A 177489-nucleotide genomic window follows, 5' to 3' on the forward strand; every position below is an offset into this window, starting at 1 on the left:
GAAGCGCCTTGCTGCGCCCGGAAGGGCTGAAAAATGAAGAAAATGGATCAAATTTCGACGCGGGTCGTTTTTTGAAAAGTACTGACGGCTCGATAGCCGGAGAATATCCGGCTATTTCAGACCATCCCTAGAAGGGCTCACCGAAAGGTGGGCCTTGTTTGTTGTCTGTGATTGCAAAACCTACTAGACAGAAAAGTTGCGTTGCTCGCATTCAGCGATAGCGTCCGCCTCGTCGTCATGCTCACCGTACCGTTGGCCGGTTTTTATGTGCTCTACCACAAACCAGAATTGATTGATTGGGATAGGGCGTACCACTTCCCCCGGCCTGATGCCCTGGACGACAACCTTCGGGACTCTGACTTCATATTCCACGAGCAACTTCCTGCTGGTGATTTGAGTCCTCACCAACGGCAACCAGCCACTATTTCAAGTACCAGAAAATTCCAATGACAGCCAAGCAACCCGACTGGGAGGCGATCGAGCGCGCCTATCGAAACATTTACCTGCCCCCCAGCACGGAGACGCGCCCGAGATTACCTATCGGGTGCGCACCGCGCAGTTCGGCGACGGCTACAAGCAGACCGCCAGCGATGGGCCGAACAACAAGGACGACTCCTATCAACGAGGCGGAAATGCTGAAGTCCCAGATGATCGTTTCGGCTGCTGGCGTTTCATTGCCGGCTGACTTTGGGGAAAAGGATCAGGAGAAGGCCGAGCTGCTGGAGCGTCGACTTTCAAGGCTTGAGCGGGCTCTGGGGTTAGACCCTCATTTGTGACCATCGAAGTAATCAGCTATGTTCGGATGAAGGATCATGAGAAGGGATTGATCATGCCGAACGTGGTTTACTTTGCGAGCGACGACAATTTGAACTGCGTCCCGGTGATGCGACGGCGTTTCGCCGCAGACACCTTCACCGCCGTGGCGGCCAACGCCAACCCAGCGACCCTCCTCGCAGTCCTCGCCAAGGCCCAGCCAGTCGACTTGCTGATCATTGGCACACACGGGGAACACGCGGCCTTTCTCACCATATCCGGCCACGAGGAATCAGCTCAGCCAGGCTGCGACATTTCCTACAAGACCGGCCACGCACGGCATCTTCACCCCGCCACCTTCGGAACGACGGTGAGGCCCTACCTAGCGGCCGGTGCCGTGATCTCGCTCATCTCTTGCTCCGTGGCCGGGGGCGCGCACGGGAAGACCTTTGTCATGGCCATGTCAGCGACGGCGGACGCCACGGTGCGTGCAGCCGACAACGAGGTCAAGGTTTCCACGGTGGGGACTGAGACTGTCTACGTCACTGTCAACGGAGGTGGCGTATGGGAGAGCACAAAGGGGAGCTACCCGCTGGAGGTGACAAAGCGCGGGAGTCGCTACCAGTACTGGTGAGGGCGGCCGTGCCGCCCAGCCGTGAGCGCGCGGCGCTCACGTACGGGTGAGCCGACTGTCTGGCGAAGGGGGTTACTGGCAATTCGTACAGGCGGAGACCGGTGCTAAAGTCAGCTCTTTCAGGATGAGGACGAGCCGTGAGGATTATCAACTTCGCCGTCACTGCTGTATTGGCGCTTGTGCTTTCAGGCTGCGCAGGGACGAACTTTTCGTACGATGATGCCAGGAAAGTTAAGGTCGGGATGACCGAGGACGAGGTCACTCAAATCATGGGACCTCCGTACTCTGTGGTTTCCCGAGCTGACGGTCAGATGTGGATATGGAGCCATGCGAACGGGATGAGCGGAGCAAGCCGCGTGATTTCCTTCAGGATGGTGGACGGGAAGGTCGTAGAGGTGCCTGTGATTCCGTCCAGCTTCAAGTAGTTTCCAGAGATTGAATGCTGGCCCGGCCCACCCGCTGGCTTTTTCATTTCTGACATCCAATGCAAGCAAGGATGCTTGAGTGGTGCTGTCGTAGTAGATTTCCGCCAACTGAGAGGGGTAGCCATGAAGCGCTTGGTAGTTTTCGCAATGGCAGGGATGTTGGCGAGCTGTGTCAGCTACACCGAGCCTCCTAAGGCGGCGACGCCGACCCCAGATAACCGCTTGCTTGCCTTCCAGGAAGGATCGAAAAACTCTGCAGTGATGGTGGTCACTCGAGATGACGGATATATGGCTGGGGGTGGTTGTTACACTGCTGTGTTGATTGATGGCGTTGTTGCCGGGCGTCTTGGAGTTGGCGAGAGGGCGACTTTCTTCCTTGACCCTGGTCGACACGTTTATGGACTCTCCGGTGATCCTATGGGCAGAGGATTATGCGCTCTAAAAATTACCCAGCCACAGAAGGAGTCCTCCAGCGATTTCAAGGCAGGCGAGACTCAAAAGTATCGGATATCCGGGAGCAGCTCTGAAAGCTGGCTGGATATCCGGCCGACAACTATGTGTCACTGATCTGTACTTGCTGAAGTTCGGGTTTCACTGAGGGAGCGACATACGGATTTTGATAGCTGCTGTAGGGGAAAAGGGGACGGAAAAAGGGGATTTATTTCGCCGCGCTGAAAGTCTTTTTTTGGCTGGTTTGGGAAAAAAACTGCCCTATTTTCCGTCTCCTTTCCCCACGTCCCTTCGCTGTGACTTATGAGGGTTCAAACGAGCACCGCGTGGGGCATTGACGCAAATTCCTACACAAACCTCGGAAACCAGCGCATTGCAGTATCAGGGTGGGGCGGTAACTTATTGTCTCTCTGTCGCCGAGACTGTCAGAAATTTTGTGTTCGGGCATAACATGTAGCTAGAGGTGCATGTATGCCGACCAAAAAGAAGTCCGCCAATGCAACAGCGAGGGAGTTACCCTCGATTCCCCAAGAGCTGATCGAGCAGTTTGTTAAAGGCCCGATGAGCGCCGAAGCTATTCAAGACGCGTCCATGGCGTTCAAGAAGGCTCTGATCGAGCGTGCGCTAGCCGCCGAGCTGGGTCACCACCTTGGTTACCCTCAGGGCGCGGAGCGCCCTGAGGAGTCGACCAATCAGCGCAATGGCAAAAGCAGCAAGACGGTTCTGACCGACGACGGGCCGCTTCGCCTGGATATCCCCAGAGACCGCGATGGTAGCTTCGCCCCGATCCTGATTCCCAAGCACGAACGCCGTTTTACAGGCTTCGACGACAAGATAATTGCCATGTACGCCCGGGGCATGACGGTGCGTGAGATCCGCGCTTTTCTGTCTGAGCAGTATGGAACTGACGTGTCCCATGACTTCATCAGCTCAGTCACCGATGCGGTCATGGAAGAGGTGGGCGCTTGGCAGCAACGACCCTTGGAACCGATGTATCCGGTGATCTTCTTCGATGCGTTACGGGTCAAAATCCGGGACGAGGGGTTAGTGTGCAACAAGGCTATTTATCTGGCGCTGGGGGTATTACCTGATGGCACGCGCGACATTCTGGGTATATGGATCGAGAGCACCGAGGGTGCCAAGTTTTGGATGAAGGTGTTCAACGACCTCAAGACTCGTGGCGTTGAAGATGTTCTGATCGCCGTCACGGATGGCCTCAAAGGAATACCGGAGGCGTTGGGGGCGGTTTTTCCTGCCACGACGCTGCAAACCTGCATCGTGCATCTGATCCGCAACAGCTTGGACTATGCCGCTTGGGATAAACGTCGGGCACTGGCCAAAGCACTCAAGCCGATCTACCAGGCGATCAATGCCGATGTGGCTGAGCAAGAGCTTAACGCCTTTGAAGCGGGCCCCTGGGGCAAGCAGTATCCGACTGTGGTTGCTGCATGGCGTCGCGCCTGGGATCGGGTTATACCGTTTTTTGTTTTCCCGGCGGGCATCCGCAAAGTGGTTTACACGACCAATGCCATCGAGAGCATCAATGCCCAGTTACGCAAGATCATCAAGACTCGAGGGCACTTCCCGACCGATGAGGCCGCGACGAAACTGATATGGCTTGGGTTGCGCAACATCACCGCCAACTGGGGTCATGCGGCACACGATTGGAAAGTGGCAATGAATCAATTTGCGATCCTGTACGGAGACCGATTTACCAGACCGAGCTGGTAAAACAAGGGCCTGCCTGACGGCAGGCCCTAACCAGCCCGAACACAAAAAAACTGATACTCCCCTGTCGCCCAGATGGTGATTCGGGTTTGGCGACTCGATTGAATGAAGCGCAGAAGCTCCTGCTCCTTATCAATTGGTTGAAGGTACTGCTCATGACCCGATACATGCCCATCACCGGCATCGACTGCATCCCCGCAACCCTGCTCATCGACACTGAAGCGCCTCTGGACGTCCTTTTCGAAACCGCCGATTACCGCATCCGCACGGTGACCCAAGTCTTGGAAAATATCGCTTTTCGCTCGGACATCAGCTCAGACACGGTGGTGCTGACTGATTTTTGTAAATTGCTGACCACATCGTTACGTGATGGTTGTGATGTCATGGATGTGATTGGAAGACGATTGCGGACGCAGGCGGCGGAATAATGAAGACGGGCGACTTATAAGCCGCTCGTTTCATAAGAGGAGAACGGGGGCAGACTACGATTATGAGACGGGCCGATTTTACAAGCGAACTCAAAATCGTGGTTTGTCCCGGTGTCTAATCCGTTCGTCAGGCAGGTGAATGATTAGCGGCATGCCCAGGCTGCGCATGAAGATCAATGCCTAGCGCATGAATGACCTTGAGTACGGTATCGAACCTCGGTTTTGATCCGGGTGCGAACGCCTTGTACAAGCTTTCTCGTCCCATGCCAGAGTCTTTAGCGATCTGCGCCATGCCTCGGGCCTTGGCGACATAGCCGATCGCTCGGAGAAACTCCTCGCTATCACCATCAGCCAGCACTTGGGAAAGGTATTCACTGATGGCTTCGTCGCTATCGAGTAGTGCCGCCATGTCAAATGTCGTCAGGTGTTGGCTCATGTTCAAATCTCCTTTGCCAATTTCTTCGCTCGCCGGATATCAGCACTCTGTGAAGACTTGTCACCACCCGCCAGTAGCACGATGACCACTCCACCGCGCATGGTGAAATAGACCCGGTAGCCAGCGCCTACATCCACACGCAACTCTGAAATACCATCACCGACAGGTTTCACATCGCCCAGGTTACCTGCTGCGGCGCGATCAATGCGGCGGGCGATAGCGATTTTTGCTCGCAGATCACGGACCGATGAATGCCAAGCAGTGAACGTCTGCGTTTGCTGGATGAGATAATTCATGAGTGAACCGTATCCAGTTGGATACTTGAAGTCAAGATGCTGATGCTGGTCATCCTCAGTATTTTCAATCCGGGGTGCGTAGGGAAGAAAATGGGGACAGCCCATGACCTGTGAACTCAAAACCATGGTCTGTCGCCGTCTTTGCTGACCTCGCCCTTGGCTCGTAGCAACGAAGTAATGGTGCTAAATTCTGCGCGTCCAGCGTGCGGGCCCATCTGGCTCGGCGGGATATTTAACGCCTCTCTCAACCGATTTTGTGGATATGGAAATTCAATGAACACACCCAAGCTTTCGATTGCGCTGTCCTGTGCTGTTGCAGTTTTGATGTTGAGCGGATGCGCTGCCTCTGTAAAAAGCGGTGGGACTGAAACGCTCGTCATTCAAGAGTCAGCCAAGCAGAACCTGGTCGTAAACTTTCAAGGCAATAGCAAGGTTCAACAGAACGAGGACTGGCCTCGCTTGAAGCAAGAATGGAATGAGGCCCTGCAAGTCGAAGCGACTCGCGCTGGCTACAGCCTTACGGAGGCTCAGGCATCAAGCCTCGAGGGCAAGGACGGTGTCGGTATCAAGATCAACGTAACCAATTTCCGTTACCTGACCCCTGGCGCGCGTTACGGGGCCGGGGTCATGGTGGGAAATGCGTGGGTCAATTCCAGTGCAGACTACTCGGACTTGAAATCAGGTCGTCTGATTGGAACTCGCACCTATGACACGTCGTCGGCCTGGGAAGGTGTCATGTCGGCTATGACTCAAGAGCAGGTCCAGGCTATTTCTCAGAAAATCATAAGCGACATCAAGAGCGCAAAAGCCAAATAATGCGATTCTGGCTAATGAACGTCGGTGACCGAGTGGGCGTCGATCTGATGCACGCCGCGTGAAATTTTGGAAAACGAGTGGGAGAAGATGTCTGCGAGTTGGCAGTTGGAAAAACCGGCGCGGAAAATGGGGGTAGACCACGATTCGAGTGATTTGCCGAGCGAGGTAGGAGAAAAGTCTTGATTAAGGAAGCCCTGCATGCCAGAGGGAGACCAGATGTCCGAAAAGTGCTCTTGGTAGGTCTCACAGCCGATTTCACGTAGGACATCTAGGTCGGCTGTAGTTGCTTCACGAATATTAATCACATTTCTCACCAGATTATTTGTTCAATGACCATCGCGATTGCGCTGCTGCCACTCATCGACGACCTCTCCAAGCGTTTTAGGTACGCCGTTACGTATCCAAGCCATAAAGTCTCTATCAAATTTAAAGCTCGCACCGCAGTGCTCCGCCATGAATCTGCGGACGTTCTGTGTGTTTCGGTAATTCTTGCAAACTGGCGTATCTCTTGTGAGCAGATCACTGTGCCAATTGAAACTCATGGTGTGGGCTCCATGCTTAGTGGTCTGATTTATACATTGATGGCATGGGATGCTTGGCGTCTGGCAAGCGGTATCCACACGTCCACGTAACCCTTCCCTCGGGAGGGTTCGAAATCAGGACTGTACTCTTCGAACTCAGGCGCGTCGGCAAGCTCGTATTCGGATTCAGGCAACCAGTGAGTGAAAATGGTGAAGAACGTCTGATGGATCGTCGAGATATGGCCTTGGTGTCGAAACACGGCATAGTTTTGCTGCGGCACCCTGAAATATCGAAAAGCCGGAGCAAGGCCGTCGACGCTGGACACCTCGGTGCCGGCAATGTACTCAAAACTACCATCCGGTTCAGGATTACAGCACAGGCCATAGCTCCCGTTGTTGACCTGATTGGGTACCTGTCCCAGGTAGGGGGAGAAGGCTTGCCACAGGCCGACGATGCCTTCGTTCTTATCGAAGGTAAAACGATCCCCCAGGCCCGCGATGAAAAACGCTGCTCTAGTTTCAAAGCGAGGTTCAGAGAGTGTTATGAGCTTCCTTTCTTTCATACGTAAAGGCTCCACCAGCGAGAGAGGTTCATCCTCGTGCCCACGCACCTGCTTTGGAGTGAACCCAAACAGATCGCAGAAGGCGCGTGTAAAGGCTTCATGGGAACCGTAGCCAGCATCCAGCGCTACTTGCAGGATATCCGGCGCACCTCGACGCAAGGTCAATGCCGCTTGGCTCAAACGCCGTGCGCGGATGTAACGCATCACCGACCAGCCCGTCGACAGTGCAAACAAGCGGGCCAAGGCAAAGGGAGACATGTTGCAATGGCGCGCGACACGTCCCAGATCGAGTTGGGATCCCAGCTCCAGCTCGATGTACCACAGGGCCCTTTCGATATTCAGCATGACGATCTCCATGAATGCTGAAGCGACGTTATCAAATGAATGGAGACAGCATTTGATCGCTCTTGCGGTTTCTGCTTTCTGCTGTCGTATAACTGGCTACACTGGATTTTTCACTCAGCGAAGGACATGGAATGCTCATCGTCTTCAGCGGCCTTCCCGGCACCGGAAAAACGACTATCGCCAATGATCTCGCCGCTACAACAGGCGCCGTGTACCTGCGGATCGATACGATTGAGCAGGCGATTCGAAACTCGGGCGCTCTTGCGCAAGATGTGGGACGCAGTGGTTACAGGGTGGCTAATGAGCTTGCCCTGAGCAACCTTCGTTTAGGCCGCACGGTCATCGTCGATTGTGTCAATCCCGTCCTCGAAAGCCGAATCGCGTGGAGCGAAGTCGCCTCACAGGCGGGTAGTCGATTGGCCAATATCCAAGTGATTTGTTCCGATAAACATGAACATCGGCGCCGGGTCGAAACAAGGAAGGTTGATATTCCAGGGCTGGCCCCACCCACTTGGCAGTCGGTACTGGATCATGAGTATGAGCCGTGGGATGAAGCTCTGTTTTGCATAGACACAGCCTCGACCTCTGCGGTGCAAGCGGTCTCGATGATCATCGACCGATTCCTGTTCGTTGAGTAGCGTCGCTGCGCCAGCGGCATCGACAAATGTGGGAACGCTCCAGGAGCGGAAGGGCAGGCAGGAATCCAGCGGCGTTGCACTTGACGCATAACAGCCAGGATTGGTACCGGAAAAAGGCTGGCTTCGAAATGGATTTACCGGCGCTCCGACTGTTTGGAATTGCTGCCACCCGGGGGACTCCACTCATAGAGAAATATGTATTTCTCAATGGCGGTGAACACCGCACGAGGTAAATGGAATAACGTCGTTCGAAGAATTCAGGGCCACATCCCATGAACTTCTCAAAGAGCTGGACGCTGCGACGATAAAAATGATGATGCTGGTTTCTGCGAAAGAGGTATCCGGTCCTTTTTGGGAGGATGCTGCCCAGCGGCATCATGACGCTGTAGATGCTTGGCATTCCTTTCTCAATATCCCTACGGATTTTGCGGCGAATCCACCTCTTCCCTAAGGGGGCGGAAGGGTGGCTTCTGGTCGCTGTCGGCGGCCACCGCCATGTGGCTTGTGCCGGAGGATCAGGTTCCGCAGACACTGGTTGGTGGACCTGGCTGTCGTGAACGCTGCCGGAAGATGCCGAAGCCGGCGGCGGCCTGCTGTTTGATCTGGGAGGCTATCGTGCGACCGTCGAAATCAGCGCGGTGGTGTTGGGCGTCTTTTCCGATCCGTACTGGAGCTGGGCGGATACCCGATACGCGCAAGACGTGGCTGACGAAATCGACAATGCCTTGCATAAACTCGTGGGAAGACAGCTGGAGGAACTGACGCTACCGGTACCTGGGAGCGCTCCAACCCTCGAATCAGCGCCACTGTTCTAGTGGGTTCTCCAACGAAATGGGCGACCTCAAGGGTCGCCCATTTGCGTTAAAGCCCTAGGCCTTCCTCTACCAGCGCGAGCAAGGTGTCCTCGTCCAGCATGGTGGGTCCAGGACGCGGTTGTCCGGTCAGACGCAGTACCTGGATATGCCAGAGCGATTCACCATGTTCGCCGAGTGTGCGCACGATGCAGTGTTCCTGCCCTTTCATATGGACTTCAATGCATCCCTCTCCCTTGGACGAGAAGCGCGCAATCGGGTCGAATGAAATGCGGTGATGATTGCCTTCGATCACCAGTTGATCGATGGCGTAGCTGTACGTCGAACCGCTGGTATGGCTTTCAAATACATGGGTGGGGTTGCGCCGAATATCCAGGCCCGCCTCGCACACGGGCGCCAGCCAGGTTTCGATCTGGCGATACAGTTCGTAGACCTGGGCGGGCCAGTGCTCGATCGCCAGGTCAGCGCAATTGTCGGTATCGGCGCGGGTTTGCTGGGTTTTCCTCAGTTTGGCCGCTAGCTCGTCTGCCTTGCTCATGTCGATTCCCTGTCGTGATGATAGGTTGAGCTTAGCTGATGGGCTGGGGTGTTCATTTGCGCTGGGTCATGGGGTGGCTTGTTATTGAGTGTCGCTGCGATAGCGATCAGCCGGACATTTACGGGGAGCAAATCATGCACATGAGAGCACTGAGCAATGATGACCCGGGACCGCTCGCTGGCGCCTCGTCTAGCGCAGCAAGTGCACCGCCAGCCCGGCCAGCCCGCACGCCATCAACACCTGGATCACCCCCAGCTTGTAGCGAAACAGCGCAATGGCCGCTGCGATTGCGATGAGTGCCGACCGCCAGTCCAAGGCACCTGTAAAGCTGTTGGGCCAGAGTACGTGGTAACCGAAGAAGCACGCCAGGTTGAGGATCACCCCGACCACCGCTGCGGTAATCGCAGTCAGCGGCGCGGTGAACTTCAGCGCGTTGTGGGTCGATTCCACCAGCGGGCCGCCGGCCAGGATGAACAGGAACGAGGGCAGGAACGTGAACCAGGTCACTAGCGTGGCCGCGACGGCCCCGGCGAGAAACGCCTGTTCGGGACCGAATACCTGCATCACGTAGCCTCCGACGAAACCAACGAAGGCCACGACCATGATCAGCGGCCCGGGCGTGGTTTCGCCCAGGGCCAGGCCATCGATCATTTGTGTCGGCGTCAGCCAGCCGAAGTGTCCAACGGCGCCCTGGTACACGTAGGGCAAAACCGCATAGGCGCCGCCGAACGTCAGCAATGCGGCCTTGGTGAAGAACCAGGCCATTTGCGTCAGCGTGCCTTCCCAGCCGAACACCGCGGTCAGCAGGCCCATTGGCAATGCCCACAATAGGGCACCGATGATCGCTAGCCCGGCGAGCCTGAAGGCGCTGAACCGGACGTGCTCCGGGGGCGGGGTGTCATCGTCGATCAATGCCGGGCCGAAGGATTGGTGCTTGTCATCGTGGCCGCCCAGGCTGAATTTTTCCGGCATCCAGCGACCGCCCAGGTAACCGATGAGGGCGGCACCCAGCACGATCAGTGGAAAGGGCACGTTGAAGGCGAATATCGCGGTGAACGACGCCGCAGCGATCGCCCACAGCCAATTGTTCTTGAGCGCGCGGGAGCCGATCCGGTGGGCGGCATGTACGACGATTGCCGTCACGGCCGGCTTGATGCCATAGAAAATGCCCACCACTATCGGCACCTCGCCAAAGGCGACGTACAGCCAGGACAACGCGATGAGGATGAACAACGAAGGCAGCACGAACAGCGCCCCGGCGATCACCCCGCCCCAGCTTCGGTGCATTAGCCAGCCCAGGTACGTGGCCAGTTGCTGAGCCTCGGGCCCCGGCAGCAACATGCAGTAATTTAGGGCATGCAGGAATCGTCGCTCGGAAATCCAGCGACGGCGCTCCACCAACTCCTGATGCATGATCGATATCTGCCCCGCAGGGCCGCCAAAGCTGATGAAGCCCAGTTTGAGCCAGAACCAGAAGGCCGTTCGCAGGCTGACGGCGTCGGGTCTGGTCAGGGGCTGTTCGTCATCGGTTCGGGTCGGTTTGCTCATGGGCGACGGGGCACGTAAAAGTCAAAGGCGATCTACGTTATGGGGCGTTACGCAATTTAGATAGCCCCCCGGCAAGGTTTGCTTGTAAAAAACAACCCTTCAGAGATTTGAAACACAAGGTTGAAGCAGTCATCGCCCAATCATCCCGCTTTCGCACAATCGCCCCAAGGAGTGGGTCAATGAAACAACATCTTGCCATTGTCATGCTGATCGTACTGACACTGGGTTCCACGGGCGCGGCCAATGCCCGCGAATCCGGCAATGCACGGGCGCAATCCGTGGCCGGGGTGTTCGATTACTACCTGCTGGCGCTGTCCTGGTCACCGACGTTCTGCCTGACTCACCAGAAGGATGCGCAGTGTTCCGGCAAGGGCTACGGCTTTGTGCTCCATGGTCTCTGGCCGCAATACACCCGGGGCGGCTGGCCGCAATCCTGTGTGCCCCAGGTGCCGTTGACGGCGGCGGAGCAGAAGAAGGGCCTGACTTTGTTTCCCTCCGGCAAGTTGATGGCGCATGAATGGTCCAAGCACGGCACTTGCAGTGGCCTGGGTGCCATGGGCTACCTGGAGGTTGCCGACAAAGCCTTGGGCGCGGTGAAAATCCCACCGCAGCTGCAACCGTTCAATTCCTCGTATTATTTTGAGGCTGATGAAATCGTCCGGCTGTTCCGCCAAAGCAATCCAGGCATCGCGTCCGACGGCATTGCGGTGATTTGCAACGGGCCGCAACTGTCGGAAGTGCGGGTGTGCATGGACAAGGATTTGGCGTTCGCCGCGTGTGGCAGGGGCGTCAGAACCCAATGCCGGGCCGGGGAGATCCGGGTGCCGCCGGTACGGTGAGAGCGGCAACCCTGACCCGTGGCGAAGGGAGGTTGCTCCCGGCTGTAGAAGCTGTGTAGGAACTGTCGAGTGCAACGAGGCTGCGATCTTCCCCAATACACTTGAATCCCAAGTGAAAAATCAAAATCAAAAGATCGCAGCCTTCGGCAGCTCCTACACGGGGAATTTCACCGTTCTGAAGAGGGCATTTTTATCGGCTGGCAGGCGGTTTTTTGGATCCAGTGCAGCCACCCATCGGCTCTGCTGCACGGGTAAATTGCCGCCTCACAAGCGGTAGGCTAAGCTCACGAATATTAGAAACTCTGAGCGAATTCGCTCATGTTGTGCCCCCTTCAGGAATTCGCTTGTCTATCCCTATTCTCGATCCTTTCCACCCCCCTGGCGGTGCCTTGAAGCGCCTGCCGTTGCTCAAGGCAGCGGTTACGTTTATCGCGGCGGTGTGCCTGTGCCTCTGCGGTTTGCTTTACCTGCAACTGGAGCAGTCGCGCAGCCACGACCAGGAGTCGGCCCGCGTCGCTTCTGCGACGCTTACCCGGGCCATGGCCCAACAGGCCCAGGACACCTTTCTCCAGGCTGATCTGGTGTTGGCCAGTCTGGCGGATTGGATTCAGGTCGATGGCTACGGCCGCGCCGTACAGCCACGCTTGCAGCAAACCTTTGCCCGACGTGTGCAATCGCTTGAGCAATTGCATGGCCTGTTCCTGTTCGACAAACACGGTCATTGGATCGTGACCTCCTTTGAAAACCTGCACAGGGGAGCAGGGGTGGCGGATCGGGAGTATTTTGTGTTTCACCAACAGAATGCCTCCTTGATCGCTCATATCGGCCCGGCGATCCGCAGCCGACAAAACGGCGAATGGATCATTCCCGTTTCCCGGCGTTTGAACGACCAGGATGGCAACTTCCAAGGCGTGTTGATGGCCGGCATCAAAATGTCGTACTTCGACCGATTCTTCAAAAGCTTCAGCCTGGATGAGCAAGGCGAGATGGCCCTGGCTTTGTCTGATGGGACACTCCTGGCCCGGCGCCCTTTCGATGAGGGGCGGATCGGTCAGCCGCTGGCCGAGGAACACATCTACAACCATGCTCTGGCCGGCGGGATGTCTGGCGATGCACTCATCCGTTCGGCCATCGACGGTGTCGTCAGGCTGTATGGGCACCAACATCTACAGGCTTATCCGTTGGTGGTCACTGCTGCGATGTCTGAAGAAGCGATTCTGTCGGGGTGGCATGACAGGGCTTTCCAATCCAGCCTCATTGTCGGCCTGGTGGTGCTGGGCATTTGCTTGTTCGGCTGGGTATTCGTGCGCCAGGTACGTAACAGCGAACGGATCGAAGCGGACTTGCGCAAGGCTCAGGAAGCGTTGGAGCAGATTGCCACCCATGACAGCCTCACCGGGCTGGCGAACCGGCGCCTGTTCGAACGGGCCCTGTACGTCGAGTTCGGTCGGGGCGCCCGTCAGCACAGCCCCTTGAGCCTGATCATGCTCGATATTGATTTTTTCAAGCGCTACAACGACGCCTATGGGCACGTGGCCGGGGATCATTGCCTGGCGGAAGTGGCCAAGGTGCTCAAGGACTGTTGCCATCGCAAGGCCGATCTGGCGGTGCGTTATGGCGGTGAAGAGTTCGCGGTCCTGTTGCCCGACACCAATCTTTTGGGGGCCATGGCGTTGGCCGAGCAGATCCGCCACAGCGTCATTGACAAGCACATCACCCATTCCGGCTCCCCGACCGGCCACCTCACGGTGAGCCTGGGCTGCTATGCCTTTGTGCCCAGCAGCCTGGACAGCATCGAAGTCCTCATCCAGCGGGCCGATGCGGCGCTTTACCAGGCCAAGCACAGCGGCCGCAACCGTGTGGCGGTGTTATCGACGGAAGGTGGGCTCGATACGCTGGCGCGCTCGGATCGTTGAGATCGGGTGGAATCATCGGCAACGTGTCAGGTCCATTGTTCAGACACTGCGCTGGCGACGTACACGAGGTGTGTCGGCTTTTTCGCTAAAAACCCTGGGCTCGCCAACCGATCAGGCAGTGGGCGCTAAGGTTGGGAACACGACTGGCCCCGGATCCTCGCCGTTCTCGACACCGCAGCCAGCGTTGACAGGACAGGAGCAGGCCAATGGATTCCACTGCCGATACCCCTTCGAGCATCGCGCGGCACACCCCAATTACCCGTCGCCTGGTCGTGGCAGTCGGGGGGCTGTTTGTCCTGGGCGTCCTGATGGCGATTGCCGCGCTGTTCAACATCGCGCAAAAGCTGGACGCGGAGGATGTGCGCAAGACGCATTTCTATATCGAGCGCGCCCTCGAAAATCGCGTCACCGCCTCGAAAAACTACATCGCCAGTTACGCCTACTGGACCACCGCCTACGACCACCTCAACGGCGAGGTCGACGTGCAATGGGCCTACGCCGAACAGAACATGGGCAAGACCCTGTTCACCAATGACGAATACGAAGGTCTGTTTGTCATCGATCGACAACGCACCAAATATGCCGTGGTGCGTGGGCGCAATGTCCAGGGTGACGCCTCGGTTTATATAGACACGCCGCTGGCAGAGTTGGTGGACCAACTCCAGGCACAGCTCGACCTGACGACGTCGATGATCCGCTACACATTGTTCGAGGGCTGGCCGGCCATCGTCACGGCCTCGGTGATTGTGCCCAATGACGAGCGGCCCCAGGTCGAATCCAAAGGCACCTCGGTTTTGCTGTTCGTCGACCAACTGACGCCCGTCAAGCTGCGCAAGCTGGGCAAGAGTTATGGCCTCACCGACTTGAACCTCAAGAAAGGCACCGAGCTTGAGCCCGGCCAGCCGGCCGTGCCGCTGGACAGTACCGGCTTCAGCCTGGTGTCTCGCTTGGAGCGGCCGGGCCAGCAATTGCTTTGGTCCCTGGTGCCGCCGCTGGGTGGTGCGTTGCTGATCCTGGCCCTGCTGACCGCTTACTTTTTTCGCTATGCGTTGCGCACGGCGCGGCATGTGGACGCCAGTTACGACAGCCTGGAACAGTCGGCGCATGCCCTCGAGGCCAGCGAAGAGCGCTTCCGGGCCGTGGCCGAGGCGGCTTCCGACTGGATTTGGGAAATCGACGGGCAGCAACGCATCACCTATCTGTCGGGGCGTTTCAATACGGTCACCGGGTTTTCCGAACAACAATGGCTGGGGCAGGATGTTGAGCAACTGCTGTATTGCGACACCACGCCGATTGCCCTATGGCTAGGCAAGTTGACGGAGGAACAGAACGCCAGCCACTTGCGCTGTTCCTATCGCGATTATTCCGGGCAATTGCGCTTCTGTCGTGTGTCGGCACGCCCGATCCACAGTAAGGCCGAGGTGGTGGGCTATCGCGGCACCGCCAGTGACATCACCGATGAAGTGGCGGCCCATGCCCAGGTCCAGCATCTGTCGATGCACGATGCGCTGACCGGCCTGCCGAACCGTAACAAGCTGGCGCGGCACCTTGATGATGCGCTGGTGGCCAAGGAGCATTCGACACCGCTGACGTTGCTGATGGTCGACCTGGACAACTTCAAGCCGATCAACGACTCCCTCGGCCACCCGGCCGGCGACGCGGTGTTGTTGGAAGTGGCCCAGCGACTGCGCGACAGCACCCGCGAGCATGACCTGGTGGCACGCCTGGGGGGCGATGAGTTTGTGGTGGTGCTCAATGGGATGGAACATACCACTGAGATCGATCGCTTCTGTAAGCGGCTGATCGACAGCTTGCAACAACCGATCCTTTACGAAACCCATTCGCTGCACATCGGTGCGAGCATTGGCATCGCTGTCAGCCGCCGCCAGGGTTATGTCCCCGGTGAACTGATCCGCTGTGCCGACATCGCCTTGTACCAGGCCAAGTCCGAGGGCAAGAAAACCTGGTGCTATTTCGCCACGCAAATGAACGATCAGATCCAGCATCGTCGCCAACTGGAAAGCGACCTGCGTCTGGCCGTGAAAAAAAACGAGTTCGTCCTGCATTTCCAGCCACGCTACACCGTCGATGGTCGGGAGATCGTGGCGGTCGAGGCGTTGGTTCGCTGGCAGCATCCGACCCAAGGCTTGTTGAGCCCCGACGCCTTTATTCCCTTGGCCGAGCAAACTGACCTGATTGTCCCGCTTTCGCGTTGGGTATTGCGCGAGGCCTGCGAAACCGCACTGACCTGGCCGGGGGAGCTGATGGTCTCGGTCAACCTGTCACCGGCGCAGTTCCAGCGCAGCGATGTGGTGGAGGACGTGCGACAGGTGTTGATCGAAACCCGTTTCCCGGCGAGTCGGCTGGAACTCGAGATCACTGAAAGCGTGATGCTCAACGACGTTGATGGTGCACTGCAGGTTATGAATGCCCTGAAGGAACTGGGCGTGCGCTTGAACATGGACGATTTCGGTACCGGTTATTCGTCCCTCGGTTATCTGCGCACCTATCCATTCGATGGCATCAAGATCGACAAGCGCTTCATTGCCTCCATGAGCAGCAGCAGCAATGACCGCGCCGTGGTGCAGGCGATCATCAACCTGGGCAAGGCCATGGGGCTGACTGTGACTGCCGAGGGCGTGGAAACCCTGGCCCAGCTCGGTTCATTGGGCTCGGACCAATGCCATGAGGTGCAGGGTTATTTCCTCAGCCGGCCGATCGACAAACAAGCCTTTGCGCACTTGTTGGAGAAAGGCCCGCCCTTACCGAAAACGGGTTCCTGAAAACCTGTTGCAACCATCAAGTCCGGTTGTCGGTCACAACGGTGACTTGGTATGTCGAGTTCTGGTTCTATGAAAAACCTTCGGATTGCGACCTTCAACATCAATGGTATCCGGGCCCGGCTGCCCAACCTGCTGGAATGGCTGGAGCGGGAAAACCCCGACATTGTTTGTTTGCAGGAGCTCAAGGCCGTGGACAAGGATTTCCCGGCGGCGGAGCTGGAATCGGTGGGGTACGGGGCGATCTGGCATGGGCAGGCGTCTTGGAACGGTGTCGCGATCCTGGCCCGTGACGCGCAGCCACTGGAGAGCCGCCGAGGCCTGCCCGGCGGGAATGACGACAGTCACAGTCGCTATCTGGAGGCGGCGGTGCATGGCGTGCTGGTGGGCTGCCTGTACCTGCCCAACGGCAATCCGCAACCAGGTCCGAAGTTCGACTACAAGCTGGCCTGGTTCGAACGGCTCATCGAATACGCCCAAGGGTTGCAGGCCAGCGGTCATCCCGTGGTGCTGGCCGGCGACTACAATGTGGTCCCCACGGACATGGACATCTACAACCCGCGCTCCTGGCTCAAGGATGCGCTGTTGCAGCCCGAAAGCCGGGCGTGCTACCAGCGGCTGCTGGATCAGGGCTGGACCGATTCGTTGCGCCACCTGTATCCAGGCGAGCGGATCTACACCTTCTGGGATTATTTCCGCCAGCACTGGCAGAAGAACTCTGGTCTGCGCATCGATCACCTGCTGCTCAATCCGGTGGCCAGCGCCTCCCTGAGCGAAGCCGGCGTGGACGCCTGGGTCCGGAACCAGCCCCACCCCAGCGACCATGCCCCCACCTGGATCCGCCTGGCTTCCCGCAAACGGCGGTGACCCGAGGCATCCGGTCGATTGTTGTCTCTGTGAGGGGAATGCCTTATATCTGGCGCCCAATAGCTGTGCGCTTGTTGTGAGCGCAGCGCCGACCCTGGAAAAGGACACCCCACATGAGTCACCCCCAACTGAGCGACACGGCCCGCTATCTGCGGCGCCTGGGTTTCGACGCGCCCCCTGCGCCGAGCCTCGACACGTTGCGTCGACTGCAAGGGCGCCATACAACCGAATTCCCCTTTGAAACTCTGTCGACGTTACTGCGTCAACCCGTGCCCATCGACCTTGAATCGGTCGAGCGAAAAGTGTTCGAACAAGGGCGCGGCGGCTACTGCTATGAACTCAACCAATTGTTCCTGGCGTTGTTGCTGGAACTGGGTTTCGATGCCCGCGGCATTACCGGGCGCGTGGTGATGAATGCGCCTGAAGGCACCTGGGCGGCCCGGACCCACCGGCTGAGCCTGGTGACGTTCGACGGCGTGCGCTACATCTCCGACGTCGGCTTTGGTGGCATGGTGCCCACTGCGCCGTTGCTGCTGGACAGCCATGAGGCACAAGTCACCCCCCATGAGCCGTACCGCATCGATACCCATGCGGACGGTTACCTGCTGCGCGCCAACATTGCTGACGAATGGCGGCCGATGTACCTGTTCGATCTGCAACGCCAGGAAGACATCGACTACACCCTCGGTAATTGGTACGTCAGCAGCCACCCTGAATCCCCGTTCATGGGCCGGTTGATGGTCGCCCGCACCGGTGACGGGTTGCGCAAGACCCTCAACGGCAACAGCTATGCCGTGCACCGAATAGGGCAGGAGAGCGAGCGGCGCGTGATCGTTGATGCCGATGAGTTGATCGACTTGCTGGAGCAAGAGTTTGGCCTGCGGGTGCCGCCGCGCGAGCTGTTGCGGCCGGCTGTCGTGGGGTTGCTCCAGTCATAAAAAGGCTGTTGACCGGGAAATCCTGTTCCTGCACATGGTGATAAGTTGTATACAACTCTATGGACATTTGTTCTGAGTTTTGAATACAGTGTGCCCATAACAAAAAACAGGGAATCCCCGAACCATGAAAACGCCCCATGTTTCACTCCCACGGCCCGAGGACGAAAACCTTGGCGTCGGCGCGAATATGGCTTACGGCCTGCAACATGTGTTGACCATGTACGGTGGTATCGTCGCCGTGCCGTTGATCATCGGCCAGGCGGCCGGGCTCTCGCCCGCGGACATCGGCCTGTTGATTGCCGCTTCATTGTTCGCGGGGGGCTTGGCAACGTTGCTGCAAACCCTCGGCCTGCCGTTCTTCGGCTGCCAACTGCCCTTGGTGCAGGGTGTATCGTTCTCGGGCGTGGCGACCATGGTGGCGATTGTCGGCAGCGGCGGGGAAGGCGGCTTTCAAGCCATCCTTGGCGCGGTGATCGCCGCGTCCCTAATTGGTCTGCTGATTACCCCGGTATTTTCGCGCATCACCCGGTTCTTTCCGCCACTGGTCACCGGCATCGTGATCACCACCATCGGCCTGACTCTGATGCCGGTAGCGGCACGTTGGGCCATGGGGGGAAACAGCCACGCCGCTGATTTCGGCAGCATGGCCAACATTGGCCTGGCCGCAGTGACTCTGGTGCTGGTGCTATTGCTGAGCAAAATGGGCAGTGCAACCATCTCGCGGTTGTCGATTCTGTTGGCGATGGTCATTGGTACCGTCATCGCCGTGTTCCTCGGCATGGCGGACTTTTCATCGGTCAGCCAGGGGCCGATGTTCGGCTTCCCGACACCGTTCCATTTCGGCATGCCGACTTTCCACATCGCCGCGATCCTGTCGATGTGCATTGTGATCATGGTGACCCTGGTGGAAACCTCCGCCGACATCCTGGCCGTGGGCGAGATCATCGATACCAAAGTCGACTCCAGGCGCCTGGGCAACGGCTTGCGGGCCGACATGCTGTCGAGCATGATCGCGCCGATCTTCGGCTCCTTCACCCAGAGTGCCTTTGCCCAGAACGTCGGGCTGGTGGCGGTGACCGGGATCAAGAGCCGTTTCGTGGTGGCGACCGGCGGGGTGTTCCTGGTGGTGCTCGGTTTGCTGCCGTTCATGGGCCGGGTGATCGCTGCGGTGCCGACCTCGGTACTGGGCGGTGCCGGTATCGTGCTGTTTGGCACGGTGGCTGCCAGTGGCATCCGCACGCTGTCCAAAGTCGATTACCGCAACAACGTCAACCTGATCATCGTCGCCACCTCCATTGGTTTTGGCATGATTCCTATCGCCGCTCCGAACTTCTATGACCATTTCCCGAGCTGGTTCGCGACCATCTTTCATTCGGGCATCAGTTCTTCGGCTATCATGGCGATCGCGCTGAACCTGGCGTTCAACCACTTCACTGCGGGTAACTCCGACCAGCAATCGGTTTTTGCCGCCGGCACTGAGCGGGTGTTGCGCTATCAGGACCTGGCAGCGCTACGTGAAGGTGATTACTTCTGCGATGGCAAGCTGCACGACTGCGATGGCAACGAGATTCCCGTGGTGGCGGAGCCTGTTCACGGGGCGCCGGAGCATGCGCCGATTCGTCTGAAAAGCGGTGAGCACGTCTGACGATTACCCTCTGTGCCGAGAGAGCTTGCTCCCGCAGGGCTCTGTAGGCGCTGGCGACGGCTCGGGCCGCGTTCGGACGATTTGATCCTTCGCTTGAGATTCAAGTGATTGGGGAAAGATCGCAGCCTCGTTGCACTCGACAGCTCCTACACAGTGGGAGCGGTTAACCAGCGAATATGAAAAAGCCTGTGATCATTGATCACAGGCTTTTTTGTACCACGCGGGTGGCTGGTTACCAGCGACCGTAATGACCACGAGGCGGGCCATAGTAGTGGCCCCGTGGTGGCCCGTAATGCACCGGTGCCGGGCGATAGTAGATCGGTCGCTCTACATACACCGGCTGCGGCTGGTAGTAGACCGGTGGTGGTGCCTGGTAGTAGACCGGCTGTGGCTGGAGGTAGACCGGTTGCTGCACATACACCGGCCGATCACGATTGATGAGGGCCGAGCCAACGATGGCCGAACCGACGATTGCGCCAAACACTGCGGGCCCCTCCCAACCACCACGACCGTGGGCGGATGCCTGGCCGGTGACCGCGAGTGCCCCCATGAGCAGGGCGATGATGGGAAGTTTACGATTCATGGCTATTCCTCGTTTCGGCCCCAACGCCTGTGGTCTGCAACAGACCCGATGAGGGTCGCGGGGATACTTGCTCTGACAACGATTTTCTCAGGATTTGTGACGCCGTTGGGTAAATATTGTGTAAGGTCTGTGGCGCTTTTCTTGACCGCGCGGCGTCATCCAGGAGCCTGAGACCGGGCTGGGGCTGGCGGTATCCTCATCGAATAAAACCTTTCGCAGCGGTGATTCCGTCTGTCCGAAAGTGAATGGCAAGGAGACACGCATGCAGATCAATCCCAACAAAGACACCCAGCTGTGCATGTCGCTATCGGGGCGTCCCGGAAACTTCGGCCTGCGCTTTCATAATCACCTGTATGAACAATTGGGCCTGAATTTCTATTACAAGGCGTTCAGCAGCCAGGACCTGCCTGGAGCTGTGGGCGGTATCCGTGCCCTGGGGATTCGTGGATGCGGTGTGTCGATGCCGTTCAAGGAAGCCTGCATTGCCTTGGTGGACGAGCTGGATCCTTCCGCTGCCGCGATCCAGTCCATCAACACCATCGTCAATACCAACGGTCATCTGAAGGCCTACAACACTGACTACATCGCCATCGCCCAGTTGTTGCAAAGCCACGCGGTGCCCAAGGACTCGACCTTTGCCTTGCGTGGCAGCGGCGGCATGGCCAAGGCTGTGGCCAGTGCCTTGCGGGATGGGGGGTACAAGAATGGGCTGATCGTTGCTCGCAATGAGGCCGCCGGGCGAGCCTTGGCCGAGTCCCTGGGGTATGAATGGCAAGCTGACCTGGGTACCCGACGGCCACAGATGCTGATCAATGTCACGCCGATCGGCATGACCGGCGGCCCGGAGGCCGACCAGTTGGCGTTTGAGCCCGAAACCATCGTCGCGGCCGAGACGGTGTTCGATGTCGTGGCGATCCCGTCGCAAACGCCACTGATCGTGCGCGCCCGGGCCGAAGGCAAGCGAGTCATCACGGGGCTGGAAGTCATTGCGATCCAGGCCCTGGAACAGTTCGTGCTGTACACCGGCGTGCGGCCCAATCCGGAGCAATTTGAAAAAGCCGTGGCCTTCGCCCGGTCCATGTAGGCGCGTTCGAAGGATGTGATCTTTTGATCTTTCTTTTTCACCTGAGATTCAATTTTTCGGGGAAAGATCGCAGCCTCGTTGCACTCGACAGCTCCTACACAGCGCCTGGCAATGACTCCAGTCTTGCCAGGCGTTCTTCCAGCGCCGCGATCCGCGCTTCGAGCTCTTCGATGCGCTCCAGCGAGACACCGCCGCCGGCACCACGCTCCACCGGGTGCTGGCGGGCGGCGAGAATCGCTTCGATGTCCGCCGGGTCGCCCATGGCGTGCACATAGCGGTCTTCGCGCTGGCCGGCCTGGCGTGGCACCAGCAGCGCCAACCCACGGGCAATCAGGCGTTCAAGCTGGTGCACCACTTGTTCGGCGTCTTCGAAGTCATGCATCCGTCCGCTGCGGGTCAGTAGCTCATTGACGGTTTGCGGGCCACGCAGGAACAGCAGGCCCATCAGGACCACCTGGGCCGGTACCAGCTCCAGGGCTTTGTCGACCCGATGCTCCCAGCGGTCGGCGCGGCTGCCCATTACCAGTTTGGTAAAGCCGCGGCCTTCCAGCGCCCGCAGGCTCTGGCCGACCTGACCTGGATTGAGATTCATCACCGGTTCGCGGCTGGTTTTCTGGTTGCAGGCCAGTACCAGGGCGTTGAGGGTCAGCGGGTAGGTCTCGGGGTTAGTGGCCTGCTTCTCGACCAGCGCGCCGAGGATGCGAATTTCCGTGCTATTGAGCCGTGGTTCTTCAGCCTGGCGTTGTTCTTCGATGCTCATCGCGCGTTCCCTATGCAGTGGAAGCCGCCTAGCCTAATCCTTGCGCAATAAAAGACAAGCTGTGCAACCAGCCGTGGCTATAATCGCAGCCGTTTGATTCATTCTTTCCTGTCACCTGCATGAGATCGCCATGACTATTTCCCTGTACGCCGCTTCCGTCCCGGTTTTCAAGCAGATGCTCAACGCGTTGAGCGACGTTCTGAACAAGGCCGAAGCCCACGCCACCGCGAAGAACATCGACCCGAACGCCTTTTTGCAAGCCCGCCTGTACCCGGACATGTTCCCGTTGGTGCGTCAGGTGCAGATCGCGGTGGACTTCGCCAAAGGTGTGTCTGCACGCCTGGCCGAGATCGACGTGCCGAAATATGAGGACAGCGAGATCACTTTCGCCGAGCTGCAAGCCTTGATCGCCAAAGTCTTGGCCTTTATCGACGGCATCCGCCCAGAGCAGATCGATGGCAACGAAGGCATCGAAATCGTCACCCGTCCGGGTACGCCGAAGGAAAAGCGCTTCAGCGGCCAGAATTACCTGCTGACCTACGGCCTGCCGCAGTTCTTCTTCCACGTCACCACCACTTACGCATTGCTGCGCCACAATGGCGTGGAAGTGGGCAAGCGCGACTACATGGGCGCGTTCTAACCCCGCAGGCATGAAAAAGCCCGGGACGGTGTGGGCCGTTCCCGGGCTTTTTTTGGCCTTGGGATTTGGGGTAGTTCTGATTGACCGAGGCGACTGCTTCGCGAGCAAGCCCGCTCCCACAAAGGTTATGTGGTGAATACAAACCAATGTGGGAACGGGCTTGCTCGCGACGGCAGTGGATCAGCTGTCACATAGGGTTGAGTCTGCCCCAATCCACTACGCCGTACGCGCGAGCTTCTCTTCCTCGCCCAGGCATGCCGCCGCCGTGAACAGCACATCCGTAGACGAGTTCAGCGCCGTCTCCGCCGAGTCCTGCAGGACGCCAATGATGAAACCCACCGCGACCACTTGCATGGCGATTTCGTTGGGAATGCCAAACAGGCTGCACGCCAGGGGAATCAGCAGCAGCGAACCGCCCGCCACCCCGGATGCGCCACACGCGCAAATGGCCGCGACAACACTCAGCAGCACCGCCGTAGGCATGTCCACTACGACACCCACTGTATGCACGGCCGCCAGGGCCAAAACGGTGATGGTAATGGCGGCGCCCGCCATGTTGATGGTGGCGCCCAGTGGGATCGACACCGAATAGGTGTCTTCGTGCAGGCCCAGGCGTTTGCTCAGTTCCAGGTTCACCGGAATGTTCGCCGCCGAGCTGCGCGTGAAAAACGCCGTGATGCCGCTCTCGCGCAGGCAGGTGAATACCAGCGGGTAGGGGTTGCGACGCAGTTTCCAGAACACAATGAGTGGGTTGACCACCAATGCCACGAACAGCATGCAGCCGATCAGTACGGTGAGCAGGTGCAGGTAGCCGAGCAGCGCACCGAAGCCGGAGGTGGCCAGCGTCGAGGCCACCAGTCCGAAGATACCCAGCGGGGCGAAGCGGATCACCACGCGCACGATGGCAGTCACGCCGTTGGACAGGTCTTCGAGCACGGTACGGGTGGTCTGGCCAGCATGACGAATGGCGATGCCCATGCCGATGGCCCAGGCCAGAATGCCGATGAAATTGCCGTTGAGCAGTGCTCGGACCGGGTTGTCGACCACGTTGAGCAACAGGCTCTGCAGCACCTCGCCGATGCCCCCGGGCGCAGTAACGGCCACATCATGTGTCGTCAGCACCAGGCTGGACGGAAACAGCGTACTGGCAACCACCGCGACCGCCGCTGCGGCGAAAGTGCCCAGCAGGTACAGGAACAGAATCGGCCGGATATGGGTTTGCTGGCCATGCTTGTGGTTGGCGATCGAGGCCATGACCAGCACGAACACCAGGATCGGCGCCACGGCCTTGAGCGCGGACACGAAGACCTTGCCGATGAACTCGGTGGGCTTAGCCAGGTCGGGCGCCAGCCATGCCAGGACGATACCGGCGATCAGACCGATGATGATTTGCGTCACCAGGCTGGTGCGTTTGAGGCGTTGCATAGGGGTAGCGGACGAAGCTGTCATAGCGGCATCTCTGATTTTATTGTGTACGACGGTCGACGAGTCAGGGCAACAAGCGGGCAGACCACATGAGCGGACCGAGAGAAAGTACGGCGTTTTCAGGCCGCGGACTCTATCACAGCCCGATGAAAAATCTGACGGACCTGTGACGATCCGTCATCCTTATCTGGGTCATGGCGTGCGGTTGTATGCCGCGTGCATTCTGTTAGGCTTTGTCGTTCTCACTTTCTTACCGCCAGCGGGCCTTTCGGCTAACGCTGGTGTCGTCGTTTCGCTGGAGTTCTGCATGTTGTTACCCATTTTCCTGTTGTCGGCCGCCGGTTTTACCGTGCTGACCACGGAATTCGTCATCGTTGGCCTGTTGCCCTCCATCGCCCGCGACCTGCACGTCAGCATTCCCCAGGCCGGGCTGCTGGTGACGTTGTTCGCGTTTACGGTGGCGGCGTTCGGGCCATTCCTGACGGCCTGGTTCGCCCGCTTCGAACGGCGCAAGTTGTTTATCAGCGTGTTGGTGATGTTCGGCCTGGCCAACATGCTCGCCGCCGTCGCCCCCAACATCTGGGTGATGGCCGTTGCCCGGTTGATCCCGGCCCTGGGCCTGCCGGTGTTCTGGGCGCTGGCCAGTGAAACGGCGGTGGACATTGTCGGGCCACAGTTGGCCGGGCGAGCCATTGCCCGGATCGGCTTTGGCATCGTCTGTGCCACGGTGTTCGGCATTCCCGTGGGCGCGTTGATTTCCGATGCGTTTGGCTGGCGCAGCGCATTCGCGATCCTGGCGGTCATTGCTTTTGCCAAGGCGTTGCTGCTGTTTATCTACTTGCCGAAAACCAACCTGCACCAGCATCAGGTGAGCTTTCGTTCGCAATTCAAGATCCTGCGCAGCCCGTTGATGCAAGGGCATGTGCTGTTGTCGATCCTGGTGTTCAGCGGCATGTTCACCGCCTACACCTATCTGGCGGATATCCTCGAACGCCTCGCTGGGTTCGATGGCACTCTGGTGGGCTGGTGCCTGATGGGCTTCGGCGCCGTCGGGCTGCTGGGCAATTCCCTGGGCGGTCGGGCGGTGGACCGGCATCCTTTGATCGCATCGATGGTTTTCTGCCTGTTCCTGATCGGCGGCATGGTGGCGTTGGTGCCGAGCATTCATTCGCCCCTCGCGCTGGCGGCGGCGATGGGCATCTGGGGCGTGACCCAGGCGGCCTTGTTCCTGGTCAGCCATGTGCGGCTGATGAAGGCGGCCCCGCAGGCCCCAGCCTTTGCCGCATCGTTGAACATTGCCGGGGCCAACCTGGGGATTGGCCTGGGGGCGATGGTCGGTGGCCGGGTCATCGATACCCTGGGCTTGGGCAGTGTCGGGTTTGCGGCGGCCGGGTTCATCTTCGTATCGATCCTGCTGGCGTTGCTGCTGATGACCTTCAAACCTCGTGTCACCTGCTAAGCGCTGAACAACTCGCGACGCGCGCCTTCGGCAATCGCGACAATGCCGGGGTGGCTGACCTTGCGCTCCACGGAAATGGCATAGAAGGATTCGCTCACCGCATCGGTTTGGCCGATCACTTCTACGCCGTACTGGCGCTTGACCTCTTCGGCGATCACGCTCGGGCCGATGAAAATCCCGCTGCCTGATTGGCCGAAGGCCTGCATCAATGCGCTGTCGTCGAACTCGCCGACGATACGCGGCTGGATCTGTTGCTCGGCGAACCAGCGCTGCAAGCGGCTGCGTACCACGGTTTCCGGCCCGGGAATCAGCAGCGGAGCGTCATGTAGGCCGTGGGGGAAGTCCTGCCCGTAGCGTTCGGCCAGCGCGGCGGTGGCGAAAAAGCTGATCCCGCATTCCCCCAGTTTCTGGCTGTAGCCCTTGATGTCCAGGTGGGTCGGCATCGGGCTGTCGGAAATCACCAGGTCCAGGCGCTGGATCGCTAGGTCCGCCAGCAGTCGTTCGAGCTTGTCCTCGCGACAGGTGATGCGCAGCGGCTCGTTCAACTCCATGGTCGGCGCCAGCAGCCGATAGACGATGGATTTGGGCACCACATCCGCCACCCCGACCCGAAACAGGGTTTGCTGTTCGTTGGGCTGGGCCCGCAGCATCAGTTCCAGTTCACCGCCCAACTGGAACATGTGTTCGGCGTAGGGCAAGGTCTGGCGGCCGGCCTCGGTCAGTTCCAATTGTCGCCCGACACGGCGAAACAGCTTGAGGTTATAGGTCTGCTCGAACAGGGAGATCTGCCCGCTGATGGTCTGTGGGGTCAGGTTCAACTGCTCGCACGCTCGCACGATGCTGCCGGTTTTTGCCACCACCCAGAAGTAATGCAATTGTCGGTAGTTGAGCATGGGTTCACCGATGTTCGTAAAAATCGAAGTATAACCGCTGAAAATACGAATTTTCCTGAAGTGTTCGCGTCTCTAGAATGCCTGGCCATTGGCGGGCCACTTTTGTGCGCCTTCTATTTTCTCAAGAGGTATTCATTCCATGACGTACAAATCCCTGGGGCTTGCAGCACTGTTGGTGATGTCCGCCACCACGCTGGCGGGTTGTGAACAGGCTGAAAAAAGTGCCCAGCAACTGATGGGGCAGGCTGCAGAAACCGCCAAGCAGGCCATCGACGACACCCACAAGGCCGCCGAGCAGGCGATCAGCGAAGCCACCGGCGGCTTGATCAGCCCGAAGAAAGAGCCGGCGGACGAAGCTGACGAAACCCAAATCCCTACTAAAACCATCTAACGCGTCACATCAGTCAGGACTGCCCCATGGATTATCTTTTACAGCTCGCCGCCAGCCCCACCGCGTGGATCGCCCTGGCGACTCTGGTCGTGATGGAAATCGTGCTTGGCATCGATAACCTGATCTTCATTTCGATTCTGACCAACAAGCTGCCCCAACAGCATCGTGCCAAGGCGCGGCGGATCGGTATCGGCATGGCGCTGATCCTGCGCCTGGGCTTGTTGAGCACCATTGCCTTCATTGTGCAGTTGACCGAACCCGTCATCGAAATCCTGGGCCAGGCGTTGTCCTGGAAAGACATGATCCTGATCGCCGGCGGCCTGTTCCTGCTGTGGAAAGCGACCACTGAAATCCACCACAGCATGGACCCAGCACCGGATGATCCCAAGTCGGCCACGTCCGGCGTGACCCTGGGCTTTGCCGCGGCAATCGGTCAGATCCTGATGTTGGACTTGGTGTTCTCCATCGACAGCATCATCACCGCCGTGGGCATGACCGAGCATTTGCCGATCATGATCATCGCCGTTGTCGTATCGGTATTGGTGATGCTGCTGGCGGCCGAACCGCTGGCCAAGTTCATCAATGACAACCCGACCGTGGTGATGCTGGCCCTGGGCTTCCTGATCATGATCGGCATGACGCTGATCGCTGAGGGTTTCGGTGCCCATGTGCCCAAGGGCTATATCTACGCGGCCATGGCGTTCTCGGCGGCGATCGAGGTGTTGAACATGTTGTCCCGTCGGGCCAGGGAAAGGGCGTTGGCCGACAACGCCTGATTCCAGGCAGGCAGAGGCCACCCGGGTCCAGGTCCGGGTGGCTTTTTTTGAGGGGAGTGAAAAGCGAATGCTCAGTGTGCGGTGGCGTGGCGTCGCGCGGATTTTGTGGTTTTTTCCGATTGCGCAGCTGGCGCGTGATGATGGCGCCGAGTGATCCGAAGTACGCCCCACAGCATGGCCGTGGCTACGCTCAGCCAGCCAAATATCAGCATCAGAATTGTCGTGGTCAGGCTCATCTGTGCCTCCTCTTACCCCTGGTCCGGGATAACGCACCTAGTACATGGACAGTCTAGTCGCTCAAGTGTTGCAGGTAATCGATCCGTGACGGTTGGGCCCGGATCGGTTCGTTCTATCGCGCTCGTAAAACTGCCGTTATGGCTATACCCAGGACTGTGCGCACCTTATGATCGTCGACCCAAGCCTGGCCCGGATGTCGGGTGCCTGAACAGGAGAGTCATCATGTCGCCGGTCATTTCATCTTTTCGATCACTGGTCCTGACGGTCTCCTGCCTCGTTGCCGTGGTGGGGTGTGCGGGCATTGTTTCGCCACAGATCCAGCGCCTGCCCGAACGGGTGGGGCTCAACAGCGTGCCGTTCTTTCGCGGCGAAACGTACCAGGGCGCCCCACAGTCTCTAGCGGCCCTGCTGACGTTGCAAGGCACGGTGATCACGCCGGGGCTGCTGGAGAAACCGTTGCACCTGCCGGGTGGCGAAGCCGGTTTGCAGCAGAATATGCAAACCCTGGCGCGCGAATACGGGTTGCTGGTGTATCCGCTCGACGCCAAGCTGCCCGCGTTGTTGGAGCAGGTCGCGGCAGGCTACCCGGTGCTGGTGCGCTATATCGACGGTTCGGCGTTCTGGGCCGAGCCTCGGTATGGGATTCTCGCCGGCTACAATCGTCAGAAGCAGACGGTATTGCTGCGCTCAGGCATGAGTCGGCGGCAGTTGATGAGCTTCAGTGCCTTCGAATCGGCCTTCAAGAGCGCGGGCGGCTGGGCTGTGCTGCTCCAGCGACCCACGCAGCTTCCGGCCAATGTCGACTCGCCGCGGTGGCTCAAAGCAGCGGACGAATTGGCCGGGGCAGGGCAGGAACGAGCTGCGGCACGGGCCACCAAGACCTTGGAAGCGGCGCATTGATCGTTCACCCCGTTCGTCACTTGCCGGGCACAATCTGGCAGGCCTGAGGCTCTTATCATCAGGGTTGGGCATTTCTGACCGTGATTGGAGGAGGGCAGGCATGGCACAGTCGAAAACACCTACGGGGCCACATTCGTCAGAGCATTCCAGTGGTGATGACCTGGGGTTTGATCCGGATTCGCCGGACCTTGAGGATCCTCAGGTTGATCCGATAGGGCCGGCCAAGGCGCCTCTGGACAAGAAGGATGAGCGCAAGCCCAAGCCTTATGATCCGCTGGGAGACCTGAAGGTCTAGAGATTACCGTGGGTTGGTGTGTATATCCGTTTCTGCGGTAACGGATATACACACCAAAACAAGTACCGCAAAAAAGCCAAAAAAACGGCGCTTCCCATTTCTGAAAGAAACGCCGCTTTTTCTAAGTGAACAGCATTTCGACGAGTCAGGGCTTTTAGGGTTCGCGGATTACTTGGAAGCTTCCACCACACCACTCTGGCGGCTCTTGAGATTCTTGGCAGCCTTGTATTGCAGGGCCGCCGCCGGCACTGCGGCGCTTTTTCCGGTTTCCACCCAGCTACGAATCCGGCTGGCATCGGCGAAGTGTGTGTACTTGCCGAATGCATCGAGGATCACCAGTGCCATCGGGCGATTGCCCATCTTCGTCACCAGCACCAGGCAGTGGCCGGCCTCGTTGGTGAAACCGGTCTTGGTCAACTGGATATCCCAGTTGGCCTTGTGGACCAAGTGGTCAGTGTTGCGAAAACCCAGGCTATACGCAGGCTTGCGGAAGGTAACGGTCTTTTCCTTGGTGGTGCTCAGTTCGCTCAGCAGTGGATACTTGCGAGCGGCGATCAGTAGCTTGGTCAGGTCCCTGGCGGTCGAGACGTTGTGGATCGACAGGCCCGTCGGTTCGACGTAATGCGTGCTGGTCATGCCCAGCGCCTTCGCCTTGGCGTTCATGGCGGCAATGAACGCCGCATAGCCTCCTGGATAGTGGTGGGCGAGGCTGGCGGCGGCGCGGTTTTCCGAAGACATCAGGGCGATCAGCAGCACGTCCCGGCGCGACAGCTCGCTGTTGAGCTTGACCCGGGAAAACACGCCCTTCATCTCTGGGGTGTTGGCGATGGTGATGGTGATGTACTCATCCAGGTTCTGTTTGGCATCCAGCACGATCAGCCCGGTCATCATTTTGGTCACCGATGCGATGGGGACCACCACATCCGGGTTGCTTGAATAGACGACTTTATCCGTCTGCAGGTCCAGCAACATCGCGCTACCCGACGCGACTTGCAGCTTGGCCGTATCCCGTGGGGGCGCGATGGTTTCCTGTGCAGCGACATTTTGCGTGATAAAGCTGCCTGTGAAAGCGATGAACAGGCTGATGATCGAAAGACGGATTTTCACGCGAGTAGGCTCGATAGAGTTGAAGGTGTCGTTGAGCAACGACTTTCAAAAAAAACGTCGCATTTTAGGAGTATGGGCGACAGCAGCGCTATACGCCTGTACCGCTGGGGCTTGTGAATAAATAAAGTTTCATAGAGGGGGATTTTGGCGATACGAATCTGAAAAAATCGTAATTTGACGGCTAAAGTCCGGTCGCCAGAAACGCCTGTGGGAGCGCGCTTGCTCGCGATGGCAGTGTGTCAGTCAACTTGGAGGTTGACCGGTTCACAGCGATCGCGAGCAAGCGCGCTCCCACAGGGTTTTGATTGATGCGTATCAGCTGTGCAGCGTTTCGGCCGCATACAACGTGTTTTCCAGTAGGCAGGCGCGGGTCATCGGGCCTACGCCGCCAGGTACCGGCGTGATCCAGCCAGCGCGGGGCAGGGCGGTCTCGTAGACCACATCGCCCACCAGCTTGCCATCTTCCTGGCGATTGATGCCCACGTCGATGACGATGGCACCTTCCTTGATCCACTCACCCCGTACCAGGCCGGGTTTGCCGGCGGCCACCACCACCAGGTCGGCACGGCCGACATGGCCGGCCAGGTCCTTGGTGAAGCGATGGGTCACGGTCACGGTGCAGCCGGCCAGTAGCAGTTCCATGGCCATCGGCCGGCCAACGATGTTGGACGCACCCACCACTACGGCGTCGAGGCCATAGAGATCCACGCCAGTGCTTTCCAGTAGCGTCATGATGCCTTTCGGGGTGCAGGGACGAAGCAACGGGATACGCTGGGCCAGGCGACCGACGTTATAAGGATGGAAGCCATCGACGTCTTTGTCCGGGCGGATGCGCTCCAACAGTTTGGAGGCGTCGAGGTGCTCAGGCAGTGGCAGTTGGAGCAGAACGCCGTCGATGTTCGGGTCGTCGTTCAGGCGATCGATCAGATCGGCCAACGCTTGCTGGGTGGTTTCGGAAGGCAGGTCGTAGGCCTGGGAAAGGAAGCCGACCTCTTCACAGTCTTTACGCTTGTGCGAGACATAAACCTGAGAGGCGGGATCGCTGCCGACCAGGATCACCGCAAGGCCGGGCGTGCGCAGGCCTTGCTGGCGGCGCTCGGTGACTCGTTGGGCGATCTGCTGGCGCAGGCTGGCGGCGATCGATTTGCCGTCGATAAGTTGTGCAGTCATTGCGCGTGGTTAACCATCGAGAGGGGAAAAAAAGAGAGCGCATTCTCGCATGCCGGGGCGTGAGGGCAAAGGCGCTTGGTCTGCAAATTCCCCTAACCCCTTTAATTAAATGAATTTTTTTTAAAAAAGAGTTGACGACCTATCAAGCCGTCTATAACATTCGTCGCACTTGTCGGGCACAGCCTAGCACTGGTTAAGAAGGTGGAGCAGAGTTGGTTGTTTCAATTCGGCAAAACTGAAAGCACTTAGTTTGTAATCGTCCAAGAATACAGATTAAAAAGGCGCCCGTAGCTCAGCTGGATAGAGCATCCGCCTTCTAAGCGGATGGTCGCAGGTTCGAGTCCTGCCGGGTGCGCCAATTAGGCAGCTTTGGCACAAGTAAGGCAACAAGGCAATATGGTGGGCGTAGCTCAGTTGGTAGAGCACGGGATTGTGACTCCCGTTGTCGTGGGTTCGATCCCCATCGTCCACCCCATATTCTAGAAAGGCGCCAGATCTAACAATCTGGCGCCTTTGCTTTAAAAGCTTGATACGCGGATGTGGTGGAATTGGTAGACACACTGGATTTAGGTTCCAGCGCCGCAAGGTGTGAGAGTTCGAGTCTCTCCGTCCGCACCATACAAGTCGCTATTTAAATAGCAGAAAACGGCGCAGTACCTGAAAGGGGCTGCGCCGTTTTTGTTTTCGGTGGTTCTGTGTTTGGCGTCGGTACGGTTTTGGCGCTGCGCGCGGCGGTCGGTTCGTTGCGAATATGTTTCGTGATGATGCGCGACATGTCCGTCGGTCTCCTTTTGGGGTGGGCATCGCGCGATCGGACATGACGCTTCTATATATAGAGGCGTTGGCGCAGAGCCCTGGGCTGAATCGACTGTATTTGCAATCCGGGTGGGGCATGACCGTTTGTCCCGTCCTAAATCCGGCGCCTGTTTCCAGCGCGTTTTCAGTAGGGTGACTTCTTGAGTTTGACCTACTAGAATGCATGCCCTTGATTCTGGGGTCGGAAACGCCCGGCCAACGTCTGTGCAACGAGGAATATCCATGCAAGTTTCTGTTGAAAATACTTCTGTTCTTGAGCGCCGCATGAGCATCACGGTGCCGGCTGAGCGCATCGAGACTCAGGTCAACAAGCGTCTGCAGCAGACTGCCCAAAAGGCCAAAATCCCAGGTTTCCGCCCAGGCAAAGTGCCAATGAGCGTGATCCGTCAGCGTTACGAGGCTGATGCGCGTCAGGAAGCCGTGGGCGACGTGATCCAGTCTTCGTTCTACGAAGCGGTCGTCGAGCAGAAGCTAAACCCGGCCGGCGCTCCGTCTGTCGAGCCTAAAGTGCTGGAAAAAGGCAAGGACCTGGAGTTCGTCGCCACGTTCGAAGTGTTCCCTGAGTTCACGGTTGCCGGTTTCGAATCCATCGCTGTCGAGCGCCTGAGCGCTGACGTGTCGGATGCCGACCTGGACAAGATGCTGGACATCCTGCGCAAGCAGAACACCCGTTTCGAAGTGACTGAGCGTGCTGCACAGAACGAAGACCAACTGAACATCGATTTCGTCGGCAAGGTCGACGGTGAAGTGTTCGCGGGCGGTTCCGCCAAGGCCTCCCAGTTGGTACTGGGTTCCGGTCGCATGATTCCTGGCTTCGAAGATGGCCTGGTTGGCGCCAAGGCTGGTGAAGAGCGCGTTCTGAACGTGACCTTCCCTGAGGACTATCAGAACCTGGACCTGGCTGGCAAAGCCGCCGAGTTCACCGTGACCGTCAACACTGTTTCCGAGCCAAAGCTGCCTGAGCTGAACGAAGAGTTCTTCACCCAGTTCGGCATCAAGGAAACCGGTCTGGAAGGTTTCCGCACCGAAGTTCGCAAGAACATGGAGCGTGAGCTGCGCCAGGCCATCAAGTCGAAGGTCAAGAACCAGGTCATGGATGGTCTGCTGGCCTCCAACCCGATCGAAGTGCCAAAGGCTCTGCTGGACAACGAAGTGAACCGTCTGCGCGTGCAGGCTGTTCAGCAGTTCGGCGGCAACATCAAGCCGGACCAGCTGCCTGCCGAACTGTTCGAAGAGCAAGCCAAGCGCCGCGTCGTGCTGGGCCTGATCGTTGCCGAAGTGGTTAAGCAGTTTGAGCTCAAGCCTGACGAAGCCCGTGTTCGCGAGCTGATCCAGGAAATGGCCTCGGCCTACCAAGAGCCTGAGCAAGTTGTGTCCTGGTACTACAAGAACGACCAGCAACTGAACGAAGTCCGTTCGGTTGTGCTGGAAGAACAAGTTGTGGATACTGTTCTGCAGAAAGCTAGCGTGACCGATAAAGCGGTCTCTTACGAAGAAGCGGTCAAGCCGGTGGAAGCTCCACAAGCCGATTGATGGTTCTGCGGTAAGAAATAAACACCCATAAGCCAGCCTTCGCGCTGGCTTATGCGTATTCAAGACATAACTATTTGGGAGTGACTGCGAGACATGTCCCGCAATTCTTTTTATCAGCAGAGCTCTGACATCCAGGCCGCAGGCGGCCTGGTCCCGATGGTTATCGAGCAGTCCGCCCGCGGCGAACGTGCCTATGACATCTACTCGCGTCTGCTCAAGGAACGCGTCATCTTCCTGATCGGCCCCGTTGAAGACTACATGGCCAACCTGGTCGCGGCGCAGCTGTTGTTCCTGGAAGCGGAAAACCCGGACAAGGATATCCATCTGTACATCAACTCACCTGGTGGTTCGGTGACTGCGGGCATGTCGATCTACGACACCATGCAGTTCATCAAGCCCGACGTTTCCACCATCTGCATCGGCCAGGCCTGCAGCATGGGCGCTTTCCTGCTCGCCGGCGGCGCAGCGGGCAAGCGTCACTGCCTGCCTAACTCTCGGATGATGATTCACCAGCCATTGGGCGGCTTCCAGGGCCAGGCGTCGGATATCGACATCCATGCCAAGGAAATCCTCCACATTCGTTCGCGCCTGAACTCGTTGCTGGCCCATCATACCGGCCAAAGCCTCGAAACCATTGAGCGTGACACCGAGCGTGACAACTTCATGAGCGCCGAGCGTGCAGCCGAATACGGCTTGATCGACTCCGTGATCAACAAGCGTCAAATGCCTGCTTAAGCCGCTCAAAATGCAGGTGGTTGGGATGACCGGCCGCCTGCGGGCTTGAAAAAGCCCGCAATTGCCTTCATCTTGTGTTGCAAGCCTATCGGATTTGGATCGATCGAATGACTGACACCCGCAACGGCGAGGACAACGGCAAACTGCTTTATTGCTCCTTCTGTGGCAAAAGCCAGCATGAAGTGCGCAAATTGATTGCCGGCCCCTCGGTCTTCATTTGCGACGAGTGCGTCGACCTGTGCAATGACATCATCCGCGAGGAGGTGCAGGAAGCCCAGGCCGAGAGCAGCGCGCATAAATTGCCTTCGCCTAAAGAAATCAGCGGCATCCTTGATCAGTATGTGATTGGTCAGGAACGTGCGAAAAAGGTACTGGCCGTAGCGGTGTACAACCACTACAAGCGCCTGAACCAACGTGACAAGAAGAATGACGAAGTCGAACTCGGCAAGAGCAACATCTTGCTGATCGGCCCGACAGGCTCGGGTAAGACCCTGCTTGCCGAGACGCTGGCCCGCTTGCTGAACGTTCCGTTCACCATCGCCGACGCAACCACCCTCACTGAGGCTGGTTATGTAGGTGAAGACGTCGAGAACATCATTCAGAAGTTGTTGCAGAAGTGCGACTACGATGTGGAAAAGGCCCAGATGGGCATTGTCTACATCGACGAAATCGACAAGATTTCCCGCAAGTCCGACAACCCATCCATCACTCGGGATGTTTCCGGTGAGGGTGTGCAACAGGCCTTGCTCAAGTTGATTGAAGGTACGGTCGCTTCCGTTCCACCTCAAGGTGGTCGCAAGCATCCGCAGCAGGAATTCCTGCAAGTCGATACCCGTAACATTCTGTTCATCTGCGGTGGTGCGTTCTCCGGCCTGGAAAAGGTTATTCAAAACCGTTCCACCCGTGGTGGCATTGGTTTCAACGCCGAAGTGCGCAGCAAGGAAGAAGGCAAGAAAGTCGGTGAATCCCTGCGTGAAGTCGAGCCTGACGATTTGGTCAAGTTCGGTCTGATCCCGGAATTTGTCGGTCGTCTGCCGGTCCTGGCGACGCTGGACGAGTTGGATGAAGCGGCGTTGATGCAGATCCTGACCGAGCCGAAAAACGCCCTGACCAAGCAGTATGCCAAGCTGTTCGAAATGGAAGGTGTAGACCTGGAGTTCCGTTCCGATGCGCTGAAATCGGTTGCAAAACGTGCCCTGGAGCGTAAGACCGGTGCCCGTGGACTGCGTTCGATTCTCGAAGGTGTATTGCTCGACACGATGTATGAGATCCCCTCGCAGTCCGAGGTGAGTAAAGTCGTGATCGATGAAAGCGTTATAGAAGGCAAGTCCAAGCCACTGTATATCTATGAAAACAGTGAGCCGGCTGCCAAGGCCGCACCGGACGCTTAAGCGTCCCGCTGCCGGAATAAAGAAGGGGCCTTCGGGCCCCTTTGCTTTTAGCGCATTTTAGACGTGCCTTAGCGCTTGTTTTTTTTCAAGGCTGCCCCCATCTTGGTTTCAAGCTTACTTCCATCTGTTTCCGGCCCTAGGGCCGCCGTAGAGGCGAAATCATGAAGACAACCATCGAATTGCCTCTCCTGCCATTGCGCGATGTCGTGGTGTATCCGCACATGGTTATCCCGCTGTTCGTGGGGCGCGAGAAGTCCATCGAAGCCCTTGAGGCTGCGATGACGGGTGACAAGCAGATTCTTCTGCTGGCTCAGAGAAACCCGGCCGACGATGATCCCGGCGAAGACGCACTGTATCGCGTAGGTACGATTGCAACGGTTCTGCAATTGCTCAAACTGCCCGACGGCACCGTCAAGGTTCTGGTCGAAGGCGAGCAGCGCGGTGCTATCGAGCGTTTCAGCGAAGTGGACGGCCATTGCCGGGCCGAGGTGTCGCTGATCGAAGAGGTCGATGCGCCCGAGCGTGAGTCAGAGGTGTTTGTCCGCAGTCTGCTGTCGCAGTTCGAACAATACGTGCAACTGGGCAAGAAGGTGCCTGCGGAGGTCCTGTCGTCGCTTAACAGCATCGATGAACCTGGGCGGCTGGTCGATACGATGGCGGCCCACATGGCCCTCAAGATCGAGCAGAAGCAGGAAATTCTCGAAATCATTGATTTGTCGGCCCGTGTCGAGCACGTACTGGCATTGCTCGACGGCGAAATCGATCTGCTGCAGGTCGAGAAACGCATTCGCGGTCGCGTCAAGAAGCAGATGGAGCGCAGCCAGCGCGAGTACTACCTGAATGAGCAGATGAAGGCCATTCAGAAAGAGCTGGGCGATGGTGACGAAGGTCACAACGAAATCGAAGAGCTGAAAAAGCGCATCGATGCCGCCGGCTTGCCTAAGGATGCACTGGTCAAGGCCCAGGCCGAGCTGAACAAGCTTAAGCAAATGTCACCGATGTCTGCTGAGGCCACCGTGGTGCGCACCTACATCGACTGGCTGGTCCAGGTGCCGTGGAAAGCCCAGAGCAAGGTGCGTCTGGACTTGGCGCGTGCCGAAGACATCCTCGACGCCGACCACTACGGCCTGGAAGAGGTCAAGGAACGCATCCTTGAATACCTCGCCGTGCAGAAGCGCGTGAAGAAGATTCGTGGCCCGGTCCTGTGCCTGGTCGGTCCTCCTGGGGTCGGTAAAACCTCCCTTGCGGAGTCGATTGCCCACGCCACCAACCGAAAATTCGTACGCATGGCCCTTGGCGGTGTGCGCGACGAGGCGGAAATTCGGGGCCATCGCCGGACCTACATTGGTTCGATGCCAGGAAGATTGATTCAAAAGATGACAAAGGTCGGCGTGCGTAATCCGCTGTTCCTTTTGGACGAAATAGACAAGATGGGTAGCGACATGCGCGGGGATCCCGCCTCTGCGTTGCTCGAAGTCCTTGATCCTGAGCAGAATCATAATTTCAACGATCACTACCTGGAGGTCGATTACGACCTGTCGGACGTGATGTTCCTCTGCACCTCCAACTCCATGAATATTCCGCCAGCGTTGCTGGACCGGATGGAGGTGATTCGTCTGCCGGGCTATACCGAGGACGAGAAGATCAACATCGCGGTGAAATACCTTTCGTCTAAGCAGATCCAGGCCAACGGCCTGAAAAAAGGCGAGCTGGAATTCGACGAGGAAGCGATTCGCGACATCATCCGCTACTACACCCGCGAAGCCGGTGTACGTGGCCTGGAACGGCAGATTGCCAAGGTCTGCCGCAAGGCGGTCAAGGAACATGCGCTGGAGAAGCGCTTCGCGGTCAAGGTCACTTCGGACCTGCTGGAGCACTTCCTGGGCGTGCGCAAGTTCCGCTACGGTCTCGCCGAGCAACAGGACCAGATCGGCCAGGTGACTGGCCTGGCCTGGACCCAGGTCGGTGGTGAGTTGCTGACCATCGAAGCGGCCGTGGTGCCGGGCAAGGGTCAACTGATCAAGACCGGTTCCCTGGGCGACGTAATGGTCGAATCGATCACCGCTGCGCTGACGGTGGTTCGCAGCCGCGCCCGGAGCCTGGGCATACCCCTGGACTTCCATGAGAAGCGCGACACGCATATCCACATGCCTGAAGGGGCTACGCCCAAGGACGGCCCAAGCGCTGGTGTAGGCATGTGCACGGCCCTGGTTTCGGCATTGACCGGTATTCCTGTGCGCGCCGACGTTGCCATGACGGGTGAAATCACGCTGCGCGGCCAGGTCCTGGCGATTGGCGGTCTGAAGGAAAAACTGCTGGCGGCACACCGTGGCGGGATCAAGATCGTGATCATTCCCGAAGAGAATGTCCGCGACCTGAAGGAAATTCCTGACAACATTAAGCAAGATCTTCAGATCAAACCCGTTAAATGGATTGACGAGGTCCTGCAAATTGCGCTGCAATACGCGCCGGAGCCCTTGCCGGATGTGGCTCCGGAGATTGTCGCGAAGGAAGAAAAGCGAGAGTCTGACTCTAAGGAAAGAATTAGCACGCATTAATACGCATTTGGCTGGGGGGCTTTCTTGACAGTTTTTTAGAGCCCTTGTTATAAAGCGGCTCTTAAGTGTCTGCAGGCCATTCAGCACTCGTTTTTGCTTTCACCAAAAAACTTAGAATCATCTCAAATAGATATAAGGGGACTTAGAGTGAACAAGTCGGAACTGATTGATGCTATCGCTGCATCCGCTGATATCCCGAAAGCTGCTGCTGGCCGTGCGCTGGACGCTGTAATCGAATCCGTCACTGGCGCTCTGAAGGCTGGCGACTCCGTTGTTCTGGTGGGTTTCGGCACCTTCTCCGTGACCGATCGCCCTGCTCGTATCGGTCGCAACCCGCAGACCGGTAAGACGCTGGAAATCGCTGCTGCCAAAAAGCCAGGCTTCAAAGCTGGTAAAGCACTGAAAGAAGCCGTTAACTAAGGTTTCGTTGAGTTTATCCGGGTCGGGGTCATGCCTGGCTTGGCAGCGGAGCGATAATACGGCCGGTTGCAACCGGTCTGGTACACCAGGGCTTGCAGGTTAGAGCCCGGTCCGCTCCGCCAGTTACGAGAAGGCGCATCCTCGGATGCGCCTTTCTTCTATCCGGATTCTACCCACGCTCCACGGTTGCCTAAATTTGAAGTTCAACCGTTTCTGGGGGACGCATGCTGCAGAATATCAGGGACAATTCACAAGGCTGGATTGCCAAGACCATCATCGGGGTTATCGTCGCATTGATGGCGTTGACTGGTTTCGATGCCATTTTCAATGCCACTACCAACAGCAACGAAGCGGCCAAGGTCAACGGCGAGAACATCAGCCAGAACGAGCTGAGCCAGGCGGTCGACATGCAACGTCGTCAGCTCATGCAACAGTTGGGCAAGGATTTTGACGCCTCCCTGCTGGACGAAAAGATGCTGCGCGATTCGGCGCTCAAGGGCCTGATCGACCGCAAGTTGTTGCTGCAAGGCGCACACGATGCGAAATTCGCTTTTTCCGAAGCTGCGCTTGATCAAGTGATCCTGCAAACGCCTGAGTTTCAGGTCGATGGCAAATTCAGCCCTGAGCGTTTCGATCAGGTGATCCGCCAGCTGGGTTACGGCCGTATGCAGTTCCGTCAGATGCTGGCTCAGGAAATGCTCATCGGTCAGTTGCGCGCCGGTCTGGCAGGCAGTGGTTTCGTCACTGATGCCCAAGTATTGGCATTTGCACGCCTGGAAAAACAGACTCGTGATTTCTCCACCTTGAACATCAAGGCCGACCTGGCCTCCGTCAAGCTGACTGATGATGAGGTCAAGGCTTACTACGACCAACACTCCAAGGAATTCATGACGCCTGACCAGGTGGTCATCGATTACCTCGAACTCAAGAAAACCTCTTTCTTCGATCAGGTCAGCGTCAAGGACGAAGACTTGCAGGCGGCCTATCAGAAAGAAATCGCCAACCTGTCCGAACAGCGTCGGGCAGCGCACATCTTGATCGAAGTGAACGACAAGATGACCGAAGCTCAGGCCAAGGCGAAGATCGAAGAGATCCAGGCTCGCCTGGCCAAAGGCGAGTCGTTTGAAGCGTTGGCGAAGGAGTTTTCCCAGGATCCGGGTTCGGCTAGCAACGGCGGCGACCTGGGTTACGCCGGTCCTGGCGTCTACGATCCGGAATTTGAAAAGGCCTTGTACGCCTTGAACAAGGACCAGGTCTCGGCGCCGATACGCACCGATTTCGGTCTGCACCTGATCAAGCTGCTGGGTGTCGAAGCGCCTGAAGTGCCTACGTTTGCCAGTCTCAAGGACAAGCTGACCCGCGACCTGAAGACCCAGCAGGTGGAGCAGCGTTTCGTTGAGGCGACCAAGCAACTGGAGGATGACTCGTTCGAAGCGTCCGACTTGGCGCAACCGGCCCAAGACCTGAAGCTAACCGTCCACACGTCGGCCCCGTTCGGTCGTGAAGGTGGTGAAGGGATTGCGGCCAATCGTGCCGTAGTGACTGCTGCGTTCAGCCCGGAAGTGCTGGATGAGGGTGCCAACAGCACCGCCATCGAGCTGGATCCGGAAACCGTCGTGGTGCTGCGTGCCAAGGAGCACCACAAGCCTGAGCAACTGCCGCTGGAAAGCGTGGCAGGACCGATTCGTGCTCAGTTGACCAAGGAGCACGCCAGCGCGGCAGCCAAGACCCGGGCCGACGAGCTGATCGCCAGTCTGCGCGACGGCAAGGTTGCACTGGACAAACCGGTCGACGGCCAAGGCTGGAAAGCCACCCAGGCGGCAACCCGCAACCAGGAAGGCATCGACCCGGCGGTGTTGCAAGCACTGTTCCGCATGCCCAAGCCTGAGTCCAAGGACAAGCCGACGTTCACCAGCGTGACCTTGCCTGATGGCAGCCTGATGGTCGTACGTCTGGACGGCGTGAATGAAGCGGCGGCACCGACTGACGAAGAGAAGGCGGAGTATCGCCGCTACCTAGCGTCCCGTGTTGGTCAGCAGGACTTTGCGGCGTATCGCAAGCAGTTGGAGAATCAGGCGGAAATCAAGCGTTTCTAATTGCTTGATGCTTTTTCAAACCTGGTTGTGATGCTGTTCAGTTAGAAAAAACGGCGCTTCTTTCAGAAATGGGAAGCGTCGTTTTTTTTGGCTTCTTTTTTTTGGGGGGCATATGCGTTTTTCGGTGATGGCTACTTATGGTTCCGCTCTAACAGCGGGTCACTTTCGAAAAGCCGGAATGCCGGCCCAGGCGAAAGTAACCAAAGCGCTTCTGCCCCACCACTCGGTGCCTCGTCTAGGCTCGGCATCCATGCCGGGTTGTCCTCTGCGCATACCTTCGTTCAGCCAGCGTGGTTAACGGGGCGCCGAGATCAACGTCCACCGCGAGGTGGCCTAACAGCCGGCCTGGCTCTCCCGGTCGTACACCCATTAGATCTGTGGGGGCAAAGCTTGCTCGCGAAGGCGGTGTTCCAGTCAACGATGATGTTGGCTGTGCCGACGTCATCGCGAGCAAGCTCGCCCACAGGGGGACGCGGTTCCGTCAAAATCAGGCCGGCTGTTAGGCCGCCTCGCTTTGGCTTTTGATCTGGGGCACACCGAGCCTAGGCGAGGTGCCAAGTGGTGGGGCAAAGCGCTTTTGCTTACTTTTGGCGCTCTTCCAAAAGTGAGCCGCTGTAAGCGCGGAACCGCCAGTGGCCGTTACCGCAGAAACGGATATACACACCAACCTTACGTAAAAAACTACGCCCTCGGAACGGAATATCAGAATCATGCGTGTTGCCCAGAAGCGGGTATTCGTCGATCTACCGGATTAGCGTCTTTTTCCTGCAAACAACCCCCAGTAAATTTGTAACCCCCTTGAAACAAGATTAGCCACGCTGCCAGGTCGCGTTCTGTTGCACAATACGCCCCGGACCGTTTTTCTCAGGATGTTCAATGTTCAAATCAATTCACATGCGCACCGTCGGGCTTGCATTGGTGCTGGCCGCCGCAGCCGGTTGCTCGTCGAAGAAGGCCGCCATTTACGAGCACGAGAACTTCGACGACTCCGGCACGTTCTCGCGCACTTATCCAGTGAGCGACGCGGCGACCTGCGAGGCCGGGCGCCGGGCATTGCTCAGCCAGGGCTACATCATCACCAGCAGCGATCCGAAGCTGGTCAGCGGTCATAAGAGCTTCCAGCAAACCGGCGACACCCACATGGAGATCAGTTTCAACCTGGTCTGTGCTGAAGATGGTGGGATGGGGCACCGTGCGACCATGTTCGCCAACGCCCTGCAGGACCGCTATGCGCTGAAGAAAATCAACAACTCCGCCAGCCTGGGCGTGGGCGTGCTGGGTTCGGTATCGATGCCGATCGGTTCCTCGGATGATTCGATGGTCAAAGTCGCCAGCGAAACCGTGTCGGCGGCCAAGTTCTATGAGCGTTTCTTTGCGTTGGTCGAGCTGTTCCTGCCACCCGAAGCGAAGAAGGCTGCCGAGAAGGCTGAGAATACCGACAAGCCGAAAGCTGAGCTGGGTATTCCGGAAATCAAGGCTGAATCGGCTGCGCTGATGCCGGTTCCAGTTCCAGCGCCAGAGCCTGTTGCGCCTGCTCCCGCAGCAGCCCCACCGGTAGAGGAGGCTGCGCCGGCCCCCGTCGAAACTGCCCCCACGGTGTCGGAGCCCGTCGTGCCGCCGAGCGAGCCGACGCCAATTGCGCCCGAGTCGTTCGAGTCGGAGTCTGCACCGACGACGGAAACCGTTACACCACCACCGCCCAGCTCGTTGCCGGCCCCGACCGAGCCTATTCAGCCGCTGCCGGCATCCTGAGGTCCAGTGGCAGGGAGTTACGCCCTGTCACACTTCACACGGTAATTTCCCGACCCTGTGCTACGTTTAATTCATGAAGCCTTTGCTTCATGTTTTGTTCATAAAGCAGCTTTATGCTGAAGTCAGCGCCATCAGGCATTGGTTTCAATGACAGGGGAAGGACACGTAATGGATGATTATCAGGAAGAGCTGCTGGAATACCAGGCGTACGAACTGGACCCGTTGGAACCCGCCGAAGATGCGACGGAGTTGTGAGGATCGCGACACGCTACAAGTGGTAAGCGCCAAGCTTGGCGCTTGAAGCTTAAACCCCTCGGTGACTACGACGAAACTCTCCGGGCGTCTGGTTGTTCCAGCGCTTGAAGGCTCGTTGAAATGCCTCGGCTGAGGCGAATCCCAATAGATAAGCGATTTCGCCGAACGCCAGTTCGGTATCGCGTATGTAGGTCATGGCCAGGTCGCGGCGGGTGTCGTTGAGGATGGCGCGAAACTGCGTGCCTTCCTCGGCCAACTTGCGACGCAGGGTCCAGGTCGGCAGCTTCAGGCGAGCCGCCACTTCTTCCAGGTCGGGTTCCCGGCCGCCGTTGAGCAACGGTCCCAACAGTTGGATGATGCGCTCCCGCAGGCTGCGGGTGCGGGTCAGTTGTTCCAGTTCCCGTTCACACAGCTCAAGCAGATGGTGCCAGGTGCTGGGGCAATGCTGTGGGTTGCGCTGGGCGAGGCTGTCCAGGCCCAGGCGCAGTTGATTGTGTTCGGCGCTAAATTGGATCGGGCAGTCACCGAGCGTGCGGTAGGCCTCTAGATACGTCGGCTCCTCGAATTCGATTTCGATGCGTTCGGGTCGTAGCGCGATGCCGCTGACACTGGACAGTTGCGCAAGCCAGCCGGCAATGATCGAATCCACGACGAAGCGGTTGTAGGCGTTATACGGACTGATGGAATAGAACCGTAGCCAAGCGCCTCGGGCATCTTCATGGAAACTCGATTGGCCGCGATAGTTGGAGCCATACAGCGGCTCGAAGCGGATCATGCAGCGGGCGGCCTCGCGCACGGTTGGCGCCTGGGCCGCGGTAACGCCCGCCAGCCCGGCCTGGCTCAAGCGGCCGAGCCTGCCCATGCGCAGGCCCAAGGCCGGGTCCTGGGTCTGTTGAATCGCGGCGTGGCCCAGACGCATGTAGCGTGGGATCGACAGTCGTGCCCCGGGCTCGGCCAGGCGCGCCGCATCGAGACCGTACTGCTCAAGCAAAGGTTGAGGGTCTTGCCCATGGCTGGCGACTGCGTCAGCCAGGCTATGGACGAAGCCCACAGACAGGTCGCCCAAGCGCATCGGTTGCGGTTTCATGCTCACAGCCACAGGTTCAGCAGGCGGGCGCCATGGGCCTCGCCATCGGGGAAGTGTTGGCCGTTGTGGCTGATGAAACTCTGGCCGGCGCTGCCGCTGTCCCAGAACTGGCCCCGCAGGAACACGCTGACGCCGCCCCGGGCCTGGCTGATGGGCAATTGTCCGGTCAGTGTCAGGCGATGCCAAGCTTGGCCCTCGCTTACTTCACCTGGTTTGAGGCTCACCTCGCTCGGCGTGGAAAGGCCTTTATAACCGCTCCAAGGTTTGTCCCACGTATTGCGACCGATGATGAAGGCGGGCACCGCAATCAGTTGTGCGCCCTGGTCGTTGAGTTGCCGGTAGTGGAGTGGGTACCAACTGTCGCTGCCGATCAGCACGCCCAGGCGCCCGGCGGGGGTGTCGATGACTTGCAAGGTGGTCGGTCGGTCGGCCCCAAGCACATCGCGCTGTTCAAACACCGGATGTCGTTGGCGTTGTGGCTGGCCGATTGGCCGGCCATCGCTGCCGAATACCAAGCTGCTGTTGTACAGCGCACCGCGACCGATCTTCAGTTCACCGTCGCTGACACTGGGTTCAGGCAGCACGATGGAGCCGGCCACCAAGGTGATGCCGAACTCCTTGGCCAGCCCACCGAACAGCGCTTGATAGTCACGGGCCATGCGCTTGGCTTTCATGCGCAGGTAGGCATCGTCCAGTCGGCTATCGCCTTGAGCGCTGACCAATGCCTGGATAAATGCCAGCGGATTACTGACCGCCAGCCAGTTCATGGCTTCCTTCAGGGTGGTGGCCTGGTACAACTCGTTTTTTTCGCCACCGAGCATCAACCAGGTGCCGATGTGCTCGGGCAGGACCACCACGGTCTTGGCATTGAGAAGGCCTTGGTCGCGAGCCGTCTGCAGATAGGCAGCCAGTTTGCGATGCAGGCGCTCGGGGCTCTGGTAGTCGGTGGGGAACAGTTCGGGCTGGATGCCCAGCAGGTTGCCGCGGTCGGCGGGTGTGCCCTGGTCGACCGCCAGGCTGATACGCAGGTCGGACAGGTAATGACCCACCGGACGATCCGTCGTCCACAGTGCGTAGGTGATCAGGGCGGCAATCAAGGCCAAGGAAAACATCAGGTACAGAAATTTGCGCATGGGGAAACAGTCAGCGGCCGTGTGCAGGTTCATGATTTCTCATCAAGAGCTACGAGGCAGGGTACGGTAAAACAAGGGATTAGCGAAGGGTGGGCGCTGATTTGTACTCATGGCAGGCAAGCGCAAAGGCGTCCATGGAACCCTTGGACGCCCGCTGCGTGGGCAAGGTGCACTAGTGACTTTTGGCCTTCCTGATCCGGATCAGAATCAGCAGCAGGATCAACAGCACCGGTGGCGTCATGCCTAGCAGCGCCTCGCGGGCCGAGAGGTTTGCGCCCAAGGTGTGCAGCCCGCTGTAGACCAATTTGAACAGATTGATCAGGTAGTAGGTGATGGCAATGATCGACAGACCTTCCACCGCGCGTTGGATCTTTATCTGTGCATCGGCGCGCGCATTAAGGCTACGCAGAATCTCGGCATTCTGGTCCTCCATTTCGACCTGTACGCGTGCCTGCAGCAAGTCACCCAGGTTGGCGACGCTCATGGCCAGTTGTTCGAGGCGCTGTTCGGTGGCTGCGCAATAGCGCACCGTGGGTTTGAAACGCCGTTCGATGAACACGCCCAGCCGTTGGCAATCCCCCAGGTGACTTTCGCGCAATTCCCCCAGGCGTTCGAACACCAGTTGGGCGTAGGCGTGGGTGGCGCTGAAACGGTGGCGATTCCTGACCGTACTGCTGACGACCTGGCGAGACAGCAGGGCGATGTCCTCCAGCAGGGCCTTGGCATGCACGCCGCTGGCATTGGCATTACGTTCGGACAGGCTCACCAGGGTGCGATCGAATTCGTTCAACTGCGGGTCCAGTGCCTTGGCGGTATTGAGCGACAAGGACGCCATCATGCGATAAGTCTCGATTTCCAGCAGACGCCGAATCATGCGGCCCTGACGATAAGCGTTGAGCCGTCGGTTGATGAACAGCAGGCGATTGGTGCCGTCCTCGGTCAGGCGAAAATCGCTCCAGACGACCGCATCGCCACCACCCACGCAAGAGCCGCAAGGGTCCTTGAATCCGTAGCTGGTCAGGTCGAGACCGGCTTCTGCGCGCACCACCACCTGAACGGCATTGATGAGGTGCTGGGAATGACCTTCGATACCCTGAGCAAGGCATTCGGGCAGCGTTGTCCAGTGCAGTTCATGGGTGCAGGCGGGAACGACCAGGGTCAGGGTGAAGAACTCGGCGTGGCGCTCCCACTTGAGTGGATGTCCTTCAAGGCGGGTGATGCCTTGTGCGCCCTCTGCTGCGAGGGTTTCAGGGCACAGTCGTTCGAGCAGCGCGTTGCACTGGGCATTGTCGCCAAGAAACGCCAGGTGGAAGACGTGGGCCGGCTCGTCGAAATACAGCGACGGGCGGGCGTGCAACTCGTTGTGCAGCATTTTTCGTTGGGGATGCATGCAAGGGCGACCGTGTGATTAGCGTTATTGTTGGTTTGAGCACCTGGGCCAGCGTTGATAGGACTGGTCCATCCCGTTGAGAGTCACGCACGGTTGATCGGCACGCTGCGTGCTGCACATTTGGATCATCAAGTTGTCAGTTACGGTCATTGAGCGCCCGCATCCGGACTCTTACGCTGTGGGTCATGACAGACGCAAGCCGCAGAGCTTGCGCTTCTCCCGTGATCGCCCGTTGTGGAGTTACCGATGACCGCCTCTCATTACCCGCACCTGTTGGCCCCGCTGGACCTGGGTTTCACCACCTTGCGCAACCGTACCCTGATGGGTTCGATGCACACCGGCCTGGAAGAGAAGCCCGGCGGCTTCGAACGCATGGCGGCGTATTTTGCCGAGCGGGCCCGGGGCGGCGTGGGCCTGATGGTCACCGGTGGGATCGGGCCGAACGACGAGGGCGGTGTTTACTCCGGCGCGGCCAAGCTGACCACCGAAGAAGAAGCCCTCAAGCACCAGATCGTTACCCGGGCCGTACACGAGGCCGGTGGCAAGATCTGCATGCAGATTCTCCATGCCGGGCGCTACGCCTACAGCCCCAAGCAGGTGGCACCGAGCGCGATCCAGGCGCCGATCAACCCGTTCAAGCCCAAGGAACTGGACGAGGAGGGTATCGAGAAACAGATCAGCGATTTTGTCACCTGCTCGGTACTGACCCAGAAGGCCGAATACGATGGCGTCGAGATCATGGGGTCGGAAGGTTATTTCATTAACCAGTTCCTGGCGGCCCACACCAACCACCGTATCGACCGTTGGGGCGGCAGCTATGAAAACCGCATGCGCTTGCCGGTGCAAATCGTGCGTCGGGTGCGCGAGGCGGTAGGCCCGAATTTCATCATCATCTTTCGCCTGTCGATGCTCGACCTGGTAGAAGGCGGCAGCACCTGGGACGAAATCGTCCAGTTGGCCAAGGCCATCGAGCAAGCCGGCGCGACAATGATCAACACCGGTATCGGTTGGCACGAAGCGCGAATTCCCACCATCGCCACCAAGGTTCCTCGGGCGGCGTTCAGCAAGGTCACGGCCAAGCTGCGTGGTTCAGTCAGCATCCCGCTGATCACCACCAACCGCATCAACACCCCGGAAGTGGCCGAGCAGATCCTGGCCGAAGGGGATGCCGACATGGTCTCCATGGCGCGGCCGTTCCTGGCCGATCCGGAGTTCGTCAACAAGGCCGCTGCCGGGCGCGGCGATGAAATCAACACCTGCATCGGCTGCAACCAGGCGTGCCTGGACCACACCTTTGGCGGCAAGCTCACCAGTTGCCTGGTGAACCCGCGGGCCTGCCACGAAACCGAGCTGAACTATCTGCCGGTGACCCAGGTGAAGAAAATTGCCGTGGTCGGTGCCGGCCCGGCCGGCCTGTCCGCTGCCACGGTGGCGGCCGAGCGTGGGCATCAGGTGACGCTGTTCGATTCGGCCAGCGAAATCGGTGGCCAGTTCAACGTCGCCAAGCGCGTACCAGGCAAGGAGGAGTTCTTCGAAACCCTGCGCTACTTCAAGCGCAAATTGCAGACCAGCCATGTCGAGTTGTGCCTCGACACCCGGGTGGATGTGGCGCAGTTGGTGGCCGGGGGCTACGACGAGATCATCCTCGCCACTGGCATCGCGCCGCGCGTGCCGGCGATTCCCGGGGTGGAGCATGCCAAGGTGTTGAGCTACCTGGACGTGATCCTCGAGCGCAAGCCGGTGGGCCGCAGTGTCGCGGTGATCGGTGCCGGCGGTATCGGCTTCGACGTGTCGGAGTTCCTGGTTCATCAAGGCGTTGCCACCAGCCAGGACCGCGAGGCGTTCTGGAAGGAGTGGGGCATCGACACCCACCTCGAGGCTCGCGGCGGTGTGGCCGGGATCAAGGCCGAACCTCATGCACCGGCGCGCCAGGTGTTCTTGCTGCAACGCAAGGCATCCAAGGTCGGTGATGGCCTGGGCAAGACCACTGGCTGGATTCACCGCACGGGCCTGAAGAACAAGCAGGTGCAGATGCTCAACAGCGTCGAGTACCTGAAGATCGACGACGACGGCCTGCACATTCGCCTCGGCGAAACCGGCGAGCCACACGTGCTGGCCGTGGACAACATCGTGATCTGCGCCGGCCAGGATCCGCTGCGTGAGTTGCACGAAGGCCTGGAAGCGGCGGGACAGAGCGTTCACCTCATCGGTGGCGCCGACGTGGCGGCAGAGCTGGACGCCAAGCGGGCGATCAACCAGGGTTCGCGGTTGGCGGCGCAGTTGTAAGGCACAAAACGCTGGGCGCGACCTTGCTTGCAAATAGGGAAGCCAAGGTCGCCGCCGATTCCAGGTGGGCTTGCTCGCGAAAGCGGCGGGTCAGTTTGCGGTGATGTTGGATATGCCGACGCCTTCGCGAGCAAGCCCGCGCCCACAGGTTCTTGTAGTGCCAGGACCTGCGCGACCAGCTGTTAAGATGCTGGGCATCTTTATCCCAGGCCTACTGCCATGCTGCTTCCCGCCCTCGACTGGCATCCCCAACCCCGACTCGAACTCCTTCATTTGGACTGGCTAGCCCGTGCCGGTGTTGAGGTGGCGGCGTTGCGCCTGGACCGGATCGATCCGCTGATCAGTGGCAATAAGTGGTTCAAGCTGGTGCATCACTTGCGCGTCGCCCATGAGGCCGGCGCCGAGGGGATCATGAGTCTGGGCGGCGCCTATTCCAATCATTTGCATGCGTTGGCGGCGGCGGGCAAGCGCTTCGGGTTTCCCACGGCGGGGCTGTTGCGTGGTCATCCCCAGGACACGCCGACGGTGCGTGACCTGAAAGCGTTTGGCATGGACCTGCACTGGTTGGGTTATGGCGGATACCGAGAGCGACACGCTCCGGGTTTCTGGGAGCCGTGGCAGATCCGCTATCCCTATTTGCATTCGGTACCCGAGGGCGGTTCAGGATTACCCGGCGCACAAGGCTGCCAGGTGTGGGCGGCCAGTGTCCGTGAACAACTGGCGACGTTGGGGTGGGCGGATTTTCACGGTTGGTGGCTGGCCTGCGGCACCGGAACGTCACTGGCCGGGTTGGTGCTGGCCGAAGCGGGACAGCGCCCGGTCTATGGCGTGCTGGCGGTGCCCCAGGACCATGGCGTGGCGCAGCAAGTCGAAAACATCATGGGGGAAGCGGGCCTTTGCAATCCGCTTTATGAATTGTTCGACGGCAGCCGTGGTGGTTTCGCCCGGGTCGATGCCGAACTCGCCGAGTTCATCGAAACCACGGTGGCTATCGAACTGGAGCCGTTGTACACCGGCAAAGCCTTGATGTTGCTCAAAACGCGGGTGGAGGCCGGAGGGGTTGCCCCTGGCACCCGTTTGATCTTCGTCCACACCGGCGGTTTGCAAGGCCGCCGAGGGTTCGAGTAACGGCGATCAGCCGCGTTTGGGTATCATCCGCAGCAGCGTGTTGTCCCGTACTACATAGTGGTGGTACAGCCCCGCCAAGGCATGCAAGCCAATCAACCAATAGCCGATGGTGCCGCCCAGCACATGCCAGCCTTCCAGTTGCTTGGCAAACGCCTTGTCCTGATCGATGAGCAAGGGCAGATCGAAACCGTAGAACATCACCTGATGCCCTTCGGCGCTGGTGATCAGCCAGCCCAGCAGCGGCATGGCGATCATGAACAGGTACAGCGCCCAGTGCATCAGACGAGCGAGAATGGTTTGCCACGCAGGCGACGCCGGGAAAATCGCCGGTGCCTTACCCATGCTGCGGGCGAACAGGCGTAGCCAGACCAGCAGGAACACGGTCAAGCCGAGCATGAAGTGCGCTTCCTTGATCAGGGTCCGGCCGCCACTGCCCTTGGGGAAAATTCCCCGGAATTCGATGCAGGCATAAACCACGGCCAGCAGAATCAGCATTAGCCAATGCAAGGTTACCGTGACGCTACTGTAGCGGCTTTCTGAGTTTTTCCAGGGCATTGCAGGTATCTCCAACGATCAGGGTAGAGCGCCGTCTAGAGCGGCGTTATCCGCTTACTGTAAGCCCGTTTCGCTGGGTTTGCATGAGCCAGATCAGTTTTGCCGGTATGAAGTCTTAGGGTTGCGTCAGAGCGTCAAGTCCGGCGGATTGAGCAGCCAGTCCAACAGCAGCCCCGGATCATGATTGCCTCGGGGCGGTTTCGGGGGCGTGGCGGTATGGCCTGCGTCGGTATCGACAGCCCCTGGGCACAGCACCGGTCGATCAGGGTCGCCATCGAGAAAACTCACCAGCACTTCGCTGCCGGCCATCAGGCTGGGGCTGCCGTCCAGCGTCAGCCGCGACACGGGCAGCATGATGCCCTCCTGGTCCGGTGCCCATAGGCTGACACTCACCTGGCCACGTTCATCGGGGCTGGCCGGTTGGCCGGCGCGGCCGAGTACATGGGCTAGGTGGTACCCGGGGATACAGGGCTTGGGATGCTTGAGGGTCGGCCTGAACGCGGTGGACCAGGGAATGGCGGTGAACCGGTTGCGGTAGTCACGGGCCGACGGTGCGGCGGGCAGGTCCGGTTCCAGGATCGAAAACTGCCGTCCGCGATGCTGGACCTCGGTGATCAACCATTGATCGTTGAAGCTGGAAACCGGGTGTTCGCAGATTTGCACGATGTCGCCGCCGTGCAGGGCCGGCTGGGTACTGTGGCCATGGATCTCCCGTTGCCGGCAGCGCAGCCGTTCAAGGTGGCGGCGACCGGCCTGGTATCGGTGAGCCAAGGCCGGGTTGCCGTGCATGGCCTCGTGTTCGATCTGCTCAAGGGGGTGATTCGCCGCCGAGGCCTGTGCTTCGGACGGGGCCCGGTCACTGAACCCGACGGGCAGGCCAGGCATCATCGGATGGTGACGCAAATACACGCGTTTGATGGCCGGTAGCGGGCTTTCGTTCGGGCGCAGGGGCAGCTCGACGGGGTGCAGGGGAAAGCTTCTCGGGTCTTCGGCAAACACCAGGACATGGCCCTGAGGCGCGTGTTCGAAATGGTAATGAATGCCTTCTTCCTCGCACAGTCGTTGCAGGAGGGTCAGGTCGCTTTCGTCGTATTGGATGCAGAAGGGGCGGCACGGATACTGCCCATGAGGCAGTTCGAAACGGTAGCTGTCGACGGGTAGCGCGTGTTCTTCCAGCAGGCGTTGCAGCACCTGCACCGCGCTGAGCCGATGGAAAACCCGGCGCTGCGGGCCTTGGTCCAGTTGCTGGAGGTAGGGAACCAACGTCAAGCGATAGCCGATGCGCCGCGGCGCCAGGGTACTCAGGCTAACGCTGTGGACAATTCCATGGACGCCCGCTTCGCCGTCCAGGCGCAGGAAGGCCGGATGCCTCAAGAGCAGGTCGGGGTTTATCGGTGGGGCCAGGCCGATCAGTTCGAGGTCATAGCGGTACGGCTGGTTGAGGGCTTCGCGGCCATTGAACCGCAAGACTTGCAGTTGCAAGTCGCTTTGCGTGAGCGTCAGGCAGAAGGGACTTTCCGTGTCGTTGCGCATCGCAGCTCCTACTGGTGGGGAGAGAGGCGCAGAGGGTACGAAATCGCGGGGGAAAACGGTGCTTGTGAGTCGCTATTTCAGAAACGTCCTACAATACGCTGTGAAAAAGCCGATCCGGCAGGGTGAATTTTTTGGTCGATCAGCCGGTTTAGGCCGTATAAACTTGCGCCACAGCGCCGGCCGGCAGATGTCTCGGCGCGTCAGACAAGAGAGTGAGTAATGGGCGCACAGTGGAAGGTTAAACACAAAGAAGCGGCTGCTAACGCCAAGGGCAAGATCTTCGGCAAACTGGTGAAGGAAATCACCATTGCCGCGCGCAACGGTGCTGATACCGCTACCAACGCGCACTTGCGACTGGTGGTCGAGCAGGCGAAGAAGGCCTCGATGCCCCGCGAGACCTTGGAACGTGCGATCAAGAAAGGTTCTGGCCAGCTCGGTGAAACCGTGCAATACCACCGCGTCACCTACGAAGGGTTCGCGCCGCACCAGGTGCCGTTAATCGTTGAATGCGTGACCGATAACATCAACCGCACCGTTGCCGAAATTCGCGTCGCGTTCCGCAAGGGCCAACTGGGTGCCTCGGGTTCGGTGGCCTGGGACTTCAACCATGTCGGCATGATTGAAGCCGCACCGGACAGCCCGGATGCCGATCCGGAAATGGCCGCCATCGAGGCCGGTGCCCAGGATTTCGAGCCGGGCGAAGACGGCGCGACCTTGTTCCTCACCGATCCTGCCGACCTCGATGCCGTACAGAAGGCCTTGCCGGAGCAGGGTTTCACCGTGTTGTCGGCCAAGCTGGGCTACCAGCCGAAAAACCCGGTCAGTGGCCTGACCGACGAGCAGATGGCTGAAGTCGAAGCGTTCCTCGAAGGCCTCGACAACCACGATGACGTGCAGGACATGTTTGTCGGGTTGGCGGGTTAAGCACTACCCCCTGTGGCAAGGGAGCTTGCTCCCGCTCGGCGGCGCGTAGGAGCTGTCGAGTGCAACGAGGCTGCGATCTTTTCACTGCCACTTAAATCGTGAGCGAAAGATCAAGATCAAAAGATCGCAGGCTTCGCCAGCGCCTACAGAGCCCAGCGGGAGCAAGCTCCCTCGCCACGGTTGCGCAATAAGCCTTCAATCTCATCAAACCCCGGCCGCGCCAATACATCAGGCTGACAGCAACGCACCTGCAGATCCTGCAACGCTACCAGTTCCTCTGCACCGAGCCCCGGTTCAATCCGCGCCAACAATTCCCCCAGCAGAATCCCGAAGGCCCGTACTTCGATACGTTGCAGCGCGCGGGTTTGCAGGTTGTCTGTGGTGGCGTGGAACGACGCCGCGCCAAAATCCCCCAGCAGGCAATCGCCCAAGTCATCGCACAGAATATTATGCCCGTAGAGATCCCCGTGGGTGATGCCCTGGCGGTGCAGGTGCGCCGCCACCGAGGCAATACCATGGGCGATGCGCAGGGCCACCGGAGCGCTGAGGCGCAGCGCGTCGGCATACACGTCTCGAGTGCACGAGGCCAGGCTCGGCAGCCCGGCGAGGTTACGGTAGCTGGGCTCGATCAGCGCCATCACCAGCCCGGCCTGTTGTTCGGGGTGCCCGGTAACCTGGCCCAACACCTCAATCAGGTTCGGGTGTCGACCGGCCGTGATACAGGCATGCATCTCATGCAGCGGCGAGCCGTCGCTGGTCATTTGGCCTTTGTACAGCTTCACCGCGACCTTTCGCACCACGTCGCCGGGTGCCTGCCAGCGTGCCTGATAAATCACCCCCGACGCGCCTTCGCCCAGCTGTTGTTGCAGTTCCAGATGCGACCAGTCGATAGGCGTTGTGGTATTCAGGGCCGCCGCTTCTGCCTGAGCCTCCAGCGGGTTGCCGGCGTAGGCCAGCCAACTGAGGCTTGGTAACTTGAGCAGCCATTGCGGCAGTTCGGTCAGTTGGTTGGCGGCGATGCGTAGCAGTTCGAGGCGATGACACTGGTCCAGGCTTGCCGGCAACTGCTGCAAACGGTTGCCGGCCAGCATCAGTTTTTGCAGAGAAGGGCGTTGGCCCAGTTCATCAGGCAATTGGTTGACGCAGTTGTCGGTCAGGATCAGCCAACGCAGCAGTGGCGGCAGTGCGGCGCCCGTGACGTGTGCAATGCGGTTGGCCTTGAAACCGACCATGGTCAAGGCGCTGCAACGGCCCAGGCATTCGGGCAGTTCGGTGAAACGGTTGTCCGAACAGAACAGCACGCGCAGGCGAGTCAGCCGATGCAGGTCGTTGGGCAGCGTGTCCAACTGATTGTCGCTGAGGTTGAGAATTTCGAGGGAATCGGCCAGGTCGAAGATTTCCCGGGGAAACTCCGTCAAGCCGCAGGCCAGGTCCAGCCGAGTAATGCCGGAAAGCTGGCCGGCGCGTAGTTGGGCGAGGGTGTGCATGGAGGGGTTCGCTGTTGATCAAGAAGAAAAAGCGTGGAAAAAACCTGTGGCGAGGAGCTTGCTCCTGCTCGGCGACGTCATAGGAGCTGTGTAGGAGCTGTCGAGTGAAACGAGGCTGCGATCTTCCCCAGACACTTGAGTCCCAAGCGAAAGATCAAGATCAAAAGATCGCAGGCTTCGCCAGCGCCTACAGAACCCAGTTGGAGCAAGCTCCCTCGCCACAGGTCATCTGTTCAATTCATTGTGAGATGGCCGCATGATAACCGCAAAATTTGCGCATCGCGCTCGATGCTGCGGTTCCAGCGGGCGTTCCAGGCCGGGCGTTGTGCGTTGACCCGATCCCAATCCACGGCAATCGCCGTTCCCAGGTATTGCTTCATCGCCTCCGCCTGGCCGCGGGTCTTGTCGGTGGTCGGAGTGTTGGGGTTGGACGGGATCTGGTCGCCTTCTTCCAGGGCGATGGCCTGGGCTTGCGGGGTCAGCAGGAAAGCCGCGAGTTGTTGCGCCAATTCCGGTTGGGTATTTTGGGTGATGGTGCATTCGGCGGCGTTGAGGACCACGGCGCCGTCCTTAGGCTGGGCATATTCGACCGGCATGCCTTTGAGTTTCAACGCGCTCACATGGGGCGGTGTCAGCGGGAACAGCGCAGCTTCGTCGGTCTGCAGCATTTCGGATAGCTCAAGCGTGAGGCCGCCCTGATCGGACCGCGGATCAACCCCTTCGACCCGTTGCTGCGCAGGCCTTCGCAGGTGTTTGGACAGCGTTAAACACACTCTCAAGAGCAACTGATGTTCCCTGTGGGAGCCTGCTCGCGATAGCGGTGTGACAGTCGACATCATCTCTAACTGAGCTGCCGCCATCGCGAGCAGGCTCGCCCCCACAGAGATTTTCCATCGGATAGGGGACTCAGAAGTTCAGGGTCTGCTTGAGCCGCTGCACCGTCGGCGTATCACTGGGAATGACCATCGCATAGTTGTAGCCCGGCCCGGACCAGTACTCGGCTTGCAGCTCACCCTCGCGGCGACTGCCCCGCGGCAGGAGGAAGTTTTTCGGGCCGGGCGGGCGCACGTAGAAGCTGATTTTCTGACCGTTCGGGTCCTGATAGACCACCATCGCCGCCGCGCCTTGTTCGGTGCTGAGCAAGCGCCCGCTGACAGGCTTGAAGCCCGCAGCCGACAGGTCTGGCAACCGGTCGGCCTGGGTGAAGTAGCGGTCGAGCCAGCCTTGCATGCTCTGCTCGTCGCCGGTTTGGTAATCGGCCGGAAGGATGCCCTGCTGGGCAATCAAGCGGTATGCCTGCAGGGCATCGGCCATGGGGGCGGCAGCGCTGAGCAGGGTCATTTGCCGCGCCTGCCAGCCACCGAAGCCACCGACGCTGACGGCCAACAGCAACACCGCGGCGCTGGCCAAGTGGCGGCGGGAGCGATGTTTCAGGTGCTGTCGAATCATGGCCGGGTCGAGGTCGGGGTTGGGCGGCTGTTGCAAGGCACCGCTCAGGGCCGTGCGCAGGTGCTGTGCGTCCTGTTGCCAGGCCCGGACGCGGGCGGCGACTTCCGGCTGATTGGCCAGGTAGGCCTGCACCAAGCGCTGGTCGGCTTCGTTCAGTTGGCGATCGACGTAGGCGTGCAGGTCACTTTCGCTGGGGGGCATGCTGATCATTTGAGTATCCGCAGGGTAGGGCGGGTGATTTCGCCGTCGCTGAGTTGGCGCAGGGCCTGGCGAGCACGGGACAGGCGGGACATTACCGTGCCGGTCGGCACGCCGAGGATGTCGGCGACTTGCTGGTAACTCAAGCCTTCCACGGACACCCACAACAACAGTGCGCGTTGCTCCGTCGTGAGCTGATCGAAGGCCTGCAGGGACGATTGCGCGATCACGCTGCGCTCGGCCGAAGGCTGGGCATCGTCGCGACCGGTGAAAAACTCCAGCATGCGCGCATACCGACGGGAGCGGCGATGACCGTCGAGAAACTGCCGATACAGAATCGAAAACAGCCAGGCCCGCAGATCGCCGTCTGGGCGCTTGTCGTTCCATTTGGACAACGCCCGTTCCAGGCACATCTGCACCAGGTCGTCGGCGTTGCTCGGGTTGCGCGTCAGCGACAGGGCAAAACGCCGTAGCCTGGGGATGAGTTCGCGCAACTGTTCGTCGAATGCGTTCATGGGAGTGTGGCTTCTGTGGGCAGTCACTGCGCCGGGACTGGAAAGACGACCCGAGAACGAGATTATTCCAGTGCAGGAAAAATAAATACGAGGCGTGGGAATAAACCTGTCACGTCTTCGTCTGACGGGTCCTTTCCAACGAATGGCCTCGAGCCCTGGAGCTTTCTCATGGTTGATCCTTCACCCTCGTCGAGCCGGCCACCCTTGACTGCCGCCGCCCTGACATTGCGCCTGAGCGGCATCGCCGTGATTGTTGCAGCCCTGGCCGGCGCGTTTGCCTACGTCAATGGCAGCCTCGACCCACAGCGCCTGACACCGCAGGCGTTGGTCAATGTACTGGAAAAAAACAACGGCGTTCATCCGGGGTTTCGACGCAACCACTCAAAAGGTGTCTGCGTCGCGGGTTATTTCCAAAGCACGGGCGAGGCCAGCGCCTATTCCAGCGCCCAAGTCTTCTCGCAACCGCAAACGCCAGTGGTTGGGCGTTTCGCCTTGCCCAGCGCTAACCCCTATGCACCGGACGGCAGTGTGCCGATTCGCAGCCTGGCACTGCGCTTTACCCAGGCCAACGGTCAGCAATGGCGTACCGGCATGAACAGCATGCCCGTGTTTCCGGTGGGCACGCCTGAAGCCTTCTATCAACTCCAGCAAGCCCAGTCGCCGGACCCTGCCACAGGAAAACCGAACCCTGCGGCTGTACCGGCTTTCTTTGCCGCGCACCCCGAAGCGATGCCGTTCCTGCAATGGATCAAGACCGCCAAGCCGTCGGCCAGCTACGCCACCGAAACCTACAACGGCATCAACGCGTTCTATCTGGTCAACCCCGCCGGGCAGCGCCAGGCGGTGCGCTGGGGCGTGGTGCCGATGAGCCTGGATGCTGCGGATGCGACGCCACCCCAAGGGGCCGACTTCCTCGAGCAAGACTTGGTGAAGCGTCTCGCCGCCGGGCCGTTGCGCTGGCAGTTGAACATCACCCTGGCCAACCCGGGGGACCCGGTGAACGATGCCAGCAAGGCTTGGCCCGCTGACCGCAAGGTATTCAATGCCGGCACGTTGGTGCTGGACCGCACCCAGGCGCAGGACAACGGTGAGTGCCGCGATATCAATTATGACCCGCTGATCCTGCCCCAAGGGATCGAGGGTTCCGAAGACCCGCTATTGGTCGCGCGCTCCGCCGCCTATGCCAGTTCCTATCTGCGACGTACCAGCGAAGTGAGCCAGTTGCCCGCCAAACAGGAGTCCCGCCCATGAGCGCCCCTCGTCACTTTGTACCGCTGGCCCGGCTGCTGCATTGGCTGATGGCTGTGATGATCATCGCCATGCTGTTCATCGGCGCGGGCATGGTTGCCTCGGTGTCCGAACGCCATGAATGGCTGCTGCAGTTGCATAAGCCATTGGGTATCGCGATTTTACTGCTGGTGATCGTGCGCCTAGTGGTGCGATTTACCACCCGCCAACCGCCGTTGCCGGCGGATCTACCGACCTGGCAAGTGTTGGCGGCAAACGCCTCGCATGTGCTGTTGTACGCCCTGATGCTGGTTCTGCCGCTGTTGGGCTGGGGGATGATTTCGGCGGCGGGGGACCCGGTGATGCTCGGCGATTCGTTGCAACTGCCTTCGATTCTGCCAGCGCACGCCCAGACGTTCGCACTGCTGCGCAAGGCCCACGGGTACCTGGCTTACCTGTTGTTCGTGACGGTGCTGGTGCATCTGGCGGCGGCGTTGTTTCACGCTTGGGTACGCCGGGATGAGGTGCTGGGCAGTATGTTGCGCGGCAAGGATTGATGAAGCATGGCAAGGGCGCTTGCTCCCACAGAGTGGCGTCTGTAGGAGCTGCCGAGCGAAACGAGGCTGCGATCATTCAATTGACAAAAAATCAAAAGATCAAAAGATCGCAGGCTTCGCCAGCTCCTACATCACCGGGCGGAGCAAGCTCCCTCGCCACGGTGGATCGGTTCAGGTCGCTGGATTAACGTAATTCGTCAACCATGGCCTCGATGGTGCTCAACACATCCTTGCCCAGTTGCATCGAGCGTTTGCCAGACCAGCCTGTGATCGGGTTCGGGTGATCATTGTGGTCCTTGAACGGCATTTCCAGGGTCAGGGACAGGCAGTCAAATTTCTGCCCGACAGCGTTACAGGCCAGAGTCATGTTGGCCTGGCCCGCTTCGTCGCGGGTGTAGCCATGAACGGTCTGGAAGTCTTTGGTCTGGTGCTTGAGATGGCTGCAAAAGCGCTCTTCGAGTTCGGCGATGCGTGGCGTGTAGCCCGGGTTGCCTTCGCAACCGGCGGTGAAGACGTGGGGGATTTCCTCATCGCCGTGAGCGTCGAGGAACAGGTCGACACCGTACTTTTCCATTTGCTGCTGCACGAAAAAGACCTCGGGGCTGATTTCCGGGCTGGCGTTCTGCCAGGCACGGTTGAGGTCTTGGCCCATGGCGTTGGTCCGCAGATGCCCGTGGAATGCGCCGTCCGGGTTCATGTTTGGTACCAGGTACAGATCGGCCTTGGCGAGCAACCGGTTCAGTTGCACATCATCATCCTGCTGGAGGCGTTCGATCACACCCTCCATGAACCACTCCGCCATGTGCTCGCCAGGATGCTGCTGGGCGATGATCCAGACTTTGCGCCGGCCTTCGGCACCGCTGCCCTTGCGCAGCAGTTGAATGTCACGACCTTCCACGCTTTTACCAACGGCCAATAGTTCGGTGCCGGCCTTGTGCTGCGCTTGCTCGATCAGCCAATCATGCCGGCCACGGCTGTAGGGTTCGAAGTAGGCGAACCAGGCGTTGGGTTGTTCGGTCTCCAGATAAAAGCGCAGGGCGTCGCCTTCAAATTGGGTCGGAATGCGGAACCAGTTGACGTGATCGTAGGAGGCAACGGTCTGGTAGCCCGTCCAGGCCTTGTTGTAAGACGATTGACTGGCGTTGAGCAGGCGGAAGGAATACTCCTGGCCAACGTGCAGGCCGCTGGCCTTGAAATGGAACCACTGGAAATGGGCGCTGCGGGTGTCGGGCCTGATTTTGAGCAACGACTGCAGCGGGTTGCTGATGTCGACGACCTCGATGTTGCCGCTGTCGAAATTGGCACTGATATCAAAGGAAGATTTAGCCACGGTCACGATTCCTGGAGAGGAGTTTCATGGCCATTACTTTACACGTAAGAAAAGCGAGTCGAGACGATTTACGTCACGTAAACAGAGGGGGGCGTCCTCCCTGGATGCCGAGCCAGCTTAGAAAGTCTGCAATTGATTCTCAAGTGCAGGTTTTCGATAGTTTTCGCCCGTGTGGCGGGGCGGCCCTTGTAAACAGATATTCATTTGATATCATTGCCGCCATTGAATTGGCAGCACCCAAAAGACTTCATTAGCCTGAAGCCATAAGCCGAAAATCGGCAAAAAAAAGACCCGGCAAAAAAGCCGGGTCAAAAACCGTGATTAGCCTGATGAGGAGATATTCCAGAAGTCCGACCTAAGGTCTTCTGGTCTATCGACTGATCTCGCGACCAGTTGGTGCAATAATAATCATTATCATTTGCAAGTCAAATGGTTTTATCGCATCGATCGGAAAATTTATTCGTGTCGTCCGTGTTCGCGGCGACATTCCCACGCGTTACCCTAGCGAGTCGGGTAGCCATCCAGGGATCGGTCAAGCATCACCTTGACCAGATCAATCATGTGAACCACCGAAAATGCCAGGTCGCGGCTCGGACCATTCAACTGGTTGGCAGACTCGTGGGCGGTCGCCGCGGCACAGCGCAGCAGGTCGCATGCGTGAACAAGGGCTTCTTCTGCGCTGACGCTGCGGTTGACGTCGAAGAAGCGATGTTCTGCCTGTGCCTGCGAAACACCTGGTTTCAAGTAGTAGTCGAGGGCGCGTTTGGCCGCCGGGCAATCCTGCAAGGAGGGAAATGTGCTGTCGAAAGGGTTGCTGGGCTGATCTTTATTGGGTGTATCCATGGTGATGAGAATCTCCGTGTGTGGGCTGAACTCCTGAATTCAGAATAGTACTTATTGTAATTGTGACGATAATTTAAATACTACAATTTGTGTTTTGAATGGTCGGAGTCATCCACGTATCGTGCCGCACATGGATAAATGGATAGAGTTGGTCAAGGCCAAGATGAAGGAGCTGCACATCACGCAAGTGGTGCTCGCAGAACGGTTGGGAATGTCCCAGGGCGGCGTCGGCCATTGGCTGACCAGGCGCCGGCAACCCAGTGTCGAAGACATGAACCGGGTCCTGAAGGAGCTGGGGCTGGAGTTTCTGGAAGTGGCGATGGTAATTCGCGAGCCGGACACCTCCACGGACGAAGGCATGACCCTGGCGCAGAAGTACAACCCGTACTTCCGCTACCCGGTCAGTGAATGGCACGAGGTTGGCGAGGTTCGCGAAGGTGATTCTGCTGCCTACGGTCAGGCGCGTTACGAGCTGACCGACTACCACGCCCAGGGGGCCGCGTTCTGGCTGGTGGTAGTGGGCGACGCGATGACCGCACCCAGTGGGTTGAGCATCCCCGAGGGCATGTCGATCCTGGTGGATCCGGCCATCGAGGCGGTGCCTGGCAAACTGGTGGTCGCCTGCTTGCCCGGCAGCAGTGATGCGACCTTTCGCAAATTGATCGAAGAGAGCGGGCAGCGTTACCTGGTTCCGCTCAATCCGACTTACCCGAAAAACCTGTACACCGAGCAATATCGTCTCATCGGTGTGGTGGTGCAGGCCGCCATCAGGTTCTGACTGGATCGGCCCTGGGAGCGGGCCGATTCCTATTCTTCGAACGCCACCAGGGCGCTGCCTTCGCTGACCATTTCGCCTTCCTGGCAATACAGCGCCTTGATCACACCGGCCGTGGACGCACGAATGCTGTGCTCCATTTTCATGGCCTCCAGGACCACCAGTTGAGCCCCGGCCTCCACAGATTGGCCGACACTCACCAATACCCGGACGATACTGCCGTTCATGGGCGCGACCAGGCCGCCTTGATGGCTGTGGCTGGCCTCGGCGGCGGCCAGCGGGTCGTACAGGTCGATTCGGTGCAGGTCACCCGCCCATTGCAAATACAGGCTGTCGCCCTGGCGAATGGCCCGATGACTGCGGCGCAAGCCGTGGCGCTCGATCACCAGTTGCTCGCCCCTGAGCTCCGCGCAATGGGTCGTAACGTCCAGCGTCAGTGCGCGATCCTGGCCTTCGCAGCTCAGGTGCAAGGTGGTTTCCCTTGGCAGTCCAAGACGCAGCCCGGTGGTGCTGGCCCAAGGCGAGTCGGCATCATCGCAGCGTACGCGCGGTGTCAGGCTCAAGGCGAAGCCCTGGGCGGCTGCGAACCAGAATGCATCATCCAACTCGCCAGGCTCTGGTAGCAATTGCGCCTGGTAACGTGGGATAAATCCGGTGTCCAGTTCTGCCGCCGCAAAGGCGGGGTGGGCCACGATTCGGCGCAGGAACCCGATGTTGGTTTTCAGTCCGCCAATGGCAAATTCGTCGAGCATGCTCAACAGCCGCAAGCGCGCCTGTTCACGGTCTTCACCCCAGGCAATCAGCTTGCCGAGCATCGGGTCGTAGAATGGCGAGATTTCATCGCCTTCTTCAACCCCGCTGTCGACCCGCCGGCCCGGGCCCTCGGCAGATTCGCGATACAACGCCAGGCGGCCGGTGGCCGGCAGGAAATCGTTAACCGGGTCTTCGGCATACAGCCGCACTTCGATGGCGTGACCGAGCAGCGGCACTTGCGCTTGAGTGATCGGCAAGGGTTCGCCTTGGGCGACGCGGATCTGCCAGGCGACCAGGTCCAGTCCGGTGATCGCTTCGGTGACCGGATGCTCAACCTGCAACCGGGTGTTCATTTCCATGAAGAAGAACTCGCCCCGCGCATCCAGCAGGAACTCCACCGTGCCCGCCCCGACGTAACCAATCGCCAACGCTGCGCGCACGGCGGCTTCACCCATGGCCTGGCGCAGTGGCGGGGTCAGGCTGGGGGCGGGGGCTTCTTCCACCACTTTCTGGTGGCGGCGCTGGATTGAGCAATCGCGTTCGTTGAGGTACAGGCAGTTGCCATGTCGGTCGGCAAATACCTGGATTTCCACGTGGCGTGGCTTGAGCAGGTACTTTTCCACCAGCATCCGTGAGTCGCCAAACGAAGACTGCGCTTCACGCTGGGCCGAGGCCAAGGCTTCGGCCAGTTGGTTGACGTCCTCGACGACTTTCATGCCCTTGCCGCCACCGCCGGCCGTGGCCTTGAGCAATACCGGGTAGCCGATGCGCTGGGCGGCGTCGCGAAAGGTCTCCAGGTCTTGGGCTTCGCCGTGATAACCAGGCACCAGGGGCACTCCGGCGGTTTCCATTAAAGCCTTGGCCGCCGATTTGCAGCCCATGGCGTCGATGGCCGAGGCCGGTGGACCGAGGAAGATCAGCCCGGCGTTTTCAATCGCCCGGGCGAACCCGGCGTTCTCGGAAAGAAAACCATAGCCAGGGTGGATGGCTTGGGCGCCGCTGGCTTTCGCTGCGTCGATCAGTTTGTCGATTTGCAGGTAGCTGTCGGCGGCCTTGCTGCCGCCCAAGTCGACGCGGATGTCGGCTTCACGGCTGTGGCGGGCATCGCGGTCGGTGGCGCTGTGGACGGCAACGGTGGTCAGGCCCATGGCCTTGGCGGTGCGCATCACGCGACAGGCGATTTCGCCACGGTTGGCCACCAGCAACGTGGTGAGGGCAGGGGCGCTCATCGACGCGGCTCCTTGTTATTTGATTCGGCTTGCCAATTTGGCGCACGTTTTTGCAGGAAGGCCCGCAGACCTTCCTGGCCCTCCGGGCTGACGCGGATTCGGGCGATGGCGTTTTCGGTGTAGCGCCGCAGCGCCGGAGTAAGGGCGCCGCTGCCGACTTCACGCAGCAGTTCTTTGCTGGCGCGCATCGCCGCCGGGCTGTTGAGCAACAGGTTGTCGATCCATTGTTCGATCTGCTGGTCCAGGGCCTCGGCCGGGTAACTTTCCGACAGCAAACCGATTTCTTTCGCACGTTGCCCGTCGAAGCGTTCCGCCGTCAGGGCATAACGACGCGCGGCACGCTCGCCGATGGCTTGCACCACGAACGGGCTGATCACCGCTGGCGCCAGGCCAATGCGCACTTCCGACAGGCAGAACTGTGCTTCATCGGCGCCAATGGCCATGTCACAAGCGCTGATAAGTCCCAGTGCGCCACCGAATGCCGCACCCTGGACGACAGCCAGCGTAGGCATCTTCAGCTTGGCGAGGTTGTACATCAGCTCCGCCAGTTCCCGGGCGTCATCGAGGTTGGTGTGGTAGTCGAGCTCGGCCGATTGCTGCATCCAGGCCAGGTCGGCACCGGCGCTGAAATGCTTGCCGCGACCGCGGATCAGCAGGAAGCGCAAGTTTGGATCGCTGCTGACGTGGTCCAGGGCCAGGATCAGTTCGCGGATCATTTCGGCGTTGAACGCGTTGTTTTTCGACTCGCGGCTGAGCCACAAGGTGGCAACGCCCCGTGGGTCAGTGTGCAGTTCGAGGGTGTTGAAGTTATCCATGGACATTCCCCGTTTACATCCGGAACACGCCGAAGCGGCTCGGTTCGATAGGCGCATTCAGTGACGCGGACAAGGCCAGGCCCAGCACATTGCGTGTCTGGGCCGGGTCGATGACGCCGTCGTCCCACAGCCTGGCGCTGGAATAATAGGGGTGACCCTGTTCTTCGTATTGATCGAGGATCGGTTGCTTGATCTCGGCTTCCTGTTCGGCGCTGAAGGGGTGGCCGCTGCGTTCAGCTTGTTCACGCTTGACTTGCACCAGCACGCCGGCCGCCTGTTCGGCGCCCATCACGCCAATTCGCGCATTCGGCCACATCCACAGGAACCGCGGGTCGTAGGCACGACCGCACATGCCGTAGTTGCCCGCACCGAAACTGCCGCCAATGATCACGGTGAATTTCGGCACTTTGGCACAGGCCACGGCCGTCACCAGTTTGGCCCCGTGCTTGGCGATGCCGCCAGCTTCGTACTTCTGCCCGACCATGAAACCGGTGATGTTCTGCAAGAACAGCAACGGGATCCCGCGCTGACAAGCCAATTCGATGAAGTGCGCACCTTTCTGTGCGGCCTCTGCGAAGAGAATGCCATTGTTGGCCAGGATCGCGATCGGGTAGCCGTGCAAATGAGCGAAGCCGCACACCAGCGTCGTTCCGAACAGCGCCTTGAACTCGTCGAACACCGAACCGTCCACCAGGCGCGCGATCACCTCCCGGACATCGAACGGCTGCTTGGCGTCGGCCGAAACCACGCCGTACAGCTCGTCGCCCGAGTAAAGCGGGGCAATCGGCAGGCGATGCTGCAACTGGCCCTGTTTGCGCCAGTTGAGGTTGGCCACGCTGCGCCGGGCCAGGGCCAGGGCATGTTCGTCGCTGTCGGCGTAATGGTCTGCCACGCCAGATATCTTGCAGTGCACATCGGCGCCGCCCAGGTCTTCGGCACTGACCACCTCACCGGTGGCGGCTTTCACCAGTGGCGGGCCGGCGAGGAAAATCGTCGCCTGTTGACGGACCATGATCGCTTCGTCCGCCATGGCCGGCACATAGGCGCCACCGGCGGTGCAGGACCCCATGACCACGGCGATCTGCGGGATGCCCTGGGCACTCATGTTGGCCTGGTTGAAGAAGATCCGCCCGAAGTGCTCGCGGTCCGGGAACACTTCGTCCTGGCGCGGCAGGTTGGCGCCGCCGGAGTCCACCAGGTAAATGCAGGGCAGGCGATTCTGCTGGGCGATGGTCTGGGCGCGCAGGTGTTTTTTCACCGTCAGCGGGTAGTAGGAGCCACCTTTGACTGTCGCGTCGTTGGCGACAATCATGCATTCGACGCCTTCCACGCGGCCGATGCCGGCAATCACGCCGGCCGCCGGCACGTCTTCGCCATAGACTTCGTGGGCTGCCAATGGGCTGATCTCCAAAAACGGCGAACCCAGGTCCAGCAGCCGGTTGATGCGTTCACGGGGCAGCAACTTGCCCCGCGACGTGTGCCGTTCCTGAGCCTTGGGACCGCCGCCTTGGCGAATTTGCGCGAGCAGGGTGCGCAGGGCTTCGACGTGTCCGAGCATCGCATCGCGGTTGGCGATGAATTCCGGCGAGCGCGGGTTGAGCTGAGTGTGCAGCGTGGCCATGGTCAGCTCCGTTAGCGGGTTTCGTTGAACAGTTCGCGGCCGATCAACATCCGACGAATCTCACTGGTGCCAGCACCGATTTCGTACAGCTTGGCGTCACGCAGCAGACGGCCGGCCGGGAATTCATTGATGTAGCCATTGCCGCCGAGGATCTGGATGGCGTCGAGGGCCATTTGTGTGGCGCGTTCGGCGCTGTAGAGGATCACCCCGGCGGCGTCCTTGCGGGTGGTTTCGCCGCGCTCGCAGGCCTGGGCCACGGCATACAGGTAGGCGCGGCTGGCGTTGAGCTGGGTGTACATGTCGGCGACCTTGCCCTGGATCAGTTGGAACTCTCCAATGCTCTGGCCGAACTGCTTGCGGTCGTGGATGTAGGGCACGATCAGGTCCATGCAGGCCTGCATGATCCCGGTCGGGCCGCCGGAGAGCACGACGCGCTCGTAGTCGAGGCCGCTCATCAGCACTCTCACGCCACCGTTGAGTGCGCCGAGGATATTTTCTTCCGGCACTTCGACGTCATCGAAAAACAGCTCGCAGGTGTTGGAGCCGCGCATGCCGAGCTTGTCGAATTTGTTGCTGCGGCTGAAGCCTTTCCAGTCGCGCTCGACGATGAAGGCAGTGATGCCATGGGGGCCTTTTTCCAGGTCGGTCTTGGCGTAGATCACGTAGGTATTGGCATCGGGGCCGTTGGTGATCCAGGTCTTGCTGCCATTGAGCACGTACTTGTCGCCACGCTTGTCGGCGCGCAGTTTCATCGAGACCACGTCGGAGCCGGCGTTTGGCTCGCTCATCGCCAGGGCACCGATGTGTTCGCCGCTGATCAGTTTGGGCAGGTACTTGGTTTTCTGTTCGTGATTGCCGTTGCGGTTGATCTGGTTCACGCAGAGGTTGGAGTGGGCACCGTAGGAGAGGGCGACCGAGGCCGAACCGCGGCTGATTTCTTCCATCGCCACCACGTGGGCCAGGTAGCCCAGGCCAGCGCCGCCGTATTCTTCCGGTACGGTGATGCCCAGCAGGCCCATGTCACCGAACTTGCGCCACATGTCGGCGGGAAACAGGTTATCGATATCGATCTGCGCTGCTCGCGGCGCGAGTTCGGCCTTGACGAAGGCCTGCACTTGGTCGCGCAACATGTCGATGGTTTCGCCGAGGGCAAAGTTCAGGGATGGGTAGCTCATGGGTCACCTTTGGCTTTTTTATCGGGTGCGGAGAGTGGGGGAATCGCTCTAACCTTTACGTTAACGTAAGCCTGCGACGAGAGGCTGTCAATCGCCCTTTACGTTAACGTCAAGTTGAGCCAGAGTAAGTGCGCTTGAATCGCTTTACCTAAGGTATCTGTGCATGAGATTCACCGCTACACCCACTAATAAAGACAAGAGGGGGCGTCATGGATCTGCCCGGTTCACATTCGCATTCGCAGCTCAGCTACACCCGTGGCTCCCAGGCCAAGGCTTTGCTGGCCCAAACCATTGGCGAGGTTTTCGACCAGACCGTGGCCCGCGATCCGGAGGGCGAGGCGCTGGTGGTTCGCCATCAATCGCTGCGTTATACCTGGCAACAGCTGGCCGAAGCCGTCGATCTGCACGCCCGAGCCTTGCTGGCACTGGGCTTGAAAACCGGTGATCGCCTCGGCGTGTGGGCACCCAATTGCGCCCAGTGGTGCATCATCCAGTTCGCCAGCGCCAAGATCGGCGTGATTCTGGTCAACATCAATCCGGCCTATCGCGTTTCTGAACTCGAATACGTGCTTAAACAATCCGGATGCCAATGGCTGGTGTGTGCCGGGGCGTTCAAGACCTCGGATTATCACGCCATGTTGCAAGCGCTGGCACCCGCGCTGGCGGAGCAATCGATCGGCCACTTGCAGAGCGAGCGCTTGCCGGATTTGCGCGGTGTGATCAGCCTCGAATCCCAACCGCCAGCAGGTTTCCTGCCCTGGTCGCAACTGGCCGCCCTGGGGGCGGCGGTGACGCCTGCACAACTGGCCGAACGCCAATCCAGCCTGCACTGCGATCAACCGGTGAATATCCAGTACACCTCCGGCACCACCGGTTTCCCCAAGGGCGCCACCCTCAGTCATCACAACATTCTCAATAACGGTTACATGGTTGGTGAAAGCCTGGGCCTGACGGCGGGCGACCGGCTGGTGATCCCGGTGCCGCTCTACCATTGCTTTGGCATGGTCATGGGTAACCTGGGTTGCATGACCCATGGCAGCACCATGATCTACCCCAACGATGCCTTCGACCCGTTGCTGACGCTAAAGGCCGTGGCCGAGGAAAAAGCCACGGCACTGTATGGCGTGCCCACCATGTTCATCGCCCTGCTGGACCAGCCGCAGCGGGGCGAGTTCGACGTGTCTAGCCTGCGCACTGGCATCATGGCCGGGGCCACATGCCCCATCGAAGTGATGCGACGGGTCATCAATGAAATGCACATGGCCGAAGTGCAGATTGCCTACGGCATGACGGAAACCAGCCCGGTGTCATTGCAGACCGGTCCCACTGACGAACTGGAACTGCGCGTGACCACCGTCGGGCGTACCCAGCCGCAACTGGAAAGCAAAATTATCGATGAGGCCGGCAACATCCTCCCACGTGCTGCTGTCGGCGAGTTGTGTACCCGCGGTTACAGCGTGATGCTCGGCTACTGGAACAACCCCAAGGGCACCACCGATGCCATCGACCCGGATGGCTGGATGCACACCGGCGATCTGGCAACCATGGACGAGCAGGGCTACGTGCGCATCGTTGGGCGCAACAAGGACATGATCATCCGTGGCGGGGAGAATATTTACCCGCGTGAGCTGGAGGAATTTTTCTTCACCCACCCGGCAGTGGCGGACGTGCAGGTGATCGGCATCCCGTGCTTGCGCTATGGTGAGGAAATTGTTGCCTGGATCAAGTTCCATCCCGGCCACAGTGCCTCCGAGCAAGAGCTGCAGGCCTGGTGCAAGGAGCGCATTGCCCACTTCAAGACACCGCGTCATTTCAAATTCGTCGAAGAATTTCCCATGACGGTCACCGGCAAGATCCAGAAATTCCGCATGCGCGAAATCAGCATCGAAGAACTGCGCGATGTAGAAGGCTGAGCAAGATCCCCTGTGGGAGCGGGCTTGCTCGCGAAGGCGGTGTGCCAGGCGACATAAATGTTGGCTATGCCGCCGTTTTCGAGCTCAAGCTGCAAGGGCAATAGCCCGACAGGGCCACACCGTAGGGGGGGATATCCGTTGCTGCGGTAACGGCCACTTAGGGTACCGCCCTGACATCCAAACGCCAGACAGCACAAAGGGGAGCCGAAGCTCCCCTTTAATTTTGTCGTCACGTGCTCTTTTTTTATTATTGAGGGGCGGCCTGTTGTTGTTTTTGGCAGCCGTTGCCCTTTACCGCTGTTTTTGGCGATCCCCATCCGGGATCAAGAGCAAACGTATTTTTTTGAGCGCTGATCTACTTTTTTCGCCTTGCGATCCAACCGATTCGGGAGCTACCTGAAGGTAGTTTTATTGTTCTCTGCCCGGTTGCGGGTTGCTCCTGAAAGCACCCTGAAAAGCACATCCTCTCCAAAAAAATCTGTTAGCTGCGTCTCTGCCGTGTTGTTTTTGTTATGTCAGAGTCGTTTCGTCTTGTTTTTATTGGGTTTGCTGCGTTTTTTTATTCTTGTTATGCAAGAGATATAGCAGGTGGCGTGCCAACTTTTAAAACTCTATATAAATCAATGTGTTGTATTTTTTTGCTGAAAAACCCGGCGCACCAAACCTGACAATTTGTTTCCGTGTTACTCGTTTCGCTGCTGTTACAAAGCCTGCGGTAACACCTCATTGTGCGCTGCGGGCCTTGGCGACACGCGAACCGCTAGGGCGGCCGAGTACGTCGCAGATCTGCCGACCCGCGGCGATCAGGGCGTCCAGGTCGACACCGGTTTCGATACCCAACCCATCGAGCAGGTACAGCACGTCTTCGGTGGCTACGTTACCGCTGGCGCCCTTGGCATAAGGACAGCCGCCCAGGCCGGCGATAGAGCTGTCGAACACCGCGATGCCTTCCAGCAGGCTGGCGTATACGTTGGCCATGGCCTGGCCGTAGGTATCGTGGAAGTGTCCGGCGAGCTTGTCCCGAGGCACCTCGGTGCCCACCACCTCGAACATCCGGCGGGTGGCACCGGCGGTGCCCGTGCCGATGGTATCGCCCAGGGAGACCTCGTAGCAGCCCATGGCATGCAACTCCCGAGCGACCCACGCCACCTGCTCAGGCTTGACCGCCCCTTCATACGGGCAGCCCAGCACGCAGGACACGTAACCGCGCACACTGACACCGTGCTGCCTGGCGGCTTCCATGATCGGCGCGAAGCGCTCCAGGCTGTCCTTGATGGAGCAGTTGATATTGCGCTGGGAGAACGCTTCGGACGCGGCGGCGAACACCGCCACCTCTTTTACACCCGCCGCCAGCGCATCTTCAAAACCCCGCAGGTTCGGCGCCAGGGCGCCGTAGGTCACACCGGGCTTGCGCTGGATCTGCGCGAACACCTCGGCGGAACCGGCCATTTGCGGCACCCACTTGGGCGAGACGAAACTGCCGACTTCGATGTAGCCCAGGCCGGCGGCGCTCAAGGCATCCACCAGGCGCACCTTGTCGGCGACGCTGATGGGCTGTGCTTCATTCTGCAGCCCGTCACGGGGGCCGACTTCGATCAGGCGTACAAAGGAGGGGAGGGACATGGGGGTTGACCTGTAGTGAGTTGCCAAAGTATCGAGAACGATGCTGCCCCCTGTGGGAGCGAGCCTGCTCGCGATAGCGGTATGTCAGTCGCCATTGATGTTGTCAGTTACATCGCTATCGCGAGCAGGCTCGCTCCCACAAGGGGCATGTTGTGTTACTGGACGATTTCTTCGCCCTTGATCGTCTGCTCCAGCGCCTGGATGCAGCGTTCTTCGGCGGTGTCGAGTTCCAGCTTCATCTGTTCGATGTCCAGCAATTGCTGTTCGAGCTGTTCGCGGCGCTCGGTGATCTTCGCCAGCATGCTGTGCAACTGCTTCTGATTGCCGCTGGAGGGGTCGTAGAGTTCGATCAGCTCGCGGCACTCGGCCAGGGAAAAACCAATGCGCTTGCCGCGTAGGATCAGCTTCAGGCTGACCTTGTCCCGCGGCGAGTAAATGCGCTCCTGGCCCCGTCGCTCCGGGCTCAACAGGCCTTGTTCTTCATAGAAGCGGATGGCCCGGGTGGTGATGTCCAGTTCGCGGGCGAGGTCGGAGATGCTGTAGGTCTGGCTGCTCATGGAAGCGCTCGAAACGAAAGGGGCTGACGCTAAGCTAAAGGCAGGTTGACGTTCGCGTCAAGCAGTCACAGGTGTGTTGTCCGTGCGGGGCCCTTCGCGAACAAGCCCGCTCCCACAGGTTCTGCGTCCTACACAAAATGTTGCGTGCACTGCAGGTCCAATGTCGGAGCGGGCTTGCTCGCGAAGAACGATGATGCGGTCTATCGCCTTACACCGCCTTATCAAGCTTCTTCTCATGGGCGGTCACCTGCTGGCACAGCTCGATCATTTGCTCGCGCATCCAGCGGTTGGCCGGGTCCTGGTCGGTGCTTTCGTGCCAGTAGAGATGGGTTTCCACCGGTGGCACATCGTTGACCGGTAACAGGAAGGCGTGCAGATCGTGACGACGGGCAAAGCGCTCGGGGACGGTCATGACCATGTCCGTTTGTTGCAGGACCTGGGAGGCCATCAGGTAATGCTGGGAACGCAGGGCGATCTTGCGCTGGATACCCATCTTGCCGAGGGCCAGGTCGACATAACCCAGCCCGTTGCGGCGGCTGGAAATATGCACGTGGGTCTGGGCCAGGTAATCATCGAGGCTGATCTTTTCCTTGCCCGCCAACGGATGGCCCTTGCGCATGGCGCACACGTAGCGATCTTCCATCAACTTGACGTGGCGCACCTGCGGGTCGGTATTGAGCGGTGCATCCACGGCGAAGTCGAGGCGGCCGGCGGCCAGTTCCTTGGTGGTTTCACGGCGCTTGGAGAGAAAACTCTCGATCGCCACGGTGGGTGCCAGGCGACGCAGACGCTGGAACAGCAGCGGCAGAATCACGCCTTCGGTGAGGTCGGTCATGCTGATGCGGTAGGTCTTGACGGCCTGCAACGGGTTGAAGATCCGGCTTTCCTGCACCGACACCCGCAGCAGCGACAAGGCGTTGCGCACCGGACCGATGATGTTCTGGGCCATGGGTGTCGGCACCATTCCTTGGGCGGTGCGCACGAAGAGCGGGTCGTTGAAGGTCTCCCGCAGACGCGCCAGGGCATTGGACACGGCCGGTTGGGTGATGCCGACGATTTGCCCGGCGCGGGTCAGGTTGGCTTCGGTGTAGATCGCATCGAAGACAATGAAAAGGTTGAGGTCGACCTTGCTCAGATTCATGGCGCTGCACTCTTATTCTTGGGCTTGTTGTGAGGTGCCGGGTGGCGATGAGAATCAGTGAAACATATATCGGTGATGAATGTTAATACACGCCGAGAATAGGTTAGGTAAATTTTCGTAGCTGAACTAGCATCGATTTCATGACCTAAAACAACCTCTGCCAAGAAGGTGCTGCTCATGGATTTTGCCTATTCCCCCAAGGTTCAGGAACTGCGTGAACGCGTCACAGCGTTCATGGATGCCTACGTCTACCCGGCCGAAGCAGTGTTCGAGCGGCAAGTGGCCGAAGGCGACCGCTGGCAACCCACGGCCATCATGGAAGAGCTCAAGGCCAAGGCCAAGGCAGAAGGCCTGTGGAACTTGTTTCTGCCTGAATCCGAACGGGGAGCCGGCCTGACCAATCTGGAATACGCGCCGCTGGCAGAGATCATGGGGCGCTCGTTGCTGGGGCCGGAGCCGTTCAATTGCTCGGCGCCGGACACCGGCAACATGGAAGTGCTGGTGCGCTACGCCAATGAAGAACAAAAGCAACGTTGGCTCGAGCCACTGCTGCGCGGCGAGATTCGCTCGGCTTTTGCCATGACCGAGCCGGACGTTGCCTCCTCGGACGCCACCAACATGGCCGCCCGTGCCGAGCGCGACGGCGACCAGTGGGTCATCAATGGCAAGAAGTGGTGGACCTCAGGGGCCTGCGACCCGCGCTGCAAAATCCTGATCTTCATGGGCCTGAGCAACCCTGATGCGCCACGCCATGCCCAGCACTCGATGATCCTGGTGCCGGTGGACACCCCGGGGGTCAAGATCGTCCGGCCGCTGCCGGTGTTCGGTTACGACGATGCGCCTCACGGGCATGCCGAAGTGCTGTTCGAGAACGTGCGGGTGCCGTATGAAAACGTCCTGTTGGGTGATGGACGCGGCTTTGAAATTGCCCAGGGTCGCCTCGGCCCGGGCCGGATTCATCACTGCATGCGTTCCATCGGCATGGCCGAGCGCGCATTGGAGTTGATGTGCAAGCGTGCCGTCAGCCGCACGGCCTTCGGCCAGCCGTTGGCGCGCCTGGGCGGTAATATCGACAAGATTGCCGACTCGCGGATGGAAATCGACATGGCGCGCCTGCTGACATTGAAGGCGGCGTACATGATGGACACGGTCGGCAATAAAGTGGCGAAGAGCGAAATCGCCCAGATCAAGGTCGTCGCACCGAACGTGGCCTTGAAGGTCATCGACCGGGCGATCCAGATCCACGGTGGCGCCGGGGTTTCCAACGATTTCCCACTGGCCTACATGTACGCCATGCAACGCACCCTGCGCCTGGCCGACGGCCCGGATGAAGTCCACCGCGCCGCCATTGGCAAGTTCGAGATCGGCAAGTACGTGCCAAAAGAAATGCTGCGTAGCAAGGGCTAGGATCTGGCCCACCCCTTCAAGTCTAAACATACAAGCAAGCTTTGCCCCCACAGGCTAATCCTGTGGGGGCGAGTCCGCTTACTCCTTGACGCTCATGTACTCCTCGGCCCAACGGATGTAGTCCTCGGGCTGGGTGTAGGTGTGTGTCAGTTCGGTGGCGCTCAGGTCCGAAGCCTGGGTGAAGAGCTGCCGTTGTTCGCGAAGGCTGTCGTAGGTCGCCTTGATCGCGGCGAAATAGGCGCCGTGGCCGTCGATGGTCACGCGTACGCCCAACTCGGCCAGGCGCTTGTCGTCGCGCAGCAGTGGGTTGCCATAAGTGACAAGCATCAGCGGCACCGTCAGGTTTTCGCTGATCTTCTCCAGATGATCGAAGTCTTGCACCCCCACCATGCAAATACCGTCTGCCCCGGCACGCTCATATTGGTGGGTACGGCTGATGATTTCCTGGACCGGCAAGATCCCCGCGTTGGTCCGGGCGATGATCGCCATTTCCGGATCGACTCGCGCCTCCAGTGCCGCACGAATCTTGCCGACGCCTTCGGCTACGCCGATCAGGTCGGTGGATTTACGCCCGAACTGGGCCGGCAGCAAGGTGTCCTCGATGGTCAGCGCCGCGATGCCGGCCCGTTCCAGTTCGACGATGGTGCGCATCACGTTCAGGGCATTGCCGTAGCCGTGGTCGGCGTCGGCAATGACCGGCAGTTGGGCCACACGACCGATGCGGGTGGCCTGTTCGGCAAATTCGCTGAGGGTGATCAGGGCGAAGTCCGGCGCGCCCAATACTTGCAACGACGCCACCGAGCCTCCCAGGATGCCTACTTCAAAGCCCAGGTCGGCGGCGATGCGCGCCGACATCGGGTCGAACACCGAGGCGGTGTGGTAGCAGGTATTGGAAGCCAGCAGTTGGCGAAAGCTACGACGCAAATCTTGATGGGAAAGCCTGGACATATGAGTTCCACCAATGGAATGGAAAGGCTTGAGCAAAAGTGTCAACGCCGAAAGAACCAAAGGCTATCACGTGGCAGGCGCAAAGATGATGACGAATGTGTGTGGGCGATGCGGTCACGGCATCGAAAAAAGGCTGCAAACCCGGAAGGTCTGCAGCCGGGCCAAAAAGCCCATTTCAAACTATTCAGTCTTCGGTCGGTAGGCTCCAGAATTGCTTGATCTCATGGATGTTTCCGACGTTGAAGCGCGTCGGGAATCCGGGGAGCGTGCAGTGGATTTCGTTCGTCAGTTGCATTGCGGTATCGACCACATGGGTGCCTGCCCGCAGCAATGGGGTTTCATCCCAGTCTTTCATCAGGTTGTTCAAGGTTCCTCCTTTCTTCAGTTACTGGACAGCGAATGACTACCGGCATGGAGCAGTGACAGTGTCTCTGTAAACAGCGTGATCTCTTGCGCAGCTACGCCGGGGTAAAGGGGTATGTAATCTTTATCAAAGCACCATGCTTCGTCGATCTTGTCCAAGCGTTCGGGATGGACAAGCAGGCTGAGTGAGGCAGACATTGAGTTAGGGGCTATTTGTTTATGGATTTCCCGCAAGGCTGGCATGTACAAGACTTCTCCTGGGGCAAGTTTAAGCCTACGCTCCTTGCCCAGTCGGAGTTTTTTATCTTTTTGCAGCGGTAGATCTTCAAGTAGTTCGCGTACAAGGGTGGTGTAGCCATCGCCACTGTAGCCGACTGCATAAATATCAAAGTCGTGGCTGTGGTTCAGGTCATAGATGAATGTTTCACTTTCATCATGGGTTTTTACCGGTGACCAGAACCCCAGGCGAAGGGTGAATGAATCATTCTTGTGCAGCACAAAACCATAGGCGTTATAGAGGCTGTTGCGTGTACTGAAACCGTCTCGCTGGAGGGTGGTATAAAGATGATCGCTCAATAGACAACGGTTTTTGGCCAGTTGGCGCAAGTCTGCAATGATCCTGGTGTTGTCTCGTTGCAGGTCATAAGTGTTCAGTCGCTCGACAAACGTTTCCAGGTTCATGCCGCCTGCTCCAATGAATGGAGCAAGTTGTCCAGGCGCGCACTCCCGAGTTTTTTCAGCAGTGGAGCGTAATTCAGCGCGTTTTGCGGGTCAGCCCGATAAAGCATCTGGAAGGCTTTCCACGCCACGGCAGGGTGATAGTGGTAGATCAGCTCCCCGGCAACTCTGACACCGTTCGGGTCCTGGATCGTTTCGAGTAATTCGAGGCTCACCAGGTACCGGGCGGCACTGTTGTCGTGAGGCAACCAGGCTGTTTTGCGCAATGAGACAGGATCAAATACGCTGATGTCCGCACTGCGATCGGGGAAGTTAATTCTGCCAATCAATGCAGGTTGTTTTTCGCCCCTTTGAGAATAGTCGAATAAGGTTCGATTGCCATCAATGATCAGCGGATTGCAGTTGTCGATGATCGAGGTGTCGGTTTTTTCAAGTTGATGCGCGTTGAGGGTGTATAGCTGGATTTCGAAAGGCTGATCAAGTGCGAATAGAATGCTTTGGCCGGGCACCGAGTACAGTTGCGAAGACGCAGTATTAGATGCAGGTGCCTTGATACTGATATTACCAACGCTCGTGCAATGCAGCGTGATGGTGCCGGTGTGCGGGTTGGTCATGTTCATGATGGCGGCGCGTCGAGACTGTGCCGTGGTAACGGTGTGTTGAACATCCAGATCGGCGATCAATTGTTTGATTTGCGCGGTCATGTCTAATGTCTTGATTTTCTCCGCTATGTGTTCGAGCGGTAATCGTGTAGCAATCAGATGCTTGATCATGAACAGTGTCGTTACAGTGGGTCGGTGTGCGAAAGTATGGGTCTCGAGTAGGTGGGTGGCAATTATGTAATTGTGGAGAGGTATTGCTGATCAACGACATGCTTGTGTATTGGATATATCCAAGAACGGGCGATACCGAGGCTACGCCGCCACTGCTTGTTGCCCCTGCCTGGGCAATGTCACGGCGCGCACCGTATCACCCGGTTGCACTTGCAGGCGTTTGGCAGTGAGGCGATCGACGAGCAGCTTGTGGCCATGCTGGTGCGCGCGAGCGCTGGTGACGCGGCAGTTTTCCAGACGCTGATTGTGAATCAGCCAGACCGGTGCCTGTTCGTCGGGGGTGCCAATGACCAGGGTCAGCGTCTGGCTGTCGCGTACGGTGCGGATCTTCGACACCGGCGCCTCGATCACCGGGCCGCCGTCAAAGATGTCGATGTAGCCCTTATGGCTGAAACCTTCAGCACTGAGAATCTTCAGAGCCGGCTCGGTGTTCGGGTGAGCCTTGCCGATCACCGCTTGGGCCTGCTCGGTGAGCAGGCAGGTGTACAGCGGCTGGCGTGGCATCAGTTCGGCGATGAACGACTTGTTACCCATGCTGGACAGCTGATCGGCGTAGCTGAAATCCTTCTTGAAAAAATGCCGTCCCAGGCTGTCCCAGAACGGCGAACAGCCTCGTTCGTCGGCATGGCCCCGCAGTTCGGCGATCAGTTTTTCGCCGAACAGGTGGGGGAATTCGGCCACGAACAGCAGGCGCGCCAGGGACAGCAGGCGTCCGTTGTGGCCGGACCGGTGCTTGGGGTGCAGGAACAACGAGCAAATTTCCGATTGCCCGGACATCTCGTTGTTGAGGAACAGGGTCGGGATCTGCCGCTGGATCCCCAGCTCCGGTGCCGAGCTGACCGTCAGCCCGACCCGATAGTTGTACCAGGGCTCGCGCAGCCCGACCGCGCCGGTCAGGGCACTGATGCCCACCACCTGCCGATCATCATCTTCGAGCACGAACAGGTAATCGGCGTCGGCACGTTCGACTTGCCCGGCAAAGGTCCGTTGGGCCCAGCGAATGCGGTGGGCCAGGCGTTCTTCGTTGGCCGGCAGGCTGGTGAGGCCGGGGCCTGCGCAACGGGCCAGGTCCAGCAGTGCTGGCAGATCGCTAATGGCGACCGGACGGACAATCATGATGCAGCTCCTTCATCGCATCGATCCAGGCGCCGATGGGGGCTAAGGGATCGAGTGAGGTTCATAGGGCAACTACCCGGATCCGCTCACCATCCATGACGTCCAGGGCGGCCAGCATGCCGGGCGACAGGGTCACGGGACCCTCGGCGTTGACGTCCAGCTCGGCGACGATGGCCCGGTAGTTTCCAAGGCAGTCGTTGCTCACAAGGTAACGGCCTCTCGCATCGATCTGCCGGCTTTGCCGGGCCGTGGCGCTCCGACTTTGCGTAATGGTGCGGATGTTGGCGATACGGGCATGCAAGGTCGGCCCACCGTCGAAGATGTCGACATAGCTGTTGGTCTCGAAACCCTCGCGCGCCAGGATGTCGAAGGCTTCCTGCCCGTCGGGATGCACCCGGCCGATACAGGCCTGGGCCGCTGGCGGCAGCATGGGGACGTAGATGGGGTATTGCGGCATCAGCTCGGCAAGAAAGGTCCGGCTCTGCAAGCCGCACAACCGTTCGGCTTCGGCGTAGGGCAGGTCGAAGAAATGCTGGCCGATGGCGTCCCAGAAGGGCGATTGACCGTCCTCGCTGCTAAACCCGACGATTTCGGTAATGACCGATTTGGCAAAGCGCTGGGGATGGGCGGCGATGAACATCAGCCGGGCCCGGGACAGTAGCTCCGACTCCGGCGTGCGCACCCGCTCGGCGTCGATGTGGAAGCCACGCAGCAGCGTCTGCCCGTTGAGGTCCTGGCACAGCGAGAGCGCAGGCACGCCGTGCTGGATGTTCAGCTCCCGGGATTCGCTGGAAAACGGCCGGTTGCGCAGGCTGTAGAACGGTTCGTTGCAACCGGTGCTGGAGAGAACTTCCGAACAACCGACCAGGCGCCCGGATTCCAGGTCCTCCAGGACAAAAAAATAATTCTCCGCGCCAGGGCCCTGCACATCGGCCTCGAACGAGGTGCACGAGTCGAGGATCTTTTCCTCCAGGCGCGCGGTATCGTCCGGCAGCGACGTGACACCCACCAGGCTGTCACGCGCCAGTTGTTGCAGTTGCGGCAGATCGGTTAGCTGAACTGGACGTAAGGCCAGCATGGATTGCACTCCTGTTCCAGAGAGCCCGGTGACAGGCACCGGGCTTGACGATCACTGTCGATGTCCACGCGCTGTCACCACGGTTGGCTGAATCCTTTGGCCGCCGGTCCTCACTGACCGGCCGGGTCGGGCACGGCGCTAGGGTTGCCGAATTTGTTGAGCACACACAGATAGACCACGCCCGCGGCGATCCAGATCAGGCCGAGCTTCTGCGCAGCCACGCCCATGTTGTACATGATGGCCGTGACGATCACGAAGCCGATCAGCGGGCAGATCAAGTGGCGAATCAGTTGACCGGACTGCTGGCGGCGCCAGTAGTGGTTGATGACGGTGATGTGCAGCAGCATGAAGCCGCTCAGGGCGCCGAAGTTGACCAGCGAGGTGAGGGTGTCCACGGCGTCGATGAACAGGTAGCAGATCAACAGCGACAGCACCGCCACCAGGTAGATGCTCAGGTACGGGGTGTTGTGTTTCGGGTGGACCTTGGCCAGCACCTTGGGCAACTGGCCGTCCCGGGCCATGCCGAACAACAGGCGCGACACCGCCGCCTGCGAAGTGATCGCCACGGCCACGCCCCAGGCCAGGGCCGTGGCAACCGCGGTCAAGGTGGCCAGCCAACTGCCGGCTGCCAGCTCGGCGATTTCATAGAATGCGGTGTCGGCGGACTTGAAACCCATGCCAGCGGCCAGGTCCGTGGCGATCCAGGTCTGCACCACGAAGATCGCCCCCATCACCAGCAGAGTCACCAGGGCTGCCTTGCCGACGCTGCGGCCCGGGTCGCCCTTGATCTCTTCGGCCAGGGTGGAAATGGCGTCGAAGCCCAGGAACGACAAAACCGCGATGGACACAGCTTGCATCAGCAAGGCGAAGTTGAAGTGTTCCGGGCTGTACAGTGGCGCGAGGGTCAGTTGGCCGTTACCGGCCCCACTGTGCAGGGCGTTCCAGGCGTAAAACAGGAAAATCCCCAGTACCATCAGTTGTGCCAGCAGGAAGATGATGTTCATCCGCGCGGTGAAGGTGATGCCCCGCAGGTTGACGAATGTCGCGCTCACCAGGAAGGCCAGGATGAAACCGACCTTGGGAATGTCCGGGTACAAATGGTTCAGCGCCATGGCGGCGTAGACATAGAGCAGCGGCGGGATCAGCAGGTAGTCCAGCAGCATCAGCCAGCCGGCGATGAACCCGACGTGTGGGTTAAGGCCCCGTTGCGCGTAGGAATAGACCGAACCTGCCACCGGAAAGGCCCGGGCCATGCTGCCGTAGCTCAAGGCAGTAAACAGCATCGCCACCATGCCGATGATGTACGCCAGCGGCACCATCCCCGGTGCTTCGGCGTTGACATAGCCATACACGCCGAACGGGGCGATGGGGATCATGAAAATCATCCCGTATACCACCAGGTCTGTCAGCGACAGGCCGCGTTTCAATTCCTGTTTGTAGCCAAATGCCTCAATGCTCATGCGCCGTATTCCTTTTCAGCTGTGTGGGTTGCTCTTGCTTGCTGTCTGTCGCTGGAAACTTGCCGCTGCCGCGCTACAACAGAGGCGCCAGGTAGGCGCTCCAGGTCCGCACCGCTTCGGGGCTACGAAGTTGATCGTTGCGCACTTCGATCAACACCGAATCCAGGCCGCGGCCATCGCCGTGCACCGGGACCGTCATGTCGGTCAGGGGATTGATCTTGTAGGGCTGGTTGCCCGCTGCTCGTAGCGAATGCCGGCCCAGCCCGTCGACGATGTGCTGGGCGTATTCCTTGGCTTCGCCGAACAGCACGCCCGCTTCAAGGGCGCGCGGCTGGCCGTAGAACACCGGGGTGAAACTGTGGATGCCCACCACGCGCACCGGCCGGTTGGCGGCCAGGCGCTGGTCGATCAACGCCCGCAACCGATCATGGAAGGGATGAAACAGACGCTGCTGGCGATATTCGCGAGTGGCTTCGTCCAGGGCATGGTTACCCGGAACCTGGTAGATCTCGCTCTGGGCCGGAATGCTGTCGGGGACGTGCAACGGGCGATTGAGGTCGATCAACAACCGTGAGTAATTGGCCGACAGCAAGGTTGCGCCGAGGGTTTCGGACAGGCGTTCGGCCAAGGCCAGTGCGCCGATGTCCCAGGCAATGTGTTCCTGGGAGGCCGTTTCATCCAGCCCCAGGCCGTTCAGCGCATCGGGAATGAAACGGCTGGCGTGTTCGCAGACCAGCACCACCGGGTGTTCGGACGCCTCCCGGGTCAGTTGATAGGGTGGCCTGGTGTAGAGGCCCGATTCAGCACATTCAATAGATTCGTGCATAGTGCTCACAACGCTCGGCAGGTGACAGCGCCTCGGTCAAGGCCAGCTCCTGGGCCTTCAAGGCGAAGTAGGTTTCGACCAACGGGCCGGGTAGGGTCTCGAGCAACGCCCCGCTGTGGCGCAGGCAATCCAGTGCCTGGGCCAGGGTTGTCGGCAGGGCGATAATGCCACGGGCGCGCCGTTGTGCTTCATCCAGCTCATCGGGTATTTCATCGGTGACAGCGTTCAATGCCAGCCGTTGCTGGATGCCCAGTCGCCCGGCAATCAACAGCGCCGCCATCGCCAGGTGCGCAGAGGCGGTGGCATCCATGGCGCGGAACTCCAGGTTGTACTGGTTCGCCAGCGGCTTGCCGCTCAGGCTCACGGTCGGGCAGATGCGCAGCGCCGCTTCGCGGTTGCGCTGTCCCAGGCACGCATAGGACGCGCTCCAGTGATGAGGTTGCAGGCGCTCGTAGGACACCGGCGTCGGCGCGGTCAGCGCGCACAGCGCCGGCAGATAATGCAGCACGCCCGCGGCCCAATGCTGGCCTAGGCTGGACAAACCGTTGCTGCTGGCGGCGTCATGCAGCACCGGGTCCGCGCTCAGGTCTTGCAGGCTCAGGTGCAAATGCACGCCGTTGCACACGGCATGTTCCGAGGCCTTGGGGGCGAAACTCACGTCCAGGCCCAATTGCCGGGCGATCTCGCGGGTGATTTCCCGTACGTTCACGGCCCGGTCGGCGGCGGCTACGCCCAAGGTCGGGCGGCAGGTGATTTCGTATTGATGCTGGCCATATTCCGGCAGGAACATTTCCGGCTCGACACCGCCGGCCCGCAGGGCGCTGAGCAACCATCCGGCGAATTCGGCCTGCTGGCGCTGGGCCTGGAGGCTGAAGGCCGGGCGATCAGGCTGCGCCGGCGTGGCAACCAGGTTGAATTCATGCTCGAACGCGGCGAAAACCTGCAAACCCAGATCGGCGCGATAACGCTCCACTTCGTCCTGCAACAGCGTGCGCGGACAGGCGCTCCAGGGCCGGCCGTCGGTCTCGCGCACGTCGCAATGGATGAAGTCCAGGACGGGCGCCTGGGCGTCAGGGCCATTGTTGACGGTCACTCGGCTGGACAGGTCCGGCACCAGCCGCAGGTCGCCATATGCGCCCCAAGGGTTGGCCGATGCGATGATGTCCTGGGGCGTCAGCGCGCTGTTGGCTGGCACCCAACCACAACCGGCGGTGACGTAGTGGGGCAATTCATCACTGGCAAACGAGCGCCCACGGGTCACGCCGATCAGGTCGGTGGTCACCAGGGTCGTGATGGGCAACGGGGCGAGGATGGCGGCAGGATCGAGACGGCTCACGGCTGCATCTCCTGCAAACGCGCGAGCACGGTGTCGGTATCGCTGATCCAGCAATAGCCCTTGATCGCGTTCAGGCACGCCAGGTGCCGTTGTTCGGTGTAGGTGGCGCAGGCATCTTCCACCAGCGTGACCAGGTAGCCGCGATCGGCGGCGTCGCGCACGGCCATGTCGACGCATTGGTCGGTGACGATGCCCGCGACGATCAAGTGGCGGGTCTGCAGGTTGCGCAGCACGTAGTCGATGTTGGTGGAATTGAAGACCCCTGAGGAGGTCTTGGGCAGCACGATTTCGTTTTCCAGCGGCGCCAGTTCGGCAATGATCTGCGCCTCGGGGCTGCCTTTGGGCAGGTGCATGTCCGACAGCTTGTGGTCCAGGGATCGGTCGCGGCCATCGGCGGTGAGGCTTTCGATGTGGGTGTGCAACACGTTGTGCTGCGCTTCGCGCATCGCGTTGAGCAAGCGCTGCTGGTTGGGGATGACCTGCTGGCGGGCCCGCTGGATGAAATACTCGGCCTCGCGGGTGTGCAGGTGGGCATCGAATTGCGGTTCCAGCCAGGCGCGTTGCATGTCCACCAGCAGCAAGGCGGTGTGCTGGCAGGTGAACGGCAAATCCCGGGGCGAGCAGTGGGGGAGCGAGAACATCCTTATTTTTCCTCCAACAGGTGCGTGTTGAATTCCGTGCGCAAGGCGTCGATACCTTCCAGGCGTTCGGCCAGCTCAGGGCATTGCGGGGTCAGACAGGCAATCAGCGCCTCGACTTGGGCCAGCGCCGGCACCAGGCTGTCGAAGGCCGAGATCGATTCCACCGGGGCGCTGATGATCAGGTCGGCCAGCTCGCGCAACGGCGAAGCGTAGACGTCGCTGAACAGGACGACGCGGGCGTGGCGCTCCTTGGCCGCGCTGGCCACGCGCAGGGCCTGGGCCTGGTAGCGACGGTAATCGAAGATCAGTACCACGTCCTGGCGCTGTACGTCGAACAGCCGGTCAGGCAGTTGGGCGTTGTCTTCCAGGGTAAAACAGCCGGCGCGCAACAGACGCAAGTGGTTGAGCAGGTAGTGGGCCAGGAAGCTGCTGAAGCGCCCGCCAAAGCAATGCACCTGATGGCGGCTGTCGAGCAACCACTGCACGAGAATGCGCACGTCTTCGGGTTGGGTCAGGGCCTGGGTGTTGATGAGGTTGCGTTGACTGGCGGCCAGGTACTGGCTCCAGGTATCGCCTTGCTGCAATTTGGCCCGCGGTTTCAACAGGGTGCGAGGGGAGCGCAGGCGATGGTCCATGTCACTGAGCAGTGCATCCTGGAATTCGGCGTAACCGCCAAACCCGAGTTTTTTCACCAGCCGCACGATGGTCGGATCGCTGACGCCGGCATGGTCTGCCAGGCGTGACATCGGGCCGAGGCCGTTGCGTGGATAGTGATCGAGCAGGGCACGTACGACCTTGCGTTCCGACGGCGTCAAAACCAGGCCGGGATCGGTGATCAGGTCTCTGAGAGTTGGCATCCGTGCTCCTTGCCAGGATGGGTGTTGAATTTCTTTCATAACTTCTGAAAACAGTATTTATGTAGCTGGTGCTACATGTCCAGTGGTTTTTACGTTCCGTTTAACATGCGCCAATATTGTGCGAAACCCTTGTAGGAGTTGGTCCCGGCTAGGTAGCGCTGGTATGTCAGTCGATGCTTCTAGCGATGTCGGACATAACGTCTTTTTGTCTCACTTATTTGATTTCGTATAAGGTGCTGTACAACTAAAAGCGTGAATATCCCGTCCATGCGACCCTTTCGATTGCCTGAGAATCCAGTGTGCAAGCCACTCGTCTGACCTTGATCTGCCACGCCCGCACCGCCGCCCAGAAGCAGGCGCGTTTTGGCCTGGACGAACCGCTGGACACCGACTGGCTGGCACGCCGCGCGCAGATCGACCACCACTACCGAAATGTCCGGCAACTGCTATGCGGGCCGGAACTGCGCACGCGCCAGACCGCTGCTCTGTTCGGCGACGAGCCCGAGCAGGATCTGGCCCTGGCCGATTGCGATCTGGGACGTTGGCGAGGGTTGTCCATCGATGAATTGCTCCAGGCTGAACCGCAAGCCCTGCAGAGTTGGCTCGATGATGCCGAGGCGGCTCCCCATGGTGGTGAATCTGTCGCCCAGTTGTGTCGCCGTGTCGGCGATTGGCTGTCCCGCCTGGAAACCCGGCCAGGACATCTGCTGGCCGTGACCCACCCCTTCGTGATCCGCGCAGCCCTGGTAAATGTCTTGGGTTGCCCGGCCGCCACATTCAACCGGATCGACATTGAACCGTTGTCCACCCTCCAGTTGTGTTTCAACGGCGTATGGCGATTGCGCACCCAAGGACCTGGCCAGGAGTCGCCGCGATGAAGACGTTGTCAGTCATTGGCATTGGGGCCGGCGATCCGGATCACTTGACGATGCAGGCAGTGAAAGCCTTGAACCGCTTGGACGTGGTCTTCCTCATGGACAAGGGCCCGGCCAAGGACAAACTGTTGGACCTGCGGCGTGAAATTTGTCGGCGCTACATCGTTGATCGCACCTACCGCTTCGTCGAAGCCTACAGCCCGGAGCGCCAACGCGGCGACCTGGACTACAAGGACAGCGTCGAGGCGTTGAACCGCGCTAAACAGGCCACCTTCGAACGCTTGATCAATGAAGAACTGTCCGACGGGCAGCAGGGTGGTTTTCTGGTGTGGGGCGATCCGGCGTTGTACGACAGCACCGTGCGCATCCTGCAGGCGATCCTCGACGCGGGCCGCTGCGCCTTCGAATTCGAGGTGATCCCTGGCATCACCAGCGTCCAGGCCCTGGCCGCCCGGCATAAAGTGCCGTTGAACAGCATTGGCGGTTCGTTGGAAATCACCACCGGACGCCGGTTGGCGGCGGGGCAGGTGGGCGACGCTGCGAGTGTGGTGGTGATGCTCGATGCCGAGGACGCCTATCGCCAGGTGAGTGATCCCGATACCTGCATCTACTGGGGAGCCTACGTGGGGACGCCGGATGAAATCCTTATTGCCGGCCGATTGGGGGACGTGGCCGATGACATCGAACGCACCCGCAAGGCTGCGCGAAAGGCGAATGGGTGGATCATGGATACGTATTTGTTGCGCAAGCCTTGATCAAGGTAGGTGCCAGCGAAGCCACGGGTGGAGAGAGGGTATGTGGGAGCAAGGCTTGCCCGCGATACAGGCGATGCGGTCTTTCAGCCATCGAGGCGCTCGTTTCGCGAGCAAGCTTTGCCCCCACAGAAATCCCCTCGCCACAGCAGCGTTCGACAGTCCTATGGCCTGAGGCCTGGTTTCACCCCCGCCCAAACCGCTCCCGATACACCGACGGCGCCAACCCCACGACGCTGCGAAACGCCACACGAAAGCTTTCCACCGAGCGGTAGCCACACAGTTGCGCGATGTTGTCGGTATTGTCCCCGGTGCTTTCCAGCAATTCGCGGGCCCGGGCCAGGCGTTCATGTTGCAGCCAAGTCTTGGGCGATACGCCGCAAGCCTGGGTGAAATGGCGCAGGAAGGTGCGTTCGCTCATGGCCGCCTGGCTGGCCAGTTCGCGCACGCCGAGGGGTTCGTGCAGGCGTTCGCGGGCCCATTGCATGACACTCGACAGGTCGCTACGTGGCGTACGGCTGACCGGCCAGGGAATGAACTGCGCCTGGCCGCCCGTACGTTGCGGCGACATCACCAACCGACGTGCCACGGAGTTGGCGACCTGCACGCCATAGTCTCGTGCCACCAGGTGCAGGCAGGCATCGATACCGGCGGCGCTGCCTGCCGAGGTGATGACCTGTCCTGAATCCACGTACAGCACATCCGGGTCTACCCGCACGGCGGGAAAGCTTGCGGCCAGTTCGTCGGTGTAGCGCCAATGAGTCGTGGCGCCGAGGCCATCGAGCAGACCGGCGGCGGCGAGTACGAAGGCACCGGAGCAGATCGACAACAGGCGCGCACCACGGGCGTGGGCCCTGCGCAGTGCTTTGAGTAACGCCGGGGACGGTGGCGCGCTGCGGTCGCGCCAGCCGGGCACGACAATGGTCTGGGCGGTTTCGAGCAGGTCCATGCCGCCATCGGTCAATACCTGGAAGCCGCCCATGGCACGCATCGGGCCGTCATCGACCGCGACGATCCGATGCGCGTACCAGGGAAAATCGAATTCCGGCCGCTCCAATCCGAAGATCTCGACGGCGACACCGAATTCGAAGGTGCACAGGCCGTCGTAGGCGAGGATCGCGACCAGACCAGGGTTAAGCTGCATTTGGCGGAAAAATCCCACAGAGTGTCTTGTGCGCCACTGTAGCGACAAGCACCCGGCGGATAAAGTCTCTTCACGCCTTATCTACCCTGGAGTACACGCCCATGACCAGCCCGGTTCGCGAAGTGCCTGCTGCCCCCTCCGATATCGCCCTGCAGCATTTCAGTCGACGCCTGACATTCGAAACCGATTGTTCCGACGTTCACGCCAGCCAACAGGCCGGCAACATCGATTTTGTGCTGGTGGATGTACGCGGACCGCTGGCCTACGCACGCGGGCATGTACCCGGGGCGATCAACCTGCCAACCCGCACACTCACCGCCCAGGCACTGGCCGCCTATGCCCAGAGCACCCTGTTCGTGGTGTATTGCGCCGGCCCGCATTGCAATGGCGCGAACAAGGCAGCAGTGCGCCTGGCAACGTTGGGGTACCCGGTCAAGGAAATGATCGGCGGTGTCATGGGCTGGCTCGATGAAGGTTTTCGCCTGAGCGGCACAGTGGAACGCATGGCGGACGAGGCGATCAGTTGCGACTGCTGAGACAGCTTTTTGTGAGGGCGAGCTTGCTCCCGCTGGGCGCTGTAGGAGCTGGCGAAGCCTGCGATCTTTTGATCTTTTGATCTTTCGCTTGGGGCTCAGTGGCTGGGGAGAGATCGCAGCCTCGTTGCACTCGACAGCTCCTACACAGCGCCTTGCCTAGTCATTCGGAGGTTCTATGCAACGCATCGACCATACCCTGCCATGGAGCCACCTGGGCACCGAGCGCCGGCTCAGTGTGTTTCGTTACGGCCATGGCCCGCGTAAGGCTTATATCCAGGCGAGCCTGCACGCCGACGAACTGCCGGGCATGCGTACGGCCTGGGAGCTGAAGCAGCGGCTCAACGACCTTGAGGCGCAAGGCCTGCTCAAAGGGGGGATCGAGCTGGTGCCGGTGGCCAATCCCATCGGCCTGGATCAACATCTGCAAAGCGCCCACATGGGGCGTTTCGAACTGGGCCGCGGCAAGAATTTCAACCGCTCTTTCGTGGAGCTCAGTGCGCCGGTGGCGCAACGCATCGGTGATCGTCTGGGTGACGACCCGGCTGCCAATATCACCTTGATCCGCCAGACCATGGCCCAGGTTCTCGACGACCTGCCGGCGCCGCCTTCGCAACTTGAAGCGCTGCATCGCCTGCTGCTGCGCCATGCCTGCGACGCCGACATCACTTTGGACCTGCATTGCGATTTCGAGGCTGCGATCCACTTGTATGCCTTGCCGCAACAGTGGCCGCAATGGCGCTCCCTGGCCGCACGCCTGAAGGCCGGGGTGGCGTTGCTCAGTGAAGATTCCGGTGGCAGTTCGTTCGACGAGTCCTGCTCTTCGCCCTGGTTGCGCCTGGCCAAAGCCTTTCCAGCGGCGGCGATCCCAGCGGCGAACCTGGCGACGACGCTGGAGCTGGGCAGCATGGGCGACACCCGCGTGGAACAGGCCCAGGCCAATTGTGAAGCCATACTCGGTTTTTTGGCCGAGCAGGGTTTTATCGCCGGGGACTGGCCATCCGCCCCCGCCGAGTGCTGCGAAGGCTTTCCGTTCGAAGGCACTCAATACCTGTTCGCGCCGCACCATGGCGTGGTGAGCTTTCTGCGTGAGGCTGGCGAATGGGTGGAGCGCGGCGATCCGCTGTTCGAGGTGGTTGATCCGTTGAATGATCGGGTCACCACCGTGCGGGCCGGCACCAGTGGCGTGCTGTTCGCCCTTGACCGCGGGCGCTACACCCAGCCGGGCATCTGGCAGGCAAAAGTCGCCGGGCGTGAGCCGATTCGTACGGGGAAATTGAGCAACGACTGATAAGTACTGTCTACCTCACCGCACGCTTCTTGTCGTGCGGCTACCGAACGATGGAGGAAGATTGATGTTTAAAGCGCTCGCCCTGTTTCTGTTGCTGGTCTCGTCCGGGTTGCAGGCTCAACCCTCGCTGCACACGGACTTGCCGCTCAACTACCTGGCCCAAGCCGATGAGCAAGCCAGGAACCGCCCGCTGGTGATCTTCCTGCACGGCGCCGGCAGCAACGAACAGGACCTGTTCGAGCTCAAGGACGAGCTGCCCCGGGATTACAACTACCTCTCGGTGCAGGCGCCAAAGAGCATGGAGCAGGACCGTTATCAGTGGTTCGCGAAAAAGGGCGAGGGTGCCTACGACGGTGATACCTCGGACTTGAAGGCCAGCGCTCAGGTGCTACTGGACTTCATCGACAAGGCACGGGCCAAGTACTCGACCGACGCGAGCAAGGTCTACCTGGTAGGGTTCAGTCAAGGCGCGATGATGAGCTACGAAGTTGCGTTGCGACACCCCGAAGCCGTCGGTGGTATTGCCGCGATGGGGGGACGGGTCCTGTCGGTGCTGCGGGCGGAACTGACCCCCGACGAGTCGCGCCGGACATTGGCGGTGTTCATCGGCCATGGCACGGCAGACCCGATCATTCCCTACCACGATGGCACCGATGCCAACAGCTTCCTGAAGACCCTGGCGCTGGAGCCGGAATTCCATGCCTACCCGGGCGTTGGCCACAGCATCAGCGCCTTGGAAGTACAGGACCTGCGGGCCTGGCTGGAGCGGCTCAATCCCTGACCACAATAAGTCCCTGTGGGAGCTTGCTCACGACAGTGGTGGGTCAGCTTTCATCAAAGTATTGCGGGGCGCTTATTTACCGCTGGCGATCTGTTTCACCAACGCTTCATGACCGGCCTTGTCGCTGGCCCGGGAGATGACCTGCACCACCGCCATGCGCGTGCCGGAGGCGCCCAGCAACGTGGTGTCGAGGGTTGGCCCGCCGCCCTGGGTCGCGCTGGTGTCGAGCTGACGCAGGCCCAGGCCGGTGCCTTTTTGGGTCAAGCTTTTTTCGCTGAGGATCTTGGCGTCCGGCAGGGCTTTGATGCGTTGGGCGGCGAAGTCGGCCATGGTGGTGTCGAGGAACGCACCATCGTTGTCCTTCACATTCGTACCGTTGACGATGGTGTTCTCAGCCGCAATCACCACGGTTTTGCTGGTGGCATTGCTGTACATCGTCCCTGTCACCCCAGCGGTGCCCTGGGCCACTTCACCGGCGGGTAACGGCGTCGCTGTGAAGCCCTTGGGCAAGGTGAAGGTGAACTTGCCGCCGAGCATCGACACCTTCTGCGCCAGTGCATCGCCGGCAGGTTTGGCCGGGGCCGCTTGGGCGGATACCACGACCAGGCTGGCGATGGCTCCCAGCAACAGGGAGGCGGCTTGTTTGCTCAGCAATGACATTGAAACGCTCCACAGATGGTCGTGCCTGGAGGCCGATCATCCCATGGACATCGCCCCGGACTCCAGCGCCAGTGCCGAAGAGGCTGTCATTTGGGTGAGCGGTGTGCGGCGTTGCAGGTGGTGCCCGCACCCGCAGGTGTCGGGTCAGCAGCAACATGACCATCGACACCGCGACGCCCGGTGCTGAACCTGATCAAGTTCGCCCGAGCAATTCGCCGCATACGTAAGGACACGCTCGATCACCGTAGGAGCCTGGCCGGAAGCACTCAGTCGGGTTCCACGTCCAATTGCAGGCTGTCATCGGCCAGGCGTTTGGCTCGCCGAACAATGCCGCTGATGCGTCGGCCTTCGGTATTGAATACCACGATCTGGGCCTTATCCAGATCCTTCGGCAGTGGCGGTCGCACGTGCAGCGTGAACCAGGGTGGTTCGCCGTCATCCAGGCGTTTGACGGCGTACTCGCAGTTGACACTTGTGGTATTGCGACCAAACATCGTGTCGAGAGCGTAATCAAGATGCGTGCTGTCGGCAGCAGGGTCGAGGAACATCGGCGGTCTCCTGGGTGGGTACGCACGGCTGATGTTCAAGTGATTCTTCCCGGAATGGAAAATTCCATTGGGTGATCTGTAGAGATTAGCCTCAACCTGTGGGAGCAAGACTTGCCCCCACAGATCGCTCCCTTCTCCACAAGTACCTGGGCGGCTGGTGATCAAAGGCCAGGCACGCCGTCTTTCCACGCTGACCAGTTTTTCACAATGTCCTGTACCAGCGGGTTGCCGGTGCGGAACAGGTTTTCCAGCGCAGGGACGAAGGCGCCCTGGTCGGCGTATTTGAGCAGGTTGTCCACTTCGTTGCCGCCGGGTTCGGGGCGGTCGAAGTCAGACCCGGCCCGCAGCACGGCCAGCCGGTTGATGTCTACCTGACCCTCGCGGCTGGCCCGTAGCAACGCCTCGTAGGTGGAATTGTCTTCCTGTTGAGTGGTGCAGTAGACACCTTTGTTGTCGGTGAGCAGGCGGGTCCAGACTTCGGCGCGCTCGCTCAGGCGCGTGCCGGAGAACCACGTGTTGCCGGCCACGGTGTCGCAGCGCGTCACCACCGGCGGCTGGTTGGCCGGCGCATACGGATACTTCAAGCGCCAGGCCGCCGATTCCTTGCTTTGTGCCAAGGTCACCTTCTGGCTGAGGGCAAAGGCCTTGGCTTGCAGGGCCGGGTTGAGCTCGAAGACTTCCGTTTTGTAGTCCAGCGGCGGCTTTTCATTCGGCCCTTTGGTGTTGATGCCCAGGTAGCCGGTGGGCCAATCCTTGGGCACATCCCGCGAATCTAGCTCCCATTGGGTGCCGAACTCCACCAGGTAATGGGCCCAGGCGGTTGTGCCAAGCGTGCCGTGGTGCGGGTTGATGCCGGCGATCCCGGCCACCAGGAAATAGCTTTTACGCAGGTCGACGGTGGGGGAGAGGGCCAGGGCCAATGTCGAGGCTGCGGCGTTGGTCTGGCCCATGCCGGTGATCAGCAGGCAGACCCGTTCGGCATTGCAGCGAATCGTCGGGTACTCGGCGGACAGCCCTGGTACACGGATTTCATTCTTGAGTTCGAGGCGTTCAATCCAGTTCTGCGCCTCGGGGGCGAACATCGTGATCAACATGACTTTGGGTTGAAACGCCGGCGCGGCCCCGGCGGTCGAGCAGAGCAGGGCCGTGCAGGCCAGGCCGATTGAAATAGACAGGCGATTGATCATGTATTCGTGACCTCCATGGATTCGAAGTGGTGCTTCTACTGTTTGCTCAGAATTGATAGCCAACCCCGGCGTAGTATCCCCAGCCGTCGGAGCGGGCGCGGAAGTTGCCGTCGCCAAAGTTAAGCTCACTGCCGTCCTGCCAGTTACCGCCGTTGTGGAAGTAGCGGCCCACCAACGTAAAGCGCAGGTGCGTGAACGAATACAGCAAGACGTTGGTGGCGACTGTGGCGTTGGCGGTGCGGGCCGGGTTGTCCTTGTGCAGGTCCGAACCGAAATCGAAATTGGTGAAGCCGATGTACGTCAGCGAGGCGCCATTGCCGAACTGGCTGATCGGCACGATGTATTTGAGCTGGACGCGGTAGCCGTCCCAGGAATATTCATTGCGGGCGCCATAGTTTTCCCATTGATAACGGCCATAGAAGTTGGCCGACAGGTTGACCCTTGAGTGGGTGTCGATGTCAGTGCCCAGGCCGCTGTACAAGGTGTTCGCGCGATTGGCGCTGTTGCTGCCGTGGTCGTAGATCCAGTCGAACGCCACATACCATTCCTTGAACGGACCGACGGCCAGGCTGCGGCCGGCCAGGTAGTCGATGGAAATACGCGGTTCGTGCTCCATGAACACCGGGGAACCGTGGTCCCACGCACCTTTGTCATGACTGTTGCCAATACTGAAAATCTTTGGAATGTCGACGTAGCCATAGAGCTCGAAGGGCCCTTTGCGTCCGAAATATTCATATTCCAGATAGATATCGTCGACCGGTTGTGGGCCGAAGCTGATGTCCTTGCTGCCGATGAGTGTCAGGTCCTGGTTGTACCAGTCCGATAGGTAGGCGCCCTTTTTTGAGGGGGTAGCCTCGGGACTGAGGGCTTCGCCCTGGGCGGACGCCTCGGTGGTTTGGGCTTGGGCCGTGGTGCTGAGTAGTCCGGTAACGGCGGTCAGTAGCAGGGCGACTGCCAATACGCCGGGTCTAGCGCGACACTGGGAAGTGCAGTGCATGGAAAGTCCTTGTTCGTGCGGGCCGAAGCCCGGGTTCCGTGGTTGAAAAAAACAGTCGATCCTCAGGGTATGATCGATTGCGCAAACGTTTGCAGATCCCATACCAATTTTCGCAGTGGCTTGAAATCCATGAGCTTCAGGGTTTTTTCCTGGCCTTCTGGTCAAGCTTGGTGCACCGAATATTTCACAGCGGTCTGAAGCAGCACCAAAGTGTTGCAGGGACGAATGTTCGGCACGACACTGAGTGGGTAACGTTGCTGATAGAATCGGCCATCTTGATTGACCAGAGGTATGCCCATGAGCGAGCCGATTCGTCTGACCCAGTACAGCCACGGCGCCGGCTGCGGCTGCAAGATTTCGCCCCAAGTGCTGGAAGTGATCCTGGCCGGCAGCGGTGCGCAGAACCTCGATCCCAAGCTGTGGGTTGGCAATGCTTCCCGGGACGATGCGGCGGTGTACGCCATCGACGAGGAACGCGGGGTGGTCTCGACCACCGATTTTTTCATGCCGATTGTCGATGATCCTTTCGATTTCGGTCGCATCGCCGCCACCAATGCCATCAGCGATATCTACGCCATGGGCGGTGATCCACTGATGGCCATCGCGATTCTTGGTTGGCCCGTCAACGTATTGGCCCCGGAAATTGCCCGTGACGTGATTCGCGGCGGTCGTTCCGTGTGCGATGAGGCCGGTATTCCACTGGCCGGCGGGCATTCGATCGACGCGCCTGAGCCGATTTTCGGCCTGGCGGTCACAGGCCTGGTGCAAAAGCGCCACATGAAACGCAACGATACGGCCACCGCCGGTTGCCATCTATACCTGACCAAACCCCTGGGCATCGGCATCCTCACCACGGCGGAAAAGAAGGGCAAGCTGCGCGCCGCCGACGTCGGCCTGGCCCGTGACTGGATGTGCACCCTCAACAAACCTGGCAGCCGCTTTGGCAAGCTCGACGGCGTGACAGCGATGACCGACGTCACCGGTTTCGGCCTGCTCGGGCACCTGGTGGAAATGGCCGACGGCAGCCAACTGACCGCGCGTATTCGCTATGACGCAGTGCCGCGTCTGCCGGGCGTCGAGTACTACCTCGACCTGGGGTGTGTGCCGGGCGGTACGCTGCGCAACTTCGACAGCTACGCCAGCAAGGTCGGTCGGGTCCAGGAACTGCACAAGCGCGTGCTGTGCGACCCGCAGACCAGCGGCGGGCTGCTGATTGCCGTCACCCCAGAAGGCGAGGGCGAGTTCCTGCGGGTGGCCGCTGAACTCGGGCTGGCGCTGGAACCTATCGGCGAACTGCTAGAGCGACAGAGTTACGCGGTCGAGGTGTCTTGATGAGCCATGACATCAGCGATTACCGCGGCATCTTCCTCACTGATCGGCCGATGATGGACACACGTGCCCCGGTTGAATTCATCAAGGGTGCTTTCCCCGGGGTGGTCAATTTGCCGTTGATGACCGACAGCGAACGGCAACGCGTCGGTACCTGCTACAAACAGCAGGGGCAGCAGGCCGCCATTGTCCTGGGGCATCAGCTGGTGTCAGGCGAAATCAAGGCCCAGCGCATCCAGGCCTGGGCCGAGTTCGCCAAGACTCATCCCGACGGTGTGCTGTATTGCTTTCGTGGCGGCTTGCGTTCGCAGATCGTCCAGCAATGGCTCAAGGACGAAGCGGGCATTGATTACCCCAGGGTCGGCGGTGGCTACAAGGCCATGCGCACGTTCTTGCTGGACGCTGTCGAGCAGGCGGTTGCCCAGTGCGACCTGGTGCTGCTGGGCGGCATGACCGGCACGGGCAAGACCGAAGCGCTGGGTCAACTGAGCAACAGCCTGGATTTGGAAGGTCATGCCAACCATCGCGGTTCCAGCTTCGGCAAGCGCGCCACGGGCCAGCCTTCCAATATCGATTTTGAAAACCGCCTGGCCGTGGACGTACTGAAAAAACGCGCCAGCGGCATCGAACAATTCGTGCTTGAAGATGAGAGCCGTGCGGTCGGCAGTTGTGCCTTGCCGCTGCCCTTGTACCAGCGCATGCAGCAGGTTCCGATGGTCTGGCTTGAAGACAGCCTGGAGCATCGGGTCGAGCGGATCCTGCAGGATTACGTCATCGGCCTGTGTGCGGAATTTGTCGCGGTACATGGCGACGAAGGTTTTTCACTGTTTTCCGAGCGGCTGCTGGCCAGCCTGGACAACATCCACAAGCGCCTGGGCGGTGACCGTCACCGGCGCCTGATGAGCATCCTGGAAACCGCCCTGGCCGAGCAGGCCAACAGCGGCGCCGTCGACTTGCATCGCGGTTGGATCGAAGGTTTGCTGCGTGAGTATTACGACCCGATGTACGTGTTCCAGCGGGAAAAGAAGGGGTTGCGGATCGAGTTTTCGGGGGAGCAGGCGGCAGTGTTGGAGTATCTACGTGAGCGGGCGGCCCGGGGCGGGTGACCACAGGTTTCATCTCCACTGTCAATCTCTGTGGAAGTGGGCTTGCGCGCCAAAGCGGTGGATCAGTTGGCGGGGATGTCGACTGTGCCATCGCCTTCGCACTCCCACAGGGAATACCGCCTGATCAGGTCGGACAGGTCTCCTGGCCATTATCCAAGCCTTGCTTGTAGTTCTGACTAGAGAGGCTGGCCTTGCCGTTGTGCCAGGTCAGGGTCAGCACGTACAGCGAATCAAAATCGCCTGACGCCCAGTCATCGGTAATGGTCTGCTTCTTGCCCACGGCCTCCCCGGCAACCTTGTTGATCAGTTCTGGCAGGTAGCCATGGGACCAGGCGGTATAGATGGTGGCGTTGTGGTACTTGTCGTGCAGCAGTTCGTCAGCCAGGTCGCTGGTGTCGTTGGCCGAATAATTGATGTTCACCGGCAACCCGAGCTTGATGGCACTGGGGCTGATGGTCATCAGTGGGCGAATATAGCTGTAGGAGTTGTCCAGCTCACCCTCTTCGACATTGCGGGTAGGGTCGGCCGCGAACACGTAGTCGGCCTTGCCGAATTTTTCCGGCAGCAGGGTGGCCAGTTCGATGGCGCGGTTGAGGCCCTGGCAGTTGAGCTGGCCCAGGCCTGCGGCGGGTTTCTCGGCGTGGCGCAGGAACACCAACGTCTGCACACCGTCGGCTGGCTGGGCGCGGCTGACGCTGGACTCCAGCGACAGCGCCAAGCCACAGACCACAAGCAGCGTCGGCAGCATCAGCCACGAACGGTGTTTGAGGTGTCTGGCAAATTTCAGTGGGTTCATCATCGAATAAATTGTCTTCAGCATGCTTGAGTCAGGCTGACAAACCCTGGCACCACGAAGCGGTGGGCCTCGGGTGTTTTCCCTGTCATTACGCCGCGTCGAATCCTCGAGGGCATTGCTCAGAGTCTCTTAAAGCCCTTTGGTTCGATCCTGGCTGGTCCCGGCGCACTGTAGCGACCTTCGTCAGGAGGTGGGACGAACGTTAACGACAGGATGTTGCGGATTTAAGAAGGGCCGATGTGAATTGCGTGACGGGCAGTGATGTCCTCCCGTACATCTTGGATTATCCTCGGGGTTTTCTTTATTTCCGAGCCGACCCCATGCCCAACCTGACCCCATTCCCCATCACCGAGAAATGGCCTGCCCAGTACCCGGAGTGGATCCAGCTCTACTCCCTGCCCACCCCCAACGGCGTGAAGGTCTCGATCATGCTGGAAGAGATCGGCCTGCCGTACGAGCCCCACAAAGTGGACTTCGCCAGCAACGACCAGCTATCGCCCGAGTTCCTTTCCCTGAACCCCAACAACAAGATCCCGGCGATTCTCGATCCCCATGGGCCGGGCGACCAGCCGTTGGCGTTGTTCGAGTCGGGGGCGATTCTGATTTACCTGGCGGACAAGAGCGGGCAGTTGCTGGCCCAGGAGTCGGCGGCGCGCTACGAGACGATCCAGTGGCTGATGTTCCAGATGGGCGGGATCGGGCCGATGTTCGGGCAGCTGGGGTTCTTCAACAAGTTTGCTGGCAAGGAGTACGAGGACAAGCGGCCGCGCGATCGCTACGTCGAGGAAAGCAGGCGCCTGCTTAAGGTACTCGATGGGCGTCTGCAAGGGCGCGACTGGATCATGGGTGAGCGCTACACCATTGCCGATATCGCCACGTTCCCCTGGGTGCGCAACTTGATCGGCTTTTACGAGGCCGGTGATTTGGTCGGTATTCAGAATTTCCCCAATGTGACGCGGGTACTGGAGCGTTTCCTGGCTCGACCGGCTGTGGTGCGTGGGTTGAAGATTCCGGAATGAATAACCCGACGACGCGCCGATTCGATTACAAACAACTGGATGTGTTCAGCGACGTGCCACTCAAGGGCAATCCGCTGGCGGTGGTACTGGGAGCCGATGGCATCAGCGATTCGCGCATGGCCGCTTTTGCCAACTGGACCAACCTCAGCGAAACCACTTTCCTGTTGGCGCCGCAGCACCCGGAAGCCGATTACCGGGTGCGTATTTTCACCACCTCGACCGAGTTGCCGTTTGCCGGGCATCCGACACTGGGCAGTTGTCACGCCTGGCTGGAAGCCGGAGGTGTGCCGAAAGGGCAGGAGATCGTGCAGGAATGTGGCGTCGGCCTGGTCAGGGTCCGCCGCAGCGATCATGGCTTGGCGTTCCTCGCGCCACCCTTGCTCAAGTCCGGTCCGCTGGAGGTCGACTTGCTGGAGCGGGTGCGCAAGGGGCTGGGGCTCGCAGCCGAGGCGATTGTCGAGGCGCAATGGGTCGACAATGGGGCCGGCTGGCTGGCCTTGATGCTCAAGGATCGCCAACAGGTCCTGAGGCTCGAGCCCGATTACCCTCAGTTGCTGGATCTGGCCGTGGGCGTGATCGCACCTTGGGATCGGGCCGTGGATGGCGACGAGGCACACTTTGAAGTGCGGGGTTTCATTGCCGGTGATGGCATGCCGGAGGATCCTGCCACCGGCAGCCTGAACGCTGGGCTCGCGCAATGGATGCTGGACAAGGGGCTGGCGCCTTCGTCCTACGTGGTCAGCCAGGGGCTGACGATGGGCCGCGCCGGGCGAATTCATGTCGAGCAGTTAGGAGACGAGATTTGGATTGGCGGTGCAGTGGTGACGTGTATCAATGGCTCGCTGACCTTGTGAGTAGATTATTACCCGGCTGGTAACACGCTGTTTCCCAGCTGACGTTTGTGCCCTGGCCGGCCAGGGCATAAGCTTTGCTCCTTGTGATCGAGCACCCATTTCTACCCAGGAGTCCCATGTCCAGCCAGTTCCCCGAAGCACGTCCACGCCGTCTGCGTCGCAATGCAAGCCTGCGCAGCCTGTTCCAGGAAACCGAGTTCACCTTGAACGACCTGGTGCTGCCGATTTTTGTCGAAGAAGAAATCAATGATTTTGTGCCAATCAAGAGCATGCCGGGCGTGGTGCGCATTCCTGAATCGAAGCTGGCCAGTGAGATCGAGCGCTACGCCCGGGCCGGCATCAAGTCGGTGATGACCTTTGGTGTATCCCATCACCTGGACAACGACGGCAGCGATACCTGGAGTGAGCGTGGCCTGGTGTCGCGCATGGCCGGGATCTGCAAGGATGCGGTGCCGGAGATGATCGTGATGTCCGACACCTGCTTCTGTGAATACACCGATCATGGTCACTGCGGTGTGCTTCATGGCGATGAAGTGGACAACGACCGGACCCTGGTCAACCTGGGCAAGCAAGCCGTGGCGGCGGCCCGCGCCGGTGCCGATGTGATCGCGCCATCGGCGGCCATGGACGGGCAGGTCCAGGCGATTCGCCGGGCCCTGGATGAAGCCGGTTTCAGCCAGACGGCAATCATGGCCTATTCCACCAAGTTCGCCTCGGCACTCTATGGCCCGTTCCGCGAGGCCGGCGGCAGCGCGTTGAAAGGCGACCGCAAGAGCTACCAGATGAACCCGATGAACCGCCGCGAAGCACTGCGAGAGTCCTTGCTCGATGAACAGGAAGGTGCCGATGCGCTGATGGTCAAGCCGGCCGGAGCCTACCTCGATATCATCCGCGACATTCGCCAGGCTTCGAACCTGCCGCTGTCGGCTTATCAGGTCAGTGGCGAATACGCGATGATCAAGTTCGCCGCCCAGGCTGGCGCCATCGACGAAGCCCGCGTGGTACGTGAGAGCCTTGGTGCCATCAAGCGGGCGGGGGCAGACCTGATCTTCACCTACTTTGCCATGGACCTGGCGCTGAGCGGGATCTGAAGCCGCGCTGCGCCCGGGGTTGGGTGTACGATCCATGTTCACCGCCATTCCTTGCAGGAGTGGGCTTGCTCGCGAAAGCGGTGGGTCAGTTGCTATCAATGCCGCATGTGCCGCCGTCTTCGCGAGCAAGCCCGCTCCCACATTGGGCATAGCCCGCATTTACTTTTGATCGTATGGTTGCTCCGGAATAACGAACCCGATGGAGCACCATGCAACTCAACAAATTGATGATCAGCCTTGCTGCGCTGCTGGTCTTGGCCGGTTGCGGCAGCCGTCAGACGCAGGAGCCTGAGCGTTCGCCCGCTGAGGTCAAGAAGCAGATCGTGCGGTTGTTGCCAGCCAAGACTGCGGATCGCGAAGGCTGGGCGGCTGACATCTATGTGGCCTTTGCGGCCCAGCAGATTTCGTCTACGACGCAGAACATCTGTGCGGTCCTGGCAGTGACCGAACAGGAGTCGACGTTCCAGTCTGACCCGCCAGTGCCGGGGCTGGGCAAGATCGCTCGTCAGGAGATCAACCGCCGTGCGGCGAAGGTGCACATTCCGGAACTGTTGGTCAGTGGTGCACTCCAGATGCGTTCGCCCAACGGCAAAAGCTACAGCGATCGGCTCAACGCGGCGCGTAGTGAAAAAGAACTGAGCGGAATTTTCGATGATTTCATCGGCATGGTGCCGTTGGGCAAGACACTGTTCGGCGGTTTCAATCCGGTGCACACCGGTGGGCCGATGCAGGTCAGCATCGCGTTTGCCCACGCCAATGCGCGCGATTATCCCTATACGGTGGAGGGCTCGATTCGTCGCGAAGTGTTCAGCCGTCGTGGCGGGATGTATTTCGGTATCGCGCATTTGCTGGGCTATCCGGTGAGCTACACCGAGCCGCTGTATCGTTTTGCCGATTTCAATGCCGGGTGGTACGCCAGCCGCAACGCGGCTTTCCAGCATGCGGTGAGTGTGGCGTCGGGCATTTCCCTGGCGCTGGACGGCGATCTGATTGCGCATGACTCCATCATGCCAGGCAGCACGGAACTGGCGGTGCGCACGCTGGGCAAGTCGTTGGGAATGCGCAATCCGACCATTCGCGATCAACTGGAGCAGGGTGACAGCCTGGCGTTCGAGGACAGCAAACTCTACAAGCGCGTGTTCGAACTGGCTGACAAAGCCGAGGGCAAGTCGTTGCCACGGGCGGTATTGCCGGGGATCGTGCTCAAGAGCCCGAAGATTACGCGCAAGCTGACCACGGCGTGGTTTGCCAAGCGGGTGGATGAGCGTTATCAGCGATGCATGGCGCGGGCGTCGGGGCGTTAGCCAGGCGTTGGTGCGTGAAAAAGCCCGGTGGATGAGGCCGGGCTTTTAGGGGGATGGGTTTGGTGCTGGAGCCGTCTTAAGCGGTGTGTCGGGTTGGCTGCCAGGCAACTCATGCATGGTTTTCGATCAGGCGATCAGAGCCACCTTCAGCTACACGACGTTCCAGCAAGCGATCGGCACCGCCTTCAGCGACGCGGTTTTCGATCAGGCGATCAGAACCACCTTCAGCCACGCGACGTTCCAGCAAGCGATCGGCACCGCCTTCAGCGACACGGTTTTCGATCAGGCGATCGGAGCCACCTTCAGCCACACGACGTTCCAGCAAGCGATCGGCACCGCCTTCAGCGACACGGTTTTCGATCAGGCGATCAGAGCCACCTTCGGCGACGACAGGGAGGGAGGAGGCGGCAAACACATTGGCGGCCAGTACAGAGAAAGCGAGGCTGAGGATGACTTGGCGTTTCATGATGGTGTACTCCGGGGTGCAGTGGTTTGTGTGGGGCCATTGTTGTCCCGGACGATCATCAAGAGAACTTCATTGGCATGATGATGAACATCGACGCCAGTGATGGCTCGTTGGCTTGCTACCGGTCAGCTTGATGGAACACCGATGGGTCCGCAGGCTCTACCGGCATAACGCTTATGCAGGAGGTACGTTCATGTATCAGTTATTCGGCTGCGGGCAATCCGGTTCTTCGGCGGTGGAGGTTGCCCTGTGTCTCTGTGAGGTGGCTTATCGGCGGGTCGATGCCTATTCGACGCAAGACAACGATGCGACGAAAGCACTCGAGGCACTCAATCCGCTGAAGCAGGTGCCGACCCTGCAGTTGCCGGATGGCTCGGTGCTGACCGAAGCGGCGGCGATCCTGATTCATCTGGGGTTGACCTTCCCAGCGTCGAAGCTGCTCCCGCAAGACCCGGCCCAGCGCGCGCAAGCCATACGGGGCCTGGTCTATATCGCGGCCAATTGCTACGCGGCCATCGGCATTATTGATTTTCCGGAACGCTGGTTGGACGCTGGGGACGAAGCGACTCGGCAGCGATTGATATCCGGTACGCAGCAACGGCTGTATCGCAACTGGGCGCTGTTTGCCGACCAGTTCCCGGCCCGACCTTTTCTAGGCGGTGCCGAGCCGGGTGCGCTGGATATCCTGGCGGCCGTGGTCACGAAGTGGAGAAACACGCGGGAGGCGATGCTGAGCACTCGTCCAGCGTTCTACGAGTTGTTGGAACGCATCGACCACCATCCGCGCGTTGCGCCGGTGCTGTTGCTGCATTGGCCGTTGTAGGCGCTGCGTAGGAGCTGACGAGCGAAGCGAGGCTGCGATCTTTTCCCTGACGCTTGAGTCTCAAGCGGAAGATCAAAAGATCGCAGCCTTCGGCAGCTCCTGCAGGGTCAAGGACAGGCTTTGCGTGCAGCCGCCTGTTCAACAAGGGCGACAAATTGCCGGACATTCTCCTGATGCGCCGTCACCAACTCGTTGATACTGGCGCCCGCAGGCGTTTGCAAGCTGCTGCGGCACGTGAGAGGGCGGGCGTCATTGCCCAGGTTGCGCAGTCGCCATTGCACATCCATGCGGGCATAGCGGCCCGGGATCGAGTCAAAGCGTTGCACGTCTACCCGTAGCAATGATTTCGGTGCGCCAGGGTTGCTCAGTTGTTCATCCAGGCTGCTGTGCAGTTCATCGGCCAAACTGGCGCCCCACCATTCGGTTTCCAGGATCGCCAACCCGCTGTTGCCCTGGCGAATGACCATCTGGGTGCGATCCACCTGGGGCGGAACGCTCACCTGTTCGATCTGGATGTCCACGCCGGAGCGTGACTGGCCTGCCGGTTGGGCCGGGCTCAGGGTGTGGTAGTGGATCGGATCGCTGCGGCAGGCGCCGAGCAGCAATGCCACGGCAACCAGGGTGAGTTTCAGCGTCAGTGGCATGGGGCGGGCTCCTGTGATCATTATTTCACCGGCAATGTGAGGTTCTTCGCCGGTGCGTCCTTAGGACGGCCGCGAAGCAGCGATTCGGGATGGCGGCTCAGGTAGTCCGACAGCTCGCGCAGCGAGCGCGACATACGGCCCAGGTCGTCCAGGGTCTGGGTCAGTTGTTCGCGCTGGGGTGAATCTTCGGCCAGGGTCGAGTTGGCCGATTGCAGGGTTTTGCTGACGTCCTGCAAGGTGTTTTGCACACTTGGCAGCGTCTTGCTATTGAATTGGGCCAGGCCTTTGCGCAGCTCCACCAGGTTGCTATTCAGGTTGCTGGCGACGCTTTCCAGCGGCAGTTTGTTGATTCGCTCGACCATCGCCTGCAGTTGTTCCTGCAATTGTTGGAGGCTACCGGGAATGGTCGGTATGCGCACAGGCCGGGCGGTGGGGTCGAAGGCGACTTTTTCCGCCTTGGGGTAGAAATCCAGCGAGATGTACAACTGCCCGGTCAGCAGGTTGCCGCTGCGGGCCTGGGCACGCAGCCCCCGATCGACAAAGCTGCCCATCAGGCGGGCAGAGGCGGCTTCGTCGTCTGGGTTGTGATTGAGCGACTTGAGCAGTTTTTCATGGGCCTTGCCCAAGCGTTGCGGGTAGATCACCACGCCGACGTTGACCGGAAAGCTGCGCTGTTTCTCATCGAAATCCAGATTGATGGCCACCACCCTGCCAACTTCCACTCCCAGGAACTCCACCGGCGCACCGACGCGCAAGCCGCGCAGGGCCTGGTCGAACCGCAGGGCCAGGTATTGCGCCTTGCCATCGGGTGGGGCGAGGGCGTTCTGCTGGTCGGCAAACAGCTCGTAGGTCTTGTTCTCGCTGGCGGGGACGTCGTTGGGGCTGTACTCCGGTGCCCGAAACGCGATGCCGCCCAGCAGCAGGGCCGAGAGCGATTCGGTCTTGACCGCGAACCCGTTGGCACCGACGTTCACGTCCACGCCGCTGACGTTCCAGAACCGGGTGTTTTCGGTGACGTACACATCGTTAGGGGCGTTGACGAATACGTCGATGTTGACGCCTTTGCCCTCGGCGTCCAGGGCGTAGGATACGACCTGGCCCACCGGGATCTTGCGCAGGTATACCGGCGAGCCGATGTCCAGCGAGCCGAGGTCCTGGGAGTGCAGGGTGAAGCGCTTGCCCGGTTCGCCATAGGTGATGGGGGGCGGGTTCTCCAGGCCGGTGAAGGACTTGGCGCGCACTTTCGACTGGCCGGCGTCGGCCCCAATGAAATCCCCGGACAGCAAGGTGTCGATCCCCGAGATACCGCCGGCCCCGATGCGCGGCCGAACCACCCAGAACACCGAGTCTTCGTGAGTGAAGGTGTCGGCTGTCTTGGCGAGCTTGACCGTGGCGGTGACGTTCTTCTGGTCCTCGCTCAGTTGCACGTCGGTGACTTGGCCGATGACCACGTTGCGATATTTCACCTGGGTCTTGTTGGCGGTCAGACCCTGGCCGGTTTTGAAGGTGATGGTGATGGTCGGGCCTTCCTGCAGCCAGTTGTGGACCACCAGGGAAATGCCCACCAGCACCGCGATGATCGGCACGATCCACACCAGCGACACCGTCCAGCGGCGGGTGGTGACGTGGGCGCGGCCGGGTGCCGGTTGCTGCCCGTCAGTGGTTTGCGGCTTCATCCAGGACCTCCTCGGATGGTTGAGTGTCCCAGATCAGCCGGGGGTCGAAACTCATGGCCGACAGCATGGTGAACAGCACCACAAGGCCGAAGAACAGGATGCCCGGTCGTGGTTCGATGTCGCTCAATGCCTGGAACTTGACCAGTGCTGCCACCAGGGCCACCACCAGCACATCGAGCATCGACCAGTAGCCGATGACTTCCACCAGCCGGTACAGCTTCGCCCGCTGGACCTGGGCCCAGGTGCTGCGCCGCTGTGCGGTCACCAGCAACAGTATCAGCACCACGAACTTGATGCCGGGCACCGCGATGCTGGCGATGAAGATAATCAGGGCGATGTCCCAGGCGCCGCTTTGCCAGAATTCGATGACGCCGCTGATGATGGTGCTGTCGGCACCTTCGCCGAGCATCTGGGTATTCATGACCGGCAGCAGGTTGGCCGGGATGTAGAACACCAGCGCGGCCAGCAGGTAGGCCCAGGTGCGGGTGATGGCCTCGGGTTTGCGTCGATGCAGGGCGGCGTCGCAACGGGGGCAGGTCTCGGGCTCGTCAGTCATGTCGCAGGCCAGGCCGCAACTGTGGCACAGGCATAGACCCAGGTCGCGGGCCTCTGGCGGGGCGGCCAGCGGTTTGCCGTTCACAGGTTGTCCCACAGGTCGCGGACATCGCGACCGGCAATGCGGATCATCAACAGGCTCAAGGCCGCCAGGGCGAATAAGCCAATGCCCGGCAGCACGTCCAGCAGGCCGGCGAGCTTGATCACCGCCACCAGCGCGCCCAGCAGGCACACTTCCAGCATGCTCCAGGGCCGCAGGGTTTCCAGGCTGCGCATGCACAGGTTGAACCCCGGCGCCCGTCGCTGGAGGTAGGCATGGCCCAGCACCCAAAGCAGGAGCGCCAATTGAAAGGCCGGTGCAATGATGACCGCCACCGCGGTCACCAGGGCGATGAAGGTGATCGGCCCCTGGCTCAGCGCTACGATGGAGTCCCACAACGTCGCGCTGTTACTCAGGCCCTGGAGGCGGATGCTCATGACCGGGTAGATGTTGGCGAAGGCCCACAGCACCGCGGCCGTCACGCTCAAGGCCAGGCGCTGCTCGATGGTCAGGCCGTTGTAGCGCTGGATCACCGCATGGCAGCGCACGCACGAAGCTTTCTGGTGCGCAACGAGCCCCACCGGCTCGTACACCGCATCGCAATGCTCACAAATGATCAGTCGCTCGGTGTTGGCCATTAGGATGCTCGCAGGAACAACCCTTTCAATATAGAAGTGCGTTGAGAATGAGCAACCCGGCCGAGCGGATCATTCCCCGCGGATGTATTGCTCCAGTTGTTTGATCAGGTCGGCCTGTTCGGCGATGGCTTCCTTGACCAGGTCGCCGATGGACAGCAGGCCGACCAGTTTGCCGTCCTCTACCACCGGCAAATGCCGCAGATGTTTTTCGGTCATGATGCTCAGGCAGATCTCGACATTCTGGTGCGGGTCGATGGTGATCACGGGGGAGACCATGATGTCACTCACCTTCGTGCCCACCGATGAGCGCCCGCGCAAGACCATTTTGCGGGCATAGTCACGCTCGCTGATGATCCCCAGCACCTCGTCGTTCTTCACCACCAGCAAGGCACCGACGTTCTTCTCGGCCATGCGCATCAGGGCCTGCAATACCATGTCGTCCGGTGAGATGGTGTGCACTTGCTGGTTCTTCTCATCTTTTAGCCGGAGCAACTGCGCGACGGTTTTCATGGGGGAGCCTCGGGTGTTGTTTTTGCTGGTTGTTAAAGCATCGTAGACCCAACGGCGCAGAGCAAGCGGTAAAGCGGCGGCCAATCGTCCAAAAGCGTCATTGCCCGTGAATGTCCAGCCGATGTGATGTCATCCAGCATTGCGGCCAGTGGCGTCCCTCTGTGGGGGCGCCCGTGTCGCGGGCAAGCCTTGCTCCCACAGAAGGATAAATCCCCTCGCCACAGGTAGAATCGTCGCCTACGTAGAATTCGAGGTTGCAGCGGTGGATTTACAGCAGGGCTTCGTCCTGACCCGGCATTGGCGCGATACCCCGGCCGGCACCGAAGTCGAGTTCTGGCTGGCGACCGACGCCGGCCCCCGGCGCGTGCGCCTCCCCGTGCAAACGTCGGTGGCCTTTGTGCCGCAGATCCAGCGTGGCCAGCTCGAAGCCTTGCTGCAAGGCGAGAAGGAGGTAGCGCTACGCCCCCTGGATCTGCTGGATTTCGAGCATCGTCCGGTGCTGGGGCTGTATTGCCAGCAACATGCCCAACTGATGCGCCTGGACAGCACCTTGCGCCGCGCCGGTGTCGAGGTGTTCGAAGCGGACATTCGGCCACCGGAGCGCTACTTGATGGAGCGCTTCATCACCGCTCCGGTCTGGTTTGGCGGTACGCCGGCCGCCGATGGTCTGCTGGTCGATGTCCAGATGAAACCGGCGCCCGAATACCGTCCACCGTTGCGCCTGGTGTCCCTGGACATCGAAACCACCGCCCAGGGCGAATTGTATTCCATCGCCCTGGAGGGCTGCGGCGAGCACCAGGTCTACATGCTCGGGCCAGCCAATGGCGACGACACTGGCGTGGATTTCCAGTTGGAATACTGCGAATCGCGCACGGTACTGCTGAAAAAGCTCAACGACTGGTTCGCCCGTTTCGACCCTGACGCGATCATTGGTTGGAACCTGGTGCAGTTCGACCTGCGGGTGCTGCATGAACACGCCCGGCGCCTGGCCGTGCCGTTGCGCCTGGGGCGTGGTGGCGAAGAGATGCAATGGCGCGAGCACGGCGCGCGCAAGAATCACTTCTTCGCCTCGGCCGCTGGCCGGTTGATCATCGACGGTATCGAGTCCCTGCGTTCGGCCACTTGGAGTTTCCCGTCGTTCAGCCTGGAAAACGTTGCCCAGACGCTGTTGGGGGAGGGCAAGTCCATCGATAACCCGTACCAGCGCATGGACGAGATCAATCGTATGTTCGCCGAGGACAAGCCGGCCCTGGCCCGCTACAACCTCAAGGACTGTGAGCTGGTGACGCGGATTTTCGCCAAGACCGAACTGCTCACGTTTCTTTTGGAGCGGGCCAGCGTCACCGGCCTGCCGGCGGACCGCAGCGGGGGCTCGGTGGCGGCCTTCACGCACTTGTACATGCCGTTGATGCATCGCCAAGGGTTTGTTGCACCCAACCTGGGCCAGCGCCCGCCCGAGGCCAGCCCGGGTGGATTTGTCATGGATTCCCAGCCGGGGCTCTACGAGTCGGTGCTGGTGTTGGACTACAAGAGCCTATATCCGTCGATCATCCGCACCTTCCTGATTGACCCGGTGGGCTTGATCGAAGGGCTGCGCCATCCGGATGACCAGGAGTCGGTGCCAGGCTTTCGTGGGGCGCGCTTCTCCCGTACCCGCCATTGTCTGCCGGCCATCGTGGCGCGGGTCTCTGAAGGCCGGGAAACTGCCAAGCGCGAACACAATGCGCCGCTGTCCCAAGCGTTGAAAATCATCATGAACGCCTTTTATGGGGTGCTCGGCTCCAGCGGCTGTCGCTTCTTCGATCCGCGCCTGGCCTCGTCCATTACCCTGCGCGGCCACCAGATCATGCAGCGTACCCGCCAACTGATCGAAGCCCAGGGGCATGTGGTGATCTATGGCGATACCGACTCCACGTTCGTTTGGCTGCGTCGTGCCCATGGCCAGGAGGCAGCGGCCAGGATCGGTCGAGACCTGGTGGCCCACGTCAACCAATGGTGGCGTGAGCAGGTGCGTGCTGAGTTCGGGTTGGAGAGCGCGCTGGAGCTGCAGTTCGAAACGCATTTCAAGCGCTTTCTGATGCCGACTATCCGCGGCGCCGAGGAGGGCAGCAAGAAACGCTACGCCGGGTTGGTGACCCGTGCCGACGGCAGCGACGAAATGGTCTACAAAGGCCTGGAAACCGTACGCACAGACTGGTCGCCGTTGGCCCGGCAGTTCCAGCAAGAGCTGTACGGGCGGATCTTCCACCGCAAACCCTATCAGGATTATGTGCGCGATTATGTGCAGCAGACCCTGTCCGGTGCGTTCGATGAACGGTTGGTCTACCGCAAGCGTCTGCGTCGGCCGCTGGAAGACTACGAACGCAACGTCCCGCCCCATGTGCGGGCCGCGCGGCTGGCCGATGAGTTCAACCAGCGCCAGGGCCGCCCGCGGCAATACCAGAATGGTGGCTGGATTAGCTACGTCATCACCGTCGCCGGCCCCGAACCGCTGGAAATCCGCAGCGCCTCAATCGATTACGACCACTACGTGACCAAACAGCTACAGCCGGTGGCGGATGCGATCCTGCCGTTTGTGGACGATGATTTCTCGACGTTGGTGGGCGGGCAGATGGGGTTGTTTTAGTCACCTCTGCATTGTGGGCAGGGGGATGCTCTTTTGGCCCTGTAGGAGCTGGCGAAGCCTGCGATCTTTTGATTTTGATTTTGATTTTGATTTTGATTTTGATCTTGATCTTTCGCTTGAGATTCAAGTGTCTGGGGAAAGATCGCAGCCTCGTTGCACTCGACAGCTCCTACACAGCTCCTGCACAGCTCACAGCTCCTACACAGTTCCTAGACCATCGCCAAGCGTTGCTTGGCCTGGGGCTGGGGAAATATCAGGTCGAGGGCTGTCAGGTCCTGCGGTTCAAGCTTGAGGTTGGCCGCTTCGGCATTCAAGCGCACATGCTCAGGCTTCACGGCTTTGGGAATGACAATCACATTGTCCTGGCGCAACAGCCAGGCCAGTGCGATCTGCGCCGGTGTGGCGCGATGGCGTTCGGCGATTTGTCCCAGGGTGTGATCCTTGAGCAGGTGGCCGCCCTGACCGAGCGGGCAGTAAGCCATGATGGGCATGGACTGGCGTTGGCACCAGGGCAGCAGGTCGAATTCGATGCCGCGTTCCTGCAGGTTGTACAGCACCTGGTTGGTCGCGCAGGCCGGCGAGGCCAGTTCTTCAAGGTCCGCCACGTCGAAGTTCGACACGCCCCAACGGCCGATCTTGCCTTCTTCGCGCAGACGCTCGAAGGCTTCGACGGTTTCGTCCAGCGGGTACTGTCCGCGCCAGTGCAGCAGGTAAAGGTCGATGTAATCGGTGTCGAGCCGCCGCAAACTGCGTTCGCAGGCCAGGGGAATGCCTTTGTGACTGGCGTTGTGAGGGTAGACCTTGCTCACCAGGAAAACCTGGTCGCGCAGGCCGGTGATCGCTTCGCCAACGACGGTCTCGGCACCGCCTTCGGCATACATCTCCGCCGTGTCGATCAGGGTCATGCCCAATTCGATTCCCAACCGCAGGGCGGCCACTTCTTTCTTGTGATGAGACGGTTCCTCACCCATGCGCCAGGTGCCCTGGCCAATGACCGGTACGGACACACCCGCCAATTCCAGCATCCTCATGCTTTTCTCCTGTTGTGCTGATCGATAATCCAATGGACAGCAGGATAGTCGTAGGAGCTGGCGAAGGCTCGGGCCGCATTCGGACGATCTTTTGATCTTTCGCTTGAAATTCAAGTGTCAGGGGGAAGATCGCAGCCTCGCTTCACTCGACAGCTCCTACGGGGTGGTGCTTTTTTTATTTTGCGGAGAATTTCAACACCATGGTCTGGGTGTAGGTCTGGCCCGGATCAAGCCGCGTTGAGGGGAAGTTCGGCTGGTTGGGCGAGTCGGGGTAGTGCTGGGTTTCCAGGGTAAACGCGCCCCAATGCGGATAGACCTTGCCTTGCTTGCCCTTGACGGTGCCGTCGAGGAAGTTACTGGTGTAGAACTGCACGCCAGGCTCGGTCGTGTAGAGCTGCAGGAGTCGTCCGGACTCCGTGTCATACACCTCGGCGGCCAGTTTGTTCACGTCGCCCTTGGCGTCCAGCGCCCAGTTGAAATCGAAGCCGCCTTGTTTCGGTTCGGCGAACTTGAGTTGCGGGTGATCAACCTTGATATGGGTGCCGATGGCGGTGGGTTGGGTGAAATCCATCGGTGTGTCAGCCACGGGGGCCAGTTCGCCGGTGGGAATGAGCTTGCCGGTGACCGGCGTGTAATGGGCCGCATGCAGGGTCGCGATCTGCTCGAGTATGTCGCCGTTGCCCGCCCCGGCCAGGTTGAAATAGCTGTGGTTGGTCAGGTTCAGCACCGTGGGCTTGTCGGTGGTGGCCTTGTACTCGATGCGCAACTCGTTCTGTTCGTTGAGGCTGTAGGTGACGTCGGTCTTCAGTGCACCGGGAAAGCCCATCTCGCCATCGGGTGACAGGTAGGTCAGGGTGACACCCACCGAGTCCTGGGCATTGTGGGGCTGAGCCTTCCAGACGCGCTTGTCGAACCCTTGCGGCCCGCCGTGCAAGGCGTTGCCATGGTCGTTCTGCGGCACTTGGTAACGCTTGCCGTCCAGCTCGAAGGCGCCGTCGGCCAGGCGATTGCCGAAGCGGCCGATGGTCGCGCCGAAATACACACTGCCGTTCTTCTGGTAACCCTGCACGTCGTCGAAGCCAAGCACGATGTCGGCGGGTTTGCCATTTTTGTCCGGCACGCTCAATGACTGGAGGATGCCGCCGTAGGTGATGACCGTGGCCTCCATGCCGTGACTGTTGCGCAGCACGAATTTTTCCACCGCCGTGCCGTCGTCGGTCTTGCCAAACGCAACGCGTTCGTGGGTCAGGCCGGCAGCCTGGGAAGCCGAGGTGGCGATCATCAGAGAGACTCCGAGGGCCGTGAGCAGTTGTCTGGATTCAAGCATGGTATGACCTTCCTTCCTGTTGTCTTGTTGTTGTTTTGAACGCGGGGCGAGTCCGTTACTGGTCGGACAGCGCTGAAGGTTTTTCTGTTCAGTAGTCTTTCTATTTGATGGGATAGAAGGGATTTATAGCTATCAACTGAGATTAATCAACTAAAAAGTAAGACTAATTGAGCGGTTGAGGCGTTGCTGGAGATTGAGGGTGTTCTCCAGGTATTGCACTTTTGTGATTTTTTCCGCTCTATCCATGGCCAGGAAGCGACGACCCCCATCGCTTCCCCATGCCCAGACCGAGACTCGATGGCCGGTGTTTTTTATTCTGTGACGAGATTGCGCCGCTGCTGCCTGGCATTGTTGGTCGGTGTGTCGATGCTGTTCAGCGGTGGCTGCAGTCATCAGCAGGGGCAGGACATGGTCACGCAGTTCAGCAACGCCAAGCCCCAGGAGTTCTTGCAGACCAGCGTCGATCGCATGGCCACGTTGTCGATGCATGACAACCTGCAAAGCCTCTATCTGCTGATGAGCAAGCTGTACCTGCGCAACCCCGAGGAACTGCGCAAGTCCGGTTTTCTTGACGCCCGCACCGCGGAAAAACAGGTGCGCATGGCCATTGAGCAGCAACAGCCCTTGCCGACCCTGGGCGGCAAGAAGGACTTGGCGGCCCTGAGCTATGCCATGAGCCCGGAATTTCTCGGTGATCGGGTTGGGGCGTTCATCTACGCCATCGGCAGCATGCTGGTCACCGCTCACGGCAATCGCCTGGAGTTCTACATGACCGACACCATCGACCCGCGTTTTGTCAGCAACGCGGCGCGCAATATCGAAAAAGCCACTTGGCTGCTGAGCCAGCGGCAGGACAAGGACGGCAAGCTGTTGCTGTTTTCCAATGAGATTTCGGAGGAGGGCAGCAATCTGAGTTTCGCCGTGGAGTTCGGAAAAATCGTCGCACGATTGGACCTGCTGACCCAGATGCTCGACGAGCGCTACCGGCGGATTGGCTTGAATTACGCCCAGAGCCTGCTGTTCCTCAACTTCCTGCCGGTCCAATGAAATGGCGAGGAAGGCATAAAGATAGATCATATTGATATAGGGAGGTTATAAGAAAAATCGCTATGCTCGCGGCCAGATTTTTCACGCGGTCGTACTGAGACGGGTTTAATGGATTTCGGTAATGTCGGTTTAGTCGTTGCAGGCTTGGTGGTCGGCTTCATCGTTGGGATGACCGGCGTGGGCGGTGGTTCGCTGATGACCCCGATCCTGCTGTGGTTTGGTATCAATCCTGCGACGGCGGTAGGTACGGACCTGCTGTACGCGGCCATTACCAAGTCTGGCGGTGTCCTGGTGCATGCCAAAAACCGCAACATCGACTGGGCGATCACCGGCTGGTTGACGTTGGGCAGCGTGCCGGCTGTCGGCTTGACGCTGTGGTTCCTCAGCAGCCTGCACAGCTCCCCCGACGCCATGAACGCGGTGATCAAGCAAGCCTTGGGCTTTGTGTTGTTCGTCACCGCCCTGGCGATCCTGTTCAAGAAGCGTCTGCTGCAATTCGCTCATGACCGCGCAGGCGGCCATTACAATCCCACCGGTGTGCGACTCAATGTGCTGACAGTCATCACGGGCCTCGTGCTGGGTACGATGGTCGCCTTGACCTCGATAGGCGCTGGCGCTTTGGGCACCGTCGCACTGTTCATCCTTTATCCGTTCCTGGTCACCAAGCGCCTGGTGGGCACCGAGATCGCCCACGCCGTGCCGCTGACCCTGGTGGCTGGCCTGGGTCATGCGAGCATGGGCAACATGGACTGGCACATCCTGGGCTTGCTGTTGATCGGTTCGTTGCCGGGGATCTACCTGGGCAGTCATTTGTCGGGACGCATCTCCGACGAACTGCTGCGCCCGTGCCTGGCGGTGATGCTGGCGATGATCGGGTTCAAGCTGGCGTTCTAGCACTGACACCCAGATCCATTGTGGGGCTTGCTCGCCAAAGCGCTGTGGCAGTCGATGAACATGTTGCTGTCACGCCGCCTTCGCGAGCAAGCCCGCTCCCACACTCGTTTGCGGTGATTGTACTTTTAGCGCTCAGACCCCTTCCTCCTGCATGTGTTGGCTACCATGGTTGCGCAATGACCCCCCTGGCCTAAGCTTCAAGTCAGGCTGGCGCAGTATTGAGCGACTCTCGCGGAACAATCGCCGCCCTGTGCAATCAGTACAGCGTAAATATCAAAAGGAGAGGCGCATGATCATTCGGTCGTTGACCTTCGCTACCTTGCTGGCCATCGCCGGTCCCCTGTTCGCTGCCGATGGCGACTCGCCCCTGTTGGCGGACACAGGCAAGTCACGTCCCCTTGTTGTCATCGCGCCCAGCACGGTCGACCCTGCCTGGGTGAGCCTGAAAAAGGCCTTGGATGAGCCGGCAGGCAAGCAGGGCTTTTCCGAGCGCAACATGGTGCTCTATACCGTGCTCAATACCATTGGGCAGCGCGATGGCAAAGATCTGGACCCACAAAGCACCATGGCGTTGATACGCTCGCTCAAGCTGGGAGCCGGGGCACAGACCAAGATTATCCTGGTGGGTAAGGATGGGGAGAAAAAGCTTGAGCATTCCGGGGCGATCGGCTTGAAAGACATCTTCGATACTGTCGATAAATTGCCTTCGGCAGAAAAAGAGGCGGCAGCCCCGACACCTCCTCCTGCGCCGGAGCCCGCACCGGCCAAGGATGCGAAAGGCACCAAGCCTGGCAAGGCAGTCAAGCCGGCGGCTGCGCCGAAGCCGTTGGATGATTGATTTCCAGTCACGACAAAGCCCCTGCGGCGAGGGCGCTTGCGTCCGTAGAAGCGCTGTAGGAGCGCTGTAGGAACTCTGTAGGAGCGCTGTAGGAGCTGACGAGTGCAACGAGGCTGCGATCTTGCCCCAGGCAATTGAGTCTGAAGCGAAAGATCAAAAGATCAAAAGATCGTCCGAACACGGCCCCAAGCCTTCGGCAGCTCCTACAGGCCCAGCGGGCTCGACGCCCTCGCTATTGACCATCCAACGCCATCAGGATCCGATGCGCCGCTTTCACCCGTTCCTCGATCGGGTAGTTCCTGTTGGCAAGCATGACGATCCCCATGTCCTTTCCGGGCACGAACGCCGCGTACGCGCCGAAACCGTTGGTAGATCCTGTCTTGTTGACCCAGGCACCGTCCGGCGCTGGGCGGGTAGGGTTCAGAGGTTCGACTTTTTGTGGGATCAGGGCCATTTGCGGTGTGTTGCCAGCGAGCAGGTCATCCAACGTGAACGGGGCAGGGTAGAACTCCCAACCCAGGCCCTGATTCATCCCGCCAACCCTGTAAAAACCTGTATGTGTCGTGGCAATCGCTTGCTTCAGATCCGCGTCCAGTTTTTCAGGTCGCAGGTTGGCCTCGAGGAAACGCATCAGGTCCGATGAGCTGGTTTTCACCCCATAAGCCTCGGAATCCAAGGCACCCGGCCCGACCCGGACGGGCTTGCCGTCTTTTGCATAGCCTTGGGCGTATCGGCCCAACTGATCCTGTGGCACCCGGACATAGCTGTGCTTGAGGCCCAGCCCTGGCATCAGCGTGCGCTCCATCACTTCGTCAAATGGCCGCCCCATGCTGCGGGCTGCCAGATAGCCGAACAGGCCGATGCTTGGGTTTGAATAGAGCCGCTGGGTGCCGGCCGGGTAGAGCGGCTTCCAGGTCGTGTAGTAACTGAACATCCGGTCCGGATGATCCGTCTCGGCGGGGAATTGCAACGGCAGGCCTCCGGCGGTATAGGTGGCGAGGTTGAGCAGGCTCAAGCCCTCGAAGGCGCTACCGCGTAGCTCGGGGGCGAGGCGACTGGCCGGCTCCGCCAGGGACAGCTTGCCCTGGGCCTGGGCATAGGCACCGAGGGTGGCGGTGAAAGTCTTGCTGATCGAGCCGATTTCGAAGAGAGTCTGGTCGGTGACCGGTGTTTTCGTGTCCTTGGAGGCCACGCCGTAGTTGAAGTAGTGGCGTTGACCGTTGTAGGTGATCGCCACGGCCATGCCGGCGATCTCCTGTTGCTGCATCAAGGGCAGGATCGTGCCATTGACGGCGTCTTTAATACGATCCTGGGCAAAGCCCGGAGCCGCCCCGCAGACCAGGAAAAAAGTGCCTGCAAGTATCGATTTAGCCATGTGCATGTTGGACCGTCTCCTTGGGTGGCGGTGGTTCAAGCCGCTCTGCATCCAGCAACTTTCGATGCCTGAGTGCATTTTGGGGTGGTCAATCTAGGAGATTTTCGGTTGCTCGGCAATCGGTGCGCATCCGGCTCAAGGGCGGTTCGGAGTCGTCCGACGGGGCCGCAGCAGTGTGCCGACGCAAATCTTGGGCCGCCGGCTTTCGGTGGCGTATGGCAAACCACACAAACCCGTGGCTGCCGGGTAAACTTGCGCTCTTTCTAAAGGAGTTCATATGAGTGACTACCAGCCCGGCATTCTCGCCACCCCTGTTCCACCTCAGGCCCGTCATTTGTTTTTTGCCCTGGAATCGGTCGAGGCACTGCCGGCTGCGATAGACAAACTCCTGTTGCTGGTCGATGGGCGGGCCGTGGTCGGCTTTGGTGAATCACTGGTCCAGGCGCTGGGCGCCCAGGTCGAAGGCCTGCGGGCCTTTCCTGCATTGGCCGGCGTGGGCGTGGATAACCCCTCGACCCAACACGCACTGTGGTGCTGGCTGCACGGCGAAGACCGCGGCGAGCTGATGCACCGCAGTCGCACCATCGAGGCGGCGTTGGCCCCGGCGCTGCGCCTGGTGCAGATGAACGAAGCCTTCCGCCATAGGGCCGGCCATGACCTGACCGGCTACGAAGATGGCACCGAAAACCCTCACGACGAAGCGGCCATCGCCGCCGCCCTGGTCCAGGGCGCCGACGGGGTGCGCGGTGGCAGTTTCGCCGCGATCCAGCAATGGCAGCACGATCTGGACGGCTTCGCGGCGATGCAACCCCATGAGCGCGACAACATCATGGGCCGTCGCCTGAGCGACAACGAAGAAATCGACGATGCGCCGGCGTCGGCCCACGTCAAACGCACCGCCCAGGAAAGCTTCGCCCCGGAGGCGTTCGTGGTACGTCGCTCCATGCCCTGGATCGAAGGCGACCGTGCAGGGCTGATGTTCCTGGCGTTCGGTTTCTCCCTCGATGCCTTCGAGGCACAACTGCGCCGCATGAGTGGCCTGGAAGACGGCATCACCGATGGCCTCTATCGCATGAGTCGGCCAATCACCGGCGGCTATTACTGGTGCCCGCCGCAGTTGGACGGACGCCTGGATCTGCGTGCCCTGGCCCGGTAAACGCAGCGGTTTGTGCAAAGCGTGACGTGAACGCTATTCTTGGGATGGACGTCTATCCGTGGAATGGGGGAAGCAAGCGTGGATAAAGTCATCGTCATCACCGGTGGCGGCCGCGGAATCGGGGCGGCCACCGCGCTGTTGGCTGCCGAGTTGGGCTATCGGATCTGCATCAATTTCCAGTCCGATGAGAGTGCCGCGCAGGAGGTGCTTGAACAGGTCCGGGCCAAGGGGGCGCAGGCGATTGCCGTGCGGGCCGACGTGAGCATCGAAGACGAAGTGATCGGCCTGTTCGACCGGGTGGACGCCGAGCTGGGCCGTGTCACCGCCCTGGTGAACAACGCCGGCACGGTGGCCCAGAAGTCCCGGCTCGATGAAATGTCCGAATTCCGCATTCTCAAGATCCTAAAGACCAACGTGCTGGGGCCGATTCTTTGCGCCAAGCACGCGGTGCTGCGCATGTCGCCCAGGCATGGCGGGCAGGGCGGCAGCATCGTCAACGTCTCGTCGGTGGCCGCGCGCCTGGGTGCACCGGGGGAGTACGTCGATTATGCGGCCTCCAAGGGCGCGCTGGACACCTTCACCATCGGCCTGTCCAAGGAAGTGGCCGGCGAAGGCATCCGTGTCAACGCGGTGCGCCCCGGCTACATCTACACCGATTTCCATGCCCTGAGTGGCGACCCGGGCCGGGTCAGCAAGCTGGAGTCAGCGATCCCCATGGCCCGGGGCGGTCGTCCGGATGAAGTGGCCGAAGCGATTATCTGGCTGTTGTCGGACAAGGCTTCGTATGCGACCGGGACGTTTGTGGATTTGGGGGGCGGGCGCTGAGTCCTGGAATATGGGGCGCCTGTTCTGCCGCCATTGCGAGCAGGCTCGCTCCCACATGAGATCTGCTGAGTACCTGAGATATTCGTCTCTCTGCAAACCCACTGTGGGAGCGAACCTGCTCGCGATGGGGCAATAACAGCGCACTCCCTATCAAAACGACCGAATAATCCGCCCCAACGTCTCCATGGCTTTTTCCGACACCTCGGTCCACGGGCTGCCATAGTTCAAGCGGATGCAATTCCTGAAACGCCGGGTCGGTGAAAAGATCGGTCCCGGCGCGATGCTGATGCCCTGGGCCAGAGCCATCTGGAACAGTTTCAGCGAATCCATCTGCTGCGGCAGCTCCAACCACAGGAAGTAACCGCCCGCCGGCTGGCTGACCCGGGTCTGGGCCGGAAAATAGCGGGCGATGGCGGCGAGCATCGCGCTTTGCTGTTCTTCCAGGGCATAGCGCAGTTTGCGCAGGTGACGGTCGTAGCCGCCGTGTTGCAGGTAGTCGGCGATGGCGGCTTGGGCCGGCATCGAGGCGCACAGCGAGGTCATGAGCTTGAGCCGTTCGATCTTTTGCGCGTAGCGCCCGGCGGCGACCCAGCCTATGCGATAACCCGGTGCCAGGCTCTTGGCGAACGAACCACAATGCATCACCAGACCTTCGGTGTCGAACGCCTTGGCAGGCTTGGGTGCTTGTTGGCTGTAATAGAGCTCGGCGTAGACGTCGTCCTCGATCAGTGGCACCTGATGGCGCCGCAGCAACTCTACCAGCGCCTGTTTGCGCTCCTCGGGCATGGTCGCGCCCATGGGGTTCTGGAAACTGGTCATGCACCAGCAGGCCTTGATCGGATGGCGCTCCAGTGTCTGCGCCAACACGTCCAGGTCGATGCCGTCGCGCGGGTGGACGGGAATCTCCACGGCCTTGAGCTTGAGTCGTTCCAGTACTTGCAGGCAGGCGTAGAACGCTGGTGCCTCGATCGCTACAAGATCGCCGGGCTCGGTCACGGCTTGCAGGCACAGGTTCAAGGCTTCCAGGGCGCCGTTGGTGATCAGCAGTTCCTCCATGGGCAGCATGAGCCCGCCGACCATGTAGCGCAGGGCGATCTGTCGGCGCAAGTGTGGATTGCCCGGCGACATGTCCGTGACCACCATTCGCGGGTCCATGTCCCGTGTTGCGCTGGACAGCGAACGGGACAGCCGTTGCAGTGGGAACAGCGTCGGGCTGGGGAATGCCGAGCCGAACGGTACGGTGGCTGGGTCCTTGATCGAGTCGAGGACTGAAAATACCAGCTCACTGACGTCGACTTCGGTGGACTCGTGCACCTGGCTGCTGATCGCCGGCTCGGAAAACGGGCTCGGCGCATGGCTGTTGACGAAGTAGCCGGAGCGCGGCCGGGCCCGGATCATGCCGCGTCGTTCCAGCAGGTAATAGGCTTGGAACACGGTGGACGGGCTGACACCGTAGGTCTGGCTGGCGTAGCGTACCGACGGCACGCGCTGACCTGGCCCCAGCATGCCCGAGCGGATCAGTTCAGCGATGTCGTCGGCAAATTTCTCGTAGCGTTTCATGGTGGGGCCCAGTCTTGAATGACGCGTGGTTTGCGCTTTTTTTACTGTGGGAGAGTCTGTGGGAGCAACGCTCTCCCACATGCCCGGCATCTTACGGGTTCAACGATTCATCGGTGAGACAAAACGGCTCTTGGCGACACTGTAGATGCCGGGCTCGTCACTGTCGGCGACCTTGAACGTCACTTCCTGAGAGCTTTTGCTCGGCCGTTCGCTGAGCATCGCCACTGACACCGGCACATCGACGATTTCCCCCGGGGCAAGGCTCAGTTGGGTCTTGCCTTGCAGGATGAAGCCGTTGCCGTCCACCAGCGACAGGTGATAGTCCTGGCGCTCCTGGGTCTTGTTGATGATTTTCAGGCTGTAGATGTTCTCGATCTGGCCTGCGCTGTTTTCGCGGAACAGGCCACGGTCCTTGCTGACGTCCAGCGACACCATGGGCCGTTGCATCAGTGCCACGACCAGCGTGCCGATCATCAGCAGCAGCACGGCGGTATAGCCGATCAGCCGAGGTCGTAGCAGGTGAGTTTTGCCGCCCTGCAACTGATGTTCGGAGGTGTACTTGATCAGGCCACGGGTGTAGCCCATCTTGTCCATGATCGAGTCGCAGGCATCGATGCAGGCCGCGCAGCCGATGCATTCCATTTGCAGGCCGTCGCGGATGTCGATGCCAGTGGGGCAGACCTGCACGCACATCTGGCAGTCGATGCAGTCGCCCAGGCCAATATTGGCCGGATTTGCCTCGCGTTTGCGTGGGCCGCGGATTTCACCACGGGCCGCATCGTAGGAAATAGTCAGCGTGTCCTTGTCGAACATCACGCTCTGAAAGCGTGCATAGGGGCACATATGCATGCACACCGCTTCACGCAGCCAGCCGGCGTTGAGGTAGGTGGCTGCGGTAAAGAAGAGCACCCAGAACAAGCTCACGCCGGCCATTTGCAGGGTCAGCAGCTCTTCGGCCAAGGGACGGATCGGCGTGAAGTACCCCACGAACGTCAGGCCGGTGAGCAGACTGATGGCCAACCACAAGGTGTGCTTGGCGCTGCGGCGCAAGAGTTTGTTCAGGCCCCAGGGCGCGGCCTGCAGCTTGATCCGCTGGTTGCGTTCGCCTTCGGTGATTTTCTCGCACCACATGAAGATCCAGGTCCAGGAGCTCTGCGGGCAGGTGTATCCGCACCACACGCGACCGGCAAATACGGTGATCGCGAACAGACCGAAGGCGGCGATGATCAGCAGGGCCGACAGCAGGATGAAATCCTGCGGCCAGAAGGTCGCGCCAAAGATGTGGAATTTACTTTCGGATAGGTCCCAGAGCACCGCCTGGCGGCCGCCCCAGTTCAACCACACCGTGCCGAAGAACAGCAGAAACAGAACCCCCGCACCGCTGATGCGCAGGGTACGAAACAAACCGGTGAAGCTGCGGGTGTGGATCAGGTTGTCGGTGCTCCTGGCCTTTATCTTCGTTGGCGCAGGTTCGAATGTCTGTATCAACTGGACGGGGATTCTATCGCTCATGGTCGGTCGCTCATCAGCCTCTATCTGGCCGGCGCACTATGACCATGGAACTGTTTGCATAACAGACTCAGGTGTTTCGATAAAAACCGGATCAGATGTCGCGAAGCCCAGTCGCTGCGACACTTTGATGCACCCATGGTTGAACAAACAACACTCCGTGGCGAGGGCGCTTGCTCCCGCTGGGTTGTAGGAGCTGTCGAGTGCAACGAGGCTGCGATCTGTCCACTGACAATTGAGTCGAGAGTAAAAGATCAAGATCAAAAGATCGCAGGCTTCGCCAGCTCCTACAGCGCCCTCGCCACGGGGCCGGCGGTGGGGCTCAGATCGCCGAACCGCTGTCGCTGGCCTTCAGGTGCTTGCGTCCGTCGACTGCGCCGGCCACGGTCAGTGCATCGGCCTCGGCCTCGGTGATGTAGACCCGGCCGCCATTGAGCTCCACGACTGACATGGCCTTGTTCGGGTCAGTGATGATGGTCAGCTCGTTGGCGGGGCGCTGTTCGGGGCCGTTGGGGGTTTCGAAATGGCAGGTCTGGTTGTCATCGATACGGACAGTCATGGTGTTCCTCCTTTTGGGGTCATGAACGTTAGGTCTCACGGCCAAGCCAGGGTTCGTTGCGGCTGATCAGCGGTCAGGTGCACCTCTGGCGCCGCCTGTGGTCCATCGTTTATCGACTGAAAAAGAGGACGGTCCATGGACGCCTGGTGGCATGAAGTCTGGGTAACCCTGCTGGCGGAATTCGCCGACATCACCGATGCCCAGCAGGTGACCCAGGTCACGGTGCGCCTGGTCATGGCCGCACTGCTCGGCGGTATCCTGGGTTTCGAGCGCGAACACAAGGGCAAGGCTGCCGGCGTGCGGACCCACATGCTCGTGGCCCTGGGGGCGGCGCTGTTCGTATTGGTGCCACAAATGTCCGGGTCCGAGGCTGACGCGATGAGCCGGGTGATACAAGGCGTGGTCGCTGGCATCGGTTTTCTCGGTGCCGGCACCATCCTGAAAAACAACGACGGCGACGAAGGCCACGTCAAGGGCCTGACCACGGCGGCCGGCCTCTGGATGACCGCTGCCATTGGCGTCGCCGCCGGGTTGGGGCGGGAGGCGACGGCGTTGCTCAGTACGGTGCTGGCGCTGGCGATCTTCAGTGTGATGCCGGTGATCGTCCGGGCGTTGGAGAAGGGCGACAAGCCGTGACGCAGTTATGAGCCTGCAAACACAACCTGTGGGAGCGGGCTTGCTCGCGAAGGCGGCGTGACAAGCCATATGTTCATCGAGTGACACACCGCTTTCGCGAGCAAGCCCGCACAGGTTTTTCGTCATCCAGCTTCTTTGTTACTACGCTTGAATCAAACCCGCTCCGGCGGCGCCTCGCTCGGCGGGTCACCCAGCGGCGGTTGTGGGTCGGGTGGCGGGTCTTTCTCTGGAATAGGCTCGGGATCAGGGCCGGGCGGGGGCAAGTTGGGGACGTCGATGTTCGGATCGGGTGTTTCGGCCGGGATGGGAATATTCATCGAGACAGGTCTCCGTGGCGCACATGGCTTGAGTCGTGCTTATTGTTGTTGACCGCCTCGCACCGGCTTTGATCCCCGGAATGCATCGGGGCAAATCCCTCTGAACTTTTAGCTGCTGATTCGGTTCGGAGTTTAAGTGAGTTTTTTCAGGGACCCGTTGGGCCTTTACCGCCACAAGCGCGTCCATGGGGCGTAAAAGGAGCGATGCTCGATGACTGCCGAACATTCGACTGAACTGGTCTGCAACCCGCATTTTCCGGTGTCCCAAGCCTTACTGTTGCCGCGTATTGCTATTGAAAACACCATGCCGGTGATCGACGCTGGAGAATTCGCCGCCAAGGCCGTGGCTGGGCAGGACGTGGCAGTGACCAGCAAAGTCTTCGCCGATGGTCACGACAAGCTGGCCGTGCGCATTCGCTGGCGTGCGCTGCAGGACGATGTGTGGAACAGCGAGGTCATGAGTGACTTGGGTAACAACGGCTGGCGCGGCCAGTTCAATGTGCCGGAACAAGGCCGCTATGTGTTTTGTATCGAAGCCTGGATCGATCAGTTCGCCAGTTTTTGCTACGAGCTGGAGAAGAAATTCGGTGCAGGGGTGCCGATCAGCCTGGAGTTGCAAGAAGGGCGCAACCAAGTGCAAATGGCCGTCGAGCGCAGCACGGGTGAACTGAGCGAGCAACTGGCGGCCTTGCACCATGAGCTCTCCGGCCTGTTGCCGACCGAGCAGGTGGCGCTGTTCCTGGCCGCGCGCAGTGCCGATTTGATGTCCCGGGCCGATCATCGCCCATACTTGAGCGTCAGCCCCGAGTACCCGCTGGATGTGGAGCGCAAGCTGTCCGAGTTTGCCAGCTGGTATGAGCTGTTTCCCCGCTCGATCACTGACGATCCCCAGCGCCACGGTACTTTCAACGACGTGCATTCGCGCCTGGCGGTGATCCAGGACATGGGCTTCGACGTGCTGTACTTCCCGCCGATCCACCCCATCGGTCGCAGTTTCCGCAAAGGTCCGAACAATTCCCTCACTGCCGCTCCGGACGACCCGGGCAGCCCGTATGCCATTGGCAGCGAGGAGGGTGGGCACGAGGCCATTCACTCGCAATTGGGTAGCCGCGAGGACTTCCGGCGCCTGGTGGCGGCGGCCGCTGACCACGGCCTGGAGATCGCCCTGGACTTCGCGATCCAATGTTCCCAAGACCACCCCTGGCTCAAGCAGCACCCAGGCTGGTTCAACTGGCGGCCGGACGGCACGATCAAATATGCGGAAAACCCGCCGAAGAAGTACCAGGACATCGTCAATGTTGATTTCTACGCGGCCGATGCGATTCCCAGCCTGTGGACGGAGCTGCGGGACATCGTGGTGGGCTGGGTCAAGGAGGGCGTGAAGATATTCCGCGTCGACAACCCCCACACCAAGCCACTGCCGTTCTGGCAATGGCTGATCGCCGATGTCCGGGCTCAATACCCTGAAGTGATCTTCCTGGCTGAAGCGTTCACCACGCCGGCCATGATGGCGCGACTGGGCAAGGTCGGTTATTCCCAGAGTTACACTTATTTCACCTGGCGCAACACCAAGGCTGAGTTGGCGACTTACTTCAGCGAACTCAATGAGTCGCCGTGGCGTGAATGCTACCGGCCGAATTTTTTCGTCAACACGCCAGACATCAATCCGGCCTTTCTCCATGACTCGGGGCGCCCGGGCTTCTTGATCCGTGCGGCCCTGGCAACCATGGGCTCAGGTCTGTGGGGCATGTATTCGGGCTTCGAACTGTGCGAATCGGCACCGGTGCCGGGCAAGGAGGAATACCTCGATTCGGAGAAGTACGAGATCCGCCCCCGGGACTTCACCGCGCCGGGCAACATCGTTGCCGAGATCGCCCAGCTCAACCGTATTCGCCGGCAGAACCCGGCGCTGCAAACCCACCTGGGCCTGAAAATCTACAACGCCTGGAACGACAACATTCTCTATTTCGGCAAGCGCACCGCCGACGGCAGCAATTTCATTCTGGTGGCGGTGAGCCTCGATCCGCACAACCCGCAGCAAGCCAGTTTTGAGTTGCCGCTGTGGGAGATGGGCCTGCCGGACGACGCCCAGACCCAGGGCGAGGATCTGATGAATGGACATCGTTGGAGCTGGTACGGCAAGTACCAGTTCATGCGGATTGACCCGGCGTACCAGCCGTTCGGGATTTGGCGGATCAGCGTAGCGTGATGCGCACTCCCACAGGCTCTGCGTAAGAATATGTAGGAGCTGAGTAGGAGCTGTCGAGTGCAACGAGGCTGCGATCTTTCCAAAGACACTTGAGTCTCAAGCGAAAGATCAAAAGATCAAAAGATCAAAAGATCAAAAGATCGCAGGCTTCGCCAGCTCCTACAGGGGGATAAGGCCCCGCGCCACAAAAAGACCCCACAAGCCTGAATCCCGCGGCTTTATTGAATTCATCAGGAGTTGCAAATGGCGAAGAAACCACGGTCTGCCACCTTCATCAAAGATCCGCTCTGGTACAAGGACGCGGTGATTTACCAGGTCCACGTCAAATCCTATTTCGACTCTAATAACGACGGGATCGGTGACTTTCCGGGCCTGATCGAAAAGCTCGACTATATCGCCGACCTGGGCGTCAACACCATCTGGCTACTGCCGTTCTATCCTTCGCCCAGGCGTGACGACGGTTATGACATTGCCGAATACCGTGGCGTCAGCCCCGACTACGGCACCCTGGCCGATGCGCGGCGGTTCATTGCCGAAGCCCATAAGCGCAACCTGCGGGTGATCACCGAACTGGTCATCAACCACACCTCGGACCAGCACCCCTGGTTCCAGCGCGCGCGCAAGGCCAAGCCGGGCTCGAAGGCGCGGGACTTCTATGTCTGGTCCGATGACGACCACAAGTACGACGGCACGCGAATCATTTTCCTGGACACCGAAAAGTCCAACTGGACCTGGGATCCGGTGGCAGGCCAGTACTTCTGGCACCGCTTTTACTCCCATCAGCCCGACCTCAACTTCGATAACCCACAGGTCATCAAGGCCGTGTTGTCGGTGATGCGCTACTGGTTGGACATGGGCATCGACGGCCTGCGCCTGGACGCCATCCCGTACTTGATCGAGCGCGACGGCACCAACAACGAAAACCTGCCCGAGACCCATGACGTCCTGAAGTTGATCCGTGCCGAGATCGACGCCAACTACCCCGACCGCATGTTGCTGGCCGAAGCCAACCAGTGGCCGGAAGACACCCAGTTGTACTTCGGCGATGTCGATGCCCAAGGGATGAACGGTGACGAATGCCACATGGCCTTCCACTTCCCGTTGATGCCGCGCATGTACATGGCGCTGGCCCAGGAAGATCGCTTTCCTATCACCGACATCCTGCGCCAGACCCCGGAGATTCCCGCCAATTGCCAGTGGGCGATTTTCCTGCGCAACCACGATGAGTTGACCCTGGAGATGGTCACCGATAAGGAGCGTGACTACCTGTGGAACTACTACGCGGCCGACCGTCGGGCGCGTATCAACCTGGGCATTCGTCGGCGCCTGGCGCCGTTGGTGGAGCGCGACCGTCGTCGCGTCGAGCTGCTCAACAGCCTGCTGCTGTCGATGCCCGGCACGCCGACGCTGTACTACGGCGATGAAATCGGCATGGGCGACAATATTTACCTGGGCGACCGCGATGGCGTGCGTACACCGATGCAGTGGTCCATTGACCGCAACGGCGGTTTCTCCCGCGCCGACCCGGCCAGCCTGGTGCTACCGCCGATCATGGACCCGCAGTACGGCTACCAGTCGGTCAACGTCGAGACCCAGGCCGGCGACCCACACTCGTTGCTCAACTGGACCCGACGCATGCTGGCGGTGCGTAAGCAGTCCAAGGCCTTTGGCCGTGGCACGTTGAAGATGCTCTCGCCGAGCAACCGCCGGATCCTGGCCTATACCCGCGAATACACCGGGCCCGACGGCAAGCACGAGATCATCCTGTGTGTGGCCAACGTGTCCCGCAGCGCCCAGGCCGCCGAACTGGATTTGTCGGCCTACGCCGGCATGGTCCCGGTGGAGATGTTGGGCGGCAATGCTTTCCCACCCATCGGCCAGTTGAACTTTCTGCTGACCCTGGCGCCGTACGGCTTCTATTGGTTCGTCATGGCGGCAGAAAACCAGATGCCGAGCTGGCACGTGGAGCCGGCCCAGAGCTTGCCGGACTTCACCACGCTGGTGCTGAAGAAACGCCTGGAAGAATTGCTCGAAGCGCCATCGTGCACCACGTTGGAGCAAACCATCCTGCCGAACTGGCTGCAGAACCGGCGTTGGTTCGCCGGCAAGGACAGCGCGATCGAGAAGGTTGAGATTGTCTATGGCGTGCGCTTTGGTGATCCGCAGCACCCCGTGCTGCTCAGCGAAATCGATGTCACCAGCGGCGGTCAGACCCTGCGTTATCAGCTGCCGTTCGGTCTGCTTGCCGAAGACCAGGTCGGTGCGGCGCTGCCGCAGCAACTGGCGTTGTCGCGGGTGCGTCGGGTGCGTCAGGTGGGTTTGATCACCGATGCATTCAGCCTGGAAAACTTCGTGCGCACCGTACTGCACAGCATGCAGGCCGCTACGGTGCTGTCGTTCGCCGAAGGTGAGTTGCGCTTCGAACCCACCGAAGGCCTGGCCGCGCTGAACCTGGGCGACGAGCCAGAGGTGCGTTACCTGTCCGCCGAACAGTCCAACAGTTCGGTGGTAGTGGGCAGCAGCCTGGTGCTCAAGCTGATTCGCAAGGTCGCCTCGGGTGTGCACCCGGAACTGGAAATGAGCGCTTACCTGACCGCTGCCGGTTTCAGCAACATCTCACCGCTGCTGGGTTCGGTGGTTCGCCGTGACGCCCAGGGTGAAGATGCGCTGCTGATGATCGCCCAGGGCTATTTGAGCAATCAGGGCGATGCCTGGGAATGGACCCAGAACAACCTCGAACGCGCCTTGCGTGATGAGCTGGCGGACGCGGTGTCCGAGCAGGAGCAGCATTACAACGCCCTGGGCGAACTGAAGGATTTCGCCTGCATGTTCGGCCAGCGCCTGGGGGAAATGCACCAGGTATTGGCCCAGGTCACCGACGACCCGGACTTCGCACCTCAGGCTACCAACGCCAAGCAAGCCCAGGCCATTGGCAAGGACGTGGCCGCCCAAGTGGAAAACGCCTTGCGTCTGCTCAAGCAGAAGCAGGGTCAATTGAACCCCGCGGACCAGGCCATGGTCGCACGCTTGCTGAAGCACAAAAAAACTGTCCTGGCCCATGTCCAGGCACTGGCCGGCAAGGCTGAGGGAGGCTTGCGCATTCGTGTCCATGGTGATCTGCACCTGGGTCAGGTGCTGGTGATCAAGGGCGACGCCTACCTGATCGACTTCGAAGGTGAGCCGGCGCGACCATTGCATGAGCGACGGGGCAAGCACAGCCCCTATAAGGACGTCAGTGGCGTGCTGCGCTCCTTCGATTATGCGGCAGCCATGGCGATTCACTTGCACACCGTCGACAGCACGGCCGATGCCGATGCGGCGCGGCAACGGGTCGCCGATCGTTATTTGAAAGAGGCTCGCCAGGCATTTGTCGAGGCATATCGGCTGGCGGCAGCTAGTCTTGCCCATGAGTGGAAGGATGCTGAAGGCGAAGACGCCGCGCTGGCGTTGTTCGGCCTGGAGAAGGCGGCCTATGAAGTGGCCTATGAAGCCGAGAATCGCCCCGCCTGGCTGCCCGTGCCGTTGCACGGTCTGGTCGGGCTGTTGAGTGGGCTGCAACCCTTTTCCGACATAGCCGGACCGATTTAGTGGAGAGAATCATGAGTGTCTCGAACAAAGAACCACAGGGGCAGGCCAAGGAGTCCTTGCTGCCGGCGCCCCATGACATCGACGCGCTGGTGCGTGCCGAACACCACGACCCGTTTTCTATTCTGGGGCCGCACGGCGACGCCGCCGGCGGCCAGTTCATTCGCGCGTATCTGCCCGGTGCCCTGAGCGTGCATGTGCTGGCGCGCGAGGGGGGCGAAGAGCTGGGGGAGCTGCAAGCCACCGAAACCCCGGGGCTGTTCGTCGGCCATTTCGATCGAGCCCAGGCGTACTTGCTGCGCACCCGTTGGGCCGGCGGCGAGCAAGTTGCCGAAGACCCCTACAGCTTCGGTCCGTTGCTGGGGGAGATGGACCTTTACCTGTTTGGTGAGGGCAATCACCGCGATCTCAGTTCCTGCCTCGGTGCGCAACTGACCACCGTCGATGGCATCGACGGCGTACGTTTCGCTGTCTGGGCGCCGAACGCCCGGCGCGTTTCGGTGGTCGGGGATTTCAACGTCTGGGACGGGCGGCGACATCCGATGCGCATCCGTTATCCGGCCGGCGTATGGGAGATATTCATTCCCAGGCTGGGTCCCGGCGAAGGTTACAAGTATGAAATCCTCGGCGCCCACGGCATCCTGCCGCTCAAGGCCGACCCGGTGGCCCTGGCCACGCAGATGCCGCCAGACACGGCGTCGAAAGTCGCCTCACCCTTGAAGATCGAGTGGCAGGACGACGAGTGGATGCAGCACCGTCGCGAGCGGCAGCTCCCAGGTGCGCCGCTGTCGATCTACGAGTTGCACGCCGGCTCCTGGCAGTGCGAAATCGACGAGGCGGGGGAGGTGGCCCGGCAATACAACTGGCATGAGATGGCCGAGCGGCTGATCCCGTATGTCAAGGACTTGGGCTTCACCCACATCGAGCTGATGCCGATCATGGAGCACCCGTTCGGGGGGTCCTGGGGCTATCAGCCGCTGTCGCAATTCGCGCCGACGGCACGCTTCGGTTCGCCGGACGATTTCGCGGCGTTCGTCAACGCCTGCCACCAAGCCAATATCGGGGTCATCCTCGACTGGGTGCCGGCGCATTTCCCCACCGACACCCACGGCCTGGCCCAGTTCGACGGCACCGCGCTGTACGAATACGGCAACCCGCTGGAAGGCTTCCACCAGGATTGGGACACGCTGATCTACAACCTGGGCCGCACTGAAGTGCATGGCTTCATGCTGGCCTCGGCGCTGCACTGGCTCAAGCATTTTCACGTCGATGGCCTGCGGGTGGATGCCGTGGCCTCGATGTTGTACCGCGACTATTCGCGCAAGGCCGATGAGTGGGTGCCCAACCGCCACGGCGGACGCGAAAATCTCGAAGCCATCGATTTCCTGCGGCACCTCAACGATGTGGTGGCGTTGGAAACCCCTGGCGCGCTGATCATCGCGGAAGAATCCACGGCATGGCCAGGTGTCAGCCAGAGCACCCAGCAGGGCGGCCTCGGTTTCGCCTACAAGTGGAACATGGGCTGGATGCACGATTCGCTGCACTACATCCAGCAAGACCCGGTGTACCGCGCCCATCACCACAACGAACTGAGCTTTGGCCTGGTGTATGCCTGGTCCGAGCGCTTCGTCCTGCCGATTTCCCACGACGAAGTGGTCCATGGCAAACGCTCGCTGATCGACAAAATGCCCGGTGACCGCTGGCAGAAATTCGCCAACCTGAGGGCCTATCTCAGCTTCATGTGGGGCCATCCCGGCAAGAAGCTGTTGTTCATGGGCTGTGAGTTCGGCCAATGGCGCGAGTGGAACCACGACCAGCAGTTGGACTGGTACCTGCTGCAATACCCTGAGCACCGTGGCGTGCAGAAGCTGGTGAGCGATTTGAACCGGCTGTATCGCGAAGAACCGGCGCTGTATGACCAGGATGATGCGCCCCAGGGCTTCCAGTGGTTGATTGGCGACGATGCCCTCAACAGCGTCTACGCCTGGCTGCGCTGGAGCAAGGAGGGCCGGCCGGTGCTGGTGGTCGCCAACTTCACACCGGTGCCGCGCGAGGCCTACCGGGTCGGCGTGCCGTTCGCCGGGCGCTGGGTCGAATTACTCAACAGCGATGCCGACACTTACGCCGGTTCCAACTATGGCAATGGCGGTGGTGCCTTCACCGAAGAAGTGCCCAGCCATGGTCAGGCCCTGTCGCTGGAACTCAACTTGCCGCCGTTGGCGGTATTGATCCTGCGGCCGGAGGGTTAGTCGCAACGCTTGCCATGCAGTCCCCGGTGGGAGCGAGCCTGCTCGCGATGACGGTAGATCAGTCACCTGGATAGAGTCTGACACTGCGCAATAGCGAGCAAGCTCCCTTCCACAAGGGATATTGCTCGCTTCAGCGAACCAGGCACGGCCGCTTGTTGTTGAACGTCCAGCCCGGAATCAGGAACTGCATCGCCACCGCATCGTCTCGCGCGCCAAGGCCCATGCCCTTGTACAACTCATGGGCCTTGGCCAGTTGGTCGGTGTCCAGCTCAATCCCCAGCCCCGGTTTCTTCGGCACCTGCACGCAGCCGCGCTGGATCTGCAACGGCGCCTTGGTCAGCCGCTGGCCGTCCTGCCAGATCCAATGGGTATCGATCGCCGTGATGTCACCCGGTGCGGCAGCCGCCACGTGGGTGAACATTGCCAGGGAAATGTCGAAATGGTTGTTGGAGTGCGAGCCCCACGTCAGGCCCCATTCATTGCACATTTGCGCCACGCGCACCGAACCCTGCAGGGTCCAGAAATGCGGGTCTGCCAGGGGAATGTCCACGGACTGCAAGGTGATGGCGTGGCCCATCTCGCGCCAGTCGGTGGCGATCATGTTGGTGGCGGTCTTCAGGCCCGTGGCGCGGCGGAACTCGGCCATGACCTCGCGGCCCGAATAGCCGTTCTCGGCACCGCAAGGGTCCTCGGCATAGGCCAGCACGTTGTGCTGGTCGCGGCACAAACGGATGGCTTCCTTGAGTGACCAGGCGCCGTTCGGGTCCAGGGTGATGCGTGCCTGAGGAAAGCGCTCGGCCAGCGCCGTAACCGCTTCGATCTCCGCGTCGCCTTGGAGCACGCCGCCCTTGAGCTTGAAATCCTGGAAACCATAGCGGGCGTGGGCGGCTTCGGCCAGGCGCACCACGGCGTCGGCGTCCAGGGCTCTCTCATGGCGCACGCGAAACCAGTCGTTGTCGGCGTCCGGTTCGCTGCGGTAGGGCAGGTCGGTCTGCTGGCGATCGCCGACGTAAAACAGATAGCCGAGCATCTTCACTTCATCGCGCTGCTGGCCCTCGCCGAGCAGGGCCGCGACCGGTACGTCCAGGTGTTGGCCGAGCAGGTCCAGCAGTGCCGCTTCCAGGCCGGTCACCGCGTGGATGGTGATGCGCAGGTCGAAAGTCTGCAGGCCACGGCCACCGACATCGCGGTCGGCAAAGGCGTGGCGCACGGTGTTGAGGATCTTCTGGTACGTGCCGATGGGGCTGCCGACCACCAGCGAACGGGCGTCTTCGAGGGTTTGGCGAATGCGTTCGCCACCGGGGACTTCGCCCACGCCGGTATGGCCGGCGTTGTCCTTAAGAATAACAATGTTGCGGGTGAAGAACGGGCCGTGGGCGCCGCTGAGGTTCAGCAACATGCCGTCATGGCCGGCCACGGGCACGACCTGCATGCTGGTGATGATCGGGGCTTTGCGGGTGTCTTGGGTATGCATAATTGTCCCACTCGTTGTTTTTATACGGGCATCGTATGGCAGTGATGTTGATAGACATCATACAACTTGATTTTTTTATCTTACAAGCGCCCTTTGATTTTTTGGCTGCGTTCTTATCTTGGATTCTTGTTATTTACCTGATTTTGCTGAGATTTGTAGTAGGTGTTAAGAGTTTTATCGATCTGCTCCAGTCTGGCGGAACTGCTGGATGGATGCCATGATTTTGGTTGTCATACAAGTTGTCGGCCGATGGGGTTTTTCCCAGCCGTACAGACTGCTCTTTCAAGGATCCGCGACCATGCAGCCGAACACCGAAATACCTGCCCGCAAGCGCACCCAGAATCTGGCCTATGACCTGGTGGAGAAGTTGAGTCAGAGCATTCTGCTGGGGCAACTGAAACCGGGGGAGAAGCTGCCCTCCGAAGGCGCTATCGTGCAGGAGCACGGGGTCAGCCGCACGGTGGTGCGCGAGGCGCTTTCCAAGTTGCAGGCTTCGGGGTTGGTGGAGACCCGCCACGGCATCGGCACCTTTGTGCTGGCGCAAACCGGCGAGCCGGGGTTGCGGCTCAATGTCGACACGGCGGCGGGGGTGCGGGCAATCCTGGAGATGCGCCTGGGCCTGGAAACCCAGGCAGTCGCCTTGGCGGCCCAACGTCGCAGCGAACGCCAACTGCAGCAGATGCGCCAGGCGCTGGATGACTATCAGCGGTTGTCCAGCAACAACGACAGCTGTGTCGAAGCTGACCGGTGCTTCCATCTGCTCATCGCCGAAGCCACGGACAACGCCTGTTTTGTCGAAATCATGCAGCACTTGGGCAGTGCGATGATCCCCAGGACGCGAGTGAACGTGGCCGAACGCGGCCAGGCGGATCTGGGCAAGCTGGCACAGTTGGCCAACCTGGAGCACGAAGCGATCTTCAACGCCATCAAACGCCAAGACCCGGACGCCGCCCGCGCCGCCATGTGGCTGCACCTGACCAACAGCCGTGACCGGTTTGGCGCAGGTTCCTGACGGCTCATCGTCGCCTGACTCACCGCTTTCGCGAGCAGGCTCGCTCCCACAGTGGATTAGTGGTGCTCTGGGATTCTGTGCCCACCGCCAATCCTCTGTGGGAGCGAGCCTGCTCGCGATGAGGCCGGCAGGCCAAGCTCAAAACCAACAGGCAAAAAAAACCGGCGCAACCGAGGTTGCGCCGGTGGTGGTGCCAGTGGTTGTGTGGATATTCGTGGATCCGCGCAACCACCGTTGAACCTGTGTCGGTTATGCCCGTTCCAGTGCCAGGGCCACGCCTTGGCCGCCGCCGATGCACAGTGTCGCGAGGCCTTTCTTGGCGTCGCGCTTGATCATTTCATGCAGCAACGACACCAGGACTCTACACCCCGATGCGCCGATAGGGTGGCCCAGGGCGATGGCGCCGCCATTGACGTTGACCTTATCCATGTCCCATTTCAGTTCCCGGGCCACGGCCAGCGACTGGGCGGCGAAGGCTTCGTTGGCTTCGACCAGGTCCAGTTGATCCAACGACCAGCCGGCCTTGTCCAGGCAGCGGCGGGTGGCCGATACCGGGCCAATGCCCATGATGGCCGGATCGACGCCAGCGTTGGCGTAGGCGCTGATTTTCGCCAGCACGGGCAGGCCCAGGGCCTTGGCTTTTTCCGCGCTCATCAGGATCACGGCGGCGGCGCCATCGTTGAGCGAGGACGCGTTGCCCGCGGTGACGCTGCCGTCCTTCTTGAAGGCAGGCTTGAGCTTGCCCAAGGATTCGGCGGTCGTACCGGCGCGCGGTTGCTCATCGGTGGCGAACGCCACGGGATCGCCTTTGCGCTGGGGAATCAGGATCGGGGTGATCTCATCGGCGAACCGACCGCCCTCGATAGCGGCGACGGCCTTCTGCTGGGATGCGGCAGCGAAAGCGTCCTGCTCCTCGCGGCTGATGCCGTACTTGTCCACCAGGTTCTCGGCGGTGACGCCCATGTGGTAATCGTTGAAGGCATCCCACAGGCCGTCGGTGATCATGCTGTCGATCATCTTCGCGTGGCCCATGCGCAGGCCCGTGCGGGCGGCCGGCAACACGTAAGGGGCCAGGCTCATGTTCTCCATGCCGCCGGCGATGATGACGTCGGCGTCGCCACAGCGGATCGCCTGGGCGCCCAGGTGCAACGCTTTGAGCCCCGAGCCGCAGACCTTGTTCAGGGTCAGCGCTGGCACCGCATGAGGCAGGCCGGACAGAATCGCCGCCTGGCGAGCCGGGTTTTGCCCGGACCCTGCGGTCAGCACCTGGCCAAGAATCACTTCATCGACCTGTTCGCCCGACAAACCGGTCTGTTCCAGCAGGCGACGAATCACCGCGGCACCGAGTTCCGGCGCGGGAATGGAAGCCAGCGAACCCTGGAAACTGCCGATGGCGGTACGGGTAGCGGCGACAATCACGACTTCTTGCATCGAATCTCTCCTCACTGGGCAGCGAACTGCATTTCAGGCACGTGGTCCGGCACGATCAGTTTGCCGGCGGTCTTGGCAACGATTTCCTCGACGCTGACGCCCGGGGCACGTTCTTTCAGGATGAAGGCGCCGTCCTGGATTTCCAGGTAGGCCAGGTCGGTCAGCACCCGCTTGATGCAACCGGCACCGGTCAGCGGCAGGCTGCAACGCGGCAGCAGTTTCGATTCGCCGTCCTTGGACGCATGGGTCATGGTGACGATGATGTTCTCGGCACCGGCCACCAGGTCCATCGCGCCGCCCATGCCCTTGACCAGCTTGCCGGGGATCATCCACGAGGCGATGTTGCCTTCGACATCCACCTCGAATGCGCCCAGCACGGTCAGGTCGATATGGCCGCCACGGATCATGGCAAACGATTCGGCCGAAGAGAAGATCGACGCGCCAATGCGTGCGGTGACCGTCTGCTTGCCGGCGTTGATCATGTCGGCATCGACTTCGGCTTCGGTGGGGAACGCGCCCATGCCGAGCAGGCCGTTTTCCGACTGCAGCATGACTTCCATGCCTTCAGGAATGTAGTTGGCGACCAGGGTCGGAATGCCGATGCCCAGGTTCACGTAGTAGCCGTCCTGCATTTCGCGGGCGACGCGTTGAGCCATTTGTTCGCGGGAAAGTGCCATGTTGTTATTCCTTCATTCGGGCCGGGGGCAGGGGATCACTTACGCACGGTGCGCTGTTCGATGCGTTTTTCGAACGTGCCGCAAATGACCCGGTCGACGTAGATGCCAGGGGTGTGGATCTGCGTCGGGTCCAGCTCGCCGGGTTCGACGATTTCTTCGACTTCCACCACAGTGATCTTGCCCGCCGTGGCGGCCAGCGGATTGAAGTTCTGGGCGGTGTGGCGATAGATCACGTTGCCGAAATGGTCAGCCTTCCAGCCTTTGACGATGGCGAAGTCGCCAGTGATGGATTCTTCCATCAGGTATTGGCGACCATGGAACTCACGCACTTCCTTGCCTTCGGCCACCGGGGTGCCGACGCCGGTGGCGGTGAAGAACGCCGGGATGCCGGCGCCACCGGCGCGCATTTTTTCGGCGAGGGTGCCTTGGGGGGTCAGTACGACTTCGATTTCGCCGCTGAGCAGTTGCTGCTCGAACAGGGCATTTTCGCCCACATAGGAGGCGATCACCTTGCGGATTTGCCGGTCTTCCAGCAGTACGCCGAGGCCGAAGCCGTCGACGCCGCAGTTGTTGGACACCACGGTGAGGTCGCGGATGCCCTTGTGCTTGATCTCGGCGATCAGGTTTTCCGGGATACCACATAGGCCGAAGCCGCCGGCAATGACGGTCATGCCATCCTTCAAGCCTTCCAACGCTTCTTCATAGGAACTCACGCGTTTGTCGAAACCTGCCATAGACACCTCTTTTATTCTTGATGGGGTCACAATGGGATGCAGTGTTGCGCCAAGTCATATATTTGTTAAGTTGATTTTTAGATTGAATTGATTGATAAAACTCAATAGTCGCCTCCCCTGTAGGAGCTGTCGAGTGCAACAAGGCTGCGATCTTCCCAAAGACACTTGAATCTCAAGCGAAAGCAAAAGATCAGGATCAAAAGATCGCAGCCTTCGGCAGCTCCTACGCAACCGGACACAGGACGCCCATGACCCTCAAGCAAATCCGTGCCTTCCTCGCCGTGGCCCAGAGCCTGAGCTTTGCCGTGGCTTGCGAGCGGCTGCACCTGTCCCAGTCGGCCCTGAGCTTGACCATCAAGGCCCTGGAAGAAGGGCTCGGTGGCCGTCTGTTCAGTCGCAACACTCGTAACGTGGCGTTGACCCCCGAAGGTGAGTCGTTGCTGCCATTGGCCCGCCGGCTGGTGGCCGACTGGGACAATGCCGAGGACGAAATGCGCCAGCGCTTCACCTTGCAGCGTGGCCGCGTGACGTTGGCGGCGATGCCGTCATTTGCCGGCAACCTGCTGCCGCCGATCCTCAAGACCTTCCGTGCCCGCTATCCGAATGTCAACGTCACGGTCAACGACGTGATCAACGAACAGGTGCTTGAGATGGTGCGTGATCGGCATGTCGAATTGGGCGTGGCGTTCGAGCCGATGCGCGGTTCGTCATTGGCGTTCACACCCTTGTATCTCGATCGCTTCGTCGCGGTAGTGCCGCTGGACTCACCGCTTGCCCAGCGCGACGAAATCCACTGGGAAAACCTGCTGGAACAGCCCTTCATCACGCTGCAACGGCCATCCACGGTACGGGTGATGCTGGAAGAGCATCTGCAGGCCCGGGGCATGAAACTGCCTGTGGAGTTCGAGAGCCACCAGTTGGCGACCGTTGGGCGAATGGTTGCCAGCGGGCTGGGGGTGAGTGCCGTGCCGGCGCTGTGTGTCGGGCAGATGCATGAACTGGGTGCCCGCTGCATCACCTTGCGCGATCCGGTGATCGAACGGGCCGTCGGCGTGCTGACCAAGCCGGGGCATGAACTGTCGGCGGCGGCGCAGGCGTTGTTCGATACGCTCAGGGATCAGGATTTGGCCGTGCGTTAACCACCGTCCCCTTGTGGGAGCGAGCCTGCTCGCGATGCGGTGGCATATTCAATATAGATGCCAGATGAACCACCGCTATCGCGAGCAGGCTCGCTCCCACAGGGGAGAGTGGTAGTGTGGTTAGAACGGGTGTTGTGTCAGCAACGGCAGTAATTGTTCACACGGCTCTTCCAGCTTGAGGTCCAGCAGCTCATCGGCCCGGGTCTTGCCCCGGTTGATCGCCAGCAGCGGCTTGCCCTGGTCCTTGATGGCCCGGCACAGGCGAAACGCCGAATACGCCATCAGCGACGAGCCCACCACCAGCAGACCGTCTGCCCGCTCGACGGCTTGCAGGGCGCGGGTCGCGGTGGGGGGGGCGACGTTCTCGCCGAAAAACACCACATCAGGTTTCAACCGCTCGCCGTCGCAGTGACGGCAGCGGGGTACCTGGAAGCGCGCCTCGAAGGCCAGGTCGAGCAGAGTGTCGCCATCGGGCGCTTGTGCCGCATCAACACCAGCCAGGTAAGGGTTTTCGGTTTCCATCAACTGCTGAATCTGCTGTCGTTCGCTGCGCTGGCCGCAATCCAGGCACAGCACGCGATGCAGGCTGCCGTGCAGTTCGATAACGTCCTGGCTGCCGGCCTGGTCATGCAGCGTGTCGACATTCTGGGTGATCAGGCCGGTGATGCGTTGCCGTGCCTGCAACGTGGCCAAGGCCTCATGAGCCGCGTTCGGCCTGGCCTGCCGCACGCGTGGCCAGCCCAACATCGCCCGCGCCCAATAGCGCCGTCGTGCCTCGGCCTGGGCGAGGAACTCCTGGTACATCATCGGCTGTCGACCCCGGCGTACACCGTCGCTGTCGCGGTAGTCGGGGATGCCCGAAGGGGTGCTGATGCCGGCCCCCGTGAGCACCAGGAAACGGCGTCCGGCCATGTACGCCTGCAACTGATCGAGCGGCTCGCGGTGGAAGTCGTCCGGCATGGGTGTTTCTCCGTGTGGATTCGTTGAGGGTAGCACCGTCGGGAACGGGGCCTGCGTCACGCCTTTCGTCGCCCAGTGACGCTGTGCGGCAAACTTTCCTTGTAGGTGGGGCCTCCACACTTATATGCGAAAGAGCAACCGGGTTGTTTCGGTCGCTCTGAACCTGTCGCAGAGGAGGCGTATGAAGCAGACCATCGGTGAAGTACGGGCCATCAATCGACAGAGCGCAATGGTGGGTGTGTACGTGGCACAGGAGCACGGCCATACCGTGCTAGCCCTGCGTTCGGCCAATGACATCGATATTGGCGACATCCTGAAGTGGGAAAGCGGCACGGCCTTGGGCACTCAGTCCTATCACAACCAGACCAAGGGCTGGACCGCCGATGTGTATGTGGCAAACCACGGTGTGGCGACGGCCAACCTTGAGGTCCAGTTGCTGGTGGGCTCTTCCTGACGGCGCCTTCGAGACCGCTGCAATGGGCTGGCGTCGTTACCTGGCTTTTCCCGCAGGATTTTTCGCTGGATGAGGTTTCAGGGTTCAGGGCTGCTCATCAGTCACTGTCTGTTCAATAGCCGGTTGCAATAAAGGCCGAGGCGGCGGGGATATGAATAACGACATTGACCACTCGTCGCCGTTGCAGGTTTCTCTTAAAACCTTGGTGGCGTCATGTTTTCCGAATAAGGCGAGTCAGCAAGGTTCGTTGATATCAACTAAACGAGGTGAACGAAATGGCTAACACAGGAAATAACAATCCCGGCAATTTCGCTAACGATCGTGAAAAGGCATCGGCAGCCGGGAAAAAGGGTGGCCATGCATCAGGTGGTAACTTCGCCAATAATCCTGAGCGTGCATCCGAGGCCGGGCGCAAGGGAGGGCAGGCATCGGGTGGTAATTTTGCCAACGACCCTGGGCGTGCCGCAGAGGCCGGGCGCAAAGGCGGACAGGCCTCGGGCGGTAATTTTGCCAATGACCCTGGGCGGGCTTCGGAAGCCGGCCGCAAAGGTGGCTAGGCGTCGGGCGGCAACTTTGCCAACGACCGGGAGAAAGCCTCCGCAGCGGGTAGAAAAGGCGGTGAGAACAGCCGCGCCGGCGGCCGTGATACATAATGCCCGGTGACATGGCGAGCCTCCTGTCCATGGCATGGGGGCCCATTGGTTTATGTAACTGTTTTGCCGCGCTTGAACGAGTGTCAGGTTCACAGTCCTTTCGCTCTATTCATTGAGAGATGTTCGCTAGTTGTTGAGTCAATTAGCGTTCGTCTCGTTTATTGAATAGAAAATAGATCCTATTACTTCTTCTGGTGTTTGTGGGGCTGTCAGCGGCAGCGTCCTCATGACCTGTATTTTGATTGATAGGGTTAATCAGGTTCGAAAGCGCAGGCAACGTGCAATCCTCTACGGGCGCCGACTTGGGTTCGGGGATGCAAGGTGACAAACTGTAAAAAACGGCGAAGCGGCAACTCTTTACCTGATATCCGTCTGATCGTTTCCGGAACGATCAGCCATACCACGGCCAAGACCAATAAGGACATTCGATGGACCAACCCACCTCCCGGATCCGATCCCCCTGGCGCACCTGGCTCAACCCCGTGCAAGACAACCTGTTGCTGGGGGTAACCTTCTGGCTCGGGCTGGCGGTGGTGACTGCATTGCTGCTCTACAGCGGCTACAACGCCCTGGTCGGTGCCGACCGTCAGAACCTGGGCTATGCGGTGTTGGGCGGTGCCTCGGGCTTTGCCGCCACCGCCCTGGGGGCGTTGATGGCGGTGGTGCTGCGCGATATTGCCTCGCGTACCCAGGACATCATGCTCGGTTTTGCCGCCGGTATGATGCTTGCCGCCAGTTCGTTCTCATTGATCCTGCCGGGCATCGAAGCGGCACAGGTCATCTGTGGCAATCAGTTGCTCGCCGCGTTTGTCGTCGTGGTGGGCCTGGGCTTGGGCGTCGCCCTGATGATCGGCTTGGACCGTTTCGTGCCGCACGAGCACGAACTCAGTGGCCGGCGTGGGCCCCAGGCCGAGCGCATCAATCGTGTCTGGCTGTTCGTGCTTGCCATCACCTTGCACAATTTGCCGGAGGGCATGGCCATCGGCGTCAGTTTTGCCGACGGTGACTTCAAGGTCGGCCTGCCCCTGACCACCGCCATCGCCATCCAGGACATCCCTGAAGGCCTGGCCATTGCCATGGCGCTGCGAGTCACCGGTATCAGCGCCTTGCGTGCCGCGCTTATCGCGGTTGGCTCGGGGTTGATGGAACCACTGGGTGCGATGATCGGCCTGGGCATGTCGTCGGGCGTCGCCGTCGCGTACCCCATCAGCCTGGGGTTGGCGGCGGGGGCGATGATCTTCGTGGTGTCCCACGAGGTGATCCCCGAGACCCATCGCAATGGCCATGAAACCCCGGCCACCCTGGGGTTGATGATGGGGTTTGCGGTGATGATGTTTCTCGACACGGCGTTGGGTTGAAGGCTTGTCAAATACCTGTTGGATTAGATCCTGTGGGAGCTCCCACATTGGTTTGGTGTTTAGGCCAGGTCTCCCGTAACTCGCGACCTATACTCAACTCCGTGGGTGACCTGAATCCGGGGTGGCGCGATCGTGCTGCGTTCGCTGGTGTTGGCCGTTGTGCTCGTTCTGGCGGGGTGCGCCACGTCACAGCGCGCTCAACAGGCTGCCACGGTGACGATTGACCAGGCCATTTGGCGACAGGTGGACCAGCAGATCATCGCCGCATCGAAAAGCGCTATCGGACAGGCCGGACTCTACGCCCACGGGTCGATGGAACATTGGCGTGTGTTGGTCTATGAACGCACCGAGGCTGAGTTCATTCCTTGGTTCAGCAGTTATTGGACCCAGGAATGGCTGGCGGTGAAGGTCAGCTGGTATGCCGCCAGTGCCAAGGCTGAGGAGGATTCCCCAGCCCGGCGCCTGGCGGTTTACCTGCAAGAACAGTATCGCGAGCAGGTACTGGAGCCGGTGGCAGTGGAAATTGATCCCGAGGCGATCAGGGCGGCGGCGACGGACTACTACATACGCCAGCTCAATCAGCAGGTCCAGGTCATCGCCCTGCGGCATCGAATCCCGAACGATCTGATGAACCGGCGCCTGCACGGCATTGCTGCCATCAACCTGGGGCCGCCAGCGGCGCGTAACGCTTCGTTGTACGAGATGATCCACACCGAACCGCTGAACACACTGCCGGCTTATGCGGCCCTGATCGATCATGTCAACAAGGCTGCTGCCACAGGTGCCGGGCCCTCAGAGGCGGTGATCGCAACGGTGGCGCAACGCACCAGCGAAAAAATCGAGGCGCAATTTGCCACGCGTGGGGCGACCGGTGCGGCGGCGGCCTTGGCTGGGAAGGCGGCCGGAGCGTTGATTTCGGTGGGCGTGGCCGGTATTCGCGCGATCATCCACGAGGGCGAGCGGCCCGAAATGGAGGCGCAGATCCGCAAAAGCCTGAGCGCAGCGTTCGATGAGGCGTGGTTCAAGTCGCTCAAGCACCCCCTCAGCGGGGTGATGGCACCGATGTACTACCTGGACGAGGAAATAGAAGGCAACCTGGTGGAGGCGGACCTGGCCAATCGAGCGGTGGCATTGCCGGACATCAAGCCGTGACGGGCTGGCTCATTCTGATCCGAGGGTGATACGACAACCCTTGCGATGGCGGATCTGCTCGTTCGATGGGCGTTCCTTGATGAACTCGAAGCGCGGCTCGCCTTCGCTGTAGATCACCAGCCAGCCCCATTCGAGCTCGCTTTCATCCTGCCCAGGCTTGGGTGGTGAGGCCCACCAGGGTTCTTTTTGCATGATCTGGCGCATCGTCTACTCCTGCCGATTGATCCTTTGAACTATAGACCGCCCGATTTAATGACAGGCGCCAGTGAAAACGCTCGCTTCCTGTGGGAGCAAGGCTTGCCCGCGAAGCAGGCGACTCGGCTCCAGATAGACCGTGTGATCTTCATCGCGGGCAAGCCTTGCTCCCACAAAGTCTGCTCCCACAGCACCCTCGCCACAGGGTTGTGCGCCTGAAGCTTGATAATCAGTGTGCTCTGACCCCGCCCAACAGCGTCTAGCGTCTGTATCCCCGCACTCGAACGGGGAATGACTGGACCCCGCGCATATGCAAGCACTGTTGAACGAGATCCTCGATGCGGTTCGCCCCCTGATTGGTCAGGGCAAGGTGGCCGACTACATTCCGGCCCTGGGCACTGTGGCGCCCAACCAGTTGGGTATTGCCGTGTATGGCAACGACGGCGAGTTGTATTGCGCCGGCGACGCCGAAACAGCGTTTTCGGTGCAGAGTATTTCCAAGGTGTTCAGCCTGGTGCAGGCCATCGGGCATTCTGGCGAAGTGATTTGGGAGCGCCTGGGCCATGAGCCGTCCGGCCAACCGTTCAATTCCCTGGTGCAACTGGAATTCGAACGTGGTCGACCACGCAATCCGTTCATCAATGCCGGCGCGTTGGTGATCTGCGATATCAACCAATCGCGTTTCGCCGCACCGGCCTTGTCGATGCGCGATTTCGTACGCCGTCTGTCGGGTAACCCACAGGTAATGGTGGACGGCAAGGTTGCCGAATCGGAATACCAGCACCGCGCCCGCAACGCGGCGATGGCGTACCTGATGCAATCGTTCGGCAATTTCCATAACGATGTGGAAGCGGTACTGCGCAGTTATTTCAGCCACTGCGCCCTGCGGATGAGCTGTGTCGACCTGGCGCGGGCGTTCTGCTTCCTGGCCAATGACGGGTTCTGCAAGCACAGCGGCGAACAGATCCTCACCGCCCGGCAAACCCAGCAGGTTAACTCCATCATGGCCACCAGCGGCTTGTACGATGAGGCTGGCAATTTCGCTTATCGCGTCGGCCTGCCGGGCAAGAGTGGTGTCGGTGGGGGGATTGTCGCCGTGGTGCCGGGGCGCTTCACGGTGTGCGTCTGGTCGCCTGAACTCAACGTCGCCGGCAACTCACTGGCCGGCATGGCAGCGCTGGAACTGATGAGCCAGCGGATCGGCTGGTCGGTGTTCTAGGGGCTTGTCTCACAAACAAAAAGGGCCCGCTCCTGATTCAGGCGTGGACCCTTTTGTTTAGGACGTATCAGCAGAGGCGGTCGATGACCCTAACCTCAGAAGTGTTCTGCATCGACTGCCAGGCCTGGGTCAGCGTTTGCAACACGCGACCGATGAAGTCTTTGTCGGCCGCGGCCTTCTTGCCAACGTAGCCCTGGCCACGGCGGTACATCTTCAACCGGGCACCCAGCTCTTGCGTGTTCTTTTCGAACTCGTCTTCGCGGGTGTAGGGCGACAGGCAGTCCATGTGCACCTGGCCAGTCTTGCTGATCCACAGGATATGGCTGTCGAGAGTGTCCTTGTGTGCGGCGAATATGCGAGCCAGTTCATCAATAGATGGTTGATTATTCAGATTCATGTGTAAGCCCCTTGACCATTTGGTTGATCTGTCTGGTGGTTCGCAAAAACTTCGCTACTCGGTAAGTACCTGCCCAGTGCCTGCATGGCTGGCACCGAAACCAAGCCGTCAGCGCTCATCCGTCGAACTTCGACGGGGTCGTGCATCGGTTGTGTAGTGTTATCGAAGGGCTGCTACGCAAAAGCGTTACAACGACGAGAAACAGCGAAGAATCTTCAGGCAGTGTCAACTTTCGAGGGTTGAGCCACGCGCGTCATGAGGATCTTCGCCGACGTTTCTCGTCCTTGTTACCGGACGGTCAGGCCAGGTCAGCACCTTCAATCTGCCTTGTGGGCAGTCCCTTATCCAAAAAAACAGCTCGGCGGTCAGACGAGCTTGCTCAAACAGTTGCTTGTGCTCCCGATCGGGGAGACGTCTGCATCATGCAAGGGCAAATCGGAGGCGTCAACGATTTTGTAGTGATTATTTTTGGTCACTACATTTTGTCGGACAAAACGGTTTGGGTATGAGAAATCGTCGAAGGCGCGCACAGGGCAGTCTCTGCGGCGAGGGGACTTATCTGTGGGAGCAAGGCTTGCCCGCGGCAGGCGACTCGGTTCCGGATAGACCGTGTGACCTTTATCGCGGGCAAGCCTTGCTCCCACAGATCCTCGTGCCACAGGTTCCATGTTATCGGTGAGCCGCTGTTCAGGTGGCCTTGGCCTTGCTTGCCTTGCGCGGTGCACCGCCAGTCTTGCGCTTGGCCGGCTTGCGTTTGTTTTTCCACGGCGTTGCGCCGCGCCCGGCGGGGCTGGCCGGGCCGCTGATGGTCAGGCTCATGCCCTGGCAGCGGGCGACGTGCTTGCTCATCCAGGCGGCTTGCCGGGTCACGAATTCTTCCAGGCTCATTTCCCCGCTTTGCACCATGTCCAGCGCTTGCTCCCAGATTGCGGTGGTGCCCGGGTCGGCGATGGCTCGGGGCACGGCGTCGATCAGGCTGAAGGCCGCAGGGGTAGCGGACAGGGCCTTGCCGTTTTTCACCAGGTAACCGCGGTCGAGCAGCCCCTGGATGATCGAGGCCCGGGTCGCTTCGGTGCCAATGCCGGTGGTGTCCTTGAGCTTTTGCTTGAGCAGCGGATCTTCTACCAGTTTGGCGACGTTCTTCATCGCTTTGATCAGGTCGCCTTCAGTGAACGGCTTGGGCGGTTGGGTCCACAGGTCCTTGGGGGTCACCTTGTCCACGCCGCAATCGCGGCCTTCGCTCAGTGCCGGCAGGGTCTGCGGCGTCGGTGCTTCACGACCCCTTGCCGGTGCCAGCGCTTCGGGCAGGGCGCGTTTCCAGCCGGGTTCGACGATCTGCTTGCCCACGGCACGCAGCGCCTGGCCGGCACAGTCGAAGTCGGCCTGGGTCCGGTCGTATTCGTGGTTAGGCAGGAACTGCGCCAGGTACCGCGCGCGAATCAGCGTATAGACCGCGCGCTGCTTGCTGGCGAGTTTGTCGAGGTTCCTGGCGGCGGCGGTGGGAATGATGCCGTGGTGGGCGCTGACCTTGGCGTCGTTCCAGGCCCGGGACTTGCGTTGCGGTTGCAGGTGCTCGCGCAGCGGTGCAAGGCTTGGGTCGGCCTGGGCGAGGGCGGCCAGGATGGCTGGTGCTTCGCTGTGCTGGCTCAAGGGCAGGAAACCGCAATCGCTGCGAGGGTAGGTGATGAGCTTGTAGGTTTCGTAGAGCGACTGGGCGATGTCCAGGGTTTCCTGGGCGCCGAGGCCGAGTTTCTTCGAACAGACTTCCTGCAGTGTGCCCAGGTCGAAGGGTAACGGTGCCGCGTCGCGCAGACGTTCGGTGCGCACTTTCAACGTCCGAGCGGTGGCGGCGTTGCCCATGGCTTGGGCGGCGTCCCGGGCCAGGGCCTGGTTCAGGCAGCGTTCCTGGTCGTCGCAGGCGTCCGGATCGGCGCGCCACTGGGCGGTGAACGCCGTGCCTTCGTGGCTTAGCTGCACGTCGATGGCCCAATAGGCGACCGGCACGAAGTTGGCGATGCTGCGGTCGCGGTCCACCACTAGGCGCAGCGTCGGTGTCTGCACGCGGCCCACCGGCAACACGCCCTGGTAGCCGGACTGGCGCCCCAGCAGGGTGAACAGGCGACTCATGTTCATGCCGATCAGCCAGTCGGCCCGGGAACGGCCCAGGGCCGAGTGATACAGGTTGAAGGTTTCGGCCCCCGGCTTGAGGGCGGCCAAGGCCTTGCGGATCGATGCTTCGTCCAGGGCCGAGAGCCACAGCCGCCGGATCGGCCCGCGATAACGGCAATGTTCCACCAGTTCCCGGGCAATCATTTCGCCTTCGCGGTCGGCGTCGGTGGCGATCACCAATTCCTTCGCTTCCCCCAGCAGGCGCTTGACCGCCTTGTACTGGCTGGCGGTTTTCGGCTTGACGGTCATTTTCCATTGCGCCGGCACGATGGGCAGGTCGGCCAGGACCCAGCGTTTGTAGCGCGCGTCGTAGGCGTCGGGCGGGGCGGTTTCCAGCAGATGGCCGATGCACCAGGTGACCGTGATACCAGGGCCAAGCCAGCACCCGTCACCACGGCGCGTGGCACCGAGCACGGCGGCGATGTCCTTGGCCTGGGACGGTTTTTCACACAGGTACAGCTGCATAGCGCCCTTTTCCTGAGCAGATTCTCATGGGGTTGTAGCATGGTCATGGATGCGCGCCAGGGCAAGTTTTATCTGTATGGATATACAGATAAAAGCGTTGCGCTGCGTTGCCAAGAGGGCTCTGGCATGACATTCGGCGGCCTGTTGGCACACAGAGTGAATTTCTCGCAGGGGGATTGCTCATAACTTCAAGGCGGTTGTTGCCGCAAAGAAGGTTTTATGAGGTCAAGGAGAGTCACTTTCATGAATTCGATGCCAAATGGCAACGGCCAGGCGACTACGCGTTTGATTCTCGTTGTGGAAGATGATCCAACCATCCTGGAGTTTCTCTGCGAAATCCTCGAGGACGAAGGGTTTGTCGTGGAGCCTCGGGAAAGTGCCGACGCGGCGTTGACGTTTCTTGAAGAGAGCGCCCATTACGTCGACCTGTTGCTCACCGATATCACTATGCCCGGCAAGATCGATGGCGCGGACCTGGCCAACCTGACCGGAGATCGCTGGCCGCAGATACCACTGCTGATCATGTCCGGCTTCGAGACGCCGGAAAGTGCTGGAATCAAGCACCACGCTTCGTTCATCGCCAAACCTTGGGCGCTAGGACAGATGCTGGACCTGGTGGAAAGCACGGTGAAAGGTCACCAGACCCACTGAGGGTTTGATCTGAGCAACCTGATGCCCGCGGGGCTCTGGGCTCTGGGTTCTGTAGGCGCTCTGTAGGCGCTGGCGAAGCCTGCGATCTTTTGATCTTTCACTTGGGATTCAAGTGTCTGGGGGAAGATCGCAGCCTCGTTGCACTCGACAGCTCCTACCAGCTGCTACGTAGATGCTACGTCGCTTTACGGGCTTGGTCCGGCGGGAGCAAGCGCCAACCTCAGTTTTTATCCAGGTCCACGTTCCGGGTTTCCCGCAGGCAGATCATGCCCACCACCAGGCTTACTCCGGTGATCAGCACCGGGTACCACAGCCCATAGAAAATATCCCCGGTGTAGACCACCAGGGCAAACGACACGGTGGGCAGGAAGCCGCCGAACCAACCGTTGCCGATGTGGTAGGGCAGGGACATGGAGGTGTAGCGGATGCGGGTCGGGAACAGTTCGACCATCAACGCCGCCAGCGGTCCGTAGCACATCGCCGAGATGATAATCAGCGCCACGATCAAGGCCACGATCATTGGTCGGTTGATCTGCTGGGTGTCGGCCTGTTGTGGGTAGCCTGCCAGGGTTACGGCGCCGCGCAGGGCGGCTTCGTCGTAGCCAGCGATCTTCACGTCACCGATGTTGACCTGCACGGAACTGCCAGCCGGAGCGGCGACGCTGCTGTAGGGCAGGCCTTGTTTGACCAGGAAGGTCTTGACCTTGTCGCAAGGGCTGTCGAAACGCGCCTTGCCCACCGGGTCGAACTGGAAGGTGCAGGTGGCCGGGTCGGCGACCACGGTGATCGGTGCCTGCCGGCTCGCCTGGTCGATGGCCGGGTTGGCGTAGTGGGCCAGGGTCTTGAAGATCGGGAAGTACAGCGCCGTCGCCAGCAGCAGGCCGATCATCAGCACCGGTTTGCGTCCGACCTTGTCCGACAGCCAGCCGAAAAAGATGAAGAACGGTGCGCCGATCACCACACTGACAATCAGCAGGCTGTTGGCCAGGGCCGGGTCCATCTTCAGGAATTGGGTGAGGAAAAACAGCACGTAGAACTGCGCGGCGTAGAAGGTCACCGCTTGCCCGGCGTTGATGCTGAACAGGGCGATCAGCACCACTTTGAGGTTCTCCCATTTGCCGAAGGATTCGCGGATCGGCGCCTTGCAGCATTTGCCTTCTTCTTTCATTTTCAGGAAGGCCGGCGACTCATGCAGGCTCAGGCGAATCCAGGTGGAGATGCCCAGCAGCAGGATCGACAGCAGGAACGGAATGCGCCAGCCCCAGACTTCGAACTGATCACCGGTGAAGTAGCGGCAACCCAGCACCACCAGCAGCGACAGCAACAGCCCGAGGGTGGCAGTGGACTGAATCCAGCTGGTATGGAAACCGCGCTTGCCCATCGGCGCATGCTCGGCAACGTAGGTTGCTGCGCCACCGTACTCACCGCCCAGGGCCAGGCCCTGGAGCATGCGCAACGCCACCAGGATGATCGGCGCGGCGATGCCGATGCTGGCGTAGTTGGGTAGCAGGCCGACGCAGAACGTCGCCAGGCCCATGAGGATGATGGTCGCCAGGAAGGTGTATTTGCGCCCGATCATGTCCCCCAACCGACCGAACACCAGGGCCCCGAACGGCCGCACGATGAAACCGGCGGCGAACGCCATCAGGGCGAAAATGAACGCGGTGGTGTCGTTGACCCCGGCAAAGAACTGCTTGCTGATCACCGCCGCCAGGGCGCCATAGAGGAAAAAGTCGTACCACTCGAACACCGTCCCCAGGGACGAGGCGAAGATGACTTTCTGGGTTTGCTGGCTGGTGCCGACGCTGCGCGTGGCTTCCAGGGGCTGAACATGCTCGGACATAGCGGTATCCCTCACAGTGATTGTTTTTGTTGTTCCACTGCGACGCCGGGGTGGCGTCTCCTGATTTGATACGTTCCCTTTGCTTAAACACATTCCCCTTGTGGGAGCGGGCTTGCTCGCTCCCACAAGGGGAGGCCTTGTTTTTCAGACCGTGGCCGGCTCCTTTTGGGGGGTGGTGATTCTTGTGTCTGCCTCAAGCATCATCTGCGCCGCCTTCTCGGCAATCATCAGCGTCGGCGAGCAGGTGTTGCCCGAGGTGATGCGCGGCATGATCGAGGCGTCGGCGATGCGTAGGCCCTTGATGCCATGGACACGAAGTTGCGCATCCACCACCGCGTCGCGATCCTGGCCCATGCGGCAAGTGCCGACCGGATGGAAAATCGTCGTGCCAATCCGGGCGGCGGCCTGGTGCAGTTCCTCTTCGGTTTGCAGGCTGGAGCCCGGCAGGTATTCCACCGGTTTGAACGCGCTCAGGGCCGGGGCCGCGACAATGCGTCGGGTCAGGCGGATGGCGTCGGCGGCGACCCGCAAGTCTTCGGGATGGCCCAGGTAATTGGGTTGGATCAGCGGTGCTTCGTGCGGGTCGGCCGAGCGAATATCCACCCGGCCACGGCTTTGCGGACGCAGGTCGCAGACCGACGCGGTAAACGCCGGGAAGCTGTGCAACGGTTCGCCGAAGCGTTCCAGGGACAACGGCTGCACGTGGTATTCGAGGTTGGCCGAGGCCTGTTCCGGACCCGAGCGGGCGAACGCGCCGAGTTGGCTGGGGGCCATGGACAGTGGGCCGCTGCGGTCGTACAGGTAACGCAGGCCCATGCCCATCTTGCCCCACAGGGTGCCGGCGATCTGGTTCAGGGTGCGGGCGTTTTCCAACTGGTAGATCAGCCGCAGTTGCAGGTGGTCCTGCAAGTTGCCGCCGACACCGGGCAGCTCATGCGCCATACCGATGCCCAGGCGTTGCAGCAGGCTGCGCGGGCCGATCCCGGAGCGTTGCAGGATGCCCGGCGAGCCAACGGCGCCGGCACACAGGACGATTTCCTTGCGGGCCTTGAAGGTCATGCCCTTGCCTTGCCAGCGCGCGCTGACGGCGTGGGCGCGGTCGTCACGCAGCAACACGCGGTCGACCTCGACATCGGTCAACACCGTGAGGTTGCTGCGTTGGCGAACCGGTTTGAGAAATGCCTTGGCCGCGTTCCAGCGCACTCCGGCTTTCTGGTTGACCTGGAAGTAGCCGCAGCCTTCATTGTCGCCGCTGTTGAAGTCGTCGACGTTGGGGATGCCGCTCTGCTCGGCGGCGCAGCGGAACGCATCGAGAATTGGCCATGACAGGCGCTGGCGTTCAACGCGCCATTCTCCACTGGCACCGTGGAATTGGGACGCACCGGCAAAGTGATTTTCGCTCTGGCGGAACAGTGGCAGCACGTCTTCCCAGGCCCAGCCAGAATTGCCCTCGGCGGCCCAGCCGTCGTAGTCCGCCGCCTGACCGCGCATGTAGATCATGCCGTTGATGGAGGAGCAACCACCCAGGACTTTGCCGCGGGGATAGCTCAGGGCGCGGCCTTGCAGGCCGGGTTGTGCTTCGGTCTTGAAGCACCAATCGGTGCGCGGGTTGCCGATGCAGAACAGGTAGCCGACCGGGATGTGAATCCACGGATAATTGTCGCGCCCGCCGGCTTCGAGCAGCAGCACCCGGTGTTGCGGGTTGGCCGAAAGCCGATTGGCCAGCAAGCACCCGGCAGGACCGGCGCCCACGATCACGTAATCGTATTCATCGACGACAGGTTGCATTCGCGACCTCTTTTTTGTTTTTGTGGGGTCCATCCTAGTTGTTAGTTTTCGTCAAAAGAATGTTAGTTTTTGCGCAGCGGCTGTGCGTTTATAAACAGTCCATGCCTTCAGGCGCGTTCAAGGATCGCCTCATGTTCGACTGGAATGACCTGCGCTATTTCTTGGAGCTGCAACGCAGCGGGCGTCTGCTGACAGCTGCACGGCGCCTGAATACGACCCACGCCACTGTGGCCCGGCACATCGAGGCCATCGAGAAAAGCCTGGGCACTGCGCTGTTTGTCCAGCATGCCCAGGGCTATGAACTGACCCCGGCCGGCGAGACGCTGCTCAAGCACGCCGAAGCCATGGAGAACGTGGCGTTGCTGGCCCAGGAGGACATCACCCAGTCCAGTGCACCCCTGGGCAAGATCCGCCTGGGGGTGACCGAGGGGCTGGGCATCATGTTCCTCGCCAGCCGCATGGACGGGCTGTTCCAGCGCTATCCAGGGCTGGAAGTGGAATTGGTGGCGGTGCCGCGATTTGTCAGCATCCTCAACCGTGAGGCAGAAATCAGCATTCACCTCGAACGTCCGGCGGCCGACCTGCTGGTCACCCGCAAACTCACCGACTACAGCTTGGCGCTGTACGCCAGCCAGGCCTACCTGGACCGCTCGCCAGCGCTGCGCAGCCGCGAGGACCTGGCCCGCCACGCCTGGATCGGCTATGTCGATGACCTGCTGTTCAGCCAGGAACTGATGTTCCTCAACAGCTTTTGCCGCAACCCCCGTGTGGTGTTCCACAGCACCAGTGTCATCGCCCAGCAACAGGCCGCGCGCTCGGGTCTGGGGATCGCCGTGCTGCCGTGCTACATGGCCAGTGGCGATCCGACGCTGGTGCCGTTGCTGCCGGACGAAACCATCCGCCGCAGCTACTGGATCAGCACCCGCCGCGAACTGCACAAATCCGTACGACTGCGGGTGCTGTGGGATTACGTGGTGCAGCTGTGCGAACGCGAGCAAGGGTTATTACTCCCCTGAGCACGCAATGCCCCTGTGGTCAGCCACTCTGTGGGAGCAAGGCTTGCCCGCGAAGCAGGCGACTCGGTACCAGATAGACCGTGGGTTCTTCATCGTGGGCAAGCCTTGCTCCCCATCTGAATACGTTCCTGCTGTGAATGCTGTTGGCTAAGCAAACGATGGGCCTGCGGCGAGGGGATTTAGCGAAACGTCGCACCGCCCCGCTGGGCAGCGCAGCAGCCCCGAGCTGCGAACTGACTGGCGGCGCTTGTCAGAAAAACCCAGGAAGAGTACAAATGTACTCCATGACGACTCTCTCTCCCCGCCGTACCGCCATCCTGACGTTCATCCGCGAACGCATCGCCGGTCAGGGCCAGCCTCCCAGCCTCGCTGAAATCAGCGAGGCGTTCGGTTTTGCCTCCCGCAGTGTGGCGCGCAAGCATGTGCTGGCGTTGACCGAAGCCGGCTTTATCGAAGTCAATCCGCACCAGGCCCGGGGTATCCGGTTGTTGAACCAGCCACCACGGCCCGAGCTGCTGGATGTGCCGGTGCTGGGGCGAGTGGCCGCCGGGCTGCCGATCGGCGCCGACGCCGAGGTCCACAGCCGACTGATGCTGGACCCGGCGATTTTTACCAAGGCGCCGGATTACCTGCTGCGGGTCCAGGGCGATTCGATGATCGAGGATGGCATTCTCGACGGTGACCTTGTGGGTGTGCAGCGTACGCCGCAGGCCTCCAACGGCCAGATTGTCGTGGCACGCCTGGACGGTGAAGTCACCATCAAGCGCTTCGAGCGCATTGGCGAGCGGGTGCGTTTGTTGCCGCGCAACCCGGCCTACCAGCCGATCATCGTCGAGGCCGACCAGGACCTGGCGATAGAGGGGGTGTTCTGTGGTTTGGTGAGGCAAGGCTGATGGGCGCTGTCGTTGCGCTGGACACGCTGTTCAACCGCGGCCAGGTCTGGAAGGGTCGGCCTGCGCCGCCAGCCGCCAGCCCGCAACCCACCGGCCATGGGGCACTGGACGCGGCGTTGCCCAGTGGCGGCTGGCCGGAGGCGGCGTTGACGGAACTGCTCATCGCCGAGCCGGGCGTAGGCGAGTTGCAACTGGTGTGGCCGACCCTGGCGCGGCTGTCGGCGGCAGGGGAGCGGATCGTGCTGGTGGCGCCACCGTTCGTGCCCTATCCCCAGGCCTGGCAGAACGCTGGCGTCGACCTGCAACAGTTGTCGGTGATCCGCGCCGATGAGCGCGATGCCCTGTGGGCCACCGAACAATGCCTGCGTTCGGGCAGTTGTGGCGCGGTGCTGTGCTGGCCCCGTCAAGCGGATGACCGGGCATTGCGCCGTTTGCAAGTGGCAGCGGAAACCGGCCAGACCCTGGCGTTCGCCTGGCGCTCGATCCAGGAGGCCATCAACCCGTCGCCGGCGGCGCTGCGCATCGCCATCGATACCCGGCCGGCGCAATTGCGCGTGCTCAAGTGCCGGGGCGGGTTGGCCCGTTCGGCGCCGATTGCCTTTGCCACGCTCGCCCCACAAACCGGGCATTGAGGTTGCGATGCGCTGGGTCTGTATTCTTTTCCCGCAATTGGCGCTGGACGCCGCGCTGCGTCAGCGCCCCGATCCCGACCAGCCCCTGGCATTGCTGACCGGTCCGGCCCAGCGTCGGGTGCTGCAAGCGGTGAATGCGCCGGCTCGGGCCCTGGGCTTGCGTCCCGGCCAGACCATGACCGCCGCCCAGGCCTTGAGCAAAGGCTTTGCCACCACCGAATACGACGCGGCGCAAATCGAACACTGGCAACAGTTCCTGGCGGCCTGGGCCTACCGTTTCAGCTCCCAGGTCAGCGTGCATTACCCGCGTACGCTACTGTTTGAGATCGAGTCGAGCCTGGGTCTGTTCGGCCCCTGGCCGGTGTTCGAGGCGCGCTTGCGGGCCGAGCTGACCGAGCTGGGTTTTCGTCATCGCATCGTCGCCGCTCCCAATCCGGTGGCGGCGCGGGTGTTGGCCAATGCCTATGACGCCCTGGTGGTGCCCGACGCCGAGACCTTGCAACAATGCCTGGGAGACATGCCTGTGGAGCGGATCGGCCTGGACCCCGACGTCGCCACGGCGCTATCGCGCATGGGCCTGCGTCGCTTGAGCCAGGTCCAGGCCATGCCCCGGCAGGCCCTGGCACGGCGCTTCGAGGCCCAGGTGCTCAAGCACCTCGACGCGCTGACGGGCAGTCGCACCCTGGCGCTGTCGTTCTACCTGCCACCGGACCGTTTCGATGTGCGCATCGAACTCAACTATGACGTGCAATCCCATCAGGCGCTGCTGTTCCCGTTACGCCGGCTGACCGGTGACTTGTCGGCCTTCCTGTGCGGACGCGACAGCGGCGTGCAGCGCTTCGACCTGCACCTTGAACACGCCGGTTTGCCGGACACGCAGATCAAGGTCGGCCTGCTCAGCGCCGAACGGGATCCTGCGAGGCTTTTCGAGCTGGCCCGCGGTCGCTTGGAACAGGTGCAGGTCGCGGCCCCAGTGCGGGGGTTTCGCCTGTGTGCCGAGGACCTGCCGAGTTTTGTGCCCCAGCGCCTGGAGCTGTTCGACGAGCGCCCGCAACAGTCCTTGCCCTGGGAGCAACTGCGAGAACGGCTGCGGGCGCGGCTGGGGGATGACGCGGTGCAGGGCCTGGGGTTTCGCGATGACCATCGACCTGAATGCGCCTGGCAAATGACGCCCCAACCCCGGCCCCAGGCCTGTCCAGTGCGTGATGGCGTGCAACGTCCCGGCTGGCTGTTAAATGAGGCCCAGGTGTTGCAGGACAGCCAGGCGCGAGTCCTCATGGGCCCGGAACGCATCGAGACTGGCTGGTGGGACGGCGCCGACGTACGCCGCGACTACTACCTGATCGAAACCCGCGGCGGACAACGAGGCTGGGCCTATCGAACGGTGGGCGAGGGCGGTCCGCTGTGGCTGCAGGGCTGGTTCGCATGAGCGTTGAGTATGCCGAGCTGCATTGCTTGTCGAACTTCAGCTTCCAGCGTGGCGCCTCCAGTGTCCTGGAACTGTGCCGTCGCGCCAGACAGCAGGGCTATCAGGCCCTGGCGATCACCGACGAATGCACCCTGGCCGGGATCGTCCGGGCCTGGCAGGCGGCCAGGGAGCAGGCGCTGCAACTGATCGTCGGCAGCGAAATCCAGGTCGAGAACGGTCCGAAACTGGTGCTGCTGGTGGAAAACCTGGAAGGCTATCAAGCCTTGTGCAGGCTGATCACTCGCGCCCGGCGTCGCAGCGAGAAGGGCCACTACCGCATCGTGCGAGAGGACTTCGACCAGCCCTTGCCGGGGCTGTTGGCGTTGTGGGTCGCCGAGGGCAAAGACGCCGAGGAACATGGCCGTTGGCTCCAGCCAATCTTTGCCGGGCGCCTGTGGTTGACGGTCCAGTTGCATTGCGCACAGGACGACCGCCGCCAGTTGAAAGACGCGTTGGCGCTGGCCGAGCGCTTGAATCTTCCAGCCGTGGCCAGTGGCGATGTGCACATGCACGTGCGTGGCCGTCGTGCCCTACAGGACACCATGACTGCCATTCGCCACCACCTCACCGTGGCCGAGGCCGGCCAGCGTCTGTACCCCAACGGCGAGCGCCACTTGCGCAGTTGCAAGGCGCTGGCCGATCTCTACCCGCGCCCCTTGCTCGATGAAACCCTGAACATCGCCCGGCGGTGTACCTTCGATTTGGGTCAACTGCGCTATCAATACCCTCGCGAGCTGGTGCCCGAGGGGCATGATCCGGCGTCCTGGCTGCGGGAACTGACCGAGCGCGGCATGCGCGAACGCTGGAAAAAGGGTGTGCAAGACAAGGTGCGGGTGCAGATCGACAAGGAGCTGAGCCTGATCGCCGAGCTGGGGTATGACAGCTATTTTCTCACCGTACAGGACATCGTCAGCTTCGCCCGCAGCCGCCATATTCTTTGCCAGGGGCGTGGTTCGGCGGCCAACTCGGCGGTGTGCTACGCCTTGGGTATCACCGAAATCGATCCCAGCCTCACCAGCCTGTTGTTCGAACGCTTCCTGTCCCGGGAGCGCAACGAGCCGCCGGACATCGACGTCGACTTTGAACATGAGCGTCGCGAGGAAGTGCTGCAGTACGTGTTCCAGCGCTATGGCCGTCATCGTGCGGCATTGACGGCGGTGGTCAGCAGTTACCACGGCGCCGGGGCGGTGCGCGATGTGGGCAAGGCCCTGGGCCTGCCGCCGGATCAGGTCAACGCCCTGGCCGATTGCTGTGGCCGCTGGAGCGACGAGGCGCCGCCAGTGGAGCGCTTGCGTGAAGGTGGCTTCGACCCGGACAGCCCGGTGTTGCGCCGGGTCCTGAGCCTGACCCAGCAATTGATCGGTTTTCCCCGGCATTTGTCCCAGCACCCTGGTGGCTTCGTGATTTCCGAGCAACCCCTGGACACCCTGGTGCCGGTGGAAAACGCCGCCATGGCCGAGCGCACCATCATCCAGTGGGACAAGGACGACCTGGACGCGGTCGGGTTACTCAAGGTGGACATCCTGGCCTTGGGTATGCTCAGTGCGATTCGTCGCTGTTTCGACCTGATCGAACACTACCGAGGCCAGCGCTACGCCCTGGCGTCGCTGCCCCAGAATGATCGGGCGACCTACGAAATGATCAGTCGCGCCGACACCATCGGTGTATTCCAGATCGAGTCCCGGGCGCAGATGTCGATGTTGCCTCGGCTGAGACCCAAGACGTTCTACGATTTGGTCATCGAAGTGGCGATCGTGCGGCCCGGGCCGATCCAGGGTGGGATGGTGCATCCGTACCTGCGGCGCAGAAACAAAGAAGAGGCGGTGACTTATCCCTCTGAAGCGTTGAAGGAAGTGCTCAACCGCACCCTGGGTGTTCCCTTGTTCCAAGAGCAGGTCATGCAGATCGCCATCGTCGCGGCCGATTACACCCCGGGTGAAGCAGACCAATTGCGTCGCTCCATGGCTGCCTGGAAACGTCACGGTGGGTTGGAACCCCATCGGGAACGCCTGGCGCAGGGGATGAAGAAAAACGGCTACACCGCTGAATTTGCCGCGCAAATCTTCGAACAGATCAAAGGTTTCGGCAATTACGGCTTTCCCGAATCCCATGCCGCCAGTTTCGCCTTGCTGACCTACGCCAGCAGTTGGCTCAAATGCCACGAGCCGGCGGCGTTCGCCTGTGCCCTGATCAACAGTTGGCCCATGGGGTTCTACAGCCCTGACCAGATCCTCCAGGATGCCCGCCGGCATCAACTGTCGATCCGCCCGGTGGACGTGCGCGCCAGCGATTGGGATTGCAGCCTCGAGCCCATGGACGGCCGGCAACCGGCGATCCGCATGGGGCTGTGCATGGTCAAGGGCTTTCGCGAAGAGGATGCCCGCCGTATCGAAGTGGCCCGCCGGCATCGCCCCTTTAGCGACGTGGCCGATTTGGGCGAGCGCGCGCAGCTCGATGCCCGGGCCCAGGCGCAACTGGCCGACTCAGGGGCCTTGCAGGGCTTGGCCGGTGATCGCCATCGTGCCCGCTGGGAGGTGGCCGGGGTGCAGAAGCAACTGGGGCTGTTCGCCGGTTTGCCCAGTCAGGAGGAACCACCCGTGGCCCTGCCAGAACCCACGCTGGGGGAAAACCTGTTCGCCGACTACACCACGCTCGGCACGACGCTAGGCCCTCATCCGCTGGCCCTGCTGCGTCCCGAACTGCGCGCCCGGCGTTGCCGCAGCTCACGGGAGCTGCAAGAGGTGGAGCATGGCCGCAACGTCAGCGTCGCCGGGCTGGTCACCGGTCGCCAACGCCCGGGCACGGCCAGCGGTGTGACCTTCGTCACCCTGGAAGATGAATTCGGCAACCTCAACGTGGTGGTCTGGCGCGACTTGGCCGAGCGCCAGCGCAAGACCTTGGTGGGCTCGCAATTGCTCAGGGTCGACGGGCGCTGGGAAAGCGTCGGCGAGGTCCGCCACCTGATCGCCGGGCGCCTGAGCGACCTGACCGAATTGCTGGCGGGCATCCAAGTGCATAGCCGTGATTTCCGTTGAATCCCCCTCGCGATGAGGGCGCTTGCTCCCGCCGGCTGCGCCCGTAGGAGCTGTCGAGTGCAACGAGGCTGCGATCTTTCCCCAGACACTTGAATCTCAAGCGAAAGATCAAAAGATCAAAAGATCAAAAGATCGCAGGCTTCGCCAGCTCCTACAGAGCCAAGCAGGGGCAATCTTTGAGCACAGGGATCGTGCGCAAACCGATCACCATGAAACCAAACGCCAACCCAGCGCTCGAAGCTCTGATCGCAAGGGATTTGTGTATGCCGACTCCCGGCAGGCATTTTGAGGTTCAGAATCGACCATGCAGTTTCTATCCCAAAATCACGGGTGCCCTGGATGGGGCGGTGAAATGGCCGGGCGTATCCGGGCGTTCGATTGGAGCCTGACCGAGTTGGGCGCCATCGAGCACTGGTCCGCCAGCCTGCGCAGCGCCGTCCAGTTGTTGCTGGCTTCGCCTCTGCCGATGGTGATGTTGTGGGGCCGCCAGGGCTTCATGATCTACAACGATGCCTATGCCGAGTTCGCCGGTGGCCGCCATCCTTACCTGCTGGGGTGCGCGGTGGAGTTGGGTTGGCCGGAGGTCGCTGAATTCAATCGCCACGTGCTGGACGTCTGCCTGGCCGGCGGCACCTTGTCCTACCGCAGCAAAGAGCTGGTCCTGCTGCGCGATGGCAAGCCTGAAGATGTGTGGATGGACCTCTATTACAGCCCGGTGCCCGATGACGACCAGTCCCCGGCGGGCGTGCTGGCGACTGTGGTGGAGACCACCGAGCTCGTGTTGACCGAGCGCGCCCGGCAAGAGGCCGAACGCAGTTACCGAGCCGTCAACGAACGCATCCAGTTGGCCCTCTCGGCCGGACCATTGCTGGGGTCGTTCGTCTGGGACATCCAGGCCGACACGCTGTCGAGTGATGAGCGTTTCGCCCGTACCTTCAACTACCCACCCGATTGTTCGCTGGACGCACTGCCCATCGAAATTGCCCGCCAGCGCATCCATGCGGATGACCTCGAAGAGGTCAACCAGCGGATCGAACTGACCTTGCGCACGGGCATCCCCTACAGCGCTGAATATCGGGTACGTCGCGTGGGCGGCGATTACCTGTGGGTGCTGGCCAGTGGTCGCTGTGAGTTCGATGCCACGGGTAAGCCCCTGCGTTTTCCAGGTGTGCTGATTGACATCAATGAACGCAAGACAGCCGAAGCTTCGCTGCTCAAATTCACCCGCGACCTGGAGCAGCGGGTCGCCGACGAGGTGCAGGCGCGGTTGACAGCAGAAGAGCAGTTGCGTCAGTCGCAAAAGCTTGAGGCCATTGGCGGCCTCACTGGTGGCGTGGCCCATGACTTCAATAACTTGCTGCAAGTGATTGCCGGCAACCTGCACTTGCTGGCCCGCCACGAGCGGGACAACGTCAACGTGCAACGGCGGGTCAGTGCCTCCATCGAAGCCGTGGAGCGGGGCGCCAAATTGTCATCGCAACTGCTGGCTTTTGCCCGGCGCCAGCCATTGTCCCCGGCGGTCTACAACCCGCGACGCATCTACGATGGCATGGGAGAATTGCTGCAGCGGGCCTTGGGCGAAACCATCCAGATTGAAGTGAACCTGCCCCAGCAGCCCTGGTGCATCCACGTTGATCGCAATCAATTGGAAAACGCCCTGTTGAACTTGGCGATCAATGCGCGCGATGCCATGGTCGGCGAGGGCACCATCCGCCTGATCGGCGAGAACATCGTGCTCGATGAAGCGTTCTGTGCCGGCAAGGGGATCTCAGCCGGCGACTATGTCCGGCTGTCGGTGATCGACTGCGGTGCCGGCATGCCGCCCGACATCCTGAAGCAGGTGTTCGAACCGTTTTTCACCACCAAGACCGATGGCCAGGGCACCGGGCTTGGATTGAGCATGGTGTTCGGGTTCGTCAAGCAGAGTGGCGGCCATATCGAGATCTCCAGCGACCTGGGCGAGGGCACGCGGGTACGGATGTATTTCCCTCGAAGCCTTGCGCCCGAAGCGGGCGAAACCGAGCAACACGACGTGCTTCAGTCCGGCAGGCAAGAGACGATCCTGGTGGTGGAGGACAACGATGAGGTGCGCAACGCGTCGGTGGAACTGCTGGAGCAGTCCGGCTATCGGACCCTCACGGCCGCCAACGGCGATGAGGCGATGGAGCTGCTGCTGGAAGGCATCTCGGTCGACCTGATCTTCACCGACGTGGTCATGCCCGGCCTGATCAAGAGTTCCGACCTGGCCGCCTGGGCCAAGGTGCAAAACCCGCCGGTTCCTGTGCTGTTCACCTCGGGGCACACCCGGGACATCATCTCTCGCAACCATCAGTTGAGCCCCGATACCCATTTGTTGAGCAAACCCTACAGCCCGGACGCGCTGACTCGGATGGTGAGGAGTGTGCTCGACGGCTGATCGCGCTACCCCAAACAAAATGGAACTCAAACCGTTGTGTCACCTTCGAATACTCAAGGCCGGTCATTCCTCCGTCCCAGCCATGAACGAGGTGCCTATGAGCGACGATCCCGCAAACACCCAGCAACAAGGCCAGGCGCAGACGCCGTCCCCCCGAAACGATCCGGCCATAGACCCCCAAGCCCCGGAAAAACCTTCAAGCGCCGAGCCTGTCAGCCCTGCCGGAACGGACCAGGCCCAGAGCGCCGCCACTGAGGTCGATCAGAAGCAGCATCATCAGGACAATGACAACGCCTTCAGCCCCGGCTTCAAGCCTGATCCGGATCGGCCGAAATCCGATGAGAGTACTGACGCGGATATCGACACTGATGGTGGCTAGCCTATAAAAAGCAGATGGCGAATAGGGTGACTATTGAGTTGATGAGTGTGCTGACAGGTCCATCCGATCCCCCATTCCCGGCGCGCCTTCGTGCAAAGCTGATTGGATCTTTTCGTACAACGCATTGGCTTCGGCAGTAGTGATTGACCGTGAGCAATCTGATCGCCGCTCGGCGACTTTTCGTGCAAGCCCTAGAGCAGCACGCTGCAGCGTAGCCGGGATCTGGCTGGTGGTTTGTGTACGCAGTAGTGAGTGTTCATCTATCCATTGCGTGCGTTCGCTGCCTAAGGTGATTGCTGTCGGGTCATAACCTCGTCATCCGTAGTTCTCTTCGGCGGATACGATTCGGGATCCGGTTTGTATTTGGGTCTGTGGCCAACTGGCGCTGATCAGGCGGTGACCATATTGATTGTCTTAGCCTCGCTGTCAGTGTTGCTTCATTGCTCAATGACGTTGAAAAAAGCTACGAGTTTCATAATGAGTCGCTGTTTGGACGTGAGAAAAACCCAGCAGGTATAAGCTGCCGGGTTTCTCGGTCAGGTAGGCTGTCTCATTAAACCCGCCTCAAGCGTCGGGCTTTTTGCGTACCTCGCTCTACTTGCTTGGATGCGCAGCCTGAAGTTTCTTGGCGGCTTCCAGGTGATTTTGCAGGTCTGGCAGCATCTTCTGGGCGAACGCCTTGAGTTCGGTATCGCCAGCGTGCTTGTTGTCGGTAACGGTCTCGGCTTCTTTCTTGAACAGGGCGATGGTTTCTTCGTGGGCCTTGACCTGGTTGTTGGCATAGGCCGCATCAAAGGATTCATCGCGCACGTCGAGAATCTTCGCCTTGGCTTTTTTCATCAGCGTGGTGTCGTCGGGTACTTCGATGTCATGTTTTTGCGCCAGGGCTTTCAGCTCTTCGTTGGCCTTGGTGTGGTCAGTGATCATCTTGTTGGCGAACTCCTTGATGTCCGCCGATTGGCTTTTTTCCAAGGCCAGTTTGCTGGTCTCGATTTCTGCAATCCCACCGGTCGCCGCGTTGTCGACAAAGTCGTTGGAAGTCGCCGCCCATGCCATGCCCATGCTGGTACTCAGGGTAACTGCCAGGCCGAGTTGACGCAGGGTGAATCTGTCCATAGGTAAGTCTCCACACAAGTTGAACGAGCGATTCTTGTCGTCTCTGTTCAATGGAGGGCGACGCACCGGCAAAGGTTTGATCGCCAAGCGATCCAGTGCGATGAACGGTCACCGCTGGTCGGATTGGCGGTCGACAGAACCCTGTCGAGGAGGCCATCCTGATAATCGACGGGCGCCGCAAGAGCGTCTGCCACCGACCCATCGAAGGAGGTGTTCCATGCCGGTGTCCCACGATTTGTGCCAGGATCTCAAATGCACAAAAGATCACATCCAGCAAAAACGCAGCGAGAACCCAAGGCTCGACTCGTTACTTCAAAAATACTCCCAACTTGATGCCGAGGTGGTCGAAGCCGAGAGACCGTCCTCCGGCGCGCTGTCCGACGATGCTTTGGAGATGCTCAAGAAGAAGCGATTGCTGGTCAAGGACGAGATCGTGGCTCAGATGCAGGGGTAGCCTCAGGACCGAACCTGTGAAGGCCCTTCGTGTTGCGAAGGGCTTTTGTGGCGCCGCGGGGGCTTCGCCTGTAGGAGCTGTCGAGTGCAACGAGGCTGCGATCTTTCCATTGACGATTGAGTCTCAAGAGAAAGATCAAAAGATCGCAGGCTTCGCCAGCTCCTACCAGGCGGGAGCAATCTCTGGCCACGACACGCACCTCACGCCAGGCTGGCCGGCATCACAATCCGTCAGGTCAATGGATCCCAGCGCTGTGACCAGTCGCTGCCGGTCTTGACGATTTCTCGCAACACCTCGAACGCTTGCTGCAACGCCGCTGAATCCCGATCGCGGGAGTAGACCAGGTAGGTGGGGTAGTTGAATTCCGGTGCCTTGGGCACCCGTTCCAGAATGCCGCTGTCCAGGTAGCTCTGCACGACCCGGGTGCGGAAGTAGCCGCTGCCGCCGTTTTCCAGGATGTACTGCAGGGCCAGTGGACCGAGGTTGAAGGTCACGGCGGCCTTGGCCTTGTCCGGTAGCGCGGTGTCGTGTTGGCGCCGGAAGTCAGCACTCCAGTCGATGTACACGTAGGGCTCGGGACGGGCGGCCAGGCGTATCAGGATGAGTTTTTCTTCCAGCAATTGTTCGACCTGCAGGCGCGGCCAGTATTCGGGCTGATACACCAGCGCCGCGTCCAGCAGACCCAGCTCCAGCTGTTGCAGCAGTTTCTCGCCGTCGCGGATGTCCATGCGCAGGGCATGGCCGGGAATTCTCTGGCGCAGTTCACCGGCCCAGGCGAGCATCAAGGGATTGCACAGGCTGACCTCACCCCCCAGGTGCAAGACGTTGCGATAGCCCTCGGGCAGTGGCAGGTCCCGGCGGGCCGCTTCCCAGGTCTGCACGAGCTGGTTGGCGTAGACCACAAACGCCTCGCCGTCGCTGGTCAAGCGCGCGCCGGCACGGTTGCGTACGAACAGCGCGCAGCCGAGCTGGCTTTCGAGTTTTTGGACCCGGGCGGTGATCGCCGTCTGGGTCACGTGCAGCTTTTCGGCCGCTGCAGCGAGGCTGCCGTGGCGGACGATTTCCAGGAAGGTGCGGGCGAGCTCGATGTCCATGTTCAGGCCGATACGGGGTAAGCGGGCATTGTAAGAGCTGCCGCGCCTCGCCGATACCGGGCACTATTGGATGACTTGGGCCGGTGCTGTTCGCGCCCAAGGGGCGACCAGGCATTCTGGCGTGCGGCAGGCCCTGTGCTTGAAGACGAAACCACGGCACTTGTCGGCGAAACCGTGGCGATTGTCCACCATGTCATGTCGCATCTGCGCGAGTTCAGCATCGCGGCACGCCTGGATCGCCGATAGGCTCCGTTCGGCCTTGCGGACCCGAATGCTTTCATAGTTCGAGTCGAGCAGCGCACTGTTGGCTCGTTGCAGTAGCCACAGGCCGAACTCGTCGGGGCAGCGAGGTCCGATCTCCTGGACCATGCCGTAGCGCAACGCCTGGAGGGCGCTGATCGGCAGGCAGTCTTGGGTGAGTTTCCAGGCCATGTCCGGACCGACCGCGCGGGGCAGGCTGTAGGTCCAGTATTCAGAGCCATACAGGCCCATGGTCGCGTAGTGCGGGTTGAGCACGATGTCACGGCGCGCCAGCACGATATCGGCTGCCAAAGCCAACATCACACCGCCGGCCCCGGCGTTGCCCGTCAGGCCGCTGACCACCAGTTGCCGTGCGTTGAACAACTCAAGGCAAACGTCATTGATGGCTTGTATGTTGGCCCAGGCCTCCAGGCCGGGTTCGGCGGCAGCCTGGATAACGTTCAAGTGCACGCCGTTGGAAAAGCTGCCGCGCCCGCCGCGGATCAACAGCACCTGGGTGTCCCGGGACTTGGCCCAGCGCAGTGCCGCCACCAGGCGCTGGCATTGCTCAGTGCTCATCGCCCCGTTATAGAACTCGAACGTCAGCTCTCCCACATGGCCGCATTCCCGGTAGCGAATGGGTTGATAGGGCTCATGGCTGAACGGCTGGTGGGCCAGGGAACCGTCGAGCACCGGGACGCCATCGAGCCGGTTCGACAGGACATGGCGCGCCGGACACTTAAATGTCTGTTCGCCGGGCTGCGGCTTACGGCGCAAGACGCCGATCCACAGGCTTGCATCTCCTGTTGCCACCAACACCGCATCGTCACGCACGGCCAGCAGTTCGCCGGGCAGGCCGTGGCGAACGTCCGGATGGGCGTCGAACAGGTAAAACTGTTCGCCGGCCAGGATCGCGAGCACGCCGGGTTGACCGTCGGCGGCGTCGATGCAGCGCTGGATGAAATCGGTGCTGTCGTGCCAGTTGAAGGTGCAAGGGTCCTGGGACGGTTTCGGTTGCAGGCGTGCGACCCCGTCATGACGGCCATAGTCCAGTGGCACAGGGATGAAACCGTCGAGGTATTTTTCCACGACTTCGCGGGTGCAACGAATGGCCGCGTCGCTGATCGGGCCGCTATACAGCTCGGATTTGCGCAGGCCTTGAGGCAGGTCGAATTCGCAAGTGGCCCAGACTGGGCCAGCGTTCATTTGCTCTACCGCCTGCAACGCCGTGACCCCCCAGCGCTCGGGCTGCCGAGTGATCGCCCCGTTCAGGGTGCTGGTGCCGCGGTCGCCGACAATCCCGGGATAAATGATCACCACCGGGCGCCGCGGGTTACGCCATAACTGCTCGGGGACACGGTCCTTGAGAAATGGGCAGATCACCAGATGGGCGCCACTTTCTTCGATTTGCCGGCAGACCGAGGCCGGATCGGTGAATAGCACGACGCTAGGGCGATAGCCGGCCTCGCGCAGGTCCAGCCAGACGCGTTGGGTCAGGCCGTTGAAGGCGCTCGACAGCAAAATGATCTTCAGTGCGGGCAAGAGTCTCTCTTCCTTGAGATGAGCAGGTGCCGACTCCCAATGAGCCGTCCCTGGCTTTGATGGAGGCGCTACGTTAGCGGCTGGGGGAGGGGCGACAACTGACAGGGATCAAGGTTGTGCGTGCAACGCAGAATCAGGCGAGGGTAAAAACACGAATCCCGCCACGAGGGCGGGATTCGTTTGCAATCAAAGGCCCGCGAAGAACGCGAGCGCCGTCTCAGCTTGGGAACAGCTCGGACAGTTTCATGGCCAGCATCATGTCGCCTTCAGTGCGCAGCTTGCCGCTCATGAACGCTTGCATGCCGTCGGTGCTGCCGTCGACGATGCCTTGCAGGGTTTCGCCGTCCATCACCAGGGTCACCTGGGCGTCCGGGTTTTCACCTTCCTGCAGTTCGCAGGTGCCGTCCTTGATGACCAGCGAGAAATTTTTGGTGTCGTCAAGGCGGAAACCGAATACCAGGTCCAGGCCGGCAGCGGCGGCTGGGTTGAACTTGGCTTTCATGGCTTGTACGGCGTCGGCTACGGAGGTCATGGTTTCGATCCTTATCTAGGTAGTACAGCAAGGGTCTACAGTAATCCGGACTCAGCGAAAGGTGATGAGGTCCGGGGTTTTCAGAAGTTGCAGGTGAGCATGGCTGTTGAAGGATGCCAGGGCCACCTCGCGGCCCCTGAATTTCAGGTGGTTGAGCGAGGTGTTGACGATTTGCCAGTTTAGTTCGAAGGCCTGTCGGGCCGGTATCTGGGTGATCAGGTGGAGCAGGGCGGTGATGGTGCCGCCGGAGGTGAACACGGCGATTTTATGGGTGTTGTCGGCTTGCTCCAGGATGCGGTGCAGGCCCGCCTGGACCCGCTCGACGAAGCCCAGCCAGCTTTCCAGGCCGGGTGGGTCATACCGGCCGCTGAGCCAGCGCTCGACGATCAGTGCGAAGATGCGCTGGAATTCGGCGCGGTTCTGCCCAGCGTTGCGCAGGATATGCAGCGCCTCGGGCTCCTGGGGGAGCATGTCCGGCAGCAGGGCACGAATGACCGCGTCGGCATCGAACTCGTTGAACGCGGCGTCGATTTCCAGCTCGGGAACCGGCAACCCGGCGGCGGACATCTGGCCCAGCGCGCCGATGGCGGTATCCTGTTGGCGACGCAGGTCGCCCGAGAGGCAGCGATCGAATACGACACCGAGCTCCGCCAGGTGGCTGCCGAGCACGTGCGCCTGGCGCACGCCATTGGGCGAAAGGACATCGTAGTCGTTCGCACCAAAGGAGGCCTGGCCATGTCGAATCAGATAGATACTGCCCACGTCCGCGTCATCCCGGTACGTTGAAGGTTTGGCGAGGTTATGGGGATGGCGGTGAGCTGTCAATGAAAAAACATACGCTTGTTTGAAATGCTCGTTGCAGCCCTGTCCTGTCTCGCTCGCGTTTAGGTAACCACCGGTTTCATGGCTGGTCGCGACGCAGGCGCATGGGTATGCTGGGGCCGTTACGCGCCTGCGTCCAGTGGCGCATTGCATTTAAGGAGTTGCTGTGGAGTTTTTCATCGAGTACGCCGGTTTCCTGGCCAAGACCGTGACGCTGGTGATCGCCATCCTGGTGGTGTTGGTCAGTTTTGCTGCGTTGCGCAGCAAGGGGCGGCGCAAGTCGACCGGTCAGTTGCAGGTGAGCAAACTCAACGATTTCTACAAGGGGCTGCGTGAGCGCCTGGAACAGACGCTGCTGGATAAGGATCAGCTCAAGGCCCTGCGCAAGGCCGAGGGCAAGGCTGAAAAGGCCGGGAAGAAAAACAAGGACAAGCCGGCGGCCAAGCCCCGGGTGTTCGTGCTGGATTTCGACGGTGACATCAAGGCCTCGGCCACCGAGAACCTGCGTCATGAAATCACTGCGCTGCTAACCCTGGCGACGCCGAAAGATGAAGTGGTGCTGCGCCTGGAAAGTGGCGGCGGCATGGTCCACAGCTATGGCCTGGCCTCGTCGCAATTGGCGCGGATCCGTCAGGCCGGCGTGCCGTTGACGGTCTGCATCGATAAGGTCGCGGCCAGCGGTGGCTACATGATGGCGTGCATCGGCGAGAAGATCATCAGCGCTCCCTTCGCGATCCTGGGCTCCATTGGCGTCGTCGCGCAATTGCCCAACGTCAACCGGCTGCTGAAGAAACACGACATCGATTTCGAAGTGTTGACGGCCGGGGAATACAAACGCACGTTGACGGTGTTCGGCGAAAATACCGAGAAGGGCCGGGAGAAATTCCAGGAAGACCTGGACATCACCCATGAGCTGTTCAAGAGCTTTGTGTCCAACTACCGCCCGCAACTGGCCATCGATGACGTGGCGACCGGTGAGGTCTGGTTGGGCGTCGCAGCGCAGGGCAAGGGCTTGGTGGACGAGCTGAAAACCAGCGATGAATACCTGGCCGAACGCGCCAAGGGTGCCGAGCTGTACCACCTGCACTACGCCGAACGCAAAAGCTTGCAGGAGCGCATCGGCATGGCTGCCAGCGGTTCGGTGGATCGGGTGCTGCTCAGTTGGTGGAGCCGCCTGACCCAGCAGCGGTTCTGGTAATTGGGGAGCGGGTGCTCACCACTGGACCTTGTGGGAGCGAGCCGCTCGCGATAGCGGCGGCATATCTAACATAGATGCAAGCTGATCCACCGCCATCGCGAGCAGGCTCGCTCCCACAGTGGTTCGGGGGTGGGCTGGGCATCGATCATTCAGCAACAAAAAAGCCCTGAGCCGGTACACCGGATCAGGGCTTTTTCATGGTTTTTTTTCAGCGGCGACGGAACAGCGGCAGCGGTTCGTCAGTGGCAGCCTGGTAGGTCACCGAGAAGTCCCCGAGGCTTTCGAGGGCTTCGTAGGGGTCTTTGTCGGCACGCAAGGCAAAGGCGTCGAAGCCGCAGCGGCGCATGTAGAACAGCTGGTCGCGCAGTACGTCGCCAATTGCCCGCAATTCACCCTTGAAACCAAAGCGGTCACGCAGCAGACGGGCGTTGGAGTAGCTGCGTCCATCGGTGAAGGCCGGGAAGTTCAAGGCGATGACCTGCAACTGGTTGGCGTCCTCGCCGATGTCCTCGGCTTCCTCGTCGGCGTCCAGCCACACGCCCAAGCCGCCGTCGCGGGCCTTGAGAGCATGGGCGTGATCGCGCCACAGGGCCAGGGGCACGATCAGGTCGTCGCAGTTGGAGATGCCATCGAGGGTCGCGTCCTTGGGCAGCAGGTGCCAGGTTTCGTCGATGACCTCGTTGTTCTTAATGATTCGCTGCATAGACGCGTTCCTTGAAGAGGTCGATGCCAATACGTTGGTAAGTGTCGATGAAGCGCTCGTCTTCGGTACGTTGTTCGATGTACACGTCGATCAGCTTCTCGATCACGTCAGGCATGTCGTCCTGGGCAAACGACGGGCCGAGGATCTTGCCCAGGCTGGCGTCGCGGCTACCGCTGCCGCCCAGGGAGACTTGGTAGAACTCTTCGCCTTTCTTGTCCACGCCCAGGATGCCGATGTGGCCGACGTGGTGGTGACCACAGGCGTTCATGCAGCCGGAAATGTTCAGGTCCAGCTCGCCGATGTCGAACAGATAGTCCAGGTCGTCGAAACGACGCTGGATCGATTCGGCGATAGGGATCGACTTGGCGTTGGCCAGCGAGCAGAAATCGCCGCCCGGGCAGCAGATGATGTCGGTCAGCAGGCCGATGTTCGGGGTGGCGAAACCTTGCTCGCGCAGCTCGCCCCACAGGGTGAACAACTGGCTCTGTTCGACGTCTGCCAGGATGATGTTCTGCTCGTGGGAGGTGCGCAGTTGGGCGAAACTGTAGCGCTCGGCCAGGTCGGCCACGGCGTCCAGTTGCTTGTCGGTGATGTCGCCTGGCGCGACGCCGGTCGGCTTCAGGGACAGGGTCACCGCGATATAACCCGGCTTCTTGTGGGCCAGGGTATTGCGGGCGCGCCAACGGGCGAAGCCTGGGTGTTCTTTGTCGAGGGCTGCCAGTTCGGCGTCCTGATTGCCCAGCGCTTTGTACTGCGGGTCGACAAAGTGCTTGGCGACGCGATGCACTTCGGCTTCGGTCAGGGTGGTCTGGCCGCCACGCAGGTGAGCCATCTCGGCTTCGACCTTCTCGGCGAACACTTCAGGCGTCAGGGCCTTGACCAGGATCTTGATCCGCGCCTTGTATTTGTTGTCGCGACGACCGTAGCGGTTGTACACCCGCAGGATGGCGTCGAGGTAGCTCAGCAGGTCCTGCCACGGCAGGAACTCGTTGATGAACGCGCCGACCACCGGCGTACGTCCCAGGCCACCGCCGACGAGCACACGGAAGCCCAGTTCGCCGGCCGCGTTGTAGACCGTCTCCAGGCCGATATCGTGGACTTCGATGGCCGCACGGTCCGAGGTCGAGCCGTTGATGGCGATCTTGAACTTGCGTGGCAGGTAGGCGAATTCCGGGTGGAAAGTCGTCCACTGGCGGACGATCTCGCACCATGGGCGCGGGTCGATCAGCTCGTCGGCTGCGACACCGGCGAACTGGTCGGTGGTGACGTTGCGCAGGCAGTTGCCGCTGGTCTGGATCGCGTGCATCTGCACGGTGGCCAGTTCGGCGAGAATCTCGGGCACATCTTCCAGGGCTGGCCAGTTGTACTGGACGTTCTGCCGGGTACTGATGTGGGCGTAGCCCTTGTCGTAGTCGCGGGCAATTTTCGCCAGCTTGCGCACCTGGCGCGAGGTCAGTTGGCCATAAGGCACAGCCACGCGCAGCATCGGGGCGAAGCGCTGGATATACAAGCCATTCTGCAAGCGCAGAGGGCGGAATTCTTCTTCGCTCAGCTCGCCTGCCAGATAGCGTCGGGTCTGATCACGGAACTGCTTGACGCGGTCCTCGATGATCCGCTGATCGTACTCGTCATATATGTACATATAAGTCTCGGTCTCAGGCTTGGGCCGATCAGAAACAGCTGCATGTTGGCTCGCTGGAATCGGGTTCTGCCTCGGCAATTCTGCGCGCACGGCCGCGCACTCCTAGAGGAGCCGGTGCAAGATACCTGTTTTGAGTTATGCGCAAAAGTGATGTTTGAGTATATGTAAAGAACCAAATCGACTAATGAGATTGATTATTGCCTAACCCACATTTGTCGTGCGGGCAATCATCGTCTTAACTGTGGTCGAGTTCCTATGCAATCACCTACAAAACCGACAAGAGGCGATGCAATGAGCAATCCGACCAAAGTAAGGAAAAGCGACAGTTCTGTTGATGCCTGGGCCATTTTGTTCCTGATTATCCTGGTGGTGGGCACCGCAGTGTTCTGGGTCAGCCATCAATAGGTTCGAGCGGTTGCCGGCCACATGAAGGTCTCGCGTTCATGTGCCGGTTCGCCACCCGGGTCGTTATACTGGGTGGCGTATTACTTGGGGCGGGCGGTGTGTCGAAGTTTATCTGCAGGCTATTGGGGCTGTTATGCCTGTCATTCTGGACGCAGGCCCAAGCCGCCCATGTGGTTTCTTCTTCCGAGGCGTTGCCCGGCAGTTCGACTGCTCCTTCGGTCGTGTTCCTGAACCCGGGCCACTCCACCGAACCCTTCTGGGTCAGCTACACCGAATTCATGCAAGCGGCGGCAAGCAAGCTGGGCTTGCGGCTGCGCGTGGAGTATGCCGGGCGCGATCCCCAACTGATGATTCGCCTGGCGCGCAAGGCCGTCACGGCGAAGAACCGTCCGGACTACCTGGTGTTGGTCAACGATCAATATGTCGCCCCGCGGATCCTGCAATTGGCGCAGAGCAGTGGGGTCAGGTTGTTCCTGGTGAATAACACGTTGACCAGCGATCAGACTCGCCTGCTGACAGAGAACGGTGCCGCACCTCCCGAGTTGCTCGGCAGCCTGGTGCCCAATGATGAGCGCAGCGGTTACCTGATGCTCAAGGAACTGTTGCGCCAATACGGACCGCTGGCACCTGGGCAGACCCTCGACTTGCTGGCTTTTTCCGGGAAGAAACTCACCCCTTCGGCGCAACTGCGCGAGAAGGGCCTGCTCCGGGCGCTGGCCGAGCACCCGCAAGTGCATCTGCGCCAGTTGGTCTATGGCGAGTGGAATCGCGAACGGGCTCATGAGCAGGCGAGCCAGTTGGTCAAGCGCTATCCGCAGACCGAGCTGGTCTGGTCGGCCAACGATGAAATGGCCCTGGGTGCCATGCAGGCGTTCGAGGCGGCGGGTCGCCAACCGGGCAAGGATGTGTTGTTCAGCGCCATGAACAGATCCAGGGCGGCGCTCCAGGCCCGTATCGACGGGCGCTTGAGCGTGCTGTTCACCGGGCACTTCAGCTTGGGAGGGTGGGCCATGGTGCTGCTCCATGATCACGCCCGAGGCGTCGACCTCGCGCGTCATGGCGGTTACAACCAGCAGATCGACCTGATGCAATCGCTCGATCCGGCCCGCGCCCGCGCGTGGTTGAGCATGAATCCCGCCAAGGACTATCGCCTGGACTTCAAGCGCTTCAGCCTGGTGTCTCATCCGGATGGCGAGCGCTATGCCTTTTCGCTCGATGCCCTGGGGCGGCGCTAGAGCGACTAAGATCGAGACGGGCGGTATGGCTGTTTCGTTTCGCAAGAGGCCCGGTTCCATATTTGCAGATCCGTTCTATACGCCCGCAAAGTACAACACCAGATTGACGATCCCATACAACGTCAACCCGAAAATCACCGTAAACAGGATGCCCAGCAGAATAAAGTGACTTGGCTTGCCGTGGGTGAAGTCGCGGGCGCGGTTTTTTCCGCTTTGCACGCCAAGGGCCGCCGCTCCCACGCTGTGGAGCATTTGCCAGAGGGTGGGCGCCTTATTTTCGCTTGGTTCGTCCATGATGCTCTCCATACACAAGGTCGTATGTGGAGAGCATAGCCAATCTCTGCAGGCTTAAATCCCTCATTACACAGTTTCCATCGACCTATAACTATGTACCGCCCATGCGGTTCGCTAAACGGGTCTGCTGTCGCTTCATTCAAAGGAGCGATGTATGTCACCCGATTCCACACAGTCCCCGGAAAAAATACAGCCAAAGCCACGGGCCACGGAGAGTCTGCACGCGGACTTCCTGGAAGCCGCCATGCCGGCATGGCTCATCGAGGCTTCGACGCAACGCAGGCAGGCGATGAAGCAAGTCGGAACGCAGATGCCGGCCTGGTACGCGAACGCTTCGCCAGAGCAGCGCAAGGTGGTGGATGCCTGTTTTAAGGAAAGTCTTGCGGCACAGAATCAACTGGATAAGACCCTGTCGTCGTTCCTGGACATCGACACGTTTGCCAGGCCGCTCTTGATCCAGGCCTTGAAGGATCAGTTCCAGGTAGAGGTGGATGTCGACAAAACCTTGCTACGCCTTACACGGCCATGGGAAATAACCGTGATCAAGGTGGAAATTTCTTCGTTCGAATTGTTCAAGTTGCCCTTGCTGCAGGTTGCGCTGCACAACTTCGAAAGCTGGGAGTGCGAGCACGGCGCCTACCATGAAACATCAGAATTCATGGTGGAGAAGGACGCACCCGGCACTTACGCGCCCGTAGCGTTGAATGTGTCGGTCGGTCAATTCCTCGCCCTGTGCCGCACCTTGGACATCGGTGCGAAGTACCAAGCCTACCTCAAGTCATTTTTCTACCCGGCTGACGCTGCGACCGAAGCGACGCTTCGCCAGCACTTCATTGCCAGCCAGAAAGCCGCGTTGAGGGCCGCAGCCGAGCAGGCGCTATTGACAGGGGATATCAAACCCAGGGATCACGCGATGATTCTCTCGGTCATCAAGGGTGAAAATAACCCCTGGATGGGCGAAAAGCCGGTCTGGTTCGAAGACATGTCCCTGATGAAGCAAAGATTGGTGGGCTGTGTCGCGTTCTCGATCTGTGAGCTACATCGCTACAGCGACGAAATGATTCTTTATGTTCCCCATGATCCTGAATATCCAATGAAGCGCTACGACGGCGACCAACTGGAAACACGCTTCAGGCAATTGCTTACCACCCCCGAAACCACGCCGTTGGAATACACCGGTCCTACACCCTATCAGCGCTTTTTCAGTCAGTTCGTGCCCTACGATAAACGACCTTATTTCTTCAGCCAGTTTGTCCAGGAGGCAGCCGGCTTTCCAGGCATCCAATTGCCTGCGCCATGGTTGGGCATTTTTGAACCTTTCATACCCTCTTCACTGATGATGCACCTCCCGGGAGTCCCTCCCGATCCCTTAAAGGCAAAGCGCGAACCAAATCCCTACATCGCCCCTTCGACGTTGCCGCAGAAAGGCCGATCGTTGTGGGACGATAACTTGGATCCGTGGCACTACCTCTATGAGCGACACCGTGAAAAAGTGCTGGCCGATGCGCGCAGTCATGCGGTGCCCACGAGTGACGTCGACGCCAAGGCAAGGCAAGAAAAGCTGGCCAACCTGCTACAAATAGGGCTGTCTGCGGTGAACATGTTGTCGATGTTCGTTCCGGTGTTGGGCGAGGTCATGATGGTCGTCATGGCGGGACAGCTTTTATATGAAACCCTTGAAGGTGCGGTCGAGTGGGGCGAGGGCGACAAACGGGCAGCCAAGGCTCACTTGATCGACGTCGCAGAAAACCTGGCGTTGATGGGCGCGATGGCCGGTGTGGGGGCCGGGGTCAGCAAGCTGGCCGCCATCAAGCCTGAACCCGTGATCGAGTGCCTTGAGCCTGTGAGGTTGCCTAATGGCGAAACACGCTTGTGGAAGCCGGAACTGAGCAGCTATGAAAGCGCTGTAACACTCACCGATACGAGCACTCCGAACGCGCTGGGGCAATACGAAGTCGATGGGAAAACCCATATTCGTTTAGGGGGAAAGGTGTACGAGCAGTTTTTCGACGCATCGATCCACAAATGGCGAATCAAGCATCCAACGGACGAGGCGGCGTATCAACCAATCCTCCTGCATAACGGCAACGGAGCCTGGCGGCATTCGCTGGAGCGCCCGATGACGTGGGATCGCCTGACGCTGCTCAGGCGCATGGGCCATGAGACCTCGGCGTTTTCGGATGAGATGTTGCTCAGGCTCGCCGATGTCAGCGGCGTCAGCGATAACGCGCTACGCAAAATGCACATGGACCGAACGATGCCCCCTCCCGAGCTGAGGGATGCGATACGGCTGTTCAAGGCGGATGCCGAGGCCGCGCAGGAGATTGATCAGTTGCAAGCTGCAGCAAATCCGGGAGGGTTAACCCGGCAGCAAGTTTTTGAAAGGATCTACAAGGGCACGGAACCTGTGGACGGTCGTATCAGGATTTTGCAGCGTGAGTGCCCAGGCCTTAGCGAGGCTGCCGCCCAGGAGATCATCGCCCACGGTAGTGCTGCGGATCTCGCCCGTCTTGACGCAAGGCGCCGCGCACCGTTGAACATGCTCGAAGAGGCTCGCTGGTATGCACGACAAGGACGTCAGGTTCGGGCGTATGCGCGATTGCACAACGACAATATCGTTTCGGCCGACAGCCGACGCTTGGCATTGCATGCCCTGGAAAGACTGCCGGGCTGGCCCGTTACGCTGCGCCTGGAAGTGCGCGAGGGAAGCGACACGGGTGCGCTGCTCGAAAGTATCGGCGACAAGAATGCGCCTGAAAAAAAATACCTGATCAAAAACGGACCTGGCTATCAGGCCTTCAATGAGCAGGGTGAAGAGCCTGGTGGCATGCCCCCGCGGGGCGGCAACTTCTACCGTTCGATCCTGCAGGTTCTGCCCGCTGATGCGCGTTCCGCACTGGGGCTGCCGGAGGGGAACGGCCCCGAGCTGCAACGCATGATCATCGATTACGCCTACCTGCATCGTGGGGACATGACCCAGCTCCTTGAAACCCCCGCCAAGCGCTTCAAACCACCGGTTCGCGTGAGCGCGACGCTCAAGGGGTATTACGCGAGCGGCCGGGGTAGGGGAATGCATCCTTCCATTGAGGCGCGGGTGGAGGCACTTTACCCCAGCGAGCCACAGGCCGAGGCGTTCATCAGGCAACAACGGGGCAAGACCGAACGGCAGATCTATTTGGAACTGCAAACGCGCCAGCGCGAGTGGGAGTCGCTCGACGGCACGCTTGAACAATGGCTGGGCGAGACGCTCGGCAGCCCGGCCGATGCGCATAAAAATAGGTTTGCGCAGGCGCTCAGGGACGGTTGGCGCAATCGCCCGTTAGCGCAAGAGTCCCCCGAAGGCGCGCGGCTGGTGCTTTCCTGTGAGGTGTCGCTGCCCCCAATAGCCACCCATTTTGCGCATGTACGGGAATTGTCGGTGATTGGCGGCGGCATGACAGACGCCAATGCGGATGCCTTCCTGGCACTTTTCCCTGGGGTCACGAAATTGGAGATTGGCCTCAGGGAATCCGGATTCCTCGATCTGTCCTTCGGGCACCCGCCGTTGACCACCTTGCCGCACGCGGTGAGCCAGATGCCAGGACTCACCAACTTGCGGTTTTCCACCGCTGCTGTCTCGCTGGCCGAGAGTTTTCCACAAAGGCTCTCTTCGCTGACTTCACTGGAGGTGCTGCACATCGATTACTCAGGTTTCGATCAGACCGCCATGCACAACCTTGACCTGACACCATTGAGCCGTTTGCGTACGTTGAAAATCGAGGCGCCTCAAACGTTATCGCAATGGCCTGAATACGTGCAGCGTCTTCCCCGGCTCGAACGCCTGGAGCTGTCGCGCACATCGATACGTACGCTGCCGGATGCAATATTCGAAGGGCACGAAAAGTTGTGGGCCGGGCTATCGCTGAATTGGTCAGCGCTGACTCCGCAAGCGTTCGCGCGCGCCTACCGGTACGTCAGCGAATACTCGGGAGCGTTCGGCCATTTGGTGGACGTGGATCAAATGGTGGACGGCTACTGTCGCGGGCAATTGCGCTTGCTGGTCGGGGAGGCCGAGTCTGTCGGGCGCCTGCCCGTGAAATTTGACAGTGCCTCCAATACTCCTCAGGAACGATTTGCTGCGGTAGAAGCACTCAGGGCTGAACACGATGGAATCTTTGCGCAGTTTTTTTTCGAGCCGACGGGGGCGGAAGATTTGTCATACGCCTTGCTTTCGCCAGTGTGGTGGGAGGGCGGAGGTCTGTTGTTTCGAGCGTTGCGAGACAGCTGGCGCGGCGCTGTACGCCGACGCCTGGGGTTGCCGACCGCAGGGGGCTCCTTGTTTGAGCTGCCGGTTTCCGGGTCTGCTCTTCCCGGTAAGCTGTTTGCAGCGCTCCCAGCGTTGCCGCCCGCAAGCTTCTCCCACGTAGAAACGCTGCGCTTGGGATCGTTGGATGTTTCCCCCCGGCAGGCGCGCAACTTTTTCAGGGCATTCAGCGGTACGCGAACATTGGAAATAAGCGGCAACGGCTTCACCGAGTTGCCTTTCGACGCCGAAGACTTGCCGGCCTTGACGCAACTCGATATGCGCAACAACAACCTGCTCGTCACGCCTACTGTTCAAGCGCAGTTCAATGGGTTGACGCTGCTTGAGCAACTGAATCTGGAAAACAACCCGCTCGAGATGCTTGATGTCAGTGCCTTGACCCGGCTCAAGGCACTGGGCCTCAAAGCCACCCAGTTGCGGGCTTGGCCAACCGGTGCCGAGAACCTGACGCAGCTTTCCTGGCTTGACTTGCGGGATAACCAACTGCAGTCGCTCCCACCAACAGTGCTGTCCAATGATGAAGTCCTGTTAAAGACCCATTTGGCCGGTAACCTCTTCAGCCCTGAAGGCGAGGCAGCCTTGAGTGCGGCACATCAGCGAGTCGAAGATGCAAGAGGGCTTCCCCATGGGGCATTGGCCCGATTTGCCAAGGAGTCTGTACCGGATCAATTCCCGCCGACGGAAACAAGCTGGTCGATCGCTCAACTTCTATTACCGCCGCCCGAGGCGTGGGCCGTGGTCGAGGGGGATGCGGGACGCAAACTGCGCCTGCAGCGGCTGGATCCGATCCTGACCCAGGAACAGGCAGCCCTGAAGCTCGGGCAATGGCGTGAAAACGGGATGACCGAGACGCAGATCGACGAGCAGGTCAGCCAGTGGCATCAATCGTGTGTCTCGCTGACTCGTCGGTTGAATGACTGGCTCTTTATCAGAGAAGTCCGAGTCGCAGGGGGCACCGTTTCCGTGCAAAGCCGCGCGCTGGCGGCCAAGAGCATTCGTGAGGTTTGGCAAGAGGGACTGATACGCCACGGTGGGGCAGGACAAACACTCAGCCTGCATGGTCTGCAATTGGGCGACTTGCCTGAGTTGGGTGTGCAATTTCCTGGCGTGACAACGCTGGAGCTTTCGGGTGTCTTGCTGACCGAACGGGGCTCAAATGGTTTCTTCGGTTCCTTTGCTCATTTGAATCGATTGGACCTGGGCGGCAATGAACTGACCGCCGTTCCGGATGCTGTCCTGCAAATGGAGCAGTTGGAGCATCTGGGATTCGGTGATAACTATTTGCCGCCTGCGGCGGCTTACCCGTTATTGACAAACGGTCGCCTGCGTTCGCTTAACTTGACCATTAATAGACTGGTCACGTTCGATCCTCCGGATTTTGGCCAGATCGAAGCACTGGACCTCAGCTATAACGACATAGAAAACTGGCCCAGCCAGCTATTGAACGCGCAAGAGCTGGGTGTGCTGAACTTGAGCGGCAACGAGTTTACTGATCTTCCGGCGGGGTTGCTGGATGGCAGCCATCAGAGGCTCGTGGACGGAATGGATTTGAGTGATAACGAAGACCTGTCGCTCAACACATTTTATGAACTCAGGGATTACCTTGAGTCAGGCAATCGCGAAGAGGTTCTAGGATTTTCCCGAGACGAAATCGATAGCCTGATCGCTATGTCAGAGGCGCCACAAGACGATATCTCGGACTCCAATGACGACTCCGATGGTGGCGCAGGCGCTAATGGCCGTCATGATCCGCATGCCTCTGTCGCTGCGGTCGAACCTCTTCTTGATCCGACGGGCGATGCATCGGCCGAGGCGCTGAGTCCATGGCTGGTGGGCTCAAACAGTGAACAAATCACGGTCCGGAGCCGGATCTGGGCGCAGTTGGCCGAAGAAAGCGATCACGAGCGGTTCTTCCAATTGCTTGCGCTGTTGCCTGATACGTTCGATTTCAGGTTTGACCGGGCAGAACTGACGCGACGGGTCTGGAACATCATGGACGCTGCCAGCGAAAATAGTGAGTTGCGTCAGTTGCTGTTTCAAAACGCCGAAACCCACGGTACTTGCATCGATGGCCGCATCTTGACCTTTAGCGAGTTGGAAGTGCGTGTGTTTGTCTTTCAGGCCTTGCGTGACATTCCGCTGGACCGTCCCCTGCTCAGGGGCCAGGCGTTGCTGCGCTTGTCGCGGCAGTTGTTCCGGCTGGAGAGGGTCGAAACGTTGGCTGAAGCGGCTGGCCAGGGCAGGGATCGGGCGGAAGTGCGCTTGCGTTATCGCATTGGCCTGACGAGCGGATGGGGCGACGGCATCGATTTGCCGGGGCAGCCTACGCACATGGCGTTCGGCGCACCGATCACTGGAGAACTGGCGGCGCGCACCCGCACCTCGATTCTTGAGGCAGAGCGCAGCGATGCGCTATTGGTAAGCATGGCGTCGCGTGACTACTGGACGACCTACCTGCAGGAGCGGCATCCAGAACAAATGCGCAACATCGCGGATGCTGTCGCCAATAGGCGTCATGAGCTCCTGGACGCACTGGAGGATCGCCGGGCTGATGGCGGAATCGATACGCAGCGGTACAACCTGGAACTCAATGCGTTGGGCAGAACAGTCGATGCCCTGCGCACGGAGAAGCTGGTTGAGTTGACGCGAAGCGAGTTGAACGATTTGCGAAGCACCGTTGGTGAAGCGGGGCAATCCGGTACCCGGTCACCCCAACCTGGACCGTCACGCCGCAACTGATCCGCAGTTGCGGACCTGAAGGCCGATCTGTCGATACCGGTGCCGTCGATGGGTCGGTTTGCTGATGTTAATAGGCTTGTTTGCTGCTCTAGGGAAACGCTGAAAAAGACTTCCTGATTTGGCAAAATTACCGGACACCAGTCGCCGAGCTTTTCAATGATGAAACAGATGACCTTCGCCGATGCCGAGTACGCCGGCAAGCGCAAGCAGACCCGCAAG

Annotated in this window: 155 protein-coding genes, 3 tRNA genes and 8 pseudogenes; 85 read left to right on the forward strand and 81 right to left on the reverse strand. The window is 60.3% G+C overall.

Going from position 1 to position 177489, the window contains the following annotated elements; genetic code table 11:
- Window positions 1-489 precede the first annotated feature (489 nt).
- The 6 genes and pseudogenes from AACY42_RS13505 to AACY42_RS13530 form a co-directional block, all read left to right on the forward strand.
- A pseudogene (locus AACY42_RS13505) lies at window positions 490-619 on the forward strand (phage tail protein); the annotation flags it as partial.
- A gap of 13 nt (window positions 620-632) precedes the next feature.
- The gene (locus tag AACY42_RS13510; protein WP_339479949.1) at window positions 633-776 is read left to right on the forward strand and encodes a hypothetical protein; all 144 of its coding nucleotides are present in this window, start codon (window positions 633-635) and stop codon (window positions 774-776) included.
- On the forward strand, window positions 773-1387 hold the full coding sequence (locus AACY42_RS13515) for a hypothetical protein (protein ID WP_339479950.1): 615 nt from the start codon (window positions 773-775) through the stop codon (window positions 1385-1387). The genes AACY42_RS13510 and AACY42_RS13515 overlap by 4 nt, the downstream gene beginning before the upstream one ends.
- Window positions 1388-1935: 548 nt before the next feature.
- Window positions 1936-2379 carry a hypothetical protein gene (locus tag AACY42_RS13520; RefSeq protein WP_339479951.1) on the forward strand — a complete coding sequence of 148 codons (444 nt, stop codon included), beginning with the start codon at window positions 1936-1938 and terminating at the stop codon, window positions 2377-2379.
- Between the two features lie 354 nt (window positions 2380-2733).
- Window positions 2734-3993 (forward strand): IS256-like element ISPsy17 family transposase, encoded by a 1260-nt coding sequence (locus AACY42_RS13525; RefSeq protein ID WP_339479953.1) that lies wholly within the window; start codon window positions 2734-2736, stop codon window positions 3991-3993.
- A gap of 152 nt (window positions 3994-4145) precedes the next feature.
- The gene (locus AACY42_RS13530; RefSeq protein WP_339479954.1) at window positions 4146-4418 is read left to right on the forward strand and encodes a hypothetical protein; all 273 of its coding nucleotides are present in this window, start codon (window positions 4146-4148) and stop codon (window positions 4416-4418) included.
- A gap of 127 nt (window positions 4419-4545) precedes the next feature.
- Here AACY42_RS13530 and AACY42_RS13535 read toward each other — a convergent pair whose 3' ends face one another.
- Both AACY42_RS13535 and AACY42_RS13540 read right to left on the reverse strand, forming a co-directional pair.
- Window positions 4546-4854, reverse strand: coding sequence for an addiction module antidote protein (locus AACY42_RS13535; protein WP_038858737.1), 309 nt, complete (start codon window positions 4852-4854; stop codon window positions 4546-4548).
- Between the two features lie 2 nt (window positions 4855-4856).
- Window positions 4857-5150 carry a type II toxin-antitoxin system RelE/ParE family toxin gene (locus tag AACY42_RS13540; protein ID WP_025212842.1) on the reverse strand — a complete coding sequence of 98 codons (294 nt, stop codon included), beginning with the start codon at window positions 5148-5150 and terminating at the stop codon, window positions 4857-4859.
- A 273-nt stretch (window positions 5151-5423) separates the two neighbouring features.
- Between AACY42_RS13540 and AACY42_RS13545 the strand changes: the two genes are divergently transcribed.
- The gene (locus AACY42_RS13545) at window positions 5424-5966 is read left to right on the forward strand and encodes a hypothetical protein (RefSeq protein ID WP_339479955.1); all 543 of its coding nucleotides are present in this window, start codon (window positions 5424-5426) and stop codon (window positions 5964-5966) included.
- Window positions 5967-5977: 11 nt separating this feature from the next.
- Here AACY42_RS13545 and AACY42_RS13550 read toward each other — a convergent pair whose 3' ends face one another.
- From AACY42_RS13550 to AACY42_RS13560, 3 genes are read right to left on the reverse strand one after another with little or no spacing between them, the layout of a single operon-like run.
- The gene (locus AACY42_RS13550; protein ID WP_339479956.1) at window positions 5978-6271 is read right to left on the reverse strand and encodes a hypothetical protein; all 294 of its coding nucleotides are present in this window, start codon (window positions 6269-6271) and stop codon (window positions 5978-5980) included.
- A 21-nt stretch (window positions 6272-6292) separates the two neighbouring features.
- A complete protein-coding gene (locus AACY42_RS13555; protein WP_339479957.1) occupies window positions 6293-6508 on the reverse strand; it encodes a DUF6434 domain-containing protein in 216 nt (71 codons plus the stop codon).
- A gap of 29 nt (window positions 6509-6537) precedes the next feature.
- A complete protein-coding gene (locus AACY42_RS13560; RefSeq protein ID WP_339479958.1) occupies window positions 6538-7395 on the reverse strand; it encodes an AraC family transcriptional regulator in 858 nt (285 codons plus the stop codon).
- A 131-nt stretch (window positions 7396-7526) separates the two neighbouring features.
- Between AACY42_RS13560 and AACY42_RS13565 the strand changes: the two genes are divergently transcribed.
- Both AACY42_RS13565 and AACY42_RS13570 read left to right on the forward strand, forming a co-directional pair.
- Window positions 7527-8033, forward strand: coding sequence for an AAA family ATPase (locus AACY42_RS13565; protein ID WP_339479959.1), 507 nt, complete (start codon window positions 7527-7529; stop codon window positions 8031-8033).
- Window positions 8034-8554: 521 nt separating this feature from the next.
- A pseudogene (locus AACY42_RS13570) lies at window positions 8555-8848 on the forward strand (hypothetical protein); the annotation flags it as partial.
- A gap of 46 nt (window positions 8849-8894) precedes the next feature.
- Here AACY42_RS13570 and AACY42_RS13575 read toward each other — a convergent pair.
- Complete coding sequence (locus AACY42_RS13575) at window positions 8895-9383, reverse strand: hypothetical protein (RefSeq protein WP_339479960.1); 489 nt, start codon at window positions 9381-9383, stop codon at window positions 8895-8897.
- A gap of 189 nt (window positions 9384-9572) precedes the next feature.
- Window positions 9573-10931: a chromate efflux transporter gene (chrA, locus tag AACY42_RS13580; RefSeq protein WP_339479961.1), complete on the reverse strand. Its 1359-nt coding sequence runs from the start codon at window positions 10929-10931 to the stop codon at window positions 9573-9575.
- Between the two features lie 179 nt (window positions 10932-11110).
- Between chrA and AACY42_RS13585 the strand changes: the two genes are divergently transcribed.
- The 6 genes from AACY42_RS13585 to AACY42_RS13610 all read left to right on the forward strand — a co-directional run bounded on the left by AACY42_RS13585 (window position 11111) and on the right by AACY42_RS13610 (window position 19916).
- Entirely contained in the window at window positions 11111-11770 is a 660-nt protein-coding gene (locus AACY42_RS13585) for a ribonuclease T2 (RefSeq protein WP_339479962.1), read from the forward strand.
- A gap of 344 nt (window positions 11771-12114) precedes the next feature.
- Window positions 12115-13686 (forward strand): sensor domain-containing diguanylate cyclase, encoded by a 1572-nt coding sequence (locus tag AACY42_RS13590; RefSeq protein ID WP_339479963.1) that lies wholly within the window; start codon window positions 12115-12117, stop codon window positions 13684-13686.
- Between the two features lie 206 nt (window positions 13687-13892).
- A complete protein-coding gene (locus tag AACY42_RS13595; protein WP_339479964.1) occupies window positions 13893-16469 on the forward strand; it encodes a bifunctional diguanylate cyclase/phosphodiesterase in 2577 nt (858 codons plus the stop codon).
- A 69-nt stretch (window positions 16470-16538) separates the two neighbouring features.
- Window positions 16539-17333: an exodeoxyribonuclease III gene (gene xth / locus AACY42_RS13600; protein ID WP_339479965.1), complete on the forward strand. Its 795-nt coding sequence runs from the start codon at window positions 16539-16541 to the stop codon at window positions 17331-17333.
- A 113-nt stretch (window positions 17334-17446) separates the two neighbouring features.
- Window positions 17447-18271: an arylamine N-acetyltransferase family protein gene (locus AACY42_RS13605; protein WP_339479966.1), complete on the forward strand. Its 825-nt coding sequence runs from the start codon at window positions 17447-17449 to the stop codon at window positions 18269-18271.
- Window positions 18272-18395: 124 nt separating this feature from the next.
- Window positions 18396-19916 carry a nucleobase:cation symporter-2 family protein gene (locus AACY42_RS13610; RefSeq protein WP_339479967.1) on the forward strand — a complete coding sequence of 507 codons (1521 nt, stop codon included), beginning with the start codon at window positions 18396-18398 and terminating at the stop codon, window positions 19914-19916.
- A gap of 232 nt (window positions 19917-20148) precedes the next feature.
- Here the strand turns inward: AACY42_RS13610 and AACY42_RS13615 are convergent, their stop codons facing one another.
- Window positions 20149-20499: a hypothetical protein gene (locus AACY42_RS13615; RefSeq protein ID WP_339479968.1), complete on the reverse strand. Its 351-nt coding sequence runs from the start codon at window positions 20497-20499 to the stop codon at window positions 20149-20151.
- 262 nt (window positions 20500-20761) lie between these two features.
- On the opposite strand from AACY42_RS13615, the gene AACY42_RS13620 reads away from it, so the two are divergent.
- A complete protein-coding gene (locus AACY42_RS13620; protein WP_339479969.1) occupies window positions 20762-21583 on the forward strand; it encodes a shikimate 5-dehydrogenase in 822 nt (273 codons plus the stop codon).
- A gap of 94 nt (window positions 21584-21677) precedes the next feature.
- On the opposite strand, the gene AACY42_RS13625 is transcribed toward AACY42_RS13620, so the two are convergent.
- Entirely contained in the window at window positions 21678-22343 is a 666-nt protein-coding gene (locus tag AACY42_RS13625) for a YceH family protein (RefSeq protein WP_339479970.1), read from the reverse strand.
- 130 nt (window positions 22344-22473) lie between these two features.
- Here AACY42_RS13625 and AACY42_RS13630 point away from each other — a divergent pair, with 130 nt between their 5' ends.
- Window positions 22474-22983 (forward strand): DUF1993 domain-containing protein, encoded by a 510-nt coding sequence (locus AACY42_RS13630; protein WP_339479972.1) that lies wholly within the window; start codon window positions 22474-22476, stop codon window positions 22981-22983.
- Window positions 22984-23199: 216 nt separating this feature from the next.
- Here AACY42_RS13630 and sstT read toward each other — a convergent pair whose 3' ends face one another.
- Window positions 23200-24432 (reverse strand): serine/threonine transporter SstT, encoded by a 1233-nt coding sequence (sstT, locus tag AACY42_RS13635; RefSeq protein WP_339479973.1) that lies wholly within the window; start codon window positions 24430-24432, stop codon window positions 23200-23202.
- A 283-nt stretch (window positions 24433-24715) separates the two neighbouring features.
- Between sstT and AACY42_RS13640 the strand changes: the two genes are divergently transcribed.
- On the forward strand, window positions 24716-25867 hold the full coding sequence (locus AACY42_RS13640; RefSeq protein WP_339479974.1) for an MFS transporter: 1152 nt from the start codon (window positions 24716-24718) through the stop codon (window positions 25865-25867).
- Here AACY42_RS13640 and nhaR read toward each other — a convergent pair.
- Window positions 25864-26760: a transcriptional activator NhaR gene (gene nhaR / locus AACY42_RS13645; RefSeq protein WP_014339312.1), complete on the reverse strand. Its 897-nt coding sequence runs from the start codon at window positions 26758-26760 to the stop codon at window positions 25864-25866. The two genes, AACY42_RS13640 and nhaR, sit on opposite strands and share 4 nt — an antisense overlap.
- A 139-nt stretch (window positions 26761-26899) precedes the next feature.
- Here nhaR and AACY42_RS13650 point away from each other — a divergent pair, with 139 nt between their 5' ends.
- A complete protein-coding gene (locus tag AACY42_RS13650; protein ID WP_339479975.1) occupies window positions 26900-27151 on the forward strand; it encodes a hypothetical protein in 252 nt (83 codons plus the stop codon).
- Window positions 27152-27177: 26 nt separating this feature from the next.
- Entirely contained in the window at window positions 27178-27927 is a 750-nt protein-coding gene (locus AACY42_RS13655) for a TerC family protein (RefSeq protein WP_339479977.1), read from the forward strand.
- Window positions 27928-27998: 71 nt separating this feature from the next.
- On the opposite strand, the gene AACY42_RS13660 is transcribed toward AACY42_RS13655, so the two are convergent.
- On the reverse strand, window positions 27999-28163 hold the full coding sequence (locus AACY42_RS13660; RefSeq protein WP_339479978.1) for a hypothetical protein: 165 nt from the start codon (window positions 28161-28163) through the stop codon (window positions 27999-28001).
- Window positions 28164-28386: 223 nt separating this feature from the next.
- Between AACY42_RS13660 and AACY42_RS13665 the strand changes: the two genes are divergently transcribed.
- Together AACY42_RS13665 and AACY42_RS13670 are read left to right on the forward strand one after the other, a co-directional pair.
- Window positions 28387-29064: a peptidase C39 family protein gene (locus AACY42_RS13665; RefSeq protein ID WP_339479979.1), complete on the forward strand. Its 678-nt coding sequence runs from the start codon at window positions 28387-28389 to the stop codon at window positions 29062-29064.
- A 100-nt stretch (window positions 29065-29164) separates the two neighbouring features.
- A complete protein-coding gene (locus AACY42_RS13670) occupies window positions 29165-29359 on the forward strand; it encodes a DUF6021 family protein (protein ID WP_339479981.1) in 195 nt (64 codons plus the stop codon).
- Window positions 29360-29527: 168 nt separating this feature from the next.
- Here the strand turns inward: AACY42_RS13670 and pbpG are convergent, their stop codons facing one another.
- Window positions 29528-30466, reverse strand: a complete 939-nt coding sequence (gene pbpG, locus AACY42_RS13675; RefSeq protein ID WP_339479983.1) for a D-alanyl-D-alanine endopeptidase — start codon at window positions 30464-30466, stop codon at window positions 29528-29530.
- A 315-nt stretch (window positions 30467-30781) separates the two neighbouring features.
- Window positions 30782-31636 carry a bifunctional methylenetetrahydrofolate dehydrogenase/methenyltetrahydrofolate cyclohydrolase FolD gene (gene folD, locus AACY42_RS13680; RefSeq protein ID WP_092326854.1) on the reverse strand — a complete coding sequence of 285 codons (855 nt, stop codon included), beginning with the start codon at window positions 31634-31636 and terminating at the stop codon, window positions 30782-30784.
- A 281-nt stretch (window positions 31637-31917) separates the two neighbouring features.
- Here folD and AACY42_RS13685 point away from each other — a divergent pair.
- From AACY42_RS13685 to AACY42_RS13695, 3 genes are all read left to right on the forward strand, one after another.
- Window positions 31918-31994, forward strand: a tRNA-Arg gene (locus tag AACY42_RS13685).
- Window positions 31995-32035: 41 nt separating this feature from the next.
- Window positions 32036-32111 (forward strand) — tRNA-His (locus AACY42_RS13690).
- A gap of 58 nt (window positions 32112-32169) precedes the next feature.
- Window positions 32170-32254: transfer RNA gene (locus tag AACY42_RS13695), tRNA-Leu, on the forward strand.
- A gap of 13 nt (window positions 32255-32267) precedes the next feature.
- On the opposite strand, the gene AACY42_RS13700 is transcribed toward AACY42_RS13695, so the two are convergent.
- Window positions 32268-32411, reverse strand: coding sequence for a hypothetical protein (locus AACY42_RS13700; RefSeq protein ID WP_339479986.1), 144 nt, complete (start codon window positions 32409-32411; stop codon window positions 32268-32270).
- 263 nt (window positions 32412-32674) lie between these two features.
- On the opposite strand from AACY42_RS13700, the gene tig reads away from it, so the two are divergent.
- The 7 genes from tig (at window position 32675) to AACY42_RS13735 (ending at window position 42937) form a co-directional block, all read left to right on the forward strand.
- A complete protein-coding gene (gene tig / locus AACY42_RS13705; RefSeq protein ID WP_339479988.1) occupies window positions 32675-33985 on the forward strand; it encodes a trigger factor in 1311 nt (436 codons plus the stop codon).
- Window positions 33986-34078: 93 nt separating this feature from the next.
- On the forward strand, window positions 34079-34720 hold the full coding sequence (gene clpP / locus AACY42_RS13710) for an ATP-dependent Clp endopeptidase proteolytic subunit ClpP (RefSeq protein ID WP_003183177.1): 642 nt from the start codon (window positions 34079-34081) through the stop codon (window positions 34718-34720).
- A gap of 107 nt (window positions 34721-34827) precedes the next feature.
- Window positions 34828-36111 carry an ATP-dependent Clp protease ATP-binding subunit ClpX gene (gene clpX / locus AACY42_RS13715; protein ID WP_024778305.1) on the forward strand — a complete coding sequence of 428 codons (1284 nt, stop codon included), beginning with the start codon at window positions 34828-34830 and terminating at the stop codon, window positions 36109-36111.
- A gap of 161 nt (window positions 36112-36272) precedes the next feature.
- Window positions 36273-38669 (forward strand): endopeptidase La, encoded by a 2397-nt coding sequence (lon, locus tag AACY42_RS13720; RefSeq protein ID WP_339479990.1) that lies wholly within the window; start codon window positions 36273-36275, stop codon window positions 38667-38669.
- A 147-nt stretch (window positions 38670-38816) separates the two neighbouring features.
- A complete protein-coding gene (locus AACY42_RS13725; protein ID WP_002552737.1) occupies window positions 38817-39089 on the forward strand; it encodes an HU family DNA-binding protein in 273 nt (90 codons plus the stop codon).
- 224 nt (window positions 39090-39313) lie between these two features.
- On the forward strand, window positions 39314-41185 hold the full coding sequence (locus AACY42_RS13730) for a SurA N-terminal domain-containing protein (RefSeq protein ID WP_339479991.1): 1872 nt from the start codon (window positions 39314-39316) through the stop codon (window positions 41183-41185).
- Window positions 41186-42061: 876 nt separating this feature from the next.
- Window positions 42062-42937, forward strand: coding sequence for a DUF2242 domain-containing protein (locus AACY42_RS13735; RefSeq protein WP_339479992.1), 876 nt, complete (start codon window positions 42062-42064; stop codon window positions 42935-42937).
- Between the two features lie 304 nt (window positions 42938-43241).
- On the opposite strand, the gene AACY42_RS13740 is transcribed toward AACY42_RS13735, so the two are convergent.
- The 3 genes from AACY42_RS13740 to AACY42_RS13750 all read right to left on the reverse strand — a co-directional run bounded on the left by AACY42_RS13740 (window position 43242) and on the right by AACY42_RS13750 (window position 46802).
- The gene (locus AACY42_RS13740; protein WP_339479993.1) at window positions 43242-44279 is read right to left on the reverse strand and encodes an AraC family transcriptional regulator; all 1038 of its coding nucleotides are present in this window, start codon (window positions 44277-44279) and stop codon (window positions 43242-43244) included.
- Between the two features lie 2 nt (window positions 44280-44281).
- The gene (locus AACY42_RS13745; RefSeq protein WP_339480182.1) at window positions 44282-45412 is read right to left on the reverse strand and encodes a carbon-nitrogen hydrolase family protein; all 1131 of its coding nucleotides are present in this window, start codon (window positions 45410-45412) and stop codon (window positions 44282-44284) included.
- Window positions 45413-45584: 172 nt separating this feature from the next.
- Window positions 45585-46802, reverse strand: coding sequence for a DUF3422 domain-containing protein (locus AACY42_RS13750; protein ID WP_339479994.1), 1218 nt, complete (start codon window positions 46800-46802; stop codon window positions 45585-45587).
- A gap of 246 nt (window positions 46803-47048) precedes the next feature.
- On the opposite strand from AACY42_RS13750, the gene AACY42_RS13755 reads away from it, so the two are divergent.
- Window positions 47049-49088: an NADPH-dependent 2,4-dienoyl-CoA reductase gene (locus AACY42_RS13755; protein WP_339479996.1), complete on the forward strand. Its 2040-nt coding sequence runs from the start codon at window positions 47049-47051 to the stop codon at window positions 49086-49088.
- 219 nt (window positions 49089-49307) lie between these two features.
- Entirely contained in the window at window positions 49308-50216 is a 909-nt protein-coding gene (locus tag AACY42_RS13760; protein ID WP_339479998.1) for a 1-aminocyclopropane-1-carboxylate deaminase/D-cysteine desulfhydrase, read from the forward strand.
- A gap of 6 nt (window positions 50217-50222) precedes the next feature.
- Here the strand turns inward: AACY42_RS13760 and AACY42_RS13765 are convergent, their stop codons facing one another.
- Together AACY42_RS13765 and AACY42_RS13770 are read right to left on the reverse strand one after the other, a co-directional pair.
- Window positions 50223-50771 (reverse strand): cytochrome b, encoded by a 549-nt coding sequence (locus AACY42_RS13765; RefSeq protein ID WP_339480000.1) that lies wholly within the window; start codon window positions 50769-50771, stop codon window positions 50223-50225.
- Between the two features lie 126 nt (window positions 50772-50897).
- Window positions 50898-52304 (reverse strand): type VI secretion system Vgr family protein, encoded by a 1407-nt coding sequence (locus AACY42_RS13770; protein WP_339480002.1) that lies wholly within the window; start codon window positions 52302-52304, stop codon window positions 50898-50900.
- Between the two features lie 219 nt (window positions 52305-52523).
- Between AACY42_RS13770 and AACY42_RS13775 the strand changes: the two genes are divergently transcribed.
- Complete coding sequence (locus tag AACY42_RS13775) at window positions 52524-53228, forward strand: YebC/PmpR family DNA-binding transcriptional regulator (protein ID WP_003183149.1); 705 nt, start codon at window positions 52524-52526, stop codon at window positions 53226-53228.
- Window positions 53229-53371: 143 nt separating this feature from the next.
- On the opposite strand, the gene AACY42_RS13780 is transcribed toward AACY42_RS13775, so the two are convergent.
- Window positions 53372-54715 carry a leucine-rich repeat-containing protein kinase family protein gene (locus AACY42_RS13780; protein WP_339480005.1) on the reverse strand — a complete coding sequence of 448 codons (1344 nt, stop codon included), beginning with the start codon at window positions 54713-54715 and terminating at the stop codon, window positions 53372-53374.
- A gap of 233 nt (window positions 54716-54948) precedes the next feature.
- A pseudogene (locus AACY42_RS13785) lies at window positions 54949-55395 on the reverse strand (extracellular solute-binding protein); the annotation flags it as partial.
- On the opposite strand from AACY42_RS13785, the pseudogene AACY42_RS13790 reads away from it, so the two are divergent.
- A pseudogene (locus tag AACY42_RS13790) lies at window positions 55393-55482 on the forward strand (IclR family transcriptional regulator); the annotation flags it as partial. The pseudogenes AACY42_RS13785 and AACY42_RS13790 overlap by 3 nt on opposite strands.
- 139 nt (window positions 55483-55621) lie before the next feature.
- Here AACY42_RS13790 and AACY42_RS13795 read toward each other — a convergent pair.
- Both AACY42_RS13795 and AACY42_RS13800 read right to left on the reverse strand, forming a co-directional pair.
- Complete coding sequence (locus AACY42_RS13795) at window positions 55622-56374, reverse strand: anti-sigma factor family protein (protein ID WP_339480007.1); 753 nt, start codon at window positions 56372-56374, stop codon at window positions 55622-55624.
- Window positions 56371-56877 (reverse strand): sigma-70 family RNA polymerase sigma factor, encoded by a 507-nt coding sequence (locus AACY42_RS13800; protein ID WP_339480009.1) that lies wholly within the window; start codon window positions 56875-56877, stop codon window positions 56371-56373. Before AACY42_RS13800 ends, AACY42_RS13795 begins: the two co-directional genes overlap by 4 nt.
- A 168-nt stretch (window positions 56878-57045) precedes the next feature.
- Here AACY42_RS13800 and AACY42_RS13805 point away from each other — a divergent pair, with 168 nt between their 5' ends.
- The gene (locus AACY42_RS13805) at window positions 57046-58128 is read left to right on the forward strand and encodes a catalase family peroxidase (protein WP_339480011.1); all 1083 of its coding nucleotides are present in this window, start codon (window positions 57046-57048) and stop codon (window positions 58126-58128) included.
- Window positions 58125-58661, forward strand: a complete 537-nt coding sequence (locus tag AACY42_RS13810; protein WP_339480013.1) for a cytochrome b — start codon at window positions 58125-58127, stop codon at window positions 58659-58661. The genes AACY42_RS13805 and AACY42_RS13810 overlap by 4 nt, the downstream gene beginning before the upstream one ends.
- 184 nt (window positions 58662-58845) lie before the next feature.
- Here the strand turns inward: AACY42_RS13810 and AACY42_RS13815 are convergent, their stop codons facing one another.
- Both AACY42_RS13815 and AACY42_RS13820 read right to left on the reverse strand, forming a co-directional pair.
- Window positions 58846-59997, reverse strand: a complete 1152-nt coding sequence (locus AACY42_RS13815; RefSeq protein ID WP_339480014.1) for a M14 family metallopeptidase — start codon at window positions 59995-59997, stop codon at window positions 58846-58848.
- Window positions 59998-60492: 495 nt separating this feature from the next.
- A complete protein-coding gene (locus AACY42_RS13820; RefSeq protein ID WP_339480015.1) occupies window positions 60493-60834 on the reverse strand; it encodes a DUF6124 family protein in 342 nt (113 codons plus the stop codon).
- 130 nt (window positions 60835-60964) lie between these two features.
- Between AACY42_RS13820 and AACY42_RS13825 the strand changes: the two genes are divergently transcribed.
- Window positions 60965-61612, forward strand: a complete 648-nt coding sequence (locus AACY42_RS13825; RefSeq protein ID WP_339480016.1) for a LexA family protein — start codon at window positions 60965-60967, stop codon at window positions 61610-61612.
- Between the two features lie 29 nt (window positions 61613-61641).
- Here the strand turns inward: AACY42_RS13825 and AACY42_RS13830 are convergent, their stop codons facing one another.
- The 4 genes from AACY42_RS13830 to AACY42_RS13845 are packed head-to-tail and all read right to left on the reverse strand — an operon-like array spanning window position 61642 to window position 67202.
- A complete protein-coding gene (locus AACY42_RS13830; protein ID WP_339480017.1) occupies window positions 61642-63591 on the reverse strand; it encodes an acetyl/propionyl/methylcrotonyl-CoA carboxylase subunit alpha in 1950 nt (649 codons plus the stop codon).
- On the reverse strand, window positions 63588-64406 hold the full coding sequence (locus tag AACY42_RS13835; protein ID WP_339480018.1) for a gamma-carboxygeranoyl-CoA hydratase: 819 nt from the start codon (window positions 64404-64406) through the stop codon (window positions 63588-63590). The genes AACY42_RS13830 and AACY42_RS13835 overlap by 4 nt, the downstream gene beginning before the upstream one ends.
- A 13-nt stretch (window positions 64407-64419) precedes the next feature.
- Complete coding sequence (locus AACY42_RS13840) at window positions 64420-66027, reverse strand: carboxyl transferase domain-containing protein (RefSeq protein ID WP_339480020.1); 1608 nt, start codon at window positions 66025-66027, stop codon at window positions 64420-64422.
- 11 nt (window positions 66028-66038) lie between these two features.
- Window positions 66039-67202, reverse strand: a complete 1164-nt coding sequence (locus AACY42_RS13845) for an isovaleryl-CoA dehydrogenase (RefSeq protein ID WP_339480021.1) — start codon at window positions 67200-67202, stop codon at window positions 66039-66041.
- Between the two features lie 209 nt (window positions 67203-67411).
- On the opposite strand from AACY42_RS13845, the gene AACY42_RS13850 reads away from it, so the two are divergent.
- Window positions 67412-69115 carry an AMP-binding protein gene (locus AACY42_RS13850; protein ID WP_339480024.1) on the forward strand — a complete coding sequence of 568 codons (1704 nt, stop codon included), beginning with the start codon at window positions 67412-67414 and terminating at the stop codon, window positions 69113-69115.
- Between the two features lie 723 nt (window positions 69116-69838).
- Here the strand turns inward: AACY42_RS13850 and AACY42_RS13855 are convergent.
- The 3 genes from AACY42_RS13855 to AACY42_RS13865 form a co-directional block, all read right to left on the reverse strand.
- The gene (locus AACY42_RS13855; RefSeq protein ID WP_339480026.1) at window positions 69839-70738 is read right to left on the reverse strand and encodes a hydroxymethylglutaryl-CoA lyase; all 900 of its coding nucleotides are present in this window, start codon (window positions 70736-70738) and stop codon (window positions 69839-69841) included.
- A gap of 155 nt (window positions 70739-70893) precedes the next feature.
- On the reverse strand, window positions 70894-71295 hold the full coding sequence (locus tag AACY42_RS13860) for a MerR family transcriptional regulator (protein WP_003200000.1): 402 nt from the start codon (window positions 71293-71295) through the stop codon (window positions 70894-70896).
- 208 nt (window positions 71296-71503) lie between these two features.
- On the reverse strand, window positions 71504-72436 hold the full coding sequence (locus tag AACY42_RS13865) for a LysR family transcriptional regulator (protein ID WP_339480030.1): 933 nt from the start codon (window positions 72434-72436) through the stop codon (window positions 71504-71506).
- Between the two features lie 177 nt (window positions 72437-72613).
- Here AACY42_RS13865 and AACY42_RS13870 point away from each other — a divergent pair, with 177 nt between their 5' ends.
- Entirely contained in the window at window positions 72614-73843 is a 1230-nt protein-coding gene (locus AACY42_RS13870) for an acyl-CoA dehydrogenase (RefSeq protein WP_339480031.1), read from the forward strand.
- Window positions 73844-73921: 78 nt separating this feature from the next.
- On the opposite strand, the gene AACY42_RS13875 is transcribed toward AACY42_RS13870, so the two are convergent.
- The 11 genes from AACY42_RS13875 to AACY42_RS13925 form a co-directional block, all read right to left on the reverse strand.
- Complete coding sequence (locus AACY42_RS13875) at window positions 73922-74791, reverse strand: isocitrate lyase/PEP mutase family protein (protein ID WP_339480033.1); 870 nt, start codon at window positions 74789-74791, stop codon at window positions 73922-73924.
- A 184-nt stretch (window positions 74792-74975) separates the two neighbouring features.
- Entirely contained in the window at window positions 74976-75158 is a 183-nt protein-coding gene (locus AACY42_RS13880; protein ID WP_339480035.1) for a hypothetical protein, read from the reverse strand.
- 14 nt (window positions 75159-75172) lie between these two features.
- Window positions 75173-75835, reverse strand: a complete 663-nt coding sequence (locus AACY42_RS13885; RefSeq protein WP_339480037.1) for a transposase — start codon at window positions 75833-75835, stop codon at window positions 75173-75175.
- Complete coding sequence (locus tag AACY42_RS13890; protein WP_339480039.1) at window positions 75832-76605, reverse strand: hypothetical protein; 774 nt, start codon at window positions 76603-76605, stop codon at window positions 75832-75834. The genes AACY42_RS13885 and AACY42_RS13890 overlap by 4 nt, the downstream gene beginning before the upstream one ends.
- 141 nt (window positions 76606-76746) lie before the next feature.
- On the reverse strand, window positions 76747-77781 hold the full coding sequence (gene astA, locus AACY42_RS13895) for an arginine N-succinyltransferase (protein WP_339480041.1): 1035 nt from the start codon (window positions 77779-77781) through the stop codon (window positions 76747-76749).
- Between the two features lie 61 nt (window positions 77782-77842).
- Complete coding sequence (locus AACY42_RS13900) at window positions 77843-78859, reverse strand: arginine N-succinyltransferase (protein ID WP_339480043.1); 1017 nt, start codon at window positions 78857-78859, stop codon at window positions 77843-77845.
- A gap of 110 nt (window positions 78860-78969) precedes the next feature.
- The gene (locus AACY42_RS13905) at window positions 78970-80319 is read right to left on the reverse strand and encodes an APC family permease (protein ID WP_339480045.1); all 1350 of its coding nucleotides are present in this window, start codon (window positions 80317-80319) and stop codon (window positions 78970-78972) included.
- A gap of 73 nt (window positions 80320-80392) precedes the next feature.
- Window positions 80393-81145, reverse strand: coding sequence for an N-formylglutamate amidohydrolase (locus tag AACY42_RS13910; RefSeq protein WP_339480047.1), 753 nt, complete (start codon window positions 81143-81145; stop codon window positions 80393-80395).
- Entirely contained in the window at window positions 81129-82481 is a 1353-nt protein-coding gene (locus tag AACY42_RS13915) for a glutamine synthetase family protein (RefSeq protein WP_339480048.1), read from the reverse strand. Before AACY42_RS13915 ends, AACY42_RS13910 begins: the two co-directional genes overlap by 17 nt.
- A complete protein-coding gene (locus AACY42_RS13920) occupies window positions 82478-83122 on the reverse strand; it encodes an isochorismatase family cysteine hydrolase (RefSeq protein ID WP_339480050.1) in 645 nt (214 codons plus the stop codon). Before AACY42_RS13920 ends, AACY42_RS13915 begins: the two co-directional genes overlap by 4 nt.
- Window positions 83123-83124: 2 nt before the next feature.
- Window positions 83125-83979 carry a MurR/RpiR family transcriptional regulator gene (locus AACY42_RS13925; protein ID WP_339480052.1) on the reverse strand — a complete coding sequence of 285 codons (855 nt, stop codon included), beginning with the start codon at window positions 83977-83979 and terminating at the stop codon, window positions 83125-83127.
- 299 nt (window positions 83980-84278) lie between these two features.
- Between AACY42_RS13925 and AACY42_RS13930 the strand changes: the two genes are divergently transcribed.
- Together AACY42_RS13930 and cobF are read left to right on the forward strand one after the other, a co-directional pair.
- Entirely contained in the window at window positions 84279-84857 is a 579-nt protein-coding gene (locus AACY42_RS13930; protein ID WP_339480054.1) for a histidine phosphatase family protein, read from the forward strand.
- The gene (gene cobF / locus AACY42_RS13935) at window positions 84854-85609 is read left to right on the forward strand and encodes a precorrin-6A synthase (deacetylating) (RefSeq protein WP_339480055.1); all 756 of its coding nucleotides are present in this window, start codon (window positions 84854-84856) and stop codon (window positions 85607-85609) included. The genes AACY42_RS13930 and cobF overlap by 4 nt, the downstream gene beginning before the upstream one ends.
- Window positions 85610-85790: 181 nt before the next feature.
- On the opposite strand, the gene ftrA is transcribed toward cobF, so the two are convergent.
- Complete coding sequence (gene ftrA / locus AACY42_RS13940; RefSeq protein WP_339480057.1) at window positions 85791-86750, reverse strand: transcriptional regulator FtrA; 960 nt, start codon at window positions 86748-86750, stop codon at window positions 85791-85793.
- Between the two features lie 101 nt (window positions 86751-86851).
- Between ftrA and AACY42_RS13945 the strand changes: the two genes are divergently transcribed.
- The 3 genes from AACY42_RS13945 (at window position 86852) to AACY42_RS13955 (ending at window position 89355) form a co-directional block, all read left to right on the forward strand.
- On the forward strand, window positions 86852-87286 hold the full coding sequence (locus AACY42_RS13945; RefSeq protein WP_339480058.1) for a rhodanese-like domain-containing protein: 435 nt from the start codon (window positions 86852-86854) through the stop codon (window positions 87284-87286).
- Between the two features lie 175 nt (window positions 87287-87461).
- On the forward strand, window positions 87462-88574 hold the full coding sequence (locus AACY42_RS13950) for a M14 family metallopeptidase (RefSeq protein ID WP_339480060.1): 1113 nt from the start codon (window positions 87462-87464) through the stop codon (window positions 88572-88574).
- 64 nt (window positions 88575-88638) lie between these two features.
- The gene (locus AACY42_RS13955) at window positions 88639-89355 is read left to right on the forward strand and encodes an alpha/beta hydrolase (protein WP_339480063.1); all 717 of its coding nucleotides are present in this window, start codon (window positions 88639-88641) and stop codon (window positions 89353-89355) included.
- A gap of 72 nt (window positions 89356-89427) precedes the next feature.
- Here AACY42_RS13955 and AACY42_RS13960 read toward each other — a convergent pair whose 3' ends face one another.
- From AACY42_RS13960 to AACY42_RS13975, 4 genes are all read right to left on the reverse strand, one after another.
- Window positions 89428-90015, reverse strand: a complete 588-nt coding sequence (locus tag AACY42_RS13960) for a hypothetical protein (RefSeq protein ID WP_339480064.1) — start codon at window positions 90013-90015, stop codon at window positions 89428-89430.
- A gap of 266 nt (window positions 90016-90281) precedes the next feature.
- Entirely contained in the window at window positions 90282-90563 is a 282-nt protein-coding gene (locus AACY42_RS13965) for a hypothetical protein (protein WP_339480066.1), read from the reverse strand.
- A 161-nt stretch (window positions 90564-90724) separates the two neighbouring features.
- Window positions 90725-91750, reverse strand: coding sequence for a purine-nucleoside phosphorylase (locus AACY42_RS13970; RefSeq protein WP_339480067.1), 1026 nt, complete (start codon window positions 91748-91750; stop codon window positions 90725-90727).
- 46 nt (window positions 91751-91796) lie between these two features.
- Window positions 91797-92747: a nucleoside-specific channel-forming protein Tsx gene (locus tag AACY42_RS13975; protein WP_339480068.1), complete on the reverse strand. Its 951-nt coding sequence runs from the start codon at window positions 92745-92747 to the stop codon at window positions 91797-91799.
- A 297-nt stretch (window positions 92748-93044) separates the two neighbouring features.
- Between AACY42_RS13975 and selD the strand changes: the two genes are divergently transcribed.
- Both selD and mnmH read left to right on the forward strand, forming a co-directional pair.
- Complete coding sequence (selD, locus tag AACY42_RS13980) at window positions 93045-94079, forward strand: selenide, water dikinase SelD (protein WP_339480070.1); 1035 nt, start codon at window positions 93045-93047, stop codon at window positions 94077-94079.
- Complete coding sequence (gene mnmH / locus AACY42_RS13985) at window positions 94079-95182, forward strand: tRNA 2-selenouridine(34) synthase MnmH (RefSeq protein ID WP_339480071.1); 1104 nt, start codon at window positions 94079-94081, stop codon at window positions 95180-95182. The genes selD and mnmH overlap by 1 nt, the downstream gene beginning before the upstream one ends.
- Before the next feature lie 124 nt (window positions 95183-95306).
- On the opposite strand, the gene AACY42_RS13990 is transcribed toward mnmH, so the two are convergent.
- Entirely contained in the window at window positions 95307-95981 is a 675-nt protein-coding gene (locus AACY42_RS13990; RefSeq protein ID WP_339480184.1) for a histidine phosphatase family protein, read from the reverse strand.
- Window positions 95982-96298: 317 nt separating this feature from the next.
- Here AACY42_RS13990 and AACY42_RS13995 point away from each other — a divergent pair, with 317 nt between their 5' ends.
- The 4 genes from AACY42_RS13995 (at window position 96299) to AACY42_RS14010 (ending at window position 100246) form a co-directional block, all read left to right on the forward strand.
- On the forward strand, window positions 96299-96997 hold the full coding sequence (locus AACY42_RS13995; protein ID WP_339480072.1) for a glutathione S-transferase family protein: 699 nt from the start codon (window positions 96299-96301) through the stop codon (window positions 96995-96997).
- Window positions 96994-97851, forward strand: a complete 858-nt coding sequence (locus AACY42_RS14000) for a PhzF family phenazine biosynthesis protein (RefSeq protein ID WP_339480074.1) — start codon at window positions 96994-96996, stop codon at window positions 97849-97851. The genes AACY42_RS13995 and AACY42_RS14000 overlap by 4 nt, the downstream gene beginning before the upstream one ends.
- Window positions 97852-97967: 116 nt before the next feature.
- A complete protein-coding gene (gene hemB / locus AACY42_RS14005) occupies window positions 97968-98942 on the forward strand; it encodes a porphobilinogen synthase (protein ID WP_339480075.1) in 975 nt (324 codons plus the stop codon).
- 209 nt (window positions 98943-99151) lie between these two features.
- Complete coding sequence (locus AACY42_RS14010) at window positions 99152-100246, forward strand: DUF1615 domain-containing protein (protein ID WP_339480077.1); 1095 nt, start codon at window positions 99152-99154, stop codon at window positions 100244-100246.
- A gap of 118 nt (window positions 100247-100364) precedes the next feature.
- Here AACY42_RS14010 and AACY42_RS14015 read toward each other — a convergent pair.
- Window positions 100365-100712 (reverse strand): annotated as a pseudogene (locus tag AACY42_RS14015) (phage infection protein); the annotation flags it as partial.
- Window positions 100713-100905: 193 nt separating this feature from the next.
- Between AACY42_RS14015 and AACY42_RS14020 the strand changes: the two are divergent.
- Window positions 100906-101535 (forward strand): glutathione S-transferase family protein, encoded by a 630-nt coding sequence (locus AACY42_RS14020; protein WP_339480080.1) that lies wholly within the window; start codon window positions 100906-100908, stop codon window positions 101533-101535.
- Window positions 101536-101642: 107 nt separating this feature from the next.
- Here AACY42_RS14020 and AACY42_RS14025 read toward each other — a convergent pair whose 3' ends face one another.
- The 5 genes from AACY42_RS14025 to AACY42_RS14045 all read right to left on the reverse strand — a co-directional run bounded on the left by AACY42_RS14025 (window position 101643) and on the right by AACY42_RS14045 (window position 105598).
- Window positions 101643-102179, reverse strand: coding sequence for a PqiC family protein (locus AACY42_RS14025; RefSeq protein WP_339480081.1), 537 nt, complete (start codon window positions 102177-102179; stop codon window positions 101643-101645).
- Between the two features lie 20 nt (window positions 102180-102199).
- Window positions 102200-103855, reverse strand: coding sequence for a PqiB family protein (locus tag AACY42_RS14030; RefSeq protein ID WP_339480083.1), 1656 nt, complete (start codon window positions 103853-103855; stop codon window positions 102200-102202).
- Window positions 103836-104495, reverse strand: coding sequence for a paraquat-inducible protein A (locus AACY42_RS14035; protein WP_445261548.1), 660 nt, complete (start codon window positions 104493-104495; stop codon window positions 103836-103838). Before AACY42_RS14035 ends, AACY42_RS14030 begins: the two co-directional genes overlap by 20 nt.
- Window positions 104492-105088, reverse strand: coding sequence for a paraquat-inducible protein A (locus AACY42_RS14040; protein WP_339480086.1), 597 nt, complete (start codon window positions 105086-105088; stop codon window positions 104492-104494). The genes AACY42_RS14035 and AACY42_RS14040 overlap by 4 nt, the downstream gene beginning before the upstream one ends.
- Before the next feature lie 69 nt (window positions 105089-105157).
- A complete protein-coding gene (locus tag AACY42_RS14045) occupies window positions 105158-105598 on the reverse strand; it encodes a CBS domain-containing protein (protein WP_339480087.1) in 441 nt (146 codons plus the stop codon).
- Between the two features lie 262 nt (window positions 105599-105860).
- Here AACY42_RS14045 and AACY42_RS14050 point away from each other — a divergent pair, with 262 nt between their 5' ends.
- Window positions 105861-108224, forward strand: a complete 2364-nt coding sequence (locus AACY42_RS14050) for a DNA polymerase II (RefSeq protein WP_339480090.1) — start codon at window positions 105861-105863, stop codon at window positions 108222-108224.
- 209 nt (window positions 108225-108433) lie between these two features.
- Here the strand turns inward: AACY42_RS14050 and AACY42_RS14055 are convergent, their stop codons facing one another.
- The gene (locus AACY42_RS14055) at window positions 108434-109255 is read right to left on the reverse strand and encodes an aldo/keto reductase (RefSeq protein ID WP_339480092.1); all 822 of its coding nucleotides are present in this window, start codon (window positions 109253-109255) and stop codon (window positions 108434-108436) included.
- A gap of 175 nt (window positions 109256-109430) precedes the next feature.
- Window positions 109431-110582 (reverse strand): aldose epimerase family protein, encoded by a 1152-nt coding sequence (locus AACY42_RS14060; RefSeq protein WP_339480093.1) that lies wholly within the window; start codon window positions 110580-110582, stop codon window positions 109431-109433.
- 297 nt (window positions 110583-110879) lie between these two features.
- Here AACY42_RS14060 and AACY42_RS14065 point away from each other — a divergent pair, with 297 nt between their 5' ends.
- The 3 genes from AACY42_RS14065 (at window position 110880) to AACY42_RS14075 (ending at window position 113361) form a co-directional block, all read left to right on the forward strand.
- Entirely contained in the window at window positions 110880-111629 is a 750-nt protein-coding gene (locus AACY42_RS14065) for a hypothetical protein (RefSeq protein ID WP_339480095.1), read from the forward strand.
- A 108-nt stretch (window positions 111630-111737) separates the two neighbouring features.
- Window positions 111738-112523 (forward strand): sulfite exporter TauE/SafE family protein, encoded by a 786-nt coding sequence (locus tag AACY42_RS14070; RefSeq protein WP_339480097.1) that lies wholly within the window; start codon window positions 111738-111740, stop codon window positions 112521-112523.
- A 289-nt stretch (window positions 112524-112812) separates the two neighbouring features.
- The gene (locus AACY42_RS14075) at window positions 112813-113361 is read left to right on the forward strand and encodes a DUF4174 domain-containing protein (protein WP_339480099.1); all 549 of its coding nucleotides are present in this window, start codon (window positions 112813-112815) and stop codon (window positions 113359-113361) included.
- A 232-nt stretch (window positions 113362-113593) separates the two neighbouring features.
- On the opposite strand, the gene ampC is transcribed toward AACY42_RS14075, so the two are convergent.
- A complete protein-coding gene (gene ampC, locus AACY42_RS14080) occupies window positions 113594-114742 on the reverse strand; it encodes a class C beta-lactamase (RefSeq protein WP_339480101.1) in 1149 nt (382 codons plus the stop codon).
- 271 nt (window positions 114743-115013) lie between these two features.
- On the opposite strand from ampC, the gene AACY42_RS14085 reads away from it, so the two are divergent.
- Together AACY42_RS14085 and AACY42_RS14090 are read left to right on the forward strand one after the other, a co-directional pair.
- Window positions 115014-115892, forward strand: coding sequence for a Dyp-type peroxidase (locus tag AACY42_RS14085; protein ID WP_339480104.1), 879 nt, complete (start codon window positions 115014-115016; stop codon window positions 115890-115892).
- Between the two features lie 78 nt (window positions 115893-115970).
- Window positions 115971-116717 carry an SDR family oxidoreductase gene (locus tag AACY42_RS14090; RefSeq protein ID WP_339480105.1) on the forward strand — a complete coding sequence of 249 codons (747 nt, stop codon included), beginning with the start codon at window positions 115971-115973 and terminating at the stop codon, window positions 116715-116717.
- Window positions 116718-116867: 150 nt separating this feature from the next.
- Here the strand turns inward: AACY42_RS14090 and mapR are convergent, their stop codons facing one another.
- The 3 genes from mapR to AACY42_RS14105 form a co-directional block, all read right to left on the reverse strand.
- Window positions 116868-118277 carry a GntR family transcriptional regulator MpaR gene (gene mapR, locus AACY42_RS14095; protein WP_339480108.1) on the reverse strand — a complete coding sequence of 470 codons (1410 nt, stop codon included), beginning with the start codon at window positions 118275-118277 and terminating at the stop codon, window positions 116868-116870.
- A gap of 99 nt (window positions 118278-118376) precedes the next feature.
- Window positions 118377-119789, reverse strand: coding sequence for a cytochrome c oxidase accessory protein CcoG (gene ccoG / locus AACY42_RS14100; RefSeq protein ID WP_339480110.1), 1413 nt, complete (start codon window positions 119787-119789; stop codon window positions 118377-118379).
- Between the two features lie 319 nt (window positions 119790-120108).
- Window positions 120109-120345 (reverse strand): DUF3203 family protein, encoded by a 237-nt coding sequence (locus AACY42_RS14105; protein WP_339480112.1) that lies wholly within the window; start codon window positions 120343-120345, stop codon window positions 120109-120111.
- Between the two features lie 135 nt (window positions 120346-120480).
- Here AACY42_RS14105 and AACY42_RS14110 point away from each other — a divergent pair, with 135 nt between their 5' ends.
- Complete coding sequence (locus AACY42_RS14110) at window positions 120481-120981, forward strand: MgtC/SapB family protein (protein ID WP_339480113.1); 501 nt, start codon at window positions 120481-120483, stop codon at window positions 120979-120981.
- Between the two features lie 152 nt (window positions 120982-121133).
- On the opposite strand, the gene AACY42_RS14115 is transcribed toward AACY42_RS14110, so the two are convergent.
- On the reverse strand, window positions 121134-121298 hold the full coding sequence (locus AACY42_RS14115; protein ID WP_339480114.1) for a hypothetical protein: 165 nt from the start codon (window positions 121296-121298) through the stop codon (window positions 121134-121136).
- Between the two features lie 211 nt (window positions 121299-121509).
- Here AACY42_RS14115 and AACY42_RS14120 point away from each other — a divergent pair, with 211 nt between their 5' ends.
- The 3 genes from AACY42_RS14120 to glgB all read left to right on the forward strand — a co-directional run bounded on the left by AACY42_RS14120 (window position 121510) and on the right by glgB (window position 129341).
- Entirely contained in the window at window positions 121510-123507 is a 1998-nt protein-coding gene (locus tag AACY42_RS14120) for an alpha-1,4-glucan--maltose-1-phosphate maltosyltransferase (RefSeq protein WP_339480116.1), read from the forward strand.
- A gap of 243 nt (window positions 123508-123750) precedes the next feature.
- Window positions 123751-127095 carry a maltose alpha-D-glucosyltransferase gene (treS, locus tag AACY42_RS14125; RefSeq protein ID WP_339480118.1) on the forward strand — a complete coding sequence of 1115 codons (3345 nt, stop codon included), beginning with the start codon at window positions 123751-123753 and terminating at the stop codon, window positions 127093-127095.
- An 11-nt stretch (window positions 127096-127106) separates the two neighbouring features.
- Window positions 127107-129341 (forward strand): 1,4-alpha-glucan branching protein GlgB, encoded by a 2235-nt coding sequence (glgB, locus tag AACY42_RS14130; protein WP_339480119.1) that lies wholly within the window; start codon window positions 127107-127109, stop codon window positions 129339-129341.
- 130 nt (window positions 129342-129471) lie between these two features.
- Here the strand turns inward: glgB and gudD are convergent, their stop codons facing one another.
- Window positions 129472-130815 carry a glucarate dehydratase gene (gudD, locus tag AACY42_RS14135; protein ID WP_339480121.1) on the reverse strand — a complete coding sequence of 448 codons (1344 nt, stop codon included), beginning with the start codon at window positions 130813-130815 and terminating at the stop codon, window positions 129472-129474.
- A gap of 35 nt (window positions 130816-130850) precedes the next feature.
- Here gudD and AACY42_RS14140 point away from each other — a divergent pair, with 35 nt between their 5' ends.
- Entirely contained in the window at window positions 130851-131036 is a 186-nt protein-coding gene (locus AACY42_RS14140) for a hypothetical protein (protein WP_339480123.1), read from the forward strand.
- Between the two features lie 77 nt (window positions 131037-131113).
- Window positions 131114-131827, forward strand: coding sequence for a FadR/GntR family transcriptional regulator (locus AACY42_RS14145; protein WP_339480126.1), 714 nt, complete (start codon window positions 131114-131116; stop codon window positions 131825-131827).
- A 249-nt stretch (window positions 131828-132076) separates the two neighbouring features.
- Here AACY42_RS14145 and AACY42_RS14150 read toward each other — a convergent pair whose 3' ends face one another.
- From AACY42_RS14150 to AACY42_RS14160, 3 genes are read right to left on the reverse strand one after another with little or no spacing between them, the layout of a single operon-like run.
- A complete protein-coding gene (locus tag AACY42_RS14150; RefSeq protein ID WP_339480127.1) occupies window positions 132077-133258 on the reverse strand; it encodes an acetyl-CoA C-acetyltransferase in 1182 nt (393 codons plus the stop codon).
- 11 nt (window positions 133259-133269) lie between these two features.
- Complete coding sequence (locus tag AACY42_RS14155; RefSeq protein ID WP_003180355.1) at window positions 133270-133935, reverse strand: CoA transferase subunit B; 666 nt, start codon at window positions 133933-133935, stop codon at window positions 133270-133272.
- Window positions 133936-133970: 35 nt separating this feature from the next.
- Window positions 133971-134669: a CoA transferase subunit A gene (locus AACY42_RS14160; protein WP_339480130.1), complete on the reverse strand. Its 699-nt coding sequence runs from the start codon at window positions 134667-134669 to the stop codon at window positions 133971-133973.
- Between the two features lie 248 nt (window positions 134670-134917).
- Here AACY42_RS14160 and AACY42_RS14165 point away from each other — a divergent pair, with 248 nt between their 5' ends.
- Window positions 134918-135808: a LysR family transcriptional regulator gene (locus AACY42_RS14165; RefSeq protein WP_339480131.1), complete on the forward strand. Its 891-nt coding sequence runs from the start codon at window positions 134918-134920 to the stop codon at window positions 135806-135808.
- Window positions 135809-135928: 120 nt separating this feature from the next.
- Here AACY42_RS14165 and AACY42_RS14170 read toward each other — a convergent pair whose 3' ends face one another.
- The gene (locus AACY42_RS14170) at window positions 135929-136768 is read right to left on the reverse strand and encodes an NAD-dependent protein deacetylase (protein ID WP_339480134.1); all 840 of its coding nucleotides are present in this window, start codon (window positions 136766-136768) and stop codon (window positions 135929-135931) included.
- A 181-nt stretch (window positions 136769-136949) separates the two neighbouring features.
- Here AACY42_RS14170 and AACY42_RS14175 point away from each other — a divergent pair, with 181 nt between their 5' ends.
- The 6 genes and pseudogenes from AACY42_RS14175 to AACY42_RS14200 all read left to right on the forward strand — a co-directional run bounded on the left by AACY42_RS14175 (window position 136950) and on the right by AACY42_RS14200 (window position 140385).
- On the forward strand, window positions 136950-137222 hold the full coding sequence (locus AACY42_RS14175) for a hypothetical protein (protein WP_339480136.1): 273 nt from the start codon (window positions 136950-136952) through the stop codon (window positions 137220-137222).
- Window positions 137223-137497: 275 nt separating this feature from the next.
- Window positions 137498-137587: pseudogene (locus AACY42_RS14180) on the forward strand (KGG domain-containing protein); the annotation flags it as partial.
- A 9-nt stretch (window positions 137588-137596) separates the two neighbouring features.
- A pseudogene (locus tag AACY42_RS14185) lies at window positions 137597-137779 on the forward strand (general stress protein); the annotation flags it as partial.
- Between the two features lie 15 nt (window positions 137780-137794).
- Window positions 137795-137875 (forward strand): annotated as a pseudogene (locus AACY42_RS14190) (KGG domain-containing protein); the annotation flags it as partial.
- A gap of 428 nt (window positions 137876-138303) precedes the next feature.
- Window positions 138304-139233, forward strand: a complete 930-nt coding sequence (locus AACY42_RS14195) for a ZIP family metal transporter (RefSeq protein WP_339480137.1) — start codon at window positions 138304-138306, stop codon at window positions 139231-139233.
- A gap of 132 nt (window positions 139234-139365) precedes the next feature.
- Window positions 139366-140385: a hypothetical protein gene (locus AACY42_RS14200; protein ID WP_339480138.1), complete on the forward strand. Its 1020-nt coding sequence runs from the start codon at window positions 139366-139368 to the stop codon at window positions 140383-140385.
- Between the two features lie 9 nt (window positions 140386-140394).
- On the opposite strand, the gene AACY42_RS14205 is transcribed toward AACY42_RS14200, so the two are convergent.
- Complete coding sequence (locus tag AACY42_RS14205) at window positions 140395-140589, reverse strand: hypothetical protein (protein WP_339480140.1); 195 nt, start codon at window positions 140587-140589, stop codon at window positions 140395-140397.
- A 301-nt stretch (window positions 140590-140890) separates the two neighbouring features.
- Here AACY42_RS14205 and glsB point away from each other — a divergent pair, with 301 nt between their 5' ends.
- On the forward strand, window positions 140891-141799 hold the full coding sequence (glsB, locus tag AACY42_RS14210; protein WP_339480142.1) for a glutaminase B: 909 nt from the start codon (window positions 140891-140893) through the stop codon (window positions 141797-141799).
- Window positions 141800-141866: 67 nt separating this feature from the next.
- On the opposite strand, the gene AACY42_RS14215 is transcribed toward glsB, so the two are convergent.
- Entirely contained in the window at window positions 141867-142196 is a 330-nt protein-coding gene (locus tag AACY42_RS14215; RefSeq protein WP_003200138.1) for a hypothetical protein, read from the reverse strand.
- 687 nt (window positions 142197-142883) lie between these two features.
- Entirely contained in the window at window positions 142884-144830 is a 1947-nt protein-coding gene (locus AACY42_RS14220) for a DNA topoisomerase III (protein ID WP_339480144.1), read from the reverse strand.
- A 243-nt stretch (window positions 144831-145073) separates the two neighbouring features.
- Between AACY42_RS14220 and AACY42_RS14225 the strand changes: the two genes are divergently transcribed.
- A complete protein-coding gene (locus AACY42_RS14225) occupies window positions 145074-145481 on the forward strand; it encodes a response regulator (RefSeq protein ID WP_339480146.1) in 408 nt (135 codons plus the stop codon).
- 220 nt (window positions 145482-145701) lie between these two features.
- On the opposite strand, the gene AACY42_RS14230 is transcribed toward AACY42_RS14225, so the two are convergent.
- On the reverse strand, window positions 145702-147324 hold the full coding sequence (locus tag AACY42_RS14230; RefSeq protein ID WP_339480147.1) for an MFS transporter: 1623 nt from the start codon (window positions 147322-147324) through the stop codon (window positions 145702-145704).
- A gap of 144 nt (window positions 147325-147468) precedes the next feature.
- On the reverse strand, window positions 147469-149112 hold the full coding sequence (locus AACY42_RS14235; RefSeq protein WP_339480150.1) for a GMC family oxidoreductase: 1644 nt from the start codon (window positions 149110-149112) through the stop codon (window positions 147469-147471).
- 131 nt (window positions 149113-149243) lie between these two features.
- Here AACY42_RS14235 and AACY42_RS14240 point away from each other — a divergent pair, with 131 nt between their 5' ends.
- From AACY42_RS14240 to AACY42_RS14270, 7 genes are all read left to right on the forward strand, one after another.
- Window positions 149244-150128, forward strand: coding sequence for a LysR family transcriptional regulator (locus tag AACY42_RS14240; protein WP_053123328.1), 885 nt, complete (start codon window positions 149244-149246; stop codon window positions 150126-150128).
- Window positions 150129-150403: 275 nt separating this feature from the next.
- A complete protein-coding gene (lexA, locus tag AACY42_RS14245; RefSeq protein WP_339480154.1) occupies window positions 150404-151021 on the forward strand; it encodes a transcriptional repressor LexA in 618 nt (205 codons plus the stop codon).
- On the forward strand, window positions 151021-151653 hold the full coding sequence (gene imuA, locus AACY42_RS14250; RefSeq protein WP_339480155.1) for a translesion DNA synthesis-associated protein ImuA: 633 nt from the start codon (window positions 151021-151023) through the stop codon (window positions 151651-151653). The genes lexA and imuA overlap by 1 nt, the downstream gene beginning before the upstream one ends.
- A gap of 7 nt (window positions 151654-151660) precedes the next feature.
- Window positions 151661-153082, forward strand: coding sequence for a Y-family DNA polymerase (locus tag AACY42_RS14255; RefSeq protein WP_339480158.1), 1422 nt, complete (start codon window positions 151661-151663; stop codon window positions 153080-153082).
- Window positions 153058-156156, forward strand: coding sequence for an error-prone DNA polymerase (locus AACY42_RS14260; RefSeq protein WP_445261547.1), 3099 nt, complete (start codon window positions 153058-153060; stop codon window positions 156154-156156). Before AACY42_RS14255 ends, AACY42_RS14260 begins: the two co-directional genes overlap by 25 nt.
- A gap of 304 nt (window positions 156157-156460) precedes the next feature.
- The gene (locus AACY42_RS14265) at window positions 156461-158572 is read left to right on the forward strand and encodes a hybrid sensor histidine kinase/response regulator (RefSeq protein WP_339480161.1); all 2112 of its coding nucleotides are present in this window, start codon (window positions 156461-156463) and stop codon (window positions 158570-158572) included.
- Window positions 158573-158669: 97 nt separating this feature from the next.
- Window positions 158670-158951, forward strand: a complete 282-nt coding sequence (locus tag AACY42_RS14270; RefSeq protein WP_339480163.1) for a hypothetical protein — start codon at window positions 158670-158672, stop codon at window positions 158949-158951.
- A gap of 594 nt (window positions 158952-159545) precedes the next feature.
- Here the strand turns inward: AACY42_RS14270 and AACY42_RS14275 are convergent.
- The gene (locus tag AACY42_RS14275) at window positions 159546-160067 is read right to left on the reverse strand and encodes a DUF4142 domain-containing protein (RefSeq protein WP_339480164.1); all 522 of its coding nucleotides are present in this window, start codon (window positions 160065-160067) and stop codon (window positions 159546-159548) included.
- Window positions 160068-160284: 217 nt separating this feature from the next.
- On the opposite strand from AACY42_RS14275, the gene AACY42_RS14280 reads away from it, so the two are divergent.
- Window positions 160285-160521, forward strand: a complete 237-nt coding sequence (locus tag AACY42_RS14280) for a YdcH family protein (RefSeq protein ID WP_339480165.1) — start codon at window positions 160285-160287, stop codon at window positions 160519-160521.
- A 230-nt stretch (window positions 160522-160751) separates the two neighbouring features.
- Here the strand turns inward: AACY42_RS14280 and AACY42_RS14285 are convergent, their stop codons facing one another.
- The 4 genes from AACY42_RS14285 to AACY42_RS14300 all read right to left on the reverse strand — a co-directional run bounded on the left by AACY42_RS14285 (window position 160752) and on the right by AACY42_RS14300 (window position 164691).
- Window positions 160752-161615, reverse strand: coding sequence for a LysR family transcriptional regulator (locus AACY42_RS14285; RefSeq protein ID WP_339480166.1), 864 nt, complete (start codon window positions 161613-161615; stop codon window positions 160752-160754).
- Window positions 161616-161678: 63 nt separating this feature from the next.
- Complete coding sequence (locus AACY42_RS14290; RefSeq protein ID WP_339480169.1) at window positions 161679-163397, reverse strand: enoyl-CoA hydratase-related protein; 1719 nt, start codon at window positions 163395-163397, stop codon at window positions 161679-161681.
- Window positions 163398-163614: 217 nt separating this feature from the next.
- Window positions 163615-163929 carry an SCP2 sterol-binding domain-containing protein gene (locus tag AACY42_RS14295; protein ID WP_339480170.1) on the reverse strand — a complete coding sequence of 105 codons (315 nt, stop codon included), beginning with the start codon at window positions 163927-163929 and terminating at the stop codon, window positions 163615-163617.
- 51 nt (window positions 163930-163980) lie between these two features.
- On the reverse strand, window positions 163981-164691 hold the full coding sequence (locus AACY42_RS14300) for a histidine phosphatase family protein (RefSeq protein ID WP_339480172.1): 711 nt from the start codon (window positions 164689-164691) through the stop codon (window positions 163981-163983).
- Window positions 164692-164917: 226 nt separating this feature from the next.
- Here AACY42_RS14300 and sohB point away from each other — a divergent pair, with 226 nt between their 5' ends.
- Window positions 164918-165949, forward strand: a complete 1032-nt coding sequence (sohB, locus tag AACY42_RS14305) for a protease SohB (RefSeq protein WP_339480174.1) — start codon at window positions 164918-164920, stop codon at window positions 165947-165949.
- 208 nt (window positions 165950-166157) lie between these two features.
- Here sohB and AACY42_RS14310 read toward each other — a convergent pair whose 3' ends face one another.
- Together AACY42_RS14310 and AACY42_RS14315 are read right to left on the reverse strand one after the other, a co-directional pair.
- Window positions 166158-166652 (reverse strand): DUF934 domain-containing protein, encoded by a 495-nt coding sequence (locus AACY42_RS14310; protein WP_339480175.1) that lies wholly within the window; start codon window positions 166650-166652, stop codon window positions 166158-166160.
- Window positions 166636-168294: a nitrite/sulfite reductase gene (locus tag AACY42_RS14315; RefSeq protein ID WP_339480177.1), complete on the reverse strand. Its 1659-nt coding sequence runs from the start codon at window positions 168292-168294 to the stop codon at window positions 166636-166638. The genes AACY42_RS14310 and AACY42_RS14315 overlap by 17 nt, the downstream gene beginning before the upstream one ends.
- 503 nt (window positions 168295-168797) lie before the next feature.
- Between AACY42_RS14315 and AACY42_RS14320 the strand changes: the two genes are divergently transcribed.
- Complete coding sequence (locus AACY42_RS14320) at window positions 168798-169934, forward strand: ABC transporter substrate-binding protein (protein ID WP_339480179.1); 1137 nt, start codon at window positions 168798-168800, stop codon at window positions 169932-169934.
- A gap of 75 nt (window positions 169935-170009) precedes the next feature.
- On the opposite strand, the gene AACY42_RS14325 is transcribed toward AACY42_RS14320, so the two are convergent.
- Window positions 170010-170228: a DUF2970 domain-containing protein gene (locus AACY42_RS14325; RefSeq protein WP_018604755.1), complete on the reverse strand. Its 219-nt coding sequence runs from the start codon at window positions 170226-170228 to the stop codon at window positions 170010-170012.
- 154 nt (window positions 170229-170382) lie between these two features.
- Here AACY42_RS14325 and AACY42_RS14330 point away from each other — a divergent pair, with 154 nt between their 5' ends.
- Complete coding sequence (locus AACY42_RS14330; protein WP_339480180.1) at window positions 170383-177270, forward strand: NEL-type E3 ubiquitin ligase domain-containing protein; 6888 nt, start codon at window positions 170383-170385, stop codon at window positions 177268-177270.
- Window positions 177271-177489 lie beyond the last annotated feature (219 nt).

Source organism: Pseudomonas sp. RL_5y_Pfl2_73, assembly GCF_963970515.1.
Lineage (GTDB): Bacteria > Pseudomonadota > Gammaproteobacteria > Pseudomonadales > Pseudomonadaceae > Aquipseudomonas.

What these genes read in the sequence shown, in the direction of transcription:
- AACY42_RS13540 (WP_025212842.1), bottom strand. Translation starts at nt 5,150, where the DNA reads ATGAATTATCTCATCCAGCAAACGCAGACGTTCACTGCTTGGCATTCA.
- AACY42_RS13560 (WP_339479958.1), bottom strand. Translation starts at nt 7,395, where the DNA reads ATGCTGAATATCGAAAGGGCCCTGTGGTACATCGAGCTGGAGCTGGGA.
- AACY42_RS13840 (WP_339480020.1), bottom strand. Translation starts at nt 66,027, where the DNA reads ATGGCCACGCTGCACACTCAGCTCAACCCGCGCTCGCCGGAATTCATC.
- AACY42_RS14240 (WP_053123328.1), top strand. Translation starts at nt 149,244, where the DNA reads ATGTTCGACTGGAATGACCTGCGCTATTTCTTGGAGCTGCAACGCAGC.
- ccoG (WP_339480110.1), bottom strand. Translation starts at nt 119,789, where the DNA reads ATGAGCGATAGAATCCCCGTCCAGTTGATACAGACATTCGAACCTGCG.
- AACY42_RS14215 (WP_003200138.1), bottom strand. Translation starts at nt 142,196, where the DNA reads ATGAATCTGAATAATCAACCATCTATTGATGAACTGGCTCGCATATTC.
- AACY42_RS14330 (WP_339480180.1), top strand. Translation starts at nt 170,383, where the DNA reads ATGTCACCCGATTCCACACAGTCCCCGGAAAAAATACAGCCAAAGCCA.
- AACY42_RS13565 (WP_339479959.1), top strand. Translation starts at nt 7,527, where the DNA reads ATGCTCATCGTCTTCAGCGGCCTTCCCGGCACCGGAAAAACGACTATC.
- AACY42_RS14195 (WP_339480137.1), top strand. Translation starts at nt 138,304, where the DNA reads ATGGACCAACCCACCTCCCGGATCCGATCCCCCTGGCGCACCTGGCTC.
- AACY42_RS13595 (WP_339479964.1), top strand. Translation starts at nt 13,893, where the DNA reads ATGGATTCCACTGCCGATACCCCTTCGAGCATCGCGCGGCACACCCCA.
- AACY42_RS13835 (WP_339480018.1), bottom strand. Translation starts at nt 64,406, where the DNA reads ATGGATAACTTCAACACCCTCGAACTGCACACTGACCCACGGGGCGTT.
- AACY42_RS14060 (WP_339480093.1), bottom strand. Translation starts at nt 110,582, where the DNA reads ATGCTTGAATCCAGACAACTGCTCACGGCCCTCGGAGTCTCTCTGATG.
- AACY42_RS13610 (WP_339479967.1), top strand. Translation starts at nt 18,396, where the DNA reads ATGAAAACGCCCCATGTTTCACTCCCACGGCCCGAGGACGAAAACCTT.
- AACY42_RS13990 (WP_339480184.1), bottom strand. Translation starts at nt 95,981, where the DNA reads ATGATGAACCCACTGAAATTTGCCAGACACCTCAAACACCGTTCGTGG.
- AACY42_RS13795 (WP_339480007.1), bottom strand. Translation starts at nt 56,374, where the DNA reads ATGATCAGCATGCCCCCCAGCGAAAGTGACCTGCACGCCTACGTCGAT.
- AACY42_RS14230 (WP_339480147.1), bottom strand. Translation starts at nt 147,324, where the DNA reads ATGTCCGAGCATGTTCAGCCCCTGGAAGCCACGCGCAGCGTCGGCACC.
- AACY42_RS13890 (WP_339480039.1), bottom strand. Translation starts at nt 76,605, where the DNA reads ATGATCAAGCATCTGATTGCTACACGATTACCGCTCGAACACATAGCG.
- AACY42_RS14055 (WP_339480092.1), bottom strand. Translation starts at nt 109,255, where the DNA reads ATGAGGATGCTGGAATTGGCGGGTGTGTCCGTACCGGTCATTGGCCAG.
- AACY42_RS14220 (WP_339480144.1), bottom strand. Translation starts at nt 144,830, where the DNA reads ATGCAGCTGTACCTGTGTGAAAAACCGTCCCAGGCCAAGGACATCGCC.
- AACY42_RS14280 (WP_339480165.1), top strand. Translation starts at nt 160,285, where the DNA reads ATGCCGGTGTCCCACGATTTGTGCCAGGATCTCAAATGCACAAAAGAT.
- AACY42_RS14120 (WP_339480116.1), top strand. Translation starts at nt 121,510, where the DNA reads ATGACTGCCGAACATTCGACTGAACTGGTCTGCAACCCGCATTTTCCG.
- AACY42_RS14310 (WP_339480175.1), bottom strand. Translation starts at nt 166,652, where the DNA reads ATGCAGCGAATCATTAAGAACAACGAGGTCATCGACGAAACCTGGCAC.
- AACY42_RS14040 (WP_339480086.1), bottom strand. Translation starts at nt 105,088, where the DNA reads ATGGCCAACACCGAGCGACTGATCATTTGTGAGCATTGCGATGCGGTG.
- AACY42_RS14085 (WP_339480104.1), top strand. Translation starts at nt 115,014, where the DNA reads ATGAGTGACTACCAGCCCGGCATTCTCGCCACCCCTGTTCCACCTCAG.
- AACY42_RS13775 (WP_003183149.1), top strand. Translation starts at nt 52,524, where the DNA reads ATGGGCGCACAGTGGAAGGTTAAACACAAAGAAGCGGCTGCTAACGCC.
- AACY42_RS13545 (WP_339479955.1), top strand. Translation starts at nt 5,424, where the DNA reads ATGAACACACCCAAGCTTTCGATTGCGCTGTCCTGTGCTGTTGCAGTT.
- AACY42_RS14155 (WP_003180355.1), bottom strand. Translation starts at nt 133,935, where the DNA reads ATGGCACTTTCCCGCGAACAAATGGCTCAACGCGTCGCCCGCGAAATG.
- AACY42_RS14145 (WP_339480126.1), top strand. Translation starts at nt 131,114, where the DNA reads ATGCAGCCGAACACCGAAATACCTGCCCGCAAGCGCACCCAGAATCTG.
- xth (WP_339479965.1), top strand. Translation starts at nt 16,539, where the DNA reads ATGAAAAACCTTCGGATTGCGACCTTCAACATCAATGGTATCCGGGCC.
- AACY42_RS13665 (WP_339479979.1), top strand. Translation starts at nt 28,387, where the DNA reads ATGTCGCCGGTCATTTCATCTTTTCGATCACTGGTCCTGACGGTCTCC.
- AACY42_RS13950 (WP_339480060.1), top strand. Translation starts at nt 87,462, where the DNA reads ATGCAACGCATCGACCATACCCTGCCATGGAGCCACCTGGGCACCGAG.
- AACY42_RS14265 (WP_339480161.1), top strand. Translation starts at nt 156,461, where the DNA reads ATGCAGTTTCTATCCCAAAATCACGGGTGCCCTGGATGGGGCGGTGAA.
- AACY42_RS13995 (WP_339480072.1), top strand. Translation starts at nt 96,299, where the DNA reads ATGCCCAACCTGACCCCATTCCCCATCACCGAGAAATGGCCTGCCCAG.
- AACY42_RS13745 (WP_339480182.1), bottom strand. Translation starts at nt 45,412, where the DNA reads ATGCGCAAATTTCTGTACCTGATGTTTTCCTTGGCCTTGATTGCCGCC.
- AACY42_RS14075 (WP_339480099.1), top strand. Translation starts at nt 112,813, where the DNA reads ATGATCATTCGGTCGTTGACCTTCGCTACCTTGCTGGCCATCGCCGGT.
- AACY42_RS14030 (WP_339480083.1), bottom strand. Translation starts at nt 103,855, where the DNA reads ATGAAGCCGCAAACCACTGACGGGCAGCAACCGGCACCCGGCCGCGCC.
- AACY42_RS14010 (WP_339480077.1), top strand. Translation starts at nt 99,152, where the DNA reads ATGCAACTCAACAAATTGATGATCAGCCTTGCTGCGCTGCTGGTCTTG.
- AACY42_RS13650 (WP_339479975.1), top strand. Translation starts at nt 26,900, where the DNA reads ATGACGTACAAATCCCTGGGGCTTGCAGCACTGTTGGTGATGTCCGCC.
- AACY42_RS13865 (WP_339480030.1), bottom strand. Translation starts at nt 72,436, where the DNA reads ATGAATCTGAGCAAGGTCGACCTCAACCTTTTCATTGTCTTCGATGCG.
- glsB (WP_339480142.1), top strand. Translation starts at nt 140,891, where the DNA reads ATGCAAGCACTGTTGAACGAGATCCTCGATGCGGTTCGCCCCCTGATT.
- AACY42_RS14065 (WP_339480095.1), top strand. Translation starts at nt 110,880, where the DNA reads ATGGCCGGTGTTTTTTATTCTGTGACGAGATTGCGCCGCTGCTGCCTG.
- folD (WP_092326854.1), bottom strand. Translation starts at nt 31,636, where the DNA reads ATGACTGCACAACTTATCGACGGCAAATCGATCGCCGCCAGCCTGCGC.
- nhaR (WP_014339312.1), bottom strand. Translation starts at nt 26,760, where the DNA reads ATGCTCAACTACCGACAATTGCATTACTTCTGGGTGGTGGCAAAAACC.
- AACY42_RS13970 (WP_339480067.1), bottom strand. Translation starts at nt 91,750, where the DNA reads ATGATCAATCGCCTGTCTATTTCAATCGGCCTGGCCTGCACGGCCCTG.
- AACY42_RS13810 (WP_339480013.1), top strand. Translation starts at nt 58,125, where the DNA reads ATGAGCGCCCCTCGTCACTTTGTACCGCTGGCCCGGCTGCTGCATTGG.
- AACY42_RS14255 (WP_339480158.1), top strand. Translation starts at nt 151,661, where the DNA reads ATGCGCTGGGTCTGTATTCTTTTCCCGCAATTGGCGCTGGACGCCGCG.
- AACY42_RS13510 (WP_339479949.1), top strand. Translation starts at nt 633, where the DNA reads ATGCTGAAGTCCCAGATGATCGTTTCGGCTGCTGGCGTTTCATTGCCG.
- clpP (WP_003183177.1), top strand. Translation starts at nt 34,079, where the DNA reads ATGTCCCGCAATTCTTTTTATCAGCAGAGCTCTGACATCCAGGCCGCA.
- AACY42_RS14000 (WP_339480074.1), top strand. Translation starts at nt 96,994, where the DNA reads ATGAATAACCCGACGACGCGCCGATTCGATTACAAACAACTGGATGTG.
- AACY42_RS13750 (WP_339479994.1), bottom strand. Translation starts at nt 46,802, where the DNA reads ATGCATCCCCAACGAAAAATGCTGCACAACGAGTTGCACGCCCGCCCG.
- AACY42_RS13975 (WP_339480068.1), bottom strand. Translation starts at nt 92,747, where the DNA reads ATGCACTGCACTTCCCAGTGTCGCGCTAGACCCGGCGTATTGGCAGTC.
- astA (WP_339480041.1), bottom strand. Translation starts at nt 77,781, where the DNA reads ATGATTGTCCGTCCGGTCGCCATTAGCGATCTGCCAGCACTGCTGGAC.
- AACY42_RS14270 (WP_339480163.1), top strand. Translation starts at nt 158,670, where the DNA reads ATGAGCGACGATCCCGCAAACACCCAGCAACAAGGCCAGGCGCAGACG.
- AACY42_RS13910 (WP_339480047.1), bottom strand. Translation starts at nt 81,145, where the DNA reads ATGCACGAATCTATTGAATGTGCTGAATCGGGCCTCTACACCAGGCCA.
- AACY42_RS13605 (WP_339479966.1), top strand. Translation starts at nt 17,447, where the DNA reads ATGAGTCACCCCCAACTGAGCGACACGGCCCGCTATCTGCGGCGCCTG.
- lon (WP_339479990.1), top strand. Translation starts at nt 36,273, where the DNA reads ATGAAGACAACCATCGAATTGCCTCTCCTGCCATTGCGCGATGTCGTG.
- AACY42_RS14165 (WP_339480131.1), top strand. Translation starts at nt 134,918, where the DNA reads ATGACCCTCAAGCAAATCCGTGCCTTCCTCGCCGTGGCCCAGAGCCTG.
- AACY42_RS13905 (WP_339480045.1), bottom strand. Translation starts at nt 80,319, where the DNA reads ATGAGCATTGAGGCATTTGGCTACAAACAGGAATTGAAACGCGGCCTG.
- AACY42_RS14045 (WP_339480087.1), bottom strand. Translation starts at nt 105,598, where the DNA reads ATGAAAACCGTCGCGCAGTTGCTCCGGCTAAAAGATGAGAAGAACCAG.
- AACY42_RS13765 (WP_339480000.1), bottom strand. Translation starts at nt 50,771, where the DNA reads ATGCCCTGGAAAAACTCAGAAAGCCGCTACAGTAGCGTCACGGTAACC.
- AACY42_RS13805 (WP_339480011.1), top strand. Translation starts at nt 57,046, where the DNA reads ATGGTTGATCCTTCACCCTCGTCGAGCCGGCCACCCTTGACTGCCGCC.
- AACY42_RS14110 (WP_339480113.1), top strand. Translation starts at nt 120,481, where the DNA reads ATGGACGCCTGGTGGCATGAAGTCTGGGTAACCCTGCTGGCGGAATTC.
- AACY42_RS14070 (WP_339480097.1), top strand. Translation starts at nt 111,738, where the DNA reads ATGGATTTCGGTAATGTCGGTTTAGTCGTTGCAGGCTTGGTGGTCGGC.
- AACY42_RS13615 (WP_339479968.1), bottom strand. Translation starts at nt 20,499, where the DNA reads ATGAATCGTAAACTTCCCATCATCGCCCTGCTCATGGGGGCACTCGCG.
- mapR (WP_339480108.1), bottom strand. Translation starts at nt 118,277, where the DNA reads ATGAAACGCTACGAGAAATTTGCCGACGACATCGCTGAACTGATCCGC.
- chrA (WP_339479961.1), bottom strand. Translation starts at nt 10,931, where the DNA reads ATGAGCAAACCGACCCGAACCGATGACGAACAGCCCCTGACCAGACCC.
- ftrA (WP_339480057.1), bottom strand. Translation starts at nt 86,750, where the DNA reads ATGCAGCTTAACCCTGGTCTGGTCGCGATCCTCGCCTACGACGGCCTG.
- AACY42_RS13920 (WP_339480050.1), bottom strand. Translation starts at nt 83,122, where the DNA reads ATGTTCTCGCTCCCCCACTGCTCGCCCCGGGATTTGCCGTTCACCTGC.
- AACY42_RS13825 (WP_339480016.1), top strand. Translation starts at nt 60,965, where the DNA reads ATGGATAAATGGATAGAGTTGGTCAAGGCCAAGATGAAGGAGCTGCAC.
- AACY42_RS13960 (WP_339480064.1), bottom strand. Translation starts at nt 90,015, where the DNA reads ATGTCATTGCTGAGCAAACAAGCCGCCTCCCTGTTGCTGGGAGCCATC.
- AACY42_RS13700 (WP_339479986.1), bottom strand. Translation starts at nt 32,411, where the DNA reads ATGTCGCGCATCATCACGAAACATATTCGCAACGAACCGACCGCCGCG.
- AACY42_RS13530 (WP_339479954.1), top strand. Translation starts at nt 4,146, where the DNA reads ATGACCCGATACATGCCCATCACCGGCATCGACTGCATCCCCGCAACC.
- selD (WP_339480070.1), top strand. Translation starts at nt 93,045, where the DNA reads ATGAGCGAGCCGATTCGTCTGACCCAGTACAGCCACGGCGCCGGCTGC.
- gudD (WP_339480121.1), bottom strand. Translation starts at nt 130,815, where the DNA reads ATGCATACCCAAGACACCCGCAAAGCCCCGATCATCACCAGCATGCAG.
- AACY42_RS13640 (WP_339479974.1), top strand. Translation starts at nt 24,716, where the DNA reads ATGTTGTTACCCATTTTCCTGTTGTCGGCCGCCGGTTTTACCGTGCTG.
- AACY42_RS13845 (WP_339480021.1), bottom strand. Translation starts at nt 67,202, where the DNA reads ATGAGCTACCCATCCCTGAACTTTGCCCTCGGCGAAACCATCGACATG.
- AACY42_RS14295 (WP_339480170.1), bottom strand. Translation starts at nt 163,929, where the DNA reads ATGACCTCCGTAGCCGACGCCGTACAAGCCATGAAAGCCAAGTTCAAC.
- hemB (WP_339480075.1), top strand. Translation starts at nt 97,968, where the DNA reads ATGTCCAGCCAGTTCCCCGAAGCACGTCCACGCCGTCTGCGTCGCAAT.
- AACY42_RS13575 (WP_339479960.1), bottom strand. Translation starts at nt 9,383, where the DNA reads ATGAGCAAGGCAGACGAGCTAGCGGCCAAACTGAGGAAAACCCAGCAA.
- AACY42_RS13875 (WP_339480033.1), bottom strand. Translation starts at nt 74,791, where the DNA reads ATGTCCAGGCTTTCCCATCAAGATTTGCGTCGTAGCTTTCGCCAACTG.
- AACY42_RS13625 (WP_339479970.1), bottom strand. Translation starts at nt 22,343, where the DNA reads ATGAGCATCGAAGAACAACGCCAGGCTGAAGAACCACGGCTCAATAGC.
- AACY42_RS13945 (WP_339480058.1), top strand. Translation starts at nt 86,852, where the DNA reads ATGACCAGCCCGGTTCGCGAAGTGCCTGCTGCCCCCTCCGATATCGCC.
- AACY42_RS13660 (WP_339479978.1), bottom strand. Translation starts at nt 28,163, where the DNA reads ATGAGCCTGACCACGACAATTCTGATGCTGATATTTGGCTGGCTGAGC.
- AACY42_RS14205 (WP_339480140.1), bottom strand. Translation starts at nt 140,589, where the DNA reads ATGCGCCAGATCATGCAAAAAGAACCCTGGTGGGCCTCACCACCCAAG.
- AACY42_RS14275 (WP_339480164.1), bottom strand. Translation starts at nt 160,067, where the DNA reads ATGGACAGATTCACCCTGCGTCAACTCGGCCTGGCAGTTACCCTGAGT.
- AACY42_RS13900 (WP_339480043.1), bottom strand. Translation starts at nt 78,859, where the DNA reads ATGCTGGCCTTACGTCCAGTTCAGCTAACCGATCTGCCGCAACTGCAA.
- AACY42_RS13870 (WP_339480031.1), top strand. Translation starts at nt 72,614, where the DNA reads ATGGATTTTGCCTATTCCCCCAAGGTTCAGGAACTGCGTGAACGCGTC.
- AACY42_RS13735 (WP_339479992.1), top strand. Translation starts at nt 42,062, where the DNA reads ATGTTCAAATCAATTCACATGCGCACCGTCGGGCTTGCATTGGTGCTG.
- AACY42_RS13525 (WP_339479953.1), top strand. Translation starts at nt 2,734, where the DNA reads ATGCCGACCAAAAAGAAGTCCGCCAATGCAACAGCGAGGGAGTTACCC.
- AACY42_RS14025 (WP_339480081.1), bottom strand. Translation starts at nt 102,179, where the DNA reads ATGCCACTGACGCTGAAACTCACCCTGGTTGCCGTGGCATTGCTGCTC.
- AACY42_RS14115 (WP_339480114.1), bottom strand. Translation starts at nt 121,298, where the DNA reads ATGAATATTCCCATCCCGGCCGAAACACCCGATCCGAACATCGACGTC.
- AACY42_RS13630 (WP_339479972.1), top strand. Translation starts at nt 22,474, where the DNA reads ATGACTATTTCCCTGTACGCCGCTTCCGTCCCGGTTTTCAAGCAGATG.
- glgB (WP_339480119.1), top strand. Translation starts at nt 127,107, where the DNA reads ATGAGTGTCTCGAACAAAGAACCACAGGGGCAGGCCAAGGAGTCCTTG.
- AACY42_RS13800 (WP_339480009.1), bottom strand. Translation starts at nt 56,877, where the DNA reads ATGAACGCATTCGACGAACAGTTGCGCGAACTCATCCCCAGGCTACGG.
- AACY42_RS13740 (WP_339479993.1), bottom strand. Translation starts at nt 44,279, where the DNA reads ATGAAACCGCAACCGATGCGCTTGGGCGACCTGTCTGTGGGCTTCGTC.
- clpX (WP_024778305.1), top strand. Translation starts at nt 34,828, where the DNA reads ATGACTGACACCCGCAACGGCGAGGACAACGGCAAACTGCTTTATTGC.
- imuA (WP_339480155.1), top strand. Translation starts at nt 151,021, where the DNA reads ATGGGCGCTGTCGTTGCGCTGGACACGCTGTTCAACCGCGGCCAGGTC.
- AACY42_RS13760 (WP_339479998.1), top strand. Translation starts at nt 49,308, where the DNA reads ATGCTGCTTCCCGCCCTCGACTGGCATCCCCAACCCCGACTCGAACTC.
- AACY42_RS14160 (WP_339480130.1), bottom strand. Translation starts at nt 134,669, where the DNA reads ATGGCAGGTTTCGACAAACGCGTGAGTTCCTATGAAGAAGCGTTGGAA.
- AACY42_RS13555 (WP_339479957.1), bottom strand. Translation starts at nt 6,508, where the DNA reads ATGAGTTTCAATTGGCACAGTGATCTGCTCACAAGAGATACGCCAGTT.
- AACY42_RS13955 (WP_339480063.1), top strand. Translation starts at nt 88,639, where the DNA reads ATGTTTAAAGCGCTCGCCCTGTTTCTGTTGCTGGTCTCGTCCGGGTTG.
- AACY42_RS14315 (WP_339480177.1), bottom strand. Translation starts at nt 168,294, where the DNA reads ATGTACATATATGACGAGTACGATCAGCGGATCATCGAGGACCGCGTC.
- AACY42_RS13780 (WP_339480005.1), bottom strand. Translation starts at nt 54,715, where the DNA reads ATGCACACCCTCGCCCAACTACGCGCCGGCCAGCTTTCCGGCATTACT.
- AACY42_RS13855 (WP_339480026.1), bottom strand. Translation starts at nt 70,738, where the DNA reads ATGTCCCTCCCCTCCTTTGTACGCCTGATCGAAGTCGGCCCCCGTGAC.
- treS (WP_339480118.1), top strand. Translation starts at nt 123,751, where the DNA reads ATGGCGAAGAAACCACGGTCTGCCACCTTCATCAAAGATCCGCTCTGG.
- AACY42_RS13885 (WP_339480037.1), bottom strand. Translation starts at nt 75,835, where the DNA reads ATGAACCTGGAAACGTTTGTCGAGCGACTGAACACTTATGACCTGCAA.
- AACY42_RS13655 (WP_339479977.1), top strand. Translation starts at nt 27,178, where the DNA reads ATGGATTATCTTTTACAGCTCGCCGCCAGCCCCACCGCGTGGATCGCC.
- AACY42_RS14105 (WP_339480112.1), bottom strand. Translation starts at nt 120,345, where the DNA reads ATGACTGTCCGTATCGATGACAACCAGACCTGCCATTTCGAAACCCCC.
- lexA (WP_339480154.1), top strand. Translation starts at nt 150,404, where the DNA reads ATGTACTCCATGACGACTCTCTCTCCCCGCCGTACCGCCATCCTGACG.
- AACY42_RS13520 (WP_339479951.1), top strand. Translation starts at nt 1,936, where the DNA reads ATGAAGCGCTTGGTAGTTTTCGCAATGGCAGGGATGTTGGCGAGCTGT.
- AACY42_RS14235 (WP_339480150.1), bottom strand. Translation starts at nt 149,112, where the DNA reads ATGCAACCTGTCGTCGATGAATACGATTACGTGATCGTGGGCGCCGGT.
- AACY42_RS14170 (WP_339480134.1), bottom strand. Translation starts at nt 136,768, where the DNA reads ATGCCGGACGACTTCCACCGCGAGCCGCTCGATCAGTTGCAGGCGTAC.
- AACY42_RS14225 (WP_339480146.1), top strand. Translation starts at nt 145,074, where the DNA reads ATGAATTCGATGCCAAATGGCAACGGCCAGGCGACTACGCGTTTGATT.
- AACY42_RS14150 (WP_339480127.1), bottom strand. Translation starts at nt 133,258, where the DNA reads ATGCAAGAAGTCGTGATTGTCGCCGCTACCCGTACCGCCATCGGCAGT.
- AACY42_RS13535 (WP_038858737.1), bottom strand. Translation starts at nt 4,854, where the DNA reads ATGAGCCAACACCTGACGACATTTGACATGGCGGCACTACTCGATAGC.
- AACY42_RS13585 (WP_339479962.1), top strand. Translation starts at nt 11,111, where the DNA reads ATGAAACAACATCTTGCCATTGTCATGCTGATCGTACTGACACTGGGT.
- AACY42_RS13620 (WP_339479969.1), top strand. Translation starts at nt 20,762, where the DNA reads ATGCAGATCAATCCCAACAAAGACACCCAGCTGTGCATGTCGCTATCG.
- AACY42_RS13770 (WP_339480002.1), bottom strand. Translation starts at nt 52,304, where the DNA reads ATGCGCAACGACACGGAAAGTCCCTTCTGCCTGACGCTCACGCAAAGC.
- sstT (WP_339479973.1), bottom strand. Translation starts at nt 24,432, where the DNA reads ATGACAGCTTCGTCCGCTACCCCTATGCAACGCCTCAAACGCACCAGC.
- AACY42_RS13830 (WP_339480017.1), bottom strand. Translation starts at nt 63,591, where the DNA reads ATGAGCGCCCCTGCCCTCACCACGTTGCTGGTGGCCAACCGTGGCGAA.
- AACY42_RS14325 (WP_018604755.1), bottom strand. Translation starts at nt 170,228, where the DNA reads ATGGACGAACCAAGCGAAAATAAGGCGCCCACCCTCTGGCAAATGCTC.
- ampC (WP_339480101.1), bottom strand. Translation starts at nt 114,742, where the DNA reads ATGCACATGGCTAAATCGATACTTGCAGGCACTTTTTTCCTGGTCTGC.
- AACY42_RS13820 (WP_339480015.1), bottom strand. Translation starts at nt 60,834, where the DNA reads ATGGATACACCCAATAAAGATCAGCCCAGCAACCCTTTCGACAGCACA.
- cobF (WP_339480055.1), top strand. Translation starts at nt 84,854, where the DNA reads ATGAAGACGTTGTCAGTCATTGGCATTGGGGCCGGCGATCCGGATCAC.
- AACY42_RS13965 (WP_339480066.1), bottom strand. Translation starts at nt 90,563, where the DNA reads ATGTTCCTCGACCCTGCTGCCGACAGCACGCATCTTGATTACGCTCTC.
- AACY42_RS13925 (WP_339480052.1), bottom strand. Translation starts at nt 83,979, where the DNA reads ATGCCAACTCTCAGAGACCTGATCACCGATCCCGGCCTGGTTTTGACG.
- AACY42_RS14175 (WP_339480136.1), top strand. Translation starts at nt 136,950, where the DNA reads ATGAAGCAGACCATCGGTGAAGTACGGGCCATCAATCGACAGAGCGCA.
- AACY42_RS14140 (WP_339480123.1), top strand. Translation starts at nt 130,851, where the DNA reads ATGGCAGTGATGTTGATAGACATCATACAACTTGATTTTTTTATCTTA.
- AACY42_RS14285 (WP_339480166.1), bottom strand. Translation starts at nt 161,615, where the DNA reads ATGGACATCGAGCTCGCCCGCACCTTCCTGGAAATCGTCCGCCACGGC.
- mnmH (WP_339480071.1), top strand. Translation starts at nt 94,079, where the DNA reads ATGAGCCATGACATCAGCGATTACCGCGGCATCTTCCTCACTGATCGG.
- AACY42_RS13850 (WP_339480024.1), top strand. Translation starts at nt 67,412, where the DNA reads ATGGATCTGCCCGGTTCACATTCGCATTCGCAGCTCAGCTACACCCGT.
- AACY42_RS14020 (WP_339480080.1), top strand. Translation starts at nt 100,906, where the DNA reads ATGTATCAGTTATTCGGCTGCGGGCAATCCGGTTCTTCGGCGGTGGAG.
- tig (WP_339479988.1), top strand. Translation starts at nt 32,675, where the DNA reads ATGCAAGTTTCTGTTGAAAATACTTCTGTTCTTGAGCGCCGCATGAGC.
- AACY42_RS13860 (WP_003200000.1), bottom strand. Translation starts at nt 71,295, where the DNA reads ATGAGCAGCCAGACCTACAGCATCTCCGACCTCGCCCGCGAACTGGAC.
- AACY42_RS13755 (WP_339479996.1), top strand. Translation starts at nt 47,049, where the DNA reads ATGACCGCCTCTCATTACCCGCACCTGTTGGCCCCGCTGGACCTGGGT.
- AACY42_RS13730 (WP_339479991.1), top strand. Translation starts at nt 39,314, where the DNA reads ATGCTGCAGAATATCAGGGACAATTCACAAGGCTGGATTGCCAAGACC.
- AACY42_RS13670 (WP_339479981.1), top strand. Translation starts at nt 29,165, where the DNA reads ATGGCACAGTCGAAAACACCTACGGGGCCACATTCGTCAGAGCATTCC.